Origin of the sequence: Aliivibrio sp. S10_S31 (assembly GCF_014694495.1) — a bacterium.
Lineage (GTDB): Bacteria > Pseudomonadota > Gammaproteobacteria > Enterobacterales > Vibrionaceae > Aliivibrio > Aliivibrio fischeri.
Genome location: NZ_JAAUWR010000003.1, coordinates 1 through 230,686, shown reverse-complemented (window position 1 = coordinate 230,686; position 230,686 = coordinate 1). Strand labels below are relative to the sequence as shown.

Annotated in this window: 197 protein-coding genes, 6 tRNA genes and 1 pseudogene (1 of these 204 cut by a window edge); 77 read left to right on the top strand and 127 right to left on the bottom strand. The window is 40.2% G+C overall.

The annotated features are described in order from the left end of the window. On the top strand, positions 1–656 hold the 3' portion of the coding sequence (gene degS, locus HC728_RS04000) for an outer membrane-stress sensor serine endopeptidase DegS (protein ID WP_012533742.1). Its footprint begins 412 nt before the window's first position; only the last 656 of its 1,068 coding nucleotides appear in the window; its start codon lies off the left edge, out of view; its stop codon occupies positions 654–656. A 53-nt stretch (positions 657–709) separates the two neighbouring features. Here degS and parC read toward each other — a convergent pair whose 3' ends face one another. The 6 genes from parC to nudF all read right to left on the bottom strand — a co-directional run bounded on the left by parC (position 710) and on the right by nudF (position 7,508). Then, on the bottom strand, positions 710–2,986 hold the full coding sequence (gene parC / locus HC728_RS03995) for a DNA topoisomerase IV subunit A (protein WP_005420970.1): 2,277 nt from the start codon (positions 2,984–2,986) through the stop codon (positions 710–712). 2 nt (positions 2,987–2,988) lie between these two features. Further along, positions 2,989–4,869 (bottom strand): DNA topoisomerase IV subunit B, encoded by a 1,881-nt coding sequence (gene parE / locus HC728_RS03990; RefSeq protein ID WP_005420972.1) that lies wholly within the window; start codon positions 4,867–4,869, stop codon positions 2,989–2,991. 143 nt (positions 4,870–5,012) lie between these two features. Next, positions 5,013–5,597 carry an esterase YqiA gene (gene yqiA / locus HC728_RS03985; protein WP_054775670.1) on the bottom strand — a complete coding sequence of 195 codons (585 nt, stop codon included), beginning with the start codon at positions 5,595–5,597 and terminating at the stop codon, positions 5,013–5,015. Beyond that, entirely contained in the window at positions 5,597–6,421 is an 825-nt protein-coding gene (gene cpdA, locus HC728_RS03980) for a 3',5'-cyclic-AMP phosphodiesterase (RefSeq protein WP_012533436.1), read from the bottom strand. Before cpdA ends, yqiA begins: the two co-directional genes overlap by 1 nt. A gap of 15 nt (positions 6,422–6,436) precedes the next feature. Further along, positions 6,437–6,868, bottom strand: a complete 432-nt coding sequence (locus HC728_RS03975) for a DUF1249 family protein (RefSeq protein WP_054775669.1) — start codon at positions 6,866–6,868, stop codon at positions 6,437–6,439. 1 nt (position 6,869) lies between these two features. Next, entirely contained in the window at positions 6,870–7,508 is a 639-nt protein-coding gene (nudF, locus tag HC728_RS03970) for an ADP-ribose diphosphatase (RefSeq protein WP_065623500.1), read from the bottom strand. A 232-nt stretch (positions 7,509–7,740) separates the two neighbouring features. Here nudF and tolC point away from each other — a divergent pair, with 232 nt between their 5' ends. Further along, positions 7,741–9,066: an outer membrane channel protein TolC gene (tolC, locus tag HC728_RS03965; protein ID WP_012533958.1), complete on the top strand. Its 1,326-nt coding sequence runs from the start codon at positions 7,741–7,743 to the stop codon at positions 9,064–9,066. Positions 9,067–9,159: 93 nt separating this feature from the next. Here the strand turns inward: tolC and hldE are convergent, their stop codons facing one another. The 3 genes from hldE to HC728_RS03950 form a co-directional block, all read right to left on the bottom strand. Beyond that, positions 9,160–10,590, bottom strand: coding sequence for a bifunctional D-glycero-beta-D-manno-heptose-7-phosphate kinase/D-glycero-beta-D-manno-heptose 1-phosphate adenylyltransferase HldE (gene hldE / locus HC728_RS03960; protein WP_065623499.1), 1,431 nt, complete (start codon positions 10,588–10,590; stop codon positions 9,160–9,162). A gap of 135 nt (positions 10,591–10,725) precedes the next feature. Continuing rightward, the gene (glnE, locus tag HC728_RS03955; RefSeq protein WP_190395133.1) at positions 10,726–13,584 is read right to left on the bottom strand and encodes a bifunctional [glutamate--ammonia ligase]-adenylyl-L-tyrosine phosphorylase/[glutamate--ammonia-ligase] adenylyltransferase; all 2,859 of its coding nucleotides are present in this window, start codon (positions 13,582–13,584) and stop codon (positions 10,726–10,728) included. Between the two features lie 205 nt (positions 13,585–13,789). Further along, positions 13,790–15,391 carry a methyl-accepting chemotaxis protein gene (locus HC728_RS03950; RefSeq protein ID WP_190395132.1) on the bottom strand — a complete coding sequence of 534 codons (1,602 nt, stop codon included), beginning with the start codon at positions 15,389–15,391 and terminating at the stop codon, positions 13,790–13,792. A 106-nt stretch (positions 15,392–15,497) separates the two neighbouring features. Between HC728_RS03950 and HC728_RS03945 the strand changes: the two genes are divergently transcribed. Continuing rightward, positions 15,498–16,262, top strand: a complete 765-nt coding sequence (locus tag HC728_RS03945; protein WP_012532909.1) for an ion transporter — start codon at positions 15,498–15,500, stop codon at positions 16,260–16,262. A 73-nt stretch (positions 16,263–16,335) separates the two neighbouring features. Here the strand turns inward: HC728_RS03945 and HC728_RS03940 are convergent, their stop codons facing one another. Continuing rightward, positions 16,336–17,853 (bottom strand): inorganic triphosphatase, encoded by a 1,518-nt coding sequence (locus HC728_RS03940; RefSeq protein WP_005420998.1) that lies wholly within the window; start codon positions 17,851–17,853, stop codon positions 16,336–16,338. A gap of 185 nt (positions 17,854–18,038) precedes the next feature. Here HC728_RS03940 and HC728_RS03935 point away from each other — a divergent pair, with 185 nt between their 5' ends. The 3 genes from HC728_RS03935 to HC728_RS03925 all read left to right on the top strand — a co-directional run bounded on the left by HC728_RS03935 (position 18,039) and on the right by HC728_RS03925 (position 20,807). Next, positions 18,039–18,719 (top strand): TIGR00153 family protein, encoded by a 681-nt coding sequence (locus tag HC728_RS03935; RefSeq protein ID WP_005421000.1) that lies wholly within the window; start codon positions 18,039–18,041, stop codon positions 18,717–18,719. A 27-nt stretch (positions 18,720–18,746) separates the two neighbouring features. Next, on the top strand, positions 18,747–20,027 hold the full coding sequence (locus tag HC728_RS03930; RefSeq protein WP_005421003.1) for an inorganic phosphate transporter: 1,281 nt from the start codon (positions 18,747–18,749) through the stop codon (positions 20,025–20,027). Between the two features lie 168 nt (positions 20,028–20,195). Next, complete coding sequence (locus tag HC728_RS03925; protein WP_012533660.1) at positions 20,196–20,807, top strand: TIGR04211 family SH3 domain-containing protein; 612 nt, start codon at positions 20,196–20,198, stop codon at positions 20,805–20,807. A gap of 63 nt (positions 20,808–20,870) precedes the next feature. Here the strand turns inward: HC728_RS03925 and HC728_RS03920 are convergent, their stop codons facing one another. Continuing rightward, positions 20,871–21,551: a general secretion pathway protein GspB gene (locus HC728_RS03920; protein ID WP_065597658.1), complete on the bottom strand. Its 681-nt coding sequence runs from the start codon at positions 21,549–21,551 to the stop codon at positions 20,871–20,873. Position 21,552: 1 nt separating this feature from the next. After that, positions 21,553–23,109 carry an ExeA family protein gene (locus HC728_RS03915; protein WP_190395131.1) on the bottom strand — a complete coding sequence of 519 codons (1,557 nt, stop codon included), beginning with the start codon at positions 23,107–23,109 and terminating at the stop codon, positions 21,553–21,555. Positions 23,110–23,247: 138 nt separating this feature from the next. Here HC728_RS03915 and HC728_RS03910 point away from each other — a divergent pair, with 138 nt between their 5' ends. Next, positions 23,248–24,471 carry a multifunctional CCA addition/repair protein gene (locus tag HC728_RS03910; protein ID WP_065604419.1) on the top strand — a complete coding sequence of 408 codons (1,224 nt, stop codon included), beginning with the start codon at positions 23,248–23,250 and terminating at the stop codon, positions 24,469–24,471. Positions 24,472–24,715: 244 nt separating this feature from the next. Here the strand turns inward: HC728_RS03910 and HC728_RS03905 are convergent, their stop codons facing one another. Genes HC728_RS03905 through folB form a run of 3 tightly spaced genes read right to left on the bottom strand, consistent with a single transcriptional unit; the run spans position 24,716 to position 26,367 of the window. Further along, positions 24,716–25,519, bottom strand: coding sequence for an undecaprenyl-diphosphate phosphatase (locus HC728_RS03905; RefSeq protein WP_065597661.1), 804 nt, complete (start codon positions 25,517–25,519; stop codon positions 24,716–24,718). A gap of 9 nt (positions 25,520–25,528) precedes the next feature. Beyond that, entirely contained in the window at positions 25,529–26,017 is a 489-nt protein-coding gene (folK, locus tag HC728_RS03900; protein WP_065597662.1) for a 2-amino-4-hydroxy-6-hydroxymethyldihydropteridine diphosphokinase, read from the bottom strand. After that, positions 26,014–26,367, bottom strand: a complete 354-nt coding sequence (folB, locus tag HC728_RS03895) for a bifunctional dihydroneopterin aldolase/7,8-dihydroneopterin epimerase (RefSeq protein ID WP_005421018.1) — start codon at positions 26,365–26,367, stop codon at positions 26,014–26,016. The genes folK and folB overlap by 4 nt, the downstream gene beginning before the upstream one ends. Before the next feature lie 145 nt (positions 26,368–26,512). On the opposite strand from folB, the gene plsY reads away from it, so the two are divergent. Then, on the top strand, positions 26,513–27,109 hold the full coding sequence (plsY, locus tag HC728_RS03890) for a glycerol-3-phosphate 1-O-acyltransferase PlsY (protein WP_005421021.1): 597 nt from the start codon (positions 26,513–26,515) through the stop codon (positions 27,107–27,109). Positions 27,110–27,160: 51 nt separating this feature from the next. On the opposite strand, the gene tsaD is transcribed toward plsY, so the two are convergent. After that, entirely contained in the window at positions 27,161–28,177 is a 1,017-nt protein-coding gene (gene tsaD, locus HC728_RS03885) for a tRNA (adenosine(37)-N6)-threonylcarbamoyltransferase complex transferase subunit TsaD (RefSeq protein WP_005421023.1), read from the bottom strand. A 227-nt stretch (positions 28,178–28,404) separates the two neighbouring features. On the opposite strand from tsaD, the gene rpsU reads away from it, so the two are divergent. The 5 genes from rpsU (at position 28,405) to HC728_RS03860 (ending at position 33,101) form a co-directional block, all read left to right on the top strand. Beyond that, positions 28,405–28,620, top strand: coding sequence for a 30S ribosomal protein S21 (gene rpsU / locus HC728_RS03880; protein WP_005421025.1), 216 nt, complete (start codon positions 28,405–28,407; stop codon positions 28,618–28,620). 29 nt (positions 28,621–28,649) lie between these two features. Beyond that, positions 28,650–29,093 (top strand): GatB/YqeY domain-containing protein, encoded by a 444-nt coding sequence (locus HC728_RS03875; RefSeq protein WP_005421026.1) that lies wholly within the window; start codon positions 28,650–28,652, stop codon positions 29,091–29,093. Positions 29,094–29,167: 74 nt separating this feature from the next. Further along, positions 29,168–30,931, top strand: coding sequence for a DNA primase (gene dnaG, locus HC728_RS03870; protein WP_065597663.1), 1,764 nt, complete (start codon positions 29,168–29,170; stop codon positions 30,929–30,931). Positions 30,932–30,982: 51 nt separating this feature from the next. After that, on the top strand, positions 30,983–32,872 hold the full coding sequence (rpoD, locus tag HC728_RS03865; RefSeq protein WP_367142055.1) for an RNA polymerase sigma factor RpoD: 1,890 nt from the start codon (positions 30,983–30,985) through the stop codon (positions 32,870–32,872). A 153-nt stretch (positions 32,873–33,025) separates the two neighbouring features. Next, positions 33,026–33,101 (top strand) — tRNA-Ile (locus HC728_RS03860). Positions 33,102–33,149: 48 nt separating this feature from the next. On the opposite strand, the gene HC728_RS03855 is transcribed toward HC728_RS03860, so the two are convergent. Continuing rightward, complete coding sequence (locus HC728_RS03855; RefSeq protein ID WP_005421029.1) at positions 33,150–33,299, bottom strand: hypothetical protein; 150 nt, start codon at positions 33,297–33,299, stop codon at positions 33,150–33,152. Positions 33,300–33,483: 184 nt separating this feature from the next. Between HC728_RS03855 and HC728_RS03850 the strand changes: the two genes are divergently transcribed. The 5 genes from HC728_RS03850 to HC728_RS03830 all read left to right on the top strand — a co-directional run bounded on the left by HC728_RS03850 (position 33,484) and on the right by HC728_RS03830 (position 38,878). Continuing rightward, on the top strand, positions 33,484–34,104 hold the full coding sequence (locus HC728_RS03850; RefSeq protein ID WP_065597664.1) for an outer membrane beta-barrel protein: 621 nt from the start codon (positions 33,484–33,486) through the stop codon (positions 34,102–34,104). 144 nt (positions 34,105–34,248) lie between these two features. Beyond that, positions 34,249–35,793, top strand: a complete 1,545-nt coding sequence (locus HC728_RS03845; protein ID WP_017020006.1) for a long-chain fatty acid--CoA ligase — start codon at positions 34,249–34,251, stop codon at positions 35,791–35,793. A gap of 82 nt (positions 35,794–35,875) precedes the next feature. After that, entirely contained in the window at positions 35,876–36,277 is a 402-nt protein-coding gene (locus HC728_RS03840) for a hypothetical protein (RefSeq protein WP_011262672.1), read from the top strand. 385 nt (positions 36,278–36,662) lie between these two features. Continuing rightward, positions 36,663–38,075 (top strand): pyruvate kinase PykF, encoded by a 1,413-nt coding sequence (pykF, locus tag HC728_RS03835; RefSeq protein WP_005421033.1) that lies wholly within the window; start codon positions 36,663–36,665, stop codon positions 38,073–38,075. A gap of 140 nt (positions 38,076–38,215) precedes the next feature. Beyond that, the gene (locus HC728_RS03830; protein ID WP_190395130.1) at positions 38,216–38,878 is read left to right on the top strand and encodes a GntR family transcriptional regulator; all 663 of its coding nucleotides are present in this window, start codon (positions 38,216–38,218) and stop codon (positions 38,876–38,878) included. Positions 38,879–39,189: 311 nt separating this feature from the next. Here HC728_RS03830 and HC728_RS03825 read toward each other — a convergent pair whose 3' ends face one another. The 7 genes from HC728_RS03825 to HC728_RS03795 all read right to left on the bottom strand — a co-directional run bounded on the left by HC728_RS03825 (position 39,190) and on the right by HC728_RS03795 (position 50,672). Next, positions 39,190–41,085: a diguanylate cyclase gene (locus HC728_RS03825; protein WP_017020004.1), complete on the bottom strand. Its 1,896-nt coding sequence runs from the start codon at positions 41,083–41,085 to the stop codon at positions 39,190–39,192. A 132-nt stretch (positions 41,086–41,217) separates the two neighbouring features. Continuing rightward, positions 41,218–41,712 carry an acetolactate synthase small subunit gene (gene ilvN, locus HC728_RS03820; protein ID WP_190395129.1) on the bottom strand — a complete coding sequence of 165 codons (495 nt, stop codon included), beginning with the start codon at positions 41,710–41,712 and terminating at the stop codon, positions 41,218–41,220. Further along, the gene (locus tag HC728_RS03815; protein ID WP_155663026.1) at positions 41,712–43,433 is read right to left on the bottom strand and encodes an acetolactate synthase 3 large subunit; all 1,722 of its coding nucleotides are present in this window, start codon (positions 43,431–43,433) and stop codon (positions 41,712–41,714) included. The genes ilvN and HC728_RS03815 overlap by 1 nt, the downstream gene beginning before the upstream one ends. Before the next feature lie 273 nt (positions 43,434–43,706). Continuing rightward, a complete protein-coding gene (locus HC728_RS03810; RefSeq protein ID WP_017020002.1) occupies positions 43,707–45,545 on the bottom strand; it encodes a long-chain fatty acid--CoA ligase in 1,839 nt (612 codons plus the stop codon). Between the two features lie 246 nt (positions 45,546–45,791). Continuing rightward, positions 45,792–46,763 carry a transcriptional regulator LeuO gene (gene leuO, locus HC728_RS03805; protein ID WP_005421044.1) on the bottom strand — a complete coding sequence of 324 codons (972 nt, stop codon included), beginning with the start codon at positions 46,761–46,763 and terminating at the stop codon, positions 45,792–45,794. Positions 46,764–47,088: 325 nt separating this feature from the next. Next, positions 47,089–49,506: a bifunctional aspartate kinase/homoserine dehydrogenase II gene (locus HC728_RS03800; protein ID WP_017020001.1), complete on the bottom strand. Its 2,418-nt coding sequence runs from the start codon at positions 49,504–49,506 to the stop codon at positions 47,089–47,091. Then, positions 49,506–50,672, bottom strand: coding sequence for an O-succinylhomoserine (thiol)-lyase (locus tag HC728_RS03795; RefSeq protein ID WP_012533250.1), 1,167 nt, complete (start codon positions 50,670–50,672; stop codon positions 49,506–49,508). Before HC728_RS03795 ends, HC728_RS03800 begins: the two co-directional genes overlap by 1 nt. Positions 50,673–51,018: 346 nt before the next feature. Here HC728_RS03795 and metJ point away from each other — a divergent pair, with 346 nt between their 5' ends. The 4 genes from metJ to HC728_RS03775 all read left to right on the top strand — a co-directional run bounded on the left by metJ (position 51,019) and on the right by HC728_RS03775 (position 56,135). Then, positions 51,019–51,339: a met regulon transcriptional regulator MetJ gene (metJ, locus tag HC728_RS03790; RefSeq protein ID WP_005421050.1), complete on the top strand. Its 321-nt coding sequence runs from the start codon at positions 51,019–51,021 to the stop codon at positions 51,337–51,339. Positions 51,340–51,458: 119 nt separating this feature from the next. Beyond that, positions 51,459–53,480 (top strand): alpha-amylase family glycosyl hydrolase, encoded by a 2,022-nt coding sequence (locus HC728_RS03785; protein ID WP_065622791.1) that lies wholly within the window; start codon positions 51,459–51,461, stop codon positions 53,478–53,480. A gap of 410 nt (positions 53,481–53,890) precedes the next feature. After that, complete coding sequence (locus HC728_RS03780) at positions 53,891–55,234, top strand: carbohydrate porin (protein ID WP_012533801.1); 1,344 nt, start codon at positions 53,891–53,893, stop codon at positions 55,232–55,234. Between the two features lie 73 nt (positions 55,235–55,307). Next, complete coding sequence (locus tag HC728_RS03775) at positions 55,308–56,135, top strand: MalM family protein (protein ID WP_065604414.1); 828 nt, start codon at positions 55,308–55,310, stop codon at positions 56,133–56,135. A gap of 73 nt (positions 56,136–56,208) precedes the next feature. Here the strand turns inward: HC728_RS03775 and HC728_RS03770 are convergent, their stop codons facing one another. Both HC728_RS03770 and rpmE read right to left on the bottom strand, forming a co-directional pair. Continuing rightward, a complete protein-coding gene (locus HC728_RS03770) occupies positions 56,209–57,456 on the bottom strand; it encodes a malic enzyme-like NAD(P)-binding protein (RefSeq protein ID WP_012533332.1) in 1,248 nt (415 codons plus the stop codon). 265 nt (positions 57,457–57,721) lie between these two features. Beyond that, entirely contained in the window at positions 57,722–57,940 is a 219-nt protein-coding gene (gene rpmE, locus HC728_RS03765) for a 50S ribosomal protein L31 (protein ID WP_005421061.1), read from the bottom strand. A 239-nt stretch (positions 57,941–58,179) separates the two neighbouring features. On the opposite strand from rpmE, the gene priA reads away from it, so the two are divergent. From priA to hslU, 5 genes are all read left to right on the top strand, one after another. Further along, positions 58,180–60,378 carry a primosomal protein N' gene (priA, locus tag HC728_RS03760; RefSeq protein WP_190395128.1) on the top strand — a complete coding sequence of 733 codons (2,199 nt, stop codon included), beginning with the start codon at positions 58,180–58,182 and terminating at the stop codon, positions 60,376–60,378. A 192-nt stretch (positions 60,379–60,570) separates the two neighbouring features. After that, positions 60,571–61,578, top strand: a complete 1,008-nt coding sequence (gene cytR / locus HC728_RS03755) for a DNA-binding transcriptional regulator CytR (protein ID WP_012533023.1) — start codon at positions 60,571–60,573, stop codon at positions 61,576–61,578. A 171-nt stretch (positions 61,579–61,749) separates the two neighbouring features. Further along, positions 61,750–62,325, top strand: a complete 576-nt coding sequence (locus HC728_RS03750; RefSeq protein WP_065641107.1) for an SPOR domain-containing protein — start codon at positions 61,750–61,752, stop codon at positions 62,323–62,325. A 179-nt stretch (positions 62,326–62,504) separates the two neighbouring features. Continuing rightward, positions 62,505–63,029 (top strand): ATP-dependent protease subunit HslV, encoded by a 525-nt coding sequence (hslV, locus tag HC728_RS03745; RefSeq protein WP_005421069.1) that lies wholly within the window; start codon positions 62,505–62,507, stop codon positions 63,027–63,029. A 19-nt stretch (positions 63,030–63,048) separates the two neighbouring features. Continuing rightward, complete coding sequence (hslU, locus tag HC728_RS03740; protein WP_005421071.1) at positions 63,049–64,383, top strand: HslU--HslV peptidase ATPase subunit; 1,335 nt, start codon at positions 63,049–63,051, stop codon at positions 64,381–64,383. Positions 64,384–64,465: 82 nt separating this feature from the next. Here hslU and HC728_RS03735 read toward each other — a convergent pair whose 3' ends face one another. Then, a complete protein-coding gene (locus HC728_RS03735; protein WP_012534317.1) occupies positions 64,466–64,870 on the bottom strand; it encodes an OsmC family protein in 405 nt (134 codons plus the stop codon). A 245-nt stretch (positions 64,871–65,115) separates the two neighbouring features. Between HC728_RS03735 and crp the strand changes: the two genes are divergently transcribed. Then, positions 65,116–65,748: a cAMP-activated global transcriptional regulator CRP gene (crp, locus tag HC728_RS03730; RefSeq protein WP_005421074.1), complete on the top strand. Its 633-nt coding sequence runs from the start codon at positions 65,116–65,118 to the stop codon at positions 65,746–65,748. 74 nt (positions 65,749–65,822) lie between these two features. Here the strand turns inward: crp and HC728_RS03725 are convergent, their stop codons facing one another. The 17 genes from HC728_RS03725 to pilM all read right to left on the bottom strand — a co-directional run bounded on the left by HC728_RS03725 (position 65,823) and on the right by pilM (position 82,768). Then, a complete protein-coding gene (locus HC728_RS03725) occupies positions 65,823–66,617 on the bottom strand; it encodes a DUF1338 domain-containing protein (RefSeq protein WP_012533221.1) in 795 nt (264 codons plus the stop codon). Between the two features lie 11 nt (positions 66,618–66,628). Continuing rightward, entirely contained in the window at positions 66,629–68,086 is a 1,458-nt protein-coding gene (gene astD / locus HC728_RS03720) for a succinylglutamate-semialdehyde dehydrogenase (protein ID WP_065641108.1), read from the bottom strand. Positions 68,087–68,098: 12 nt separating this feature from the next. Then, the gene (astA, locus tag HC728_RS03715; protein ID WP_012533280.1) at positions 68,099–69,115 is read right to left on the bottom strand and encodes an arginine N-succinyltransferase; all 1,017 of its coding nucleotides are present in this window, start codon (positions 69,113–69,115) and stop codon (positions 68,099–68,101) included. A gap of 67 nt (positions 69,116–69,182) precedes the next feature. Continuing rightward, the gene (locus tag HC728_RS03710; RefSeq protein WP_065641109.1) at positions 69,183–70,397 is read right to left on the bottom strand and encodes an aspartate aminotransferase family protein; all 1,215 of its coding nucleotides are present in this window, start codon (positions 70,395–70,397) and stop codon (positions 69,183–69,185) included. A 304-nt stretch (positions 70,398–70,701) separates the two neighbouring features. Beyond that, the gene (locus tag HC728_RS03705; RefSeq protein ID WP_005421080.1) at positions 70,702–71,280 is read right to left on the bottom strand and encodes an aminodeoxychorismate/anthranilate synthase component II; all 579 of its coding nucleotides are present in this window, start codon (positions 71,278–71,280) and stop codon (positions 70,702–70,704) included. Between the two features lie 88 nt (positions 71,281–71,368). Next, entirely contained in the window at positions 71,369–72,385 is a 1,017-nt protein-coding gene (trpS, locus tag HC728_RS03700; RefSeq protein ID WP_005421081.1) for a tryptophan--tRNA ligase, read from the bottom strand. Between the two features lie 119 nt (positions 72,386–72,504). Further along, positions 72,505–73,188, bottom strand: coding sequence for a phosphoglycolate phosphatase (locus tag HC728_RS03695; protein WP_005421082.1), 684 nt, complete (start codon positions 73,186–73,188; stop codon positions 72,505–72,507). Between the two features lie 5 nt (positions 73,189–73,193). Next, positions 73,194–73,871 carry a ribulose-phosphate 3-epimerase gene (gene rpe, locus HC728_RS03690; protein WP_005421083.1) on the bottom strand — a complete coding sequence of 226 codons (678 nt, stop codon included), beginning with the start codon at positions 73,869–73,871 and terminating at the stop codon, positions 73,194–73,196. Positions 73,872–74,038: 167 nt separating this feature from the next. Then, the gene (gene dam / locus HC728_RS03685; protein ID WP_012534276.1) at positions 74,039–74,869 is read right to left on the bottom strand and encodes an adenine-specific DNA-methyltransferase; all 831 of its coding nucleotides are present in this window, start codon (positions 74,867–74,869) and stop codon (positions 74,039–74,041) included. Between the two features lie 82 nt (positions 74,870–74,951). Further along, on the bottom strand, positions 74,952–76,475 hold the full coding sequence (locus tag HC728_RS03680) for an SPOR domain-containing protein (RefSeq protein WP_065622797.1): 1,524 nt from the start codon (positions 76,473–76,475) through the stop codon (positions 74,952–74,954). 8 nt (positions 76,476–76,483) lie between these two features. Further along, complete coding sequence (gene aroB, locus HC728_RS03675; RefSeq protein ID WP_011262699.1) at positions 76,484–77,572, bottom strand: 3-dehydroquinate synthase; 1,089 nt, start codon at positions 77,570–77,572, stop codon at positions 76,484–76,486. 36 nt (positions 77,573–77,608) lie between these two features. After that, positions 77,609–78,127, bottom strand: a complete 519-nt coding sequence (gene aroK, locus HC728_RS03670; protein WP_005421091.1) for a shikimate kinase AroK — start codon at positions 78,125–78,127, stop codon at positions 77,609–77,611. 224 nt (positions 78,128–78,351) lie between these two features. Beyond that, on the bottom strand, positions 78,352–80,040 hold the full coding sequence (locus HC728_RS03665; RefSeq protein ID WP_012533907.1) for a type IV pilus secretin PilQ: 1,689 nt from the start codon (positions 80,038–80,040) through the stop codon (positions 78,352–78,354). 86 nt (positions 80,041–80,126) lie between these two features. Then, a complete protein-coding gene (locus HC728_RS03660) occupies positions 80,127–80,645 on the bottom strand; it encodes a pilus assembly protein PilP (protein WP_005421095.1) in 519 nt (172 codons plus the stop codon). Next, complete coding sequence (locus tag HC728_RS03655; protein WP_005421098.1) at positions 80,638–81,216, bottom strand: type 4a pilus biogenesis protein PilO; 579 nt, start codon at positions 81,214–81,216, stop codon at positions 80,638–80,640. Before HC728_RS03655 ends, HC728_RS03660 begins: the two co-directional genes overlap by 8 nt. Then, positions 81,216–81,782 carry a PilN domain-containing protein gene (locus HC728_RS03650; RefSeq protein ID WP_190395127.1) on the bottom strand — a complete coding sequence of 189 codons (567 nt, stop codon included), beginning with the start codon at positions 81,780–81,782 and terminating at the stop codon, positions 81,216–81,218. The genes HC728_RS03655 and HC728_RS03650 overlap by 1 nt, the downstream gene beginning before the upstream one ends. Further along, entirely contained in the window at positions 81,767–82,768 is a 1,002-nt protein-coding gene (gene pilM, locus HC728_RS03645; RefSeq protein ID WP_017019994.1) for a type IV pilus biogenesis protein PilM, read from the bottom strand. Before pilM ends, HC728_RS03650 begins: the two co-directional genes overlap by 16 nt. A 138-nt stretch (positions 82,769–82,906) precedes the next feature. On the opposite strand from pilM, the gene HC728_RS03640 reads away from it, so the two are divergent. Next, positions 82,907–85,405 (top strand): penicillin-binding protein 1A, encoded by a 2,499-nt coding sequence (locus HC728_RS03640; protein ID WP_026029395.1) that lies wholly within the window; start codon positions 82,907–82,909, stop codon positions 85,403–85,405. A gap of 66 nt (positions 85,406–85,471) precedes the next feature. On the opposite strand, the gene oxyR is transcribed toward HC728_RS03640, so the two are convergent. Beyond that, positions 85,472–86,371 (bottom strand): DNA-binding transcriptional regulator OxyR, encoded by a 900-nt coding sequence (oxyR, locus tag HC728_RS03635; protein WP_017019993.1) that lies wholly within the window; start codon positions 86,369–86,371, stop codon positions 85,472–85,474. Between the two features lie 179 nt (positions 86,372–86,550). On the opposite strand from oxyR, the gene HC728_RS03630 reads away from it, so the two are divergent. From HC728_RS03630 to HC728_RS03620, 3 genes are all read left to right on the top strand, one after another. Then, a complete protein-coding gene (locus tag HC728_RS03630) occupies positions 86,551–87,279 on the top strand; it encodes a redoxin family protein (RefSeq protein ID WP_011262707.1) in 729 nt (242 codons plus the stop codon). A gap of 94 nt (positions 87,280–87,373) precedes the next feature. Continuing rightward, positions 87,374–88,840, top strand: a complete 1,467-nt coding sequence (locus tag HC728_RS03625; protein ID WP_017019992.1) for a dihydrolipoyl dehydrogenase — start codon at positions 87,374–87,376, stop codon at positions 88,838–88,840. A 103-nt stretch (positions 88,841–88,943) separates the two neighbouring features. Next, positions 88,944–89,192 carry a DUF3624 domain-containing protein gene (locus HC728_RS03620; RefSeq protein ID WP_054775330.1) on the top strand — a complete coding sequence of 83 codons (249 nt, stop codon included), beginning with the start codon at positions 88,944–88,946 and terminating at the stop codon, positions 89,190–89,192. 167 nt (positions 89,193–89,359) lie between these two features. Here HC728_RS03620 and argH read toward each other — a convergent pair whose 3' ends face one another. From argH to argC, 4 genes are all read right to left on the bottom strand, one after another. After that, the gene (gene argH / locus HC728_RS03615) at positions 89,360–91,234 is read right to left on the bottom strand and encodes an argininosuccinate lyase (RefSeq protein ID WP_005421119.1); all 1,875 of its coding nucleotides are present in this window, start codon (positions 91,232–91,234) and stop codon (positions 89,360–89,362) included. Positions 91,235–91,531: 297 nt separating this feature from the next. Further along, positions 91,532–92,743, bottom strand: a complete 1,212-nt coding sequence (locus tag HC728_RS03610) for an argininosuccinate synthase (RefSeq protein WP_065641112.1) — start codon at positions 92,741–92,743, stop codon at positions 91,532–91,534. Positions 92,744–92,799: 56 nt separating this feature from the next. After that, positions 92,800–93,582 carry an acetylglutamate kinase gene (gene argB, locus HC728_RS03605; RefSeq protein ID WP_081301989.1) on the bottom strand — a complete coding sequence of 261 codons (783 nt, stop codon included), beginning with the start codon at positions 93,580–93,582 and terminating at the stop codon, positions 92,800–92,802. A gap of 15 nt (positions 93,583–93,597) precedes the next feature. After that, on the bottom strand, positions 93,598–94,602 hold the full coding sequence (argC, locus tag HC728_RS03600; protein WP_065641114.1) for an N-acetyl-gamma-glutamyl-phosphate reductase: 1,005 nt from the start codon (positions 94,600–94,602) through the stop codon (positions 93,598–93,600). A 208-nt stretch (positions 94,603–94,810) separates the two neighbouring features. Between argC and argE the strand changes: the two genes are divergently transcribed. Together argE and ppc are read left to right on the top strand one after the other, a co-directional pair. Continuing rightward, on the top strand, positions 94,811–95,947 hold the full coding sequence (argE, locus tag HC728_RS03595) for an acetylornithine deacetylase (RefSeq protein ID WP_005421127.1): 1,137 nt from the start codon (positions 94,811–94,813) through the stop codon (positions 95,945–95,947). Between the two features lie 179 nt (positions 95,948–96,126). Beyond that, on the top strand, positions 96,127–98,757 hold the full coding sequence (ppc, locus tag HC728_RS03590; RefSeq protein ID WP_005421129.1) for a phosphoenolpyruvate carboxylase: 2,631 nt from the start codon (positions 96,127–96,129) through the stop codon (positions 98,755–98,757). Between the two features lie 150 nt (positions 98,758–98,907). Here ppc and metF read toward each other — a convergent pair whose 3' ends face one another. From metF to nsrR, 8 genes are all read right to left on the bottom strand, one after another. Beyond that, entirely contained in the window at positions 98,908–99,795 is an 888-nt protein-coding gene (gene metF, locus HC728_RS03585) for a methylenetetrahydrofolate reductase (RefSeq protein WP_005421132.1), read from the bottom strand. Positions 99,796–100,062: 267 nt separating this feature from the next. Further along, positions 100,063–100,512 (bottom strand): 50S ribosomal protein L9, encoded by a 450-nt coding sequence (gene rplI / locus HC728_RS03580; protein ID WP_005421134.1) that lies wholly within the window; start codon positions 100,510–100,512, stop codon positions 100,063–100,065. A 40-nt stretch (positions 100,513–100,552) separates the two neighbouring features. Continuing rightward, a complete protein-coding gene (gene rpsR, locus HC728_RS03575) occupies positions 100,553–100,780 on the bottom strand; it encodes a 30S ribosomal protein S18 (RefSeq protein WP_005421136.1) in 228 nt (75 codons plus the stop codon). Positions 100,781–100,795: 15 nt separating this feature from the next. Next, a complete protein-coding gene (gene priB, locus HC728_RS03570; protein ID WP_065639854.1) occupies positions 100,796–101,098 on the bottom strand; it encodes a primosomal replication protein N in 303 nt (100 codons plus the stop codon). Between the two features lie 8 nt (positions 101,099–101,106). Further along, entirely contained in the window at positions 101,107–101,487 is a 381-nt protein-coding gene (gene rpsF, locus HC728_RS03565) for a 30S ribosomal protein S6 (RefSeq protein ID WP_005421140.1), read from the bottom strand. A gap of 254 nt (positions 101,488–101,741) precedes the next feature. Further along, complete coding sequence (gene rlmB, locus HC728_RS03560) at positions 101,742–102,485, bottom strand: 23S rRNA (guanosine(2251)-2'-O)-methyltransferase RlmB (protein WP_005421141.1); 744 nt, start codon at positions 102,483–102,485, stop codon at positions 101,742–101,744. A gap of 66 nt (positions 102,486–102,551) precedes the next feature. Further along, positions 102,552–105,059: a ribonuclease R gene (gene rnr / locus HC728_RS03555; RefSeq protein ID WP_190395126.1), complete on the bottom strand. Its 2,508-nt coding sequence runs from the start codon at positions 105,057–105,059 to the stop codon at positions 102,552–102,554. A gap of 93 nt (positions 105,060–105,152) precedes the next feature. Beyond that, a complete protein-coding gene (gene nsrR, locus HC728_RS03550; protein ID WP_017019986.1) occupies positions 105,153–105,578 on the bottom strand; it encodes a nitric oxide-sensing transcriptional repressor NsrR in 426 nt (141 codons plus the stop codon). Positions 105,579–105,684: 106 nt separating this feature from the next. Here nsrR and hmpA point away from each other — a divergent pair, with 106 nt between their 5' ends. Then, the gene (gene hmpA / locus HC728_RS03545) at positions 105,685–106,869 is read left to right on the top strand and encodes an NO-inducible flavohemoprotein (protein WP_065641117.1); all 1,185 of its coding nucleotides are present in this window, start codon (positions 105,685–105,687) and stop codon (positions 106,867–106,869) included. Between the two features lie 100 nt (positions 106,870–106,969). On the opposite strand, the gene HC728_RS03540 is transcribed toward hmpA, so the two are convergent. The 11 genes from HC728_RS03540 to tsaE all read right to left on the bottom strand — a co-directional run bounded on the left by HC728_RS03540 (position 106,970) and on the right by tsaE (position 118,684). After that, a complete protein-coding gene (locus tag HC728_RS03540) occupies positions 106,970–107,602 on the bottom strand; it encodes a tetratricopeptide repeat protein (RefSeq protein WP_005421148.1) in 633 nt (210 codons plus the stop codon). A 341-nt stretch (positions 107,603–107,943) separates the two neighbouring features. Continuing rightward, positions 107,944–109,260: an adenylosuccinate synthase gene (locus HC728_RS03535; RefSeq protein WP_005421150.1), complete on the bottom strand. Its 1,317-nt coding sequence runs from the start codon at positions 109,258–109,260 to the stop codon at positions 107,944–107,946. Positions 109,261–109,437: 177 nt separating this feature from the next. After that, positions 109,438–109,623 (bottom strand): DUF2065 domain-containing protein, encoded by a 186-nt coding sequence (locus HC728_RS03530; RefSeq protein WP_005421152.1) that lies wholly within the window; start codon positions 109,621–109,623, stop codon positions 109,438–109,440. 97 nt (positions 109,624–109,720) lie between these two features. Then, entirely contained in the window at positions 109,721–110,605 is an 885-nt protein-coding gene (gene hflC / locus HC728_RS03525; RefSeq protein ID WP_005421154.1) for a protease modulator HflC, read from the bottom strand. 2 nt (positions 110,606–110,607) lie between these two features. Then, positions 110,608–111,816 (bottom strand): FtsH protease activity modulator HflK, encoded by a 1,209-nt coding sequence (gene hflK, locus HC728_RS03520; RefSeq protein ID WP_012533421.1) that lies wholly within the window; start codon positions 111,814–111,816, stop codon positions 110,608–110,610. A gap of 36 nt (positions 111,817–111,852) precedes the next feature. Continuing rightward, positions 111,853–113,154: a ribosome rescue GTPase HflX gene (hflX, locus tag HC728_RS03515; protein WP_011262724.1), complete on the bottom strand. Its 1,302-nt coding sequence runs from the start codon at positions 113,152–113,154 to the stop codon at positions 111,853–111,855. A 39-nt stretch (positions 113,155–113,193) separates the two neighbouring features. Next, entirely contained in the window at positions 113,194–113,460 is a 267-nt protein-coding gene (hfq, locus tag HC728_RS03510; RefSeq protein WP_011262725.1) for an RNA chaperone Hfq, read from the bottom strand. A gap of 104 nt (positions 113,461–113,564) precedes the next feature. After that, positions 113,565–114,497, bottom strand: a complete 933-nt coding sequence (gene miaA, locus HC728_RS03505; protein WP_065604441.1) for a tRNA (adenosine(37)-N6)-dimethylallyltransferase MiaA — start codon at positions 114,495–114,497, stop codon at positions 113,565–113,567. Next, complete coding sequence (mutL, locus tag HC728_RS03500; RefSeq protein WP_190395125.1) at positions 114,490–116,475, bottom strand: DNA mismatch repair endonuclease MutL; 1,986 nt, start codon at positions 116,473–116,475, stop codon at positions 114,490–114,492. The genes miaA and mutL overlap by 8 nt, the downstream gene beginning before the upstream one ends. Before the next feature lie 11 nt (positions 116,476–116,486). Further along, on the bottom strand, positions 116,487–118,226 hold the full coding sequence (locus HC728_RS03495) for a LysM peptidoglycan-binding domain-containing protein (RefSeq protein WP_012533719.1): 1,740 nt from the start codon (positions 118,224–118,226) through the stop codon (positions 116,487–116,489). Continuing rightward, positions 118,220–118,684 (bottom strand): tRNA (adenosine(37)-N6)-threonylcarbamoyltransferase complex ATPase subunit type 1 TsaE, encoded by a 465-nt coding sequence (gene tsaE, locus HC728_RS03490; protein ID WP_017019981.1) that lies wholly within the window; start codon positions 118,682–118,684, stop codon positions 118,220–118,222. The genes HC728_RS03495 and tsaE overlap by 7 nt, the downstream gene beginning before the upstream one ends. Before the next feature lie 218 nt (positions 118,685–118,902). Between tsaE and queG the strand changes: the two genes are divergently transcribed. Continuing rightward, positions 118,903–120,012: a tRNA epoxyqueuosine(34) reductase QueG gene (gene queG, locus HC728_RS03485; protein ID WP_026029393.1), complete on the top strand. Its 1,110-nt coding sequence runs from the start codon at positions 118,903–118,905 to the stop codon at positions 120,010–120,012. A gap of 558 nt (positions 120,013–120,570) precedes the next feature. On the opposite strand, the gene HC728_RS03480 is transcribed toward queG, so the two are convergent. The 6 genes from HC728_RS03480 to orn form a co-directional block, all read right to left on the bottom strand. After that, positions 120,571–120,646: transfer RNA gene (locus HC728_RS03480), tRNA-Gly, on the bottom strand. 32 nt (positions 120,647–120,678) lie between these two features. Beyond that, positions 120,679–120,755, bottom strand: a tRNA-Met gene (locus HC728_RS03475). A 60-nt stretch (positions 120,756–120,815) separates the two neighbouring features. Beyond that, a tRNA-Gly gene (locus HC728_RS03470) sits at positions 120,816–120,891 on the bottom strand. 32 nt (positions 120,892–120,923) lie between these two features. Then, positions 120,924–121,000 (bottom strand) — tRNA-Met (locus HC728_RS03465). A gap of 71 nt (positions 121,001–121,071) precedes the next feature. Beyond that, positions 121,072–121,147: transfer RNA gene (locus HC728_RS03460), tRNA-Gly, on the bottom strand. 137 nt (positions 121,148–121,284) lie between these two features. Continuing rightward, a complete protein-coding gene (gene orn / locus HC728_RS03455; RefSeq protein ID WP_005421173.1) occupies positions 121,285–121,830 on the bottom strand; it encodes an oligoribonuclease in 546 nt (181 codons plus the stop codon). Positions 121,831–121,928: 98 nt separating this feature from the next. On the opposite strand from orn, the gene rsgA reads away from it, so the two are divergent. From rsgA to HC728_RS03440, 3 genes are all read left to right on the top strand, one after another. Further along, positions 121,929–122,993: a small ribosomal subunit biogenesis GTPase RsgA gene (rsgA, locus tag HC728_RS03450; RefSeq protein WP_005421175.1), complete on the top strand. Its 1,065-nt coding sequence runs from the start codon at positions 121,929–121,931 to the stop codon at positions 122,991–122,993. A 79-nt stretch (positions 122,994–123,072) separates the two neighbouring features. After that, entirely contained in the window at positions 123,073–123,936 is an 864-nt protein-coding gene (asd, locus tag HC728_RS03445; protein ID WP_065621366.1) for an archaetidylserine decarboxylase, read from the top strand. Between the two features lie 95 nt (positions 123,937–124,031). Further along, positions 124,032–124,919, top strand: a complete 888-nt coding sequence (locus HC728_RS03440; RefSeq protein WP_065597684.1) for a DMT family transporter — start codon at positions 124,032–124,034, stop codon at positions 124,917–124,919. Between the two features lie 36 nt (positions 124,920–124,955). Here the strand turns inward: HC728_RS03440 and epmA are convergent, their stop codons facing one another. Then, entirely contained in the window at positions 124,956–125,930 is a 975-nt protein-coding gene (gene epmA / locus HC728_RS03435) for an elongation factor P--(R)-beta-lysine ligase (RefSeq protein ID WP_005421180.1), read from the bottom strand. A gap of 407 nt (positions 125,931–126,337) precedes the next feature. Between epmA and frdA the strand changes: the two genes are divergently transcribed. The 4 genes from frdA to frdD are packed head-to-tail and all read left to right on the top strand — an operon-like array spanning position 126,338 to position 129,646. Further along, positions 126,338–128,143, top strand: coding sequence for a fumarate reductase (quinol) flavoprotein subunit (gene frdA / locus HC728_RS03430; RefSeq protein ID WP_005421181.1), 1,806 nt, complete (start codon positions 126,338–126,340; stop codon positions 128,141–128,143). After that, positions 128,143–128,886, top strand: a complete 744-nt coding sequence (locus HC728_RS03425) for a succinate dehydrogenase/fumarate reductase iron-sulfur subunit (RefSeq protein ID WP_005421182.1) — start codon at positions 128,143–128,145, stop codon at positions 128,884–128,886. Before frdA ends, HC728_RS03425 begins: the two co-directional genes overlap by 1 nt. A gap of 2 nt (positions 128,887–128,888) precedes the next feature. Beyond that, positions 128,889–129,272 carry a fumarate reductase subunit FrdC gene (gene frdC / locus HC728_RS03420; RefSeq protein ID WP_005421183.1) on the top strand — a complete coding sequence of 128 codons (384 nt, stop codon included), beginning with the start codon at positions 128,889–128,891 and terminating at the stop codon, positions 129,270–129,272. An 11-nt stretch (positions 129,273–129,283) separates the two neighbouring features. Continuing rightward, on the top strand, positions 129,284–129,646 hold the full coding sequence (frdD, locus tag HC728_RS03415; protein ID WP_005421184.1) for a fumarate reductase subunit FrdD: 363 nt from the start codon (positions 129,284–129,286) through the stop codon (positions 129,644–129,646). Positions 129,647–129,775: 129 nt separating this feature from the next. Here frdD and efp read toward each other — a convergent pair whose 3' ends face one another. Continuing rightward, positions 129,776–130,342, bottom strand: a complete 567-nt coding sequence (gene efp, locus HC728_RS03410; RefSeq protein WP_005421186.1) for an elongation factor P — start codon at positions 130,340–130,342, stop codon at positions 129,776–129,778. Positions 130,343–130,374: 32 nt separating this feature from the next. On the opposite strand from efp, the gene epmB reads away from it, so the two are divergent. Further along, a complete protein-coding gene (gene epmB / locus HC728_RS03405; RefSeq protein WP_065639859.1) occupies positions 130,375–131,397 on the top strand; it encodes an EF-P beta-lysylation protein EpmB in 1,023 nt (340 codons plus the stop codon). 63 nt (positions 131,398–131,460) lie between these two features. Here the strand turns inward: epmB and pfkA are convergent, their stop codons facing one another. The 3 genes from pfkA to HC728_RS03390 form a co-directional block, all read right to left on the bottom strand. Next, on the bottom strand, positions 131,461–132,423 hold the full coding sequence (pfkA, locus tag HC728_RS03400) for a 6-phosphofructokinase (protein ID WP_005421189.1): 963 nt from the start codon (positions 132,421–132,423) through the stop codon (positions 131,461–131,463). Positions 132,424–132,642: 219 nt separating this feature from the next. After that, positions 132,643–133,548 carry a CDF family cation-efflux transporter FieF gene (gene fieF, locus HC728_RS03395; RefSeq protein ID WP_005421191.1) on the bottom strand — a complete coding sequence of 302 codons (906 nt, stop codon included), beginning with the start codon at positions 133,546–133,548 and terminating at the stop codon, positions 132,643–132,645. A gap of 158 nt (positions 133,549–133,706) precedes the next feature. Continuing rightward, entirely contained in the window at positions 133,707–134,198 is a 492-nt protein-coding gene (locus HC728_RS03390; RefSeq protein WP_005421193.1) for a CpxP family protein, read from the bottom strand. Between the two features lie 205 nt (positions 134,199–134,403). Between HC728_RS03390 and HC728_RS03385 the strand changes: the two genes are divergently transcribed. The 3 genes from HC728_RS03385 to HC728_RS03375 all read left to right on the top strand — a co-directional run bounded on the left by HC728_RS03385 (position 134,404) and on the right by HC728_RS03375 (position 137,079). Beyond that, complete coding sequence (locus HC728_RS03385) at positions 134,404–135,087, top strand: response regulator (RefSeq protein ID WP_005421194.1); 684 nt, start codon at positions 134,404–134,406, stop codon at positions 135,085–135,087. A gap of 3 nt (positions 135,088–135,090) precedes the next feature. Beyond that, positions 135,091–136,479: an envelope stress sensor histidine kinase CpxA gene (gene cpxA, locus HC728_RS03380; protein WP_017020206.1), complete on the top strand. Its 1,389-nt coding sequence runs from the start codon at positions 135,091–135,093 to the stop codon at positions 136,477–136,479. A 120-nt stretch (positions 136,480–136,599) separates the two neighbouring features. Then, positions 136,600–137,079, top strand: coding sequence for a tRNA (cytidine(34)-2'-O)-methyltransferase (locus tag HC728_RS03375; protein ID WP_012533190.1), 480 nt, complete (start codon positions 136,600–136,602; stop codon positions 137,077–137,079). A gap of 78 nt (positions 137,080–137,157) precedes the next feature. On the opposite strand, the gene cysE is transcribed toward HC728_RS03375, so the two are convergent. The 4 genes from cysE to HC728_RS03355 all read right to left on the bottom strand — a co-directional run bounded on the left by cysE (position 137,158) and on the right by HC728_RS03355 (position 140,218). Beyond that, the gene (gene cysE / locus HC728_RS03370; RefSeq protein WP_005421201.1) at positions 137,158–137,979 is read right to left on the bottom strand and encodes a serine O-acetyltransferase; all 822 of its coding nucleotides are present in this window, start codon (positions 137,977–137,979) and stop codon (positions 137,158–137,160) included. 18 nt (positions 137,980–137,997) lie between these two features. Beyond that, complete coding sequence (gpsA, locus tag HC728_RS03365) at positions 137,998–139,029, bottom strand: NAD(P)H-dependent glycerol-3-phosphate dehydrogenase (protein ID WP_080952025.1); 1,032 nt, start codon at positions 139,027–139,029, stop codon at positions 137,998–138,000. A 150-nt stretch (positions 139,030–139,179) separates the two neighbouring features. Further along, positions 139,180–139,650 carry a protein-export chaperone SecB gene (gene secB, locus HC728_RS03360; protein WP_005421204.1) on the bottom strand — a complete coding sequence of 157 codons (471 nt, stop codon included), beginning with the start codon at positions 139,648–139,650 and terminating at the stop codon, positions 139,180–139,182. A gap of 130 nt (positions 139,651–139,780) precedes the next feature. Then, complete coding sequence (locus HC728_RS03355; RefSeq protein WP_026029413.1) at positions 139,781–140,218, bottom strand: rhodanese-like domain-containing protein; 438 nt, start codon at positions 140,216–140,218, stop codon at positions 139,781–139,783. A gap of 222 nt (positions 140,219–140,440) precedes the next feature. Here HC728_RS03355 and HC728_RS03350 point away from each other — a divergent pair, with 222 nt between their 5' ends. After that, positions 140,441–141,586, top strand: a complete 1,146-nt coding sequence (locus HC728_RS03350) for a murein hydrolase activator EnvC (RefSeq protein ID WP_026029412.1) — start codon at positions 140,441–140,443, stop codon at positions 141,584–141,586. Between the two features lie 65 nt (positions 141,587–141,651). Here HC728_RS03350 and HC728_RS03345 read toward each other — a convergent pair whose 3' ends face one another. Further along, positions 141,652–142,185 carry an FxsA family protein gene (locus HC728_RS03345; RefSeq protein ID WP_017020204.1) on the bottom strand — a complete coding sequence of 178 codons (534 nt, stop codon included), beginning with the start codon at positions 142,183–142,185 and terminating at the stop codon, positions 141,652–141,654. Between the two features lie 432 nt (positions 142,186–142,617). Here HC728_RS03345 and aspA point away from each other — a divergent pair, with 432 nt between their 5' ends. Together aspA and HC728_RS03335 are read left to right on the top strand one after the other, a co-directional pair. Continuing rightward, positions 142,618–144,069: an aspartate ammonia-lyase gene (gene aspA / locus HC728_RS03340; RefSeq protein WP_012533500.1), complete on the top strand. Its 1,452-nt coding sequence runs from the start codon at positions 142,618–142,620 to the stop codon at positions 144,067–144,069. Positions 144,070–144,234: 165 nt separating this feature from the next. Then, positions 144,235–145,536 carry an anaerobic C4-dicarboxylate transporter gene (locus tag HC728_RS03335; RefSeq protein ID WP_005421215.1) on the top strand — a complete coding sequence of 434 codons (1,302 nt, stop codon included), beginning with the start codon at positions 144,235–144,237 and terminating at the stop codon, positions 145,534–145,536. Positions 145,537–145,598: 62 nt separating this feature from the next. On the opposite strand, the gene HC728_RS03330 is transcribed toward HC728_RS03335, so the two are convergent. Continuing rightward, positions 145,599–146,024, bottom strand: a complete 426-nt coding sequence (locus HC728_RS03330) for a universal stress protein (RefSeq protein WP_012534058.1) — start codon at positions 146,022–146,024, stop codon at positions 145,599–145,601. A gap of 214 nt (positions 146,025–146,238) precedes the next feature. Between HC728_RS03330 and HC728_RS03325 the strand changes: the two genes are divergently transcribed. Beyond that, a complete protein-coding gene (locus HC728_RS03325; RefSeq protein ID WP_065622719.1) occupies positions 146,239–148,086 on the top strand; it encodes a protein-disulfide reductase DsbD in 1,848 nt (615 codons plus the stop codon). Positions 148,087–148,194: 108 nt separating this feature from the next. After that, positions 148,195–148,995, top strand: a complete 801-nt coding sequence (gene nagB, locus HC728_RS03320) for a glucosamine-6-phosphate deaminase (RefSeq protein ID WP_011262751.1) — start codon at positions 148,195–148,197, stop codon at positions 148,993–148,995. 110 nt (positions 148,996–149,105) lie between these two features. On the opposite strand, the gene arsJ is transcribed toward nagB, so the two are convergent. From arsJ to HC728_RS03300, 4 genes are all read right to left on the bottom strand, one after another. Then, positions 149,106–150,311: an organoarsenical effux MFS transporter ArsJ gene (arsJ, locus tag HC728_RS03315; protein ID WP_017020201.1), complete on the bottom strand. Its 1,206-nt coding sequence runs from the start codon at positions 150,309–150,311 to the stop codon at positions 149,106–149,108. A 68-nt stretch (positions 150,312–150,379) separates the two neighbouring features. Beyond that, a complete protein-coding gene (locus tag HC728_RS03310; protein ID WP_017020200.1) occupies positions 150,380–150,877 on the bottom strand; it encodes a dual specificity protein phosphatase family protein in 498 nt (165 codons plus the stop codon). A gap of 30 nt (positions 150,878–150,907) precedes the next feature. Beyond that, a complete protein-coding gene (locus HC728_RS03305; protein ID WP_065641235.1) occupies positions 150,908–151,909 on the bottom strand; it encodes an ArsJ-associated glyceraldehyde-3-phosphate dehydrogenase in 1,002 nt (333 codons plus the stop codon). A gap of 16 nt (positions 151,910–151,925) precedes the next feature. Continuing rightward, positions 151,926–152,255: a metalloregulator ArsR/SmtB family transcription factor gene (locus HC728_RS03300; RefSeq protein WP_012533435.1), complete on the bottom strand. Its 330-nt coding sequence runs from the start codon at positions 152,253–152,255 to the stop codon at positions 151,926–151,928. Positions 152,256–152,385: 130 nt separating this feature from the next. Here HC728_RS03300 and HC728_RS03295 point away from each other — a divergent pair, with 130 nt between their 5' ends. Next, positions 152,386–153,294 (top strand): LysR family transcriptional regulator, encoded by a 909-nt coding sequence (locus tag HC728_RS03295; RefSeq protein ID WP_017020198.1) that lies wholly within the window; start codon positions 152,386–152,388, stop codon positions 153,292–153,294. A gap of 65 nt (positions 153,295–153,359) precedes the next feature. On the opposite strand, the gene HC728_RS03290 is transcribed toward HC728_RS03295, so the two are convergent. Together HC728_RS03290 and HC728_RS03285 are read right to left on the bottom strand one after the other, a co-directional pair. Further along, positions 153,360–154,877: a DUF1254 domain-containing protein gene (locus tag HC728_RS03290; protein ID WP_190395124.1), complete on the bottom strand. Its 1,518-nt coding sequence runs from the start codon at positions 154,875–154,877 to the stop codon at positions 153,360–153,362. Positions 154,878–154,985: 108 nt separating this feature from the next. After that, positions 154,986–155,183, bottom strand: a complete 198-nt coding sequence (locus tag HC728_RS03285) for a hypothetical protein (RefSeq protein ID WP_065597695.1) — start codon at positions 155,181–155,183, stop codon at positions 154,986–154,988. Positions 155,184–155,551: 368 nt separating this feature from the next. Between HC728_RS03285 and HC728_RS03280 the strand changes: the two genes are divergently transcribed. After that, on the top strand, positions 155,552–156,742 hold the full coding sequence (locus tag HC728_RS03280) for an NAD(P)/FAD-dependent oxidoreductase (RefSeq protein ID WP_065597696.1): 1,191 nt from the start codon (positions 155,552–155,554) through the stop codon (positions 156,740–156,742). A gap of 77 nt (positions 156,743–156,819) precedes the next feature. Here the strand turns inward: HC728_RS03280 and HC728_RS03275 are convergent, their stop codons facing one another. Next, positions 156,820–157,785 carry a zinc ABC transporter substrate-binding protein gene (locus HC728_RS03275; RefSeq protein ID WP_065597697.1) on the bottom strand — a complete coding sequence of 322 codons (966 nt, stop codon included), beginning with the start codon at positions 157,783–157,785 and terminating at the stop codon, positions 156,820–156,822. A gap of 151 nt (positions 157,786–157,936) precedes the next feature. Here HC728_RS03275 and HC728_RS03270 point away from each other — a divergent pair, with 151 nt between their 5' ends. The 3 genes from HC728_RS03270 to HC728_RS03255 all read left to right on the top strand — a co-directional run bounded on the left by HC728_RS03270 (position 157,937) and on the right by HC728_RS03255 (position 160,634). Then, complete coding sequence (locus HC728_RS03270) at positions 157,937–158,668, top strand: metal ABC transporter ATP-binding protein (RefSeq protein WP_065597698.1); 732 nt, start codon at positions 157,937–157,939, stop codon at positions 158,666–158,668. Then, a complete protein-coding gene (locus HC728_RS03265) occupies positions 158,658–159,479 on the top strand; it encodes a metal ABC transporter permease (protein ID WP_017020192.1) in 822 nt (273 codons plus the stop codon). Before HC728_RS03270 ends, HC728_RS03265 begins: the two co-directional genes overlap by 11 nt. A 132-nt stretch (positions 159,480–159,611) precedes the next feature. Further along, positions 159,612–160,634, top strand: a complete 1,023-nt coding sequence (locus tag HC728_RS03255) for a GTP-binding protein (RefSeq protein WP_017020191.1) — start codon at positions 159,612–159,614, stop codon at positions 160,632–160,634. A gap of 388 nt (positions 160,635–161,022) precedes the next feature. Here HC728_RS03255 and HC728_RS03250 read toward each other — a convergent pair whose 3' ends face one another. The 12 genes from HC728_RS03250 to HC728_RS03195 all read right to left on the bottom strand — a co-directional run bounded on the left by HC728_RS03250 (position 161,023) and on the right by HC728_RS03195 (position 183,713). Beyond that, positions 161,023–163,440, bottom strand: coding sequence for a hypothetical protein (locus tag HC728_RS03250; protein WP_190395123.1), 2,418 nt, complete (start codon positions 163,438–163,440; stop codon positions 161,023–161,025). After that, positions 163,440–167,321, bottom strand: coding sequence for a hypothetical protein (locus HC728_RS03245; protein ID WP_190395122.1), 3,882 nt, complete (start codon positions 167,319–167,321; stop codon positions 163,440–163,442). The genes HC728_RS03250 and HC728_RS03245 overlap by 1 nt, the downstream gene beginning before the upstream one ends. Before the next feature lie 96 nt (positions 167,322–167,417). Next, the gene (locus HC728_RS03240) at positions 167,418–170,069 is read right to left on the bottom strand and encodes a DEAD/DEAH box helicase (RefSeq protein WP_190395121.1); all 2,652 of its coding nucleotides are present in this window, start codon (positions 170,067–170,069) and stop codon (positions 167,418–167,420) included. 1 nt (position 170,070) lies between these two features. Next, a complete protein-coding gene (locus HC728_RS03235; RefSeq protein ID WP_190395120.1) occupies positions 170,071–171,894 on the bottom strand; it encodes a site-specific DNA-methyltransferase in 1,824 nt (607 codons plus the stop codon). A gap of 80 nt (positions 171,895–171,974) precedes the next feature. After that, positions 171,975–172,913: a WYL domain-containing protein gene (locus tag HC728_RS03230; protein WP_190395119.1), complete on the bottom strand. Its 939-nt coding sequence runs from the start codon at positions 172,911–172,913 to the stop codon at positions 171,975–171,977. 255 nt (positions 172,914–173,168) lie between these two features. After that, entirely contained in the window at positions 173,169–174,797 is a 1,629-nt protein-coding gene (locus HC728_RS03225; RefSeq protein WP_190395118.1) for a Tn7-like element transposition protein TnsE, read from the bottom strand. A gap of 10 nt (positions 174,798–174,807) precedes the next feature. Next, positions 174,808–176,325 (bottom strand): TnsD family Tn7-like transposition protein, encoded by a 1,518-nt coding sequence (locus HC728_RS03220; protein ID WP_190395117.1) that lies wholly within the window; start codon positions 176,323–176,325, stop codon positions 174,808–174,810. A 2-nt stretch (positions 176,326–176,327) separates the two neighbouring features. Further along, entirely contained in the window at positions 176,328–177,986 is a 1,659-nt protein-coding gene (locus HC728_RS03215) for an AAA family ATPase (protein ID WP_049845552.1), read from the bottom strand. Then, entirely contained in the window at positions 177,986–180,070 is a 2,085-nt protein-coding gene (locus tag HC728_RS03210) for a DDE-type integrase/transposase/recombinase (protein ID WP_190395116.1), read from the bottom strand. Before HC728_RS03210 ends, HC728_RS03215 begins: the two co-directional genes overlap by 1 nt. Then, positions 180,057–180,887: a TnsA endonuclease N-terminal domain-containing protein gene (locus tag HC728_RS03205; RefSeq protein WP_190395115.1), complete on the bottom strand. Its 831-nt coding sequence runs from the start codon at positions 180,885–180,887 to the stop codon at positions 180,057–180,059. Before HC728_RS03205 ends, HC728_RS03210 begins: the two co-directional genes overlap by 14 nt. 139 nt (positions 180,888–181,026) lie before the next feature. Further along, positions 181,027–182,859, bottom strand: coding sequence for a glutamine--fructose-6-phosphate transaminase (isomerizing) (gene glmS / locus HC728_RS03200; RefSeq protein WP_012533456.1), 1,833 nt, complete (start codon positions 182,857–182,859; stop codon positions 181,027–181,029). A 92-nt stretch (positions 182,860–182,951) separates the two neighbouring features. Beyond that, positions 182,952–183,713 carry a DeoR/GlpR family DNA-binding transcription regulator gene (locus tag HC728_RS03195; protein ID WP_012533066.1) on the bottom strand — a complete coding sequence of 254 codons (762 nt, stop codon included), beginning with the start codon at positions 183,711–183,713 and terminating at the stop codon, positions 182,952–182,954. A gap of 226 nt (positions 183,714–183,939) precedes the next feature. Here HC728_RS03195 and HC728_RS03190 point away from each other — a divergent pair, with 226 nt between their 5' ends. From HC728_RS03190 to HC728_RS03175, 4 genes are all read left to right on the top strand, one after another. Continuing rightward, the gene (locus tag HC728_RS03190) at positions 183,940–184,569 is read left to right on the top strand and encodes a response regulator transcription factor (protein WP_012533773.1); all 630 of its coding nucleotides are present in this window, start codon (positions 183,940–183,942) and stop codon (positions 184,567–184,569) included. A gap of 124 nt (positions 184,570–184,693) precedes the next feature. Beyond that, entirely contained in the window at positions 184,694–185,317 is a 624-nt protein-coding gene (locus HC728_RS03185; RefSeq protein ID WP_017020190.1) for a MarC family protein, read from the top strand. Positions 185,318–185,501: 184 nt separating this feature from the next. Next, positions 185,502–185,768 (top strand): DUF4212 domain-containing protein, encoded by a 267-nt coding sequence (locus tag HC728_RS03180; RefSeq protein ID WP_011262767.1) that lies wholly within the window; start codon positions 185,502–185,504, stop codon positions 185,766–185,768. 11 nt (positions 185,769–185,779) lie between these two features. Beyond that, positions 185,780–187,483, top strand: coding sequence for a sodium:solute symporter family protein (locus tag HC728_RS03175; RefSeq protein ID WP_017020189.1), 1,704 nt, complete (start codon positions 185,780–185,782; stop codon positions 187,481–187,483). Positions 187,484–187,556: 73 nt separating this feature from the next. Here HC728_RS03175 and HC728_RS03170 read toward each other — a convergent pair whose 3' ends face one another. Both HC728_RS03170 and HC728_RS03165 read right to left on the bottom strand, forming a co-directional pair. Continuing rightward, on the bottom strand, positions 187,557–190,997 hold the full coding sequence (locus HC728_RS03170) for a PAS domain-containing hybrid sensor histidine kinase/response regulator (protein ID WP_017020188.1): 3,441 nt from the start codon (positions 190,995–190,997) through the stop codon (positions 187,557–187,559). Between the two features lie 119 nt (positions 190,998–191,116). Then, positions 191,117–192,259 carry a 3-phenylpropionate MFS transporter gene (locus tag HC728_RS03165; RefSeq protein WP_065597699.1) on the bottom strand — a complete coding sequence of 381 codons (1,143 nt, stop codon included), beginning with the start codon at positions 192,257–192,259 and terminating at the stop codon, positions 191,117–191,119. A gap of 205 nt (positions 192,260–192,464) precedes the next feature. On the opposite strand from HC728_RS03165, the gene HC728_RS03160 reads away from it, so the two are divergent. From HC728_RS03160 to fis, 9 genes are all read left to right on the top strand, one after another. Next, the gene (locus HC728_RS03160; RefSeq protein ID WP_065597700.1) at positions 192,465–194,297 is read left to right on the top strand and encodes a putative nucleotidyltransferase substrate binding domain-containing protein; all 1,833 of its coding nucleotides are present in this window, start codon (positions 192,465–192,467) and stop codon (positions 194,295–194,297) included. Between the two features lie 3 nt (positions 194,298–194,300). Further along, positions 194,301–194,942, top strand: coding sequence for a 3'-5' exonuclease (locus tag HC728_RS03155; RefSeq protein WP_017020185.1), 642 nt, complete (start codon positions 194,301–194,303; stop codon positions 194,940–194,942). A 203-nt stretch (positions 194,943–195,145) separates the two neighbouring features. Beyond that, positions 195,146–197,095: an acetate--CoA ligase gene (gene acs, locus HC728_RS03150; protein WP_065597701.1), complete on the top strand. Its 1,950-nt coding sequence runs from the start codon at positions 195,146–195,148 to the stop codon at positions 197,093–197,095. A gap of 455 nt (positions 197,096–197,550) precedes the next feature. Further along, positions 197,551–198,000, top strand: coding sequence for a type II 3-dehydroquinate dehydratase (gene aroQ, locus HC728_RS03145; RefSeq protein WP_005421280.1), 450 nt, complete (start codon positions 197,551–197,553; stop codon positions 197,998–198,000). A 30-nt stretch (positions 198,001–198,030) separates the two neighbouring features. Beyond that, complete coding sequence (accB, locus tag HC728_RS03140) at positions 198,031–198,489, top strand: acetyl-CoA carboxylase biotin carboxyl carrier protein (protein ID WP_005421281.1); 459 nt, start codon at positions 198,031–198,033, stop codon at positions 198,487–198,489. 11 nt (positions 198,490–198,500) lie between these two features. After that, entirely contained in the window at positions 198,501–199,844 is a 1,344-nt protein-coding gene (gene accC, locus HC728_RS03135; RefSeq protein WP_005421282.1) for an acetyl-CoA carboxylase biotin carboxylase subunit, read from the top strand. 116 nt (positions 199,845–199,960) lie between these two features. Beyond that, positions 199,961–200,845 carry a 50S ribosomal protein L11 methyltransferase gene (gene prmA, locus HC728_RS03130; protein WP_017020183.1) on the top strand — a complete coding sequence of 295 codons (885 nt, stop codon included), beginning with the start codon at positions 199,961–199,963 and terminating at the stop codon, positions 200,843–200,845. 185 nt (positions 200,846–201,030) lie between these two features. Further along, positions 201,031–201,999 carry a tRNA dihydrouridine synthase DusB gene (gene dusB / locus HC728_RS03125; RefSeq protein ID WP_005421284.1) on the top strand — a complete coding sequence of 323 codons (969 nt, stop codon included), beginning with the start codon at positions 201,031–201,033 and terminating at the stop codon, positions 201,997–201,999. A 22-nt stretch (positions 202,000–202,021) separates the two neighbouring features. Beyond that, on the top strand, positions 202,022–202,318 hold the full coding sequence (gene fis, locus HC728_RS03120; RefSeq protein ID WP_005421285.1) for a DNA-binding transcriptional regulator Fis: 297 nt from the start codon (positions 202,022–202,024) through the stop codon (positions 202,316–202,318). Between the two features lie 179 nt (positions 202,319–202,497). Here the strand turns inward: fis and HC728_RS03115 are convergent, their stop codons facing one another. Continuing rightward, positions 202,498–202,806: a hypothetical protein gene (locus HC728_RS03115; RefSeq protein WP_005421286.1), complete on the bottom strand. Its 309-nt coding sequence runs from the start codon at positions 202,804–202,806 to the stop codon at positions 202,498–202,500. Between the two features lie 89 nt (positions 202,807–202,895). Beyond that, positions 202,896–203,315, bottom strand: coding sequence for a Zn(2+)-responsive transcriptional regulator (gene zntR, locus HC728_RS03110; protein ID WP_017020182.1), 420 nt, complete (start codon positions 203,313–203,315; stop codon positions 202,896–202,898). A gap of 280 nt (positions 203,316–203,595) precedes the next feature. On the opposite strand from zntR, the gene purH reads away from it, so the two are divergent. Continuing rightward, positions 203,596–205,188 (top strand): bifunctional phosphoribosylaminoimidazolecarboxamide formyltransferase/IMP cyclohydrolase, encoded by a 1,593-nt coding sequence (gene purH / locus HC728_RS03105; protein ID WP_017020181.1) that lies wholly within the window; start codon positions 203,596–203,598, stop codon positions 205,186–205,188. 177 nt (positions 205,189–205,365) lie between these two features. Further along, on the top strand, positions 205,366–206,658 hold the full coding sequence (purD, locus tag HC728_RS03100) for a phosphoribosylamine--glycine ligase (protein WP_065597713.1): 1,293 nt from the start codon (positions 205,366–205,368) through the stop codon (positions 206,656–206,658). An 82-nt stretch (positions 206,659–206,740) separates the two neighbouring features. Here the strand turns inward: purD and HC728_RS03095 are convergent, their stop codons facing one another. Together HC728_RS03095 and HC728_RS03090 are read right to left on the bottom strand one after the other, a co-directional pair. After that, positions 206,741–207,445: a DUF1481 domain-containing protein gene (locus HC728_RS03095; RefSeq protein ID WP_012534047.1), complete on the bottom strand. Its 705-nt coding sequence runs from the start codon at positions 207,443–207,445 to the stop codon at positions 206,741–206,743. 39 nt (positions 207,446–207,484) lie between these two features. Further along, positions 207,485–207,757 (bottom strand): HU family DNA-binding protein, encoded by a 273-nt coding sequence (locus tag HC728_RS03090; protein WP_005421291.1) that lies wholly within the window; start codon positions 207,755–207,757, stop codon positions 207,485–207,487. Positions 207,758–207,978: 221 nt separating this feature from the next. Here HC728_RS03090 and HC728_RS03085 point away from each other — a divergent pair, with 221 nt between their 5' ends. Beyond that, on the top strand, positions 207,979–209,046 hold the full coding sequence (locus HC728_RS03085; protein ID WP_065623447.1) for a CNNM domain-containing protein: 1,068 nt from the start codon (positions 207,979–207,981) through the stop codon (positions 209,044–209,046). A 77-nt stretch (positions 209,047–209,123) separates the two neighbouring features. Here HC728_RS03085 and HC728_RS03080 read toward each other — a convergent pair whose 3' ends face one another. Beyond that, positions 209,124–209,717: a YjaG family protein gene (locus tag HC728_RS03080; protein WP_005421295.1), complete on the bottom strand. Its 594-nt coding sequence runs from the start codon at positions 209,715–209,717 to the stop codon at positions 209,124–209,126. Positions 209,718–209,788: 71 nt separating this feature from the next. Here HC728_RS03080 and HC728_RS03075 point away from each other — a divergent pair, with 71 nt between their 5' ends. Then, entirely contained in the window at positions 209,789–210,703 is a 915-nt protein-coding gene (locus tag HC728_RS03075; protein ID WP_065623446.1) for a D-2-hydroxyacid dehydrogenase, read from the top strand. Positions 210,704–210,748: 45 nt separating this feature from the next. Here HC728_RS03075 and HC728_RS03070 read toward each other — a convergent pair whose 3' ends face one another. The 3 genes from HC728_RS03070 to nudC form a co-directional block, all read right to left on the bottom strand. Then, complete coding sequence (locus HC728_RS03070) at positions 210,749–211,201, bottom strand: TerB family tellurite resistance protein (RefSeq protein ID WP_012534145.1); 453 nt, start codon at positions 211,199–211,201, stop codon at positions 210,749–210,751. A 115-nt stretch (positions 211,202–211,316) separates the two neighbouring features. Next, entirely contained in the window at positions 211,317–212,384 is a 1,068-nt protein-coding gene (hemE, locus tag HC728_RS03065) for a uroporphyrinogen decarboxylase (RefSeq protein ID WP_005421300.1), read from the bottom strand. Between the two features lie 206 nt (positions 212,385–212,590). Continuing rightward, the gene (gene nudC / locus HC728_RS03060) at positions 212,591–213,385 is read right to left on the bottom strand and encodes an NAD(+) diphosphatase (RefSeq protein ID WP_012534137.1); all 795 of its coding nucleotides are present in this window, start codon (positions 213,383–213,385) and stop codon (positions 212,591–212,593) included. 159 nt (positions 213,386–213,544) lie between these two features. Here nudC and rsd point away from each other — a divergent pair, with 159 nt between their 5' ends. After that, positions 213,545–214,027, top strand: a complete 483-nt coding sequence (rsd, locus tag HC728_RS03055) for a sigma D regulator (RefSeq protein WP_155662706.1) — start codon at positions 213,545–213,547, stop codon at positions 214,025–214,027. Between the two features lie 41 nt (positions 214,028–214,068). Here rsd and HC728_RS03050 read toward each other — a convergent pair whose 3' ends face one another. From HC728_RS03050 to HC728_RS03035, 4 genes are read right to left on the bottom strand one after another with little or no spacing between them, the layout of a single operon-like run. Continuing rightward, positions 214,069–214,905, bottom strand: coding sequence for a CsgG/HfaB family protein (locus HC728_RS03050; RefSeq protein ID WP_005421307.1), 837 nt, complete (start codon positions 214,903–214,905; stop codon positions 214,069–214,071). Positions 214,906–214,926: 21 nt separating this feature from the next. After that, on the bottom strand, positions 214,927–215,328 hold the full coding sequence (locus tag HC728_RS03045; protein WP_011262786.1) for a curli assembly protein CsgF: 402 nt from the start codon (positions 215,326–215,328) through the stop codon (positions 214,927–214,929). Positions 215,329–215,337: 9 nt separating this feature from the next. Next, positions 215,338–215,790, bottom strand: a complete 453-nt coding sequence (locus HC728_RS03040) for a curli production assembly/transport protein CsgE (RefSeq protein WP_005421311.1) — start codon at positions 215,788–215,790, stop codon at positions 215,338–215,340. Next, a complete protein-coding gene (locus HC728_RS03035) occupies positions 215,787–216,431 on the bottom strand; it encodes a LuxR C-terminal-related transcriptional regulator (protein ID WP_012533964.1) in 645 nt (214 codons plus the stop codon). The genes HC728_RS03040 and HC728_RS03035 overlap by 4 nt, the downstream gene beginning before the upstream one ends. A 255-nt stretch (positions 216,432–216,686) precedes the next feature. Between HC728_RS03035 and HC728_RS03030 the strand changes: the two genes are divergently transcribed. Together HC728_RS03030 and HC728_RS03025 are read left to right on the top strand one after the other, a co-directional pair. Further along, positions 216,687–217,256, top strand: a complete 570-nt coding sequence (locus HC728_RS03030) for a minor curlin subunit CsgB (protein ID WP_005421315.1) — start codon at positions 216,687–216,689, stop codon at positions 217,254–217,256. 24 nt (positions 217,257–217,280) lie between these two features. Then, positions 217,281–218,225 carry a hypothetical protein gene (locus HC728_RS03025; RefSeq protein ID WP_012533121.1) on the top strand — a complete coding sequence of 315 codons (945 nt, stop codon included), beginning with the start codon at positions 217,281–217,283 and terminating at the stop codon, positions 218,223–218,225. A gap of 66 nt (positions 218,226–218,291) precedes the next feature. Here HC728_RS03025 and rpoC read toward each other — a convergent pair whose 3' ends face one another. The 9 genes and pseudogenes from rpoC to tuf form a co-directional block, all read right to left on the bottom strand. After that, entirely contained in the window at positions 218,292–222,497 is a 4,206-nt protein-coding gene (rpoC, locus tag HC728_RS03020) for a DNA-directed RNA polymerase subunit beta' (RefSeq protein WP_005421318.1), read from the bottom strand. Between the two features lie 71 nt (positions 222,498–222,568). Then, positions 222,569–226,597, bottom strand: a complete 4,029-nt coding sequence (gene rpoB, locus HC728_RS03015; protein WP_012533765.1) for a DNA-directed RNA polymerase subunit beta — start codon at positions 226,595–226,597, stop codon at positions 222,569–222,571. 237 nt (positions 226,598–226,834) lie between these two features. After that, positions 226,835–227,203, bottom strand: coding sequence for a 50S ribosomal protein L7/L12 (gene rplL, locus HC728_RS03010; RefSeq protein WP_005421323.1), 369 nt, complete (start codon positions 227,201–227,203; stop codon positions 226,835–226,837). A gap of 55 nt (positions 227,204–227,258) precedes the next feature. Next, a complete protein-coding gene (rplJ, locus tag HC728_RS03005) occupies positions 227,259–227,753 on the bottom strand; it encodes a 50S ribosomal protein L10 (protein WP_005421324.1) in 495 nt (164 codons plus the stop codon). Between the two features lie 245 nt (positions 227,754–227,998). Further along, positions 227,999–228,703 carry a 50S ribosomal protein L1 gene (gene rplA, locus HC728_RS03000; protein ID WP_005421325.1) on the bottom strand — a complete coding sequence of 235 codons (705 nt, stop codon included), beginning with the start codon at positions 228,701–228,703 and terminating at the stop codon, positions 227,999–228,001. A 4-nt stretch (positions 228,704–228,707) separates the two neighbouring features. After that, on the bottom strand, positions 228,708–229,136 hold the full coding sequence (gene rplK / locus HC728_RS02995) for a 50S ribosomal protein L11 (RefSeq protein WP_005421326.1): 429 nt from the start codon (positions 229,134–229,136) through the stop codon (positions 228,708–228,710). Positions 229,137–229,256: 120 nt separating this feature from the next. Further along, on the bottom strand, positions 229,257–229,802 hold the full coding sequence (gene nusG / locus HC728_RS02990; protein ID WP_005421327.1) for a transcription termination/antitermination protein NusG: 546 nt from the start codon (positions 229,800–229,802) through the stop codon (positions 229,257–229,259). Positions 229,803–229,814: 12 nt separating this feature from the next. Continuing rightward, entirely contained in the window at positions 229,815–230,192 is a 378-nt protein-coding gene (secE, locus tag HC728_RS02985) for a preprotein translocase subunit SecE (RefSeq protein WP_005421329.1), read from the bottom strand. 216 nt (positions 230,193–230,408) lie between these two features. After that, positions 230,409–230,686, bottom strand: a pseudogene (gene tuf, locus HC728_RS02980) (elongation factor Tu); the annotation flags it as partial.

Below are 230,686 nucleotides of genomic sequence, written 5' to 3'. Positions count from 1 at the left end.
ACCTACCTGTTATTCCATTAAACCCAAACTATCAAGCTGATATTGGTGATGTTGTGCTGGCTATTGGTAATCCATACAACCTAGGACAAACCACGACCTTTGGCATTATCTCAGCGACAGGTCGTGCCGCATTGAGTGCTGATGGTACACAGGGATTAATCCAAACCGATGCTGCCATTAACAGAGGTAATTCTGGTGGAGCTCTGGTCAATACCAGAGGTGAGTTAGTGGGTATCAATACCGCCTCATTCCAGCAAGCCACTGAGCTAGAAACTTATGGTATTTCATTTGCAATTCCTTATGCTCTTGCGGATAAAATCATGCGTCGATTGATTGCCGATGGACAAGTAATTCGTGGCTACATCGGTATCGATGGAAGAGATATTAACCCTGCCATGGCAAGATTAATGAATGCGGATAATATCAACGGTATTTTAGTTTTAGGTGTTTCACCAAATAGCCCAGCAGAAAAAGCAGGTATTATTACTCAAGATATAATTACCAGTATCGATGGTAAAAGTGTGACCAATAGACAAAGTGTCATTGATATCGTAACAGAGTTAAGACCGGGTACTGAAGTGGATGTCGATGTGATTCGTAAAGGAATAACCAAAACAATTAAAGTAACAATTGAAGAAGACCCAAGTAATGAATAAAAAAATAGCGCATTAAAAATGCGCTATTTTTGTATCTAAGCAGTGACTAAAGGTTATTCACTTTCTTCTTCAGTCGCTGCGCTCTCACCATTAATATCAATGCGAGTAACTCGTTGTAGGCCTCTTGGCAGTAAACTACCACGACGACCACGCTCCCCACGGAAGTTATCTAAATCCGTAGGTTTCAATCCTAACTTACGTTTACCTGCATACAAGGTAATGGTTGCACCTTGAGGTAATGGCAATAAGTGAGACAAGAACTCTTCACGAGATTTTGAACGTGCTGCCGGTATATTAATGATCTTATTCCCCTTACCTTTACCTAATTGTGGTAAATCTTTAATAGGGAATAAAAGCATTCGACCTTCGTTAGTGATAGCTAAAATCTCATCACTTTCTAAATCAGACACTGCTTCAGGGTTCATTACTTGTGAGTTTTCTGGAAGAGTTAACAATGCTTTACCGTTTTTATTTTTAGACAGTAAATCTGCACCCTTACAAACAAAACCGTAACCAGCATCAGAGCTGATTAACCATGTCTGTTCTTCTTCACCCATAACCACATGCGTAATTTGACTACCCGCAGTAATATTTAGACGACCCGTAATTGGCTCACCCTGACTTCTTGCTGAAGGCAATGTATGTGATTCAAGTGCATAGCTTCGACCATTACTGCCCATAAAGACAGCTGGCGCGTTACTCTTACCACGCGCATGCGCTAAGTATTTATCGCCTGATTTATAGTTCAATGTTGTTGGGTCAACATCATGACCTTTAGCATGACGAATCCAACCTTTATCAGAAAGAACAACCGTAATCGCTTCACTTGGGATCAAGTCACGCTCTGTCATCGCTTTCGCTTCTGCACGCTCAACCAATGGAGAACGGCGATCATCACCAAACTTCTCAGCATCCGCTAAGATTTCTTTCTTAATTAATGTGTTTAAACGACGCTCTGAACCTAATAGTTTCTCAAGATAATCACGCTCTTTAGCTAATTCATCTTGTTCACCACGGATCTTAATCTCTTCCAGTTTAGCTAACTGACGAAGTTTAATTTCTAAAATCGCTTCCGCTTGTTTCTCAGATAAATCAAAGCGAGTCATTAACTCATGCTTTGGATCATCTTCAGTACGGATGATTTCAATCACTTCATCGATATTTAAGTAAGCCGCTAAAAGACCTTCTAAAATATGTAGACGAGCCAGCACTTTATCTAAACGGTGTTGAAGACGTTTACGCACTGTTGTGCGACGGAATTCAATCCACTCAGAAAGAATAGATACCAAGCCTTTCACTTGAGGACGCTGATCCAAACCAATCATGTTTAAGTTAACACGGTAGCTTTTTTCAAGATCTGTCGAAGCAAATAAATGGTTCATTAATGGTTCCGCATCCACTCGGTTTGAGCGAGGAACAATAACGATACGTGTTGGATTCTCATGATCAGATTCATCACGAAGATCATCTACCATAGGTAACTTCTTCGCTCGCATTTGGTTTGCGATTTGCTCTAATAATTTACTACCAGATACTTGATGTGGCAGAGCGGTAATAACAATATCACCCTCTTCTTTATGCCATACCGCACGCATTTTAATGCTGCCTCTACCTGAACGGTAAATCTTTTTAATTTCACTTGATGGTGAAATAATTTCAGCTTTGGTTGGGTAATCTGGACCTTTTACAAAATCCATCACCTCATCTAAATCCGCTTTTGGATTTTCTAATAGGTGAACTGTTGCATTTGCGACTTCACGTACATTGTGAGGTGGAATGTCTGTTGCCATACCAACCGCGATACCAGTAATACCGTTCAATAAAATATGAGGTAAACGTGAAGGTAATATCGTTGGCTCTTTCATTGTGCCATCGAAGTTTGGCTGCCAATCAACTGTACCTTGACCAATTTCGCCTAATAATACATCTGCAAACTTAGACAGTTTTGATTCCGTATAACGCATTGCAGCAAATGATTTAGGATCATCTGGCGCACCCCAGTTACCTTGACCATCAACTAATGGATAGCGATAAGAGAAAGGTTGAGCCATTAATACCATGGCTTCATAACACGCAGAGTCACCGTGTGGGTGGTATTTACCTAATACATCACCAACGGTACGTGCTGATTTCTTATACTTTGCGTTTGCTGATAAACCAAGTTCAGACATCGCGTAAATAATACGACGTTGAACTGGTTTTAAACCATCACCGATATACGGTAATGCACGGTCCATGATTACGTACATGGAGTAATTTAGATAAGCGTCTTCTGTAAACTTGCGCAGTGGCAGCTGTTCAACACCTTCTAAGGACATTTCTGTACTCATTTTTATACCTCTGCCTGATCGCCGTTAGATTGTAGCCAAGCACGACGATCGTCTGCACGTTTCTTACCTAAAAGCATATCCATCATTTCATCAGTTTGTTCATCATCATCGATCGTTAACTGAACAAGACGTCGTGTATTTGGATCCATCGTCGTTTCACGCAATTGAAGTGGGTTCATCTCACCCAATCCTTTAAATCGCTGTACGTTAATTTTTGCGCGCTTATTGCTTAGACGGTCTAATACGCCTTCTTTTTCTTCTTCATCAAGTGCGTAGAACACCTCTTTACCGCAATCAATACGATACAAAGGAGGCATGGCAACATAAACGTGGCCAGCTTGAACTAATGCTTTGAAGTGTTTTAGATAAAGTGCACATAGCAGGGTTGCGATATGAAGACCGTCGGAGTCAGCATCGGCAAGGATACATACTTTACCGTAACGCAAACCAGATAAGTCATCAGAGTCGGGGTCAATACCCAAAGCAACAGAAATATCATGTACTTCTTGAGATGCTAATACTTGGTCAGCTGATACTTCCCATGTATTCAAAATTTTACCACGCAGTGGCATGACCGCTTGGAACTCACGATCACGAGCTTGTTTAGCAGAACCACCCGCCGAGTCCCCTTCCACTAAGAACAATTCGGTACGAGCTAAATCTTGAACAGAACAATCGGTCAACTTACCCGGAAGAGCTGGACCTGAAGCGATTTTCTTACGAACCACTTTTTTAGCAGCACGCATACGACGGTGCGCGTTCGCAATACATGCTTCAGCAAGTTGTTCTGCGATTTGTGGCTTCTCATTCAACCATAAGCTAAATGCGTCTTTTACCACACCAGAAACAAACGCCGCACACTGACGTGAAGATAAACGCTCTTTAGTTTGACCTGCAAATTGTGGGTCTTGCATTTTCACCGATAATACGTAGGCACAACGGTCCCAAATATCATCAGCAGTTAACTTAACGCCACGAGGAACAAGGTTACGGAACTCACAGAACTCACGCATTGCATCAAGAAGACCTTGGCGCATGCCATTTACGTGCGTACCACCTTGTGCTGTAGGTATAAGGTTTACATAACTTTCAGCAACTAGCTCACCGCCTTCTGGTAGCCAAGTTACCGCCCAATCTGCCGCTTCACCAGTGCCAGAAAAAGCACCAGTAAATGGAATTTCTGGTAATAATGTAAAACCAGTTACACCTTCAAGAAGATAATCTTTAAGACCGTCTTCATAACACCAGTTGTGTTCTTTATCGTTAACTTTATCTTTAAAAACAATTTCTAAGCCAGGACAAAGTACTGCTTTAGCTTTTAAATTATTGATAAGGCGAGTAACAGAGAATTTTGCGGAATCAAAATAGCTCGCATCAGGCCAGAAATGAACACTGGTACCACGGTTACGACGACCACAAGTGCCCGTTACGGTTAAATCTGATACTTTATCACCGTGTTCAAATGCAATTTCATACACTTGGCCATCACGACGAACCGTTACTTCAACTCGTTTTGACAAGGCATTTACTACAGAGATACCAACCCCGTGTAAGCCACCTGAGAATTCGTAGTTTTTACCTGAGAATTTACCACCAGCATGTAACTTACACAAAATAAGTTCAACGCCAGATACTTTTTCTACTGGATGGATATCAACAGGCATACCACGCCCATCATCAATAACTTCAAGTGATTGATCGGCATGTAAAATTACTTCAACTTTTTTCGCGTGTCCGGCTAGGGCTTCATCGACACTGTTATCAATAACTTCTTGGCCCAAATGGTTTGGACGGACAGTGTCGGTATACATACCAGGACGGCGACGAACGGGCTCAAGGCCATTTAGAACCTCAATGGCTCCTGCATTATATTGTTCAGTCATATCTCGGAAGGCTTCTTAAAATTTGTCACATAGTCTGAAAGGGAGAAGGGAAAGTCAAGCAAACGCCCCTATTCCACTCTAAATATGTGGCTTTGTATTAAAGATTGTATAGATACTGTGTCTCTTGCGTAGAGAAACAGTAACTATAAATTTAGAAATTGAATAATTTGTTCAGGATAACGCTCAAAGTTAACAAAACTATGATCGCCGCCTTTTTCTATTGTTTGTTTACAAGCTGAATACTTATCTACAGCTTGTCGGTAATCGAGGACTTCATCGCCTTCTTGTTGCAATAACCATAAGTCATCAACAGAATGTAACGTTTCTACTTGCAATGCTAACAGCTCTTCCATGTGCTTCTCTTCAAGAAAGTATTCTTCTTGAGTATATGGATTTACTTGCTTTCCAAGGTAATCGGCGAGTAACTCATAAGGCTTAACTGCAGGGTTAACTAAAGCCGCTTTAAAACCATATTGATGATTTAACCAAGTAGATAAGTACCCACCAAGAGAACTACCGACCAAACCAATCTGATGTGTGTCTTTATATTTTTCAACAAGTTGAACTAAAAACTCTGCCGCTTGTGAAGGATAAGAAGGTAAACGAGGCACGATAACCTTGATATCTGGCCGGTGTACTTTGCAATACTCAGCCATGACTTGCGCCTTATGAGATAAAGGAGAGCTGTTAAAACCGTGGATATACAAAAGCAAACTTGGTTTATGCATTAGTAGCCCCCTGCCTCACTATCCGCTGAAAAGTCACAATCTTTAAGTCGATATACCTGCGTTTCAATATCACCATTTGGTAATAAATCTAACGTTCTCCAACCTGGAGCTTGAGAGTCCAAAGCAAAATCATCCGAATCAGGTAGGAATTGAACACAAGTGGATGGCGTTGCTAATAAACGAACACCATTAACGATACGATCTAACTCTTGGTGAATATGTCCGCAAACTATCCCATTCACATTGCGATGTTTTGCTAAAACAGACCAAAATTGATCACTTTCTTTAAGTTGGTGTTGGTCTAACCAAGCGCTTCCAGCGGGCAATGGATGGTGATGCAATAATACCAACGAATGACGTTGAGGATGTTGAGATAATGCGTTATCTAATAATGTTAGTTGCTCATCAGATAATGCACCATGAGGAACACCCACAACTTGACTATCCAGAATAATCACTTGCCAATGCTGACCAATAAGTAAGTGTTCACACGCACTAATTTGAGGAGAAGGCAAAACACCGCCCATACTTGGCTTATAGTCATGATTACCAGGAAGCCAGAAACAAGGCTTTTTTAGAGGTGTTATTCCTTTAACGAAGTGCTGATAAGATTCAACGGTATGATCTTGAGAAATATCACCCGTAGCAAGAATGGCATCAAAATCAGGAGTTCGCTGTAATACTTGTTCTACAACACTTTGAAAGCTTTTTCGTGTAGGTACGCCAAGTAATGCGCCATCTTCTGGCGCAAACAAGTGGGTATCTGTTATCTGTAACAAGCGAATCGAATCGCTTTCTTCATTAAGTAATGTTTCAGAGAGCAAAATAGCTACAACCTTTTAATTCTTTTCTAAAAAAATGGGTTCTTGGCTTATCCCATTTTTTAAACAAAACGTCAGCCAGTCACTTAGGAACTGGTTTAATTGATGCTTTTCATCTTTCTGAAGCATCTTTCCATTTGGATAATCATATTTTGCTTTGATATAAGCAAGTTGCTGACTTGCACATACCTCAGCAACTCTCGCATCATGATAAAGTCGAACCGTTAATTTCGGAAGTGGATATATCGGTTGTTCATCAATCTGATAAACCTCAACCAATGTGGTATAAACAGTGACTTCCAAGACTTTTATCTGATACTGCTGCTGGCACACTTGATAGCTTACTAATGCACCTATATTTTCTTTCTTTGGTAAAAGAGACACTAATTTAGCGTAATTAGTTTCATATACTCTCATCAAGCTCGCTAAATCTACATGGTATTTACGCATGTTATTGCGCATTCCACTGTGATCGCAAACGCGAAACATTTAATTCTAACCATTGAAGAGCAATAATTGAGGCTGCATTCTCAATTATGCCACGATTAACAAGGGCATACGCCTCTTCACGAGAAACAACATGTACTTGAATATCTTCGTTTTCATCTTCTAAACCGTGGATACCTTCGGCTTTAGAAGCATCAACACACCCAACAAAAACATCGATTCTCTCAGTACAGCCACCCGAAGATGGATAAAAATGCGATATTTTTTCTAAATGTGCAACGGTTATACCAGCTTCTTCATTGGCTTCACGAACGGCCACTTGTTCTGCCGATTCATCTTTATCGATCATGCCTGCAACAATTTCATATTGCCAAGGAGCACTTGATTCTAATGCTCCCACTCGGATCTGTTCAATTAACACAACCTGATCCGTTTTAGGATCATAAGGTAATAATGCAACCGCATGACCTCGCTCAAAAAGCTCTCGTTCAATGACTTCACTCCAACCGCCGCTAAACAATTGGTGACGAAAAGCAACTTTTGTCATTTTAAAGAAACCATTAAACAAAGGCTCTTTCGATATTATTTCAACATCTTTAGAATCAAACTGATTCACTGAATTTATATTTAATGATGAAACCATCGATTCCTCTCAATATCTCGCATTGTTTTATCACTCATTTTTACGAGCAACAATTCATTAACTCAACTTTTTTGATAATGCTTACATTTTTTTTATAAGCTTTCCATTATATTTGTTTGAAGTAATGCTTATAAAACGTAAAAAAACGTAATCTTTAGAGCCAGAGGGTGTCTAGATAAGGTACACTCTATGAACTATATTATATAAAACAATTTTTGCAGGACAAACCACCATGAGAAAACTGCTTCCACTCTTTATTGGAATGGCACTAGGTAGTTTCAGCTCTTTAGCTGCTGCCGATGATCTAGCACAAGTCTATAACCAAGCTAAAGAAAATGACCCTCAGCTATTAAGAGCTGCTGCTACGAAAGATGCAGCGTTTGAAGCGGTAAACTCTTCGCAAAGTTCATTGTTACCTCAAATCGATTTAACTGCTGGTTACAACATTTTACGTAGTGATGAAGATCGTCGCGATAATGATCGCCTTACTGCAGGTATCAATCTTTCTCAAGAGCTATACCAACAATCTAGCTGGGTTAGCCTAGACATAGCTGAGAAAAGCGCTCGCCAAGCAGATTCAGCCTATGCCGCAGAACAACAAGGTGTCATTCTACGTGTCGCACAAGCTTACTTTGATGTATTGCGTGCCAACGATAACCTAGAATTTGTACGAGCAGAGAAAGCAGCCGTTGCTCGTCAACTTGAACAAACTAAACAACGCTTTGATGTTGGTCTATCAGCAATTACCGACGTACATGATGCACAAGCTCAATACGATAGCGTATTAGCAAATGAAGTATTAACAGAAAACCAATTGGTAAATAGCTACGAAGATTTACGAGTAATTACAGGCCAAGGCCATACTCACCTAAGCGTACTTGATACTAAACGCTTTTCAGCAAGCCCATCTGAGCAAACATCTGATAGCTTAATTGAAGAAGCACAAGAGAAAAACTTAAGCTTATTAGCCGCTCGTATCAGCGCTGATGTAGCAAAAGATAATATCTCTCTAGCAAGTTCAGGTCATATGCCATCTCTAACTTTTGATGCTGGCTATAATTACACTGACCAAAGTAACTCTGGCATCTCTGCAAATGATGGAAGCTACGGCGATATCAATGCGGGCATTAACCTATATATTCCACTGTACACTGGTGGTAATACAAGCTCACTAACAAGCCAAGCTGAATTCCAATATGTAGCAGCAAGCCAAGAGCTAGAAGCAACGTACCGTGATGTAACTAAAAACGTACGTGCATTTAATAACAACATCAATGCGTCAATTGGTGCTTTAAAAGCATACGAACAGACAGTTATCTCTGCACAATCAGCATTAGAAGCAACAGAAGCAGGTTTTGATGTTGGTACTCGTACTATTGTTGATGTATTAGACTCTACTCGTCGTTTATATGATGCAAACCGTAACTTAGCAAACGCTCGTTACGATTACATCATTAGCGTACTTCAGTTAAAACAAGCAGTTGGAACACTAAGCGAACAAGATATCATGGATATCAACATGGGCTTAAAAGCGAATAAGACGACGCAAACCAAATAAGTTGATATCAATTATGTAATTACTACATAATTAGTACACAAACAAAAAAGCCACATTACTATAATGTGGCTTTTCTTTTATGCGTTACGGATATTAACCGCGACCGCCTTTAATGGCTTCAATGATACCTGTTGTTGAACAGCCATCTTCAAAGTTTAATACTTTAACGTCACCACCCGCAGCAATCACTTCAGCACCACCAGCGATCTCTTCAATCGCGTAGTCGCCACCTTTAACCAATAGCGATGGTAATACTTGTGAGATCAATCGTTGTGGTGTGTCTTCAGAGAAAGGAACAACCCAATCAACTGCACCTAAACCAGCCAATACCGCCATGCGACGATCCGTTGGGTTAATAGGACGACCAGGACCTTTTAATCGTTGTACTGATTCATTAGTGTTTACAGCAACAATCAAACGGTCACCCAGTTCAGCAGCATGATTTAAATAAGAAACATGACCTGCATGTAAAATATCAAAACAACCATTTGTCATGACGACTTTCTCGCCACGAGCACGCGCTTGTTTTACAGCACTGATCAATTGTTCTTCACCGATAATACCAAAGCCAGAATCTTGGCTACCATGAATCGCTTCTGCAAGTTCAATGGTTGATAGCGTAGAAGTACCCAATTTACCAACAACAACACCCGCAGCGGCGTTTGCTAATGCGCACGCTTCATCTAGCGGTTTACCTGTTGATACTGATGCAGCCAATACTGAAATAACCGTATCACCAGCACCGGTCACATCAAATACTTCTCGTGCTTGAGTAGGTAAATGCAATGGTTCCATATTACGGCGTAGTAATGTCATACCATGTTCACTACGAGTAACAAGTAATGCTTCAAAATCAAACTCTTCGATAATCTGTTGGCCTTTTGCTACTAGATCATCTTCATCTTTAACTTTGCCAACGACCGTTTCAAATTCAAGCATATTAGGCGTTAATAACGTTGCACCACGGTAACGCTCAAAGTCTGCGCCTTTTGGATCAATAAACACAGGTACATTGACTTTACGTGCTTCTTGAATCATCAACTGAACGTGCTCTAAAGCGCCTTTCGCATAATCAGAAAGAACAACTGCTTTTACGCTTGATAGTGCTTGTTGCATACGACTAATAATTGGTTCTGCCGCAACATCATGGAAGCTATCTTCAAAATCCAAACGAATAAGTTGCTGGCCGCGACTCATCACTCGTAATTTAGTAATAGTTGGAAATTCAGGAAGAGCTACAAAGTCACAATGTACTTTTAATGACTCTAATGTTGTTGTTAACGCTTGCGCTGGCTCATCTTCACCAACCAATCCAACTAAGTGTGCATCACCACCTAATGCAGCAATATTCATTGCTACGTTTGCTGCACCACCTGGACGTTCTTCAATTTTTTCAACTTTAACAACAGGTACTGGTGCTTCTGGTGAAATACGACTCGTAGGGCCACCCCAGTAACGGTCAAGCATCACATCACCAACAATCAATACGCTTGATTGATCATAATTTGGAAGTGTCGGTTTCATTATTTTCTCCGGCAATAAATAGCAAACTATCCACCATTATTGGTTCGAGCTATTTATAAAAAATCTACTGTTACAAATGGTAGCATTTACGCAAGTTCTACGCCAACTTAGTCGTTTTAAACCTAACGTTAACTATTATTTAAGCCAATGCTCCCAAGCTTTTATTACGGCGTTTCTTTCATCACTGAATTTATCGTCTTCAACGTCGGCATCAAAACCGAGTAAATTACGATGATGTATTTCATTTCTTAATGTGCAATAAGCCTCAATGAGCTCATTTGCAGTGCCATTGTCCATCACATCTTGCTGAGCAAAACTTTCAAATATTCTAACGTTATCTGACCAATGGGTTAACTTTGGAAGCGTATGGCTGTATTTCAAGACAAGATATTGTGCCAAAAACTCAATATCTGTAATTCCCCCAGCATCTTGTTTAATCATGAAGCGATGTGCTTTTTTCCCACCAAGGTGATCACGCATTTTTTCTCGCATATCAAGAACATCTTGTTTTAGCTTTTCATCTTCTCGCTCTAAGCACAAAATCTCATGCCGCGTGGTTCTAAAAGCTTGTTGCAATTGTTCATCGCCATAAATCATACGAGCTCGAACCAAAGCTTGATGTTCCCATGTCCACGCATCTTCTCTTTGGTATTCATCAAACGCCTCACTCGTACTAACGAGCAAACCTGATGCGCCAGATGGACGCAAACGAGTATCCACTTCATACAAAATGCCTGATGCGGTACGAACTGAAAAAATATGAATAATGCGCTGCGCTAATCGTAAATAAAATTGGCGACCATCAATCTCTTTTTTACCATTGGTATATGTATTAACATCACAATCGTGCATGAATACGATATCAAGATCAGAGTTATAACCTAACTCCCATCCACCCACTTTACCATAACCAATAACCGCAAAACCTTTACTATCTCTACCTTCTAAATGAGAGGGTTCACCAAACTTCTCTGTTACTTGTAACCAAGCTTGGTTTACAACCGCTTCTACTATTGCTTCTGATAGATAAGTTAAGTGATCACTCACTTTCATTAACGATAACCCACCAGCAATGTCTGATGCAGCAATTCTAAGCAAGCATATTTGCTTAAACTGGCGCAACGCTTCCATTTGCTGTTCCATATCATCTTCAGGAATACGAGCTAAAAACTCGCGCAATTCGACTTTATATTGGCTTAATTCAATAGGATTATAGAGTTGGTTAATGTCCAATAGTTCATCTAATAATATTGGATATCGCGTTAATTGTTCTGCAACCATTGGACTTGCTGAACACAAACGAACTAAATGCTGCAGTGCTCCATTATGTTCATCCAATAGTTCAAGGTACGTTGTTCTAGTTGCAATGGCCTGAATCAATTTAGTTAAGCGAGGTAAAGTATCTGCTGCGTCTTCTCGCTGAATCACAATATTGAACAATTTCGGCATTAAATGCGTAATCGCATCTCGCCCTCTTGGACCTAAGGTTTTCTTTTTAAGCTCACCTTTAAAATCAATAATCTGATTAGTGAGTTGTACTGATTGCTCTGAATTGAGCTCTTCAAGAATGTGTTCTAGTACTTCTTTGTTATGAGCCATATCCCATAACTCACGGTAGGATGAATCGATACTGTTCTCTGACTCGTCGTCGTCATCGCCAATCAGGTCATGAAACACCGCATGAATTGACGTCATGTGTTGCTGTATTTCTGCATACAAGGTTGACCAATCTTGCATACCCATTGCAAAAGCTAAACGCATTTGATCTCTTTCATCATCAGGTAACGTCTGCGTTTGTTTATCATTGATGGCTTGCAACAGATTTTCTAAACGTCTTAAAAAGCAATATCCCGCGATCAAGGTATCAACATCTGAAACAGAAAGTTGCCCTAATTCTTTAATCGCAGATAAGGTTTCTAATAACCCACGACCACGTAATGACGGTTCACGCCCACCACGAATGAGTTGGAATACCTGAGCAATGAACTCAACTTCTCGAATACCACCTGCGCCTAATTTAATATTGTTACTTAATCCACGACGGCGGACTTCACTGGTGATCATAGATTTCATTCGACGTAATGCTTGAATGGCACCAAAATCAATATAGCGACGGAAAACAAAGGGACGCAGCATTTGGCGAAGTTCTTGATAATGGCTATACGTTTCTTTACCCATTACTCGCGCTTTTATCATTGCGTAACGTTCCCAGTCACGTCCTTGCTCTTGATAATAATCTTCCAACGCAGCGTAACTCATGACCAATGGTCCACTGTCTCCAAATGGGCGAAGTCGTAAATCAACTCGATAACAGAAACCATCAAAGGTTTTTTGATCTAATGCTTTAATCAGCTTTTGACCTAATCGAGTAAAAAATTGCGCATTGGCAATGCTACGGCGAGCGCCTTCTGTCTCACCATTTTCAGGATAAGTAAAAATCAAATCAATATCGGATGAGAAGTTCAACTCTCCACCACCCAATTTCCCCATACCAATAATGAGCATGGGTTGCTCTTCACCTTTCTCGTTCTTAGGTGTTCCCCAATCAATACACGCTTGCTTATATAACCATTGATAAGACTCAACAATTAGGGCTTCAGCCAGTAAAGATAAGTGAGATAAACTTTGCTCTAATGACCAATTGGATATTTCATTGTGAGCTAAATTAAAATCCTGCCATGCTATGTAACTCATCTCTCTACGACGAAAATAGCGAAGCTCCCGCATTAAGCTATTTTCATCGGTACATTTGACTAACTGGGCTTGTAATAACTCTCTATATTGTTCACTACGGCACTCCACCTCAAATAAGCTTGGAAAATGCTGACAAAGATATTCATCTTGTTCAAACGCTTCATGAAGAAAATCACTGCATCCCAAAGCTATCATTAATTGAGTTTTAAACGCTTCTGGCCACGATTGAATATGGTCAAGATATGTAAGCTCTTGCAAACGATGTTCAGCGAGAGAAAGTAGAGATGATGGCAAAGACATGATATTCCTTATCGAAAATTCCATTCATACCAATTCAAGCGAATAAATGAATCGGTTATGTTCACAAGCAAAGTAGCCATATACTTATTTGGATTAGTCACATAGTACATAGAGCAAATAACACTGTGCCAAATTTTAGTTTTAGCCGCAAACAAAAACGCCTACAACTGGAGTGTAGGCGTTATTAATTTTAAAACAGGATAGGCTAGATTTTAAAAACCTTCATTTTTGACTCTAACTCTTCTGCATTTTTCTGCATTTCTTCTGAGGTTTCAGTTAACTCAGTCATCACCACAACAGAAGCATCAACCAACTCTCTAACATTCGTTAGGTTTTGATCCATTTCCTCCGCAACACTGCTTTGCTGGTCGGCCGCACTTGCGATCTGAAAATTCATTTCGTTGATTTTATTTACTTGCTCAACAATACGATCGAGTTCAGATCCTGCATTCGTAACAAGTTCAACGCCTTCCGCAGCTTCAACTACGCTTTTTTCCATCAACTCTACTGCTTGATTAGCACTATTTTGAAGTTGCGTGATCATGTCTTGAATTTCGACTGTTGCTCCTTGAGTGCTTTGAGCAAGATTTCTCACTTCATCGGCAACAACTGCAAAACCACGGCCAGCATCACCAGCACGAGCAGCTTCAATTGCCGCATTAAGAGCAAGTAAGTTAGTTTGTTCTGAAATGCCACGAATGGTTTCAACAACAGAGCTAATAGAAACCACTCGTTCTTCAACTTGATTTACCACCTCTGCTGAGGCAGCAATATCGCCAGACAATGCTTGGATCTTAACAATTGTACTTTCTACAAACTCTTGACCAATCTTCGCTTGAGATTGAGCTTGCTCAGTTCCAATAGAGGCATTACGTGCATTCTCTGCCACATTTTGAACCGTTGAGTTCATTTCACTCATCGCTGTTGCTAGTTGGTCAATTTCTGCAAACTCCTCTTGAGCCGCTTCTTTTGTGCCTTCCATACTGATAGTCATGATTTCAGTTAGACCCGCTAGCTCTTGAGATGCTGATAACTGAGTCTCAACAACACTCTTTAGTTGTAATCGTGTTTTATTCAACTCTCTTGCTAAATCACCAAATTCATCTTTACAGTTCATCTCTACTGGCTCTGATAAATTTTGCTCCGCGATCTGCTTCATTGAGGTATTCAAATATTTCATTTGTCTCAACATAATGCTTGAAGCACCAAGTAAAATAACCATGAATGACACAATCATTGCCAAGGTTTGCCAGATCACTTGAGTGAGATAATCTTGATAATATTGTTCTGCAACACTGGCTGATTGAGAGGCCACAACAACCCAATTATGGTCTGGAACTTTCACCGCTGACTCATATCGAGTGTGATCAAGTAATGAATAGGTTTTATTAGAAGTGAGTTGTTCAAATACTTTCTGCAATGACCCACCGTCGTCTAACGATTGAGTCAAAGATGACAGTGATGTCGCTGATTGATGCCCAAAGACTTTACCTGTATCACGGTCAATCACATAAATGTAGTTACCGTCTTTCCACCCCTTAGCTTGAATTGTGATGGCTTCTGCAGCTAACTCTTTTCCTTCAGCGTTATAATTAAGTAGGCGATTAACAAGTTCAGCATTCGCCATTGCTGATTCTTGTGCTCGCTCTTTCTGAATAGTAATAACGGATTGATAAAATGTGTTTGCATCCCATAACTGTTTCGTTACCAATAATATAGTACTAAATACCATTAACATGACCAATTTTGGTACCAGTTTAATATCGGTGACTAGCCTTTCCCATGGCTTAAACGTTATTACTGACATAGTTTCTCCCGCAACCTTTCAGAATTAAATTTTTTAGTGCATGATAAAAATACTTCATGCAGATACACACATCACTTTTGTTTTTAACGGAAATGCATAAATAATTATGATGAATCATAACAAAGTTGACCTTAAACCGATGAGCTTAATGTCACTGATACTTTCCTTTTTATCGCTAATTGTGATCTCTAGCTTACTGTTTGTACCACTAGAACATAATAGCCGCACCATACTGATCGCACTTGATACTATTATCTGCGCACTCTTTTTATTTCAACTATCTCTAGACTTATTCCGTACAAAACATAAAACACAATACCTGAAAGAGCATTGGATAGATTTTGTTGCTAGCATTCCGATTATTGAACCTGTTCGCTATGCTCGTATTTTTCATATTTTGCGTGTTTTCCGTTTACTACGTTCTAGCCAATCATTACTAAAACAAATCCGTTCAAATCGTAAAGAAGCCACTATTGCCTCTATTTTAGTATTGATGGTCACGCTCATTTCTTTAGGTTCTGTCTTTATGCTGATGTTTGAAGGCAATAACCCTAATGCAAACATACAAACCGCAGGGGATGCTATATGGTGGGCCTTTGTAACCATTTCAACGGTTGGTTATGGCGATCATTATCCAATAACAGTGGCTGGTAAAATTTTAGCCGTAATGATTATTCTATCGGGTGTTGGTATTTTCGGTATGATCTCAGGCTTAATAACATCGATCATTACAGAGCCTGCGAAACTAGAGCAAAGACGGCATGAGCAACAAGAAAAGCGAGAAAGAGATGAAAAAATCAATTTACTCTTACAACAGCAAGCTGAAATTCTGAAAAAAATTGAGTTAATGGAAAATAAAAAAGAGAAGTAATCAGCCCTAATATAGGGTGATGACTTCTCTTCTCTGTTAGGTCTAACTCTTAGTTAACTAAGAACTAGTATGGCTATTGCCAATAAGGAGGATACTCAAGTCCTGCACGACGAGTTTGCTCCATAGCATGCAAGATTGATCGCTCTTGGCGCAACAACCAACGCCCAAGTTGCTCTTTCTCTTCTTCATCTTCCAGAAGCTGAACTCGTGAACGTAATGGCTCTAAACTCATCAAATCACCAATACCTTGCAATAAATCCAGCCAAGGCAATCGGAATCCTTTTCTTCGCTCTTCATCATAAATTAGAGCAAAGCAAGTTCCTGTCATCAAATTACGACGCAAACGCATTTTCTGTTTAAAGTAATCAACAGGTAATAATTGGTTCTCTGTAGAAAATGCAGAGTCTAACGCCTCCCAAGTACGATCAAGCAATATACCTGAATGACTATCGATAGACTCTTGCAACACTTGACGTTTTTTATCATCAAGGAAAGGCTGCCAATCACGAGTTAATATCCAACGACTTAAATCAAGTAAGAGACCACAATAACGAGCCGACATTAATAATTTCATCATTTCATCGGTTGTAGGTAATGCTTCTGCACTCTCTTTTAAGCTAGCAACTAAAAACTTACGAGCATCTAGTTTTCTTAATACATTGCCTTTTTCTTCAATTAAATACTCAAGGTGTTCAGATTCATCCAGCCAGTGCAACTCTTCTTCTAACCACTTTAGCTCTTGGCGTAATAATTCACTGGCTCGTTTAGGTACCATTTCACCAAATACCAAGAAGATTTGTCGCAAGAATGCGATAGCAATGCGAATTTCTTGTAGTGCTAATTTATCCTGAGTATCGATATAAATTTGTTCATGATAATGCCAATGTGACAATGCATGCTCTAGAGAATTAACAAAGCACGTTTCTACACTATCACTTGATTCGGTTCTTACTAAGGTTAACGGTTTTACGCTATCCGCAGGCGTATCCATCGCTAAACGATACCCTTTTGCCGCTTTACTTTGGTTGCCCAATCGCATTCCGCCAGAGCTACACAAATCACGAGCTAGGGTAAATAATGCATCAGTTTGACCCGATTTCAGTTCTAACTCCACTTCACAAATCGGTGTAGTTTTATCACCTGAAATCACTTCACCTTGGTCAAATGCCAATTCAATTTCACTGCCATCAGGCATAGCAACTAACCATTGTTGACGAACAAAATTGGTAGAAAAAAGAGGAGAAAGTTGCTGCTGAAGATCTTCTAAAGCAATGTCATCTGGCCATGCATCGGAAGGATGTAAATAGACATTTGGAATGTCAGAATCATGATCTGCATTGTATTCTGGTCGTTGATGCAAACCGGCAACAACTCTTCCCGCAGTCTTTAATGTTTGAATGCGTTCATCATTAAATCGTCGGATTCTAAGTCCAGTATCATGCTTACGAAGATGCTGTTCAGGAGTATCAAAATAGATGTTTCCTAGGTTAAGACAGCTTTGTTCTATGACTTTCGCGCCTGAAATTTTGTCTATAATAGTGTCTACAAACTCAGGAAATACAAAAAATTTCAATTCTATTTCAGTTTCCATAATGACCTCATAACCGTTGTCTTTCCAAGGATATGGCTTAAACTGTTCGGTATCAAGCAAGAAATAATGCCCAAACCATGATCTAAAGTAGTTTTATTGAGTCTAGGATTGGGTTAACATTCGCGCCTTTATGGCCATCGTCTAACAAATCACCATTAGGTGCTTGTTTTATAGGTTAAGAAACCATGCCAGTAAATACTATTATGGGGTTATTCGCAAAGTCCCCTATGAAACCTTTGCAGCGTCACGTTGTTTGTGTCAATGAATGCTGCTCACTTCTTGTTCCGTTTTTCGAAACGTGCACAAAAGGTGATTGGGAAAAAGCGAATGAAATTCGTACGCAGATTTCTCATTTAGAGAAAGAAGCGGATGTATTAAAACGTGAAATCCGTTTGAAGCTTCCACGCGGTTTATTCATGCCAGTTGATCGTACCGATATGCTTGGTCTTTTAACTCAGCAAGATAAACTTGCTAACTTAGCTAAAGATATTGCTGGCCGCGTTGTTGGTCGCCAACTTGAAATTCCAAGCTCCATGCAGGATGCATTTTTAGCTTATGTTCAACGCTGTTTAGATGCTGCTAGTCAAGCACAAGAAGTAATCAGCGAATTGGACGAGCTATTGGAAACAGGCTTTAAAGGACGTGAAGTCACTTTGGTTGCAGAGATGATCAATAAATTAGATATCATTGAAGATGATACTGATGAATTGCAAATTAAACTGCGCCAACAACTCATGAGCATCGAACACAAGTACAATCCGATCGATGTTATGTTCCTTTATAAAATCCTTGAGTGGGTTGGCGGCATTGCCGACCAAGCACAACGTGTTGGTTCTCGTTTAGAACTAATGCTATCTCGCTCATAAGTTTGTGATTCAGTAACAGGTAATACAATGGATATTCTTGCTAACTACGGCACGACCCTTATTTTAATCGCAGCCTTCTTTGGCTTCCTTATGGCTATTGGTATTGGTGCAAATGATGTTGCCAATGCAATGGGCACATCTGTAGGGTCTAAAGCACTAACAGTAAAACAAGCAATCATCATTGCTATGATCTTCGAATTTGCAGGGGCATACCTTGCAGGTGGTGAGGTTACAGATACAATCCGCAAAGGGGTAATTGATACCTCTCTATTCGCTAGCCAACCTGAAGTTTTAGTTTACGGTATGATGTCAGCACTACTTGCTGCTGGTACTTGGCTATTACTTGCTTCTTACATGGGCTGGCCAGTATCCACAACTCACTCAATCATTGGTGCTATCATTGGTTTCGCGTGTGTTGCTGTTGGTACTGAAGCGGTTGATTGGAGCTCTGTTCAAGGTATCGTTGGTAGCTGGTTAGTTACCCCGCTTATCTCTGGTATCTTTGCTTATATGATCTTTATCAGTGCTCAACGACTGATATTCGATACAGATAAGCCACTGATGAATGCGAAACGTTTTGTTCCTGTTTACATGTTCATTACGACTATGGTTATTGCACTTGTTACGATCAAAAAAGGTCTAAAACATGTTGGCTTACACCTAAGTAATGGTGAGGCATGGATTGCTTCTGCAGGTATCTCTGCATTAGTAATGGTTGGTGGTTACATGTATATTTCTCGTAAATTTGCAAACACTGTAAACGATGAGAAAGACAGCCGTGGTTTTACTGGCGTAGAAAGTATCTTCAGTACTCTAATGGTTATCACAGCGTGTGCGATGGCTTTCGCTCACGGTTCAAACGATGTTGCTAATGCGATTGGTCCTCTATCAGCGGTTGTTTCAACAGTTGAGCACATGGGCGAAATCACAGCGAAAAGCACCATTGCTTGGTGGATTCTTCCATTAGGTGGTATCGGTATTGTTGTTGGTCTTGCGACTTTAGGTCACAAAGTAATGGCAACAGTTGGTACTGGTATTACAGAACTGACTCCTAGCCGTGGTTTTGCTGCTCAATTAGCAACAGCATCAACGGTTGTATTAGCGTCAGGTACTGGTCTTCCAATCTCAACAACACAAACATTAGTTGGTGCGGTTCTAGGTGTAGGTTTTGCACGTGGTATTGGCGCACTAAACTTAGGTGTTGTTCGTAACATTGTTGCATCTTGGGTTGTTACTCTACCTGCAGGTGCGTTATTAGCGGTAGTTTTCTACTACGCAATGCAAGCGATCTTTGGTATCGGCGCATAAGCTTAATCAATTTTGCAACAATGGCACAAAGAGGAGAGTAATATCTCCTCTTTTCTTGCATCTGGGCCCAATTATTTTTAGTATCTATAGCTTCGTTTGAATCGATAAGATATCAACACTTGGTGATCTCAAAATGATTCAGGGTCCATTTTTCAAAGGAATATTATTGTGAAGCATTTTATTAGCCTGATTCTACTTGCTTGGGCTATTGCTGCGCCAGCACAAGCTCAAACTCGTTATATTTCTGATAACCTGTTTACTTACATGCATTCAGGTCCAAGCAACCAATACAAAATTATTGGTAGTGTTAATGCGGGTGATCGAATCACTCAATTGGCAAGTAACAGAAGTACTGGTTTTACGCAAATCGTAGATACTAAAGGCCGTAAAGGCTGGGTTGAAAGTAAGTTTGTTTCTCGTCAAGCAGGTTTAGGTGAGCGTTTACCAAAAGTTGAACAAGAACTGGCTACAGTTAAAACACAACTGGCTAACGCTCGTAAAGCGGCTAACAATGAAAAAGCAGGGTTAGCTGATAGCTTGGAACAACGTAATAAACAAATTCAAGATTTAGAGCAAAGCTACAGCGATGTAAATAATCAGCTAATTAGCTCTCAAACAGAAGTTCGTGAACTACGAGCTAAACTTGATACACAAAAAGAAGACCTACTACTAAAATACTTTATGTACGGTGGTGGTGTCGCTGGTATCGGTCTACTGTTTGGTTTATTACTGCCACACATGATCCCAAGTCGTAAGAAGAAACCAAATGGTTGGTCTTAATCGATAAGTTTTATGTCATAAAAAAGCTCAGACTATTCTGAGCTTTTTTGTATGTGTTACAAATTACCCTTTCCATTCATACAGAGCAGGAATTTCAATTTTCTGCCCTTTAAATTCAACAACCACGTTTCTTGGGTTAATTTCTAACAAAGAAATATTCGATGTAATGTGTCCACCAATATTCACTTCTGTCCCATTAACTTTTACCCAACGGCGGCTTGGTTTCGACGTGTAGTTATGCGTTTGAAAATTCATTGCAGGTAAACGCCCGATAAATTGAGCTGCATTTTTATCTAATGCGACAACACCAGAATAAGTATCTGACGACTCTTCAACTTCTGACTCAACATAATCATTCTCAGGATCATTCAATATTGATTCAAATCGAGCGGCTAATTCTGGAGATAACCCTGACAGATCCAACTCATTTACATTGAAATCATCAGACTCTTCCATGCTTTTATTTTTTACAGGCATCCTTGTTTCAGGTTCTGAAACCAAAGGAGCTTCAGTCGTATTACTCCTATCTTTAACAGACGAAACTAATGCGAGTTTCGTTGCCTGAATAGGTAATTTTTGAGTATCTACCTCTGGAAATGAAAGCTCTGTATAGGTCGAAGGTGGCATAATTATCTCTTGTTGCTGAGCTTGGTAATAAGGCCAAGCTATATACGCACTAAGCGATAACGGAGGTAAAATAATAATTGCTCCAATGAGTACCGGAGATATCGATTTCGACAACATATTAATCTTCTCCTTGTAATAACGGAGCATTTGCATTGGTAACACTATCTAACCACATCAAGGTACTAGAACCAGCAATTCCATCCTCTTTCAAACCAAAAATTTCCTGAAACTGTTTTACTTGTTGTTCCGTTTTTTCATCGAAGCGATCCGACTCAACCATTGGCTGCTCTAATGCGGTTGAAAGTAAGTGATTTAAAGCAAAAATGGCTGCACCTTCGTCGCCTTTTCGCATTGCGCGTTCTGTTATTATTGGCTTTTGCCATAATTGCACGTATGCCCCATTCCAGTGGCGACTAAACCATTGATGTGAGACTTCCACACGCTTAGAAGGAAGCAACAACTCAACACCTTTAGAGCTCACACGATATACAATAGCTAGCAGACCTTCGCCAGAATATTCTTGTAACCAAACAACCGCAGGACGATTCACAGCAAGCAAATCATTTAAAGATCCATTGTCATCTAAACAATATAATTGCGCACGTTTTGCATTGGTACAGTTAGCTTGGAATGAATTGACAGAGTAGCCCCATACGGAAAGTAACTGTTTAAATGCATCAGATTGATCATGAAACCCCACTAAAGGCGCTTCAACAACTGGTTCTTGTATTGGAAAATGCTTATCTAAATAACTAGGCAGCATAGAATAAATGCCAAAGCACAACAAAGCCGATACACCGATAGCGGCTAACGGAATAAAGCGACGCGCTTGAATATTTATAGATGAATGTTCAGTAGTAGAAGCAACTTGCCAGTCAAGAACCAACTCACTTGCTTTTTTAAGCGCCGCTTGATCTACTTTTTGATTGCCATTTTGATAGCTCACCCACAGTGCTTTATCACATAATAAGTTAACTAAACGAGGTATCCCATTTGAATACTGAGCAATTTTCTTAATTAATGGGGGGGAGAAAAGTGTGGTATCTCCGCCAGCAACATTCAAACGATGAGTAATATAATGCTCAATTTCTTGAGGCGTTAAAGGCAGTAAATGATACCTTGCCGTAATTCGCTGCGCTAATTGTCGTAAGTTAGTTTGCTGGAGTTTTTGTTGTAACTCTGGTTGACCAATTAGTAAGACTTTTAATAACTTATCGCTATCGGTTTCAAAGTTTGTTAATAAACGCAACTGCTCAAGAACATCAGGACCGAGATGCTGAGCTTCGTCGATAGCAACAATGGTCTGATAACCTTTTTCGTTTTCACTTTTTAAGTAGTGAACAATGTTATCGGTTAGCTGCTTTAATGAAGCAAGAGAAGAATAAGCAATTTCAAATTCATCACAAATCGCTTCCAATAGCTCTTGAGCACTAAACATAGGGTTTAAAATTAAAGCTAAATTCACCTTTTTATCTAACTGAGAAAATAACGCTCTTGAAACTGTTGTTTTACCAGTCCCTACCTCTCCTGTTAATAATGCAAAACCACCACCTTGCCCTAAACCAGATAATAGGTAATTCAATGCTTCTTTATGACGATCACTTAAATAAAGAAATCGCGCATTTGGTGTCATTGAAAATGGCAGCTCATTAAAGCCAAAAAAATCTTGGTACATAAGGTTAAATCTATCCTAATCGGCTCAACAAAAACAAAGCATGGGAATAAAAAGTCGAAAAACTCTATTTGCACGGTATCATTGGATGTAAGAAAGTAAAGAAAGTTCTCTTTATCTTGGCAGCGATTAGGACAAAACGTGAAAATTTATTTAGTTGGTGGTGCAGTTCGAGATTCACTTCTCAATATTGACGTAAAAGATAAGGATTGGGTTGTTGTTGGGTCTACTCCACAAGAAATGGGATCTCTAGGTTATCAAACCGTTGGACAAGATTTCCCTGTATTCCTGCACCCGAAAACTAAAGAAGAATACGCCCTCGCACGAACCGAACGAAAAAGTGGCCAAGGCTATAAAGGATTTACCTGTTACGCTGAACCAGACGTTACATTAGAAGAAGATTTATTACGCCGAGACCTTACCATAAATGCCATCGCTCAAGCTGATAATGGTGAACTCATCGACCCTTATAACGGCCAACAAGACATTATAGACCGCACACTTCGTCACGTATCTGATGCATTTACAGAAGATCCCTTACGAGTTCTGCGTGTAGCTCGTTTTGCTGCTCGTTTTCACCATCTAGGCTTTACGATTGCCCATGAAACCATGAACTTAATGAAAGTGTTAGTGGATAGTGGTGAACTCTCTCATTTAACGGCTGAGCGAGTATGGCAAGAATGGCAAAAATCATTATCTAGCCAGCACCCTGAAATCTTTCTTTCTACGCTAAAAGAGTGTGGTGCTCTTGCTATTGTACTACCTGAACTCAATGCTTTATTTGGTGTACCACAACCAGAAAAGTGGCACCCTGAAATTGATTCGGGGATTCACACTCTAATGGTTGCTCAGCAAGCGGCTCTATTAAGCCAAGACTTACCAACTCGCTTTGCAGCACAAGTGCATGACCTTGGGAAAGGTGTCACGCCAGAATCAGAATGGCCAAGCCATAAATTGCATTGCCATACAGGTATAAAACTGATTAAAAGATTGTGTGATCGTGTTCGTGTTCCAAATGACTATCGAGATCTTGCTCTATTAGTATGCGAACATCACTCTAATATCCACAGAGCAGCAGAATTACGAGCACAAACCTTCATTAAAATATTCGATAAAATGGATGTATGGCGTAAACCAGAGCGCTTAGCTCCTATACTACTTTGCTGCCAAGCTGATCATGCAGGAAGGTTGGGGTTAGAAACTCAGCCTTACCCACAAAAACAACGTTTTGAAGCAGCATTTGATGCAGCAAAGAATGTGGAAGTGAAAGATGTGGTTGCGGCAGGATTTAAAGGCCAGGAGATCAGATACGAGTTAAATAAAAGACGAATTGAAGCGGTAAAGGATAAGTTAGATATCAAATAAGCTATACGCTACGCTGACTAGAAACTAGAACGCTTCGCTCTAGAGACTATAAAAGCCAAGGTTTCAGGTTTCAGGTTTCAGGTTTCAGGAAAATAAAACCGAATACACCCGAAACCTGCAAACATAGTATCTTGAAGCCTAGAACATCGTCACTCCAGCAATACTTGCTCTTATCGTTTCTAGTTAGCGAAGCGTATAGTCTCTAGTCTCTAGTCTCTAGTCTCTAGTCTCTAGTCTCTAGTCTCTAGTGCAAAGCTAACCATAACAATAGGCTTGAACCTAATAAGATACGGTAGATAACAAACGGCATCATTCCCATACTTGAAATCAGCTTCAAAAAGAAATGAATACAGATATAAGCACTAATAAAAGAAACAATCACACCAGTACTTAATAAGCCTAAGTGAATTGAAATATCACTCATTGCCAATTTAAGACCAAGATAAGATCCAGCAAGTGTAATAATTGGAATGGACATTAGGAAAGAAAAACGTGCCGCAGCCTCACGAGTAAATCCAAGATACAACGCTGCGGTAATTGTGATTCCTGAGCGAGAAGTTCCAGGAATCATCGCCATTGCCTGAGCAATGCCTAAAAATAACGCCTTTTTCCACGTCATCTGGTATTCATCTTTTGCTAGCGTCGCATTCTTATCAACCCACCAAAGCAATAAACCAAAAACAATCGTTGTTGCAGCAATAACCCATGCACTACGTAAATATATTTCAATAAAATCTTTAAATAGTAAGCCAAATAAAGCCGCTGGAATCGTAGCTAACACGATTAACCAAGCCAAATTTGATTCCTTGTTATGCTCTTTTTTTACAATAGAACCTACCCAAGCGGTTAATAATGTCACCACTTCTTTTCTAAAGTAGATAACCACCGCAGCTAATGTGCCAACATGAACTGCAACATCAAAAGCTAAACCTTGATCTGGCCAACCTAAAATTGCAGAAGGTAAAATTAAATGAGCTGAACTTGAGATAGGTAAAAACTCTGTGAATCCTTGCAGAAGAGCAAGAAAGAAAGCTTCAAAGTACGTCATGATATTCCATTAAGACCTTAAGTTAATTAACGCGGGTTTGAGTGATTGATTGTGAGTGAAATGATTCCATATCTCACTAATAGTTGTTTTTGTACCAGGTACAATTAAATCAGGGTTAAGCTCAACAAGAGGTAAAATAGCAAATGCAAACTTAAATAGATCCTCTCTCGGTAATTTAGGATCATCATTTGAGATCACATCACCATACAACAAAATATCCAGATCTAACGTTCGATCTTGATTCTTTTGTGCATTAGGTAATCTTCCCCATTTTAGTTCAATCGCACGTAATCGAGCTGCAAGTTCACTTAATGAACACGTAACTTCTAACTCAGCGACTAAATTAAAAAAATTATTACTTGAAAAGCCTACGGGCTCAGCCTCATATACGGTTGATATTTGAGTTATGTTTCCTAACAGCTTTAACTCATCTATCGCAGCCTTTACATGCTTTTCTGGTTCAATATTGGAGCCAATGCCAATATAGGTTGTGATCATTTACTTCCTCGCTCAATCACAACGCCGACGCTATGCGCATTTACAACTGCACCTGGCTTAGATAAATGAATTCGAACCCAAGGAACAGAAAAACGAGTCATGATTAGCTCGGCAATTTCTTCAGCTACACGTTCAACTAATAAAAATCGACCATTTTGAATATATTCTGTTACCGCTTCGCTCACTTCAGCGTAATTTAAACAATGCTCAACATCGTCCGATTTTGCCGCTGGTTTGTTATCGTGAGCCATATCAATATCTAATACGAGCTTTTGTTTAATTCCTTGTTCCCATTCATAAACACCAATGGTGGTAATTACTTCAAGCTGTTTTATAAATACTAAATCCATCTTTGATCACACTTTTTATTAAGAGGTCGGATACCCATCAAAAGAAAAACAACGTAATATTGATATTACTTTGCTTAATGTGTCGAGCAATATACTATAAAAATGATTTCTGATCGCTCTCGATCGCTTAAATTAAGGCTCATTCATGACCCCTCTTGCACTAATTATGATCATCATCGCCTATCTGCTAGGATCGATCTCTAGTGCGGTTTTAATTTGCCGATTAAAAGGCTTACCTGACCCTCGAACCTCTGGCTCACATAATCCAGGTGCCACTAATGTATTTAGAATTGGTGGAAGAAGTGCTGCAGGGCTAGTCCTCTTATGCGATATCCTAAAAGGAATGTTACCAGTATGGGGTGGTTACTTTCTTGAAATAAATCCTTTTATGCTTGGTATCATTGCGATCTCTGCTTGCTTAGGTCACATGTACCCGCTCTTTTTCCATTTTAAAGGTGGTAAAGGTGTTGCGACCGCTCTTGGAGCATTAGCCCCGATAGGATTAGATTTAACAGGAATGTTATTTGGTTGCTGGGTCGTCACTGTACTTGTAACTGGATACTCTTCATTAGCTTCAATGATCACCGCTTTACTTGCCCCTCTATTTACTTGGCTTGTAAAACCTCAATATACCTTACCTGTTGCTATGCTCTCTTGCTTAATTGTTTTAAAGCACCATGAAAATATAAAACGTTTCTTTGAAGGCAAAGAGACAAAAATATGGCAAAGAAAAAGGGACTAAATAGCCCCTTTATATAGATAACGATCTTTTATGATCCAAACGGATCACTTTTTATTTAATTGGCGCTAACTGATCGATTGGCCAACGAGGTTTAGCTTGAACCGCTAAATCTGTCGTTTCGCCGTTTTTCAAACGTTGCATTCCAGCATAAGCAATCATGGCACCATTATCGGTACAAAATTCAGTTCGAGGGTAATACACCTCACCACCAATTTTCTTCATCATCACTTCAAGTTCTTGACGTAAATATTTATTCGCACTTACGCCACCAGCCATCACTAAACGTTTCATTCCTGTTTGCTTTAAAGCTCGGCGACATTTAATCGCTAATGTATCAACTACCGCTTCTTGGAAAGCAAAAGCGATATCAGCTCGTGTTTGCAGATCATCTTCATTGCCACGAATCGTATTTGCAGCAAATGTTTTCAAACCCGAAAAACTAAAATCCAAGCCAGGACGATCTGTCATAGGACGTGGGAATTTAAAACGCCCTTTTGTGCCACTCTCTGCTAATTTAGAAAGTAATGGGCCACCTGGGTAATCTAGTCCCATCAATTTTGCTGTTTTATCAAATGCTTCACCAGCGGCATCATCCACAGATTCACCAAGGATCTGATATTCACCAATGCCTTTTACTTCAACCATCATGGTGTGACCACCAGAAACAAGTAAAGCAACAAATGGAAATGCTGGTGGCTCATCTTCAAGCATCGGAGCAAGTAAATGCCCTTCCATATGATGAACAGGAATTGCAGGAACATCCCATGCATAAGCAATGCTTCGGCCAATGGTTGAACCTACGAGTAAAGCCCCCACTAGACCTGGGCCTGCAGTATACGCAATCCCATCGATATCATCTTTGGTTAAACCAGCGTCATTCAGTGCTGCTTTAATCAAAGGAATGGTTTTTTTAACATGATCACGAGAAGCCAATTCAGGCACTACACCGCCGTAATCAGCATGCAGTTTTACTTGGCTATACAGCTGATGAGCTAATAACCCTTTTTCATCATCATAAATCGCAACACCCGTTTCATCACACGAGGTTTCAATGCCTAAAATTCGCATATTTTTCTCAGCTACCTGTTAATTTATCGCCATATTACCTACATCCCTGAGCTACCTCAAGCAAGGAGATGCCTTAAGAAGACAAAATAAACAAAGAAATTACTCAATTCTTAATCAAGAATGCTTTACAAAGAGACTAGATCGGATTAAAATTCGGCACCAATTTGAATAATAGCTGGTTAATTATAACTACCAGCGAATTGACTAACACCTGAGGTGAAAGGCATATGCCAGTAGTTAAAGTACGTGAAAACGAACCGTTCGACGTTGCACTACGTCGTTTCAAGCGCTCTTGCGAAAAAGCAGGTATTCTTTCTGAAGTTCGCCGTCGTGAACATTACGAAAAACCTACTACAGTACGTAAACGCGCTAAAGCAGCAGCTCAAAAGCGTCACGCTAAGAAGCTGTCTCGCGAAAACGCACGTCGCGTTCGCCTGTACTAATAACTTACCTAACTATTTAGGACTAAGTTATGGCTCTAATTGAACAACTCAAAGAAGAGCAAAAGTTAGCGATGAAAGCCAAGGATAAATTACGCCTTGGCACTATTCGTTTAGCTTTATCTGAAATTAAACAGCGTGAAGTTGATGGTCAAACAACTTTGTCTGACGATGAAATCATCGCTGTATTAACTAAGATGGTTAAACAACGTCGCGATTCAGTTTCGCAGTTTACTGCTGCTGGTCGTGATGATCTTGCTGAAAAAGAAAGTGCTGAAATAACAGTACTGGAAGATTTCATGCCACAAGCATTGACCGATGAAGAAGTTGCTGAGTTATTAGACAAAGCAATTGCTGAATCAGGTGCTGCTGGTATGCAAGATATGGGCAAGGTGATGGGTGTGTTAAAACCTCAAATCCAAGGCCGCGCTGACATGGGTAAAGTAAGCCAATTAGTTAAATCTAAACTGGCTTAATAATACTCTATTTATAAAACAAGCCGTGCTATCTTTGATTGCACGGCTTGTTTGTATCTACAGGAAAAGAAAAGATGGCTGGACATATCCCTCGCAGTTTTATTGATGAGCTTTTAAATCGACACGACATTGTCGATATCATTGACGCAAGAGTAAAACTGAAAAAACAAGGGAAAAACTATGGTGCCTGCTGTCCATTCCATAATGAAAAATCCCCTTCTTTCTCTGTAAGCCAAGAAAAACAATTCTATCACTGCTTCGGTTGTGGTGTTCATGGTAACGCCATTGACTTCCTTATGGAGTTTGACCGATTAGAATTCGTTGAAGCTATCGAAGAACTTGCATCTATGCTTGGTCTTGATGTACCTCGCGAACAACGCAGTGGTTTTAATGCCCCATCATCAGGTCCAACTGCAAATTCAGAACAAAAACGCAGTTTATATGACTTAATGGGTGGCATTAGTCAGTTTTATCGCTCCCAATTAAAATCCGCAGCAAATATTCACGCAATCAACTATCTTAAAGATAGAGGTCTCTCTGGTGAGATTGTCCAAAAATTTGGTATTGGTTATATTGCTGATGAATGGGAGTTAGTTAAAAATAACTTTGGTCGCGATAAAGCATCACAAGATGCCCTTGTTAGCGGCGGGATGTTAATTGAAAGCGATAATGGACGCCGTTACGATCGTTTCCGTGGTCGAGTCATGTTCCCAATCCGAGACCGCCGTGGTCGCGTTATTGGCTTCGGTGGACGCGTAATTGGTGAAGGCACTCCCAAATATTTAAATTCACCTGAAACGCCTATTTTCCATAAAGGCAAAGAGCTTTATGGTTTATATGAAGCATTGCAAGCCTACAAAGACTTACCACAAGCCTTAGTTGTTGAAGGTTATATGGATGTAGTTGCCTTGGCTCAATATGGTGTCGACTATGCCGTTGCCTCTCTAGGAACAGCAACAACAGGCGATCATATGCAGCTTCTTTTCCGCCAAACCAGTACCGTTGTTTGTTGTTATGACGGTGACCGAGCTGGACGCGAAGCGGCATGGCGAGCGATGGAGCAAGCGCTTCCCTATTTAAATGATGGGCGCCAACTGAAATTTATGTTCTTACCTGATGGTGAAGATCCAGATACTTACATCCGTCAATATGGAAAAGAAGCATTCGAGCAAGAAGTCGCTAACGCTGAGTCACTAATCAACTTCATGTTTAGAACATTGGTTGACCAAATCGATACCAGTACACGTGAAGGGAAAGCAAAATTAACAACACTTGCAGTGCCACTAATTGATAAAGTACCAGGTGGTACATTACGCCTTTATTTACGTGAGCAACTTGGCAAAACGCTTGGAATTCTCGATGAAAGTCAATTACAGCAACTAATATCTAAACAAGGTGCTGTAGAGCCTAAACGCCTTGCGCAACCAGAAATAAAACGCACGGCTATGCGAGAAGTAATAACCTTATTATTACAAAACCCAGAATTAGCTCAATTAGTACCAGATTTAGAAAGTGTTAAAGAAATTCCACTTCCTGGATTAAGTTTATTTCTTCAGCTACTTGAAAGTTGTCGACATAATCCCCATATCACCACAGGCCTGTTATTAGAACATTGGCGCGGTGATAAAAATGAAAAACTATTATCACGCTTGGCAGCATGGGAACTTCCTATAGACCAAGACAATATACAAGATGTATTTATGGATTCACTGGACAGTGTTTTAGCCCAGTGCATCAATCAACAAATTGAAAGTTTGCAGACGAAAGAAAGAACACTTGGCTTATCAGTCGAAGAAAAAAGGGAGCTGCTAGCCTTAATGCTAGAATTAAAAGCGTAGAACCCAAATTGTCGTCATCAATGAAAAAATTTGTTATTATTAGTGGTTTGCATATCGCATACTAATTCCGTCACACAGACCAGAAGTAGGATACCGTCTATGGATCAAAATCCGCAGTCACAGCTAAAATTACTTGTAATCAAAGGCAAGGAACAAGGCTACCTGACCTACGCAGAAGTTAACGATCACCTACCAGAAGAGATTGTCGATTCTGAGCAGGTTGAAGATATTATCCAAATGATCAATGACATGGGTATCAAAGTGGTAGAAACCGCTCCTGATGCTGATGACATGTCATTAAATGATGATGATGCCGTAACTGATGAAGATGCAGCAGAAGCCGCTGCAGCAGCACTATCAAGTGTAGAAAGTGAAATTGGCCGTACAACTGACCCAGTACGTATGTACATGCGTGAAATGGGCACAGTTGAACTTCTTACTCGTGAAGGCGAAATTGACATCGCTAAACGTATTGAAGAAGGTATCAATGAAGTTCAGTGTTCTGTTGCTGAATTCCCTGGCGCTATTTCATACTTACTAGAACAGTTTGACAAAGTACAAACTGAAGAAATTCGTTTAACTGACATTATTTCAGGATTTGTTGATCCAAATGATGACGGTTCATCTGCACCAACAGCGACTCATATCGGTTCTGAATTAAGCGAAGCTGAGCTTGATGATGAAGATGACGAAGATGATGAAGGTGAAACGGAAGAAGAAGAAGATGCAGGTATTGACCCTGAACTTGCTCTAGAGAAATTCACAGAGCTTCGAACTTCTTACCACAACATGCAATTAGCATTTGAAGAATTTGGTCGTGATGATGCGAAATCACGCGAAGCGATTGGTGAATTAACGGATATTTTCCGTGAATTTAAGCTAATCCCTAAACAATTCGACTACCTAGTAAAAGAAATGCGTGATGGTATGGATCGTGTTCGTACACAAGAACGCCTAATTATGCGTATGTGTGTTGAATACGGCAAAATGCCTAAGAAATCATTCATTGCACTGTTCACAGGTAATGAATCTTCTGATGAGTGGTTCAATGAAATTATGGCTTCAGATAAGCCATATGTTGAACGCCTACAACGTTACGAAGAAGACATTCGTCGCTCTATCGCAAAACTAGATAGCATCGAAAAAGAAACAGGTTTACCTGTAGAGAACATTAAAGACATCAGTCGTCGTATGTCTATCGGTGAAGCAAAAGCTCGCCGTGCGAAAAAAGAGATGGTTGAAGCAAACTTACGTCTTGTAATCTCTATTGCTAAGAAATACACAAACCGTGGTCTTCAATTCCTAGATCTTATCCAAGAGGGTAACATTGGTCTAATGAAGGCAGTAGATAAATTTGAATACCGTCGTGGTTACAAATTCTCTACTTACGCTACATGGTGGATCCGTCAAGCTATCACTCGTTCGATTGCTGACCAAGCACGTACGATCCGTATTCCAGTACACATGATCGAAACGATCAACAAACTGAATCGTATCTCGCGTCAAATGCTACAAGAAATGGGCCGTGAACCACTACCTGAAGAACTTGCTGAACGCATGCAAATGCCAGAAGACAAGATCCGCAAGGTTCTGAAGATCGCTAAAGAGCCTATTTCAATGGAAACGCCAATCGGTGACGATGAAGATTCGCACCTAGGTGATTTCATCGAGGATAACACGCTTGAACTGCCTGTAGATTCAGCTACATCAACTAGCTTGAAGTTTGCTACAAATGACGTTCTTGCAGGTCTAACTCCTCGTGAAGCAAAAGTACTTCGTATGCGTTTTGGTATCGACATGAATACTGACCATACTCTAGAAGAAGTGGGTAAACAATTTGACGTAACACGTGAGCGTATTCGTCAAATCGAAGCAAAAGCGCTTCGTAAATTGCGTCACCCAAGTCGTTCAGAAGTATTACGTAGCTTCTTAGACGAATAATTAAACACAATTATTTGTTAATAGAATCAAAAAGGTGGGCTTAGGCTCACCTTTTTTCGATCTGAACGCATATTTTCAATCAACTGATTAAAAAGCAGTCGCCTTATGTCTAGACACTGTTTTCATCTTCCCCTATAATCGACCACCTACAAAGGCCCCTTAGCTCAGTGGTTAGAGCGCACGACTCATAATCGTTCGGTCCCCAGTTCAAGTCTGGGAGGGGCCACCAAATTAAAAAAGGCTGATAAGTATTTTTACTTATCAGCCTTTTTACTTTTTATTTTATCTTCTTTTTTTTGACGATGAATAAATAGCCCATCAAAAGTAAAAATATTGATAGTTCTATCGCTGCTCTCATTAAACCTGAAGTACATACAGCGACAATAATTAATATAGTGACAATCGCCAATAATCCTTTTTTATTCATATACTCCATCCTAGAAATAACTCAAAGACTATTATTCAAGATCCTTTCAATAATGAAAAATAGCTAATCGCACTATCAAAGAACCAATTGCACTATCAATAGATCACAAAAAAGCATTAATAATTTGGATATCAAATAAAGCTACCTATACTGATCGATAATTACTTTGATTATGGAGCTATCAATGAAACGAATATTTCTTCCCCTCCTTATCTCTACCGCCTCTTTCTACACGCTTGCTAACGATAATATGGATATATCTCAGCCCAAAATAAGCGGTTTTTATGCTGGGGTAGGTTTTGGTTCATTTGGTTACTCTGAAGAAGATTCTTGGGGCTATAGCAATAACCCTATTTCAGCAGAAGCGGATGGTAACTCAACAAAAGTCTATCTAGGATATCAATTCAATAAAATTGTCGGTATTGAAGGAACCTATACAGACTATGGAACAGCAAAGGCAAAAGTAGGCAACTATTCAATGAAACCAAGCTCTATTTCCTTAGCGGCAAACTTAGGGTATACCTTTAAAAATGGCATCAGACCCTTTGGACTCGTTGGTATGTCGAGTTTAGATTTAAATCAGAGTGAAGAGTTACTCACTGATGATAGCGGAGCCGCTTTTAAGTTTGGGTTTGGTGTTGAATACACCCCAAAAGCATTAGGTGGCGTTCAATTTAGAGCCGCTTATGAAATGGACATGTATGCCGTTGAGTACCTTGATTATCAAAGTGGTGCAGGACTAACAACAGAAACAAACCTATATGCCTTAGACTCTTTATATGTCGGTGCTTCATATAAATTTTAATGATTAAATAGAGCATAGGTATCCCACCCTTTGCTCTTATTCTTAATATAATCAATAAAATCTTTTTTTCCTCTCTGCTTTTATTTCTTTCTTGATATACACTTCCATATATTCAACATTAACTAATAACAATAAAGGTTATCTATGTACAATTTAGCCAATAATCTTGAGCGTAACGCGACTTTTCGTCCAAACAACATCGCTTTAATCTTCCAAGAGCTGAAAATTACTTACCAAGAACTAAATCAAAAAGTAAACGCGATTGCAGATCACCTAAGTCAGTTAAATATTAAACCCAATGAAAAAATAGCGCTCTCTTGCCCTAACACACCAGAATTCGTTATTGCCTATTATGCTATTCAAAAAATAGGAGCCGTTGTTGTTCCTCTAAATGTCATGCTAAAAGGCGAAGAAGTGGCCTATCACTTAAAAGATTCAGATGCCGTAGCTCTAATTTCATATCAAGGATCTGATGCGATGCCTATCGGCCAATTTGGCTACGAAGGCTATACTAAAGCTGATTTTTGTGAGCATTTTATTCTTATCGAAACCGCTCCTACATCTGAAAAGCCAGCCGAAGCACACTCTTTTCATCAATGGTTAGAAACGGGTAGAAAAACCTTCGACACCGTTTATCGCTCAGCAGAAGATAGCTGCGTGATCCTATACACATCAGGTACAACTGGAGCTGCGAAAGGAGCAGAGCTTAGCCAAAGTAATATGCTATGTAATGCACAAGCTTGCCAAGCACTAACCAATCAAAAAGGCACTGATGTCAGCATCGCTATACTTCCTCTGTTTCACACCTTTGGTCAATCTCTAATAATGAACACCTCTATCCTTGCTGGTAGTGCTTTAGTTTTGATTTCTCGCTTTGTACCAAAAACAGTGGTTCAGCAAATACATGAGCATAAAGTAACGCACTTAGCAGGTGTTCCAACTATGTTTATTGGCTTATTAGCCTATGCTGAAAAACATCCTGGCGCTTACCTTAAAGAAATTGCACAAACATTGAAAGTTGCGATCTCCGGTGGTGCGTCTATGCCTGTTGAGGTATTAAAACAATTTGAAGAGAAGCTACAAGTTCCTGTTATCGAAGGTTATGGTTTATCTGAATCTTCACCAGTAGCCGCATTTAACCACTTAGAATTTGAACGTAAACCAGGCAGTATTGGTCAACCATTACCTGGCGTAACCATGAAAGTGGTAGATAAAAATGGACACGAAGTTCCGACAGGTCAAGAAGGTGAACTCGTTATTCGTGGTCATAACGTAATGAAAGGTTATTACAAGAAACCACAAGAAACAGCAAAAACAATCGTCAATGGTTGGCTTCATACCGGTGATATTGTTCGCTTTGATGATGAAGGATATATCTACGTTGTTGACCGTTTAAAAGAGTTAATCATTAGCGGTGGTTACAATATTTATCCAAGAGAAGTAGAAGAAGTATACATGAGTCACCCTTCTGTACATCTTGTGGCTGTCATTGGCGTTGAACACTCTCGTTTTGGTGAAGAAGTGAAAGCTTTTGTCATTCTAAAAGAGGGGCACTCTATTTCAGAAAAAGAATTAATCAAATGGAGTCGTCAACATTTAGCGGATTATAAATGCCCTAAACATCTTGATATTGTTGAAGCTTTACCTATGACAGCAACAGGTAAAATTCTAAAAAGAATGCTGAAATAATCGCTACTACTTAGCAAGTATATTCCCATAATAAAAATAAGGTATATACTTGCTACATTCATTTCATTACTGGACAAATATTATGTCAAAGAAAACAGATAATGGTATTTGGTTTGCTTATATTGCAAGCCTACTAACTCCAATCACTCTTATGGTTTCAGGTATTATTGCAATTATTTATGCGGGCTACCAAATGAATAAAGGCACTAATGATGAAGTCATCGATAGTCATTACTACGCGATCATTAAAAGCTTTTTCCTTTTTCTTACATTTTTCGTTGTTTTAGCAGTAACGGCTGCAACAATGAGTGGTATGGCTGCGGGTCTTGATTACTGGGTAGATAGCTCTATCCTTGATAAAGTTTATGCTGCAATCCCAGTTGTTGGTGCAGTAATCTCAGTTCTTGCTATTGGTACTTGGTTCGTTAAATTAGCGAAAGGTATGCAAAAACTTAAAGCATATCAACCAATTGAAAATCAATAATATAAAGGCACTTAATGTGCCTTTTTTATTTCGAATCATAAAATAAATATTTGACGAAGATCATACTAACTAGAAAGTGATCTTCACGGGTTTTACTGTTAGAATTTGCGTCAAAATAGATAGAAACTTACGAAAAAGACATGTTCGAAATTATGTCGAGTAATGTAAATTTGTTTTTAATATTGTGATTAAAGTACAAATTGTTTACCTGAATCAATAATCCATTACTCTTTTCGAGCTAAAATACAGGTAATTACTGAATTTCAATGCTTAGCTATCGTGTTATTTGAAGATAAAATTGTTGTAATTTTTCAACACTTCAAACATTAGCTGGGCATTACTGCGTTTATCATTTTAAATATACTCATCTGGAGAGATTTCTCACATGAAAAAGACCAAAATCGTTTGTACGATCGGCCCAAAAACTGAATCAGTTGAAAAACTAACTGAACTAGCAAATGCTGGTATGAACGTTATGCGCCTAAACTTCTCACACGGCGACTTCGCAGAACACGGCCAACGTATTGATAACGTACGTCAAGTAATGAAAAACACTGGCAAACAACTTGCTATTCTTCTTGATACTAAAGGTCCTGAAATCCGCACAATCAAACTAGAAAATGGCGACGATGTTGCTCTAGTTGCAGGTCAAGATTTCACATTCACAACAGATACTTCAGTTGTTGGTAACAAAGACGTTGTTGCTGTAACTTACCCAGGTTTCGCAAACGACCTTGAAGTTGGTAACACTATCCTTGTTGATGATGGTCTAATCGAAATGGAAGTTGTTGCGACAACTGAAACTGAAGTTAAGTGTAAAGTTCTTAACAACGGTGACCTAGGCGAAAACAAAGGTGTTAACCTTCCTGGCGTTTCTGTTCAACTTCCTGCTCTATCTGAAAAAGATAAAGCTGACCTTAAATTTGGTTGTGAGCAAGGCGTTGATTTCGTTGCTGCTTCTTTCATCCGTAAAGAAGAAGACGTTAAAGAAATCCGTGAACTACTTGTTGCTAACGGCGGCGAGAACATTCAAATCATCTCTAAGATTGAAAACCAAGAAGGTGTTGATAACTTCGATTCAATCCTAGAAGCTTCTGACGGTATCATGGTTGCTCGTGGTGACCTTGGTGTTGAAATCCCAGTTGAAGAAGTAATCTTCGCTCAGAAGATGATGATCGAGAAATGTAACCGCGCACGTAAAGTTGTAATCACTGCAACTCAAATGCTTGATTCTATGATCAAAAACCCACGTCCAACTCGTGCTGAAGCGGGTGACGTTGCGAACGCAATCATGGATGGTACTGATGCTGTAATGCTTTCAGGTGAATCTGCTAAAGGTAAATACCCAGTAGAAGCTGTAACTATCATGGCTCAAATCTGTGCTCGTACTGATGCAGCTCTTAAAGCAGAACTAGGCTCTCGTCTAGATAGCCCACGTCTACGTATCACTGAAGCGGTATGTAAAGGTGCAGTAGATACAGCTGAGAAACTAAACGCTCCTGTTATCGTTGTTGCAACTGAAGCTGGTAAATCAGCTCGTTCAATCCGTAAATACTTCCCAACAGCTAAAATCATCGCTGTAACTACTAATACTAAGACTGCTGCACAACTATGTCTTTCTAAAGGTATTACTCCAATGATCGTTGATTCAATCGATAGCACTGACGCATTCTACCTACGTGGTAAAGAGTTAGCTCTTGAATCAGGTATTGGCGCTAAAGGCGATATCGTTGTTATGGTTTCTGGTGCTCTAGTTCCATCTGGTACTACAAACACAGCTTCTGTACACGTTCTATAATTCATTGAATTAATAAACGAATACAACTAGTTAATAAAAAGAGGGCTTTCGCCCTCTTTTTTTATGAAATTTTCTTGCCCAAAACAAACAATACGCTATACTATCGAGCAATATTAACCGCACACCAAATTGTATATAAGATGTCTAGCTTAACTCTCACAGATAAAGTTTCAAAAATGATCTACAAAGATATTCTCTCAGGGAAATTAAAACCTGGTCAGAAGTTGGTCGTTGCTGAACTAAAAGAACGTTATAACGTAGGAGCATCTCCTATTCGTGAAGCTCTAGTTCAATTATCTTGGAATAAATACGTCAAACTTGAACCTCAAAAAGGATGTTGGGTTGCTTCAATTTCACTTGATGAACTTAAAGAACTGTTTGAGAGTTTGCGAACTATCAGCCAAGTTTTATTAGCTAAAGCTATCGCTAATGGGAATGAAAATTGGGAATTAAATGTATTAACCAGTTTCCATAAACTAAGTAAGATTGAATTAAAAGATGCGGAGTTAGAAAAGTTAAGAGAATGGGAAGATCGATATACTCACTTCCACAACGCACTACTAGAGGGTGCTAAATCTCCTATCATGTATCAATTCTACCAAGATATATCGAATCAAATCACACGTTACCGACATCTAAATAATAATCCTCAAGTAATTAGTGAAACTTATGCTCAATACTTAGAAGAGCATGAAACCATGATGAAATTCACTTTATCACGCGACTCAGAGCAAGCAACAAAGCATTTAAATAACCATTATTCAAAAGCTATTAATCTTATATCGGGTTACTTTTCTGCTTAAAAACAAAAAAGCCAGACATCATGATGTCTGGCTTTTACCAAAACATTTACCACCCAAAAAACTCTTTATTATGGGTACTGATCAACAATACCATTAATAAAAAATAAATTGCGCTTAGTTTGAAACCTAAAATAGCTAAACTACCAACTGTGAGCCTTACTAAAAAATCAGTAAACATATTAACCTCACTTCATTCTCAGTCCTCTTCCATCACTCTATTAGAGTCATGCTTTCCCATTAGACTTATGTATCGGTAATCATAAGTATAGACAAGGTTAGACTTTAGTCTAATAGGTCTTTTATTTCATCGGTTATGCTAAATCTTCCAAACTAGAACAAATCGACACTTGATTTCGCCCATTAGTTTTTGATTCATATAACGCGAGATCCGCACACTTATAAGCGTCTTTTTTTGAACGACCTAAATCAGTTAGGCCACCACTTATTGTTACGTGATATTCCTCTAATTGAGAAACAGCTACTCGCAATCTATTTATCACCATTTCAGCGTCTATCAACGTGGTATGAGGCATTATAATGGCAAACTCTTCCCCACCTATCCTAGCCACAAAATCCGTTTCTCGACTCCCATTATTTAAGATATCAGAAACTAAACGTATAACTTGATCACCAACGTCATGCCCTTTTGTATCATTAATTCGTTTAAATAGATCAATATCTAATATGGCAAGACAGCACTGATGCACTGGGTAATAACGCTGAGTTAATAAAGTCTGATTCTCTAATTCAAATTCAAATTTTCTACGATTCCAACAGCCAGAAAGAACGTCTTTTTCGCTTAAATAGCGCAATTCTTTTTCTAGCTCTTTACGCTTAGTAATATCAATATAGGAAATAATATAATACTGAGTCGCTTTTCTTTTACTTTTCACAGATTGAATACGAACCAGTAGGCTTAGCTTTCTCTTATTTTTACTCAGTACATCGAGCTCCCCCTGCCAAGCACCAAGCTCTTCAACTTGCTTCCATGTATTTAGACGTTTATCAATATTTTCACTCTCAGATAGCAATACATCGAAAGTATTTTTTCCTATGACTTCACTTGCAGAGAAACCACTAATTGAAGTAAATGCAGGATTCACCTTTAAAATTCGTCTATGTTTATCAGTGATAACAACAGCAGACATACCTTCTAATGCAGATTTGGCTAACTGACTTTCTAAATTAGAGTTATCCCAAAAACTAAGTAGAATCCCAAAAGGAATAACGATAAGGCTTAATAATAGAAAAATGATTGCCGCTTCTTCCATTATTTCAACACGAATTAATTCAAATAAAACATTCACTTCATAAGTGGGGTAATAGAGTAAAAAATACATTTTTTTATTTGGAATTTCTTTTTCCATATCAAAACGATAAAAAGAATAAATACCATCATCAAGTGATAAGCTTCCTTCTTTTTGTTTCGACATTACACTCCATAATGCAGGCTTTTGAATTTTTAGTGTTTTACCCACTCGTTCACTAACAAGATGCCCAAGCATGTTTTGATTATCATCAGATAAAAGATAATAACCATCTTGATTGATCATGGCAGGAGAAATACTCAATGTAGGAGAGAATTTTACTACGTTGATAATGATGGATGCATTCAGCTCTGCAAGAATATATCCCTTTCTCTTCCCTGATATATCAATAGGAATAGCAACTTGCATTAGCGGCTCATAAACTCCAGAAACAGCCAATGCTTCATTTAATCTTACGCCTTCAGAGAAAGCCTGCCCTTTAGGTAATGGAGTTAACTTATCAAGCAAAGAATGATTAACAGAAAGAGAAGTGGGGTGTTGTTTCACTGCTTGCTTATTATCATTTGAATAAACGATAGAAAGTAAATAGTTTCCTTCATCATCAATGAGTTCTAATCGAGAAAAAAACTTTTCCAGTGCCACCAATTTCAACCATGATGATTCGACAGTATTTGTTACTCTTTCTGAAGGATGTATAAAATAATCATATAAAGGTCGACTGTCAGCAAGAAGCTCTAATGTATTAGATATCCGGATCGATAACTCATTAAATTCATTATGTGTATAAGCTAATTGACGTGTTGATTCATTCTGAATTTGTTCAACCGCAATCAATTTCTTTTTTTGATAATCACTATATAAGTATAAAAAAATAAATAAGGAAAAGATCATATATACAGCAGCTGAATAGGTTGCAACTTTCGTTTTTTTATAATGCATACTTTACCTTATGATTTGATGATTAACCTACGGTACGAAATTCTATATAATCATTTTGTATTACACAAGATAAAATAAAACCCTTCTGAAAAGGGCTTTATTTATAGGATGAAGGTTCTTAATTAAGTGTATTTATACTTTTAATGCCTTGTCTCCACGAGCAATACCAACCACACCGCTTCGAGCAACTTCTACCACATCTGTAATCTCTGATACCGCCGAAATAAACGCATCTAACTTTTCAGACGTACCTGCTAATTGAATGGTATAGAGCGAGCTGGTTACATCAACAATTTGGCCACGAAAAATATCAGCGGTACGCTTAACTTCCGCTCGAGCAAAGCCACTTGCTTTTACTTTTACCAGTAATAATTCACGCTCAACATAATCTGCTTCTGTCACTTCTTGAACTTTGATGACATCAATTAATTTATGAAGCTGTTTTTGAATTTGCTCCAACTCCATCGCATCACTGGCTGTTGTGATATTTAATCGCGATAATGTTTGATCTTCAGTTGGAGATACCGTTAAAGATTCAATGTTGTATCCACGCTGAGAAAATAAGCCAACAACACGTGATAAAGAACCCGGCTCATTCTCTAATAATAGTGAAATAATATGTCTCATTAGGTTCTCTCCGTTTTACTTAGCCACATTTTATCCATCGCTTCCCCTTTAATTTGCATTGGGTAAACGTGTTCTGTTTCATCAACATTAATATCCACAAACACAAGGCGATCTTTTAGAGAAAGCGCCTTTTCTAAACCTGATTCCAGCTCATCAGGATGATTAATACGAATTCCTACATGACCATACGCCTCAGCAATTGCGGCAAAATCAGGAACTGAACTCATATAAGAGTTTGAATGACGGCCTTGATAAATAATATCTTGCCACTGCTTCACCATTCCTAAGAAACGGTTATTCAAATTAATGATTTTTACAGGGATATCGTATTGCAATGCGGTGGATAGCTCCTGAATATTCATCTGAATACTGCCATCACCAGTAACACAAACCACCACTTCATCAGGATGTGTAAACTTAACCCCAAGAGCTGCTGGCAAACCAAAGCCCATAGTTCCTAGTCCACCAGAATTAATCCAGCGACGTGGTTTATTAAATGGATAATACAAAGCAGCAAACATCTGATGTTGTCCAACATCGGAAGCAACATAAGCATCACCATTGGTTAGTTTATGAAGCGTTTCGATAACCTGCTGTGGTTTAATGCGATCAGGAGAGGTTTCATAAGCCAAGCAATTACGCTCTTGCCAAACTCCAATTTCTTCCCACCATGTTGCTAAGGCTGCCTCATCATTTGTTCCTCCCTGCTCCACCAATAGCTTTAGCATAGAATCAAGAACGATCTCTGCAGAGCCAACAATTGGAACATCAACTCGAACATTCTTTGAAATCGACGATGGATCAATGTCGATATGCATGATCGTGGCATTCGGACAATATTTCTCTAAGTTATTGGTGGTTCTATCATCAAAACGAACCCCAACACCAAAAATAAGATCTGCGTTATGCATAGCCATATTAGCTTCATACTTACCATGCATACCTAACATGCCAAGTGCATTTTTATGAGTGCCAGGAAAAGCCCCCAATCCCATCAAGGTACTTACAACAGGTAAATTAAGAATCTCAGCTAATTTAAGAATTTGTTTTTCTGCAGAAGAAATTATCGCGCCACCACCAACATACAAAACAGGCTTCTTAGCCTCTAATAATGTTTTTAATCCTTTTTTAATCTGTCCTTTATGACCAGATGTTGTTGGATTATACGAACGCATCTTCATGGATTCAGGGTATTGATATGAAAACTTAATAGCAGGATTCATTACATCTTTAGGGATATCAATTACCACAGGGCCTGGACGGCCTGTAGAAGCAATATAAAAGGCTTTTTTAAGGGTTTCAGGGATATCTTCGGCTTTCTTAACTAAGAAGCTGTGTTTGACTACTGGTCGAGAGACACCAACCATGTCACATTCTTGAAAAGCATCGTTACCGATCATATTAGTAGGAACGTTGCCAGAAAGAACAACCATTGGTATTGAGTCCATATAAGCAGTAGCGATACCCGTAATGGTATTGGTTGCACCAGGACCAGAACACACAAGAACGACACCAGGCTTTCCTGTTGCTCTTGCATAGCCATCAGCCATATGCGTAGCTGCTTGCTCATGTCTTACAAGTACATGCTGAATCACATCACTTTTCATGTGCAACGCATCATATATATCCAACACAGAGCCACCAGGGTAGCCAAATATGTGCTCAACACCTTCATCAATCAGAGATTGTACGATCATCTCTGAACCAGATAACATTTCCATATTGTTCTCCAGACACTGAAAACCTTAAAACAGTCGACGTGAATTATCGCTAAATTAACGGTTTTACATAGTTAGGGCTTATTTTTAGCCTAAACTGAAATTAATTAGATTAAATTCCTATGTAGGTGGTAAATATAGGTAACAAAACCACCTTTTACGAAACAACTTTAACCTTTTATTAGCACTCAGGTCTAGGGGAAATTTTAACCAAATAAAAAAAGCCAACTCTTTCAAGTTGGCTTTTATTGATTAAATCGTATTTAGAGTTTGATATTACTTATCTTTCTTCTCTTTTTTTTCATCGTACATTTCTTCAATCTCGTCTTGATAACGCTCATTGATTACTTTACGACGCAGTTTTTGTGTTGGTGTCAACTCACCTTTATCCATAGAGAACTCTTTAGATAATAAAGTAAATTTCTTCACTTGCTCAAAACGAGCTAGCTCTTTTTGCAAATTAGCCACACGCTTTTCAAGCATTTCAACAATTTCACTGTGCTTCACAAGCTCCATGCGATCATGATAAGCAATGTTCAGCTCCTTTGCGTACTCTTCTAGAGCGTCATAACAAGGAACAATTAACGCAGATACGAATTTACGCGTATCAGCAATAACAGCAATCTGTTCAATAAAGTGGTCCTTACCAATCGCGCCTTCGATAACTTGAGGTGCAATGTATTTACCACCAGATGTTTTCATTAACTCTTTAATACGGTCAGTAATGTATAAGTTACCATCGGCATCAAACTCACCAGCATCACCGGTTTTTAAGAAACCATCTTCAGTGAAGTTACTCTCTGTTTCTTCAGGTTTATTGTAATAACCTTTCATGACCATTGGGCCACGAACTAGGATTTCGCTGTTTTCACCAATTTTAACTTCAGCACCTGGCATTAACGTACCGATTGAATCAGGGTGGAATTTACCATCCTCCCAGCATGAAATCGTAGCGGTTGTTTCTGTCATGCCATAACCTAGTTTCACATTCACGCCAAGAGCATGGAAGAAACGACCAATAGTCACATCCAGTTTAGCGCCACCACATGGCATAAAGTTAATATTACCACCTAAGATCATGCGAAGTTTTGATAGAACTAACTTATCTGCAACCTTATAAGACTGTTTCAATATCCATGATGGTTCTTTGCCTTCTTGTTGACAAGCTGACATCTTAGCGCCCATATTGACCGCCCAAGTAAACATCACTTTACGATGTGCAGGCGCACGAGATACCTTTTCATGAACCGTTGAGAAAATCTTCTCATAGAAGCGTGGAACCGCACACATAACAGTAGGCTTAACCTCTGTTAAGGCTTCCTTAATTAGATTTGTATTTGGTAGGTAGCAGTTAGTTGCTCCTTTGTACAAAACATAAAAAGTCCATGCACGTTCAAATACATGTGATAACGGTAAAAAACACAAAGAAACGTCTTGCTCTGTTAACGCTAAGCGAGTGTTATGTCCTTCTAATTGAGAAGCAATGTTTTCATAATCTAACATTACCCCTTTAGGCTCACCCGTGGTTCCTGATGTATAGATTAACGTTATAAGATCATCCATTTTTGCTTCATCAAGACGAGTTAATAGTTCGCTTTGATGTGCTTCATCAGCTTTTGCAATAAAGTCATTCCATGAAATACCCGCTTCATGATCGTTTAAATCGATATCATCACTTAAAGCAACAATATGAGTTAATTGCGGGCACTGTTCGAAAATAACAACAGCAGCGTTATATTGTGCTTGTTCACCAACAAACAAAATACGAATATCCGCATCGTTAATAATGTATGCGGCTTGCGTTGGCGTATTTGTTGGGTAAATAGGAACGGGTACTGAACGTAATTGCATTGAGGCAAAATCAGCAACAGTCCAACGAGGCATGTTATTAGAGAAAATTCCTACTTTTTCTTGTACTTTCAATCCATGGGCAAGTAAAGCTAATGATAGCTTATCCATTTGCTCACCAAATTCTCCCCACGTAATATCACTCCATGCAGAGCATTGTGTATCAATTAAAATACTGCATTGACGCTCACGCATTGCCGTGTCATTTGGCTTATTTGCGATATGTTGGCGGATCTCTTTTACAATATGTAGGTTTTGAATAGTCATCTCGTATCACCTTTAGGCTTACAGGTGTAAGCTATAATCTGCACAAAGTGTACAATTGGTGACAAAAAAGGCAACTGTTTCTCAGTATAAAATGTAAGTATTGTTGTGTGAAACCCATTTCAGAGAACCACAATTAACAACTTTATTATTAATAATCTACATTTTCGTTATATCGAATAATGTGTTTAAAAAAAAGGTTACGTAAAATACGCAACCTTTTTCCATTATCGTGTCTATTTTAAAGGCTTAAAACATCATGCCTTTGCTTGATGCAACCACTTCTTCACCACAAATAAGCATCAATTGATCTCTCATCCAAATATGACCTTTGTCTTTTTGGTAAGAGTCGTGCCAGCTTAAATAGCCACTAATACCTTTTGACTCGATTGGCAGTGGTAACACCATTAATTGATCACGATTTGGCATTGAGTTCACTAACCATTTTGGCGCAACAGTGATCAGTTCTGATTGAGAAACTACATACAAAATATTACTAATACTTGCGCCTTTATAAGCTTGTTCATATAAAGAATCTGTATATAAATGATCAGCAAAACCTTTTGTATTTTCAATACGAGCAGGTACCGCATGCTTTTCACTTGCTAATTGCTCTTTATTGATACCATTCTGTAGACGTGGATGATTAACAGAAGCTACCACAACCAATTCATCAGTAAATAGCTCTGTACTCATAAAACCAGGTTCGTCGAATCGAACGTAATCGATAACAAAATCCACTTCCTGATAACGCAGCTTTTGAGCAATGTTTGGCTCATGTTCACCAGAAAGCTTTAAGCTAATATGCGGCGCTTTATTTTGAATATCTTTCATGATGCGTGGTGCAAAACGAATATCTGATGGGCTACAAATAGATAGCTTAAATTGTCTCATCGATGTTTCAGGTGAGAATGTTGAGCTTGGTAATTCGTTTTTAACCAATTGAAGCGCCTGACGCATCGGTGCAAATAACTGACGAGCACGTTGTGTCGGTTGAATACCACGGCCATGACGAATAAATAATTCATCATTAAACATTAATTTTAAACGTGATACAGCATTACTTACTGCTGGCTGTGACATGCCTAAGTTTTGTGCTGCTCTTGTTATATTTTGTTCTTGCATTACCGCATCAAAAACAGTCAATAAGTTAAGATCAACACCACGTAATATTTGTTCTGTACGTGCAACAGAAGATAAAGAAGTTTCAGGCGTATTCATGTATTACTCTCTCAGCAATTAATCATTATCATAAAGAAAACGATTACATACATTTTATTTTTGTTATAGATATTGAACAGACGTATGTTAATCGAACTTCAATTATCATTACTGAATAGATTTACAAAATCCATAGCATGTTAATTATTTTAATTTTAATTTATGCTTAATTGTTTTTAAGTGCTACATAAGCTTTTTTATTCAAACAGTTAACTAAAAATATAAATTAATCTAAATATTGAAAATATGCGTATTTCAAGACAATGGGTACAAAAAAGCCATACAAGGTGTATGGCTTAATAAATATGCATAAGGTTAAATGATGTTAAAACAGCGAAGCAATACGATTTAAATCAGATTGAATCGCACCTGCAGTCACCTCTCGTCCAGCTCCTGGACCTCGAATCACCAGTGGATTATCTTTATACCATTTGCTCTCTATGGCAAAAATATTATCGCATGGTAATAGATTGGCTAATGCGTGATATTCAGGTAATGCCTCTATTCCAACCGTTGCGCTACCGTCTTTATTTAAACGAGCCACATAGCGTAATACTTTCTGTTCTTTCTTAGCTTTTGTTAGTCGTTCAAGCAATAATTCATTAATCACTTCACCTTGAGACAGAAAATCATCAAGGCTTGTTTCTAATAATTCACTAGGAACAAGTGATTCAACTTTTACCTGATTAGGTTCAATATGAAGTCCTGCTTCACGAGCAAGGATCACCAATTTGCGCATGACATCCGACCCATCAAGATCGTGTCTTGGATCCGGTTCAGTCAATCCTTGTTGCCAAGCTAAATCGACTAATTCAGTGAAAGGAACATCACCATTATATTGTTGAAACAGCCACGATAACGTACCAGAAAAAATACCCGATAATGCGATAATTTCATCACCACTTTCACGAAGATCTCTTACGGTATGATTAATAGGTAAACCAGCTCCAACCGTTGCATTATATAACCAGTGACGCGATGTTTTAGCAAAGGCATCAATTACCGCTTGATAATCAGCACTTGGCGCTGAGCCAGCAACTTTATTCGCTGAGATCAGATGCATTCCTTGTTCTGCAATTTTTGAATATCGATTAGCAAGATCAGCACTTGCCGTTACATCTAAAACAACAACATCATCATAACCTTGAACGGCACCGACTTTTTCAATCCAATCAAAATCCGTATAGTTTGTTGCTTCATCATCAAACTTAGCAACCACCTCAGTACTGTTTAACCCATCAAAATCAAGCCAACAACGTTCTCTATCGACAACACCAATGAGTGAAAACTGCATTCCATGACGCTTTTCAAGTTGACGTTTTTGTTGAGTAAATAGTGATAACCATTGAGAACCAATATTTCCATGTCCACACAGGATCAATCCCACTCGTTTTTGCGCTTGGAATAAGCTGTTATGAATGGCATTAATGATCGATGAGGTATCAACTTTACGTAAAATAGCGACAAGACTTAAGCCCGATTCTGATGCGTACACAAATTCAAGAGGGGAATTTTTCAGTTGATGATAAAAACCATGACTATGAATGGCATTCGCGGTAACACCCGCCCCAACAGCAGCAACCATTGAATAGCCTTCTTTTAGCTTAATTTCAGCATGTACCGCTGAGTTTTGTAGCACTTCTAACGCTTCATTCACGACTTCAGAAGTATAAGCGAGCAATAATGTAAACTGATCAGCTTGAGGCTCTAAGGCTAATGGCTGCAGTTGAGAACGAGTAAGTAAAGAAAGAACCTCTTGTTGAGCGCGTTCAAAATCTTGTCCACGACCAAAGCCAAGCTGGATCAAATAGACATCTTCTAATGACGTGACAATTTTTGCACCTCGTCCAGAAGCCAATACACGCTCAATTCGGGTTGAACCAGATTCAGGCTGATAACTGCAACGTAAACTCAAATCTAATGCACTTTGAGCTACAGGTTGTAATGTTCTACTGTGCAATACCGGCGCGGCTAAACGAGCTAACTCACTCGCTTCATCCAATCTTAATAATGGCAGTAAACACGCATCTTCAACTTTTCTAGGATCAGCACTAAACACACCAGCAACATCACTCCAGATAGTAACGCACGACGCCTCACCAAGGGCACCAATCATGGTTGCCGAATAATCAGAACCATTTCGACCAAGAAGTACGGTTTCTCCTTTTTGATTGCGAGCCATAAAACCAGTAATCACAATTCGTCCATGTGGATGCTGAGCTACCTGCTCTTTAAACAAAGGCCAAGACTGCACACGATCCACTTCAGGTTGCGCTGCTCGCTCTGCCCTTAGAAAGGTTCGAGAATCAAGAGGAGCTGCTTGTAAATCAATTTGATTTAAATACGCAGAAAGTAATCTTGAAGACCATACTTCACCATGACCTAATACATCAGCTTGCTGCACCTCTGTTAACGGTGCATGTAATTGCCCTATCGCAATCAATTCTTGATGTAAAACAGCCAATAAAGGTTCAGCATTCTCAGCAGACAGTAATTCAGTTATCAATTCCTGTTGGTATGTCCGCAAAGACTCTAATGTGTTATGAGCTAAACGCCCATCTTTAGAAAGGTTATCTATCCACTCTAAAATACGGTTTGTTGTATTACCTGCTGCAGAAACAACAATCAAATCATGTTCATTTGAATATTCTTTTAAGATGGTGGCAACTCGGCGGTAGCACTCAGGGTCAGCTAAGCTGCTACCACCAAATTTGTGTAATTGACGAGAACAAGGTTTTGTCATTATTTCACCTCTGCGGCAATCGTAAATGCTTGTTGAAGATCAGCGATAAGATCTCGGCTATCTTCTAATCCAACAGATAATCTCAATAATGTTGGAGCTAATCCGGCTTCTTCTTGAGCTTCATCAGACATCGCTCTATGTGTCATGGTTCCTGGATGCGCAATCAAACTTTCAACACCACCTAAAGACTCGGCTAAAGAGAAGTATTTCAATTCTTTAACGAATACTTTCAATTGCTCAAGTGAACCATTTAGTTCAAAACTGAGCATAGCACCAAAGCCTGCTTGTTGACGCTTTGCAATTTCATGACCGGGATGATCAGGTAAACTTGGGTGGTAAATCGTACCTACTAATGACTGTTCTTGAAGACATTTGAGAACTTCCATTGCATTTTCTTCATGCACACGCATACGTGCACCCAATGTTCGAATACCACGCAGTGTTAAGTAGCTATCAAATGCAGTACCAGTAGCTCCAATACAGTTCCCCCACCATGCAAGCTCATCCGCATGATCTTTTGTTTTAGCGATAAGTACACCGCCAACAACATCAGAATGTCCGTTAATATATTTAGTCGTAGAGTGAATAACAAAATCCGCCCCTAAAGAGAGAGGCTGCTGTAGTACAGGAGAAAGGAAAGTGTTGTCTACTGCGACTAACGCACCAACTTGAGCCGCTTTTTGGCAAATTTCAGCAATATCCACCACACGTACTAATGGATTTGAAGGGGTTTCAAGTAAGATTAATTTTGGCTTTTTAGCAATTGCAGCATCTAAAGCTTCAGTATTAGATTGGTCTACAAATAAAGTTTGAAAATCTCCTTTATTTGCACGGGTATTAAACAATCGATAAGTTCCTCCATAACAATCATGGGGAGCAACAATTAAATCGTCAGGACCAAGCAGTGCCGATACCATTAAATTAAGAGCGGATGTTCCACAGTTAGTTACTACTGCACCTGCACCACCTTCTAAATCTGAAAGAGTGGTTTCTAATTGAGTTCGAGTTGGATTTCCAGAACGAGCATAATCATACTTAGGCACATCCCCAAATTCTGGGAAACTATAGTTAGTTGATAAGTAGATAGGTGGCACAACAGCGTTATGTTGTGAGTCTGTTTCAATGCCGGTACGAACAGCAATAGTTGCAGGTTTTCTTTCGCTCATAATTTCCCTTCCAAACTGCGGTGCAGTAATGTAATACCAACGATATAAACTATCTAAACAGGCTTACAAGGGAATGTCTTTATCTTCATGTCTTAAATTTCATAATTACATAAAATTAATTACCGAAATTTATTTCTAATAATAGATAATTTTCCTTCGCAATTTCCCGCTCATATAATTAATATGACTGATATACGCTAATCCATAAGTATATAGTCTACTTTACCACCACAAAATGAGACGTCAACACTTCTAGACGTCTATATGTCTTTACTTTTAGCGGTAAATATCGCTAAAATCGCCTATTCTACTTATATACATCAATAATTCTGAACGAAGGTGAACAATGGCTGATTGGAATGGTGACTATTTAAGTCCTTATGCCGAACATGGTAAAAAAAGCGAACAAGTAAAAAAAATTACTGTTTCTATTCCAACAAAGGTACTTCAAATCCTTACTGACGAGCGTACTCGTCGCCAAGTAAGCAACCTACGTCATGCGACAAACAGTGAATTATTGTGTGAAGCATTCCTCCACGCATACACTGGCCAGCCTTTACCAACAGATGAAGATCTACGTAAAGATCGTCCAGATGATATTCCAGCTGAAGCAAAAGCATTAATGACGGCAATGGGGATCGAATTCGAAGCGTTTGACGAAGAGTAAATACGTTTTATTCCTCCTCCTTTTGTCTCCTCCTTCTTTTAATAAAATTAGGAGGATTACATTCCCTCTTGGCTAATAAATAATCACAGTGCCCTACTTATAAATATAAAGGACTTACTGTGAAAAAACAGATCGCAAAAACAACAATAGCCCTCGCTATTACCTCACTTTTGAGCGCATGTAGCTCAACATCTAATAATGACCTCTCTTCCTTAGCTTATCAGTGTGATCCGCAAATGACGGCACAAAGCGATAACTTACGAATTTACCAAATCATGGTCGAAAGCTTTGTCGATGGTGATAACACAATCGGACATGGCACTGGCTATGGCCCAAGTCATCATAATGGTGACTTACAAGGAATTATTGATTCATTAGATTACATTCAATCGCTTGGTATGAATGCCATTTGGATGACTCCTGTCTTTGAATCTGCCCCTCTAGATAATCAAGACCATTGGGCTGATAAACTCGATGCTACCGGATATTTTGCTACTGACTTTTTTAAAATAGATCCACGCTTTGGCACATTAGAAAAAGCCAAAGAACTGGTTGAAGAGGCTCACAAGCGTGGTATTTACGTATTATTTGATGGCGTATTTGGCCACCATAAAAAAGGACTGATTAAGCCATCGCCAACAGGGTTACTTCCAGCAGGAGAGCACAATCCTGTTAACTACCCTGAAAGCGAAGCTTTTTATAAAGAAGTCGCAACCTACTGGATTAAAGAATTAAAAATCGACGGCTGGCGATTAGACCAAGCCTACCAAGTGCCAACACAATCTTGGACGAACATTCGTAAAGCCGTTGACGCCGCATCAAAAGAAACCTTTTATACCAATAATAAAGGTGAACAAGTAAATCCACTCGGCTATATGGTTGCCGAGATCTGGAATAACGAAAACTACATAACTGAAACAGGTTATGGCAGCGAAAAAAATCCTGCTCTTTGCTCAGCTTTTGACTTTCCTCTGCGTTTTCGCATTGCTGAAACCTTTGCAGTTAATGAAAGTGGCGTAGGACATAAAGGAGGGGATTGGCTTAATCAAGGTATGCAAATGCACGAGCTTTACCCTCCTCATGCTGTACCGAATTTAATGCTAGGAAATCACGATGTTGTTCGCTTTGGTGACTTACTTCAACGTGGTGATATTGCTAATCCAAATGACAAAAACTATTGGACTCGACACAAAGCAGCCCTCTCTTTTCAAGCCGCTTATACAGGCCCAATAACCCTATACTATGGTGATGAAATTGGTGATCAAGTTGACGGTTTTTCCAAAAAAGAGAATAAAGATACCTGTGCCATTAAAGGGCTTTGTGATGATCACATAGCTCGATCATCTGCCAAAATTGATGGTCTTACCGCCAAGTTGACTCCAGAGCAAACGGATTTAAAAAATTACGTTACCGCATTAATGCAATTACGTATTAAGCACCCTGCTTTATCTAAAGGTAAAAGAGTTAATTTAGTAGCAAATAAAGAAGTCTATATCGATCATAAACAATCTGAAAATGATGCAATTGTTTATATGGTAAGTACTCAAGAGGCAGATCAAACGCTCTCCTTAGATGCAGAACAGCTTGGGTCAAAAGGTAACTTAATTGATCTCATCACCGAGCAGATTTTTACTCCAATGAATGGAATATACACCATCCCATTATCCAACTTTGAAAGTCGATTTTTAACAATAGAAGAGCCAAATAGTACAGGACCTATCACAGAGCAAAAAGAAATAGCGCTATATGGCAGTGGTTTTATGGCGCAATGCGATAACCCTACTATCACAGACACCAACGCCCCTTTACAAGATACCTTATATTTAATTGGCGATTTCTCTGACTCTCGTTGGAGCCATAAAGAAACCAGAGCGTATCAATATAAAGGAAACAACATTTATCAAGTGGTCATCAATGAAAAACGAGGCCCTTATAAAATGCAATATGCAACAAAAGACTGGGGCGCTCAATACACAGCCGAAGGACTATCACCCAAATTGGGACAATCAAATAAACTCATTACTGGTGGCTATGGCCAAGATACCGCCATCTATCTTCCTGAAGATGGTAACTACGTTTGGAGCTTAGAGTTCACTTCCCAAGGAGAGCCAAAATCAATGATGGTTTCTAAGTGTAAATAACCCCTCCTTTACCTTAAATTAATGAATAAAATATGAACTATTTCTAGCCAACAATGTCTATTGTTGGTTAGATCACATTTCTGATTATTTCTTAATTTCCCTCTTTTACGATTTTCTTCATTATTTCTAATTTCAAAATATCTTTCGACGTGAGCCTTATCTCATAAATATTTTCAATCACTCCTACTAAGTGTGATTATTATCAAAAGAAGACCTGCCATTCATTTTTCTCATCCTTAGTACTACGCCCTATCATCCTTAAAAAGAGGAGGAGGGCAAAATACCTATTTATTTTTAATCTGTGTCTCGTTCGATAACGACAGATGTTTACTTCACTTCCCTACACTGCCATGAGTTAAGTAAACGTTTTCAAATCAAAATATCCTGAAAAAAGGAAATAGGATTTTAAGATGAAAATGAATAAATACACATTGCTTGCCGCAGCTGTTTCTACAGCACTATTTTCTGGCGCTACACTTGCAGAAACCGATGTTGCACTGGATGTCATCGCAGGTGATGAAGCTGCACCAAAAGTTGAAAAAGTAAATGGAACTGATGTTATTTCAGATGGTTGGGAAGTTCACGGTTACGCGTCAATGAACTTCCGTATGGTTGATGGCGAAACAGTAGATACTGAATTTGGTAAGCCAGACTATAAAACAGCAGGTACTCACGGAAAAAGTACTAACCAAGTTGAATTCGTAATCAAAAAACATACTGAACATGCTAATGGTGTTTGGTCTGACTTTGTCGTTCGTTCTGAATACGGTAATGGTAACTCTTACGCTTACTCATCTCCTGGTAGCCAAAAAGCCAACACAACGGCACAATTTGAAATCAAAGAAACTTATGTTGAAATTGGTGGTTTATCTTACCTAGGTGAAGATACGTCTATCTGGGGTGGTCAACGTTACCTAAACCGTTCTGCAAGTGCACTATCGGGTGAATTCTGGAAACAATCATCAGGTGTTGGTGCAGGTATTCAAACTAAACTTGGTGGCAACACAGCAGGTTTTGCAATTGTTGCTGCAGATACAGACGGTGATATCAATAATGGTCCCGGTGCTGATGGTCGACAAACACTAACCTCACACGATTTATACTACTACGGTGTTGATGTTGGCTTTGGTAGCTTAGATTTTGATTTCAAATACATCACTCAAGCTAATGTTCAAGATGATGACGGTTTTGGCGCATCTATCACATTAAACTCTAGTTACTACGGCCTAGATGGTTGGTCACAAACAGCGATTGCTTACGGTAAAGGCGCAGCGCAAAACCGTGGTGTGAACTTTGGTAGCTGGTCAGGTGGCGATGACAATGCTGAATCTATCTTCTTCACTTCAGGCGGTGTGGTAAACATTTCTGAAAACTGGCAAATGGGTTCAGAAGTAACGTATTTTGCGGCATTAGATGAACTATTTGGTGCTAAAGACCTAAAACGTTACATCGTTGCAGCACGTCCATCATACAAAGTGAACGATAACCTTCGTCTTGAAGCGACAGGTTCTTACGCTCATGAAGAAGGTGCTGAAGGTTACTGGGGACGTACTGGCGATGATCTGAAGAGTGACATTATTAACGTTGAATTAGCGGCAGCATTTACAGTTAACGCTGACTATTTCGGTCGCCCACAAATCAAACCATACGTGAGCTACATTACCGCTGATGATGAAGCAAGTGCTAAACAAATTGGCATTAAAGATGGTAAGTCAGAAACAATTATCGGTGTACACACTGAAATCTGGTTCTAACTGAGTTAAAGTGAAAGGCGGCCAAATGGCTGCCTTTTTGCGTTTATTATCACCTTAATAATGGAGTATCGTGATGAACACGAAAAAATTGTTACTTAGCTTATTTATCGGTCTCTCTTTGACTGCGTGTTCTTCAACCGAAGCCGTACAACAACAGCCAATAGAACCGCTCGCAAATTCTCAAGTATGCTGTAATGACTTTTCTCAATATCCTTGGATACAGCTAGCGACAACGGAAGATATCGATTTCCAATTAGATAAAGATTCACCTATTGGTCATTTTTCTGATGGAAACAGCTATTTTAATGCCTTCAAATTCGCTGAACGTTCAGGAAAAGTACAACTTCGTCTCTCTAGTTTAATGATTAATGACTCAGTTGCAGCACCAAAACTCATTGCTCTCGATCATGAATTTAATGTGGTAAGTACAACAAGTTTAGACCAATTTGATGTCAAACCATCCGATGCATTTACTCGTACTCAGTTTCAATTAAATTTCCAACTTGATGCAGCTAAAACCCCTTATTTTATTATCTATTCTTCTAATGAGTATTTAGGTCAATCTATTAAGGTGAAGCACCCAGCAAGGATCAGAGCGGAAGAATTAGGTGAACCGATGCCAATAGTGACGGATCCGACTTATGCCTATGAGCGTTTTGGTAAACTAAAGCTATCGATAAAAACGCTTTCATTACAAGCGCATAAACAAACACCTCAACAATCTAAAGTAGCAATAAAATCGGCACAACCAGAAACGCACACTTTCTATAAAGAAGCCATTGTTGAAGCAGTAAAAACAAACGACATACCTAAAGCATTAGCACTACTAGAAGAAGCAAAAGCGTTGGGAATTAAAGATGCTCAAGATACATTTGTTCAAGCTTTAGAAAGTCAAAAATAATTTCTTACTTAAATAAAAAAAGGCTTCTAACTTAATTAGTTAGAAGCCTTTTCTACATAAAAGATAAAACGAATTACGCTTCCATGTATCCTTCAGGCATTTCTATACGAGCGACCCCTGAGTCAACAGCAGCTTGTGCTACCGCTTTAGCAACTCGTGGAAGTAGACGAGGATCCATTGGTTTTGGAATGATATAGTCAGAGCCAAATGTCAGTGATTCAACGCCAGCGGCTTTTAATACCTCAACGGGCACTTCTTCTTTAGCTAATTGACGAATGGCATCAACAGCAGCTAGCTTCATTTCATCATTAATTTCACTTGCACGCACATCTAGCGCACCACGGAAGATAAATGGGAAACAAAGTACGTTATTTACTTGGTTTGGATAATCAGAACGGCCTGTACCCATGATTAAGTCAGAACGAACTTCATGAGCCAATTCAGGTTTAATTTCAGGATCTGGATTTGAACATGCAAACACAACTGGTTTATCAGCCATTAGCTTCAGATCTTCTGCATCTAATAAATTTGGACCAGATACACCCAAGAATAAATCGGCACCTTCGATAACATCTTGCAATGTGCGCTTATCGGTATTGTTTGCAAAACGTTGTTTGTACTCATTAATGTCGTCACGGCGAGTATGAATCACACCTTTACGATCTAGCATGTAGATCTTCTCACGCATTGCGCCACACTTAATAAGTAGCTCCATACATGCAACAGCTGCTGCACCAGCACCTAAACATACAATGATCGCATCTTCTAACTTCTTACCTTGCAGCTCAATCGCATTTAGCATACCAGCAGCAGTTACGATCGCTGTACCATGTTGATCATCATGGAATACAGGTACATCACAAAGTTCAATAAGGCGACGTTCAATCTCAAAACAGTCTGGTGCTTTAATATCTTCTAAGTTAATACCACCAAATGTATCTGCAATATTAGCAACCGTATCAACAAACTCATCAATCGTACGGTGTTTTACTTCGATATCAATCGAGTCTAAGCCTGCAAAACGTTTAAAAAGAAGCGACTTACCTTCCATTACAGGTTTTGATGCAAGAGGACCTAAATTACCTAAACCAAGAATTGCCGTACCATTTGAAATAACCGCAACCATATTACCTTTTGATGTGTACTTATAAACATCATCAGGATTCTTTGCAATTTCACGTACAGGCTCAGCCACACCAGGGCTGTAAGCCAAAGCAAGGTCTTCTACTGTGTCAGCCGGTTTAGTCAATGCAACTTCAATTTTACCTGGAGTTGGGTAAGCGTGATAATCTAGAGCTTGCTTGCGAAATTCTTCAGACATGATGGTTTCCTGATTTAAAAGGTAACGTCAAAATAGTAAACCTCTATATTAGTTGATCTAGCTCAAACTTCATAGCCTTTGCTTACAGATCGTACCAACAAAAATGCCGACCTATCGTACAAATTTGAGTTAGTGATCATTCAACTAAATACAGAAAAAAGAAAAGACACAATAAGAATAATCGAATACAGAAATGAGAAAATCGTAAGTTTCAGATATAAAAAAAGGAGCCCTATTGGACTCCTCTTTTATCGGAAATTGGTAATTATTTCTTAGAACCAATTGCACCGAAACGTTTGTTGAAGCGATCAACACGGCCGCCTGTATCAACGATACGTTGCTTACCAGTGTAGAACGGGTGACATTTGTCACATACGTCTAGGTGGATTGAATCTTTGCCTAGTGCAGAGTTGAATTCGAACTCGTTGCCGCAAGAACAAGTAGCTTTAACAGCTGTGTATTCTGGGTGGATACCTACTTTCATGGGAAAACCTTAATAGTTTAGGCCGTGTCGCTATCCGATTCTAATGCCGGACACCACACGTAGTTTAACAAAAATAGTAAGCATAAATGGATTACACTTACTTAAGGTCGCGTATAGTAATGAATCTGGAGCGATCAATCAACTGATCTGTTACTTTTTTCACCGTTTTTTTTACCCATTTGCGATATTTCTATCTAAGGGTAGACTATTCTCATTCCAATTTCTTAATGATGTTAACCATGCCCTATTCAATCGCTCATGTTGCACTGCCAGTTCCACTTGATCGCACCTTTGATTATCTTATTAAATCAGAGCAAAAACCAGTGGTCGGTGGGCGAGTAAAAGTCCCTTTTGGGCGTCAGCGTTTAATTGGTGTGGTAACAAAACTCAGCAATGAATCTGAGTTTGCTCGTGAAAAATTAAAAGCCATTAATGCGGTGCTTGATGAGCAAAGTTTATGGCCAACTAATCTATACAAATTATTAAATTGGAGTAGCACGTATTATCAGTATCCATTAGGGGATACGTTGGCAAATGCGATGCCGTCATGGTTAAGAAAAGGAAGAGAAGCCAATTTTGCTTCGCTAAAAGCTTGGCAAATTACCGAGCTTGGTAAAAATCAAGATTTAAATAAGCTAACACGAGCTCCAAAACAAGCCAAAGCACTCAATTTAGTAAGACATCAACAATGCAGTCATGAGCAAATGCTTGAAGAAGTGACTGCTGCCACACTAAAAGCGATTTCAGATAAAGGTTGGATTGAAGAGATATCCCTTGCTCCGACACCAAGCTACTGGTATCGAGATGTTGAAGTCACTCAAGAGAAACCTCAACTCAATGAAGAGCAATCTATCGCTATTGCTACGGTCAATGCAAATCATGAATTTGGTTGTTATCTGTTGGAAGGGGTTACGGGTTCAGGAAAAACTGAAGTCTATTTACAGCTTCTAGAACCGATTTTAAAAGCTGGACGACAAGCGCTTATCTTGGTTCCTGAAATTGGTTTAACTCCACAAACCATTAATCGTTTTAAGCGTCGCTTTAATGTACCTGTTGATGTTATTCATTCAGGACTTAATGACACTGAGCGTTTAAATGCATGGTTAGCAGCAAGGGATAATCACGCCGGTATCATCATTGGTACTCGTTCGGCTCTGTTTACGCCTTTTCATGATTTAGGGATCATCATTGTTGATGAAGAACATGATGCCTCTTATAAGCAACAAGACAGCATGAGATATCATGCGCGCGATTTAGCCGTGATGAGAGCCAACTTAGATAACATCCCTATTATTCTGGGTTCAGCAACCCCTGCGTTAGAAACATTACACAATGCGAATGTTGGAAAATATCATCACCTAACACTAACCAAACGCGCAGGTACTGCCATTCCTGCTCGCCATGGTGTTCTTGATGTAAAAGGCTTATATCTTAACAGCGGCCTATCTGCCCCTTTAATTGCTCAAATGAGAAAACACTTATCTGAGGGCAATCAGGTCATGCTGTTTTTAAACCGCAGAGGCTTTTCACCTGCATTAATGTGTCATGAATGCGGTTGGATGGCTGAATGTAAACGTTGCGATGCTTTCTATACTTTCCATCAACACTCAAATGAAATTCGTTGTCACCACTGTGGTTCACAACAGCCCATTATTCATCAATGTCAAGGGTGCGGATCGACACAATTAATTTCTGTCGGTGTAGGTACAGAACAACTAGAAACACAATTAACCAATCTATTTCCTGAGTACAAAACGGTACGTATTGATAGAGATAGCACTCGTCGTAAAGGTAGCTTAGAAGACTATTTAGAAGCGATTAAGAACAATGAATACCAAATTTTAATTGGTACTCAAATGCTAGCAAAAGGCCACCATTTTCCTAACGTTACTTTGGTTGGATTAATCGACGTAGACAGCTCTCTGTTTAGTAGTGATTTTCGAGCGCCTGAAAGATTAGCTCAATTATTTATTCAGGTTGCAGGGCGTGCAGGACGTGCAAGTAAACCAGGTGAAGTAATTTTGCAAACTCACCACCCTGAGCACTCACTACTACAAAGCTTATTACATCATGGTTATGGGCATTTTGCAGAGCACGCTTTAAAAGAACGTAAATTTGCTCAATTACCACCTTATACCCATTTATCTCTTTTTAGAGCAGAAGCAAATAATCACGAAAACGTGGAACAATTCTTACGACAAGTACGTGATATTTTAGAAAGCCACCCACAATTTCATGATGCAACACCAGTACTTGGGCCGATCCCCGCACCATTAGCCCGTCGTGCTGGTAAATACCGCTGGCAACTATTATTCCAAGCACCAAACCGCACGGTAATGCAATCAATGCTTCGTGGTGCAAAAACCGCCATCGAACTTTTACCTCTAGCAAAAAAAGTTCGATGGACTTTAGATATTGAGCCGCAAGATTTAAGTTAATGTCGGTTTTATCAACAATTTTCCTGTTGAAAAAGTGAAACAATCGGTCTTCATGTGAGAGAAATCACAATACAGATGTAATTTTTGTTAAACGAGCCGTATTTAAATCTTTATTTTATGAATAAAATATCTTCTCATTCAAATAGAGCAATCGTTTACTTTTAAGATAAAAGTATTGGGGAGAAGATAATTATGGCGACAATGAAGGACGTTGCTTTATCGGCAGGAGTGTCAACAGCAACGGTATCACGAGCACTAATGACACCAGAAAAAGTATCATTATCCACTCGTAAGCGCGTTGAAGATGCAGTATTAGAAACGGGTTACTCACCCACCACGTTAACTCGAACATTACGACGCAATGAATCAAAAACCATTGTGACGATTGTGCCTGACATTTGCGATCCTTACTTTAGCGATATCATTCGCGGCATTGAAGATGCAGCCGTTGAAAATGGTTATGTCATCTTAGTAGGCGATAGCAGTCAACAGAAAAAACGTGAACACTCCTTTGTTAACCTTGTATACACCAAACAAGTCGACGGTATGGTATTACTTGGTTCAGACCTCCCTTTTAACGTTAGTCGCCAAGAACAAAAAAATTTACCGCCTCTTGTGATGGCGTGTGAATATGCACCAGAATTAGAACTACCAACTGTTCATATCGATAACCTTACAGCAGCCTATGAAGCAGTTAACTACCTAACTAAACTAGGGCATAAAAACATCGCAGAATTATCTGGCCCTGAAAGCTCCGCGCTCTGTCAGTTTCGACACCAAGGTTACCAGCAAGCACTTCGCCGAGCGGGTATCACCATGAATGCCTCTTATGTTCAATATGGTGATTTCACTTTCGAAGCAGGTGCAAAAGCAATAACTCAACTTCTTTCTCTTTCAACGCCACCAACTGCCGTCTTTTGTCATAACGATATTATGGCAATCGGAGCGATTCAAAAAGCGAAACAAATGGGCTTTAGAGTACCTCAAGACATTTCTATCATGGGATTTGATGATATTGAATTCTCTCAATATTGTGATCCAGCATTAACCACGATTTCGCAACCTCGTTATGAAATTGGTCGTCAATCCATGTTGATGCTACTTGAATTATTAAAAGGCCATGATGTTCGTTCTGGCTCACGATTACTCGAATCATCATTAATCGTAAGAGAGAGTACGGCGTCCCCAAAAAACAAATAAGCGCCTTTAATTCATTCTTTGAACGACATTAAACGTAAAAAGTCATAATTCTAGATAATCAATTTGTCTAAATAGTGACTTTTTGCGTACTTTTTTACACAAATACTGGTATGAGTTCACACAACTGATTACCATAAACGACCATCAGTGAATTTGTGTAAAGTAAAGATCGTGGCCAATAAAGATTATGTAAAACGTGGACGCTCTCCTAAGAAAGCGACAAAAAAAACAACTAAGAAAAAAGGCGCTAAACAACCTATGTCTAACGGCTCTACGCCGTGGAAAGCGGTTGCTGTTGCAGCTCTTCTAGTTATGGTTTTTGGCTACGCACTCTATTTCCTTAATGACTCACCAGAGCCAGAAGTAAAAGCACCAATAACCGAAGTTGTTCCTGTTAAACCGAAGAAACCAACATCAACAGAAGACATCCCACCACTGCCAGAAGAGCAATGGAGCTACATGGATGAGCTGCCAAATAAAGAAATAACAGTTGAACAAAAAGAATTAAAAGTATCTGAGATCCCTTACATTATGCAGTGTGGTGCTTATAAAAACCGCTCACAAGCTGAAGAACGTAAGATGAATATCGCTTTCCAAGGCATAACCTCTACTGTTCGTCATGCTGAAGGAAGTAGCTGGTATAAAGTGGTGCTTGGCCCATATAAATTCAAACGTGATGCAGAGAAAGATCGTCACAAACTGCAACGCGCAAAAATCGAACCTTGTGCTATTTGGAAAGATCAATAAAACCATCATCCGAAATCAATAACACATCACATATTTAATAAAAGGAGCCCATTGAGTGCTCCTTTTTTCTATCTATTCATCTTGAAAAGCGTCTTACCTTCCCCCATTACAATAGTAATAATCATGAAGATGGTCGTCTGCTTTCATTTATTGGCGCCATCGAAAAAGAGGTTTTACTCGTGACTACAATTGTTTCTGTACGCCGTGAAGGCAAAGTCGTGGTTGCTGGCGATGGCCAAGCATCTCAAGGCGATATGATCGCAAAAGGCAACGTAAAAAAAGTACGTCGCTTATACAATGACTCAGTATTAGTTGGCTTTGCTGGTAGCACAGCTGATGCATTTATTCTGTTCGACCTGTGTGAACGTAAGCTAGAAATGCATCAAGGTAATCTAACAAAAGCCGCAGTAGAACTAGCAAAAGAGTGGCGTAGTGACCGTGCATTGCGTCGTCTTGAAGCAATGCTAATTGTTGCGGATAAAACAACATCATTAATCATCAGTGGTACAGGTGATCTAATCAATGCTGATAATGACTTATTAACTATTGGTTCTGGTGGTTATTTCGCTCGTTCTGCAGCAACAGCGCTGTTAGAAAACACCGATTTAGACGCTCGCGAAATTGCAACTAAAGCACTGACTATTGCTGGCGATATCGATGTATACACCAACCACAACCACACAGTTGAAGAACTGAACGCTTAATCAAGAATAAGGAATTACCATGTCTGAGATGACTCCTCGTGAAATCGTACACGAATTAGATAGCCATATTATTGGTCAAGATAAAGCAAAACGTTCAGTTGCCATTGCACTTCGTAACCGTTGGCGTCGTATGCAACTTGCTCCTGAGTTGCGCACAGAAGTAACACCAAAAAACATTCTGATGATTGGTCCAACAGGTGTCGGTAAAACCGAAATCGCTCGTCGTTTAGCAAAACTTGCAAACGCACCTTTCATCAAAGTTGAAGCAACTAAATTCACTGAAGTGGGTTACGTTGGTAAAGAAGTAGAAAGCATCATTCGTGATTTAACCGATGTTGCTATTAAAATGACGCATCAACAAGCGGTTGAAAAAGTAAAATTCCGAGCTGAAGAGCACGCAGAAGATCGCATTCTAGATATCTTACTGCCACCAGCTCGTGACGCTTGGGGTAATAATGAAGAAGGCGATAACGATTCTGGTACACGACAATCTTTCCGTAAAAAATTACGCGAAGGTAAGTTAGACGATAAAGAAATCGAAGTGGATGTTGCAGCACCTCAAGTTGGCGTTGAAATCATGGCTCCTCCAGGTATGGAAGAGATGACAAACCAACTTCAAGGTATGTTCCAAAACCTATCAGGCGGCAATACAACCAAAAAGCGCAAGATGAAAATCGTTGATGCACTTAAAGCGCTAACAGAAGAAGAAGGTGCGAAGCTGGTTAACCCTGAAGAGCTAAAAGAACAAGCTATCTTCAATGTAGAAAACCACGGTATCGTGTTTATCGATGAAATTGATAAAATCTGTAAAGGTTCAAACTCTCACTCTGGTGATGTATCTCGTGAAGGTGTTCAACGTGATTTACTTCCATTAGTAGAAGGCAGCACGGTTAGTACTAAACACGGCATGGTGAAAACCGATCATATGTTATTCATCACTTCAGGTGCATTCCAAATGGCAAAACCATCTGACTTGATCCCTGAATTACAAGGTCGTTTACCAATCCGTGTTGAACTTGAAGCGCTAACAGCAAATGATTTCAAACGCATTTTAACTGAACCTAATGCATCATTAACTGAGCAATACATTGCTCTATTAGCGACCGAAAATGTAAAAGTTGAATTTACTGAAGATGGCATCAGTCGTATTGCTGAATCCGCATTCCAAGTAAATGAAACCACTGAAAACATCGGTGCTCGCCGTCTACACACAGTGATGGAACGACTAATGGAAGAGATCTCTTATGATGCTTCTGAAAAAAATGGCGAAAGCTTAATTGTTGATGCTGAGTATGTAAGTTCACGCCTAGGTGAGCTTGTTGCTGATGAAGACCTAAGCCGCTTCATTCTGTAATCTCTCATAGCTTAAAAATAAAGCCTCGCAAGGGTTAACTTGCGAGGCTTTTTAATATTAACTCACCCTGTAGTTCTAAAGTTTAAGCAGAGATAATTTCCCATGAGTGCGTCATTTTTACGCCCTCACCAAGCATTAAACATACAGAGCAATATTTCTGTAATGAATCCGCAGTGACTCTCTCGACAACCGTTGAATCTAGGTTGTTACCTGTTACTTCAAAGTGAATATTAATGTAAGTAAACAACTTTGGTGCAGTTTCACGACGCTCACTAGATAGCTTAGCAACGCAAGCTGTGACTTCTTGATTTGCCGATTTAAGTCCATCAACAACATCAACAGAACTGCATCCTCCAGCAGCCATTAAGACCATTTCCATCGGACTTGGTGCTTTTTCTCCCCCATTACCATCCATAACAATAGAGTGACCTGATTGAGATTGACCTAGAAAAGACAATCCCTCAATCCATTTAACTTCAGCGTTCATAAAAGCCTCTTTACTACTTAAAAGGAAAACTCGTGATCCATTTCACGAAACTGTGCCCTTGGTCGCACAATTCATACGATCAAAGTCAAGAAATCAATTGCGAAACAAGGTATGATTTTGTTAATTATCTCAACGAACATGCAGCCTTGTTCCGATAACCATATTGTATAGGCCAAACTGATATTTGGCTCAGTTATTTTAAAATGGACATCGCCTACTTGGCAAACGCAGAGGAAGTATAAAGTATGGTTCTAGGTAAACCTCAAACAGATCCAACATTAGAGTGGTTCTTGTCTCACTGTCACATTCATAAGTACCCTTCAAAGAGCACGCTAATTCACGCGGGTGAAAAAGCGGAAACTCTTTACTACATTGTAAAAGGTTCTGTTGCTGTACTTATCAAAGATGAAGAAGGTAAAGAAATGATCCTTTCTTACCTAAACCAAGGTGACTTCATTGGTGAGCTTGGCTTATTTGAAGAAGGTCAAGAGCGTTCAGCGTGGGTTCGTGCGAAAAGCCCTTGTGAAGTAGCAGAAATTTCATTCAAGAAATTCCGCCAACTTATCCAAGTTAACCCAGATATCCTAATGCGTCTTTCTGCGCAAATGGCAACTCGTCTACAAATCACTAGCCAAAAAGTAGGTGACTTAGCATTCCTAGACGTAACAGGCCGTATCGCTCAAACGCTACTGAACCTTGCTAAACAACCTGATGCAATGACTCACCCAGACGGCATGCAAATTAAGATCACTCGTCAAGAGATCGGTCAAATTGTTGGTTGTTCACGTGAAACTGTTGGCCGTATCTTGAAGATGCTTGAAGAGCAAAACCTGATTTCAGCGCACGGCAAAACAATTGTAGTTTACGGTACTCGTTAATTTAACGTCGTTACCATAAGCAAATAAAAACGCAGCTCAATAGCTGCGTTTTTTTATGTCTAGAGATGACAGCTTTACCCGTCAGTACTTTCAAAGATTTTATCCGCAGAAGCCGCAACAAACCCTTTGTATAACTCACCATTTGGTAACTCATAGCGTTTAGCAAATTCGTAAAATCCACCAGGGATCTCAAACTCACCATCACTAAATTTAACCATCACTTTATCCGCCATTGTAGATGATTGCTCTAAACAAACCTCTGGAGAGCCTTTTACTTCTCCACCAACCTCATTAATACTAAATCCAGCATTACGTAAGTGCTGATTAACATCAACCACTTCATCAAAACCATCAAGTTGATTAACATACACGGTAAAATGATTCGCTCCATAACCATGAGCAGCTAACCAAGAAGCATACTCACTCTCTTTTGCTAACACCTTATATTCATCAAAACTTAAAGACCACGGTCTTCCTGAAGACAGAAAGTCACGAGTTGCAAAATAATGAGCAGGAACTTGTTCTACTAATGATTTAATTATGGTTTGAGCATCATCAGATAATTTTTCAACCAATAGCTCACTGATAAACACAAGTGGTGCATTAGGATCTGGGTGCTCAAAATGTTGCGCTTTCAATTTTTTAGCAATAAATTCATATTCATCACACGGTTTATACCCAATAGCTAAAAAGGGCGCGGCTAATGTGGATAAACCAACCTTAGGCAAATTAAACGTCCGCAAGGCAATATGATCATTTACAATATCACCACCACTGGATAGCAATTGATGCACTTGGTCTGCCGATGGCGACAAACGTGTAATATAGTCTTGCCATAATGATGAAAAAAGTGTGTTTACATTATTCATTTTCAGCACTCCTACAAAGTTAAACCTGGAGATAATTGCTCAGGAATCTCACATGCATCACCTTCCATTGATGCCATCGGATAAGCACAATAATCTGCCGCATAATAAGCACTTGGTTTTAAGTTGCCTGATGCACCCGGCCCACCAAATGGCGCATCACCACTTGCTCCTGTTAATTGACGATTTCGATTCACAATTCCAGCTCGAATATGCTCAACGAAATAATCCCATTCACTGTCATCGGTTGAAACTAATCCCGCAGATAATCCATAGCGAGTGTCATTAGCAAGCTCCACAGCTTGCGCTAATGTGGTGTAACGTATGACTTGCAATAGTGGGCCAAAGTATTCTTCATCAGGTAATTCCGCGACATTTGTTGCATCTATTATCCCTGGAGATACAAACGCATGCCCCAAACTTCTCGCTTCCAGTAACGATTCACCGCCTAATGCTTGTAACTTTTTCTGAGCATTTAAGATAAATTCAGCCGCAGCAATCGATATTTGTGACCCCATAAATGGCGTCGTTTCAGAAAAAGGTTGATCAACATGAATATTTTTCGTGACGTCAACTAAACGTGCTAATAAAGCATCACCCTTTTCACCTTCAGGAACATACAAGCGTCGAGCACAAGTACAGCGTTGTCCTGCACTAATAAATGCAGATTGCACTATGGTATATACCGTTGCATCTAAATCACCGAATGCTTTTGATATCACCATTGGGTTATTGCCTCCCATTTCGAGAGCCAACATTTTCCCCGTATCACCCGCAAATTGACGGTGTAGGATGTGACCAGTATTCGCACTGCCTGTAAATAAAAGGCCATCAATACCTTTCGCATTTGCTAATGCCTCACCCGTTGATCGCGCACCCTGAACAAGATTAATGACCCCTTTAGGTAATCCTGCCTTTTGCCAAAGCTTCATGATCACTTCACTTGTCCATGGTGTTTGTTCCGATGGCTTTAATACCACCGTATTTCCTGCAAGTAACGCAGGAACAATATGACCGTTAGGTAGGTGCCCAGGGAAGTTATACGGACCAAAGACAGCCATAACACCTAATGGGCGATGTCTAAGTACAATTTTATTTCCTGCGGCTTCACGCTCTTTATAGGGGGTTCTTTCATGGTAAGCTCGAATCGATATCGCTATCTTCCCCACCATTGCACCTGCTTCTGTTTTGGTTTCCCAAAATGGCTTACCCGTTTCTTTTGCTATTACTTCTGCAATCGAATCCGCATTATCTTTCACTAGCTCAGCAAAGCGTTCCACAATGGCTTGGCGATTTTCAAATGGCAATTTCTTCCACTCAATAAAAGCATTACGAGCAGCATTCACAGCAGACTCGACCTGAGCCTCAGTGGCACTTTCGCCTTTCCACACCACCTCACTGTTATAAGGGCTTAACGATTGTATCGTTTCACCTTCGCCTGAAACCCAATCACCTGCAATCCAATGTGTCATATTCTATGTCCCCTATTGAGCTAATAAACGTACGTAATCATCAACGTCAACTTGCAATGCTTCTGCTGCTTCTGGTGTTAAATGAACAGTATCAGTGGCTTTATCATAGGCAGCCGTTGTTGCGGTTGCTCTAAAATTTTCAAATGACGTATTTGCAATCAAATACTGTTGTGAACTGCTGTGCTCTGTAATAATCACTTTGGCTTTAAACGAATTACGAACTGACTCTATACTGCGTAAATCACATTCAACGGTTGGGCCTGCATCAAAAATATCTACGTAGCCACGACAACGGAACCCTTCATTCTCTAAAAGTTTTAAAGCAGGTTTTGTATTGTCATGAACTTTACCGATTACAGCCTGAGCTTCTTTACTTAATAGGCTGACATAAATAGGAAGTTTTGGCATAAGATCTGCGATAAAGCCTTTGTAGCCAATGCCAGTTAAGTAATCAGCTTCAGTAAAATCGATAGAGAAAAAATGCTTTTGTAGCCACTTCCAAAATGGCGATTCACCTTCTTTATCTGAAACACCGCGCATTTCAGCAAAAATGGTATCGGAGAAGCGATGGGGATGCTCTGCCATCATCAAAAATCGAGCTTTCGACATCAACCGCCCATTTAATCCTTCTCGATATTCAGGACGAAGAAATAAGGTACATATCTCGGTACTTCCTGTGTAATTACTACCAAATGTCAGCACTTTCACGACATTATGTACATCTAATTTACGAGAAAAATGCACGACTTTACTAATATGATAATTATAGAATGGCGAATCTAAACCGACAGCTGCTTCAATGCCAGTTGTACCAGTTACCTCTCCAGTAACTGAATCTTGACCAACCATGAGGTAGCCTTCAACACCCGGCTCTGTCACGTCTTTCTGAAAGCTATCTATCGAATGATCGATACGATTTCTTAACTGTTCTTCATTAACAGGAAGCGAAGTGAACCCATGTCCAGATTCAACAGCACATTGATGAAGGGCAGGATAATCTTCTTGAGTAATAGGACGGATAACAAGCATCAATATTCCCTCCGATGCCAAAAACAAAGGCAACTCGACCATGAGTTGCCTAATATTCTTTAAAGCGTTATTTCGTTAGAGAAGCAAGTGCCTTATCTAAGCGCTCAAAACCTAACTCAACTTCTTCTTTTGTAATCACTAATGATGGGGTAAATCGAACCACATTAACGCCAGCAACAAGTACCATCAAACCTTGCTCTCCTGCTGCCACCAATATGTCACGAGCTCGACCTTGCCACTCTTCATTTAGAGCAGCACCAAGCAATAAACCTTTGCCTCGGATCTCTGAAAACATATGATATTTGGCATTTAATGCTTCTAGACTCGAACGGAACCATTGCTCGCGCTCTTTAACGCCATTTAAAACGTCAGGTTTTGATACTTCTTCAACCACCGCTTCCGCAATAGCACAAGCAAGTGGATTACCACCATAAGTCGAACCATGGGTTCCTACTTTTAAATGCTGAGCCAGTTCAGTCGTAGTGAGCATAGCTCCGATAGGGAAACCACCACCAAGTGATTTAGCAGTACTGAGAATATCAGGTGTAACGCCTAAACCTTGATAGGCATAAAAATCACCAGTTCGGCCATTACCTGTTTGAACTTCATCAAAAATCAGCAGTGCATTGTACTTTTCACATAATGCTTTTACGCCTTTTACAAATTCAGAAGTAGGCGAAACTATCCCCCCTTCTCCCTGTAATGGCTCCATCATTACCGCACACGTTTTATCAGACATGTGTGCTTCAAGTTCAGCAAGGTTATTGTATTCTAAATGAGTAATATCACCCGGTTTAGGACCAAAACCATCAGAATACGCAGCTTGACCGCCAACGGTTACAGTAAAGAAAGTTCGACCATGAAAGCCTTGTTTAAAAGCAATTATTTCACTCTTTTCTTCGCTATGAACATCCACAGCCCAACGACGCGCTAACTTCAACGCCGCTTCATTCGCTTCAGCACCTGAGTTAGCAAAAAATACTTTTTCAGCAAAAGAGACTTCAGTTAACTTTTTAGCGAGTCGAATAGCTGGCTCATTGGTCATAACATTACTTAAATGCCACAACTTTTGTGACTGCTCTTGTAGTGCATTAACCATAATAGGATGACAGTGGCCTAAACAGCTCACTGCAATACCTCCAGCAAAATCAATGTAATCCTTACCCGTTTGGTCCCATACTCGAGCTCCCTCGCCTTTTACAGGGATCACTTCCATTGGGTTATAACAAGGTACCATTACATCATTAAAATCTTTACGTTCAACTTGTGAATTGGTCGTCATCACACTTTCCTTCTGCGTATGCCGTTATCCTGCATAATATTTACAAACCATTAACCTTTTCAATAGCACAAAATTCTTTTTTTGAACTAAAAAAGCATTAACCGATACAATTCAATGACTGATAAATCAGTTTTTTAGAATAGTTATAAACTCAAGCTATCGCAGCTTGCTTGATATGTAAACGATTTTATAAGAACAGAAACGCACCACCCTATGCATAAAGTTGCACAAAAATAAAAACGTTATAAAAGTAAAGAAAAAGTAAGAAGGGTGAGCTAGATCGCTCATCATTATGAGGTAATAGTTATTTTTGGATAAAGTTACGTAAGATCTCATGACCTTGTTCAGTCAAAATAGACTCAGGGTGAAACTGTACGCCTTCAATAGGTAAACTTTTATGACAAAATCCCATGATCTCATCCATGTCACCTGATTCAGTTTCTGTCCATGCAGTCACTTCAAAGCACTCTGGTAGTGTCTCTTTTTTCACAATCAATGAGTGGTAACGTGTCACCGTAAGCGGGTTATTTAACCCTTTGAAAACGCTACGGCTAGTGTGAGTAATTGCAGAAGTTTTACCGTGCATGACTTTTTTAGCTCGAACCACATCCCCACCAAATACTTGAGCAATGGATTGATGGCCTAAGCATACGCCAAGAATCGGTAATTTACCGGCGAAATACTTAATGGCTTCTAATGAAATGCCAGCTTCATTTGGGGTACATGGACCTGGGGAGATAACTAAATGAGAAGGGTTTAGTGCTTCAATACCTACAATATCGATTTCATCATTACGAACGACTTTTACTTCAACACCCAATTCACAGAAATACTGATATAGGTTGTAAGTAAACGAATCATAATTGTCGATCATTAATAGCATAAAAGAACTACTTTATAAGATGGATAAAATAAAAATTGCTCGCAGGTCAGCCTACGAGCAATTGATGGAACTTAAATACAATAAGGCGCTATGGGCGAGTAACAAAACCTACTGCTTCATACGCTTTTTTCAATGTCACAGCTGCACGCTCAGACGCTTTCTCAGCACCCGCTTTCATTACTGCATCCATATAAGCACGATCTTCACGAATACGCTTGTATTCTTCTTGGATCGGCTCAAGCATAGTAACAATCGCTTCACCCACATCTTTCTTGAAAGGACCGTACATTTCAACACCTTGGTATTGTGCTTCGATCTCTTCAAACGTTTTGCCAGTCGCAGCAGAGTACAGACCCATAAGGTTTGAAATACCTGCTTTATTTTCCCAATCGTGAGCAATGCGTGGTGGCATTTCTGCATCCGTTTGTGCTTTATTGATCTTCTTAAGAATTGACTTAGGCTCTTCTAACAGCGTGATTACGTTCTTACGGTTATCATCTGATTTAGACATTTTCTTCGTCGCATCTTGTAGGCTCATAACACGAGCATTCACTTGTGGAATGTAAGGTTCTGGCACAGTAAAGATTGGCGCTTCTGGGCTATAAATATTATTAAAGCGTGTTGCGATATCTCGCGCTAATTCTAAGTGTTGTTTCTGATCACTACCTACAGGCACTTGATGTGCACCATAAAGTAGAATATCCGCTGCCATTAGCACTGGGTAATCAAATAAACCAACATTGACATCATTTGAATGACGTGCTGATTTATCTTTAAATTGAGTCATACGGCTCAACTCACCCATTTGAGTGTAACAGTTAAGAAGCCAACCAAGCTGAGCATGCTCTGGAACGTGTGACTGAACAAATAGCGTGCTCTTCTTTGGATCAACACCAACTGCTAGACAAATTGCCAACGCATCTAGTGTCGCTTCATGCAGTGCTTTAGGATCTTGACGAACCGTAATTGCATGCAAATCTACCACACAGTACTGACAATCATAATCGTCTTGCATCTGTTGCCATTGACGTAGAGCACCCAAGTAGTTACCGATACTTAGTTCACCTGATGGTTGAACGCCACTTAATACGATGGGCTTGCTCATGGTTATGATTCCTTGTTTAACTGTAAAAATTAAATGATCCACTGTGGGATCATTTAATGGTTATTCTATATAGTTTGATAAGCCTGAACATTAATAGTCACTGTACTTATCAATGAATACTATCTTGCCATACTCAACACGGCTAATAAATACTTAAATTCATCGCTAACTACATCAGGTTGGCTATCTGAGATAGGTTCACCATGATTATAGCCATAAGTCAGTGCAAAGCTATGACATCCGGCAGCTTGAGCCGCTTGAATATCATTTTTAGAATCCCCGACCATTAGCATTTGAGGCGCCGTTAAACCATGTTTATCAAGCAGCCAATTTAGCGCAAAAGGATTCGGTTTCTTCTCGGCGAACGTATCACCACCAATCACATCACTAAATAAGTGAGTAAGCTGATGCTGCTCAAGAAGTTCAGGTACAAATTGAGACGGTTTGTTCGTTACCAACGCCAAGGTATAACCTTGCTGATGCAATCGTTCTAACGTGTCTTTGACATCAGGATAGAGGTGACTAAGTTGATGACCGCCGTCATGATAATGTTGATCTAATCTTGCACGAGCTTGCTTTATTAATTCAGCATCAAGATCATCTTTCACGATATAGTTTTGACTTAACGCGCGAGAAACGAGTACATCTGCACCATTACCAATCCAATGAGATGCTTGCTCTAATGTAACGCGAGGGTATCCCATGTCTTGCATCGCAAGATCCACCGCTCGAGCTAAATCAGGAACGCTATCAAGTAGCGTTCCATCTAAATCAAAAGCGATCAGTTTGATATCTTCAAACATGAACCTTAGTTACCTTTTACTTTTGCTAATTCAGCACGCATTTCATCAATCACTTCTTTGTAGTTTGGTTGATTAAAGATAGCTGAACCTGCAACAAACATATCTGCACCCGCTTCTGCGATTTCACGGATGTTATCCACTTTTACGCCACCATCAATTTCAAGACGAATATCACGACCTGACTCGTCAATCATTTTGCGTACTGCACGTAGCTTATCAAGTGTATTTGGAATGAAAGATTGACCGCCAAAGCCTGGGTTTACAGACATTAGTAAGATCATATCCACTTTGTCCATGATGTATTCAAGGCATGATAATGGTGTTGCTGGGTTTAAAACTACACCAGCCTGACAACCGTGCTCTTTGATTAATTGAAGTGTACGATCAATATGCTCTGAAGCTTCTACATGGAAAGTGATCATTGTTGCACCCGCTTTTGCAAACTCAGGAACAATACTATCAACAGGCTTAACCATTAAATGAACATCAATAGGAGCTGTGATGCCATAATCACGTAATGCTTTACAGATTGGAGCACCAAAAGTTAAATTTGGAACATAGTGGTTATCCATTACATCGAAGTGAACCACATCAGCACCTGACGCTAGTACTTTTTCAACGTCTTCGCCTAGACGAGCGAAATCAGCAGAGAGAATAGATGGTGCGATCAAAAAATCTTTCATGTTGAGCCTCAGGTTAGTAATTATTTAGATACCGCTAAATTGATATAGCGCAATCGATTAAATCGACGGCGCAATTCTACCTGATATTTTGGGGGCTGTCTTATGTGAATAAAGGGACACAAATCACATAAATCTGGCGTTCGAAGAAAAAAGAGTCTTAAGTTAACTTATTCTGTGCATTTAGGTGCATGAAACAAAGCCATAAGCTCATCCACTTTATTTCGCCCTGCCCCATTTCGGCTAATGGTTCTTTTCACTTTAATCGTATTAAGTGTCGCACCATGATATAAGCGTCGAGTCAATGTTGTGTCGTGATTTGAAATCAATACGGGTATATCACGCTCAAATGCGGCTTTCTCTGCAACATCAGCTAATGCAGCTTGATCATCCAACGAAAAACCATTTCCTGCATAAGAGGTAAAGTTAGCGGTCGTTGATAACGGCGCATAAGGAGGATCACAATAAACAACCGCACCTTTGCGAGCACGTTTAAATGTATCCATATACCCTTCACAAACAAATGTTGCTTTCTTCGCTTTTTCAGCAAAAAACACCATCTCTTTTTCTGGGAAATATGGTTTTTTATACGAACCAAATGGCACATTAAAGCCACCTTTCTTGTTATAACGGCATAAACCATTAAAACCATGACGATTCATGTATAAAAACAATAACGAACGACGATAAGTATCAGTACACTGATTAAACTCAACACGTAACGCTAAATACACTTCTTTTTTATTGTATTCAGGTTGAAATAACGCGCGAGCGTCTTCAATAAAACGCTGCGGTTCATCTTTAAGGTGATTATAAAGATTGATAAGATCTGGATTAATATCCGCTAATAGATAATGATCATAATCTGTATTCAAAAATACAGAACCCGCCCCAACAAAAGGCTCTATCAATTTTCTAGCATCAGGGAGATGACGTTGAATTTCTTCTACTAGGCTATATTTACCGCCAGCCCACTTGAGAAATGCGCGATGCTTTTTCATACGTCTTTTACGCCTTTTTACCTTAATCCAGAAAGCGGGGGATTGTACCCTATTTTTTAGCTAGGATCTGTTTATCTTATGGTTATTTTACAGAATCAATCTCGCGATGGACTTGTACTAACGATTTAGCCCAAGGACCCAAGCTTTGAACTGACGCTGGCAAAGTTTTTACTGCTCCACGAGCGGATGAAATTGATTCATAATCACCATAACTAACAATATACCAAATAGAACCATTTCTTAATGCTTGATAAATACGAGCAGAACCTTCTATTTTATGGTCATCCAAAAATTCTTGCACCGCCTCTTCATTAGTCAAAGCAGCTAATTGCAATATATAACGCTTACTTGAAATCGCTTTTAGCTCTTTATCCGCTAAAGTAAATGTAATTTTAGAGTCTGCTTTGTCAGGCGTTACTGTAGAAACCGATGTTTTTTCATCTTTTTTCTTACTTTCAGATGTTGTTTTTGGTTTATCCGCTTTTTCTTGTGTTGCTGTAGGTGCTTTTTCAACCGTTGGCTTTTCTTCTGGTTGAACAGGTTCAACGTCCAGTGTTGGTTTCTCTTGTACTTCTTTATCTTCAGTTACTAAAGAGTCAACTAACTCTGAAGGAACAACCACACGCTTACCTTCTTCTTCCGTTGTCTCAGCAATGATCGGAGTATCAATTACATCTGGTGGAATAGAATGCGTATCGTCTTCTGGTTGATTTGTTTTATCTACTTCAGTATCAATTGACGTTGGATTTCCATCTAAATCTAATGCAACTCGAGTATCTTGCTCTAATGTGTTATCGACAATAGATGAAATTGGCATCGTTGATGATTGATTTAACCACCAATACGCTCCAGCAGAACCAAGTAATAAAACAGACGCTAGTCCTAAAATACCAACAGGTGATCGAGTCACCGAACGAATAATAACGCGACGCTCTGTTTTCTTCTCCCCAAGAGCAACTAGTTCAGCGGGCAGACGCTTACATTTACGGGCCAAAGTACGAAGACGCGATTTTTCGTCTTTATCGACAGCAAAACGAACCACTAACATTTCAGCAAAAGTAACGGCTTCTTCTTCTGTTAATGGATTAATATCAATATCAACAGGTTTATTATCCTGCCCATAAGACATTTGAGACAGTGTTTGAGTTAGCTTTCCTTTTTCAGCAAATAATAAAATATTAATTTGCCAATTTGGTGCCGATTGCGCTTTTTGAACCAATAGCCATAACTCACTTAGAAGCTCAGATGAAAGCAAATGCGCATCATCAATCGCTAAGACTAAGTTACACTTTTCACCAGCAAGCATTCGACCAACACTATCGACAACAGAATCAGACTCATTAAACAAAGGGTCTCGAACCACTTGCTTTAAAATAATGCCACGCTGTTGTTGAATAGATTGATTTGGGTGACACATCAATAGCACTTGATCTGCATCATCACACCATTTTTCAAGGTAACGCTGAGCTAGCCACGATTTACCAGAGCCTTTGACTCCTTCTATGTGAACTAAATTAGAACCAAAACGAGAAACAAACTGAATGCGGGATAACACATCAATTTGGCTTTCTAATTCCAAAACAGTTAAATCATGACCAATACTCATATCTTTTTCTATGCCTTACATTGCTCAATTACTTCAGCAAGTACGCTTTCAGAAACACCTGTAACTACTTCAGAGCTACCAATGGAAGTTGGTAGAACCAAACGCAATTTACCTGATAAGACCTTCTTATCACGCATCATGTGCTTCATAAACGCATCTACTGTCATTTCTTTTGGTGCTTTTAATGGTAACTTGGCTTTTTCTAAGATAGAACAAATGCGCTCTACATCAGACTGGGAAATTAATCCCTCTTTTTGCGCGGTTACCGCTGCCATAACCGTTCCGGCAGAAACTGCTTCACCATGAAGCCAATTACCGTAACCCATTTCAGCTTCAATCGCATGACCAAAAGTATGACCTAGGTTCAAGAGTGCACGCATTCCTGATTCTTTTTCATCTTTAGCAACGACATCCGCTTTGATTTGACAACAACGTGAAATCGCATAAATCAACGCATCATGATCTAACGCGTATAATTTATCCATATTCTCATCAAGCCAATCAAAAAACTCTCTATCAACAATGATGCCATATTTAATCACCTCAGCCATTCCTGCAGCAAATTCACGCTCAGGTAATGTTTTAAGGCAGTTTATATCAATAATAACGGCTTTTGGTTGATAGAAAGCACCAACCATATTCTTACCAAGGGGGTGATTAATGGCCGTCTTGCCGCCAACAGATGAATCAACCTGAGAAAGAAGCGTGGTAGGTATTTGAATAAAGTCGACACCTCGTTGATAGCAAGCAGAAGCAAAACCAACAACATCACCAACAACACCACCACCTAAAGCAACAATCGTCACATCACGACTGTGATTTTCTTCAAGTAAGAAAGTAAGTATTTGGTTAAAAGTATCTAAATTTTTATATTGTTCACCATCGTCTAATTCAAGCAGTGATACTTGGCATTCAAAGGTGTTTAAAGTGTCAATAATTTGTTGGGCATACAGAGGCGCAACCGTCACATTACTAATAACGACAACACGTTTTTTGGCAGGTATTACAGATGAAAAATGCGCCGGGTTGCAAAACAACTCGGCGCCGATAGAGATGGGATAGCTACGTTCTGCTAAATCTACATGAATCGTTTCCATGATTCGTTCCCACTTTATGTCTATTAATTGCTTAAATTAACGCTCTTCAAGCATTTGAATGATTTGGTTTGCAACTACTTTTGCACTTTGATCATCGGTACGAACAACGTAATCAGACACTTCTTCATAAAGTGCGTTACGTTCTTTCGCTAGTGCTTCTAACACTTCACGAGGCTCATCAGTTTGAAGCAGTGGACGTTTTTTATCACGTTGTGTGCGTGCTAACTGCTTCTCAATTGTAGTTTCAAGATATACAACAACACCACGAGCAGATAAACGATTACGACTCTCTTTACTAATTACAGAGCCACCACCCGTCGCAAGAACAATACCTTGCTCTTGAGTAAGATCGTTAATCACACCTTCTTCACGTTTACGGAAACCTTCTTCACCTTCAACATCGAAAACCCAAGCAATATCTGCGCCTGTGCGTTCTTCGATTACCGTATCAGAATCAAGAAACTCCATATGAAGTTGTTGAGCTAAGTGTCTACCAATTGTGCTTTTGCCGGCGCCCATTGGGCCAACAAGGAAAATATTTCGTTTTTCAGCCATTTTTCAGAAATTATGCAAAGTTCATTAACGACATTGCCAACAGTTGTCTCTTTAATAGACGCTCGCCTGTGGCACCATATTCCTCACAGATATTTCGTGATCAGACCGAAAATTATCTCAGCTAACTAGTAGTGATTGCAATAGCTAGATGAAAAGTTCAGCATAATTATTTTTTTTTACCGCTTTTTTTCCTATAAATCATGCTGAATTTGAATACTATCTCATTACTGTATAACAACTTTTGGCGTAACGAATATCAATAATTCTTTTTTACCTATATTTTCAGAGCTTCGACGAAATAACGCCCCAAGCAGAGGTAAGTCACCAAGAAGAGGCACTTTCTCAACGCTATTTGATAACGAATGTTGATAAATACCACCTAAAACAACCGTTTCTCCATTATCAACTAATACTTGAGTACCAATACGTTGAGTATCAATAGCTACCGCCTCACCAGTACCCGTTTTAACCACTTGCCCTGGTCTATCTTGTGTTACCGTTAAGTCTAAAACTAATCGATTATCAGGCGTAATTTGTGGCGTCACCATTAAGCTTAATACCGCTTTTTTAAATGAAACGGATGTTGCCCCACTGGATGAAGCTTCTAAGTAAGGGATCTCTGTACCTTGTTCAATATACGCAGGTTTCTTATTGGTGGTAATCAAACGTGGACTAGAGATAATCTCAGCCTTAGATTCAGCTTGAAGTGCCGAAAGTTCTAAATCAAGCAATAAATCAGAGCCTAATTTCGCCACCTGAAAAGCAATGCTTGAAGCGGCAGGATTCGCTAGCCCTAAGTTCACATTTAAGAAATCATCGACAGGAAGACTATTATTGCCACTCTTCTTATCATCACTTCCACCGCCATCATACAATCCCACAGCGGCTAAATTGCTTTCAATAGAGCCACCAACTGTTGTACTGCCGTTGGTATTGGTTATCCCCCAACGAACCCCTAACTCATCTAAGTTACCTTCATTTACCGTTACAATACGAGCTTCAATTTGAACCTGTTTAATTGGAATATCTAACGTATCAATGATGTCTTTGATTACCGTAATGTTCTCTGGAAGGTCTCTTAACAATAAAGAGTTTGTACGTTCATCTACCGTGATACTGCCACGGCTAGATAACATGGTAATTTCACCTTCACCAACAAGCAGCTCTGCAATATCTGACGCTTTAGCGTATTTAATGGAAAGGATCTCAGATGATAGCGCAGCCAGCTCAGATGCCATTTGAGCTTGCTCTAATACTTGCTGCTCTTGTGCATCAAGTTCTGTTTTGGGTGCGATCAAAACAACGTTACCCTCGACACGTTTATCTAACCCTTTAACTTGAAGAATAATATCAAGCACTTGCTGCCATGGCACACCATCCAGACGTAAGGTTAAATTCCCCGTAACAGAGTCAGCAACAACCAAGTTAAAATCATTATAATCCGCGATCAGCTGCAATACATGACGAACTGGAATATCTTGAAAGTTAATCGAAATAGGCTTACTTTTATCTTCACTATTCGAGCTAATTGGCGATTTTTTCTCACTTTCTGGCAATTGAGATACCACCACTTGCAAAGAAGGTCCTTTTAGGAAGTAGTCATATTGATAGTCGCCTTTAACATCAACAGATAAAACAGTACTACTTGGCTCTCTAAATGTTTCAATACGAGAAACAAGAGTGGCAAAATCTTCAACATCTAAGATAACCAATTTATCATCGCTGACTTTGGTGTCATGCAATTCAATAATCAACTTATCTTTTTCTTTACGTAAATCCACCGTCGCAGCAGCAGAAGCTAACTCTACTGTTATGACACCTTCTTTTTTCTTACTTAGTTGAAAATCTACTTCAACAAGCTGATTCATCACTGACTCTTCAGCAATGGCATTCAAATGAACGAAACTGAACATAATAAATGCACATAACCGAATACAATATGAATTGATGAGTTTATTGCGTCCTAGCGACATGAGAGATTCCTAATCCTTTATTTCAATTAATGTTTCAACGCCAGTTTTACATATCTTTGTTGCCAGCATCCCATTCCATCTGGCAGGGTTTCTTTCAACGTAATTTGTTTTGATTTAATCGCAACCACTTGACCATTATTGGTCCCCATGTACTGCCCTTTGCGAACTTTAATCACACTCCCTTTCGGTGTTTGTATTAAAGCGGTAATGTCTTGGTCTGCTCCCATCACGCCTTTTAAACGTAACTTACGCAATGAATATCGCTCTAATGCTCCCGTTTTTTTTCTGTATTTCGGCTGCCAACACGTTTTTTTCTTTTTCGGTTGGGTTACCCGCTCAGGTTGCTTAGGAAGAACAAAGGGGGAGCGTGCTTCTGATTGGGCATACACTTCCACCTCAAAAGGTACAACGTTAGCTAATACTTCCACCTCTTTATGTCCTGATCGTTTAGCATCAGTATAAAAAGTATCAAGAGAGTCCTTATTCGCTTTACACCCAACCATCAACATCAAGGTTATGGCTGAAACAAACATCCGACTATTCATGGTCCCCCCTAAACTGGTAGGTATAAGCCATTACACGAAAGTGCAATGTACTACTCTCCTTACTCACCCTTTGAATATCTATGTTTTCCAAGCTGACAATACGTGGTAAATCAGCCATGGCTTCAGAGAACGAGCCGATGTCGTGATATTGCCCTGTCAGCTCAATATTCAGAGGTAACTTATATAAAAAGGTTTTATTTTGCTTCTCACCCCAGTCAATCCGAGTAAAAGTCAGCTTATTTTGAATACCAACCTGGTTGATACCCGAAAGCATGCTTGCTAACTCTTTTTGAGCGGGTAGCTGCTGTGACAAAAACTCATATCGTAGATTCAATTCATTCAATTGATCTTTCATTTTGGGCATAGCAGCAACTTGGTTATATTTATATTTCACCGTTGTTTTTAAGCTTATTTCATCCAATTTTGACTGCTCGATACTTTCTTGTATTGGTTGTAACCAAAACCAATATCCAGCACCTTGAATACATAAACACAACAACAAAATCACTAACAGCTGCGGAACAATCGGCCATTCCGTAATTTCATCTAAATCTAATTCACGCCAATCCATTACGACGGTTCCTTTTTCACTGGAGGAAGTAATTTAAATGAGACTTCAAAACTACTGACATCATGACCAAATATTTTTTGTCCAGAGACAATAGAGTGCATTTCTACTGAGGTAATTTGAGAGGAACGCTCTAATTTATCCAACATGCTTGCTAGTCGAGAGTTGCTATCACTGAACCCCTTAATCTCAACTTCCCTTTCATACATGCGTACTTTATTTAGATAAATACCTTCAGTAATGATGTCGGGTAAAATGTTCAATAGCTGAGTGGTTTTGTTTCGGTTCTGCTGTAACTGTTCGACAACATCAAGACGAGTTAATATCGCTTCATGCTCCTTTCCAACTTCGTTAAGATCTTTTAATTCATTGTTTAACCAAGAGATATGCTTTTCTAACGATTGCTTACGTTGTGTCTGAATCGAAACTTGTTGCTCTAGATATTGCGCAATCCCCCATTGAATACCGACAGATAGCGTCACCCCTGCACAAAGTAATGCAATAAAACGTTGCTTATATCTTGCTCTCTGCTTTTCTCGCCAAGGTAGTAGGTTTATTTGGTAAGCCATTCGATCCCTCTCAATGCCAATCCAAGAGCTGATGCGTATTGATTTTTTTGTTCATGAAACGAACCCACTCTTTTCTTTGGCGTTTGAAACAAAGAAAGAAGATTTAAATCCACCGTTGGTAGCGATAGTTCGTAGCTTAACGAATCCGATAATCCCGGTAGCATAGAGCCACCACCAGTAATCCATACTCCTTCAACCTTATGTTGGTTAACCGATGAATAAAGAGTAACTTGACGATGAATATGTTCAGATAACTGCTTAATAAAAAGCGTCCCAGCGGACAGGTCAATTGAGTTATCTTCGTTAATTGAGTTTGTCTCTTTCTCTTGAGCTACAGCACCAAATGAAATGTGTTTGCTATATAAATGTTGACTCGGAGAAGCAATACAGAAAACAGTCTGCATATAACCAATATCGATCAGCATCCAATTCTTTTTGTCGGGATAAACCGCTATCGCTCTCTGCCATAACGTTAAAAGTGCATTTGAATGAGCATCTGCAAGCACAGGTTTAAGTCCAGCAGATTCAAAACAACGCTGACGAGAGTTAATTAAATCTTTTCGGGTCGCAAAAACTTGGTAAGTGATCGTCTGTAAGCTGCCAGTCCCTCTATGTTCAGAGGCAACATAATCAATATTAAGGTCATCTGATGAAAAAGAAGAATGCTGCTCAAAATTATGGGCAATCGCAAATTCCGTTTCTCGTTCATCGAGTTGACTATCAATTTGCACTACTTTGCTCGTAATACTGCTATCAGGGATAGAGAACGCGATTTGCTTTTGATTTAGCTTTAACTGTTTCTTTATTCGAGATAAATAAGGCTTTAATTCTTCGACATTTAAATTATTGGTATCCACAAATACAGATTCAGGCAATAAAACTTCAAAAGAACTAACGAGATCTAATTGACCTTTCTTTAACCTTACAGATACGGCTTTAATGCTATGATGCCCTACATCTAAACCTGTAATAGTGGGGTAGATCATCCTGATTTAACTCCAAGTAATAAATAAATATCTCAAAATTAAGCGTTTATTTGCGTTATTTTTTGTTGTGTTATATTTATACTACTCAGTTATGGGTCAGAAACGATAATACAGATTAAAGTAAACGGGAAATATCAGGTGAAGTTCATAAAGGCACTACTAATAGTTACATTGGTTTGCATAATTCTTGGGGTCACAACAATTTTTGGTTTCTACCAATATGTGAAGCCAGAATTACCAGATGTGGCAACATTAAAAGATGTTCAACTGCAAACACCAATGCAGGTATATAGCCGCGATGGTAAGTTAATCGCACAATTTGGTGAAAAGCGCCGTATTCCATTGAAACTGGAAGAAATGCCGCCTCATCTACTTGAAGCCGTCATTGCCACTGAAGATAGCCGCTTTTATAGCCACTATGGTTTTGACCCAATCGGTATTACTCGTGCCGCCTTTGCGGTATTAGCTTCTGGCTCTGCAAAGCAAGGGGCAAGTACCATCACTCAACAACTTGCACGTAACTTCTTTTTATCTAATGAAAAGAAAATCATGCGTAAAGTTAAAGAGATCTTTATTGCCGTTCACATTGAGCAGCTATTAACAAAACAAGAGATCTTAGAGCTCTACCTAAATAAAATTTACTTAGGTTATCGTTCTTATGGTGTTGGTGCGGCCGCTCATGTTTACTTTGGAAAAGAAGTGAGCCAACTGACCTTAGGTGAAGTTGCTATTATCGCAGGTTTACCAAAAGCCCCATCAACAATGAACCCTATTTATTCTGTTGATCGTGCAACAACACGTCGTAATGTTGTTCTTGCTCGTATGCTTGATGAAGGCTACATAACAAAACAAGAATTTGATGATGCAAAGGCCGAGGTGGTTATTTCTAAATACCACGGTGCAGAAATCGAATTACAAGCACCCTATATTGCTGAAATTGCTCGTGCTTGGATGGTAAACAAATACGGTGAAGAAGCGGCTTATACTTCGGGTATGAACATCTACACAACCGTAGATTCAAAAATGCAAGCTGCTGCTAATAAAGCATCAATTGATAACCTATTAGCTTATGACGAGCGTCATGGTTACCGTGGTGCAGTTAAAACTGTATGGGAACCAAAAGCAACACCTCTTGATGAAGAAGCAATTACTAAGCACCTTAAAAACGAACCGTCATACGGTGAGTTAATGCCTGCTGTTGTTACTTCAATTAAAGGTAAAACAGCAACGGTTGATATTAAAAATAATGGCGTCGCAACTATTCCTTGGGATGGTCTAAAGTGGGCTCGTCGCTTTAAAACAGACAAGCGCCAAGGACCTGCACCACGTCGTGCTTCTGATATCTTAGCGGTTGGTGAACAAATTTATGTTCGTCCATTAAGCCAAGAGACAACAGACGATGTAACAACAACCGTATGGAAGCTAAGCCAAGTACCTGCAGCGAACACAGCATTTGTTGCTATGGACCCAAGAGATGGTGCAATTACTTCTTTGGTTGGTGGTTTTAACTTTGTTCATAACAAGTTTAACCGAGCAACTCAATCTGTTCGTCAGGTTGGTTCAAGTATCAAGCCATTTATTTATTCCGCGGCACTTTACCACGGTAAAACATTAGCTAGTTTAATTAACGATGCGCCAATTAATACATGGGATGAGAGTCAAGGTACAGCATGGAGACCGAAAAATTCACCACCAACTTATGTTGGCCCTGCTCGTTTACGTATTGGTTTAGCTCAATCTAAAAACGTAATGGCGGTTCGTGTTTTACGTGATGTTGGTTTAGATGAAACTATTGATTACCTAACACGTTTTGGCTTTAAGAAAGATGAACTTCCACGCTCTGAAACCATTGCTCTTGGTGCTGGTAGTTTAACACCAGTTCAAATGGCACAAGGCTTCGCAGTATTTGCTAACAATGGTTATTACGTAGAACCTTACTATATTGACCACATTACTGGTCCATTTGGTGATGAAGTTTACAAAGCAACACCAAAAACCATTTGCCAACGTGATTGTTCTCATCAAAATGATGAAGACTCACCTTATGCGAAAAAAGTAATTTCTGCACAAAATGCGTTCTTAACTAAACAAATGATGTACAGCAACATTTGGGGTGGCGGTAGTTGGCGTAAAGGTACAGGTTGGAATGGTACTGGCTGGCGTGCACAAGTATTAAAACGTCGTGATATTGGTGGTAAAACAGGTACAACTAATGACTCTGTTGATGCTTGGTATAACGGATATGGTCCAAACGTAGTAGCAACAGCATGGGTTGGTTTTGATAATCCATCACATCGATTAGGTTATACAACCAAAAACGACAACATGACCAAAGAAGAGATGTCTTTTGGTGGTGAAGCTGGTGGTAAAACGGCTATTTACGCTTGGGTTAATTTCATGAAGGTCGCATTAGAAGGTGTTCCTGAAGAAAAACAACAACTTCCTGCAAACATCATTAAAGTGAAGATAGATCGAGAAACAGGTCTACTAACCAACAAAAATGATGAAACCAGTATGTGGGAATATTTTGCTGGTGGAACTCAACCAACAGAATACGTAGAACAAGATTTCCAAGACACTATTTATTCATCACACGATGCAGATGGTGACGGAATGGAAGACGAAAGTCTGTTCTAATCCCTTAAAATCACTTTAATACAAAGGCACGCTAGATATGTAGCGTGCCTTTTTTATAAGCTTAATTTAGCTACGAATAACATTAGACATTTTATTCTCAATCTCTTTAGCCAGTGACTCATATCGAGCTCTTAGTGGTGAACCAGGGCGATAAGCTAAAACGATTTGACGATGAGGAACAGGATCTTGAGCAGGTAAATAACACACACCATCACGCTCTTTTTCTTTTGGTACTGACAAGTACGGCATTAACGTAATACCCCCGCCGGCAGCGACCATATTACGTAACGTTTCTAAACTGGTTGCTTTAAAATGATCATCATCTTTAGCCCCTGCAGCAAAACAAAAACCTAAGGCTTGATCTCGTAAACAATGCCCATCTCCTAACATAAGAACCGATTCACCACTCAAACGAGACATATCAATCGACACTTCTGTTGCCCATTTATGATCTTTAGGCACAGCAAGTACCATAGGCTCATCGTAAACAGGAACCTCGATAAACATATTAGTTTCTTCTACTGAAGCCAAAATCATGCAGTCAATTTTCCCCTCTTCTAGCATTTTCACTAATTGATGCGTCTGCGCTTCATGAAGGTATAAATTTAAATCTGGGAACTGTGCTTTCAATGTTGGAACAATCCATGGCAACACATAAGGCCCAACAGTAGGTATAAACCCTAAATGCAACGGGCCTGTCATTTCCTTACCTTGTTGATTGGCAAGTTCAGAAAAGCGTTTTACTTCAAGTAAGATCTTTTTCGCTTGCTCGACTAATTGCAACCCAGCCTCAGTGAACAAGACTTTGCGACTGGTTCTCTCTAATAAAGCCAAACCAACTTCATCTTCTAACTTCTTGATTTGTCCACTTAATGTCGGCTGACTAACAAAACAAGATTCTGCCGCTTTACGAAAGTGTTTATGCTCAGCAAGTGCGACCAAGTACTCAAAATCTCGGATATTCATGTATTAAACTCCCGTAAGCTTTACCACTTTATTATCAAATATTAATTGATAGATTTTAACGATTGAAACGATAACACCAAACGATTAGAGCTATCAAGGTAACTTTTGCATAATAGCTACATCAAACGGGCAGACCCCGAAAAAGAAATTCAAAATTATTTAAATTAAAGGACATTATTATGTTTACATCTAAAGAAGGTCAATCAGTTCCTCAAGTAACTTTCCCTACTCGTCAAGGTGATGCTTGGGTTAACGTAACAACAGAAGAACTATTTAAAGACAAAACAGTTATCGTATTCAGTCTTCCAGGTGCTTTTACACCAACATGTTCTTCAAGCCACCTACCTCGCTACAACGAGTTGCATTCTGTATTTAAAGAGAATGGCGTTGATGACATCCTATGTGTATCAGTAAACGATACTTTCGTAATGAACGCATGGAAAGCAGACCAAGAAGCAGAAAACATCACTTTCATCCCTGATGGTAATGGTGAATTCACAGACGGCATGGGTATGTTAGTTGAGAAAAACGACCTTGGTTTTGGTAAGCGTTCATGGCGTTACAGCATGCTAGTTAAAAATGGCGTAGTTGAAAAAATGTTCATCGAAGAAGACGTACCAGGCGACCCGTTCAAAGTATCTGATGCAGACACTATGCTGAACTACCTTGCTCCTGAACATAAAGAACAAGAGTCAATTACAGTATTCACAAAACCAGGTTGTCCTTTCTGTATGAAAGCGAAACAAAACCTAATCGACAAAGGCCTAAACTACGAAGAAGTGGTACTAGGTAAAGATGCAACCACAGTAAGTCTACGAGCTATCACTGGTCGCACTACAGTTCCTCAAGTATTCATCGGTGGTAAACACATCGGTGGTAGCGAAGAACTAGAAGCTTTCCTAGCTTAATCGTTAACGTAACCGTTAATGAAAAGTAGCCCACAAATCGTGGGCTACCATTTCAAACTCTTCTTCTAAAATAAATCTACGTGAGATATGAATTATGAAACAAGTCAATGTTGATGTAGCTGTTATCGGTGGCGGTACAGCAGGTTTAGGCTCTTACCGTGCAGCAAAAGCACATACTGACAGTGTTGTCATGATCGAAGGCGGCCCTTACGGTACCACTTGTGCTCGCGTTGGTTGTATGCCATCTAAGCTATTAATTGCTGCAGCAGAAAGCGTTCACCAAATTGAAAAAGCTCCTAAATTTGGTATCCACCCTCAAGGTGAAATCGTAATTAATGGCCGTGAAGTAATGGAACGCGTTAAGTTTGAGCGTGACCGTTTTGTTGGGTTTGTTTTAGAAGGCGTTGATGAAATTCCGGCTGAAGATAAAATCTCTGGCTACGCAAAATTTTTAGATGACAACACGCTTCAAGTTGATGATCACACCATCATTAATGCAAAACGTATTGTTATCGCTACTGGTTCTCGTCCTGCTTATCCAGCAGTTTGGAATGAACTGGGTGATCGTTTAATCATTAATGATGACGTATTTAACTGGGATGACCTTCCAAAATCCGTTGCGGTATTTGGCCCTGGTGTTATTGGTCTTGAACTTGGTCAAGCTCTTCACCGTTTAGGTGTTGAAACCAAACTGTTTGGCTTAGGTGGTCAAGTAGGTCCTGTTACTGACCCAGAAGTAATGGCGTATGCAAACAAAGCGTTCAATGAAGAGTTTTATCTTGATGCAGACGTAAAAGTTGAAAGCATGAAGCGTATTACCACCGAATCAGGTGAAGATCGCGTTGAAATTCAATTCATCAACAAACAAGGTGAGCTAGAAACTAATATTGTTGAATATGTATTAGCAGCAACGGGCCGTCGTCCAAATACCGATAAACTGGGCTTAGAAAATACATCAATTGAATTAGATGAACGTGGTGTACCAACAGCAGATTTCTATACCCTACAAACATCACTACCAACGGTATTTATTGCTGGTGATGCAAGTAACCAATTGCCGTTATTACACGAAGCCGCAGACCAAGCGCGTATTGCTGGTGATAATGCAGGTCGCTTCCCTGAGATCCGTGCAGGTCTTCGCCGCTCAAAAATCTCAGCGGTATTCTCTGACCCACAGATTGCCATGGTTGGTGAAACGTATAAAGAAATCACAACACGCTTAGGTACTTGTGGCTGTTTTGCAACAGGTGAAGTCTCTTTTGAAAACCAAGGCCGCTCACGAGTGATGTTACGCAATAAAGGCATTCTTCATGTATACGGTGAGCAAGGGACAGGTCGTTTCCTTGGTGCTGAAATGATGGGACCAAACGCAGAACACTTAGCTCACTTGTTAGCTTGGGCACACCAAAACAAGATGACAGTGTCAGAAATGCTAGATATGCCTTTCTATCACCCAGTAATCGAAGAAGGTGTTCGTACTGCTCTTCGTGATTTAAATGCGAAATTACATTTAGGTCCTGAAATGATCAAACACTGCATGGATTGTGGTCCGGGCTGTTAATCAGATTAAAAAGTCACAAAAAATAAAAAGACCAATGTTTGCGCATTGGTCTTTTTGCATTTAAAGTTCTCTCCACTTGCTTATCAATCAAAGAACTCAATACATGACATGTAAAACTTGTCGCTCAGACATTTTCAAACAAAAACTAGGTCGCTGTACGCGTTGTATGAAACAACTGACATTTCTTTCTATTGGCGGATGGTTGACTTGGTTGGAGTTCTTTCAAATGACGCCATATAAAATAGAAGCAATCGCCACATTTATGGTGAGCTCAGCCTTTACTGGCTTACTTGTTTTACATCTTATCGCTATGGCTTATTACCGCTTGAATAATACCAATCACAGTAAGTAAGCAGATAAAATAAAGCCCCAATACCATATAAGCATTGGGGCCTCTTAGAATCTTTCTAAGAAAAAGCAGTATTAATAAGACTAATACTTAATTAAAAAGTTCACCACTTTTTCTTTTTTATTCCGCTTATTTAGTTAACTCAATCGCATAAATATTTGCAATACGAACTAAGCTACACTGCTTTTAATGATCACTTGCTCTTGTAGATTCACTTCTAGTGCTACCTCATCACACGCATGTTGACGTGGGCATTGATCACAATCTTTCAGCACCTTTTCTGGCAACAATGAACGAGAGGTAGGAATAAAGTCTTGTTTCATAAAGAACTCTGGAACACGAGTTAATACAAAGACTTTCTTAATCGCCATCTCACGTGCTTTTTCAACTAAATGCTGAACAATGGCTTTACCTTGACCTTGACTCTGCCACCCAGCTTCAACACCTAATGAACGAATTTCTGCAAGACCTGAGTCATACACATACAAAGAGGCACAGCCTGTGACTTCTCCGTGATGCTCTGCCACAGCAAATGAACCAATATCACGGACTAATTCATTACGATTACGTGGTAAGTTTTCACCCAACCCAGCCCAGTAAGCAACCATACCTTCCAGTGCATCTAGATCAGTTAAACGAGCTGGACGAACCTTCACACCTGCATTATCACGCTCTTGTAGACGTTTACCTGCTTGCTCAACGGCATATGCAACTTGCTCAGGCGCAACGCCACCTAATGCACAACGTTTTGCAAGACAAGATTCAATGGTGAGGATTTCATACACATCATTTTCAATCACCTCAGAGAACGCTTTCAGTTCAGCAAGAGAAAGTTCTTCTAATGCACAACCTTTTTCAATCGCACCGACAACGGCAACACCAACAATATGGTGAGCTTCACGGAATGGAATGCCTTTCGCTACCAAGTAATCAGCCAGTTCTGTTGAGTTTGCATACCCTTGTTTTGCTGCTTCAAGCGTACGTTCACCATTAATCTTGATTCCTTCAAAACACAACGCAGCCATTTCAATACAATCAGACCAGCTATCCAGTGCATCAAATAAGCCTTCTTTATCTTCTTGCATGTCTTTATTGTAAGCCAATGGCAATGCTTTTACTGTCATCATCATGCCAGCCATTGCACCATATACACGTCCACACTTACCACGGATTAACTCCAGTGCATCTGGGTTTTTCTTCTGTGGCATAAGTGAAGAGCCTGACGTCACTGTATCAGCCAATTCGATGAAATTAGATTCACCTGAATTGTAGAAAATCATGTCTTCAGCAAGACGAGAAAGGTGCAACATTGAAATGGAAGCGATCGACATGAGTTCCATGACATGATCACGATCCGATACCGAGTCCAAACTATTACGTGTTGCACGTTGGAATCCAAGGTTACGAGCTAGCTTTTCACGATCCATAGGGTAAGCGGTACCAGCAAGAGCCCCTGAACCTAACGGACAAGTATCCAAACGAGTAATGGCATCTTCAAGACGAGAATAATCACGCTCAATCATCTCAACATAAGCTAAACACCAATGAGCAAAAGTCACTGGCTGCGCACGTTGTAAGTGCGTATAACCAGGAAGAACTGTCGCTTGATGCTCACTTGCCACATTCACTAATTGATTAAGTAATTGATCAAGCGTACGTAACAATTGATGCCCTTGTTGACGACACCAAAGTTTTAAATCAGTTGCTACTTGGTCATTACGAGAGCGGCCAGTATGGAGCTTTTTACCTAAGTCACCGACTTTACCAATCAATTGAGTTTCTACCCAACTGTGAATATCTTCAGCATCAGACAATAAGATCTGTTCAGGATCTTCCATTACTTCTAATTTTAATTCATTCAGTGCTAATTCAAGCTTTTGCTGCTCAAGTTCGGTAATAACACCTACTGAAAGCAATGCTTTAGACCATGCAATCGAACCAACAATATCTTGTTCTGCAAGGCGGTAATCAATACGAAGTGAATCGTTAAACTGTTTGAATCTGGTGTCTGCTGCTTGACTAAAACGTCCGCCCCATAATGCCATGCTGTCTCTCCTAAATGCACAATGCTCACTGCTTTTGTTCTGATTAAATTCAGTATTTTTCTTGATGGTTTTAACTTACGGTAATTACAGATAAAAATAAAGAAAAAATTCACTATTTTTACATATTTATTCAGGTTAATTTTATTCAACTTAGATTACATTAATCAATATAATTGGATATTGGCTTGGTATTCACCGTTATATACAAAAAATCGAAGCCCGTTTATATAAAACGAGCTTCGACATAGTGTAAAACAAATTGTTTAAATGTTGTTCTTAATAAACAACACGCATTACTTATTTGCTATTTAGCGCACGAATACGACTTGATAGTGAGTAAAGACGAATAAAGCCTTCGGCATGACTTTGGTCATACACTTCATCAGCACCAAAAGTAGCAAATTCTTCTGAATATAAACTGTTATCAGAACGCTTTTGAATTACCGTCGCATGACCTTTATACAACTTAATAACGACCTCACCATTCACGTCTTTTGCTAGCTCTTCTGATGCCGCTAAGATAGATTTACATAACGGTGTAAACCAACGACCATCATAAACAAGGTGAGAAGCTTTAATGCCTAGCTCTTCACGGAACTCAAATGACGTTTTATCTAAAACAAGTTGCTCAACTGCACGCAGCGCTTCATTAATGATCGTGCCCCCTGGAGTTTCATAACAGCCACGAGACTTCATTCCTACCAAACGGTTTTCAACGATATCAATACGACCAACACCGTGTTTTGCCCCTTTCTCATTTAAGCATACAACCACTTCATAAGGCGTCATCGATTTACCATCAACCGCAACAACTGCACCCTTTTCTACTTTTAATGAAATCGTTTCTGCTTCATTTGGTGCTTGCTCAGGATCAACAGTCCATGCCCAACAATCGTCATTTGGTGCATTCCATGTTTCTTCTAAAACCCCACCTTCCGTTGAGATATGCCATGCATTAGCATCACGAGAGTAGATCTTAGTAAGAGAAGCGGTACAAGGGATATTACGCTCAGCCAAATAATCTAAACACTCTTCGCGGCTCACAAGATCCCACTCACGCCATGGAGCAATAACATGAAGATCTGGAGCTAGTGCAGCAAACGCACCTTCAAAACGAATCTGGTCATTACCTTTACCAGTACAACCATGACAAAGCGCATCTGCACCCACATTACGAGCCACTTCAACTTGTGCTTTAGCAATGATAGGACGTGCCATTGACGTTCCTAGTAAATATTTACCTTCATACAACGCGCCTGTTTTTAGCGTTGGGAAAATATACTCAGAAACCATTTCTTCTTTTAAATCAGCGATGTAACACTCAGTCGCCCCCGATGCAATTGCCTTCGCTTCAATACCTTCAAGTTCTTCTTCGCCTTGACCAACATCCGCAACAAAAGCAATCACTTCACAGTTATAATTCTCTTTTAACCATGGGATGATCACAGAGGTATCTAAGCCACCAGAGTATGCGACAACAACCTTGTTTACTTCTACTTTCTTACTCATTCTATTCTCCTTGAACCGCACAACTCGCGGCGACTATATTCTTAAAATTACATTGCCTATTGAGGCTGAAATTGTGTGCCAATGCTGTTTCCAATAAACAACTCAGCTAATTTTTCTGGTGAGCGCCATGAAGCCACTTCTATTGCTCGCCCTAATTCTTGAGCAGCATCCAACGCTGCACGAACTTTAACTATCATGCCATCGGTAATAACAGCTTGGTGAATTAACATTTCAGCTTGCGCTGAGTCCAAACTCTTAATCAGCTGTTTTTCGGCATCTAGCACTCCGGGAACGTCTGACAATAGAACCAAATCAGCATCCAATGCTGTCGCTACTGCAACCGCAGCTTGATCAGCATTTACATTCATTAATTCACCATCATTCGTAATACCGATAGAGCTAATAATGGGCGTTACTTGAGTTGCTAAAATCGCCTCTAATACTTTTGCATCACCAACCGTTGCTAAGCCTACATTACCTAATTCAGGGTTTAATTGAGTGATCTGACACAAACCACCATCAGCCAGACTTAAGCCAATTGCCTTAACGTTATTTTTCATGGCTTGGCCCTGTAGCATTTTATTTGCCGTTCCAGCCAACGCACCTGTGATATAACCAATCTGATCTTTTGGAGTAACTCGTAACCCCTCTTTTTTTATTGTTTCTAATTGAAGCTTTGCCATAAGCTCATCAACAAGATAGCCACCACCATGAACAATAATAAGAGAACGCTTGGCTTGCTGTTGATAATTTGAAATTGTTTTAAATAACAGCGTGAGCGTATCGATTGAAGACAATACTGCTCCACCAAGCTTTATAACCAATGGACGTTGATTCATATTTATTATTCTTCCTTAAATCAATGCAGTTAATACCGGAAAACCAAAACGAATATTAATGCATTGCATTGCTTGACTTGATGCACCTTTCAACAAGTTATCAATGGCAGAAACAACGATTAAATGCTCTCCTTGCACTTTCCATCCAATATCGCAAAAAGGGGTTTTCTCGACGGATTGTATTTTTGGCATTTCATTACCTAATAAACGCACCGCTGGCGTTTGGGTATAAGCCGTTTCAAACGCCTCTTGGATTTCTTTTTCTGTCACGCCTTGCGCTAATTTAGTCGTGATCGTCGCTAAAATTCCACGCTTAAAATTACCTAAATGAGGAGTGAAAATTACATCACAACCTAAATGAGCTGCAATTTCGGGTTGGTGGCGATGATTGAACACTCCATAAGGTTGTAAGCTCACTTCACAGAAAGAGCTGGTTAAACTTGCCTTACGTCCAGCTCCTGTTACCCCGCTAGTTGCATTTATAACAGGCCATTGATTCTTATCTAATAATTCAGATTTAACTAACGGTTTTAGTGCTAATTGTGACGCAGTCGGATAACAGCCAGGAACAGCAACCAATTGTGCTTTCGCTATAGCTTCAGCATTCCACTCAGCTAAACCATAAACGGCTTTATCTAACCACGCTTCATATTGATGCTCAAAACCATAGAACTCACTGTAAAAGCCTTCTTTTTTCACACGAAAAGCGCCAGATAAATCGAATACTACGCAGCCATTTTCTAAAAATGTTGCTGCTAAGTTATGACTGACTTCATGGGCAGTTGCTAGCAAAATAACATCACACTCTTTAGCAACTTGGTTCACATTAACTAATGGTTGCAATGCTTCATCAACAATTCCTTTTAATGAACCATGCAATTCACTGATCGCTTTTCCTTTATCTAAACTGTTTTCTGAAACATATAAACCCGATAAAGAAAGATGTGGATGCTTAAATACCATCAGAGCTAATTCAGCTCCTGTGTATCCACTCGCTCCTATAATGGCTGTTTTCAACATAATTAGTCCCTGCTATCTCTTAAATCTTATTGAAGGGAAAAGCCATTCAGGGTAACGTGAGTGTTGCCCATATTGAAGGTATCCTTTCCTTCTCTCAATTTAGTTATTCACTCAAACTCAACTAAATTGTATTTTTATTCACTTAATGTGATTTAATATGTGTTTTACAGAATTCTCTCTTTTGTGTCAACAGTGGATGTATGAATAAATGAAATTTCCGGAATTTAAAGATTATTATCAACAACTCATTTCAACCTCTTCAATAAGCTCAACCGACTCAAGTTGGGATGAAGGCAATGCAGAAGTCATAAATAAACTTGCACAATGGTGCGAAGATCTTGGATGTGAAGTTGAGATTGAAGAAATTGAAAAGGGTAAACTCAATCTATTAGCAAAATTAGGATCTGGTGAAGGTGGGTTATTATTAGCGGGTCATACCGATACGGTTCCATACGATGAAGGACGTTGGAATTATGAACCACACGCATTAACTGAAGCTAACGATCGATTTTATGGATTAGGTACCGCAGACATGAAAGGTTTCTTTGCTTTTATTCTAGAAGCCATTAAAAACATTAATTGGAAAGATCAGTCTAAACCTCTCTATATTCTGGCGACTTGTGATGAAGAAACCACCATGCTTGGTGCTCGTCACTTTGCATCAAATACTAAAATTCAACCCGATTATTGCATCATCGGTGAGCCAACCAGCCTAAAACCGATCCGTGGACATAAAGGACATGTAGCTAATGCCATTCGAGTAACGGGTAAATCGGGACACTCTTCAGATCCCGCTCATGGTGTAAATGCCTTAGAGATCATGAATGAGATCATGTTCGCACTCATGACATTAAAAAATAAATTAGTTAAGGAATACCATAATCCTGGTTTCTCTATTCCTTACCCGACACTTAACCTTGGTCATATCCATGGTGGGGACAGCCCAAACCGTATTTGTGGCTGTTGTGAGCTACATTATGATGTTCGTCCACTGCCGGGGATCAGCTTAGATGGTCTTGATAATATGCTTCGAGATGCTCTAAAAGAGGTTGAAGCAAAATGGCCCGGACGTATTGATATTACCCCACTTCATGAGCCAATTCCTGGTTATGAATGCAGCGCCGATAGTCCGATAGTAACGAGTACTGCTGACATTTGTGGGCAAGATGTAGAAACCGTGAACTACTGTACTGAAGCGCCTTTTTTACAAGATCTTTGTCCTACATTAGTACTTGGCCCCGGTTCTATTGAACAAGCTCATCAACCTGATGAGTATCTGGCTTTTTCTTTTATAGACCCAACCATCAGTGTATTAAGTAAATTAATGTACAAACACTGCTTTTAAGCTGAAATAAATTTACAAAACTCGTCAATATGAAAAGTAAGGTTCGATGATCTACGGCAAATTAGCGTTCAAAAAACCAACAAATATTCACCAATATTTGACGAGTAGCCTTAAATTCGGATAGATTGAAGGCAGTAAAAAATCAGGATGTAACAAAATTACAAGTATAGGAAGTATGTATGAATGAAAAGTACGCTGCTTTAAAAAGCAATGTCAGCATGTTGGGTCACCTGCTTGGTAACACGATTCGAGACGCACATGGTGAAGAGCTATTAGCAAAAGTTGAAACCATTCGTAAGCTGTCTAAAACAGCGCGCGCAGGAAGCGACGAAGACCGCAATGCACTGATTGAAGAAATTAAAAGCCTTCCAGACGATCAACTGACACCTGTTGCTCGAGCATTCAGCCAATTTCTAAACCTTACCAATATGGCAGAACAATATCATACTATCTCACGCCATTGTGAAGCACATGTATGTGAACCTGATGCTATTAGTACCTTATTCTCAAAACTAAGCCAAAGTAACGTAAGTAAGCTAGATACTGCACAAGCCGTTCGTGAATTAAATATCGAATTAGTTCTTACTGCACACCCTACTGAAATCGCACGTCGCACCATGATCAACAAGTTGGTTAAAATCAACGAATGTTTATCAAAGCTTGAGCTTGGTGATATCTCTTTTTCAGAACGAGATAAAACAGAACGTCGTCTAGAGCAACTGATTGCTCAAGCATGGCACTCAGACGTTATTCGTCAAGAACGTCCAACGCCATTAGATGAAGCTAAATGGGGCTTTGCTGTTGTTGAAAACTCTCTATGGCAAGGTATTCCAGAGTTTTTGCGTGAATTCGACCAACGCCTAGAAGGCCACTTAGGTGAAGGACTTCCAATCGATGCGCGTCCAGTTCACATGTCATCTTGGATGGGTGGAGACCGTGATGGTAACCCATTTGTAACGCACAAAATTACTCGTGAAGTGATGCTCCTTTCTCGTTGGAAAGCAGCCGATCTTTACTTAAAAGACATTAATGAGCTAATCAGCGAACTTTCAATGGTCAAATGTACTGATGAAGTTCGTGAATTAGCAGGCGATCAGCACGAACCTTATCGTGCCATTCTAAAACAACTACGTACATTACTAGGCGATACTCTTGAAAGCCTAGATGCACAAATGAAGGGTGAGCTAGTACCAAATAAAGCTATCCTGACTGATGCTGACCAACTTTGGAACCCTCTATACGCATGTTACCAATCACTGCATGCTTGTGGTATGGGGATCATCGCTGATGGTTCATTACTGGATACATTACGTCGAGTAAAAGCATTTGGTGCTCACTTAGTTCGTTTGGATATCCGCCAAGAAAGTACCCGTCACTCGGATGTATTGTCTGAACTGACTCGTTACTTAGGCATTGGTGATTATGACCAATGGAGCGAACAAGATAAAATTTCATTCCTTGTTAATGAGCTAAGCTCAAAACGTCCTCTTCTTCCACGCAAATGGGAACCGTCTCCAGAAGTTCAAGAAGTTATTGATACTTGTAGAGTAGTTGCAGAACAATCTAAAGAAGCATTAGGCTCTTATGTCATTTCAATGGCTCGTACGGCATCTGACGTACTGGCTGTTCATCTGTTACTTCAAGAAGCAGGTTGTCCATTCCGTATGGATGTATGCCCATTATTCGAAACTTTAGACGATTTAAATCGCTCTAAAGAAGTAATGGAACAACTATTCTCTATTGATTGGTATCGTGGATTTATCCAAAACCATCAAATGGTGATGATCGGTTATTCTGATTCAGCTAAAGATGCAGGTGTAATGTCTGCTGGTTGGGCTCAGTACAGTGCAATGGAAGCGCTTGTTGAAGTCTGTGAGAAAGAAAGCATCGAACTGACACTTTTCCATGGTCGTGGCGGTACTATCGGTCGTGGCGGTGCACCAGCGCACGCTGCACTCTTATCTCAACCACCTAAGAGCTTAAAAGGTGGCCTACGAGTAACAGAGCAAGGTGAGATGATCCGATTCAAACTGGGTCTTCCTGAAGTAGCAGTAAACAGCTTTAACTTGTATGCAAGTGCAATTCTTGAAGCGAACCTTCTTCCACCACCAGAACCGAAACAAGAATGGCGCGACCTAATGGAAGTGCTATCAGAAGTATCGTGTGAAGCTTACCGTAACGTCGTTCGTGGCGAAAAAGACTTTGTACCTTACTTCCGTGCAGCAACACCAGAATTAGAGCTAGGTAAACTTCCTCTCGGTTCTCGTCCTGCAAAACGTAACCCAAATGGTGGCGTTGAAAGTTTACGAGCTATCCCATGGATTTTCTCATGGAGTCAAAACCGCCTAGTGCTTCCTGCATGGTTAGGAGCAGGTGAAGCGATTCAATATTCAATTGATAAGGGCCACCAAGAACTATTGGAAGAGATGTGTCGTGAATGGCCATTCTTCTCAACACGCCTTGGTATGCTGGAGATGGTTTATACTAAGTGTAACCCTCAAATGTCAGAATACTACGATCAACGCTTAACCGATAAGTCACTATGGCCATTAGGCGAGCGTCTGCGTAATCAACTACAAACTGATATCAAAGCGGTACTAAACGTAGAAAACAATGATCACTTAATGGAGCGTGACCCATGGGGCTCTGAATCCATTCGTTTACGCAATATCTATGTTGACCCATTGAACATGCTGCAAGCAGAGCTTCTGTTCCGTACTCGTCAACAAGAAGAGACGTCACCAGAGCTTGAAGAAGCACTTATGGTAACTATAGCGGGTATTGCAGCGGGTATGCGTAACACAGGTTAACTTATCGCAGATAAAAAGAATCCTTCCTAATTTAAGGTCACTTCGGTGGCCTTTTTTATTTTAGTTTTCTCTTTGCTTCTCAAGACTTCAACATCAGAAATAAAAAAAGCCGCTACCGTGAGCGACTTTTATTATAAGTAATAATAAATGTTATTTTGGACGAACACCTAATGTATGACACAGTGCGTAAGTATGCTCGGCACGGTTAAGCGTATAGAAATGGAAATCTTTCACTCCTTCACGACTCAAAATACGAGTCATATCAATCGCATGACTTGCTCCAACCATTTGACGAGTCACAGGATCATCATCTAACCCTTCAAACTGTTGTGCCATCCAACCTGGAATTTTCACATTATTCATTTTGGCAAAACGAGAAGCTTGCTTAAAGTTCGATACTGGTAGGATTCCTGGAATAATTTCCACATCAATACCAGCAGAAACGCAGCGATCACGAAAACGTAAATAGCTCTCTACATCAAAAAAGAACTGAGTAATCGCACGGCTTGCACCTGCATCCACTTTACGTTTCAAGTTAAGTAAATCAGCTTGAGCACTCTTCGCTTCTGGGTGTACTTCAGGGAAAGCGGCAACAGAAATATCAAAATCATGTTGGGACTTAAGTAACTCTACTAAATCTGAAGCATACATCTCAGGAGCTCCACCACCCGGAGGAATATCACCACGTAAAGCAACGATATCTTTAATACCATTTGCCCAATAATCATTAGCAATATCAATTAGCTCTGAGCGACTCGCATCAATACACGTTAGATGGGGAGCGGCAATTAAACCAGTTTGCTCTTTAATTTCTTTAATAATTGAGTGGGTGCGATCACGTTCACCAGAGTTTGCACCATAAGTTACTGATACAAATTTAGGTTTTAGTGTTTTCAAGCGGTGAATAGAATTCCATAGTGTTTCTTCCATCTTCTCTGAACTTGGCGGAAAAAACTCAAAAGATACGTTGATATTGCCGTCTAATTCAGCAATATTTTGATTCAGTGACTCTAAGTGGCTTGCGTGTGAATATGCCATGTCTTGCTCTCCCTGCCGTAGTATCAAAAGGTAATACTACAAAATCTCATCATCCATGATGACATCATTTAGACGTCTATATGTCTACAGAATGTATGCAATAGAGTTCAAAGTCAAGGTTCTGATTATGAATTTTTCTCAAGTTGTAATTGAGCTTTTTTCAAGATAGAAAAATAAGATGAGGAAATAGAAAGGTAGTTTGATGTATTTAAAGATAAAAAAACGCTAGCACAAGGCTAGCGTTTTAAATCATAAGTTGGCTATTGATTACTCAGCAGCAACAACTTCTAATTTCAATGTAGCAAATACTTCAGAGTGAAGTTGGATGCTAACTTCGAAAGAACCAGTTGTACGTAGAGCGCCTTCAGGAAGACGAACTTCGCTTTTCGCGATTTCAACGCCAGCAGCTGTAGCAGCTTCAGCGATGTCACGAGTACCGATTGAACCGAATAGTTTACCTTCGTCACCAGATTTTGATGCGATTGTAACTTCTAGAGCGTTAACTTTCTCAGCGCGAGCTTCAGCAGCAGCTAGTTGCTTAGCAACGTTAGCTTCTAGTTCAGCACGACGAGTTTCAAACATCTCTACGTTAGCTTTAGTTGCCATAACAGCCTTACCTTGTGGGATAAGGAAGTTACGTGCGTAACCAGCTTTAACGTTAACTTGGTCGCCAAGGCTACCTAGGTTACCGATTTTATCAAGTAGAATAACTTGCATTATCTTAGTCCTCTATAAACTTAATTAAACAACTAACGACTTACAGATGCTTATCTGTGTACGGTAGAAGTGCAAGGTAACGAGAACGCTTGATAGCGCGAGCTAGCTGACGTTGGTATTTAGCACGAGTACCAGTGATACGGCTAGGTACGATTTTACCAGCTTCAGTGATGTAGTTTTTTAGAGTTGCTACGTCTTTGTAGTCAATCTCTTGTACGCCTTCTGCAGTAAAACGGCAGAATTTACGACGACGGAAGAAACGAGCCATGGGCTATCTCCAGATCTAAATTAGTTTAATATGCTCAGCATGTAACACTACTCTCGACACACCATTTCGGCCTGTCTGGTATGTGATAAAACCACCTACCGTAACGTTACTGCCTTGAGCTAAATTTGCAGTTAAAGCTTGTGACCCTTGTCCACTCACTACCACGTTCATTCTGCAATAGACTTGTCGTGATAAGTCAGCTTCCTGTTTAATCGAACGATGCTCAATGACAAAATGACAATGAGGTATGCCCGCAGGACTTAGACTTCGAACCGGAGCCTTTGCGATAATACCGCTTAACTCCAATCGATTGGTCATCAAATCAATTACTCAGCAGCAGCTTCTTCAGCGCGTGGTGCAGCGTCTTCACGCTTAGCAGAACGCTCTTCTTTAGCTTTCATCATTACTGATGGCTCAGTGATCGCAGCTTTTGTACGCATGATCATGTTACGTAGAACAGCATCGTTGTAACGGAATGCAGTTTCTAGTTCATCAATAACAGCTTGCTCAGACTCAACGTTCATAAGAACGTAGTGTGCTTTGTGCAGCTTGTTGATTGGGTAAGCCATTTGACGACGACCCCAATCTTCTAGACGGTGGATAGTACCGCCAGCTTCAGTGATTGAACCAGTGTAACGCTCGATCATGCCAGCAACTTGCTCGCTTTGATCAGGATGCACCATGAATACGATTTCATAATGACGCATTGGTTGCTCCTTACGGATTATTCAGCTTCCACGAACGGCTCGGTCATCCAAGGGAAGCAAGGAACTAAAAAAAAGACCGAGAATTAAGGACGGCAGATAGTATATAAAAACAGCGCTAGTAGCAAGAAAAAGATACTTAAATCACAAAAATATTTTCGTCTTTACCAAGAAAAAAAGAGAATGAAAAAACATCCTCTTTTTTGAGCTTATTTCATAATGCTAATCAGGTAATTAGCATCTAAATGCCTACTTATTTAGCCTTGTAGCGCTCGTTGACGTACTGCTTCAAATAAACAGATACCAGACGCTACAGAAACATTTAAACTTGATACAGAGCCAGCCATTGGGATTTTAATTAAGTCATCACACGTTTCACGTGTTAAGCGACGCATGCCATCCCCTTCAGCACCCATAACTATTGCTAAAGGACCAGTTAATTTAGACTGGAATACATCATGAGTTGCCTCACCAGCAGTCCCAACAAACCATACGCCCTTTTCTTGTAACGCACGCATTGTACGAGCTAGGTTAGTTACACGTACTAAAGGAACCGTTTCAGCCGCACCACATGCAACTTTACTTACGGTTGCTGTCATTGATGCAGATTTGTCTTTTGGTACGATAACCGCAGCAACACCTGCCGCATCAGCATTACGTAAACATGCACCTAGATTGTGCGGATCAGTCACACCATCAAGAACAAGCAATAATGGATTTTCTGTTTGAGACACGATATCGTCTAAATCATGTTCATTCAGTTGCTTAGCTGGCGTTACACGAGCAATAATTCCTTGGTGATTTGCACCTTTCGCTTTGTCATCCAACGTTTTACGTGGCAGTTCTTGAATCTTAAAACCCAACTGCGTTAATTCATTCAAGATTGGTAATAAGCGATCGTCTTGACGACCTTTTAATACAAATACTTCAATAAAACGGGCAGGATCACGCTCTAGTACTGCTTTGGCTGCGTGGATACCAAAAATATAATCATTACTCATGCTGTCGCTTCTTTTCTTTACTTATTTGTTTATCTAAATGGGGCTATAACCGCCCCATTATCGAAATTACTTATTTGCCTTTGGCTTTCTTGCTTTAACTTTTTTCTTGTGCTTCGGCTTTTTCTTAGCTTTCACACCTTCTGTTGAGCCGTCAGGGCGTTTTGTTGGTTCAACCATCGCTTGCGCTTTTGATTTTACCTTACCTTTTTTACCCTTAGATTTTCGTTCGCCAAGTTGACCTAAACCTTTAGGTTCAGACTTATCACCTTTTTTCTTTGGCTTGAAATTAGGATCACGACGTGGCTCTTTTGCACCACGTTTTTTCGCATTTTCTTTTGCTGTTTTACCATGTCCACGAGCTTTACGCATTGAGCTAGTGCACTCGAAATCGATATTACGATCATCAAGGTTTACCGCAACAACTTTAACCGTAACTTGATCGCCAAGACGGAAAACTTGACCAGAACTTTCACCAGTCAAACGCTGCCCTGCAGGATCAAACTGGTAGTAGTCATTAGCTAGTGATGAAATATGAACTAAACCATCAATATGAAGATCGTTTAATCGAACAAAGAAACCAAAGCCTGTGACATTAGCAATCACACCTTCAAGCTCTTCACCGATATGATCTTGCATGTATTCACATTTCAGCCAATCAGATACATCACGTGTTGCATCATCAGCACGACGCTCTGTCATTGAACATTGCTCACCAAATACATCCATATCATCGAATGAATAATGGTAACCACCTGTTGGTGTCCAACGATCGTTATTCTGACCTTTTTCTTTTGCAATAAGATACTTAATTGCACGGTGCAGCAATAAGTCTGGGTAACGACGAATTGGTGACGTAAAGTGTGCGTAACGTTTCAATGCCAAACCAAAGTGCCCAGCATTATCTGCGTTATATACCGCCTGCTTCATTGAGCGTAGCAGCATAGTTTGAATCAATTCTTTGTCTGGGCGTTCAGCAATCACATGCACCAATTGACCGTAATCCGTTGGTGATGGTGTTAATCCACCAGATAGGCTTAAACCTAGCTCCCCTAAGAAGTCACGGAACCCTTGAAGGCGTTCTTCTCCTGGAGATTCATGCACACGATACAAAGCTGGCTCTTTGGCTTTTTCAACAAAAGTAGCCGATGCAATGTTAGCTAAAATCATACACTCTTCGATGATCTTATGTGCATCATTACGTATCACAGGCTCAATACTGTCAATCTTACGATCCGCATTGAAGATAAATTTAGTTTCAATGGTTTCAAACTCAATCGCACCACGTGCTTCACGTGCTGTTTTTAGCACTTGATACATGTTGTGAAGCTCTTTTAAGTGTGGAACTAAAGGCTCATAACGCTGTGTTAGCTCTTCATCACCATCAAGAATGTCACTTACTTTATTGTAAGTAAGGCGAGCATGTGAATTCATCACCGCTTCATAATGCTTGTAACCAGAAAGCTTACCTGATGCAGAGATAGTCATCTCACACACCATACATAAACGGTCGACTTGTGGGTTCAATGAACATAGTCCATTAGACAGAACCTCTGGCAACATTGGGACCACTTGAGCAGGGAAGTAAACCGAGTTACCACGTTGAATCGCTTCTTTATCTAATGCGTTATCAGGGCGAACATAATAACTTACATCAGCAATCGCCACCCATAAGCGCCAGCCACCAGAAGCTTTAGCTTGACAGAATACAGCATCATCAAAATCTCGTGCATCTTCACCATCAATAGTAACCAATGGTAATTCACGTAAATCAACACGACCTTCTTTTGCTTCTTCTGGTACTTCTTCACCTAGCCCTTCAACTTGTTTCTCAACCGCTGTTGGCCATACGTGTGGAATATTATGAGTACGAAGTGCAATATCAATTTCCATTCCTGGTGCCATATTTTCACCAAGAACTTCTGTAATTTTACCTGTCATACCTCGAGCACGGCTACCACGATCAGTGATATCCATAACAACAACGTTACCCATTCGGGCACCCATTTTGTGCTCTTTAGGAATGAAGATATCTTGGCTAATACGAGAATCATCAGGAACAACGAATCCCATGCCATCTTCAATAAAGAATCGACCAACAATGCCTTCGTTACGAGGCTCTAATACACGAACCACTCGGCCTTCTTTTCGGCCTCGTTTATCCGTTCCTGTTGGTTGTACTAATACCACATCACCATGAATCACTTTCTTCATTTGGTGGAAAGGAAGCAGTACATCGTTATCTTTACCTAGGCTACCTTCTGGACGGATCCAACCGAAACCATCACGGTGCCCTAATACCACACCTTTTAACATTTCGATGCGTTCTGGCAATGCATAACATTGACGACGAGTGAATACTAACTGGCCATCACGCTCCATTGCACGTAAACGACGACGTAAACCTTCATAGCTATCTTCACCAGATAAACCTAGGGCTTCGAATAAGTCATTACGATTTAACGGTGCATCGGCTTTTTCAAAAAATTCCAGAATAAATTCACGACTTGGAATTGGATTCTCGTATTTTTCAGCTTCTCGATCTTGAAAAGGATCGTTTTGAATAATCTTAGACATAGGCTGACCTGCTTAGTCGGAGAGACAAGAAATATAGTTATATTGTACCTGAGTATGCCTATAACAGATAGGAAAGGATCTGGAATTCAAGTCTTAAATTCGCTTCAAAAGAATGAGTAATTCACTGTTATCAGTAAGCATGTCTTGAATCGTATGTTTATCAAGCTCATCTAAAAACGCTTGCTTTGCTTTCGCTAATACACCTTTTAAACGACATGCCGGTGTAATATGGCAAAACTCAGGAGCACAGTTAACCACTTGTAATGGTTCAATTGCTCGAATGACGTCACCAATAATAATTTGATCCGCAGGTTTTCCTAAACAGATCCCACCATTTTTACCTCGAACGGTTTTGACATACCCTTCTTGGCCCAACTTGTTAATTATTTTCACCATATGATTACGCGATACATCAAAAGTTTCAGTAACCACTGTAATGCTGGTCAACTCACCTTCTGGTAATGACGCTAAATAAATCAAGGCTCTCAAGCCAAAATCAGTGAAATTTGTTAATTGCATATCCTCTCCTTCTCTTTTTTCATTGTAATTCTTCTCTTGACTAAAAGATATATTTTAGATACAACTTATAACATACATTATAAATACACCTTTAAAGGTAAACAATATGCTCAACAAAAATACCATTGATATCGTTAAATCAACAATTCCATTACTTGCAGAAACTGGCCCTGCTTTAACTGCGCATTTTTACGATCGCATGTTTACACATAATCCTGAGTTAAAAGATATTTTTAACATGAGTAATCAACGCAATGGCGACCAACGAGAAGCATTATTTAATGCTATTTGCGCTTACGCGGTGAATATTGAAAATCTTGAAGTGCTATTACCAGCGGTTGAAAAAATTGCCCATAAACATACAAGTTTTATGATCACTGCAGAACAATACAGTATTGTTGGTGGTCATTTACTTGCCACTATTGATGAAATGCTTTCTCCTGGACAAGAAGTATTAGATGCTTGGGGTGAAGCTTATGGCGTTCTCGCAAATGTCTTTATTCAACGTGAAGAACAAATTTACCAAGAGAATGATAACCAAGAAGGCGGCTGGCGTGGTCTACGTGAATTTGAGCTTATTGCAAAAGAAAAAGAAAGTGAACTAATCACAAGTTTTACCTTTACCCCAACAGATGATCGACCTGTTTCTCACTTTAAGCCAGGTCAATACTTAGGTATTTACTTAACTTCTGAAGAATTTGAAAATCAAGAAATTCGTCAATACAGTTTATCTTCAGCTCCACAAGAAAAAACATACCGTATATCAGTAAAACGAGAAGATGGCGGTAAAGCATCAAACTATCTGCATAATCAATTGAATATTGGAGATAAAGTAAATCTTGCCGCCCCTGCTGGTGACTTTTTCTTAGATGTTGAAGCATCAACACCAGTAACTCTTATTTCTGCTGGTGTTGGGTTAACACCTACTCTTTCTATGCTTGAGACATTAACAGAGCATAACGCAAGCGTGAACTGGTTACATGCGACAGAAAATGGCACTCAACATGCCTTCAGAGAACATGTAAATACGTTAGCAGAAGCACATTCACATATCTCAACTTACACTTGGTATAACCAACCACAAGAAATAGATAAATTAGCTCAGCATTTTAACTTCTCAGGTTTTATGAATTTATCCGAAGTTAAAAATGAAATTATTACAGATAATGGCCACTACTATTTCTGTGGACCAGTTGGCTTTATGCAACACGTCGCAAAACAATTAGTTGAGCTAGGCGTTTCCGAAGACCGTATTCATTACGAATGCTTTGGGCCACATAAAGTGCTTTAATTTTCCTAAAGTAAAAATGCAAAAACGCCCAATGACATTATCATTGGGCGTTTTTCGAGTTGATGAAACTCAATCGACTAAAATGAATCTTCTTTCAGGTTTACCAGAAAGTGTCGCGACGCTTAGCTCTGGCTATCACATTGCCAGGCATACGCATTTCTAATCCATTTCTTAAATTAGCAATTCGCTTATGTTTGCGTCCATCAGCAGTAACAGAATTATACAACCAACGGTACGCATCTTCGTAATCTAATGGACTACCATAATCACTAAGTAGCAACTCAGCTAAATGAATGCGTGCATTAATGTTTCCCATACCAGCAGCTTCACGCAAGTATGGAATTGCTCGTTCTCTATCCTGCTGAACTAATGTGCCTTTGGCATAATAACGGCCAATTTGCTCTAACGCAGCTGGTAAGCCTTGTCTCGCAGCATTTTCCATATAATACAAGCCAAGTTCAACATCACGATCAACACACACTCCCCATGCAAGCATATCTCCGTAAAGAAACTCGTAAGCAGGTGAATCGATTTTAGTCGCTCGCGCAACGATATCTTGAACTAACTGACAATTATCAACGTTCTTCACCTGATTTAAGTGTGAATTAGTATCAAACAGTCGAAATAATTGGTTTTCGGTATAAATTGGGATCGGCTCTCCGATCTCTTCGCTAGCTGCATACGTTGGTGCAAATGCCACCAAACATGCTGCTACGAGGTGTCGTAATTTCATAATTCATCAACTCTTTATAACTGTATTTATTATATCGACGTTGGCGGCAACATCTTTAGACAAAATTTGCCCTAAGTGGCAATTTTTTGCCCACTAGATATAAGTTATTGATTCAACGATATTTGAGTATTTGATGGGGGAAGAGATAGGGGTTAGGGGTTAGGGGTTAGGGGTTAGGGGTTAGGGGTTAGGGGTTAGGGGCTAGGGGCTAGGGGCTAGGGGCTAGGGACTAGGGACTAGGGACTAGGGACTAGGGACTAGGGACTAGGGACTAGGGACTAGAATATCAGACATAAAAAAACCAGCTACATGAGCTGGTTTTTCTTTCATTCACTAAGCAATTAAGCTTGGAATGGGTGTACTTTGATGATTGTCTCGTTACGGTCAGGACCTGTAGAGATGATATCAATTGGCACGCCTGTTAGATCTTCAATACGCTTGATGTAGTTTAGAGCAGCTTGTGGAAGCTCTTCTAATGTTTTCGCACCAAATGTGTTTTCTGACCAGCCTGGCATTGTTTCGTATACTGGAGTTGCTTCTTCAAATGCTTCAGCAGCCATTGGAGAAACTTCTAGTAAAGAACCATCTTTCATCTGGTAACCAGTACAGATTTTTAGTTCTTCTAGACCATCTAATACGTCTAGTTTAGTTAGACACATACCAGATAGTGAGTTGATTTGGATTGCACGACGCATCGCAACAGCATCAAACCAACCAGTACGACGTAGACGACCAGTTGTTGCGCCAAACTCGTGGCCAACAGTACCTAGGTGTTTACCAATTGGATCTTGCTTCTCTAAACCATCGTATAACTCTGTAGGGAATGGACCTGAACCTACACGAGTACAGTATGCTTTAGTAATACCTAGGATGTAACCTAAGTGACGAGGACCAAAACCAGAACCTGCAGCAACGCCACCAGCGGTAGTATTAGAAGATGTTACGTAAGGGTAAGTACCGTGGTCGATATCTAGAAGAGTACCTTGAGCACCTTCAAACATGATCTTGTCGCCGCGCTTACGTGCTGCATCAAGAGTATCAGTAACATCGATAACCATTGAAGTTAGTAGATCAGCATAGCTCATTGCTTGCTCAAGTACTTCTTCGTAGCTTACTGGTTCAACTTTGTAGTAGTTAACTAATGCAAAGTTATGGAATTCCATTACTTCTTTTAGTTTTTCTGCGAAAGCAACTTTATCGAATAGATCGCCAACACGTAGACCACGACGAGATACTTTATCTTCGTACGCTGGACCGATACCACGACCTGTTGTACCAATTGCTTTGTTACCACGTGCGATTTCACGCGCTTGGTCTAGCGCAACGTGATAAGGAAGAATTAGAGGACAAGCTTCAGAAATGAATAGGCGTTCACGAACTGGAATACCACGCGCTTCAAGTGGCGCCATTTCTTTTAGTAAAGCATCAGGTGAAAGCACTACGCCATTACCGATAATGCATTCAACATTATCACGTAAAATACCTGATGGAATTAAGTGTAGAACGGTTTTTTCACCGTCGATAACTAGAGTGTGGCCTGCATTGTGCCCGCCTTGATAGCGAACTACATACTTTGCATCTTCAGTTAAAAGGTCTACGATTTTACCTTTACCTTCGTCACCCCATTGGGTGCCCAGAACGACAACGTTATTTCCCATCTTTCCAAGTCTGCTTGTTAGTTAAAAATGGATTCTAGCATTGATAGAAAAATCTTTCAGTTATTTTTAACCGAAATCTCACTTTCACTATAAAGCGCTATTAATATTCCATTATTTATTATTTCTTTTTCTAATAAAATCAGAAATTAGTCTGCGATTTTATATTTAAACAAAAAATCAAAGCATCACACTACAAATAACAAGCCCTGCGACCACTAAACATCCACCAATTCGACGGAGCGTATTATCCGGCTGCTCACTCAATTGAGCGACCATATTACGCCAACCATTAGGGGCAATTAATGGTCCCAAACCCTCAACAATTAATACCATACCAATCGCTAACCAAATTGCGTTACTCATTGCCAGTCCTTAATTCGATTCAATTTCTATACGCTAAATACAAAACAAGGCCCCGAAGGACCTTGTTATTTTATACGTTAATTAAACAAATGAATGTTTACTTTCCGCCTTTTGGATCATTCATGTACTTGAAGAAGTCAGTCTTAGGATCAAGTACTAAGATATCACTCTTACTATTGAATGATTTTTCATACGCTCTTAATGAACGAATGAAGCTAAAGAACTCAGGCTCTTTATTAAATGCATCTGCATACAATTTAGCGACTTTTGCGTCTGCATTACCACGAGTAATACGTGCTGTTTTATCTGCTTCAGCAATAATTGTCGCTACTTCAAGCTCTGATTGAGCACGAATAACTTCGGCTTTCTCACGACCTTGAGAACGTAGTTTACGAGCAACAGCTTCACGCTCTGCACGCATACGACGGTAAATAGATTCAGAGATCTCTTCTGGTAAGTTGATTTTCTTAATTCGTAAATCAATTACCTCAATCCCTAAATCACCCGTTCCATCTTGCGAATCTAGAAGTACAGTTGCCATTACCTCTTCACGCTTTTCAGAAACAAGTTCTTTTACTGTCGTGCTACCAATCTCTGCACGTAGACCATCAGATACACGGCGTTGTAATAACGCTTCCGCCGTTAGGATATTACCACCGCCCGTAGCTAGGTAGAATTGACCAAAATCTTTAATCTTCCACTTAACATATGAATCGATGATAACGTCTTTTTTCTCTGACGTTACGAAACGGTCTGATTGATCATCCATTGTTTGAATACGAGCATCTAACGTATTTACACGATCGAACAGTGGCATTTTAAAGTGCAGACCAGGTTCGTAGATACGTGTAATGTTGTTATCTTCTTTAATCAAACGACCAAAACGAGTAACAATACCGCGCTCACCTTCTGGGATCACAAATAGTGACATCAGGAAAATAGCAACAACAACGATAAGTGTTGGGATCATTAACTTACGCATGATTAATATCTCCCTTCACGTGTTGAGTTACGGCCAGTAGAGTTCGTAGTAGTTGGTTGGTTCTTTTTCTCTAATTCAATCGTGTAATCTTTTGAAGACGATGTTGACGTCTTAGGAGATACGTTTGTCGCTCCTTGTTGATTACCCGTAATTTTATCTAATGGAAGATATAAAAGATTTCCATTTGATTCTGAATCGATCAAAACCTTACTTGTATTGCTGTATACACGTTCCATAGTATCAAGGTACAAACGAGTACGAGTTACTTCTGGCGCTTTATTGTATTCAGGTAATAGTTTTTCAAACTGTGCAATTTGACCAATTGCTTCGTTAACTTTACGTTCAGTATAACCTTGAGCTTCTTTCTTCAAACGTTCAGCACGACCTGTCGCTTTTGGAAGAATGTCATTACTGTACGCTTCAGCTTCACGAATGAAACGCTCTTCATCTTCTCGAGCTGCAATTGCATCATCAAATGACGCTTTTACTTGCTCAGGTGGACGAGCTGATTGGAAGTTCACATCAACGACAATTAAACCCATGTCGTATTTATCAATAATACGATTCAGTGTTTCTTGAGTACGTTGACGGATCTCTTGACGACCACTGGTCAAGATATCATCCATTTTTGCATCACCAATAACAGCACGTAATGCAGAATCTGTCGCTTGACGTAAGCTGTCATCAGCATTCGTTACGGTATAAAGATATTTATGAGCATCAGCAACACGGTATTGAACACCCATCTCAACAGTAACTACGTTTTCATCTTTCGTTAGCATTAAACCTTTTGAGTTTAAAGAACGAATAGACTGAATGTTTACTGGTGTCACTTGATCAATAAAGGTTGGTTTCCAGTTTAGACCTGGATCAACCATACGATCGTATTGGCCAAAACGTAATACAACGCCTCGGTCACTTTCACCAATAGTATAGAAACCAGAGAATACCCAAATCGCAATAGCGACAACTGCAATCAGTCCTAAACCAACTGCACCACCATTACCAAATGAAGGTAAACCACTGCCACCTTTATTGCTTCCACCGTTATTACCACCACCAAACTTACCGCTTAGCTTCTGGCTTAACTTGTTAAACACCTCATCAAGATCTGGTGGACCTTGATCACGGCCACCGCGATTTTTATTACCCCAAGGGTCTTTATCGCCGCCGTTATTGTTGTTGTTATTTCCAGGCTCATTCCACGCCATTAGAAAACTCCATGATAATTATGAAGATAAAGAATTCTATGCACTCTCTTTAGTGATAATAAAATCACTTAAGGGAGCATCTTCACGTTTTTCCAACTTAGACCAATCAACTTGCTGCATACGTACATCAACCAGCAAACTGCCATCATCTTGATATTCTTCGTTAAGAATACATTGCATTTGAAAGAATTTACTTCGAAGACGTCCAACCCAATCAGGTGGTAAAAGCAAAGAATGCTCAACCATCTGTCCAGATAAGCGCTCTGTTAATGCTTGGAATAATAACTCTATGCCTTTGCCTTCCATCGCGGAAACCCAAACACATCGAGGTATACCTTCCTCATCACGCTCAATTCGTGGTTGCTGATCTTCTAAGTTATCAATCTTATTCATTACAAGAAGAGTCGGTACCTCATTGGCATCTATCTCTTCAAGAACAATATCTACTGCTTCAATATTCTCACGAAAACGTTCATCACTCGCATCTACAACATGTAACAAGATATTAGCTTCTTGTGTTTCTTGTAATGTCGCTTTAAAAGCGGCAACCAAATCATGTGGCAAATGACGAATAAAACCTACCGTATCAGCAAGAATTGAGGTTCCTACATCGGCAACTTCTATTTTTCGTAATGTTGGGTCCAAAGTCGCAAACAATTGGTCAGCGGCATAAACCCCAGCCTCTGTAATCCGGTTAAACAACGTAGATTTACCTGCGTTGGTGTAGCCGACTAAAGAAATGGTTGGAATTTCAGCACGGTGTCGAGCTCGACGCCCTTGCTCACGTTGTTTGGCTACTTTGCCTAACCTACGAAGAATCGCTTTAATACGTTCACGCAACAATCGTCTATCTGTCTCTAACTGAGTCTCACCTGGACCACGTAAACCTATACCGCCTTTTTGACGTTCAAGGTGAGTCCAACCACGGATTAATCGCGTAGAGATATGACGTAATTGTGCTAACTCAACTTGCAACTTACCTTCGTAAGTTCGTGCTCGTTGAGCAAATATATCCAGTATTAGACCCGTACGATCTATTACTCGACACTGACATAATTGTTCTAAATTTCGTTCTTGAGCTGGCGATAATGCGTGATTAAAAATCACAATATCTGCGTTATTAGCTCGAACAGCATCGGCAATTTCTTGTGCTTTGCCTTCACCAACATAATATTTAGGGAGTGGAGATTGACGGGTTCCCGTCACAACACCTACTGTGTTTACCCCCGCAGAAGAAATTAACATTTTACATTCGTTAAGATCTTCAATCTCCCCTTGATAGGTAAAGTCAATGTGCACAAGAATAGCCTGTTCACCGGATTCATAACGGTCAAACAAGCGTTAACTCCTTAACTGATTAACTATTCTAGAATAGTATTACTCTTCAGTTTTTTCTTGTGGACGCTCGCCTTGTGGACGATCACTCGCTGAGTGATGACTTACAGCACGAGCCGGAACAACAGTAGAAATCGCATGCTTGTATACCATTTGGTTTACAGTGTTCTTAAGTAGGATAACAAATTGGTCAAATGACTCGATTTGTCCCTGTAGTTTGATCCCGTTAACTAAATAGATAGATACTGGAATCCTTTCACGACGCAGCGCATTCAAAAATGGGTCTTGCAAAGATTGCCCTTTAGCCATTTTTATTTTCCTTTTTGGTTTGTAATTGTAATTTTATTTAGCTATGAGCCTTTAGCTTATGACTAAACGCACTTAAGTTAAACAACATTGAAGCATTTTTGTGCTTATTTTTTCTCTAATTGAGTCGAAATCAACTCTAAAGCGCCGTCAATGTCATCACTATCAAGCCAAGTTAACTCTTTCCAGCTACGTAGCCAGGTAATTTGTCGCTTGGCTAATTGACGAGTAGCACAGATACCACGGAAAACCGCCTCATCCAATGTCCCCTCCCCGTCAAAATAGTCCCACATTTGTCGATAACCAACACATCGAATTGATGGTAAATCAGCATGAAGATCATCACGCTCATATAATGCTCGTGCTTCAGCTTCAAACCCTTCTTCCATCATATTCGCAAAGCGAAGTTCAATACGACGATGAATTTCTGCTCTCTCTTTTGGTGCAATCGCAAATTGATGCACCTCATAAGGCAAAGCATCACCTTTAATCTGGGTTAATTCTGTTAATGTTTTACCCGAAATTCGAAATACTTCCAACGCTCGGGAAAGTCGTTGTGGATCATTTGGATGAATTCTTTCAGCTGAGACAGGATCAATCGATTTTAATTGATCATGCATGGCTTCCCATCCAAATTGTTCCGCTTCTTGCTCAATTTGAGCTCTAATATCAGCATCCGCTGCCGGTAATGGCGAAAGACCTTCAAGAAGTGCTTTGTAATACAACATAGTACCACCCACTAACAATGGGATCTTTCCTTGAGCAACGATATCATCCATCTCTTTAAGAGCATCACGACGAAAATCCGCTGCCGAATAACTCTCTGTTGGATCAAGAATATCAATAAGACGATGAGGAGCCTGTAAAAGTTCCTCTGCATTTGGTTTTGCCGTACCAATATCCATACCCTTATAGATAAGGGCGGAGTCTACGCTAATCAACTCCACAGGAAAACGTTTTCGCAATTCAATCGCTAAGTTTGTTTTCCCTGATGCCGTCGGTCCCATCAAAAAGATGGCTTTTGGTAATGCTTTATTCATGACTAAATGCTTGTATCACTTGTGTAATATCGATGTCTTTTAACAATTTAGGGTAGAAATCATTCAATTTACCTCCCCATAATTGCTCTAATTCCATCACTAATTGAATTGCCTGAGCTGTAGTATAACTTACTTCATCATGTTGAATTTGATGAGAAAGCCATTTTATTACTTGCTCTAACGATGGATTAATTTGTTCTAGATACCTTAACAGATTCGGGATCAATTGTTGTAAGTTCTGCTGTCTGATTGGTTGACAAACAGCCATTACGATAATATTTGTTCTATTTTTAACTTTAAGATCAATACCTAAAGATTTCAACAAAGAGGCGTAATTAGATAAATTGTTACAAATTGACTCATCAATACCAACAGAAAGCGGTATCAATAAAGGTTGAGGCTTTAACGGCTCAACATTAACCGAACTTAACTGACCGTAGATTTTGACAAACTCGGCATAGCGTAAGTTCAATAACTGAAGTTGCTTACCTTGCTGCAACAAGGCAAAGGTCGATTCAATAACACTTAAAACTTTACCTAATGTGATGTCATTTTTAGACACATGAGTAACTTGAGGTGCAACTCGTTCAATTTGTTGAGTAGTACTGAATGTAAGTGATTGCTCATTCACCTGAGAGCTACTTTCTCTCTGAACTCTACTTTGGGTGGTAAGCAACTCATTATAATTAGAAAGTGCTTTTTCTGCTGGTTTATCATTATTATGAAATGAACGAGGTAACGCGCTAGGCTTCGAAGATGAATTTCCAGTAGAACTTTTCGGGATCCATGAATCTAATGGAGCCTTATTTGGATAACTTGGCGTAGATTCTACCGCAACCCTTAATTGTTCAGATTTAGGATAATGCGATTGTTGAGGCTGTCGAACATATTCCTTCATTGGTGGAAAATACGATTCTTTATTCTCAATTACTTGTTCTTCTACCAATGGTTGATCATTACATACTGCATTTGATAATGATGCACCTTGCTGTAATGCACCAAAAATAGCTTGGTAAATAAAGTCATGTACTAATCGTGCTTGATGAAAACGTACCTCGTGCTTTGCCGGATGCACGTTAACATCAACATCATGTGGATTGATCTCAATAAATAAAATATACGCTGCATATTGGTTTGCAGGCAAAGATGATTCATAACCTTGACGGATAGCATGATTGATTAGCTTATCTTTCATCATACGTCCGTTCACATAGCAGTATTGAATATCACCCTGTGCTCTTGCTCCTTCGGGAGACGATATCCAACCATGAAACTTCAACTCTCCATGCTCTAACTCGACTTCTAATGCATGTTGCAAGAAATTAGCACCACATACGGCCGCTAAACGTTTTTCTATTTGAGGTTTAGTTTGTGCTGCTCGATATTGACGAACCATCTTACCGTTATGACGTAAATTAATCGTCACATCCAATCGGCTTAATGCAATACGCTTTAACAGTTCATCAATATGAGTAAATTCTGTTTTATCTGCTCGTAGGAACTTACGACGAGCAGGAGTATTAAAAAACAGATCCACCACATCGATAGTCGTACCAATGGGATGAGCTGCAGGCTTTAATTTCACATTCATTTCTCGACCTTCCGCATAAGCAGACCATGCCTCTTCTTGGGCAACAGTACGAGAGGTTAGTGTTAAACGTGAAACGGAACTGATAGAAGCAAGCGCTTCACCCCGAAACCCTAAACTAACAATGGCTTCAAGATCATCTAATGAAGTGATTTTTGATGTGGCATGACGGCTTAAGGCTAAGGTAAGTTCATCTTTTGGGATCCCCGACCCATTATCGCGGATTCGGATTAACTTACTGCCACCTTTTTCGATATCAATATCGATGCGAGTTGCTCCCGCATCGATACTGTTTTCTACCAATTCTTTAACAACAGAAGCCGGACGCTCCACAACCTCACCCGCCGCAATTTGGTTGGCTAATCGTGCTGGTAAGATTTGAATTGGCATGATCTTTTTCCTTAACTGGTTGGAATAATGAGCACCTGCCCTATAGCAAGCTCATCTGAACGTAGCTTGTTTGCTTTTCTTAAGCTGGAAACAGATACGCCATATTTACTTGCAATTTTACCTAAGAATTCACCGCGTTTCACCGTGTGTTTCTTAACGGGAGCTACAATACTCACTTTCAATTTTTGTCCAACAAACAAAGTATCTGACTTCAATTTATTTAATGAACGAATACTGCTTGTTGTTACTTTATATTTCGATGCAATCTTTCCTAAATACTCACCAGAACGTACTTTATGAGTAATAATAGTACGAGCCTGACTTGATGATGTATTCGCAGAAGAAACCGTATTCTTCGGTGCAACATACACAGGTTTATTACTTGGGATAACTAAAACTTGTCCAATCTTTAAGCTCGTGCTTTTAAGATTATTTTCACTTTTAATTTTCGCCATCGTCGTTCCATATTTCTTTGCAATTAAAGACAAAGACTCACCAGAACGTACTTTATGTTTTGTTTGACCACCTTGTGCAGCAAGTAGTGTACCTTGCGGCGGGTTATCGTGAAGATAACGAATGATTGCTTTTGAAATAGAACGTGCAATTTTATCTTGATGAGCTCGTTGGAATAATTGCTTTTCTTCCGTTGGGTTCGAAATAAACCCCGTTTCAATCAAAATAGATGGAATATCTGGTGACTTTAATACTGCTAAGCTCGCATTCACAGGCTCTTTTTTATGCAGTCGAATCACTTTACCCATTTCTGATAACACGTTCTTTGCTAATTTATACCCTTCTTTTTGAGAATGACTAAATTGCAGATCCAATAGCGTTTGACTTACGTTTCTATCGTTACTGTTTTTCGCTAGTACGTCTCCTGCACCACCCAATAACTCTGATTGTTTCTCGTGTTTTTCGACCCAACGACCAATTTCAGTATTTGCTCTACGTGTATTCAAAACAAACACAGAACCACCTCTTGGCTGCGGTGAGCGGAAGCTATCAGCGTGAATAGAAACTAATAAATGTGATTTATTTTTTCGAGCTATTTCAGTACGTTTATTTAAATTTACAAAATAATCGCCACTGCGAGTCATTACCGCTCGCATGCCTGGCTGAGCATTAATTTGAGCAACCACTTTTTTCGAAATCGCTAATGTCGCATGCTTTTCGTACTTTCGTGTTGGACCAATCGAGCCTGGATCTTCACCACCATGGCCAGCATCAATAGCAACAACAATTTCACCATTACCAATAATATGACTGTTATTTGAGTTAATTACTGGTTTAGAAGGTGTACTTGGTTTGCTCGGTGTTGGCGTTGAATTAGTTGTTCCTGAATGAGGTAAGTCCATCACCAAACGGTGGCCATATTGTCCACCTGGTGTAGGAGCTAATTTAAACACTTCCGCTGTAACAGAGTGCTTTAATTCAAAAACCAAACGTGTAGTGTTTTTTGATGGTGGCGAACTCTTTCTTATCTTAGTTAGTACCTTGCTGTCTTTAACATTTAAAGGCAACTTAGCTTTTACATTCGTATTCTTAAGATCAACAACCAAACGGTATGGACTACTTAATGTAAAGTAGCTGTAATTTGCTTCTGAATTTAAGTCAATAACAATACGAGTTTCATCAGGCGAAGGCCAAACTCGTATTCCCTCTAACGTGTTTGCAGATACAAAAAAGCTACTTGTTGAAAGAACAACAAATAGCGTATACCAAATAATTCGAAAATATTTACCGATTAACACAAATCCAACCGCTGTACTAAACTACATCCATACTCATTATTACCTGTGATCACAACATGACGAGCTTCACCTTCATAGCGAATATCAATATCAAGATCTGGTGCTGGTAATAACCCTTCCCCTTTCTCAGGCCATTCAACTAAACAAATTGCATCATCAGTAAAATAATCACGGATCCCCATAAACTCAAGCTCTTCAGGATCAGCTAGACGGTATAGATCGAAATGATATACCTGCCACTTATCAAGTTCATATGGTTCAACTAATGTATAAGTTGGGCTTTTTACATTACCAGTATGACCTAATGAACGAATGAATCCGCGACTAAACGTAGTTTTACCTGCGCCAAGATCACCATGTAAGAAAATTGTTGTTTGTTGAGTACAAGCTTGAGAAAGCTGTCTACCGAATTCAACCGTATCGTCTTCAGTAGCTAAATTAAATTCAAAGCGTTCCATTATTCACTAATTTCACTATTTTAATTGTCTAAATTGATGGACTTGGTATCAAATTCACAATTTAATGTGATGAATGTTTATACACAAGTTATCTTATCGGTTTGTTAATCTCATTGAGTAGAACTTTTATAATCAGTATCTAATTACGAGTTATCTTGTCTATATGATAAACTTTTACTCATTATACTGTAATAAAAAAATGTAATCTCCCTGTGAAAATTAACTATCAAGAACTCGCAAATAACATCAAACTTTGGGCAAAAGAGCTTGGCTTTCAAAAAGTCGGGATCTGTGATGTCGATTTATCTCATCATGAGGCAGCATTAGAGCAATGGTTAGATGCGGGTTATCACGGCTCAATGGATTGGATGGCACGTCATGGTGCCATGCGAGCAAGACCTGACGAGCTTCATCCTGGGACAATTCGAGTAATCAGTGCTCGAATGGATTACCTTCCTCCTGAAGCCAATTTTGCCAGTAACTTAAAAGATCCAAACCAAGCTTATATTAGTCGTTACGCTCTCGGACGCGATTACCATAAACTGATCCGTAATCAATTAAAAAAGCTAGGGCAAAAAATTGAAAAAGAAGTCGAACAATTAGGTTATCGACCGTTTGTGGACTCTGCTCCAATTTTAGAGCGCCCATTAGCAGAAAAAGCCGGGTTAGGCTGGACAGGAAAGCACTCACTTCTTCTTGATAAACATGCAGGCTCTTGGTTCTTTCTTGGCGAACTATTAGTTGATATACCATTACCAGTTGATACACCTGTTGAGAACCAATGTGGCAAATGCACCGCCTGTGTATCTTCTTGCCCTACCAACGCGATTCTTGAAAATGGTGTAATTGATGCTCGTCGCTGTATTTCTTACTTAACCATAGAAAACAGTGGTGTCATTCCTGAAGAGTTTCGTTCATTAATGGGGAATCGTATTTACGGTTGCGATGATTGCCAGCTTGTTTGTCCTTGGAACCGAGAAGCTGAAATTACTCAACAAGCTGATTTTCATCGTAGAAGCTCATTAGGTGACTCTGATCTTATTTCACTTTTCTCTTGGGATGAAAGTACCTTCTTAAAAAATATGGAAGGCTCTGCGATTCGCCGTATAGGGCATATCCAATGGCTACGTAATCTTTCCATCGCAATGGGAAATGCTCCTCATTCAGAAGCAATAATATCAGCACTACAAGAACGATTAGGATTAGATGAGAATTTAGATATCCATATTCAATGGGCGATAAAGCAACAATCTCTCATTATCGATTCCAATAGAAAAGAACAACGCTTAATCCGTATCATTGAAAAAGGGCTTCCAAGAGATGCCTAACTGGTATTATCTCAATAAAGTCATTCTCTGTTGATAACCATTTAAGATTACATATAACGTATGTGGAAAAGATTTCTATCTTTAGCAAACAACGGGAATATTAAAAAAGTTAAACACAAGACAGGAATATGATTAGGATCAAAGAAGTCAAGCAAAAAGATCTTTAAAAATCTTGCAAATAATGCATAAAAAAACAAAAAACCTTATTTTTCAAATAGATAAAAAATAAAAGCAAATTTAACGATCAAAAAATAAAAGCAAGATCCTTGATAAAACTCATTTCTTTCAGTTTTTTCATAAACAACTAACAGAGTTATCCACAGAAAGCGAGATGTGGATAAGTTTGTTGATTATATGGTAGTTAACAAACATAACTAACCCTCTGCGCTTACTCTTTATATGAAAAAGAGACCAGATGCAGATAGATTATTCGATTCTTTCATTGGTTATGAATCTGAGTATTCTAAAGAGCAGGATTTGTAGTGGGGTTAATGCTTCACAGCATTAATTTTAAAGAAAATAAAAGCGCTGAATATGATTCAGCGCTTTTATTTTGTTTGGAGCGACACACGAGGTTCGAACTCGTGACCTCAACCTTGGCAAGGTTGCGCTCTACCAGCTGAGCTAGTGTCGCATGATTAACCGCTAATGCGTTTAATCTAAATGTGGTTGCGGGAGCAGGATTTGAACCTACGACCTTCGGGTTATGAGCCCGACGAGCTACCAAGCTGCTCCATCCCGCGTCCGGATGCATTGTTTAAGACAATGAGACTATAAACCATTTTTCTCTTCGAGAAAGAAAATGGAGCGACACACGAGGTTCGAACTCGTGACCTCAACCTTGGCAAGGTTGCGCTCTACCAGCTGAGCTAGTGTCGCATGATTAACCGCTAATGCGTTCAATCTAAATGTGGTTGCGGGAGCAGGATTTGAACCTACGACCTTCGGGTTATGAGCCCGACGAGCTACCAAGCTGCTCCATCCCGCGTCCGGATGCATTGTTAAGTACAATGAAACTTTATCTTATCATTCAATTACTTGAACAAGAAGCTTTAAATTTGGAGCGACACACGAGGTTCGAACTCGTGACCTCAACCTTGGCAAGGTTGCGCTCTACCAGCTGAGCTAGTGTCGCATTCTGATAAGGAGTAGCTCCTCGTTCAGAGGCTGCGAATTATACGAGTAAACTGTGATGATGCAAGCGTATTTTGAAAAAAAATGCGATTTTTTTTCAAAATCGCGTTTTTCCGCTCAACAAATCATCAAATGAAATTAAATTGTGAAAATATGTTGGCGATAATACTTCAATTCTGCAATAGATTCGCGAATATCATCTAGCGCTAAATGTGTGCCTGCTTTGGTAAAACCATCTAAAACTTCAGGTTTCCATCGACGAGCTAGCTCTTTAATTGTACTTACATCAACATAGCGGTAATGAAAATACTCTTCTAATGTTGGCATATGCTTATATAAGAAACGACGATCTTGTCCAATACTATTGCCACAAATTGGTGATACGCCTTTTGGAACCCATTGCTCAAGAAAAGCAATAGTTTCTGCAATTGCCGCTTCTTCGTTGTATTTACTTTCTTGTACTCGAGCGACTAATCCGCTATTTGTATGAGTATTGGTACACCAATCGTCCATTTTAGCCAACTCTTCTTCTGGCTGATGGATCGCAATTACTGGACCTTCTGCTAAAATATTCAGTTGTGCATCTGTCACAATAGATGCAATTTCGATGATTTTATGAGTTTCAGGATCCAATCCTGTCATCTCTAAATCCACCCAAATCAGGTTTTGATCATTAATTGCCATAGAGAGTTGCCTATTTTGTAACTAAAAAGGGTATGATACTCGGGCCGATTTATCTTTCAACATAAAACTGAAAGCCAACCAACAAGTGAATTAATTTCGTGGCAAAGAAGAAAAAGCTAACCAAAGGCCAAGTTCGCCGAGTACGCTCAAATCAAAAAAAGCGTATTGAAAAAATTGAAGACAGTGTGCAATGGGATGAAACCCTACTAGAAGCTGCTAAAGAAGGCCTAGTCATTACACGCTTTGGTCAACATGCTGATATTGAAGACCCTGATACTAAAGAAATCCATCGTTGTAATTTACGCCGAGGTATTGAAAGTTTAGTTTCGGGTGATCGTGTTATTTGGCGTCCAGGGACTGAAGTCCTTGCTGGTATTTCAGGTGTTGTTGAAGCTGTAAAACCAAGAACATCAATGTTAACCCGTCCAGACTATTATGATGGTATTAAGCCAGTAGCAGCTAACGTTGATCAAATGGTAATCGTGTCTTCAATTCTTCCTGAGTTGTCTCTGAATATTATTGATCGATACCTTATTGCTTCTGAAACTCTACATATCAAACCATTAATTGTACTAAACAAAGTGGATTTACTGTCTGAAGAAGAGTTCATCAAAGTACAACAACTACTGAGCTTATATGAAGATATTGGTTATAAAGTTCGATATGTAAGTAAAGAATCAGGCTACGGTGTAGAAGAGCTTGAAGCTGAATTACGAAATCACATTAATATTTTCGTTGGTCAGTCTGGCGTAGGTAAATCAAGCCTTGTAAATGCACTGATGCCTGAACTTGAGATTGAGGTGGAAGAAGGGGCAGTATCTGAAAACTCAGGTCTTGGTCAACATACAACAACTGCAGCACGTCTGTATCACTTCCCACACGGTGGTGATTTAATTGACTCTCCAGGAGTTCGTGAATTTGGTTTGTGGCACTTAGAAGCGGAACAAGTCACAGACTCTTTTATTGAATTTAAAGACTTTTTAGGTGGCTGTAAGTTTAGAGACTGTAAACACAAAGATGACCCAGGTTGTTTACTGCAAGAAGCCGTTGCAGAAGGAAAAATTAATAAACAACGCTTTGAAAGCTACCACCGTATTATTGAAAGCATGTCTGAGAATAAAGCAAATCGCCAATTCTCACGAAACAAAAAAGCCGATTTATAGCCAGAATAAACCTTGGGTTTAGCGACAATGTAAATATGTGGTAATATCCACAGCAAATGATAACTATTAGGCAAACAACGTGTCAGATAATTTAAAGATTGGGTTACAATATCTAACTCCAAAACATGCACTTACTCGTTTGGCTGGCAAATTAGCATCAGCAAAAATGGGATGGTTAACAACTGCTGTTATTAAGTGGTTTATCAAACAATACAACGTAAATATGGATGAGGCTAAAAACCCAGATCCTGAAGCGTATTCAACATTTAATAACTTCTTCGTTCGTGAATTAGAAGATGGCGCTCGTCCTATTAATGAGGATGATTCTGTTATTTCTCACCCTGCTGATGCTTGCGTTAGTCAATTTGGTCCAATTATGGACGGTAAATTAGTACAAGCAAAAGGCCACGTATATTCTGCACAAGAATTACTTGGTGGTGATGAAGCACTTGCTGCTGAATTTATGGGGGGTGAGTTTGCAACGCTGTATTTATCACCAAGCGATTACCATCGTGTTCATATGCCTTGTGATGCAACGCTACGTAAAATGATTTATGTTCCTGGTGACTTATTTTCAGTTAACCCATTAACCGCAGAAAACGTACCGAACTTATTTGCACGCAATGAACGTGTTGTTTGTATTTTTGATACCGAGTTTGGTCCTATGGCTCAAATTCTGGTTGGTGCAACGATCGTTGGTAGTATTGAAACTACATGGGCTGAAACCGTAACACCACCAACAGGTCCTGCGGTTAAAACATGGCACTACCCTCTTTCTGGTGACGACATGATTTGCTTTAAGAAAGGTGAAGAAATGGGTCGCTTTAAGTTAGGTTCTACTGTAATTAACTTGTTTGCTCCTAACTCAATTAAATTTGATGAGTCAATGGAAAATGGTACTCCTACTCGTATGGGTACACCATTTGCTCATATCGCAAAATAATCAAATTTTATTAAGAAATAATAAATAGCGAACAATATGTTCGCTATTTTTTTATCTTTAGATAGTCAGAATCAATTAACTCAATGGAATGAATGATGGGATATGAATGGTTAGCGTTGGCTGCTGCTTGTTTATGGGCGCTATCAAGTATGATTTCTGTAACCCCTGCAAGGCACCTTGGTGCATTCGCTTATAGTCGTTGGCGTATGGGGTGCGTAACTATCATGCTCTCTAGTCTTGCTTGGTTTACTGGTGGTTGGCTCTCTATTGAATCTTCTCAGTTATATCCAATGATCCTCTCAGGACTCATTGGTATTTTTATTGGCGATACGGCTCTATTTGCGTGTTTTAATCGCATGGGACCACGCCAAGCCGGTTTACTCTTTTCTTGTCATGCTCTATTTTCTGCCATTCTTGGTTACTGGTTATTTAATGAAACCCTACAAGGTTGGGAGCTCGTCGGTGCCATCTCTGTTTTTTCTGGTGTTTCTATTGCTATTTTCTTTGGTAAAAAAACAGATAATCAAGGAACGTGGGATGAAGTAAGAGGTAATATCTGGATAGCAATCTTCTTAGGGTTGCTTGCTGCTTTTTGCCAAGCACTTGGTGGTGTTATCGCAAAACCTGTAATGCTTACCAATGCAGACCCAATTGCAGCCTCAGCAATACGAATGGCTTCAGCTTTTGCAGCTCACAGCTTATTAAGATTAATGAACGTTCCAATATCTCGCCCTATTACGCCAATTAATTTTCGCATTCTTGGAATTGTGGCGTTAAATGGTTTTCTAGCAATGACTGTGGGTATGACACTCATTTTATATGCATTGCAAAAAGGAAACGTAGGGATGGTTGCTCTACTCTCTTCTACAACCCCTATTATGATCTTGCCTTTATTATGGTTATATACAAAAAAAGCACCGAACCGCTTTGCATGGCTTGGTGCTTTTTTAGCTGTAATGGGTACGGGATTAATCGTCAGTTAATCTTACCATTAGATTCATAACCTTTAATCTGGGAAGTTATGCCCTATCAAAAGGAAATGCTGTAACTTGATCAATGTGCTTCTCACCCATCGCAAGCATGATTAAACGATCAATACCTAAAGCAACACCAGAACAATTAGGCAAACCCGCTTCTAGCGCAGCGATCAAATGATAATCAATGGGTTGTTCAATTAGCCCCATTGATTTACGTTTTGCATTATCTTCTTCAAAACGCATGAGCTGCTCTTTTGCATTATCCAACTCATGAAAGCCATTCGCTAACTCAATTCCCTTAAAGTACACCTCAAATCGTTCAGCTACTCGTGGATCGCTTGGATTAATTTTAGCTAACGCCGCTTGAGAAGCAGGAAAGTCATAAACAAAAGCAGGCACATCTTGCCCAATTTTTACTTCAACTCCCATACTAAATAAAAGCTGCAATAAAGTGTCACGATCTTCTTCAATATCTGCAATATCAGATAAACCTAATGGCGCAGCAACCGCTCTTAATTCATCCATACTCGCTTCTAAAGGGCAAACACCAAGTACTTGAATAAAAGCTTCTTGATAAGTCATACGTTCAGCATTGTCACATTTCAACACTAACGTTAATAACTCATTCATTTCATCCATTAGGTCATGATGATCAAAACCTAAACGATACCACTCTAACATAGTGAATTCAGGGTTATGGTAACGGCCAGCTTCTTCATTTCGAAACGCTTTATTTATTTGGTAAATACACCCGCTTCCAGCGGCTAATAAGCGCTTCATATGAAACTCTGGACTAGTCATGAAATAAAGATGAGTGCCATCTGCATATCCCGGTCCAATAAAGTCTGTTTGGAAAGTATGTAAATGCACATCCGTTACTGTCGCATGACTCATTGCCGGCGTATCCACTTCCATTACTTTTCGCTTAAAAAAGAATGAACGAATCGCCGCTAAAATATCAGCACGCTGCTGTAATTGCTCAATTGATGCACTAGGCATCCAGTTTTGACTAGTCATAATCTTACACATTAGAAAAACTTATCCGAAATAATACCTTATCTCACAATTTTACGTTACCTATTTTTTAACTTTACAAATACCCTTAAGCATCAAAGGGATACCGAACCAATAAGAATCATTATCACTTATAAAGCAACAACTTAACTACAATTTGCCGCCAAAATTAACAGCTTTAACTAGTTGACGGAGATCACACTATAAGCAACAAACTGCCCCATTAGTGGTACTTGCTCTACAAAACTTTATCCATATCAATTTTTATTACAAAAGCTCACATAGAATAGAGAACAGAATTTTTAAGTTATTATTTGCTCTTTTTTGTCATATGAGCAGGTTGGATTCTCATAATTAGTCACAATTGAGTGATTAGTTTAATTTTTTATCTTTTATCCCGGAGGATAACTGTGAAGACTATAACCACAGATATCGCAGTAATCGGCGCGGGCGGTGCAGGTTTACGTACTGCCATTGCAGCTGCAGAAGCTAACCCAGAGCTGGAGATTGCTCTGATTTCAAAAGTATACCCAATGCGTTCACATACAGTGGCTGCAGAAGGTGGTTCCGCTGCCGTGACCAAGGAAGAAGATACACTAGACAATCACTTCAACGATACTGTTGGTGGTGGTGATTGGCTGTGTGAACAGGATGTTGTTGAGTACTTTGTAGAAAATGCATACCGTGAAATGACCCAATTAGAACAATGGGGTTGTCCATGGAGCCGTAAAGAAAATGGTGAAGTTAACGTTCGCCGTTTTGGTGGTATGAAAGTTGAACGTACATGGTTTGCTGCGGATAAAACCGGCTTCCACATGCTTCACACTCTATTCCAAACATCAATGAAATACCCTCAAATCAACCGTTTTGATGAGTACTTCGTTGTTGACCTTCTTGTGGAAGAAGGCCAAGTTCAAGGTCTGATTGCTATTCATATGGCAGAAGGCGAACTTATCTGTATTAAAGCAAAATCTGTTGTTCTTGCAACGGGTGGCGCAGGTCGTGTTTACCACTGTAACACCAATGGCGGTATCGTTACTGGTGATGGTATGGCTATGGCGTTCCGTCACGGTGTTCCACTACGTGATATGGAATTCGTACAATACCACCCAACAGGCTTACCAGGTACTGGTATCCTGATGACTGAAGGTTGTCGTGGTGAAGGCGGTATCATCGTAAACAAAAATGGTTACCGTTACCTACAAGATTACGGCATGGGTCCTGAGACTCCTGTTGGCGAGCCAAAGAACAAATACATGGAACTTGGTCCTCGTGACAAAGTATCTCAAGCGTTCTGGCATGAGCAGCAAAAAGGCAACACAATTAAACATCCTCTAGGTGATGTTGTGCATCTAGATCTTCGTCACCTTGGTGAAGAATATCTACATGAGCGTCTACCATTTATCTGTGAATTAGCAAAAGCATACGTAAACGTTGATCCAGCTAAAGAACCAATCCCAATCCGTCCAACGGTTCACTATACTATGGGTGGTATCGAAACGGATAAGAACAATGAAACAAGCATCAAAGGTCTATTTGCTGTTGGTGAATGTTCTTCTGTTGGTCTTCATGGTGCAAACCGTCTAGGTTCAAACTCTCTAGCTGAGCTAGTTGTGTTTGGTCGCCTTGCTGGTGAAAAAGCCGCTGAACGTGCAGCTGAATTCACATCTTGGAATGATGAATCAATCCAGAAACAAATTACTGAAGTTCAAGCTCGCATTGATGCGCTAATGGCGCAAGAAGGTGACGAAAACTGGGCAACTATCCGTACTGAAATGGGTCACTCTATGGAAGCGGGTTGTGGTATCTATCGTAAAGAGCATGAAATGCAAGATACGATTGATAAACTGGCTGAACTAAAAGAGCGTTACAAGAAAATCAGCATCAAAGATAAAGGTAAAGTGTTCAACACTGACCTTCTATACGCTATCGAAGTTGGTTACGGTCTTGAAGTTGCAGAAGCAATGGCTCACTCAGCGATTCTACGTAAAGAATCTCGTGGTGCACACCAACGTCTAGATGAAGGTTGTACAGAGCGTGATGATGAGAACTTCCTAAAACACTCATTAGCGTTCTACAACAAAGATGCAGCGCCTACTATCAAGTACAGCGATGTAACGATCACTAAATCACAACCAAAAGCTCGCCTATATGGTGAAGCAGCTGAAAAAGCAGCAGCAGAAGAAGCGGCGAAGAACGCAGAGGAGCACGCATAATGACGGGTGGCAATCGAATCCAAAAAGTAAGCATCCTGCGTTACGACCCAATGAAAGATGAGAAGCCTTATCTTCAAACGTTTGATGTTCCTTGTGATGAAACAACGTCTGTATTAGACGCTATTGGTTACATCAAAGATAACCTAGATAAAGACCTATCTTACCGTTGGTCTTGTCGTATGGCGATCTGTGGTTCTTGTGGCATGATGGTAAACAATGTTCCAAAACTGGCTTGTAAAGCGTTCTTACGTGATTACCCAGATGGTTTAACATTAGAACCATTAGCTAACTTCCCAATTGAAAAAGATTTAATTGTTGATATGACGCCATTCATTGAGCGTTTAGAAGCAATCAAACCTTACATTTTAGGAAATGATCGTACACCAGAACAAGGTCCAAACACTCAGACTCCTGAGCAAATGGCGAAATACAAACAATTCGCTGGTTGTATCAACTGTGGTCTATGTTATGCAGCGTGTCCTCAATTTGGTCTAAACCCTGAGTTCATCGGTCCTGCAGCACTAACACTTGCACACCGTTACAATCTTGATAGCCGTGATAACGGTTCTGCTGAGCGTATGAAGCTAATCAATGGTGACAACGGCGCATGGGGCTGTACATTTGTTGGTTACTGTTCTGAAGTGTGTCCAAAACACGTTGACCCAGCAGCAGCTGTAAACCAAGGAAAGATCGCATCGTCTCAAGACTTTGTTATCGCAATGCTTAAACCTCAGGAGGCATAAGGATGAGCAATCGTAAACCTTACGTTCGCGAAATGACACGTACTTGGTGGAAAGATCACCCTTTCTACCGCTTCTACATGGTTCGTGAAGCAACGGTTCTACCACTAATTTTCTTTACTATCTGTCTGCTTGTTGGTCTAGGTAGCTTAGTTAAGGGTCCACTAGCTTGGGCTTCTTGGTTAGATTTCATGGCAAACCCTATTGTGGTTGCTCTGAACATTGTTGCTTTAGCTGGTAGCTTATTCCATGCTCAAACATTCTTTAGCATGATGCCGCAAGTAATGCCGATTCGTCTTGGTGGTAAAACACTGGATAAGAAAGTGGTTGTTCTTGCACAATGGGCAGCAGTTGCTGCAATCACATTACTTGTACTGGTTATCGTTTAAGGAGAATTATTGTGGTAAATCGTAATCCAAAGCGTTCTGACGAACCAGTATGGTGGGGCTTATTTGGTGCTGGCGGCACTTGGTTTGCAATGCTAACACCAGTAACTATCTTAGTTCTTGGTATCTTAGTTCCACTAGGTGTGATCGGTCCTGAGTCAATGAACTACCTACGTGTTGCTGGTTTTGTTACTAGCATCATTGGTGCATTATTTGTTATCGGTTCTATCTCTATGCCAATGTGGCATGCGATGCACCGTCTGCACCACGGTATGCATGACCTAAAATTCCACACAGGTACTGCGGGTAAAATCGCATGTTACGCAGCGGCTGCTCTAGCAACTGTATTATCTGTTGTGTTTATCTTCATGATCTAATCATCATCTAGATACTGAAAAAGGTTGGCTTTATGCCAACCTTTTTTGTATCTGCTATTTATAAATAAGCAATAAAAAAGGCCACCGAAGTGACCTTTTATATAAAGTTATTCTCGATATAAATCGAAATTACTTCACACGACCAACATATTCACCAGTACGTGTATCAACTTTAACTACTTCACCAATAGCGATGAATAGTGGAACACGAACTACTGCACCAGTAGATAATGTTGCTGGTTTACCGCCAGTACCTTGAGTATCGCCTTTTAGACCTGGGTCTGTTTCAGTTACTTCAAGTTCAACAAAGTTTGGTGGTGTCACTGTAATTGGATTATCATTCCAAAGAGTCAGTGTACAAGTATCGTTTTCTACTAGCCATTTAGCAGCATCACCAACAGCTTTAACATCAGCTGCGATTTGCTCAAAGCTTACGCTATTCATGAAGTGATAGAATTCACCATCGCTGTATAGGTAGTCAAGATCAACATCTACTACATCAGCTAGCTCAAAACTTTCACCTGATTTAAATGTTTTTTCTAGTGTTTTACCAGAAAGCAATCGACGAAGTTTTACACGGTTGAATGCTTGACCTTTACCTGGCTTAACATATTCGTTTTCGATAATTGAGCATGGCTCATTATCTAACATAAATTTCAAACCGCCTTTGAATTCATTGGTACTTACTGACGCCATGATTTCCTCTTAACATCGTTGAGTTATAAATAATGTCACACATAATAACCCGAAATGACGCTCCTGTTGAGCAAAACTGGCTCAAAGAACTAGCGAATGCGATCTCTAACCCTCATCAACTACTTTCAACACTAGGTATTGATAGCGCTCCGTGGGAAAAAGGATTGGAAGCGAAAAAGTTATTTGCGTTACGTGTGCCGACAAGTTTTGTCGATAGAATGGAATTTGGCAACCCTTTTGATCCTTTATTACGCCAAGTATTGCCTTTAGATCAAGAATTCGAGGTACATGAGGGATATTCGAACGATCCTTTAGAAGAACAAGACAACGATCAACCAGGATTATTGCATAAATACAAAAACCGAGTTCTACTGATTGTAAAAGGAGGTTGTGCTGTTAATTGTCGTTATTGCTTCCGTCGTCACTTTCCATATCAAGACAATAAAGGCAGCAAAACCGTTTGGCAAGAATCCATTGATTACATCGCCAACCACCCAGAAATAAATGAAGTTATTTTCTCTGGCGGTGACCCATTAATGGCAAAAGATCATGAGCTTCAATGGTTAATTGAACATATTGAAGCGATTCCGCACATCAAGCGCCTTCGCATCCACTCTCGTTTGCCAGTAGTAATACCAAACCGTATTACTGATACACTGTGTCAGCTATTTAAAAAAACACGCTTACAAATTATTCTAGTGACTCATATCAACCATGCTAATGAAATTAATCAAGCCCTTATTAGTAGTATGCAAAAGCTGAAACTTGCTCATGTCACTCTATTAAATCAAAGCGTGTTATTAAAAGGCGTTAATGATAATGCAGATACATTAACTCAATTAAGTGAAGCATTATTTGATGCGGGTATTTTGCCTTATTACCTTCATGTATTAGATAAAGTCCAAGGGGCCGCTCATTTCTTTGTTTCTGACGAAAAAGCCAAACAATTAATGGGTGAGTTGATAGAAAATGTATCTGGTTATCTTGTTCCTACATTAGCTAGAGAGATTGGTGGTAGAAAAAGCAAAACTCCTCTCGACTTATATTTGGAATAATTACAGGCATAAAAAAACCGAAGCACTCGCTTCGGTTTTTTGTATCTAGAATTCAATTCTAAATTAGAATAACTCTTCAGCTACTTTGTATAGCTCAAGTTTTTCTGGACGACGCATGTTTTCAATTGCATCGATGATATCGTGGTGAACAAGTTGCTCATTTTGAATACCAACACAACGGCCACCGTGACCATCAATCAGCAATTTAACACCGTAGTTACCCATACGAGAAGCTAGGATACGGTCGAATGCACCAGGTTGACCACCACGTTGAATATGACCAAGAACCGTTGCGCGAGTTTCACGACCAGTTTCAGCCTCGATTTCTTTTGCAAGTTGGTTAACATCAGTCATCAGCTCAGTGATCGCGATGATTGCGTGTTTTTTACCTTTCGCAATACCATCTTGGATATTTTGAATCAGAGCTTCTTTGTTTAAACCTGTTTCAGGAGTAATAACGTACTCACAACCACCAGCAATTGCAGACATAAGAGTTAAGTCACCACAGTGACGACCCATAACTTCTACAATAGAAATACGTTGGTGAGAAGAAGACGTGTCACGTAGACGGTCAATTGCATCAATAACAGTGTTTAATGCTGTTAGGTAACCAATTGTGTAGTCAGTACCCGCGATATCATTATCGATTGTGCCAGGAAGACCGATACATGGGTAACCCATTTCAGTTAATTTCTTCGCCCCCATGTAAGAACCGTCACCACCGATAACGATTAGCGCATCAATGTCGTGTTTCTTAAGGTTTTCGATCGCTTTTTCACGAACAGCTACTTCTTTAAACTCAGGAAAACGTGCTGAACCTAAGAATGTACCGCCGCGGTTGATCATATCAGATACGCTGTGACGCTCTAATTTTTCGATACGATCTTCAACAAGACCTAAGTAGCCATCATGAATACCAAATACTTCTAGGCCTTCCGTCAATGCTGTACGAACAACACCACGAACTGCCGCATTCATACCCGGCGCATCGCCACCACTTGTTAAAACACCAATCTTCTTGACCATGGTTACCCTCTAAATATGGTTGGGAATTTCAATTTCAATTTTGAACACAGCAAGCAAACTCCCTAATCTGCTCACCATTAATAATCTGTAATTTTTTTTCTTATGTAAGAGTATTACCAGTTTACTGAAAAAGTTCGTTGATTCACATCAGAATCAATCATGACAATTTTATTTTTCTGTTACCAAAAAACAAAAAACGCTAATAATACTACCAAACACTTAGCTAAACTGTTGTTGCTCTCTGTCTGAGTCTAGCACAACTGATAATGGGTCTTGATGAATTATAATATCAGAATGTGGGAATACAGATAAAAGCTCATCTTCCACCGCATCTGCAATCTTATGCGCTTGAACTAAAGGCATTTGATCCGGCAGCTCTAAATGTAGTTGAATAAATCGAGTTGGGCCAGCTAAACGAGTACGTAAATCATGAATCCCCTTAACTCCTTCAACTCGACAACACGCTTCTCTTATTTGCTCTAACTCTTCTACTGGTAATTGTCTATCAAGTAATAATTGAATCGCTTCATAAGCCATTTTAAAGGCACTTACTAATATATACGCCCCAATCACTAAAGCAAAAATAGCATCGGCTTGATGCCAACCGTACCAGCTCAATGCCAATGCCAACATAATAGCCGCATTCATAAATAAATCCGTTTTATAATGCAGAGAGTCGGCGGCAATCGCTTGGCTTCCCGTTTGTTTAACGACCCACTGCTGAACCATTACAAGACCAAGAGTTAACACAATAGCGAAGCCACTCACATAAACACCTAATTCAGGTGCAATCACATCTTGAGGACGGAAAAAGCGCTCAACGCCATTAAGTAATAAGAAACAGGCAGAACCAGAAATAAACATAGCTTGAGCCAATGCAGCGAGCGATTCAGCCTTACCATGTCCAAATCGATGTTCTTCATCTGGTGGCTGAAGTGCATAGCGAACAACCAATAAATTAGTAATAGATGCGCCCATATCAAGCAATGAATCAACGAGGGAAGCCAGTAAGCTCACCGAACCCGTTACCCACCAAGTTCCTAATTTAAATAACATTAAAACCGTTGCCACTATGGTTGCAAGCCATGCAGCCATCGTTACTAAAGAGGCGTATTTCTGAGTCATGTTTTTTCCATTGCTTAAAAATCAATCCCTAGTATAAAGATTTAATCTCAAAATCGTAATTCCATTTTTTAATATATTTACAACAATATTGGCATAAACAAAAAAACGAGCCCTTACTTTCATAAGGACTCGTTTTATTTTTATTCGACTAAAGCGAATTAATGTGCGCAATCAGCAATATATTTGTCTTGATTTGCTTTAAATTCCACTTTTTGCTCAGGCGTTAAAATGTTCATCATTTCGTGACGTTTTTTCATCATTTCTACACGACGATCGATCTGACGTTGTGACATTTTTTCAGCTAAATCACGTACCGCTTGCTCATCAAAATTATCCGCTAAGATTAAGTCCTGCATAGCTTGGTGATCGGCTTTCATTTCAGCAGTTGGTTGACGATGCTCACCTCTTTTCGCTTTATATTCAGCTTTACGCTCGTCACGCATTTTTTCAAATTTTGCTTTCTGCTCATCGGTTAGATCAAGATCTTTAAATGCTTTTTTATTAGCTTTCATCATGCACTTACCACCGTGCATCCCTTCACCTTTCATTCCCCCCTCATGATGACCACCACCAAAAGCAAACGCCGATGCTGAAGCAAAAGAAAGAGGAAGAACAACTGCGCCTAAAACCATTTTTTTCATCATGTTCATTGTATTATCTCCGTTGAAGAAATCTTATTGTATGGGTACAACAACTCTGCGTTGTTTGGTATGAGGTAAGAATAGCTCAGTCAACGTAAATGAGTGTATTTTGAGCGTAAAGCAACGTAAAGGTTATTTTGAAGGTTGGTATTCCTTCGTTTATTTGGCGATACTATCATTACCAAATGGTTGGTAAGAAAGCGAGTAGATAAGAATGGCAAAGATTTTATTAGTTGATGATGATATTGAACTGACAGCTCTGTTAAAAGATATCTTAAGTTTAGAAGGCTATAACGTAATAGAAGCTAATAATGGTATTGAAGGTTTAGCTGCCATAACCGATGATCTTGACCTTATTTTGCTTGATATCATGATGCCTAAAATGAATGGCATGGATATGCTCCGTAAATTACGCGAGACAAATGAAACGCCCGTTCTTATGCTCACAGCTAAAGGCGAAGAGATTGATCGTGTGATTGGTCTTGAGCTTGGTGCAGATGATTACTTACCAAAGCCATTTAGCGACAGAGAATTACTGGCTCGAATTCGTGCCATCTTACGACGTACTCAAGGCAAAACAAAAGAGAGTAATAGCAGTAGTATCAAATACCAAGATATTGAACTCTTTATTGGTAAACAAGAAGCTTATCGTAATGGTGAAATGATGGAGCTAACAGGAACAGAATTCGGTCTATTATCCCAATTCATCCAAAAACCAGGTGAAATCATATCTAAAGAAGAACTCAGCTTAGAAGTACTAGGTAAACGCCTTGCACCATTTGATCGTGCTATTGATATGCACGTGTCTAATTTACGTAAAAAATTACCGCCATTATCAGAAGGAAAACCTCGAATTAAAACATTACGAGGCCGCGGCTATTTGTTTGTAGAGGAGTAATCGGTGTTTAAGGTAAATACTCGCTTCCCTCTTTTATCCAGCTTATATGGCCGGATCTTTGCCATTTTTTGGTTAACCTTACTATTGGTTCTTATTGGGGTTGTTATTGGCCCCAACTTTGACCCTCGTTCTCGTCACAATATTGCAGCTGAGCATCTAACTAAAATGACTCAAATTGCCGCTTACATTACAGGAAAGTACTCTGAGCGTGACAATTTGAAAAAGACGTTGAAAGAGATCAGTCACCGAGCGCATCGACACGATGAAAATCTTGATCTATTTTTCACCACCCCAACAGGTGAAATTTTAGATAAGCCAAAAGAACTACGAGGAAGAAAAAAAGCCTTACTTAACTTTTTAACGCTATCGGATAACCCTGACCTTCCTCAACAAAAACTTTATGGGAAAACCATGATGGCAGGGCCTTTTGATATCGTTATCGCCCACGAAACCGTGTATATGTATGTGGGACGATATTGGAAAAAGCCACCACCATTTATTCTTAGAATATTAGATAAGCCGGGACAATTACTCTTAGTGACCATGCTCGTTAGTACGCCTTTTTTGCTTTGGCTCGCTTGGGCATTAAGTCAACCGGCAAGACGTTTACAGAAAGCAGCTGAACGAGTTGCTAAAGGTCAATTTGAAAAAGATAAAGATCTTGAAAAAGGCCCTAGAGAATTTAGAAAAACCGGACAAAGCTTTAACCAAATGGTTGGTTCGTTAAATACCATGATCTCAGGTCAACAACGTTTACTTTCTGATATTTCACATGAATTGCGCTCCCCGTTAACTCGTCTAAGAATGGCTACGGCTCTTGCTACTCGTAAACAAGGGGAAAGCGCAGAGTTATCTCGAATAGATATGGAAGCAGATCGCTTAGAACAAATGATATCTGAGTTATTAGAGCTTTCTCGTATTCAAGTAAATAGTCATCAAGAGCGAGAGAGAACCGATGCTTACTCATTATGGTTTGATATTTTAGAAGACGCCAAATTTGAGGCAGAAAATTCAAATAAAGTGCTGACTTACTCTGATTTAAAAGAAACCCCTATTTTTGGGAATCCGAATCTATTAATGAGCGCAGTAGAGAACGTAATACGTAATGCCATTAAATACGGTAACGATGTAGTCACGGTGAACATTAATGACACAGGTAAAATTCTCACTATCATTGTTGATGATAATGGCGAAGGCGTACCTGAAGATGAACTACAAGATATCTTTAAACCTTTCTATCGAGTATCAACCGCTCGTGATCGAAGCAGCGGCGGAACCGGTCTTGGTTTAGCCATTACTGAAAGTGCCATTTATCAACACAATGGGACAATTATTGCGAGCCGAAGTCCATTAGGTGGATTACGAATGACAATAACACTGCCAATAGAATAAGTTCTTCAAACCAATCACACATGGCCTATATCAAACAGAATTAATCTCGATATAAGTCATGTGTTATTTGGGTGAGTTTAGATATACTGCTTTTAATTTCCGTTTATTCAAGAGTTCATTATGTTTGATATTGCGCTATACGAACCTGAAATTGCCCCAAATACGGGCAACATTATCCGATTATCTGCTAACTGTGGTGCAAACCTACATTTGATTGAACCACTGGGTTTTGATTTAGAAGAGAAGAAATTACGTCGCGCAGGTTTAGACTACCACGATTTAGCACACGTAAAACGCCACAAAAACTACGCCGCGTTTCTTGAATATTTAGCCAATGATAGTGATGTAGAACATCGTATTTTTGCTTGTACAACGAAGACAACTGGTCACCACACAACACCAAGCTACCAGAAAGGTGATGTGTTGTTATTTGGTCCTGAAACTCGTGGACTGCCCGCTGATTTAATTGATGGTTTACCAATGGAACAACGTGTTCGCATTCCAATGATGCCAGATAGTCGCAGCTTAAACTTATCTAACTCTGTTGCGATCATTGTATTCGAAGCATGGCGTCAAATGGGATTTGAAGGCGGATTATAATCCCCTATCAATATGAACCCCTAGATACAAAAATAGCCACTCTCTAGTGGCTATTTTTATATACATAATGAGGTTTTATTAAATCCCATCACCAGCAACAAAGGTTTGAGACTTACCATTAAACTGTTGGTCCATATCAAGAGATGGCATTTCAGAGCTCGGACGCCCAACAATTTTTGCAGGAACACCCGCAACCGTCGTATGAGGTGGAACCGCCTGCAATACTACAGAACATGAACCAATCTTAGCACCAACACCAACTTCAATGTTGCCTAAGATCTTCGCACCAGCACCGATCATAACCCCTTCACGGATCTTAGGATGACGATCGCCACACTCTTTACCTGTACCACCAAGTGTCACGTCCTGCAAAATAGAAACGTCGTTTTCAACTACCGCGGTTTCACCAATAACGATACCCGTAGCATGGTCAAACATGATCCCTTTACCGATTGTGGCTGCTGGGTGAACATCCACCTGACAAGCAACTGAAATTTCATTTTGTAGGTACGTTGCTAATGCAACACGACCTTGTTTCCATAACCAATTTGATACACGGTAGCCTTGCAGTGCGTGATAACCTTTTAAATACAATAAAGGCATTGAGTACATAGAAACCGCAGGGTCTCGAGTCACGGTTGCACAAATATCGCATGCCGCAGCATCAGTGATCGTTGGATCAGAAGCAAACGCCTCTTCAACAACCTCACGAACCGCCATAGCTGGCATTGAAGCCGTAGCCAATTTATTCGCTAAAATATAACTTAATGCTGCCGCTAAATTTTCATGTTTAATGATGGTTGCATGATAAAAGCTTGCAAGCATGGGTTCTTGTTCTGATTGCTCACGCGCTTCTCGAACAATACATTCCCATACTTTGTGTTTCTTACATTCATTCATCTTAATACCATCCTTGAATTACGATTCTGATTTTTTGTCTCGCGCTAATAAATCCTGCGCTGCAACTCTTGCATCTTTTCCTTGATACAATACTTGATAAATTTGCTCAACTATAGGCATTTCAACACCCATACGATTTGCAAGCAGCCAGACTTCTTTGGTATTGCGATAACCTTCAACCACTTGGCCAATTTCTTCTTGAGCACTGTCTACATCGCCACCTTGACCTAAAGCCAAACCAAAACGACGGTTACGAGACTGGTTATCAGTACAAGTTAATACTAAGTCACCTAAACCTGCCATGCCCATGAAAGTTTCAGCTTCAGCACCTAAAGCCACACCTAATCGAGTCATTTCAGCTAAACCACGAGTGATTAATGCCGTACGAGCATTAGCACCAAAACCAATACCATCAGACATACCCGCACCAATAGCGATTACGTTTTTCACCGCACCACCTAATTGCATTCCCGTAAAGTCATTATTTGCATAAACACGGAATGTTTTAGAGCAGTGGATTTTTTCTTGTAGGTCTTTAACAAACTCTTGATCAGGAGACGCAACAGCGATCGCCGTTGGCATACCAGAAGCAAGTTCTTTAGCAAAAGTAGGTCCAGAAAGCACAGCCAGTGAATGCGATTCACCTAATGCCTCAACTGCCACTTCTTTTAATAAACGACCTGTTTCAGGCTCAAGCCCTTTTGTCGCCCAACAGATACGTGAATCGTCACGTAAGAATGGTTTTACATTACCAAGAACCAAACCAAACACATGACTTGGAACCACAACAAGTAAATCACGACTCGCTTGAACTGATTTTTCAAGATCAGTCGACATGATTAATGATGGTGGAAAAGCAACACCAGGTAAAAACTCTTCATTTGCGCGATCGGCTTCAAGACGATTCATATGTGCTTCTTCATGGCCCCATAAAATCACTTTTGCGCCATTACGAGCAAGAGAAATAGCCAGAGACGTTCCGTATGAACCAGCACCAAGTACGGTCATTGAAATATCAGAGTAATCAGTTTGTGTTGTCATTGTGACCATCCAAAACAAGTATCAAGAGATACAGTTATATTAAAAGCAAAATGCACTTTCTACCAAAATACAGAAACTATAAAGCGTATAGAAACCATATTAGATAAAAAAGTGCATTTATTCTCTACAAATTAATCAATAGCGCAAGGCTATTCATTATTATGCTTCAGAAGGCGCAGCTGCGTTTTCTTGAGCTTGGCTTTGTAGGTAGTTCATAAACAATGCGTCAAAGTTAACTGGTGCAAGGTTTAGTTGTGGGAAAGTACCTTTAACTACTAGGCTAGAGATAGTTTCACGAGCGTATGGGAACAGAATGTTCGGACAGAATGCACCTAGACAATGAGCTAGTTGAGCTTCTTCCATTTGACCAGCAGTAAAGATACCGCCTTGTTGAACTTCACAAAGGAATGCTGTCTCTTCTTCGTTCTTAACTGTAACAGTTAAACGTAGAACCACTTCATAAACGCCTTCACCTAGTTCACGACTTTGAGTATCAAGATCCAGTTTAACATCTGGATTCCACTCTTTTTGGAACATTGTTGGTGAGTTTGGCGCTTCAAAAGATACGTCTTTTAGGAAAATACGTTGAATTGCGAAGTTTTGTTGTTGCGCTTGTGCTGCTTCAGCCATGGGAAAAGTCCTTTATGTAATATGTAGAATGAATGCAGAATAACGATGTCACCTTACTCTGCATTCGTGATATCTAAAAAATGAGCCAGATATCACATCAAAATGAATCAATTGCTTAGGAAAGCGGCAATTATTTTTTGCCTTTAACTAACGGTAAGTTAGCTTCATTCCAAGAGATTAGGCCATTCTTAAGTAATTTAACTTGCTCAAAACCAGCTTTATGCAAATCATTTGCCGCTGCTTGAGCCGTCTGACCTGTTTTACATACCACAATAATTGGGGTTGTTTTTGAGTTTTCAAGACCAGACAAGTTACCTGCTTTAATGTCACTTGGTAAAATGTGACGTGCATCCGTAATATGACCAGATTTAAACTCATCTTTAGAGCGAATATCTAAAACAATCGCATCTTCACGGTTCATTAGTGTTGTTGCTTGTGCAGGGTCTACTTCTTGGTAACCTGCTGTTTTTTGTTTTACTACGTTTTGAATTAACGCGACAACAATACCAATCCACACAACAGCTAAAATCATGTTGTTGCTTACAAAATCAATGATCGAGGTTTCCATATTCTTTATCTCTGATGTTTTAGATAACTCAATACCACAAATAGGCTCGGTTACCATAGGCTCTAAATTTGAAGCGAAAGTATACCCTAGGGTTTGTTCTGAAACTAGCAAGGATAAAAAAACTCGCGAATACAAAGAAAATGCTGTGATATTGGTTTTACAATTGAGACCAAAGTTAAACTCTGTCTAGTCAGAACCCACTCGATCTGAAATAATGCAGCGATGAACATATCCCTTTTAAACAATTCTTTCTCTTGTCGTCGATTGGCTACGACAGCGTTAGTGTGCCTGGCGTTTTCTTCTCCGATCTTGGCTCACGCAAGTGATGCTGAATTAAAAGGAATGAAACAAGAAATATCTCGCCAGAGCTCTGTACTAAACAAACAGAAAAAAGAACTCTCTAGCCTTCAGAATAGTCTTAAAAAGCATGAAGTTTCGATAGCAAACGCATCGAAAAAAATACGTAATGCTGAACAAGAGTTAACGACATTAAAAAGCTCTATTAGTAGCCTTAAGCAACAGCAATCTGAATTGACACAACAACAGATTGGACAGACTGAAATATTAAAAGACCTGTTAGTAAACTATTACTTAACCAGTCGAAATAATCAGCTATCAAATGTGCTTAGTGGTGACGATGTGACGAAAATGGATCGCATGACTCAATACGCTCAACGCATATCTGAAGCTCGTGTTGGTGCAATTTCTCAATTAGAGTTCACCAATATGCAGCTTGAAGAAAAAGAAGCTGATTTACTTAAAAAGCAACAGCGTCAAAATGAACTTCTTGCTCAATACAAGAAAGAGAAAGTCACACTTCAAACTTCCCAAAATAAACGTAAGAAAACCGTTTCAAGTATCAGAAAACGAATTTCTAACGAAAACAGTTACCTAAGCGAACTTCAACAAAATGAAAAACGCTTAAAAACAGCTATTGCTAAGGCAAAAGCGAAAAATAATGTACCAATGGACGGCATTGGCCGACAAAAAGGTCGTCTACCTTGGCCGATTAGCAATCCAAAAACATTACACAGTTTTGGCACTAAACAAACAGGCCAATTAACTTGGAAAGGTATGGTACTCGCTGGTGATTACGGAACCCCCGTAAAAGCGGTTTATTCTGGTAAAGTTGTTTTTGCTGATTGGCTACGTGGTTATGGCTTAATGGTGTTAATCGATCACGGTAAAGGTGATATGACGCTTTATGGCTACAACCAAAGCCTAATGAAAAAAGAAGGCGATAAAGTTCGAGCGGGAGAAACCATTGCGGTTGTTGGTGACAGTGGCGGTCAAGACAGACCTTCGCTTTACTTTGAGATCCGTCGTAACAGTAAAGCACAAAACCCACGTTCTTGGTTAAGACGCTAATTATGAAATACTAAAAAGCCGCATTATGTTCATTCATAATGCGGCTTTTTTATTTAATTCGATAACTATTTTAAGGTTTTATTCGGATCATCTTCTTTACGTTGGAACTCACCCTCGAAGACATCCCCTTGTTGGTCATCCTGACGTGAATGGTCAAATGGATTACCTTGATTAAACGGGCCATTTTGATCAAAGCCACCGCCAAATCCTGCATGAAAGCCTCCTTGAGACGCCCCCATATTATTCACTTTAACTCGACTCATTAGTTGTTTAGCTAAATAAGCTCTTGGAGCCGGTAATAGTACCAACATACCTAACGTATCTGTCATAAAACCAGGAGTTAGCAGTAATACACCAGCAACCGCTAGCATAACCCCTTCAACAATTTGCTGCGCAGGTAATTCACCCTGCTGCAATTTTGATTGCACAGACATTAGGGTTTGAATCCCTTGACTACGCACTAATGATGCTCCAACAAAAGCAGTAATAAGAACGAGAGCTATGGTTGGCCACATTCCTAGCATTCCTCCGACTTGCACAAACAGCGCAATCTCAATGATAGGCACAAATATAAACATCACTAATAAAATAGGAAACACGGTTCACCTCTAACGGATTTAAGACTATTTGAACGCTTTATTTAATCTACTTAGTGTAGCAGGCAAATACTTCAAACGTTTTTTTCTCTCTCTAATTTGTTAAATGAGGCACACCGGCCACTTTTTCAACAAAAAAGACTGTAAAAGAGTGTAAACAGACATCAAAGTCGTTAACTCGAGTAGCAGTTATATAACCTATAAAGTAAATATATTAACAACTAGTGAGAGCATTATCGCAATTTGAAATATTTTGCAAAAACTAGACTTAAAAAGTGATCAAGTTAACACTTTTACCACTAAAGAGGTGTATGATGACATTAAAACAAGGCATCAGGTACGATATTGATCAACTCTGACGAACGGACTCTACTCGCAGATATGATCACTTGGAAAGAATCCAATTATTAAAATATAGAACCTTAAAGGCTTACTATGACTCAGATGCTTGATTTAGATAAAAATAATACTGCGGCAACTCGTATTGAAGAAGATTTACTAGGTGAACGTCACGTTCCTGCTGAAGCTTACTACGGTATTCACACTCTTCGTGCTATCGAAAACTTCAATATCTCTAATGTAACAATTTCTGATGTTCCAGAATTTGTACGCGGCATGATCTACACTAAAAAAGCGGCGGCACTAGCGAACAAAGAATTGGGCGCTATTCCTTCACAAGTTGGTGAATACATCATTAAAGCATGTGACCTTATCCTTGAAACAGGTAAGTGTATGGATCAATTCCCATCTGATGTTTTCCAAGGTGGTGCTGGTACTTCTGTTAACATGAACGCTAACGAAGTTATCGCTAACGTTGCTCTTGAACTAATGGGCAAACAAAAAGGCGAATACGACATCGTTAACCCTAACGATCATGTAAACAAATCTCAATCAACTAACTGTGCATACCCTACAGGTTTCCGTATTGCGGTATACAACAGCATGATGAAACTGATCGAAGCGATTGAATACCTAAAAGGTGCATTCGATCTTAAAGATCAAGAATTCCGTAACATCCTGAAAATGGGTCGTACTCAACTTCAAGATGCAGTTCCAATGACTGTTGGTCAAGAGTTCCACGCTTGGGGTGTATTACTTCAAGAAGAAGTGAAAAACCTTCACTACACAGCACAACTTCTATTAGAAGTGAACATTGGTGCTACAGCAATCGGTACTGGCTTAAACGCAGCAACTGGTTACCAAGAAGCAGCAGTTAAACACCTATCAGAAGTAACTGGTCTACCATGTGTTGCAGCTGAAGACTTAATCGAAGCAACATCTGACTGTGGTGCTTACGTAATGATCCACGGTGCGCTAAAACGTACTGCGGTTAAGATGTCTAAGATCTGTAATGACTTACGTCTTCTTTCTTCTGGTCCTCGTGCTGGTCTAAATGAATTGAACCTTCCAGAGCTTCAAGCTGGTTCTTCAATCATGCCTGCAAAAGTTAACCCAGTAATCCCAGAAGTAGTTAACCAAGTATGTTTCAAAGTAATCGGTAACGATACTACTGTTACTTTCGCAGCTGAAGCGGGTCAATTACAACTAAACGTAATGGAACCTGTTATTGGTCAAGCTCTGTTTGAATCAATCGATATCCTACGTAATGCATGTGTAAACCTACGCGATAAGTGTATTGATGGTATCACTGTAAACAAAGAAGTATGTGAAGCTCACGTATTTAACTCTATCGGTATAGTAACTTACCTAAACCCATTCATTGGCCACCACGAAGGTGACATTGTTGGTAAGATTTGTGCTGAAACTGGTAAGAGTGTTCGTGAAGTAGTTCTAGAGCGCGGTCTACTGACTGAAGAGCAACTAGATGACATCTTCTCTGTTGAGAACCTGATGCACCCAGAATACAAAGCAAAACGTTACGATTAATTCTTAACGGTAAACAGCGAGCTCTCAGGGGCTCGCTTTTTTTATTTGTAATTTCTTATTTATAAAATACTCAAAGTAATTATTCATATTTTTTCCTAATTGCTATATATAGCTACCTAGTTCAAATAGGAATAATTATTTAAATATTAAAAAGTGGAGTTTCATATGATTGCTGTACAACTTTTTGTAGTACTGCTGTTCATCTATTTAGGTGCGCGCATCGGTGGTATTGGTATTGGTTTTGCGGGTGGTGCCGGTGTGCTAGTTCTGACCATGATTTTAGGTCTGGACGCAGGTTCTATTCCTATTGATGTTATCCTAATTATCATGTCTGTTATTACTGCTATCGCTGCAATGCAAGTTGCAGGTGGTATGGACTGGTTGGTTGATCTAGCAGAAAAATTCTTACGTAAGAATCCAAAACGCATTACTTTCTACGCACCTATCGTGACTTATTTCATGACGATGCTAGCAGGTACTGGCCACACCGCTTTCTCTACACTTCCTGTTATTGCTGAAGTAGCGAAAGAACAAGGTGTTCGTCCATCTCGCCCACTTTCTATCGCCGTTGTTGCATCTCAAATTGCAATCACAGCGTCTCCTATTTCAGCGGCGGTTGTTTTCTTCTCTGGTATTCTTGAGCCTCTAGGTGTGGATTACTTAACGCTATTAGCAGTATGTATTCCTTCAACATTCCTTGCATGTATGGTTGGTGCTTTTGTTGCTAACTTCCTAGGTTGTGAACTAAAAGACGATGTAGTTTATCAAGATCGCCTTCAAAAAGGCCTAATTAAGATGAATGGCACAGGTAAGCGCGAAATCTTACCAACTGCAAAAGCATCTGTTTACATCTTCTGTGCGGCAATCATTGCTGTTGTGGCTTATGCAACAATGATCAGTGGTAGTGTTGGTCTAATTGAACACCCAACCATTGGTCGTAACGAAGCTATCATGGCTCTAATGCTAACAGCAGCTGCGGCAATTGTTACTTTCACTAAAATTGATGCGTCTAAAATTGCTAACGCAGCGACATTTAAATCAGGTATGAGTGCTTGTGTATGTGTGCTTGGTGTTGCTTGGTTAGGTGATACATTTGTATCTTCTCACATTGGCGAAATCAAAGAGTTCTCTGCTCATATTCTTGAACAATACCCTTGGATGCTAGCGGTTGTTTTATTCTTTGCTTCAATGCTTCTTTACTCTCAAGGTGCAACAACAACAGCTCTAATGCCTGCTGCTCTTGCTATCGGTGTTGCACCAATCACAGCAGTTGCTTCTTTTGCTGCAGTAAGTGCACTGTTCGTTCTTCCAACTTACCCTACATTACTTGCAGCGGTTGAGATGGATGATACAGGTTCAACTCGTATCGGTAACCTAGTATTTAACCACCCATTCTTTATCCCTGGTGTGGCAACTATCGCAACGTCTGTTGCTCTAGGTTTTGCATTCGGTGGTATTATTCTTTAATAGGTGAATTGCAATAATATCCCTCAAATGGCAGCTGAATAAGCTGCCATTTTTTTATGTCTTTATGAAGAGATCGGAACCACTAAAATATCGACAAGTGAATGATTTATTAATGGTCGAGAATAAGAAATAATCTTACTCAGAAAATCATGGTGATGACCACAAATAATAAGATCGACTTCGGTATCTGTAACAGCAAGACTCACCTTATTACTCAAATCGCCAGTACCCACCCAGAAATGCTCAATTGGAAATGTCGTATATTTCTGGAATTCAGTAAGCCACTTATTTGAAGGTTCATTTAATGGTTTCAGTTCAGGTTCAGCCTGAATATCAATTAACTCTGGATAAATTTCTCCATGAGTGCCATCAATATGAATAAACGATACTTTTGCCCCCACAAGTTCGGCTAATGAAACTGCTCTATCAATCAATAAATGGCTTTCTTTTGAAAGATCCAGAGCAACTAGAATATGTTTGTATTTCATCACCACACCCTCTTTGAATTGTCATCCAAACAAGCATAGTTTTAGTATGAGAAAAATAGTGTCGTAGGGATCCCGAAACCGCAACAAATGACAATTTATTCTCATAATAAGCAAGAAGAGATAGATATAAAATCGTGTGAATTGATACTATACTTGTCGAACTCTTGACCGTTTTTATAGTCATACCCGTACCTATTTTTATAAAGATTTTCACATGACGCATTTATATCGCTTTCGAACAGCCCTTTTATCTCTCTTTCTTTTGTTCACAACCTTGGTTCCTAACGCCAATGCAGCGTTTGATTTAACCAAACTTCAAGGAAGCCAAGATTCATCTTTTGTGACAGTAAATGAGGCTTTTCCTTTCAATTTTATGCAACAAGGCGATCGTGTTTATTTAGATTGGCAAGTAAAACCTGATTATTATCTGTATCAACAACGTATTTCAGTAAAAGCGAACGGTGCCGAAATTGCTGATCTCGTAATGGAAGATGGAACCCCTCATAATGATGAGTTTTTTGGTGATGTGAATATTTACACTGAGCCATTAACTATTACTGTTCCACTGGTTTCAGTTGGTGATAACGCAGAATTAATTGTTCGATACCAAGGTTGTGCAAAAGCTGGATTTTGCTACCCACCTGAAATTCGTAAAATTCCACTATCAGAGCTAAGCGCTCCAAGTAGCTATCAAAATGAAGTGGCAAAAACAGACGTGGTTGCCAAAAGTGAAAATGCACCGGTTGGAATAAAAACAGCAGTTCAGCCAACACCTGAAACACCAAAAACGCAAACTCAACAACAAGAGTTAGCGACCAATTTAGGTGATGCTTGGTGGACACCTTTCTTATTTCTAGCATTAGGTATTGGTCTTGCGTTTACACCTTGCGTACTGCCTATGTACCCTATCTTAACGGGGATTGTTTTAGGTGGTGGTAAGCTATCTCATGGTAAAGCATTTAAACTCTCTTTTGTTTATGTTCAAGGCATGGCATTAACTTACACCTTACTTGGATTAGTGGTTGCTTCAGCTGGCCTTCAATTCCAAGCGGCATTACAACATCCTTATGTACTTATTGGATTAAGCATTCTATTTGTATTGCTTGCGCTTTCTATGTTTGGTGCTTACACCATTCAACTGCCAAACAGCATACAAACTAAATTAAATGACATCAGTAATCAGCAGCAAGGTGGTAACTTAGGTGGTGTATTTGCCATGGGGGCTATCTCAGGTTTAGTTTGCTCACCATGCACAACAGCCCCACTTTCTGGCGCACTACTTTATGTCGCAAAAAGCGGAGACTTACTCACTGGGGCAATTGCTCTTTATGCACTGGCTATTGGTATGGGTATTCCACTGATCTTAGCGGCAGTATTTGGCAATAAGTTACTACCAAAAGCCGGAGTTTGGATGACGCATGTAAAAACATTATTCGGTTTTATTTTACTTGCCGTTCCTGTGTTCTTATTAGAGCGAATTCTTCCACATGACGTTACTCCATTTGTGTGGTCTGCATTAGGTATTGCTGCATTTGGTTGGCTATATCATGTTAAAGCAACCATGCCTCAATCATGGAAAACCAGTATTGTTGGTATTGTTGCCATTTTAGGTATTGTTGGTTCAGCCATTCCGCTAATTGATGCTATTTCAGGAAAAAGTAATACTGAAATAGCAACAAACATTCAAACCGTGACCTTTAAAAAAATCACTAATATTAATGAGTTAAACCAAGAACTCGAGATAGCCAAAGCACAAGGAAAACCAGTTATGCTCGACTTTTATGCTGACTGGTGTGTGGCTTGTAAAGAATTTGAAAAGTACACCTTCCATAATGAGAAAGTTGAACCCGTATTATCTGAGTTTGTTTTATTACAAGCAGACGTAACAAAAAATAGCCCAACAGATATTGAGCTATTACAGCAGCTTAAAGTTCTTGGACTACCAACCATCGATTTTTGGAATGCAAACGGAGAATATTTATCTGATTCTCGTTTAACTGGTTTTATGAAAGCCGATCCATTTATGGATCATTTAAGTACAAACGTGATCAATGTTAAATAATAATGTTTCTTTATTGAGCAAAATCATTGGTGATACGTGACAACTTATTTTATAATGCGAATTAATGATTTTTGATTCTACGACTTACGTTTTTTTTGAGGTATACAAATGAGATTAATCCCGCTAAATCGCGCTGAACAAGTTGGTGCATGGTCTGCACAACACATTGTTAACCGTATCAATGCATTCAACCCAACCGCTGATCGTCCATTTGTTCTAGGTCTACCTACTGGCGGTACACCTCTTAATACTTACAAAAAGCTAATCGAACTGCATAAAGCTGGCGAAGTGAGCTTCAAGAACGTAGTAACGTTCAACATGGATGAATACGTTGGTCTTCCAGCGGATCACCCTGAATCTTACCGTACATTCATGCACGAAAACTTCTTCAACCACATTGATATTCAACCTGAAAATATCAACCTACTAAATGGTAATGCAGAAGATCACGAAGCGGAATGTCAACGTTACGAAGACAAAATCAAGTCTTACGGCCGCATTAACCTATTCATGGGTGGCGTTGGTAACGACGGTCACATCGCTTTTAATGAACCAGCATCATCTCTATCTTCTCGTACACGTATTAAAACGTTAACTGAAGATACTCGTATTGCTAACTCTCGCTTCTTCGGTGGCGACATGAACCTTGTTCCTGAGTACTCACTAACAATCGGTGTTGGTACTCTACTTGATTCAGAAGAGATCATGATCCTAATTACAGGTCACAACAAAGGTCTTGCTCTGCAAGCGGCTGTTGAAGGTTCTGTAAACCACCTATGGACTGTATCTGCACTTCAACTTCACCCTAAATCAGTAATCGTGTGTGATGAGCCATCAACACAAGAACTGAAAGTGAAAACAGTTAAATACTTCCAACAGCTTGAAGCTAAAAACATGGAAGGTTTTTAATTTACTGCGTTAATTTCGCAATAAATTAAACAAAAAACCACCGTTTATCGGTGGTTTTTTTTGTAATAAAAAAAAGCTAAATATACACAGCTATCTGCGTTCTATTCATATTAATTTGATTTTGGCAACTTAATGGATATCAAGGCAGCAAGTAATAAGAACCCAAACGACACCCATAGGCACGCAGCAAAACCTGCCACTTGAAAGACCCAACCAGATAGAATAGTACCCACTAAGCGTCCCATGGCATTAGCCATATAATAGAAACCTACATCCATAGATACGCCATCACCCTTGGCATAACTCACAATCAGATAAGAGTGAAGTGAAGAGTTTACGGCAAAGATACCACCGAAAATCAACAAGCCAATTACGATGACGTATTCAGGTTGCCACTCTATTTGAACACTATAAGCAATAATCCCTGTCACCAAGGCTAATAAACTCACCCACCACATTGCAGCTCGGCCGTCAGGTACTTTCCCTTCCGCTTTACCGGTAATTTTAGGAGCAAAGCCTTGTACAAAACCATACGCAATTACCCATAACGCTAAAAAGCCACCAACCAATGAATGATCCCAGTTAAACACGCTACCAAGGTAAATAGGTAAAGCGACAACGAACCATACATCTCGAGCACCAAACAAGAATAGACGAGCGGCCGAAAGCGTATTGATTTGTTCTGACTTTGAAAACAGTTGAGTAAATTTAGGCTTTGATTTTGCTTTTCCCATATCACCATCAAGCAAAAGTACGCTACCCACAAAGACCACAAACAGCACACTCGCCATTGCGATAACTGCAAATTGGAATCCAATCGTCGTTAACAGTAATCCACCGAGGAAGAAGCCCGCACCTTTAAGTGCATTTTTAGACCCCGTGAGTATGGCTACCCACTTATAAAGCGCCCCTTCTTGTTCACTTGGAACAAGGGTTTTGATCGCACTTTTGGCACTCATTTTATTCAGATCTTTAGCGATACCCGAGAACGCTTGAGCGGCCATCACCCAAGGAATGGTGAGCCAACTACTTGGCAGGGCAAGCATCAATAACGCACCAACCTGCATTAATAAACCAATATTCATGGTTTTATTTAATCCAAGCCTTGCGCCAAGCCACCCACCAATAAAGTTCGTCACCACACCAAAAAATTCATAGAAAAGAAACAATGATGCGATGGCTAATGTGGTGTAACCCAAATCATGAAAATAGAGCACCACCAACATACGCAATGCGCCATCAGTGATGGTGAAATTCCAATAATTAAACGTCACAAGCATGTATTGACGTACGCTGTGACTTAATTGAGAAAACATAAAAATCACCTGTTTAAATAAAAAGATCTCAGAAGCACATCGCTTTCTGAGACCTTATCTAAAACACATTACTTACCAGCAACAGCATCAATGTATTCAATTTGTACTAACTTAGTAAAAGCACCCGGACGCAATGCCTGAACCTGTTGCTTAATCACATCCAGATCCCAACCTAAATCCAATAACAAATGCCCAGCAAGCAAACCTGTTCGGCCTGAACCACCCATACAATGCATTGCTACCTTGCCATTCTTTTCTAATACTTGCTGCAGTTCAGGCGTTGCTGCTTTCCATTGTGCTGCAAACTCATCACCCGGTGCGCAATCATCTTCAATTGGCAAATAAAACCACTTCATACCTAGACGTTGTACTTCTTCACCAAGAGCACCTACGCCTTTTTCTGTTAATTCATCTTGGCTTAATGCTGTTGCTATTGCTTCAACACCTTGTGCTTTTAATTGCTCTAATGAAGCCGTTAATTCAACCCCTTTTGTTCCCGGACACGGAGTCAAAATTAATGCGCCATTAGTGCCTGTAACAGGCAATTCCCAAGTAGGATGTGTCATTTAAAATTCCTTAAACCAATGTCATTACTATTAAGCTAAACCAACGTTACGAACTAACTCAGCAGTACGAGTCGCGTAGCCCATTTCATTGTCATACCAAGCGTAAATTTTCACCATACGCTTACCTACAAGCATAGTAGATGGTCCATCGACTATTGTTGAGCGTTGGTCGCCTTTGTAATCAATCGATACTAATGGGCGCTCTTCGTATCCTAAAATACCTTTTAGATCACCCTGTGCCGCATCCTTTAATAACTGATTTACTTCTTCTACTGTGGTATCTCTTTTTACTTCAAAGATAATGTCGGTGAGTGATGCATTCGCTAAAGGAACTCGAACAGCATGGCCATCAATTTTATCTTTTAGCTCAGGGAAAATTTCTACAATCGCTTTAGCTGAACCCGTTGTGGTTGGGATTAAGCTCATGCCACACGCACGTGCACGGCGAAGATCTTTATGAGGTGCATCAAGAATAGTTTGTGTGTTGGTCAAATCATGAATTGTCGTAAATGCCGCATTTTCAATTCCCAACTCATTATTGATAACTTTAACAATTGGAGCTAAGCAGTTTGTTGTACAAGATGCCGCAGTAACGATTTGGTGAACCGCTGGATCAAAAATATCATCATTCACACCAACGACAATGTTTGCTACCCCTTCTTCTTTTACTGGAGCTGAAACTACAACACGCTTAACACCTTGAGCTAAATATTTATCTAAAAATACACGCTTACGATGTACTCCTGTCGCTTCAATCACCACATCACAACCAGACCAATCAACCGCATCGATGTCTTTTTCTTGTGTTGTTTTAAGGGGTTGACCATCAATGATCATATCACTTCCATTACTTGTCACTTCATGGTGCCAACGACCTTGAATAGAATCAAATTCAAGTAAATGTGCCAATGTATGTGTATTACCCGCAACATCATTAATCTGTACAAACTCTAACTCAGGCCAATCGAATGCTGCTCTTAATGCCAAGCGTCCAATACGACCAAACCCATTAATACCTACTTTAATTGTCATCGTCTTAATCCTTAATTTAGCAACATACTTTCATTGCGTTTAATTTATCAGTGTCTTTTTGATACTCAGCCTGTAAACAATTGGATTGCTTCAAACCTACTATAATTTTGTTTAGCCAACCCGGTAAATCAGAGCTGACTTGGTAATACACCCATTGACCTTCACGGGTATCAACCAATACGCCGGATTGGCGTAGTTGAGCTAAATGACGAGAGATCTTTGGTTGACTCTCTTCTAGTGCTTCCGTTAATTGGTTTACACATAAGCGACCTTCACGAGCAATAAGCAATAAACAACGCATTCGTGTTTCATCTGATAGCATTTTGAAAAATTGATGAGGTAACATACTCAACCTTATATGTGGATATATGCATTTCCATATATAATAAATTGAAAGACGCAAAGATCAAGACTAAAAGACAAACTGTCATAAAAGATTCATACTAGAAAAAAATATTGGCAAGGAAAGCTAGAACATGAAAAGCAGCATAGACTTAAATTTATATCGTTTTCTTGATTCACTCTATGAACAAAAATCGTTAGCTAAAGTTTGTCATACATTAGACATCAGCAGAGCAACCTTTAATCGTTATTTATCTGAGTGTCGTGAACTCTTTAATAATGAATTATTCATTGCTGATAAAGGGCTTTATGCACCAACACTCTTTACTACTCAGTTAATCAACATTATCAAAGCTCCTTTAGAACAGCTTGAGCAAGCACAACAAACGGCTAAATCGTTTAATAATAAAGATGCCAATATCGAATATGTTTTTCATTTAGCAAATCCACTAAGCAGCTTGTTAACTGTTCCTCTTTTACAAGGGTTAACCCAAGATGATTGGCATCCTAAAATATCTATTGTTGATTGGTCTTTAGAAGGAATAGAGTTTCCTAAATCAGGCGCATTATCTATCGGAATCTCGGGTTACCCGAATCAACTAAATGAACGCATTATTGAGCGAAAACTCGGGGAGTTAGATTTATTTGTGTATGTATCTAAGCAGCACCCGTTAGCTTGTTCATCCCAAATTAGTCTCTCTGATTTAGCTCAATTTGATACTGTAAGGGTTTCGATGGGAAACCTCGATGACAATACGTACTATGAACGACTACGTAAACAAACAGGAATAAACCTTGCTCAAAAACTCACGGTTTCTTCTGTCTCTTCTGCTATTGAGTGCGTAGAAATAAGCCAATACGCTTTTGTTTGCTTTGATATTTTAAAAAACAAACTTCCAATAAACGTATGTAAGCTACCTTTAACTCTCGATAATAAAGCGATGACGTTTAGTGTTGGTATTCAATATCATCGTGCTTACTATCAGCATCCTATTATTAAAAATATTGAAAAGCTTCTGATTCAAAACCTAGAAAGTCATTAGATATAAAAAAGCCTCTGCTCATTAGTAATAACAAGCAGAGGCTATGATTAAATGGTAACAATCACTTATTTAATTAACTCAATATCACCCGGTTTCCAAGAGTGATCATACCAAGCCTCTTGCGGTCCGTATAAACGTAAAATAGTAAACCACCCTTTGCCTGGGACGGTTTCGACCCAGTTCGCTTCTTTGCCTTTTGGTGCTTTAGGTCCAAAATAAAGATCAACAGAACCATCTTTATTTTCAATTAACTTATCGCGCTGATTATTCTTACTTGGCAACGCTTGACCTGTTTGTAGCTCAGAGCGTGTTTGTGGATCATAAGCAACCACTGACCAGAAATTTTTAGCAGGCACGTTCGCAGGAATATTCAGCTTGTAGGTTTTACCACCATCAAGGTAATCTCCACCTTTCGACTTATCAACAATGGCATATTGAGATCCTTTATCAATAAGTTTTAACGCCATTGCTGGCGTATTTACTGTCGCCATATAAAAGAAATAAGTACGGGCATCCAGATTGCGCCCTCCCTCACCTTTATCAACTAACCACTGGTAATCTTTCCCAATAAATGCAGTTTTCCATAAACGATCGGAGTAGATATAAGCCCCTTTATCACGAGGTTGGAATATCAAAGCTCTTGCCGTTGCATTACCAATCGCTACGCCGTCTTTTAAGATCTTTTGCATACGTGCATCAGGTGCAAAGGGCTTTCCTTTTTGCAGACCAATACTCGACATTAAACCGCGCATTTCAGGGTCAATAAATGAAATAGGCTCTTTATCTAACACAACTTTTAGCTCATCGAAAAAATGCTCATTATTCGCATGAATAGTATTAAACTCTTTTTCACTTCCTGAGATAAATTCCATTTTAGGAGGCTGATTCTTCTGCGCTAACGGGTAAATTTTTAGCTCATTTTTATATGCATTTACTGCCGCATCTGTTTTACCGTCTTTTAAAAACCCACGAGCAATAAACCAGTTAACATAACTTGTTGATTGGGAAACAAAGTACCCTTCAGGAACTTCCCCCTCATAACCAGGTGGAAGAATTAAATATTTTCCACCTTTACCTTTATCAGGCCCAACAATACCTAAGTCAGTAACAAATCTGAAAAAAGCGTCATTAACCGTTGTTGGCCCCATGCCCGCAGGGACTTCAATAACTGTAGGGCCATCGCGCTCAAGATCTAAAAATGCAGACGCATAAACTGTGTCTGTATTTCCGGTTAAAAACAATGGGTTCGAATCCATTAATTTATCAAACACCACCACTTGGTTTGATTTACTCACTCCAATACTTTCATGCCCCATTCTTAATGCTTCTAATGATGCCATTGGGATTGCATTTAAAAAAACTTCTGTTGAACGGATGGTATCTAAATTATCGTAAAGCTTTTGAGTGGTTTCTGTTGTTGGTGCACCATCAGTAAAATTCAGCTCTCCAATACTCGTACTTACGGCATCCGGAGTCATTATGCTTGTTGGTATATCTGTATTGTACTTATCAGTCGCAAACGCTTGTGCCGTAAAAGCCAATGCAGTTAATGCTACCAACATTTTCAATTTTGATTTGATCATCTTTTCACCTTCGTGGTTAGTTTTGATGGTTTAACTATAGATCTATCCATTATTTATTTCTGATATTCACTAAGCTCAAATTTAAGCTTTGTTATTTACTTTGGGGTTTTATATTCCCATCTCAACTTGGAAATAAAGCGCAGTATCTTCTTCACTAAACGCTAAATCGATCCCTGTTTTCATACCATAGCGACGAGCAATTAAGTAACGAAAACCTACGCCATAAGCGTTTTCTGCGAGGTACTCCCCCATATCAAGCTTTCCGTCGATAGGATCAGTAAAATCAACAGCAGAAGAAGCAGCCACATTGGTTGAAACTGATAATTTATCGTCTAATCACCTTAATGATTGTGATAAACCAACTGAATAAAGTATGGCAATAAACATAATAAAAACAAACCTACAAACCAGATACGACCGATATCATTCAGAACTATAACCTGGATCTAATTTATTCCTCTTTCCAACAAAACGGATAATTAACCAATATACGTTTATTACCCATACGTAAAAGTGATTTTCATTTATTAGCTATTATCACGAATTAAGAAATAAATATAATAGCCGCATTGAAACTCAGCACACACTGTTGCGCTCTGTAATGAAGATTATTCTTTGGTTTATTCTCGAGTGATTTAACTCCTCTCTAAGCCAAAATACTATGAGAAAATGCTATGTCCCGAATCATTGTTGTAGGCGGTGGCGCTGCTGGTCTAGAGCTATCGACCTTATTAACTAAATCAACCCGTAAAGAAGATGAAATCATTCTGATTGAACCAGAAACACATCATTATTGGAAACCTCGTTTGCACGAAATCGCAGCTGGCACATTTGATAGTGATTTAGATTCGGTTTGTTATTTCACTCACGGGGCTCATCACGGTTACCAACATTATCAAGGTGCGATGACGGGAATCGACCGTGAAAACCAAACCTTATTAGTTCGTCGTCCAGATGGCACAGAATCAGGCTTAAGTAATGATTTTAATACCTTAGGAGCTCAAGAGCATTGCCTATTTTTAGATTCAGCAGGTCAAGCACGCCAAGCGTGGAATCAAATTAGTCAAATCTTACGTGAAGGAAAAAGCAGCACAATAAACATTGTAGGAGCGGGTGCTACTGGTGTTGAGTTAGCGGCTGAATTAGCTCGAGTAAGTAAAAAATTAAAACGCTATAACGCTTCATCTTTAAGTATTAATTTGATTGAAGCGGCGCATCGAGTCTTACCTAACAGCCCACAAAAAATGTCTGATAAGGTATTAAAAGAGCTAGAAAAAAGTGGCGTAAATGTATTACTAGAAACTCGCATTAGTGAAGTAACAGCAAATGGCATGCGAACGGATGTTGATAAATTTCTTGGTGCTGATATCCAATTTTGGGCGGCGGGTGTAAAAGCGCCAGATTGGCTAAATGGTATTGGGGACTTAAGCTACAACCGTATGAACCAAATTAACGTGAACCAAAATCTGAGCTCAACCGAAGATCCTCGTATCTTTGCTATTGGTGATTGCGCTGCAATTCCACAACCTGATGGTTCTTTTGTTCCACCAAAAGCTCAAGCCGCTAACCGTGCAGCGGTTCACTTAGCTAAAAGCTTAGGTCGTTATTTACGTGGGAAAGAGCTAACAGATTTTATCTTCCAAGACAGTGGAATGGTGGTTGCTGTTGGTCATCACTTTGCCGTTGGTACTTTTGCTCCGGGGACACGTTTAGAAGGAAAATTAGTGTTACAAGGTCGATTAATTCGCCGTTTATACGACACGATTTTCCGCCTACACCAACGCACAGTGACAGGAATGTTTACCGTCTCTCGCTTAATGATCACTAAACGCTTAAAGGCCTTCTTTAAACCGGCAGGAATTTAACTTAACGGCTATAAAGAGATAAATAAAAACGGCAACCTTATTTTAGGTTGCCGTTTTTTATTGGTAAGAAATAAATATCACGGTTTACACTGACTTAGACTCTCTATCATGGACATCAATAGTGAGTCATATTGATCTTTGCCTATTGCCAGATTAGCACCGAGTGGATCCATTGTGCCAATCGTCTTTACTGTTGAGTTGTCAAAAATACTATTCACTAATTCGGGGTTATATTGGGGTTCAGTAAAGACACAGGTCACACCTAACTCTTTCACCGTATCACGAATCTCTGTAATTCGAGCAGGGCTCGGTTTAGATGCATCAGAAATAGAAATCGCACCCGATGCTAATAGTTGAAAGCGTTTTTCAAAGTATTGATAAGCATCATGGAACACAATGAACTTAACCCCTTCTAACCCTTTAGCTTGTTGCTTAATCTTGCTAGAAAGCTTATGTAAACGACTGACTGTGGTTTTAGCGTTCTTTTGATAAATTGGCGCATTTGAGCTATCTGCATCAGATAACGTTTTAGCAATGATATTAACCCAAACTTCAGCATTTTTCGGATCTAACCATACATGTGGATCATGTCCATCGTGATGATGGTGTTCATGCTCTTTACTGTCTTCATGATGTTCCTCTTCATGCTCATTTCGAACATCACCATGGTGCTCATGAGCTTCAAATGTTGCTCCTTTTCTAAAGTCGTAAAGAGTTACTCCCTCGACTTTCATCATTTCTATTTGAGTCGCAGAACCCGCTAAACTTGATAACGGTTTTTCAAGCCAAGGTGTTAACCCTTCACCAACCCAAAACACAATATCCGCTTGTGAAAGTGCTTTTGCTTCCGAAGGACGCAAATGATAACTATGTGGTGACATTTCAGGACGAATCAATAAATCCGGCTCACCCACTCCATCCATAACTTGAGTGACTAAAGAGTGCAATGGAGCAATATCCACAACAACCTTTGGGGCTTGAGCGTAACTCTGTGAAACCACCGCTAAGCTCATAACAAACATTGATATGGCTCTTTTAAACATATTCTTCTCCTAATAGTAATAACTTGAAACCTTTAAAACACCAAGGTTGGCAAAATTAATTGTTATGTTATAACATAACAATTAAATGACCATATTGAAAATTTAAATAATCTAAATGGTTCGCCTGCAATACAAAATACAAGAGATTTAGATGCTACTTTCATTACATCAGCTGTCTGTTAAATTCGGCAAACACCTCATACTGGATCGCATAAACATCTCGATCAGCCAAGGTGAAATAGTCACTATAGTTGGCCCCAACGGTTCAGGAAAATCCACATTATTGAAAACATTGATTGGAGCGATTAAACCTGTAAGTGGCTACATTGAACGAGCGGAAAAGCTTAAGGTTGGCTACGTTCCGCAACGCTTACATATCGATGAAGCATTACCTATGACCGTGTTTCGATTTTTAACATTACCGGTACAACACTCAAAAAAAACAATTAGCCAAGCCCTAGTTCGTGCAGGAATCTCTGGGGTAGAAAAGCAACAATTAAACTCGTTATCAGGCGGGCAACTTCAACGTGTTCTTTTAGCTCGTGCTTTATTAGAAGAACCCATGCTGTTATTGCTAGATGAAGCAACTCAAGGTCTAGACCAACGTGGAACCGTAGATTTCTATCAACACATTGACTCGTTCAGAAAAGAAACTGGATGCGCAATTATCATGGTTAGTCATGATTTACATGTAGTGATGAAAAATACTGATCGAGTTATTTGTTTAAATGGACAAATCTGTTGCGAAGGTACGCCGGAAAAAGTGAGTAATTCACCAGAATATAAAGTGTTATTTGGTCTCGACGATAACGATGTTTTAGGCGTATACCACCACAAAGCTGCCTCCAATCAATTTCATGGGAGCGTACTAAATGTTGGATGATTTTCTTTGGCGAGCCACATTAGCAGGCGTTGGTGTAACATTAGCAGCCGCTCCTCTTGGCTGTTTTATCGTTTGGCGTCGTATGGCATATTTTGGTGATGCTACTGCTCATGCTTCTATGTTAGGCATTGCGTTATCCCTTGCTCTTTCACTTCCAATTTTGCCTAGTGTTCTTTTTATTGCACTAATTATGGCGATTACTGTATCTAAGTTCAGTGGACGTAGTTACGCAATGGATACTCTACTTGGTGTAATGGCCCATTCTGCGCTAGCAATTGGTCTAGTGGCCGTATCTTTTTTGTCCGGAATACGTCTTGATCTTATGGCTTATTTGTTCGGCGATATTCTTGCTGTAAGTAAGATGGATCTATTCATTATCTGGGGAGGGGCTTTATTTATCATTGGTTTAATTAGGTTTCGTTGGTCAGGTTTATTGCTATCAACACTCGATAAGGATTTGGCATTGGCCAGTAACTTCTCACCTAAACGTGAGCAACTCATTCTAACCATTGCCCTTGCTATCGTCGTCGCCGTTGCCATCAAAGTTGTAGGGGTACTGTTAATCGTCGCCATGCTCATCATTCCAGCAGCAGCCGCTCGTCCGTTCAGCCAAACTCCCGAAATGATGGTAGTACTTGCAGCCTTAATCGGCAGTAGCTCTAGCATTTTAGGGTTACGAGCCTCTTATCTATTCGACACACCAACAGGCCCAACAATAGTTTGTATTGCTACAGGGCTCTTCATCACATCAAGCTTGATACGGAAATTAAAGACTAGGCACAACCTTGATTTAGATAACAATGAAAATTAAATAACACAGCTGTAAATAGAGTACCTATTTAAACATTAAGAAGATAAATCAATATGTTAAAAAAAATGCCACCAGAATATTCTGCGATTTCAGTCAATCATGCCCTAATTCAACGTTATCGGAGAATTGCCAATGAGCTCTAATAAACACCCTGTCATCGGCGTTCCTACCAATATTATTACTGGCTTTCTCGGCGTAGGAAAAACCTCGACTATTCTGAATCTTATGGAAAATAAACCAAAAGGTGAACGTTGGGCGATCTTAGTTAATGAGTTTGGTGAAATCGGTATCGATGGCAGTCTAATGCAAGGGCAACATACGGCCGCTCCACAAGGAGCAGAACAGCAAATCTTTGTGCGAGAAGTTCCCGGTGGTTGTATGTGCTGTGCAGCGGGTTTACCCATGCAAATTGCGCTTAATCAACTACTATCAGAAGCGAAACCAGACCGACTATTAATAGAACCAACAGGACTAGGCCACCCAAAAGAAGTACTGCAAATACTCTCTTCAGAGCACTATCGTCAAGTGTTAACGTTGCAAAAAAATATCACCTTAGTCGATGCTCGTAAATTATCAGATTCTCGTTATACGGAGCATGAAACGTTCAATCAACAAATCGCAATTGCCGATACAGTGGTGGGGAACAAGCTTGATTTATACGGCGAAGGAGATTCAGACAATCTAAAAGCCTATGTTGCAAAGATGGCGCGACCAAATACAAAAGTGATATTTGCTAAACACAGTATGATTCCTTTCAATGAGTTTGAAGGTAATACGACCATTCACGAACACCCTCCGCATCACCACCACCATCATAGTAGAGACAAGCCACTTGCTTCTGAAATGCCAATGCCTGAAAGTGGGGTATTAAAAGCAATCAACTCAGGCGAAGGTTTTCATAGTGTGGGTTGGCGATTCTCTCCACATAAGATTTTTGATCGTCAAAAACTCATATTACTGTTAGTAGAGCTCAACGTTGAGCGTATGAAAGCAGTATTTATTACTACAGATGGTATTTTTGGCTATAACCTCACCCCAGATGGTTTGGCAGAAGTTGAGTTAGACGATAGCTTCGAAAGCCGTATTGAGCTTATCTCAGATACTGTTGATGATACCATTGAAACTAAGATACTGACTTGTATACAAGAGCAATAAACATTAATTACTCTTAAAAAGTTATTCTGTTCTAAGTATAAAAAATGGCAGCGTACATAGGTAGCGCTGCCTGTCGGAGGACATTAAAGTTTGAAACTTTTCTCTCGTTTAGGCCTTATCAGTACGTAACTCCACACAGAAGAATGTAACACTAAAGATTGAAACCAAACCACCAGAACACTTTCAAGGGTCAATTATTGTGACAGTAAAGTTTAAAACTAAGTAGCCAGATTACTCAAAGTAAGCAATCAAGATAGAAATCACTACACGAACATGTCCACTTAATTTTCCTTATTCATCACATTAGTTAGCATTCACATTCTCAAGGTCTTTGCTTATTCTGACAGAGATAAAACAACAGTAACTCAAACCATTAAAAGAAAACTACTTAGTCTAGAATAGCGAGTATATTGGGATTTATCTCTTTCCATCGTTTAATTAGTGTTGTGACGCAGGGGTTACCTGCAAGCTGATTCATACGAACCCAATCAACATCTAGCAAATCAGCAAGCAATTCGATGTCCAATTCACCTTGCAAGGTGTGCCATTGTCGGATGCTTGGCTGTCTCATTAACTGAGCTTTTGGAGAGGTTAATCCACCGACAACAAAATATCCCTTTTCTTTGTCGTACCATATGCGTTGAATACCCGGTATGTTACTCATCCAGCGTTTGATGTCGTTTAAAGGCTTATCGAAGTATCGAGACAACAAGGTATCTAAACTACCACTGATTGATGTATCTTTTTTCTTACCTCGCTTATCTAACCAACGCTGAATAACCTCTTTTTTTACCTGATAGTAAGTCACCTTAGTTTCATTTTGCTGATGAAGCGAAACTAATTGTTCTTGCCATAATTCAACTAATTCGGGCAACTCACTTTCAAATCGCATTGTTGCCTTTTGGCTGGATAACACGCCATCATCACTCAATTCTTTGACAATATTGAGCAATACTTCGCTATCTGGCAGCACCCAATCCGTCAACGGATAAGGCTTCTGTTTCTTGGTTAAATCCGAAAGCGCATCTTCCATACCCAGTGGCAATACATTCGTTTGGTCGTAAGATGGATCTTGCATCATGATTGATACTTGTGCGTCCTTATCCTTACTCAAAACAAGCGTAATTCTTGCCGCAAATCGTCGTTGTTTATCAACTTCAGTACCGTAGTAATCCATTACGACATTCTGACGATAACTATAGGGCCAATTCTCATTCATCAAAGTGAGCAAATCATCTACGGATGTTTCGAAATTGGCCAGGTACTCATTTGTTTTCAAAGTCATACCAGAATCAGTGGGATCGAAGGGAATCAACACCGGTCTGTCGTTTGAAACCGTAAACAAATAACCATCCGTAATGACAATGGTTGATTCGTTTAAACAGTCGCGTTGCAATGGCAATACTTGAGAAACAGGCCTATCAGAATCAATCAGTAAACGTTTGATCTCTAACTCTTTAAGTACCACTTCAAGCTTTCTAATAATCGCTTCTTTGTAAGCTTTAGTATCTAATAAGTCGAAATTGTAAGTGTAATATCCACCTTCAGACGCAACGTATAGCTTTATCGGGTCATCGTCTCTTTTTGATTCGATTAACAACCCTTTTTCGACGGGGTCTCCCGTTACATCATGAGGATTAACGTTGATATGTTGAACTGCACACCGTCCAACTAACGACTTCGTTAGTGGATAACGATCATCTTCAATACCTTTTTCCTGATCTAGCAAAATCAAAACGCGGTCCGAACGATCAAGTTTTATCCGTTCAAAGTCATTTTCCGCAGTTCCATCTAGTAAATTCCACGAAACATCGACGCCTTTCTGTGCAATGAGCGATTTAAATAAGTCTAAGAGTTCTTCACAAGCAATAACGGTATTAACTCTTAGGTCTATAACCTTGATTTCACCGGATATCTCGATGCTTGGGAAAGATGACTTAGCCTTATTGGCCTTATGCTTTGTTTTCAACCTCAGCGGCTGAAGATTTAATGTTTTAGCTGAAAGTTCAAAACCATAGTCACGCGCAAAACGGATAAACGCATCTTGCACTGGTTTTAACACCATAGGCCAACTTTGCTCAAACCTCTTTGGCGTAGAAAGATCCAGAAACGGACGCTGTTTACGTGAATTTTTACTCTTTCCAATTTCTTTAAACAGCGTACCTCTCGGTTTTCTTTCATGGCCAGGATACCACCTGACGAGTACCTTATTTTTGTCATAGACCCATAGAGGCTTCTTAATGCGATCTATATCATCGTCATTAGATAACGGTCTTAATGGTACATTGGTATAAAACAGAGCAATCTCAGTGGTATTTCCATCTTTTAACTGCTGAGTTCTACAATCTAGGCTGATCGCATTGACACCGCCAGCCCAGCTATCTACTTTCAATAACGGACAACCTAAGCTGTAAGCGCCTTTACAATGACCGCCAAAAGCCCGCAATGAACGCATCATTAGTCGAATCCACACAGGATTTAACACCGGTGAATATTCAACTCGAACTGGAGTAATAGGTTGCAACTCAGCGTCTACAATAGACGGAGGAATATCACTTGAGCTTTGTAAAGCCACATAGAGACCAAACTGATTACCATTTTTTTTCATTAAATAGGCAAACTGCCGACTGTCTAGTTCAGCATCGATACGTTCTTCCCAGGCTTTCTTCTCTTTCCACTGATAGTTGTTATTGATGAGTGGATAGTGATAAACCACAAATTTGTTGGCTTTATCTGCATCAACCTCGCTATTCAAATAAACCAAATGAGACAGCGGCAACTTCCTCAAATCTATATTTTTATCCATTAACCTTGCTCCCTCATACGCTGCCAAACTATTTTCGAAAACCACTTAAAGCCAGACGTCATTTGATACTCATCGTTCACCAAACAACCTGGTAGAAACAGAATTGAAGCATTCTCAACTTTTACGGGCTCTAACATTTCAGAAAAGCCCGATAAGGAACAATCTTCACCAGTTAATAGGTTCGCGATAACCAAAATGGCATTTTCACCACGGATTTGACGGATCTTCTCCAGCTTCTTAATTAATCCCAAAGGCGCAAATTCAGGGTGTTTGCCTGAAGCAAGCCATTGCTCAAAGCCCTCATCCGATTGCTCTAGAGCAGCAATAGACCAAAATTTCGCATCAACAAAAACATCCGCGTTGGCTATCTCAAAATCATATAGTTCAAATAGCTCATGGTTGTAGACGTCTTGTTTAGTGGCTAGCTGCTTGTCACTCAGCAGTGCGCGAATACCTTCTTCACCAATACGCCCTTGTAAAATTCGTTGAATCACGACGGGATGAAATGAGAATTGCTCTTCAATATCGTTGGCAAACGGCTGAAACGACGTTCGAAAACCTTTACGATTAAACCAATCCGAAATAGCAGGTTGCCGGTTAACAACCTCATAAAGCGTCTGGGGGTTATACTTAATCAATCCCGCAGCACGCTTTGCAAAGAACTGCCAACTTTTTGGGTCGTACCATATTTCACCAGTAACATTTGATTCCTCGGGCCGTTCAAAGCACGCCCAACGACACAAAGGCTCAGTAATGCCAAACGTATTGTTATGCGGCATCCATTGGAGATCATGCTGTAATACAGCGCGGCCTAGTTCATGCCAAAGTCCTGAAATATCTTCGATACAACCCTTACCTTGTCGTGCATCTCGGATAGCGGAAACTAACTTGTTATCAATAATATCTACCGCAGCAGAGCCATCATGGGATCGCGTTTTCAACAGGGTAAGAAAGTTGGAAACCGATGCATCTTCGGAATGAGTAAGATCATCAATCAGCTGATTATTAAGGTTTGAAACCCAATTTCGGTTGTTAGTACAAACGGTTAATTGGCCGTAGTTGCGAAGATGGCCTGCTAAATCATCGCTTAAATGAATGGCGACATGGGGCACATACGTCCAAGCACGTTCAATACGACCAACTTGCTGCTGCACGTCAGCAGCAAGATTCTTAACGTAGTCATTTGTCCCTTTATAGAGCTTGTTTAGCTCCTGTATTTTAGCGACTGAGTTATTCATTAACGGCATAATAAATTGCCGCTGCTGCTTGCGTGAAAACTCTGAACGTCTGACTAATTTTTCTAAGTTTCTGAGCTGAAAGCCAGCATGAGACATTTCATCATCAGCGTCATTGCTATCCCATGGTGAAAAGTAAAAGTGCTTACTTTCAATAATAAACAGTGACGTCAGATCCATCTGTCCTTGATAGTTGGGCAAGGAGTAGTCCAAATTAATGCCATTGGTAGCGGATGCAGTTTGTGTCATTACCACCACGGTTCGGCCAGAGTCGAACGCCGCTTGATAGGCGTGCTCAAATCCTTCTCGCTTTTGCGCCTCTGCATTGAGTAGGCAAATCATCATGGGCTTACCGTTGACAGCCAAAGGAATAAACACATTATCAAAAGAAGACAATACGCCAGTGGTTAAACTCTCCATTTCAAGCCAATCAGCGCTCATTCTGCTGTTTTCTGCGGTATCACTTATTAACCACTTCCGAAGGTATTTGACAGAGTTAACAAAGGCAAGATGACCGTTATGTTGTGGCTCATTCGCTGCCAAATGCAGAACGTGCAGTAATTTAAACAACACAGACTGCCGGTATTCATACTTGTAATCTGAGTGCTCAGCCTCAAAAAATGCAGCGTCCAGATGCAGTTTTGCCTCCTGAAAAACTGGCGCATTGATAGCATCATCAAAGTCGTGGATCGTGGTTTTCAGTGTCGAGCGACGCTTTTCAGATTTGTCTTTAACCAACGAGCGGATCACCGCCATTTGTAACTGCTTATCCTCGTCAGTTTGTAAATACGGAATTGGCTTCTTAAACCAATCTTCGGGGCGCTGCTCAAAGCTATCGCCCAGAAAACTCTCGGTACATTGTGGATTGCGGGCCTGAGCCACGTAACGCAAAGCGCTTTCAATCCAGCGTATATCGAAATGACCAATCCCCCTTTCGATATAAGAGGTTGCGGATAGTGCAAAAACCAGGTTCCGACTCGATAACGAAACCATTAAGCCTTCAGGCGTTGTCGGCAATAGTGCGCGTTTAATCTTGATCCTCAACGGGTCAATATCCGCCTCGGCTTCATCCGTGGTTAACAGCCAGGTTGTTAGGCCAAACATATTCGTCTGAGTATTAGGTAATAGGTTTGATCTACTGAGCGCTTCTAACTCAGGTAAGCTAGTGCGAGGTAATGAGAACAGCGATAAACTGGGTAACGCCGAGCTGTAGTAGGATGGTCGATAGTCATTCGCGGGGTCGAACAGTAACCGGTTTAGCCGAACAAGATATTCATAAGCTTCGGACTCATCGGTCGCGAACTGTGACAACAGCAAACTGAAGCGTCTGATATATTTCTCCATCACACGCAAAAAATCACCAACATCAACCGATACATCATCGCTTTGCTCATAACTTTTCACTTCAAAGCCATGAGGTTTTTGCTGTAATTGCAAAGGCTCACTGGTTACTAAGTGGTCTGAGCGAAACAGATATTTCTTTTCGAACGGCACACCGGATTCATACTGTTTTAAAGGCATTACCAGTGCCCTAGACTGATTCAGATCGACTCCTTTGCTGGTCAAATCCTCCTCTAGCTCCGCAATAAGCTGTTTAAGCTCATAGTAAAGCTCAGGTATAGGTTCAGCAGTAACAAACTGCATTCGCGCTAATAGGCGCTTACCGCCTTCAAGTAATTGACCAATACACTCAGGCGGCTCTTGCACCATTTGGGACTGGGCAAGTAATGTCTGTAGAATGTCCGCTTGGTAATCAAACTCATCAACAAATACTACCTTTCCGGCCAGTTGGCCGCTCGACATTCTGACTTTCTGTTTACCGTCGTAAAAGGAAGCGAACAGCTTCTGCGTCGTTAACACCAGCAAATATTGCTTATCATCTTGCCAGGCAATCGCCGGGAAAATTCGACGCACCCATTTATTTTCTCTGAATAAACGAAGCCTTTCTTTTGCTTGCTCTGTGAGTTCATGCGTCTTGCCATGGTGCTTACTGGCATACTTCACAGCCTTCTCTAAGGACGACATGCACCCAAGTAGCGTCCGTTCGACAAAGCCACACAGTTTTCTTAGTTCCTGCTCTTCTCGTTCGAGTAAGACGCCCATCGAATCAGGGTTTTTCTTTTTATACTCAACATTACGGGCGATGGCTGAAACGTTGTGGCAAGCACGGACGAGAGCCTCTTTATCAGCATTAGAACGAAACGCACCTAAACCATGAATATCCTCAATGGCCTTATAAGGATCGGGCAAGTCAGACTTTTGAATGCCTTGTTCATGTGGCAGTGCCCGTTGTGAAACCGCACTAACGACAGTTTCATCCTGTGCATAAAGAATACTAACCAACAGTGGGTTACCTGAGCTGTCTTTTTCACTCGTGGCACTTTCATAAATGTCATGCAGGATATTCCAGCGATGGGTAACTAAGATGGCCTGCAACCCTTTGGATTTTATAAATTCAAGGCTCGCAGGTATCTTCCCGTCCGGGCTACGATAAAGAGAACTACTTTTGCCACCGCCTGTTGGGCCTTGCAACTGGCAAAAGCCAGCAATAGCATTTTCGTTCTTTGCATTAACCGATAGAGCAAGTGCTTGCTCAATCGTATGCGCAATGATTTGATTATAAGAAGTCGGTATTGGCTGACTCATCTAAATCCTCGTTAACTTGATATTCCTTTTGAGTTTCGCCCCTTTTTCAGAAGGGGCGACAAGGTTGGAGACAACACAACACCAACAAATGACTCATTAATTCAATTCAGGCACGATCTCTTGTGACCAACTGTCTTCCATCAGCATTCTGAACGACATACCCCCCGATGCGGCTTCCAACGTAAGCTCACCAGCATCTACGGCCGTCTTGACGTGCTCAGTTAAAAGTTCAAACAAACGGCGTTTGTACACAGTGTCGTCATTCCCTTTTAAATGCTCGCCCTTGGTTTCCAACACAGAGAAGCGGTAACTGCCAGAGTCCGGCTGTTCGACGCACACCAACAAGTCAGGGTAAACCTTTTGCTTTTGCCAGCCCTGTAGGCTGTACTCACGCTGATTTACCGCAATGCGATGCCACCAATACACAGACTCTTGTTTGTCCAAATACCAAGCTGTGTCGCGCTCTAAATTGTTCAGCCCATTTTGATAGACCTTTTCGAACAGGCTTTTTTCGAGTTCAGATCCATCTTTGCGGCGAAGCACCTGATCATGCTCACTGACATTAACCTCTAGGGTTTGCGCCAACTCCCAATTTAGCTTTTCGTTATCAGAAGCAAGTAGACGTAGGGAAATATCTCCCTTGTCCAACTTAGATCTGAAGATTTGCTCCGATAATTGCGCAACCTGCTGTTTAATATCGCGCTTCATTTCTTTGAGCAGCTCAAGGCGGTTAGTAAACAGCGCTTCCTCTGTAACCCCATTGCTACGTAAGGTGTCTAAGGTGTGCGTTAACACCCGCATGGCTTGCCATGGGTTTGGAATAACATCGGTGAGCTGCCTTACCATAAAGGAGATATCCAGGCCTGCACTGGGGTCAAACTCGATGTTTTCGTGAACCGGATCGGCCAAGTCCAATTCGCCTTGGTTATCCTTGGACATTTTGTAGTCGATTCGGGCAATCGTACGCTTTAACTTGTCGTCCACTAGCTGGAAGTTCTCAGCATTCAAATAAGACAGCGATTCCCAATCTAGGTCACCCAGCACATCCCGTTCATAGTCAAACAAGCGGAAGCCGTCTTTGTAACCTGCATCACGATGCAAAACCCGAGGCAGGAATATTTTAGGGAGGTTACGAAAACGTTCTCTACGCAATAAGGTTTCTTTGCTCACTACTGCGGCGGGTTTATTGGCTTCTGTAGCTTTAACTTGATTCGCCACATCTCCCATACCTTCTTCTTCTAAACCTTGCTTAACACCCGCAACTGCTTCCATCACATCCTGATCAAAGGTGTAGACATAACACTCATCTAAGCTTGGTTTTTGCGTCAATCGCGCATGTGGTTGACGTAGTACCCGGCCAATCATTTGGGTGATTGCCGTTTTTGCGGTCATTTTTGACAACACGGTTAACACATAAGCAAAGGGGCAATCCCAACCTTCACGTAGCGCATCCTTTGTGATGATGTATTTAACGGGGCACATTTCGCTGAGCAAATCATCATCACCCAACTCGTCTTTGTCAGACGTTTTCAGGCGAATTTCATTTTCATTTACGCCCAGTTTTTCCATCAAATACTCGCGGGCGTCTTCCGCATGCACAAAGGCTGAATCTCGTTGGTCTTTACCTGTGCGCTCAACACGGATCAGCATGATAGGACGAATATAGCGACCGGTTTCGTTTTGTAGCTGTCCGGCATCCTGTTCAAGCTCAGCCAATTTAGCGTGCGCAAGCGACAAGGTATGCTTCCAGTCACTTTTGTCTTCGTTGATTAAGTTGATGGGCAACTTAATCATTTGCTCATCTTTCAACGCTTGCCCAGACACATTCACCAGCACATTTGAGTGATGCTTACCGTTTGCGTTAGGCGTGGCAGAAAGCTCAAGAATAAACTTAGGGTTAAAGCCACACAGGGTTTCTCTTGCGGTTTCGCTATAGGCTTTATGCCCCTCATCCACAATAATCACTGGGCGAACCATGCGTAACACATTGCCTAAGCTTTGTTTGACTGACACTGAGCCTGGGGCTATGCCTTCTTGCCAACCGTAATCGGATAGATCGTTACAATCTAGATTGCGAATACTGCTCAATAGCGCCTCATTGGCTGTGGTGTCATCTTCAATCGGGAAGAAAGTGGTAAATCGCCCGCTATCACGGAACATGCGTAGGGTTTCTTTGGATTGACGCGCACTGGATTGCAGCATCAACAACATAACGCACAGGTTTTCGTCGGCATCTCGCTTGGTAAAGGAATCGCTCTTTTCGAGCATTTTTACGCGCCCACCCGAAGCTCGCTCTAACATTTGTCGATACGGATGCTCACGATTAGCCAACTGTTTCCAGGTTTGCTTGTAAATGGCATCCGACGGCACTACCCAGAGCACCATACCGGTTTGTTGGGTAAACAAATCCGTTTGCAGGCGCTCAACCGCCGCCACGCCAAGTAAGGTTTTACCACCACCTGTCGGCACTTTCAGGCACACATTAGGAATTGGCCGCTCTAAGCCGTCAAATCTTGTGACATACGGCGCAGGCACCAAGTTGCCACTTTTGTCTTTAAGTAGGTCAATACGGCGCTCCTGTACCAGAGCTTCCCACGTATCTTTGGCGTAATCGGTTAAACGGGCCTCTTTGCCTTTCATTTTCTGAAAAGCGACAAAGTCTTCCGCTTCTTCCTTGGTGTCGGCCAGCTTTTTCAGGTAATAGTCCAGTTTATCCAGCACACCATTTTGGTAGTCTTTTAACTCCATGTTACGCCCCCATAATGCGATGGATAGCGTAAGGCAACTGGCAAAACTCAATGCGTTTTTCAGTTAAGTCCTTCTGACTCATAAATTTCGCGACAGCAAAGACAATGGTGCGCTTCTTCGTAGCATTGTTGTTAGCAATCGCTTCTACTTTGTCCGCGTTTAATGCCGCTTCATTTGAGCGCAGCCACTCGCTATCTGGACGATAAAACAGATGAATACGGAATAAGTCTGTTTCACCGATAAAACCATCGGCAGAGGCTTTAGCGACCGTTTCTAATGATTGCCCTGTGGCGGTATAAAACACATAACGTGCGAGCGCGTCGAATGACGGCATGGCTTCGCCGGTAAGTAAGCTTTCAATTTGAATCGGTTCACCTAAGGTGCAATAGGTGAAACTGCCGCCAATGCCAGGCGCAAACTCATCCACTTTGCGCTCACCGGTGACAGTCAGCACACCGTCTTTGAGCTCTTTTTTGATTTTGTCGAAATCTTTGCTGTGTTTTGCTTCAACTTTGGCTATTTTTTCAAGGAGTTCTGCGTGCTTTTTCTCAAAGACTGACCAAGTGATTTTTTCAGAAAGCAGTTCTTGCTTTTGGTTGCCTTTGAAGGGGTATCCGTTGATAACACGGCGAACACGCTCAGCGGTCACCTTGTCCGCATAATCCTCACATTCGATCAGAATAAATTTACGATTACCTTCATCACTCTTATTAGCCTCCAACACTGCGTGTGCCGTCGTACCTGAGCCAGCGAAAGAGTCAAGAATGATAGAGTTATCATCCGTAGCAATTTTCAATATTTTGCTTATCAGAATAGAGGGTTTGGGAGTTGGGAAGGGTGATACACCATTAAAAATTTTTGAAAGCTCAATGCTTGCGCTTTGGGTGCTACCGGAATCACTGTAATCCCATACGCTGCGAGGGACTACTCCCTTCGCTTCCGATAGAAACTTTTTCAATCGAGGTTTGGTACTTTTTCCGTCCTTTCCCCAGTACAACATATCGTCATTTTGCAATGCAATTGTCTTCTCTTGAGAAAACTTCCATACGGCGGTTTCACTAGGGTATACAACATCACCGGTATTCGGATTTGTAATGCCATAGTAAAGGTTTGGCCTTTCAGATTTAGATTTATTACATGTGTATGTACCTGAGCTCCACGCGCCTCGTTCTTCACCATCTGAACTAGTGTAATTTTTTAATTGTCCTTCATTCATCGGCAAACGATTTATAGACCATTCATCTTGATTCTTTGCATAGACTAAAAGCCAATCATGATCGCTACTAAAGTATTCTGCATCATTAGATGGAGACACTTTCCTTTTCCAACATATTGATGTGATAAAATTTTCGCGGCCAAATATTTCATCCAATAAAAGCCTTAATGCGTGTTGTTCATCATCGCCAATTGTAATAAAAATACTACCGTACTCGTTTAATAGCTCTCTGAGTAAAATCAGCCTCGGCCACATCATGCAAAGCCATTTGTCATGACGCTCCATATCTTCTTTATCAACGGGATTGGCAGACTTTTTTAACCATTCCTGCATCAGTGGTGAGCGCACGTTGTCGTTATAACACCAGCCTTCATTACCGGTGTTATACGGCGGGTCGATAAAAATGCAGTCTACTTTACCGGCATGAGTCGGCAGTAACGCCTTGAGGGCTTCAAGGTTGTCGCCATGGATGATGAGGTTGTCATCCAATGATGCCGCCTTGCCTTCCTGCGGTAACGATTTATCTGCAACCACTTTTAGTTCACGAAACGGCACACTCAGGTGGTGTGAATAAACAAACTGCTTACCTTTAAAATCCAACGTTGGCATCGGTATTCCTTAAATTCTTAATTAATTCTGATGATTAATCTCTAGTCATAAAAAACGGTTGTCTGGGTTGTGCTCATCGTCTAAGTGACATAACCCGGTGCGATTGCGAGGTTTTGCACACCATAAAGCGCGGCACGATTGTTCAATGCCAGTTGGCATTGACTGGTTGATAAGCAAGCACTCTCGGAACAGTCGACATTCCAGAGTCTAAGCAAATACCCCGCTGTTGCTGCTCTAATCTCAACCTTCATCACGCCCTCCGTCATGCCATAGTCCAGCTCTATCGCTTCGCTGTGTTCAATGCGTGGGTGTGGTACTAACTCTAGCTCTACAAAGCGGTTCCATTGCCGGTCTTGGGTTTCGAGCTCACTTTCTTTAACAACAGAAGGCGACAAAGTGGAATCTTCAAGCACAACCGCTGCTTTAATTCGGGTCAGCACAAAGTCACGGAACTCACCATGCTTACGGTCAAAACCACGAACATGCCAACGCAGGCCATTGTCCACCAGCGTATGCGGTACAATTTCACGCGTTGTTTCACCACTCGATAACGATACATAGGTGATACTCAAGGCTTTGCCTTTGTGTATGGCCTCGGTGACTTTCGCCACTATCGATAGATTCGGCTTGTTAAGGTGATAAGGCGCTTCACACGCAAGAGGTGGTTTTACCTTTCCAGTAAAGCCATCTCCGTACCCTTGGCTAATCGTCGCCAGCGTTCTCACAACGTCATAGTCGAACAAGGGTTCAAATGCTTCACCACGTTTATGCAACTTGAGCTTTTGGTCATACTCAATGTTACCTGGCGCAAACTCTCGGTACATTGTGAAGTCTTTCGTTGCTTGTGCAGCGGCAATGCTGAAGCGATCAACTAAATCCGCCCGCACCGCTTCGCCCTTAAACAATAAGGTGAAATCGATGTGGGCAATGCGATCCCTGGTTGCTTGTGGCAACTGCGCTATCTGCGAAAGCCTATCTGGCTTCGCCACTACCGTTTGTTTCAGAGCATCATTTGTCATGCGTCTTGTTTATCCAATTCAACCAGATTCTTAAAACTCTGTTTATAAAGTACGGTCAGACATCGCGTAATCACATTGAAAAGCGTCACTCAATGCTGCTCTTTATCCGCAATGACTAATCAATCTCTATTGGTTGAAGCTGGACAGATGGCTATAAAACACTGAATAGGCTTCAACCTAATTAATTTTATTAGGTATCATCCTATCACAAATTATTTTGTAGGGAAGACTAAGCGACCACTTTTGATCTGTAAGCTAGAGTTTATCTGCGACTCTTCCTGCCCAATCTAAGATTGATTCTGTAGGAATTCCCGCAGGGTGTCCTTCAACGGATTTCGGGTGAGAAATACCAATATGCTTTTTGAAGCCAAACATGGAATCCATTTCCTTTGTCGGCCATCCCAGAGACTTTGTCACTACGCCTTTTTTGATTCGAGAAAACTGCTCTTTCCAATTGCGAGTATCAATCTGCCGTATACATTTTGTGGAGATCCATTTACTCAGACCTGTTACATCAACTTCGAGCAAGTAATTCACATGACCATTTCGCTCCACGACAACGCAACGAATCGTTCTCTTTGCATCAGAGTCAATCAAGTGGCATTTACTACGTCCAACCTGATCCAGCTCATGAGTGTACGAGTCAATGATTGTACAGGCGTATTTTTCCTCTAGCATTTGCACCATCATGTTAAAGGCCGTAAAACGAGAAGCATACTCCTCCGATCGATCAGTGCAATCTTGCATACCTCCTCCCATGTCTGCCGAAGGTATCTCACCATTACTACCAGGCTCATTGGTACTGACCTGATCACCAGCTTTCTTAGCTGCATCTTTGCTACTATCTGGCCGATGACTCCTTTTGGGGGTTGTTGCTTTCGACGTTGAAAAACGATTTTTAAACCTTACTGAGCAGGTACTTTCACCTAGTAAGAATGCATGGTTAGCATCGGAAGCCTCACGATCATCATCGATAATATGATCTTCTGGACGCTCGTATGGTTCAGGGCCTTTGCCACCAATGGTTGGCTCTTGGCCTTCATCTGGATGCGTAAAAGACGGGTTATGGAAATAGACCCTAGACGGCATTTGAGCATTAATTTCAATATCCGTGATCTTTTCAACCAGAAAGTAGCGGCCACTTGCATCAAGCCTGCCTTCGTATTCGAAAGACCATCCAGCCATTTGGGGAGGATCGAAGTGAAATAGCCAACGCTTATACCCCGCAGATACATCTCGGTCCTTTTCGACGTTGAAATATCTAAAAATCGACTCAAATGAACGCTTTGCATTACTATCAACAAGTAACCAGCTCAACATTGCTCTTGTTGCTGAATCATTGAATGCCGAAGGAGGAAAGTTTGATGTTTGCAACACTTCGATATTGGCATAGTCCTCCTTGGTGTTAACTTCGACCTTGAAGTCTGTAAGCAAACGAGAAGACATTAATGACGCTCGCGATAAGTAAGAGCTGGCATAAAATAGGACCCTTGCCAACTCTAGCTGAGGAATAATCAGTTTAGGGGCAGCGCCTCGGTCTAATACAAATGCATGTTGCGCTGACTCTTTCTTTCTCAAAGACTCTGCTGACTCTGAGTCGGGGAACTCACTCAAGTTACTGTGTCGAAGGAGCTCATTACTTCTAAATTTATGACGCCCTCGTTTAGCGTAACTTTCTGATAACCCTCTTTGATTAATTATTTTTCCTCGATACAAAGCAGGAACGTTAGAAAATGCAGTCGCATGAAAATTATTTTTCTGCTGTGGGGGATAGCACCAAACCTCAATTAAAGGCCGGTAAGACTTATCACTTTCCCGCACCAATATCTTACCAGTATGAACTACACGCACATCATCATCACACTTGTAAAACCTCGCTCCCATCAGTACATCCTTATTTTAGATTTGATCCCGTGGCTACCCAGCCAAGTAAGTCGTCGACAATTGGCACTATTCTTTCTTTAGGAAGGCTTGCTGAACGCATCAATTGCCAGCGACTCATTCCTGAACCTGTTTTTGATTTTGCGATTACAGCTATGATTAGCCGACGAGCTTGAAACTCAAAGACGCTTTCTTGATACCGATTCAAAGCAAAAGATAGCAAGGGTAACAAGTTCAGTTTTTTGCTCACCGAACCGTAATCATCTAGCTGCTTAAGTAAGAAATTTTTGCTTCTTCGAGGACCATCAACAACAGTATCTAATCGTTCTACAATCCTAATAAGCTGCTTAGTTAGTGATCGGTCTCTTGCTCTCCAATCTACTTTTTTCTGCCTTACATGAGGTTGGGATTGATGGACTCGATTGAAAGCTAATAGCCAATCTCTATCATTTCGGTACAGCCAAGCATACAGTGCACCACCACCAGGAAGTTTGCGTGCTCTCTTAACCGGGGCGTTACCTATTAAGTGACGCCACAGCTCACGTTTTTCTTCACTTGGATTTGGCACAAGCTGAGCATTGTCCTTCGGGATCGATACCGTCACTTTATCTTTTGATTTTACTTCTTTTATGATCTCACTAGCCGACATTTCAGGAATAAAAGCACACCAAACCGTTAAGTGCTGTAGATAGCTAAAAGCTTTACGATGACGGCGAAATAACGTGCGAAGCCAGTTAGTATCTCTATCAGAATTGATGGTTAGCTCAGGGGTAACGATCTTGCTTACAACTAAGTCCGCAATCTTATCGTGAGCAACCTGTTTAGGGCCTTTTCCACACCCAAAGTCGTGTGCTAGATGATTGTAGAAAAGGCTCCATTGATGCTGAGTCGGGGAGCCTTGGGCTGGTAAACACATTACCTCTTTAGCTTTGCTCGCTAAGTAAGCAAACCGCTGCGCTGTTATATTCTGGTGGTTACATAAAAAGGGCTGACATTGTATTCGGCCACATGCATGGTACGTGTGCCGACTATCATGGTAAGAGGTTGTCGATTTATTCAGAAGGCCGTGCTCAGGGCAATAAGGTAAGGATGGTAAAAACCACAACCTAGACCAATAACTTTCCCCAAATTTTTGTTTTTGCTCCGCGACACAAGCTGGGCAAACACAAAAATCATCTGATGTTTTTACAATAGAAGCTGGGGCTCCTAGCATTAGATGAACAGAGCCCTTAGCGCAATGTTCCATTCGCTCCATCGCTCTAACCCTAATGCTTTCGTCAACAAAAGGAGCGTAAATCGGGAACATCGTATTTTCATAAATAAGCTGTTGGACGTCAAATCGTCCCGTGTTAACTAGCTGCTCTGATATTGAAGATAAATGACTAGGCAGGTCAATTGTCGCAATCACTTTTCTGTCACCATACACTTCATCTAGTAGCTGTTTAGAGCTTATTATCGCACTGCGAATTCCAGCTCTAGCTACTAAGCTATAGATTAATTCATCTGGGTAAGGGACAGGGAAGCAACGCAATATTAAACCGCCTTTTCTAGTAATGACTGAATGTCTAGAATCAGACCCGAATTTGACATTGCGGTGTACACTTCGCTATCAGAATCAGATTGAGAGTGAACAAACCTCAAATCCTCACTATCAAGGGTATGCCATTGCGCCTGTTTAATTGAGGAGGCCCTCTTGCCTTTACTTGGCTTAGGCTCTTTTTTAGATAGTAACTGTTCAGGGTTAGTGAGTTGCTCATGTACCAGTGGCAGTAAGCTGACCCATGTCAAATCTGGATTCAGGTCAAACAGCTGTCGTATTACAGGAGCTAAAAGTGTTGAGTCAAACTCGTCTTTTAGGGCCATATATACACGTCGCTCTTCATCGGTTCTGAGCTGTTGATATGCAAACTCCTCTGGTGTCTGCTTAACAGTTGTTGCTACCTGTTTTTGTAACTCAAGTAACCTTTTATCAGTATTGCTTAGTTTAAGATCTGAAAACTTAATCATTTCTTCAACATCACCTGAGCGAAGCGCTGCTAGCATTGGATGAACAGGTTTTAATTCATCCTCATAAACTTGTTGCATTAATTTAGGTGTGATCCTTTCTACTTTTGTCGCTATTGCTCTCAACTGACACAAGACATATAGCTTAACCACAATATCTAGAACACCTTGGCTCAGGTCATACCATAGAGAACGAATGTCATCCGACAGCACCTCATCACGTTTTTGTAGCCATTGAAGAGTCCATAACTTATCCGTGAGCGCTTTCCATTCTCTTCCTTCTTCCATTGGATCCCAAAAAATCGCTCCAAGACCAGAGCCTCGCCTTGCAGATCTCATATCAGCCTCAAATATCTCACGAGCTCGTGGTGTCCCGACCAAAATCACAGGAAGACCAATGGTATTTACTAACGTCACAAAGAAATTGAGCATTTTCTCAGATCCACCAGAGCGAGAACGACTAAGGTGCTGTATTTCATCAATAATAAGAACACCTACTGCGTGAGCATTTGCAACCTGAGCCATTGCTGCTAAAAGTGTTTCAATACTCGGTCTTTTGCTCATCGAGTATTGTCTTTCGTAATTTGATGTTCCTAACGCTCTATCCATCGCACGAAAAAAGTTCAAGCACAGCTCTTTAAGTGATCCATCATGGGAGCAGTCAATTTTTAGATAGACGACTTGCTCAAGGTTTCTGTCAGGGTGGTAAATAACTTGAGGGTATAACGACAAAAGCTGCTTGATCGCTGTTGTTTTGCCATTACCGCTACATCCAATCAATGTCATACTTTGGGCTGTAGAACTAACTTCCGTGAACTTTATCGCCTTTAAATCACCAGTTAATACACGTTCGTAACCATTTTGTATATGTCTTGCCCAATCACCTGTTTCGGGGTTTCTTCCAACATAACCACGCCGTATCATCAGTGACAGTCGTTCGTGCAACTGTATGTGCTGACTGAGGGGTTGAAAAAAATCATCAATAACACGACAGATACTATGCGCTCTTTCAATACCATTTCGATGGATATCTTCTGCGGTACACCTCAACGAGCCCTTTAGAGCACTCGAGTCGTCCAAGAAACTATTTATTGGTGGTAGTGCCTCTATCAGCGGGTTACCTCGATAAGCTGAGAGTGTTGCACCTTGATAGACTGCAACTACACGATGATCTTGATTTCTCTTCATCAGCTATCACCCTCATCATCAAAGAGCTCCGGTATGAAGTCAGGCAGTTGATAACTTTCCTCCTCTCCATGTATAGGTATAACCGGTGCAACTTCTTCTTGTTTTGCCCTCGCGGGCTGTATTGCTAGTTCCTTTCTCTCTTGCTCTCGCGCATGCCGTTTATTGCCTTTGATGTCATTTATCTTTTGCGCGTTGCTCAATGTACTGGTTTTACGATTTTTTGTAGCTTTCTTCAGTTTCTTTTCAAGAAGATCATCAAAATCTCGTTCTACGGGTGCAAATTGATACTTAGCTTCAGCTAAAATCTGCTTTTGATCTGCTTGACGCTCCCATACTTGATACCAAGTTAGATCACGGAACTCTCTACTTCGACTAGAAAGATCACAAACCCAAAATGTATTTTTTCCTTCTTCAGGAAACAGATATATGTGATTAGCAGAACCAAGCTCATAGGCTGCAAATAGTTTTTTAGGTCTAGACACTTCCGAAGAACGGTGCATCCAACCTGTCTGAATAATTTCTTTTCCTGTGTAGGTTAATCCCCATAACTTTATGCCCAATTCAGATACAGTGACTTTTTGACGAGGTAACAGCAGTATTTTTGCAATATCCGTATCAATAGCTCGTAAACGCCCAGTACGATTCTGTAGGCCCCACCTCCAAAGCTCAATAGGGATCGATGGAAGGCTTTCTGGCATATCAGGAGCACGATCGTACTTATCCAATGGCTTGTTTAAGTTGTGAGCAAGTATTGAATAGAGCAGTATTTCAATAAAGTCTGATCTCGCCACAGCAGCTTCAACTCTATAGTCTCTTTCACCATGCTTCTTAACCTTGTTACCAGTTACGACACCTGGCATATAGGGCTTGAACTTAGCCTGCAATGTACCAAATGATCTCTCGACAATGCCTTTAGCATCGCCTCTTCGAGGTGGAGCACTTTCAAGGCGAACACCAATAGCATCAACCAAATAATTTGCTTGATGGCTCATCAATTCGCCACGATCAGCCAGCAACACATCGGGAATGCCTATGCATGGCCACTGTTCTTCTGAAATATCGATACCATATTTTGCGCAAGTTTCTATTTTGCTGCTAAAGCTGCATATCAGTGCTTTCATTGCAACGGGGAAAGATGGGTTATCGAAACCAATATAAAACCCTGCAACCATACGGCTAAAAACATCAATGACCATATAAATCGTCGGCCGACCGATAACCTTGTCTGCATCGTCATCATCGACCAAGTAAATATCTGCAATGGTGGCATCAATCTCATATCGACTCCCTGGGCCTAAAGCTTGCTCGGTTGCAGTTCCATGTAGTGGCCTAACATCTTTATTGTAATTGCCTTGAGGTGTTTGAACGGTAAGCTTTGTGACATTGCTATACTCGGTTTTGTAGAAGTATCTAAATTGGCGGAGTGTTGGAATTTCATGCTCTTCAACACCTGGGTTCTTTAACTTATATGCTTTTGAAAACTTTCTATGTGCATAAGCAACGGAGTTCCCTTTATCATTCATCAAATATTTATCACAAATAATTCGGAACTGTTTTCTGATTTCTTCAGTGACTTGTTTGCCATCACCGACACCGTAAACCCTAGACTTACCAGCTTTATTTGTTGTGAAGTTTCTTCTCTTTCCGGCAGCGCCTGAGTTTTTGTAGTCTGGTATTAGGGCATTTTTTATTTGTCCACGCTGCCAATATCTCCGAACTAAACGATAGATGGTCGATTTGGTTTTATTTGAATTGGCAACCGCATGACTAACCCTTTTTGCTCGAACCCTTTTGTCAAATGCTCCTTCACCATCTACGATAGGCTTAATCAAATCAAAGTCGTTCTGCCTTTTCTGATATGCATTTGACTCTTTGGTCCAAGACTCTCCTTGAAGGTATGAATAAGGGTCCGGAATTTTTTCTATACGCCCTTCATCAACCCAGTTACGGCATTCATCAAAATAGACTCTTTCCGGTAAACCTTTATCCTCATCAATAGCAATCCAATAGAAGTAATTTGTCTCGGTAAAAAGCACGCGGTAAGCCTTACCGTCAAACGCTAGAGTTTCGTTAACTGGCCACATTACGATGCCCCCCGAACAAAGAAACGCTTCTAAACGCAATTTCTTTCGCTTTCAAACTATGAAATGGTAAACGAATATCGAACGTTATAAGCCTTGCTGCACACATTAAACGAATATCATAAAGCGACTGACCAAGATCTTGCTGGTATGCCATGTCATACTCTTTACACAGATCAACGACTTTTCTTTCTGGGTGTTGAACAAAATAAGCACTGATATGCCCAAAAGTAAGCGATAGCTCATCCGTTATTACTTCATCAAAGTACCCCTTAACCCCGTATAACCACTCAATATTCGATACGACTGTTTTGTCTATCTCTTTATCTGTTACGAGGAACCAGGGGATTCTTTTTAGCTGCCAATAACGGCGTTCTATTTCTAGCTTCTCAATAGTTCTCGGATCTTTAAAGTCTTTGGAATATTTTGCTTGAATAGCGAACTTGGGCTGAGTTTTAGAAGCGGTGCTAACCAAAAAGTCAGAGGACATGACAAGATTTACCCCTCCTTGCGAAGGGTGCCAAAGTTGACCGTCGTTGGAAATATTGAGAGTGTCATCTCTGTTGAGTGGAAACTGCTCACGAATGTCTGTTACGGCAGGGTTATGGTCTAGAAGGAGAAAGACTGCGAACTCAAGATCCGATAGTACATGATGAATCCGCCCCGTTAGGTGAGAGTAAACTCTCTGAGATCGACCTTCTGAAGGAACCTCATTGACATACAGCCACGGCTTATAGCCAGAAAGCCTTCCTGCACCTCGGCCTTCACTTATCCGCTTGATGATCTGCTTTTCAGTTAAAACGTACTTTGATTTTGCCATAACAAAAACCCGGTCAACTTTTAATCAGTTTAACCGGGTTTAAAAAGTTTTCAACTTTAGTGGTACAGTTTCAAACTTTAATGTCACAGTTCCAAACTTTAATGTCTACCGACACTGCCATTTTTGTAAGAAGCTTTCTCTACTCCACCGTCACCGCTTTAGCTAAGTTACGAGGCTGATCGACATCCGTTCCTTTGATTAATGCAACATGGTACGAAAGCAGCTGCATCGGAATGGTGTAGTAAATTGGGGCAGTAATATCACTCACATGAGGCATGGTAATGATCTTCATGCTTTCATCCGCTTCAAAGCCCGCTTGCTCATCAGCAAATACATACAATAAGCCACCACGAGCACGCACTTCTTCTACGTTTGATTTTAGCTTCTCTAATAAATCATTCGTAGGCGCTACCACCACCACTGGCATTTCGGCATCAATAAGCGCTAGTGGACCATGCTTTAACTCACCTGCTGCATACGCTTCAGCATGAATATAAGAAATTTCTTTTAACTTCAAAGACGCTTCAACAGCAATTGGATAAAACTCCCCACGACCTAAAAATAATGTGTGATGTTTATCTGCAAAATCTGGGGCTAACGCTTCAATCTCTTTATCAAATGATAATGCTTGTTCAATTTGAGCCGGCAACGCATGCAGCGCTTCAACAATCTCTTTTTCTTTCTCTTTTGAAATACGATTTTGTTGTTTACCTAATGCCGTTACCAACATAAGTAATGCAGCAAGCTGAGTCGTAAATGCTTTGGTTGACGCGACACCAATTTCAGTTCCTGCTCGTGTCATAAAGGCAAAATCTGACTCACGAACCAATGAAGAACCCGCCACGTTACATACCGTCATAGCCCCCATGTAGCCACGTTCTTTAGCTAAGCGAAGCGCGGCTAACGTATCCGCCGTTTCACCTGATTGAGATAACGTAATTAATAAACTATTTGGACGAGTTACAAATTTGCGGTAACGGAATTCAGAAGCAATTTCCACATCACAACTAACGCCAGCTAATGACTCAAACCAATAGCGTGCAGTCATCCCTGCATTGTAAGACGTACCACAAGCAATAATTTGTACGTGTTCAACTTTATTTAAAATCTCAACCGCATTTACACCAATACTTTCTGTTACAACAGAATCATTAGTAATGCGCCCTTCCATCGTATTAATTAACGCTTTTGGCTGCTCAAAAACTTCTTTTTGCATGAAGTGACGATATTGTCCTTTATCACCCGCATCATGCTCTGCATTTGATTCCGTAATGGCACGCTCAACCTGCTCACCACAAGCATCGAATACACGAATCTCACGACGAGTAATCTCAGCGACATCCCCTTCTTCAAGATACATAAAGCGACGAGTTACATTCAATAGCGCCAGTTGATCAGACGCTAAAAAGTTTTCACCAACACCACAACCAATAACAATTGGACTGCCAGATCGAGCAACAACCAAACGTTCTGGTTCACGACGATCCATCACTACTGTACCGTAAGCACCTTCTAATTGAGTTGCTGTTTTCTGAACTGCTTCAAGCAATGAGTCAGACGAACGCAATTCCCATTCAACTAAATGAGCAATCACTTCGGTATCGGTTTGAGATTCAAAAATATAGCCACGCTCTTGTAATAAAGTACGTAATGACTCGTGATTCTCAATAATACCGTTGTGAACCAGAGTAATGTCCCCTGATACGTGTGGGTGTGCGTTCACTTCTGATGGTTCACCATGTGTAGCCCAACGTGTATGAGCGATACCTGTACCACCAACAACATGCGCAGTTTCAACCGCATCAGCAAGTTCTTTTACCTTACCTAAACGACGAATACGCGTGTAATTATGCTCAGCATCAACAACGGCAACTCCAGCAGAGTCATAACCGCGATACTCTAAACGACGCAGGCCTTCAACTAAGATCTCAGCAACATCTCTTTGTGCTACCGCACCAACAATCCCACACATGGCGACACTCCATTATTCTAAATATATAAATTTTTTACTTTTAACCGTAACTCGACAGCAATAAAAACAACGGTTAAAACGAAACGTAATAGTTAAGCTCTAATCACTTTTACGTTGTGTGATTCAATTTTTTGCTGCTGCTCTGGGCTTAAATCATTATTAGTGATCAGCACATCAATGCTTTCCCATGGCAACTCTACATTCGGGATTTTTCGACCAATTTTTTCTGATTCAACCATCAAAATGACCTCACGAGCGACTTCTGACATCACTCGGCTTAAACCAACAAGCTCATTGAACGTTGTGGTTCCTCGCTCTAAATCAATCCCATCCGCACCAATAAACAACTGATCAAAATCATAGGATCGTAATACCGATTCAGCCACTTTTCCCTGAAACGAATCAGAGTGACTATCCCATGTTCCCCCCGTCATTAATAAGGTTGGTTCGTTTTCAATCTCTTGTAATGCATTCGCAACAGGCAATGAGTTTGTCATCACAACTAACCCATTTCGTTTCGACAACTGATTAATTAATGCAGCGGTTGTACTACCACTATCAATAATGATCCGATTATGATCTTTAATCAGTTCCACTGCTGCCATTGCGATAGATAACTTTCGATTCGAAACTTCTTCACAGTTATCTTCTTGAATGATATTTGACGGCATCAAAACAGCACCACCATACTTACGCATCAGTAACCCATTCTTCTCTAACTCAGTTAAGTCTTTCCTAATGGTAACTTCAGATATATCAAATAAGTCTGATAAATGTTCTACGCTCACTTCACCTTGTTCAGTTAATAAAGAAAGGATCATATGACGGCGTTGTTTTGTATTTCTTTTTGACATAAAAAACCCGATAAGTTTCGATCTGAAAGAAGTTTAGTTTCGTTTTATTTGATTGTCTAGCCCTTCAAATTAATTCGTTTTAAATATTAAGATCCTTATAAAAATGCGATTCAGTGCTTTAGAGATAATGAGTTAGAGAGGCAGCGCAGATTTTAGCGACTAAAAATTGCTCAAAACACAAGAGGATGTTAATTTTATTTTATAACTTATAAGGAATCTTGTAGCCATGGACGACAACTACACTATTATCATTGCAGACGATCACCCCTTATTTCGCAATGCACTTTTTCAATCTATCCACATGGCAATCAGTGGTGCAAATCTACTAGAAGCTGATTCATTAGAGGCGTTATTAAAAGTATTAGAGAAAGAACCAGAACCTGATTTACTGCTCTTAGACTTAAAAATGCCTGGTAGTAATGGCATGTCAGGCTTAATCCAATTACGCTCTCAATATCCTGATTTACCCATTGTGGTTGTGTCAGCGAGTGAAGAAGCAAGCATTGTCTCTCAAGTTAAAACCCATGGAGCATTCGGTTTTATTCCGAAATCCAGTGACATGAAGTCGCTTATCGGGGCGCTTAATCAAATTTTAGCGGGGGATTCTTATTTTCCTGTAGGAGCAATTAAAAACTCAGCGGCTTGCGATGATTTAGCGACAAAAATAGCTGCGCTAACGCCTCAGCAATATAAAGTGCTCGGAATGTTGTCAGATGGGTTGCTCAATAAACAAATTGCGTATGATTTAGAAGTATCAGAAGCCACAATAAAAGCACACATGACAGCAATATTTAGAAAATTAGGAGTGAAGAATCGCACTCAAGCCGTCATTCTTTTACAACAAACGGAAAGTTAACCAAGATATAACACTCTAGACGCTAAAATAAATTAAACTCTCCTTTACGCTATACCAATCAATATGACTTCACATCATTGATTGGTATTCCATCCCTCTGTGTAACCTAACCTCTGGGAGAATCATGATAAGTATCCTCGTAACTCAATTTGTTGTTCTTTGGGCCGTAATTGACCCTATTGGTTCAGTTCCTGTCTACCTTTCACAAACTCAACACCTTTCAGCTAAGCAACGTAAACTGGTTGCCCTAAAAGCCGTTGCTATCGCCACTTTAGTTTTGCTCTTTTTCCTCATTGTTGGTCAATTATTATTAGAAGCAATGCAAATCCCATTACCGGCTTTTCAGGTTGCGGGTGGTTTAGTGCTATTAATTTTTGCTCTCACGATGATCTTTGGCGAAAGTAAACCAGAGCAAGAACAAAAAATGAGTGAAGAAATGAGTCATTCGGATCTTGCTGATCTTGCCGTATACCCTCTTGCTATTCCATCTATCGCTTCTCCGGGCGCTATGATGGCTATCGTTATGCTGACCGATAATTCTCGTTATTCCCTGCTTGATCAATCCATCACAGCTGGTGTCATGCTCGTTGTTCTATTGATAACGTTAGGTTTATTACTTGGAGCTACATTTATTCAAAAAGTCATTGGTAATGTTGGATCCGCTATTATTAGTCGAGTCATGGGGTTAATTTTGGCTGCTGTGGCTGTAAATAACTTACTGATAGGAATTAAAGATTTCTATTTTTAATCGTTAGACCTTGGTATTAATTAACACTGTATTAACATTAAAAATTCAATAACCACTTCACATAAAACGCTCATATTTTGGGCGTTTTTCTTTATCCGCTCGACTAAAGTTGCACTGTTTTCCTTTTATTCCGCTGCTAACCTCTTCCTTGTTACAAACTTTTAACATAAAAAAGGAGCTGGCTATGGCGTTTGAAACACAAGAACAAGCACAAGCCTACTGGAAAGAAAATTTGGGGATCATGGGCAGCTTGCTTGCGATTTGGTTCTTAGTCTCGTACGGCGCAGGGATATTATTTGTTGATGCACTTAATACCGTTCAATTTGGTGGATTCAAATTGGGGTTCTGGTTTGCTCAACAAGGTTCAATTTATACCTTTGTGGCACTGATCTTTATCTACGTTGCACGCATGAATGCGCTAGATAAAAAATACAACGTACAGGAAGACTAAGAGGAATTATCATGGGTATCCAAACTTGGACGTTTATACTAGTCGGTATTACCTTTGCGCTCTATATAGGGATTGCGATTTGGGCTCGCGCCGGATCAACCAGTGAGTTTTATGTTGCTGGTGGCGGGGTTCATCCTGTTGCTAATGGCATGGCTACGGCAGCCGATTGGATGTCGGCAGCTTCATTTATTTCAATGGCAGGTATCATTTCCTTTGTTGGTTATGATGGTGCTGTATATCTTATGGGTTGGACTGGCGGTTATGTACTGCTCGCTCTCTGTCTTGCTCCTTATCTACGAAAGTTTGGTAAATTTACCGTGCCAGATTTTATCGGTGAACGTTACTACTCCAAAACCGCTCGTATGGTTGCAGTATTCTGTGCCATCTTTGTTTCTTTCACTTACGTGGCAGGGCAAATGCGTGGTGTAGGTGTTGTGTTCTCTCGATTCCTAGAAGTAGATATAAACATCGGTATTATTATCGGTATGGGTATCGTGTTTTTCTATGCGGTACTGGGTGGTATGAAAGGCATCACTTATACGCAGGTAGCTCAATTCTGTGTCCTCATTTTCGCCTTCCTTGTTCCAGCAGTATTCACTTCAATCATGATGACAGGTAACGTATTCCCACAAATTGGTATGGGATCAACGGTTACTGGCTCTGAAGTCTACTTATTAGATAAGTTGGATGGATTAACCACTGAACTCGGATTTACCCCATATACTGACGGCTCTAAAAGCATGGTTGATGTCTTCTTTATCTGTGCGGCACTAATGGTGGGTACGGCTGGACTTCCTCATGTAATTATCCGCTTCTTCACGGTACCTCGTGTTAAAGATGCACGTATCTCTGCGGGTTGGGCGTTACTGTTTATCTCATTCTTATACACCACAGCACCTGCGGTAGCCGCGTTTGCTCGTGTAAATATGATTGAAACTATTAATGGTCCAGATAGCCAAGGGGTTGCTGCGGCTGATGCACCAAGCTGGTATAAAAACTGGGAAGACACAGGCCTTGTTGGTTGGGATGATAAAAATGGCGATGGCAAAATGTTTTACTCTGGTGATGAACGTAATGAAATGGACATCAACCGAGATATCATCGTACTGGCGTCACCTGAACTAGCAAGTTTACCAAACTGGGTTGTGGCACTATTAGCTGCGGGTGGCTTAGCCGCTGCATTATCAACGGCTGCCGGCCTACTACTGGTAATCTCGACGTCTATCTCTCATGATTTATTGAAGAAAGGCTTTAAGCCTAACATGACCGATAAACAAGAACTGCTCGCCGCCAGATTGGCTGCCATCGTTGCTATTGTTGGTGCTGGTTATTTAGGGATTAACCCACCAGGCTTTGTGGCACAAGTAGTTGCCTTCTCCTTTGGGTTAGCCGCTGCGTCTTTCTTCCCTGCGATTATCTTAGGTATTTTCTATAAGAAGATGAATAAGGAAGGGGCGATTGCCGGTATGATTTCTGGTGTTACCTTTACTACGGCTTATATTGTTTACTTTAAGTTCATTAACCCTGCTGCAAGCACACCTGATAACTGGTGGTTTGGTATCAGCCCAGAAGGGATTGGTACACTAGGTATGTGTGTGAACTTCATTGTTTCAATTGCAGTAAACAAAGTGACAGCAGAAGTGCCTAAAGATGTGCAGGACCTTGTGGAATCAATTCGTTTTCCTAAAGGTGCAGGCGAAGCGCACGACCACTAATAACAAGCCAATAATGACTTAAATGAATAAGGGAGTAAGCAAGTGCTCCCTTCTTTTTTATTAAAAATATAAACTAAGATCTAACATGACGGTTCAACACTGCTCTTAATTTCAATGGTTTTACTGGCTTTGAAATAAACCCAAACCCATTACTTTTAATGCTATCCAGCAATTCTTCGGTCTTATCTGCACTGATCATCACCCCTTCAAACTGATTGCCTAAACGCAAACGACATTGTTGTAATACCTCTAATCCTGTTCTGTCGTTATCTAATCGATAATCAGAAAAAATCACATCTGGAATCCAATCACCTTCCAAACAATACAAGCTACCAAATAGATCCGTTGCGGTTTTCACTTCACAACCCCAACGAGAAATCAGAGACTCCATACCAACAAGAATATCAGGCTCATTATCAACACATAGTACTCGTACTCCACTTAGTGGTAATTCAAGCTTTGGGGTTACCGTAGGCATTTTACTCTCAACCAGAACACCTCTCTCAAGTGTCACCGAAAATACCGACCCTTTATCAAGCCATGAACGCAGTGAAATCGTATGCCCTAATACATGAGAAATGCCACGAGCAATCGCTAACCCCAAACCTAACCCTTGATCTGCTCGGCTTTGATCGACTCGAGTAAACTCATCAAAAATCGCTTGCTGTTTCTCTTCTGGAATACCGATACCATTATCCCAAACATCAATTCGGATTTGGTCTCCTACTCGCCTTGCTCCGAGCACCACTTTACCTTGAGGGTTATATCGAAACGCATTAGTTAAAAAGTTTTGCACCACTCGACGTAACAATTTTGAATCTGACTCCACCACAACATCAGAATGAATCACAGAAAAATCAATACTCTGCTGCTTGGCTAAAGCCCCAAATTCCGCTTCTAAATTAGAAAATAATGCTCCTAATGAAAAACCTTGAATGTGCGTTTCTAACTTACCCGCTTCCAAGCGAGAGATATCAAGTAAGTCTCCAATTAACTCCTCAGCAGCTCCTAATGCACTTTCTATGTGTCCAGATATTTTTTGTGTTTCTTGATCTTTTGCGACTTCATTTAATGACGAAGCAAACAGACGAGCCGCATTCAATGGCTGCATTAAATCGTGGCTTACCGCTGCAAGCAGACGTGTTTTTGATTGAGAAGCCAACTCCGCACTTTGGGTTGCACCAACCAAACGCTGATTTAATTTTTCTAATTCTTTGGTTCGCTCATGCACTCGTGATTCAAGAGTCTCATTGGTTTCTTTTAGCGCTTTTTCTGCCTGTCTAAAGACGGTGATATCGGTAAAACTCATTACAAATCCACCATTGGGCATCGGGTTTCCCTGAACCTCGATAACTTGCCCATCAGCTCGAACACGAGAAGATACATGGCGAGTTCGCCTCTCCAAATGCTCTACTCGACGCTTTACGTGCATTTCAGGATCACCCGGCCCACATAACCCTTGCTCAGCATTGTGGCGGATCACATCAGCTATTGGTCTACCCACTTGAATTAACCCCGGTGGGAAAGTAAATAACTCTAAGTAACGTTGGTTCCATGCCACTAATTTCATCTGCTTATCAACCACAGCGATCCCTTGGCTAATATGCTCAATCGCCCCTTGCAATAAACCACGGCTAAAATCATACAACTCAGAAGCTTCATCAACGATAGTTGCCACCTCCTCCAACTGCATATTGCGACCCTGAAGTGCCGAAGTTAATACTAAACGAGAAGAAGAAGCACCAAATACACCCGCCAAAACACGCTCGGTATGACGAATTAACGCAGAGCTAGCTTGCTGTTGTGGTTGTAATGTTTCACCTTGTTGATTCGAGAATTGACGAAAGGCTTTTTGTGCACGTCTACGCCCAACAAACCGCGAAGCTAACATTTCTAATTCACCCACCGTCACGCGAGTTTGATACACACTCACATCTTCATTTTCAGGCAATGGAGCACCAACAAAAGAAGCGGCTTGTAAGCGCTCACTCAATGATGCTCTGGTCACTAAAGAAACCAAAATAAAGAGAATAGAGTTTAAACCAAGACTAAGCATCATCCCCCAATCCGATGTCATCACACCCTGCGATTGCAACCATTCAGGAGGAGTGATGACCCACAGCAAAAAGTTATTTTCAGCACTGCCTGCAAGCATTTGAGTTTGGCTCATTAGTGTGATTAACCACACTAAAAAACCAATAATTAAACCAGCATATACGCCTTTTCTATTTCCTTGTCGCCAGTACAAACCACCGATTAATGCTGGAGCAAATTGCGCGATAGCAGCAAACGCCAATAACCCAATAACGGATAACGAATCGATAGAATCGAGAGCTTGATAAAACCCCCATGCTCCCAATAACAGAAGCAAAATGAGTGCTCGACGAATAGAAACAAGTAAATGAGAGAAATGACTAAAAGTACGTGATGTCGTTTTTACTTTACGTAATAGCAAAGGCAACACCAGATCATTTGAGACCATAATAGCCAATGCGATGGTTGATACAATCACCATTCCACTGGCGGCGGAAGTCCCTCCGACAAAGGCGAGTAACGCCATATTCTCTGCACCAACAGAGAGCGGAACGCTAATAACAAAACTATCACTAACCCCACCAGAGAGCAGTGCTTGTCCTGCCCAAGAAATAGGTAAAACAAACAAACCAATTAAGACTAAATAACTCGGAAATACCCAACGAGCGGTTCTTAAATCCTGCGCTTGTTCATTCTCTACGACTGTAGTGTGAAACTGACGCGGCAAACAAACTATCGCCGCCATAGTTAAAATCGTATGAAATAAAAGCGTGATGACATTTGGAGATTGATACGTTTCTTTGGCAATAGAGAACAAATCAACCTTAGGTTCAGAGTAAGCCAAATACAAAATAAACACGCCAACCATTAAAAAAGCAACGAGCTTAACGATCGATTCAAAGGCTACCGCCATCATCAAACCACGGTGATGCTCTGTAGTATCAATGTGTCGAGTTCCAAATAGGATTGTAAAAATCGCGAGCGCTGCACCAACAAACCAAGAGATATGCCCATCTTGATACCCAAAGTCTTGCGCTAAATTAGGCGCGACCAGATCGAGCCCCATGGTGATCCCTCGCAATTGCAAGGCGATATAAGGAAGAATCCCGATGACGGCAATGATGGTTATAACCCCAGCAAGACCTTGCGATTTTCCATAACGGGCTGCAATAAAATCAGCGATTGAAGTGATGTGCTCACGCTTGGCAATCAAAATAATACGAGCCAAAAAACGCCATGCAAAAACAAAAACAAAAATAGGAGCAAGATAAATAGGAAGAAAAGACCACGGATTATTAGTGGCTTGGCCTACGGTGCCATAAAAGGTCCATGAGGTGCAGTAAACAGCAATTGAAAGGCTATAAATCCATGGGCGGTATTGAGCTAACCACCCTTTTTGACGATCACCATACCAGGCAATTAAAAATAATAATCCTAAATACGCCAGCGAAACTGGCACCACAATCCATCCTTGTGTCATCACTCATCCTTGGTGAGACCATTCTAGCGATATAAAAAACGCCAGAAGGTGCATTTATTCTGTAGCACCATTCTAGCGTTTAATTATTGCTTCGTTTTTATACAAACTGACAAATGTGATTAAGACTTCACTTTATCGAGTTTAATCAACAAAGCGAATACCCCCATCGCTGCCATCAACCAGAATATATTCGCTCCCCACGCTTCATACCCCCAACCACTTAAGGTTGTCATTAATGCGATGAATGCACCAAGCGGAATCGCATTATATAACGCCTGTAATGCCACCATTTTATTTTGTGGGAATTTTTGAATATATTGAATCGCAGCAAGGTGAGCCATTGCGAACGTCACGCCATGTAAGGCTTGCACTAATACCAAAGCAAATAATTCTGTCGTTGCGGCAGTTAAACCCCAACGAACCACAACACCAATAGCAGCAACTTTAAATAAGGTTGATGTTTTCCAACCTGCAAATAATTGCTTACTAAACGCAAATATCATCACTTCAGCAACAACACCTAAGCTCCATAAATAACCAATGGTACTTTCTTGGTAACCAGATTCTTTCCAATAAATTGAACTAAAACTGTAATACGCTGCATGACTACCTTGAATTAATGCCACCAACACAATGAATTTCACAATTGGTGCTTCAGTTAATAGAGCTAATAATTTTGGTCGTTCATTATCTTCATCTGATACCGATACTGGCATTGGATTAGGATTTCGCATCACTAACACTAACGCCGCTAAAATACCGGCAATCGCCGTGTAGACGATCATATCGGTACCAAAACCCGATACCAAATAACCAACAACAGTAGAACCAGCAATAAAACTAACAGAGCCCCACAAACGCGTACGCCCATAATCTAATAAGTTATTTTTCGCGTAATAGTTAGTCATCGCATCAGATAACGGAACCGCTGGACCACAGGATAAATTGAATAAAACAGTAACGATAGCAAGCCACCAAAAGCTCGCCCCATTAACTAAAAAGAGAGCAAGGGCAATCAAAGAAGCTAAGGTTAATAATCGCAACGCAGGTACTATGTGTTCAACGCGATGCAACCTTGGTGTAATCACCAAATTAGCAACACAACGAGTTGCAAAGCCTAACCCAATAAGAACACCAATATCTCCGGCAGAAACACCTTGTTCTTCAAACCATAACGCCCAAAAAGGTAAATAAACCCCATAAGCAAAAAAGAATCCGCCAAAGTATTGAGAGATCCAAGCAAAAGGTGAAACCCGTAACATGATGATGTCCAAAAGGAAGTAAAAAGAGGCGGTTATTATGGCATCGTATTGATTTATAAAAAGGGAAAATAGAACAGAAGAAAAATGCACCTTTTAAAATGTGACTTTGGTTTCATATTCATGTTAATGCCCTAGACTAAAGTCGTCTTCATTCTTGCTCACTTTTTCATGAAAATAAGGGAAATTGCTGACTAAGGATGGGGCCATGCCAAATGACATTAACTTTTCACTTGCTCCGTTTAACCGACTAACTTCAGAGCAACAAGAAATAATCACAAAAAGTACGGATATTGCTTACTTTCGAGTAGGCGATACGATTATTCACGAAGGTCAAACGTCAGACAATCTCTTCATCATAATGAAAGGATCCGTTGAAGAGCGCTCAGATACCAGTGGGGAAATTTATGCCCACTACACCCATGACGATATTTTTGATGTGCGCTCTCAATTTGAACATCAAGTAAAACACAGTTATATCGCTCTAGAAGATACCCTTTGTCACCTGCTTCCTACTCAACTTTTTCTTAATTTATACAATGAAAATCAAGCCTTTTCTGACTACTTCAATAGCAACCTAGCGAAACGAAAAGCCTTACTTACTCAAGCTCATCAGCAACAGAACTTGGCCGAATTTATTCTCACAAAAGTCGATGATGAAACCACTCAACAATGCCTTGTCGTCGATAGGAATACTCCTTTACAACAAGTCACTCAACTTCTGAAAGACAATAACATGGATGCGTTATTTGTTGAGTTAAACCAATATGATACTCGTCACCAAGAAACTCAAAGCGATTTACCTTTTGGTATCGTCACTCGCACAGATTTATTGCACGCCATTATGATTGATGGATATGCAGCAAACCACCCTGTAGGTGCGATTGCAACTTACCCAGTTGTACATATTCAACAACAAGATTATTTGTTTAATGCCATGATGCTAATGACACGCCACCACGTAAAAAGAGTTGCAGTACTAAATAAAAACAAACTGGTTGGTATGCTGGATATGACGCAAGTGCTAAGCCTATTTTCAACTCACTCACATGTTCTTACCTTAAGAATTGCTCGCGCCGAACATATTGATGAGCTTGTCTTAGCAGCAAATACTCAAACTCAACTCGTAGAGACCTTAATCAGTAACGGCATTCGAACGCGTTTCATTATGGAGCTTATTTCAACGGTAAATGAACAGATCATCGAAAAAGCATTTAGCCTAGTGGTACCCAAAAGCTTACATGATCATTGCTGTCTGATTGTGATGGGATCAGAAGGTCGAGGTGAGCAAATTTTGAAAACCGATCAAGATAATGCACTTATCATAAAAAATGGTCTTGAATGGCATAACTTGCCCGAATTAATGAACCAATTTACGCATACCTTACTGCAACTCGGTTATCCATTGTGCAAGGGAAATGTGATGGTCAGTAACCCTCTTTGGGTAAAAACAGAACATCAATGGGAGAAACATATTCAGAAACTGTGTGTCGAACCAAACACTGATAATATGATGAATCTCGCTATTTTCTCAGATGCTCAAGCTGTTGCTGGAAATCAAACGCTACTCTCTCCACTCAAACAAACATTGATATCCAAACTCAAAGAGAATGAGATTGCTCTCAGTACTTTTACTCGCCCTGCTTTGCAATTTCATGTGCCATTAACCCTATTTGGAAATATCAAAATAAAAAAAGAAGGCATCGATATTAAGCAAGGAGGTATATTCCCTATCGTTCATGGAATTAGAGCGCTATCTTTAGAGCAAGGAATTGAAGAAACAAACACGTTTAAACGTATCGATTCACTACGCAAACACAACATATTAGAGCACTCCACAGCAGATAATTTAAGTGAAGCACTAAAACTGTTTTTTAAGTGGCGTTTGCGCCATCAATTACAAGAAAAAACAGCGATTCCAAGTAACCATATTCATATTGACCGTCTCGACCGTACTGAGCGAGACCTCTTACGCCACAGCTTACACATAGTAAAAAAATTCAAAGAATGGCTTGGTTATCATTACCAGATAAGGGATTAAACGATGAATTATTTACAACGATTATGGTGGCAATATAAGTTACGTTCTCATAAAAACGTATCTCTTTTTCATCATTATTCTGGCGATGAGCTGGTGTCTATTGATTGTGAAACAACAAGCCTAAATCCTAGCCATGCCGAATTGGTTTCTATTGCTGCTATCAAGATTAAAAATAACCGAGTGTTAACCAGTCAGACTATTCATTTAAAGCTGACGCCACCACAGAGCCTAAACTCCGATTCAATTAAAATACACCAACTAAGACATCAAGATCTCCACCATGGACTATCGGAACAACAAGCGATGACTCAATTGCTTGAATTTATCGGTAATCGCCCTATTGTTGGATACCATATTCGCTATGACAAAAAAATTTTAGATCGAGCCTGCTTGCGTCATTTTTCTCACCCTTTGCCCAATTCACTGATTGAAGTTAGCCATATCTACCATAATAAATTGGAGCGACTGCTACCCAATGCGTATTACGATTTAAGTATTGAAGCTATCTCCAAACATTTAGGGCTCCCCCACACGGAGAGGCATGATGCACTTGAAGATGCGATAGCTGCTGCACTTATTTATGTTCGTTTAACCCATGGAGACTTCCCTGAGATCCCCTCAAGCAAAAACGCCCATAGTTACTGATCTGTGTCTCAAAAAACGACTGATTCCCCCCTCAATATTCAGTAAACCCTTCTTTCTCTGACTAAAGTCTAATTGTTGAAAACACATTTCTAGCTGAAAGTAACATCAACCCTACAAGTAAAAAACAGTGCCAATGACGGTGCTGTACTGAAATCGAATAATAAATAAATCTGGATATTTGCTGTATTCACAAGGAGAACAACATGAGTGAGATTCACGTGTACCCGGTCAATCAAGATATCGCTAACAATGCACACGCTGATGATGATAAATATCGTGAAATGTACCAGCAATCCGTTATCAACCCTGAAGGGTTTTGGCGTGAGCATGGACAAATTATTGATTGGATGACTCCTTACACCAAAGTTAAAAATACCTCTTTTGATACGGGTCATGTTGATATTAAGTGGTTTGAAGATGGTGAACTTAATGTATCGGCAAACTGCATTGATCGCCATTTAACCACCCGAGGTAATGAAATTGCCATTATTTGGGAAGGCGATGACCCACAAGACGATGCCTCTATTACCTTTAATGAACTGCATGAACAAGTTTGTAAATTCTCTAATGCATTAAAAAGCCAAGGCGTTCGTAAAGGCGATGTGGTTTGTATTTATATGCCAATGGTGGCAGAAGCGGCTGTTGCAATGCTGGCTTGTACTCGCATCGGTGCCGTTCATACCGTGGTATTTGGTGGATTCTCTCCAGAAGCTCTCGCAGGTCGAATCATTGATTCGGATGCGAAAGTAGTTATCACTGCCGACGAAGGTGTTCGTGGCGGGCGTACCGTTCCACTGAAAAAGAATGTCGATGATGCACTGAATAATCCAGACGTAACCACCATTGAAAAAGTCGTGGTATTCCAACGTACAGGCAATGACATTGAATGGATTGAAGGACGTGATGTTTGGTGGCATGAAGCAACCGCGGTTGCCTCCCCTCATTGTGAACCTGAAGCAATGAATGCCGAAGATCCACTATTCATACTCTATACCTCGGGTTCAACAGGAAAACCTAAAGGTGTACTTCATACCACTGGCGGTTACCTTGTCTATGCCGCCATGACCTTTAAGTATATTTTTGATTATCAAAAAGGTGAAGTGTTCTGGTGTACCGCAGATGTAGGTTGGATCACAGGCCATACTTACTTAATTTATGGTCCTCTTGCTAATGGTGCAAAAACGATTTTGTTTGAAGGTGTACCTAATTACCCAAGCACGAGCCGCATGAGTGAAGTAGTAGACAAACATAACGTTAATATTCTATACACTGCACCAACAGCCATCAGAGCGCTAATGGCTCAAGGCACTGAAGCGGTTCAAGGTACATCGCGCAGCTCATTACGAGTAATGGGCTCAGTAGGCGAACCAATCAACCCTGAGGCGTGGGAATGGTATTACAACACCATTGGTGATGCTCGTTGCCCGATTGTTGATACATGGTGGCAAACAGAAACTGGCGGCATTTTAATTTCCCCTCTTCCTGGCGCAACGGCATTAAAACCTGGATCTGCGACTCGTCCATTCTTTGGTGTTCAACCCGCTTTAGTGGATAACATGGGAAATATCATTGAAGGGGCTACTGATGGAAACCTTGTCATTACCGACTCTTGGCCGGGACAAATGCGAACCATTTATGGTGACCATGACCGTTTTGAACAAACTTACTTTTCTACTTTTAAAGGCATGTATTTCACCAGTGATGGCGCTCGACGCGACGAAGATGGTTATTACTGGATCACAGGACGTGTTGATGATGTATTAAACGTATCTGGCCACCGCATGGGAACCGCCGAAGTTGAATCTGCATTAGTGGCGTTTGATAAAATTGCTGAAGCTGCAATTGTTGGCGTACCACATGATATTAAAGGCCAAGCGATTTATGCCTATATCACCCTAAATTCAGGCGAAATTCCAAGCGCAGAGCTACATAAAGAAGTCAAAGACTGGGTTAGAAAAGAAATTGGACCGATTGCTACTCCTGACTTTTTACATTGGACTGATTCATTACCTAAAACCCGTTCAGGCAAAATTATGCGTCGTATCCTTCGTAAAATTGCAACCGGAGATACCTCTAATCTAGGAGATACTTCTACGCTAGCAGATCCAAGTGTGGTTGATAAGCTGATCGAAGAACAAAGAAAGATAGCTTAACTAAATATAAGCGTTCTAAAACATAGTACTAGCGCGTAAATTTTAATTAAAAGTCATCATAGATTTTCTATGGTGGCTTTTTTGATGTGACGTTTAGCTCAAATTTACAGATCTCTTATTTCTTTCCTTATTCCTTGCTAATAAACAAAATCAAAAACAGTATAATTACTCAACAAGTTAGAAAGTATTTGTTAACTAACAGATAATACAGCAGAACTTTATTACTTTCTTTGGTTCTAATTATCACTTTTGAGTCAAAATATGTTTTATTCTTTATACTCAAAATGAAACTTAGAGCTGATAAGACCAGTATTTTGCTGCGATTTGCTGTGAATTGTCTATAATTGCTTTTTATGTGGTGTTGCAGACTGAAAAATTGCAATAAACCAACAAATCGAATATAAAAGATGTGCTTTTTTTACTTTAACCGTAAAAACAAGGAATTTAGCATCACAATGTCTACTCAATCGCGAATTTTAGTTCTCAATGGCCCAAACCTAAATCTATTAGGTCTGCGCGAACCTGCTCATTATGGCAGCCAAAACTTAGAGCAAATTGTTAATGATTTGACTACTCAAGCCGATGCTTTGGGTGTAGAGCTCGAACATTTACAGTCTAATCGTGAATATGAGTTGATTGAAGCTATCCATAATGCTTATCAACGTATTGATTTCATTATCATCAATCCAGCTGCTTTTACGCACACGAGCGTTGCTTTACGTGATGCTCTACTTGGGGTTGATATTCCTTTTATTGAAGTACATTTATCAAATGTCCACGCTCGTGAACCCTTTCGCCACCACTCTTATCTTTCAGATAAAGCCGTTGGCGTCATTTGCGGTTTAGGGGCTGATGGCTACGAATTTGCTTTGAATGCAGCAGCAAAACGTCTGCGTTCAAATTGATCACTGAATATAAACAGAAGAGATTACAAAATGGATATCCGCAAAATTAAAAAACTGATTGAACTAGTTGAAGAGTCTGGCATTGCAGAACTTGAAATCGCGGAAGGTGAAGAATCAGTACGCATCAGCCGTGCTATCGCACCAATTGCTCAAGTAGCTCCTGTTCAAGCAGTTGCGGCTCCTGCTGCACCAGTAGCAGCGGCAGCTCCAGTTGCATCAGCACCTGCAGCAGTTGAAGCTCCAGCAGAAATTGCTGGCCATAAAGTTTGTTCTCCAATGGTTGGTACTTTCTACGGTGCACCAAGCCCTGATGCAAAACCATTTGTTAAAGTTGGCCAACAAGTAACTGCTGGCGATACACTATGTATCGTTGAAGCAATGAAAATGATGAACCAAATCGAAGCAGACAAATCAGGCGTTGTAACTGCAATTCTTCTTGAAGATGGTCAACCGGTTGAGTTCGACCAACCTCTTGTTATCATCGAATAATAGAGGCTGTTATGTTAGATAAATTAGTTATCGCAAACCGTGGTGAAATTGCACTACGTATTTTGCGAGCATGTAAAGAGCTTGGCATCAAAACGGTTGCTGTGCACTCTACTGCTGACCGTGATTTAAAACACGTACTGCTTGCAGATGAAACTATTTGTATCGGTCCTGCACGTGGTATCGACAGCTACCTAAACATCCCTCGTATCATCAGTGCTGCTGAAGTTACAGGTGCGGTTGCGGTTCACCCAGGTTACGGTTTCTTATCTGAGAATGCTGACTTTGCAGAGCAAGTTGAGCGTTCTGGCTTTATCTTTGTTGGTCCAAAAGCAGAAACTATCCGCATGATGGGCGACAAAGTATCAGCAATCACTGCAATGAAAAAAGCAGGCGTACCTTGTGTACCTGGTTCTGATGGTCCACTAGATAACGATGAAGCGAAAAACAAAGCACACGCAAAACGCATTGGTTACCCAGTAATCATTAAAGCGTCTGGCGGCGGCGGTGGTCGTGGTATGCGTGTTGTTCGCGCAGAAAAAGACCTTGTTGAAGCGATTGCAATGACTCGTGCTGAAGCAAAAGCATGTTTCAATAACGAAATGGTTTACATGGAAAAATTCCTTGAAAACCCTCGTCACATTGAAGTTCAAGTTCTTGCTGATGGCCAAGGTAACGCAATTCACTTAGGTGAGCGTGACTGTTCTATGCAACGTCGCCACCAAAAAGTAGTTGAAGAAGCGCCAGCTCCAGGTATTACTGAAGAAATGCGTAAATACATCGGTGAACGTTGTACTCGTGCATGTCTTGAAATTGGTTACCGTGGTGCAGGTACATTTGAATTCCTATATGAAAATGGCGAATTCTACTTCATCGAAATGAATACACGTATTCAGGTTGAGCACACGATTACCGAAATGGTAACAGGTATCGACCTAGTGAAAGAGCAACTACGTATTGCTGCGGGTCAACCGCTATCTTACACACAAGATGATATCAAACTACGTGGTCACTCAATTGAGTGTCGTATCAATGCTGAAGATCCCGTTCGTTTCCTACCTTCACCAGGTAAGATTGAACGCTTCCATGCTCCAGGTGGTATGGGTGTACGTTGGGAATCACACATCTACACTGGCTACACAGTTCCACCTCATTACGATTCAATGATCGGTAAGCTAATTACTTACGGTGAAAACCGTGACGTTGCTATCGCTCGTATGAAAAACGCATTAGGTGAAATGATTGTTGAAGGTATTCACGTAAATACACCACTTCAATTAGCAATCATGAATGATGAAAACTTCCAACATGGTGGTGCAAATATTCACTATCTTGAGAAGAAACTAGGCCTACAATAAGCCTTTTCTAATCATTCAATAAATAAGAACGAATTAAAGACGGTGAGTATGATTACTCACCGTCTTTTTTTGTGTTAAAATCGCCCACATTTTCGACTAAAACAAAAGTGATCCCCATGCCTTGGATTCAAGTAAAACTAAATGCAACCTCTGAAAACGCTGAACAGATCGGTGATATGTTAATGGAAGAGACTGGTGCTCTATCTATTACTTTTTTAGACGCTAAAGATACGCCTGTATTTGAACCTCTTCCGGGTGAAACTCGCCTGTGGGGTGAAACGGACATTCTTGCTCTTTATGATGCAGAAGCGGACATGGATTTTGTTATTACTCAATTAAAAGCAAGCCGTCTTCTTGAAGAAGGTTTTGCACATAAAATTGAACAACTTGAAGATAAAGATTGGGAACGTGAGTGGATGGATAACTTCCACCCAATGCAATTTGGTAAACGTCTGTGGATTTGCCCAAGCTGGCGTGAAATTCCAGAGCCAGATGCTGTAAATGTAATGCTAGACCCGGGCCTTGCTTTTGGTACTGGTACACACCCAACAACGTCTCTTTGTCTTGAGTGGCTAGAAGGATTAGATCTTGAAGGCAAAACCGTTGTCGATTTTGGTTGTGGCTCTGGCATTTTAGCGATCGCAGCGATCAAATTAGGTGCAGCTAAAGTTATCGGGATCGACATTGATCCTCAAGCAATCTTAGCTTCAAAAGACAACGCAACTCGTAACGGCGTTGCTGATCAAATTGAATTATACCTTCCTCAAGAGCAACCAGAAGGTCTCATCGCAGACGTAGTTGTTGCAAACATTCTTGCAGGTCCACTACGCGAGCTTTCAGGCATCATTACCTCTCTAGTTAAGCCACAAGGTCAACTAGCTATGTCAGGCGTATTAGACACGCAGGCAGAAGATGTAGCGTCATACTATGCTGAACAATTCGACTTAGATGCGATTGTTGAGCAACAAGAATGGTGCCGAATCTCGGGTAAAAAGAAATAAGCACTGCGCTTTTTTGATAAAACTTCAATGCCTCAATACTAAATTTGAGGCATGAAACCGCCTAATTGACTGAATTATAGACAATTTACAAAAAGAAAATGTAAATGCTCAAAATTTGCTCTTTTCAGGCGGGGAAAAAATGCGTAAAATGCGCGCCCTTGCTGACACAAACGTGTGTGGATGTTTTGCAGATAGGTCAATATACATTAAAAAATAATCTTATCGTTGCACCAATGGCTGGTGTTACTGATAGGCCCTTTCGTGAGTTGTGTATGCGCTATGGCGCAGGCATGGCTGTGAGCGAAATGATGTCTTCTAATCCGAAACTGTGGAAAACATCTAAGTCCCAAAATCGCATGGTACATGAAGGTGAATCTGGTATTCGCTCAGTACAAATTGCAGGGGCTGATCCAAAGTTAATGGCGGAAGCAGCGCAACACTGTGTTGAAACCGGTGCGCAAATCATCGATATCAACATGGGATGCCCTGCAAAAAAAGTGAATAAGAAGTTAGCAGGCTCAGCACTATTACAGCGCCCAGATCTTATTGAAGAGATCTTACTGGCTGTGGTTAATGCTGTTGATGTTCCTGTCACTCTGAAAACTCGCACAGGCTGGGATCCAGACAATAGAAATTGTGTTCAGGTTGCAAAAATGGCTGAACAATGTGGCATCCAAGCTTTAGCGCTTCATGGGCGTACCAGAGCTTGTATGTACAAAGGTGAAGCTGAGTACGACAACATTAAAGCGGTAAAAGAAGCGATTTCTATTCCGGTTATAGCGAACGGTGATATCGACTCGCCGGAGAAGGCTCGTTTTGTGCTTGATTACACAGGCGCAGACGCTTTGATGATCGGCCGTCCTGCACAAGGTAGGCCATGGATTTTTAAAGAAATCCAACATTACTTAGAAACGGGCGAACTCATGCCACCTCTTCCAATTGAAGAAGTGAAGGCCACTTTACTTGGCCATGTTCATGCGCTTCACCAATTTTATGGTGAGTTTTTAGGTCCTCGCATTGCACGTAAGCATGTGGGTTGGTACTTAAAAGAGCATGAGCAAGCAAATGATTTCCGCCGCAGCTTTAACGCGATTGAGGATGCTTCATTGCAACTCTCTCAACTTGAAAGCTATTTCGACCACGTTGCATCATAATAAAAGAAGAGCTAAACAGAATATGTTCGATCAATCTATGACTTCAGAAGCATTAACAGTTACAACAGTTACAGCACAAGACCAAATTACTCAGAAACCACTACGTGACTCTGTTAAGGCTTCGCTGAAAAACTACTTAGGCCAACTAAACGGTCAAGAAGTTAACGACTTATATGAATTAGTATTAGCTGAAGTAGAGCAACCTCTACTAGACATGATCATGCAGCATACTCGCGGCAACCAAACAAAAGCAGCAAACATGATGGGTATCAACCGTGGTACTCTTCGCAAGAAACTTAAAAAATACGGCATGAACTAATCCACGCCTTATTTGAAAAATTTAAAGCAGTGTTAAGCAATTAACGCTGCTTTTTTATATCTGCCAAATAAATAATACCAATCGTAGTAAATAACTGCTTACTTACTGTGATTGGTATAACAAGTACAAAAAAACCGATACGCATTTTACTGCTGTATCGGTTTTTCTTGTTTACTCTACTATGGCGGCCATGCTCGTTTCTTGCCACCACCAGCGCCTGCGCCCGAGCGAATAAGCTCTACTGCTTTTGCTGTTTTTTCTTCAATACCTTTTAAACGCTCATCAAGTTCACTTAAATCAGCTGCGGCTCCCGCTGTACTCGTACCTTGAGTACCACCACCATCAACCATTTTCGCGATCTTGGCGTTCTGAGCTTCAATACGCTTAATGCGAGCATCAAGCTCCATTACCGCTCTACCTTGCTCACTGATTTTTTTATCGATAACTTTCAGAGCGGAAAGCAATTTCATTACGTATTGTTTTTCCATTAATCGGCTCTCACCTAACTTTCGCTCATATTGGTCTATTGTTGTTATCGACTATTTTATCAACTTCTTTAATAAACACGCACAACTATTTAGTCTTTTTTCTCTTCTAATTCAGCTAACGCAGAAAGAATAGAACAGTGAGAAGCATCTTCATCAACATGACCACAACAAGCATCATTTATACTCTTTAATGCAAGGCGAATGTCTGTTAGTTGAGCGATTTTTTCGTCGATGATATTTAACTTAGATTGAGTAATGGCTTTTACTTCTGCACAACTGTGTTTTGTTGCTTCTAATCTAATCGCTAATAATTCTTGAATTTCATCCAACGCGAGACCAAGTTGCTTCGCCTTTAGAATAAAACGAATTTGAGCCAGATTGTCATCATTATACAAACGGTAACCACTGCTACTTCTTCTTGATGGCACAAGAAGACCGTTTTTTTCGTAAAAACGTAATGTGTCGCTCGTAACATTACATTGTTTAGCTAACTCACCAATTAAATACATTTTTTACTTCTTATTCCTCTTTACTTCACTCTATTTTGATTCTTTTTAAAGAAAAAGGGCATCTTTTTTTGCGAATGCAATCGATTGCGCGAGCTTTTTTGTTTAACTTTAGTTAGAATATTCGCCAATAGGTTGATCTGATGTTTCGCACTTTACTCTTTTTAGGGTGTTTTCCAAAACTGGCCAATTGCTGTTTATTGATTCATATGAAATGAAAAATAACAGAACAAGTTCATTTTTGGCAAAAATCCTAACTTAATTCTAAAGGAAGAAAGTAGCAATGAATAACGCACGTCCGATCCGTCGCGCGCTGATTAGCGTATCTGATAAAACTGGTATTGTAGAATTTGCTCAAGCATTAGCTGAACGTGGTGTAGATATTTTATCTACTGGCGGTACAGCACGTCTGCTTGCTGAAAAAGGCATCTCAGTAACTGAAGTATCTGATTACACTGGCTTCCCTGAAATGATGGATGGCCGCGTTAAAACTCTTCATCCTAAAGTTCATGGTGGTGTACTTGGCCGTCGCGGTCAAGATGATGGCATCATGGAGCAACACGGTATCAATCCTATTGATATGGTTGTTGTAAACCTATACCCATTCGCAGAAACCGTAGCAAAAGAAGGCTGTACCCTTGCTGATGCCGTTGAGAACATCGATATCGGTGGCCCTACCATGGTTCGCTCTGCAGCGAAAAACCACAAAGACGTAACTATCGTAGTAAATGCTCACGATTACGACCGTGTTATCACTGAAATGGACGCGAACGAGAAATCTCTAACACTAGAGACTCGTTTTGACCTAGCTATCGCTGCATTCGAGCACACGGCTTCTTACGACGGCATGATTGCTAACTACTTCGGTACTATGGTTCCTTCTTATGGAGAGAACAAAGAAGGTGATGAAGAGAGCAAATTCCCTCGTACGTTCAACCAACAGTTCGAGAAAAAACAAGACATGCGCTACGGTGAGAACAGCCACCAAGCTGCGGCATTCTACGTTGAAGCGAATCCTGAAGAAGCATCAGTATCTACTGCTCGTCAAATCCAAGGTAAAGCACTTTCTTACAACAACATCGCTGACACTGACGCTGCACTTGAGTGTGTGAAAGAGTTCGACGAGCCAGCATGTGTAATCGTTAAGCACGCTAACCCATGTGGTGTAGCTCTGGGCAAAAACATCCTAGAAGCTTACGACCGTGCATTCAAAACAGACCCAACATCTGCATTTGGCGGCATCATCGCATTCAACCGCGAACTAGACGCAGCAACAGCAACGGCTATCACTGAACGTCAATTCGTTGAAGTTATCATTGCACCTTCTGTTTCTGCTGAAGCAGTAGAAATCGTAGCGGCTAAGAAAAACCTTCGCCTTCTTGAGTGTGGCGAGTGGACAACTAAGACAACTGGTTTTGACGTAAAACGCGTTAATGGTGGCTTATTAGTTCAAGACCGTGACCAAGGCATGGTGTCTGAAGATGACCTACAAGTTGTTTCTAAGCGTCAACCTACAGTTGAAGAACTAAAAGACGCGCTATTCTGCTGGAAAGTAGCGAAGTACGTAAAATCTAACGCGATCGTTTATTCAAAAGGCGACATGACTATCGGTGTTGGTGCTGGGCAAATGAGCCGCGTTTACTCTGCGAAGATCGCTGGCATCAAAGCGGCTGATGAAGGTCTACAGGTTGAAGGTTGTGTGATGGCATCAGATGCATTCTTCCCATTCCGTGACGGTATCGATGCGGCAGCAGAAGCTGGCATCAAATGTGTTATCCAACCGGGCGGCTCAATGCGTGACAATGAAGTAATCGAAGCTGCTGATGAACACGGCATGGCGATGATCTTTACGGGTATGCGTCACTTCCGTCACTAGGAAAGACAGTAACGAGAGCGCTTCGCTTCTAGAAACTAGAACGCTGCGCTCCTATAAGAGCAAAAGAGTACACTCAGTGAGCTTAATATTGCTCTTATAGTTTCTCGCACACTGAACTTTGTATTCACCGATTTAAATAATTTATCCCCATTACAAAATGGTATTAAGGATTAAAACATGAACGTATTGATCATTGGCGCAGGCGGCAGAGAGCATGCTTTGGGTTGGAAAGCAGCACAAAACCCAAATGTTGAAACAGTATTCATCGCTCCTGGTAATGCAGGTACAGCACTTGAACCAAAACTAGAAAACGTCGCTATTGATGTTGAAGATATTGCAGCTCTTGTTGCTTTTGCGAAAGAAAAAGCAATCGAACTGACCATCGTTGGTCCTGAAGCACCATTAGTTATTGGCGTTGTTGATGCATTTCGTGAAGCAGGTCTTCCTATCTTTGGACCAACTAAAGCAGCCGCTCAACTTGAAGGTTCTAAAGCGTTCACCAAAGATTTCCTTGCTCGTCATGATATCCCAACGGGTTCTTATGCAAACTTCACTGAAATTGAACCTGCATTAGCTTACGTTCGTGAACAAGGTGCACCTATCGTTGTTAAAGCTGACGGTCTTGCCGCAGGTAAAGGCGTTATCGTTGCAATGACACTTGAAGAAGCCGAAGATGCCATCAAAGATATGCTGGCAGGCAATGCATTCGGTGAAGCTGGTAGCCGTGTTGTTATCGAAGAATTCCTTGAAGGTGAAGAAGCCAGTTTCATTGTAATGGTGGATGGTGCAAGCGTACTTCCTATGGCAACAAGCCAAGATCACAAACGCGTAGGCGACAAAGACACAGGTCCAAATACTGGTGGTATGGGTGCATACTCTCCAGCTCCTGTTGTAACTCCTGAAATTCATAATCGTATTCTTGAAGAAGTTATCTACCCTACAGTGCGTGGCATGGATGCAGAAGGTGCACCTTATACAGGTTTCCTTTACGCAGGCCTTATGATCGATGCAGAAGGTACACCAAAAGTAATCGAATACAACTGTCGCTTTGGTGATCCAGAAACACAACCTATCATGATGCGTATGGAGTCAGACCTTGTTGAGCTTTGTCTAATGGCTATCGACGAGAAATTGGACGAAGCAGAATCTAAATGGGACCCACGAGCTTCTATCGGTGTTGTTCTTGCTGCTGGTGGGTATCCAGGAGATTACGCAAAAGGTGATGTTATTTCGCTGCCTTCTGAAGAAACTGAAGGTCAAAAAATCTTCCATGCAGGCACCACAAATAACGATGCTGGTGATGTTGTGACAAACGGTGGTCGCGTACTTTGTGCTACCGCATTAGGTAATACCGTATCAGAAGCTCAAGAGCGAGCTTATCAGCTTGCTAAACAAGTAAGTTGGAATGGAATGTTCCATCGTAATGATATTGGTTACCGTGCTATTGCTCGTGAATTAGAAACCAAATAGCTTTACAGAAAATAAATAATAAAGGCGCTGTAATAGCGCCTTTTTTTGTTCGACTTGATTAATCTTAATCTTAATCTTAATCTTAATCTTCAATCAATTCCGGACGCTCTACACATGAATAACTATCATCTGTTAATAGTAATAGTTCAGACATCTTTAACTCATTTTTATCTCTACGAGTTTCTTGGCCTAAAAATGAAATAAAACTATCCAAGCCAGATAATCTTGCCACCACGAAATTAGGTAGTATTTGGTTAAACTCTAATTGATCGTATTGTTTACCATCACAAGAGTAAAAAGTCTCACCATCCCATTCACCTTGGAATAATTTAATATCGTCTTTATTTAGAGCTTCAACCTTAGTGACCAAATATTTAGATTGATCTTGAAATTGTGTTAATTGAGCAGGCATTAATGGCAAAATACGCCCATCTTTATCATAACGTTGATAAACAGCCTCACCATTACCGTTATAGCGAATATGCATAGAATAAGGGATTAACTCACTCTCAGAATCAAGCATTTCTCCTTCACGGACAGCTTCAACAAGAGTTTCTTTTTCCCAACGATAAGTAGTTTTATACCAACCATAATCACCCATTGTGACATAATCAGATGCTACAATAGGTTGCTGTAAACGACGGGTATACCAATAATAACTTGTTGCATCACCTTGGATTTGACCACCGGTTAATGTAACAGATTTGATGCGTTGTTCATCAGATGGATTAGACGAACAGCCAAAAAGAAAAGTAGATAGAAGTAAAGTAGATAGAATGCGCTTCATAAAAATGCCGAGTTAAGGATTAACTCGGCAAAGTATAGCTTAGTTTACTGATTCTTTCAGTGCTTTACCTGCAACAAATGCAGGAACTTTAGCCGCTTTGATTTGAATCTCTTCACCAGTCTTAGGGTTGCGACCAGTGCGCGCAGCGCGGTTGTTAACTTTAAAAGTACCAAAGCCAATAAGTTGAACTTGCTCGCCATCTTTAAGAGCGCCAGTTACGCCTTCTAGAGTCGCTTCAAGAGCTGCTTTTGCTTGTGCTTTTGATAGGTCTGCTTTTTCAGCAATAGCATCAATTAACTGGGTTTTATTCATTAGGGTTTCCCTTCTATTTTTTTGAAATCCTAGTAACTCTAATGCATAAAGACCCCATCTGGCAAAGGTTTGTGCCCTTTCTTGCTGTAGAATGCGCGTTCTTTAGACATAAACTGAGTAACGTCTCACAATTTGTTACTATTTTTCATTAATGAGTCATTGTATTTTGGTTATTCCGTACCCATTTTATAGTGGCTTGCTTATTTTTTTTGAGATTAATAATGTTAATTTTATCCATCTATATAGCCATTTCTATTGGTGTTTCTTTCATTTGTTCGGTATTAGAAGCGATTCTTCTTAGTATCAGCCCAAGCTACCTTGCAAAATTACGACAAGAAAACCACCCCGCAGCACCTCGACTAACAGCATTAAAAGATAATGTTGATCGCCCTTTATCATCAATTTTAACGCTAAACACGATAGCTCACACCGCAGGTGCTGCAGCATCGGGGGCTCAAGCATCAATTGTTTTTGGTAGTGAATGGTTAGGTGTTTTTTCAGCTTTCCTAACTTTTGCCATTCTACTGTTCTCTGAAATTGTTCCAAAAACAATCGGAGCAACTTACTGGCGTCAACTTGCTCCGATGGCAGCGACAATGCTTCATTGGATGGTGCTATTGCTAAGCCCAGTAGTTTGGATGTCAGAACAAATTACAAAACGACTTTCTCGTGGTCATCAAGCACCTAAATTGCGTGATGAAATTACAGCTATGGCAACATTAGCAAAAGAAAATGGTGAGTTTGCGGAAGGTGAATCAAAAATATTAAACAACATTCTTAATATTCAAGATGTACCTGTTACCCAAGTAATGACACCAAGAACGGTATTATTTCGTGTTAACGCTGAGATGACGGTTGAACAGTTCTTAGAAAAGCACTCAGATACACCGTTTTCGCGTCCATTAGTTTACAGTGAAGATAGTGATAACATCATCGGCTTCACTCACCGCTTAGAACTTTTCTCAGCAATGCGTAAAGGGCAAGGTGAACGACCTCTTGGCGCGATGATGCGTCCAATTCAGGTTGTTATCAGTACGTCAACACTGCCAAAAGCTTTTGAGCAACTAATGAAGCACAGAGCACAACTGGCATTAGTTATTGACGAATACGGTACCGTTCAAGGCTTATTAACACTAGAAGATATCTTTGAATATATGGTCGGCGAAGAAATTATCGATGAAGCAGACAAAACTACCGATATGCAACAACTTGCTCAACAACGTTGGACAAATTGGAAGAATAAACACGGTGTAATCGATAATACCGATGCTGAAGAAGAAAAAGAATAATAAAAGGTGTTAGCAAGCCCCTTTTGCAAACAAAAAAACCGATGAGTAATCATCGGTTTTTTTATTAAATCAGAAAATCAGTACGTTAACTCTAAGCCAATATTACTGATATTTTCATCTCGTAATTCTTGTCGTAAATCTTTAATTAAATCGATATCACGTTCTTCAGCTTCGCGTAATGGGCGGAAAATGGCCCACTGAACATCCCACTCCTCACAGATCACATCGATCTCTTTTTGATTTTCATCTGTCACTTCTTCACCGGTTTGAGCTTCAACAAGTTGAGCTACCGTCATTACAGAAAGTTGACTGATCTTAAACATCGCCTCTTCTAACTCGTCACGATCTAAAATACCATGTAAGAAAGTAGATAGTGCAACACAAGCATCAATTGCTGGGTAAGTAAGATAAATTGAATCGTCATTAACTTCTGGGATCATCTCTTCCAGTTTTTCTAATTGACGTTCAAAGTTAATCTTGGCATTTTTAACGGTTAATAGCTCCCAAATACTATCAAGAATTACTCGATAGGTTTGTGGTTCAGCAAAACCTGTAGCCTCACAGTAATGTGCGTAGTTTGGATACATACGTTCACACAAAGAAGCCATAAAAGTAATTTGTTGCCATGGTTCAAACTTTTCTAAACGAACTTGGATCGGGTTGCGTAACATAGACGATTCTGCACTATTCAAAAAGGACGCTTTAAGTGTACTTGATAACCGCGAATGACAAAAGGAAGGTTATGAATAAATTACTTATCATTTCAAAAGAAAAAGAGAAATACCTCTCACTTTTAGAGCAAGCGGATCTCCCGGATCTTGAAATTTGTCACGATATTAGAAAAGCAGAGATCCTTCTTGCTGATCCACCACTAGTCATCGATCTCTTAGACCAATTCAAAAATCTAAAATGGTTACAGTCTACTTTTGCGGGTATTGACTCTCTAGTCCAACCTAATTTAAGAACCGATTACCATTTAACCAATGTTCGTGGCATTTTCGGTCAACAAATATCAGAGTATGTTTTGGGTTACTCCATTCAATACTTTCGTCATTTCAAACAATATGCTGATCAGCAAAAAAAGAAACAATGGCAGCCCCATACATACTCTTCATTAGTCAATAAGTGCATGGTTATTTTAGGAACAGGCTCAATAGGAAGTGAGTTAGCCGCAACCGTTAAGCAACTTGGCTTTATCGTTTATGGTATTAACCGTTCAGGGATCCCTCCTAAAGATTCTCCCTTTGATTGTATATTCCATATTTCAGAAATTGAAAATGCTTTTCAATATGCAGATGTGATTGTAAGTACATTACCAAAGACGGAATTAACGATGGATTTACTAAATAGTCAAACCTTAAAAAACTGCAATGGTGCATTGCTATTTAATGTCGGACGAGGGGAAGTACTGGAAAATTACGGTTTACTAAACGCACTTGAGTCTGGATCTATTTCTCATGCATTTTTAGACGTATTTGCTCATGAACCACTATCTCAAGAATGTCCTTACTGGAATCACCCAAATATTACGATTACACCACATATTGCGGCACTCAGCTTTCCAGAGCAGGTGTTTGAACAATTCTACGACAACTACTTACGTTGGCGAGATGGGTTCTCTTTAATTAACTCCATAGACTTTACTAAGGGTTATTAAAATAGTTAGCCTGTTATTGCTCGTTTAATTAACAGGCTAAGTGTATTAATCCTTAGGTGCTGCCGCTAATTTAGCTCGAATAAACTCTAAGTGATCAAGATAAATTAACTCTGATACTTGACGAATCACCGCCTCTTCCATTGGCTCTATAACGCCATCAGCGTAGGCCACTTGCCACATTGCTTCTATTAAGTGATAACGCTCTTCGGGCATCAGCGCTCTTAACTTCGTTGTAAACTCATACAAAGATGTAGACGCTTTACTTTTTTGCATCGCTTCTAGTAACAATAATTTTGCTGACTCTTCGTTAAGGCCAAGAAGCTTCATTAGTAACTGTAATTTTGCGGTATCTTCTCTCTCATCACTCTGATGATCCGCGTTTGATACTTCACACAAAAGTGAGGCCATCGCTAAGTGCATCGATGCGGTTTCACTCGCCCCGCTTTCTGTCGCCTCATGAATCACTTTCTTCAATAATGTACGTAATTGTTTAAACATAACCGACTCTTGATTGCTCTTATCTTTAATTATGACAATAAAATTATAGCTCTGTTCCAATAAAAAAGGAGACCTCATTGAGTCTCCTTTTTATCTAGAATCTTAATTTAAGATTTTATTTATGATACGGCTTAGATAAGTCATGAACTGCATCAACAAACACACCCGCATTTTCAGGTGGGACGTCTAGGTGAATACCATGACCTAGATTGAATACATGCCCTGTACCAGCATCACCAAATCCTTCAAGGATGGTTCCTACTTCTTGGCGAATACGCTCAGGTTGTGCATACAGAATTGATGGATCCATGTTTCCTTGCAGAGCAACTTTATCACCAATACGAGCTTTTGCATCGGCAATATTAATAGTCCAATCAAGGCCTACTGCATCACAACCAGTTGCTGCAATCGACTCTAACCACATACCACCATTCTTAGTGAATAAAGTAACTGGTACACGGCGACCTTCGTTTTCACGGATCAAACCATCAACAATTTTATGCATGTAACGTAATGAGAACTCGTTATAGTCACGAGGAGTTAATACACCACCCCATGTGTCAAATACCATTACAGATTGTGCACCCGCTTTAATTTGAGCATTTAAATACTCAATAACACTGTCAGCTAACTTATCTAATAACAAGTGAAGTGTTGCTGGTTCTGCATACATCATTTTTTTGATTTTAGTGAATGCTTTTGAACTGCCGCCTTCAACCATATAAGTTGCTAATGTCCACGGACTACCAGAGAAACCAATTAGTGGAACTTCGCCTTTTAGATCTTTACGGATCTGACGAACTGCATTCATCACATACTGCAGTTCACCTTCTGGATCAGGAAGACCGATCTTATCAACATCCGCTTTACAAGTAATTGGACGTTCAAACTTAGGACCTTCACCTGTTTCAAAGTACAGACCAAGACCCATAGCGTCTGGAATAGTTAAAATGTCAGAGAATAAAATAGCAGCATCTAGGGGAAAACGGCGTAAAGGTTGAAGAGTTACTTCTGATGCTAACTCTGCATTTTTACACAAAGACATAAAGTCACCGGCTTCTGCACGCGTAGCTTTGTATTCTGGAAGGTAACGACCCGCTTGGCGCATCATCCAAACTGGTGTGTAATCTACTGGTTGTTTTAATAATGCACGTAAATAACGGTCATTTTTTAGTTCTGTCATGATCTTCCCTCATATTTGATCCCGCTATTGTAGCACTCAATTCACTGAACAAAAGCCTACCTTTGTTATCGAGATCATATTTAACCAATCTTGTGATTAATGATAATTGCGCAATAGATAACCACGTGTTAAAAATTGTCTTGCTAGTGAAAATAACAACATCCAATTAACAATTATTAAAATTGGAAATCATAACAACACCTTACTTACACCCATTCATCTGTTTGGGTGTTTTTTTCTTGCTGAATATCACTTAACGTTGCTTCAATTAATGCTCTTGCTATAGTCCCTTTTGGCGCTAATTCCGGCAGCGAATTTTTATCATACCAACCCGCCTTAATGAGCTCATTTCTATCTACTTTTATTTCACCAGACTCATAGTCCGCCATATATCCCATCATAAGGCTCGATGGAAAGGCCCAAGGTTGGCTTCCTACATAACGAATATTTTTTATCTTAATACCCGTCTCTTCAAATACTTCACGAGAAACCGCCATCTCCAGTGTTTCACCAACTTCAACAAAACCCGCTAAAACAGTAAACAAACCACCTTTATGCCTTTGGTGTTGAGCAAGTAGAATCTTATCATCACGACGAACAGCAACAATAATAGAAGGGAATATTCTAGGGTAATGGAGTTTACGACAGTCATTGCATTGCATCGCAATTTGATTATGGTTGAGTTGAGTTCGACCACCACATTGTGGACAAAAACGAAATTCTCTTGCCATGAACCCATACTGAATGGCTTTACTAAACAATAAAAAATCAGATTGTGGGTATTCTAATAACTCTCTAAGACCAGTATAAGCTAACTCTTGGTTAACTAATTCATCGTTCAACCACATTACTGGTTCACTATTATGATTACCGATACATATTGCTTGCTCAAAAGGTAAGTTAAACTCAATTGCACTACCATTTGGAAGCTTTCCATCCTTCAACCAAATGTTTGAATCATTTACTACGCACCAATACGCTTTTGTATGTTGGTTTAACATCTTTATCACAACCCTCTTGCAGCCATCCATATTTACTGGCAATCTTAAAGAATAGTAATGAGTATATACCCAAACAATTTACACTGAAACCACACTCAGATTTACTTGGGTATAGATATAGAACTTTGGAATATTGCTTGCAACTACAAGGATATCGTTATGCTTACTAGACTAAATCAATTCCAAGAACAATGGGGTGGCAATAGCGACGTTATTGACCATTGGCTATCAACTCGCCAAGATTTATTGGTTGAGTATTGCAAATTGGCCGGACTGCCACCTTTTGACTCATCTGCATCTTCTCTTCCTGATTTCTCTTCAATTCAATCATTTACACAGCATCTAATTGATTATATTTCAGAGGGTCATTTTAAAATTTACAACATGGTAATGGCCAAATGGGATGCGACAGGCTTTTCTCCTACTGAAGAGATGAGTCAACTTTATGCCCATATAACAAAAACAACCGATCCTATTCTTAACTTCACTGATAAATATTCTAAAGATGATGAGGAGTTATTATTGAGTGATTTCGACAATGATTTTTCAACGCTAGGTGAAATTATTGAAGCGAGGTTTGAGTTAGAGGATGGGTTAATCGAACAAATTTCTAGCAGCTTGTCACACCCTCCAGGAGCTTAATGATTAAATAGAGTGTTTGAACCCAAACACTCTATTTGATTTTATAAAATTTGATTGGTTTCAGAGGCGTATTTTTTAAATATCGGATTATTTCTAGTATCTAAATTTGCAGGTCGCCATAGCCCTTGTTGTACACCTTTCACGATAAGGTGTATGACAGCGGAATCAATCGCTGACATCAAAGCAATATTTACAGGCTCATTATTGGTATACCCTAGTTCAACCTCTAATAACTCTTTGTAATCAACAAAACGAAATGCACCAGCAGAGACTTCATAAGATAAAATCGTTTTACTTGTAGTCACACTTGTCAGTATTTTCCCACTTCTTACATCTACCGCTCGTATGTTCACAGTAACTTGATCTGCTCTATATTGACCCGAACCACCAATTCCTAAATAACGAGCTCCTGCACCACCGGTTTTTATATTTGAATCATAAGCAACAATACCCCCTTCTATCATTACGTTAGCAGACAATAATGAAGGTAATGTTGAGCCATGATTGCTAATCGATTCCTGCTTTTTTTGAGCCGCTCTAATAATTTTTCGTTCAGTCAAAAGATTTTGTAATCCTTGTCGTTCTAAAGGATAAAACCATTCAGAATCTAATAAAGCCATCGTTAAAAGAGCCGTTCCACCTTGAGGTACAGCGGTCGAAAAATTACTGTTAGGCTGTGGCTTATATTGTCCCGTTTGATCTCTAAAATCATAGACAGAAACAAATATTTTTCCTTGTGGTTTAGGTAGCGATATCAAATCAATATAATTTGCTCCTCGCTGCATTAACGTTGGAGACTCAGAAGTTTCAGGAATATCGATTGAATTTGAACAACCCGCTAACAGTAGTATGAATAAATAATAAATTGAATATTTCATTGCTCAGTCCTTAGCGTTAGATCAATCTGGAGTTAAGCCACTCACCTGAATCTCTGATGTTTCCCCTGTTGCTTTATCAACAATTTGAATCAATAGAGCCCCTGAATCATCAACAATATTAAGTATGAAATCGTCTGTAATTAATTGCCCAGTATTACCATTACCAACATCAGCAAGTAATTGACTGATCAAACGAGATTGCAAACTAGATGTTAAACGATCTAGTGCTGACTCTTGTTCAAATAGTGAATCTTCTTGAGGTCCTTTATAATCATTAATTGCATTTGCGCCACCAAATAGGTGCGATGTATTTAAAGGGTTTCCTCCGAAATTAGGATTCACAGGTGTATATACCAATTCACTTGCATGAACAAAAACAGGTATACAGATAGATAGCATTAGCAATACATTCCTTATTGCCATAATCAATCCTTAGATCTCAGGGTAATCGAGATCAAATGTATCTTTAAATAACTTTTCTGTTTGCCATTTAACTATGTATTTATTTACGGCTTCTAGAGCCTGCTCTGCTTTCTCATCAGCCTGTCGTTGACCTGGAGAAAGAGCACTTCTATAAATAACCTTATCAAAATGATAAACCCCTATAATGCTTCCAGATAATGCCGTCGGTCTTTCTTTTATTGTTAGGTTTACATCTATATCTTCATATCTAGCGTTCATTTTCATAGAAAAAGAAAAATAAAAATCTCGTCCCAAACGAGTCAATGTACGATCAATAATCAACCCATCAAGTTCAATTAAATCATCCACTTCATTTACGCTGTTATTTTCCAAAGGAGCTTTAGACTCTAACGATGCTTTATTATCTGAAGCAAAAGAAATAAAAGATGTAAAAAAAACGATACTAATATATTTAATATTCATCGATTATTTCCTTCAAAGTCATATCCTTTCGCCCACATCATCGCTTGTAATCTATTTTTTACATTTAATTTTTTAAAGACATTATATAAGTGTGTCTTAACTGTATTTTCACTTACAAACAATGAATTAGCGATGTCTACATTTGAAGCGCCGGATGCTAATAATCTTAATATTTCACTTTCTCTTGTCGTTAATGAAATAGATGTTGATAATATCGCACTCTGTTTCTCTCTATATGCAAATATTAATTCATTAATTATTTTACGACTAAGCCACATCTCTCCTTCTATTATTTTCTTTACTCCATAAGATATAACATCCATATTATCTTTCTCATAAAATACCCCTACAACATTCGGATATTTCATTATGTTTTTTTTTATATTCTCATCAGTTATATTAAAAAGTATTTCTCTTACCTTTAATTTATTTCGATTAATTGTATCTATGTAATTTTTATACTTTTTATCTGTTTGTTTTTTTATATCTAAGATAACTAGAATGTCATCATCTACTTTCCCTTTATTTACTAATTCATCACAATTAAGAGAAACAATCGCCTGACCTGAAGATTTCTCTAATAAATCAATAAGTAAAGATGAATACAATGTTGGATCTGACGATAAATAATAGATACTCATCTCACTCCTCCATGATGACTGTTATTTAAAACTAGCTTAAAACCTCTACATATCCACCGAATAACTAAATAATTATTAATAACCTTTAGTTTGTATCATTTGTGAGAATTAAATAAGCATTTAAAAATCAAAACGTATAGTACTTTAGTTTATTTTTTACCAATTAAAATATCATTAATAAGTTTATGGTTGTTCTCTGAGCAAATCCCATACTTTTGATGTGGCAAAAAGCTATCACGAAAGAGGGATACTGATATGAAAATATTATCAGTAAGTTATATCTATTTATTAATGGGGATAAGTGGTTACAGTTATGCGAATTTTGATCTAGGTATTAATGAATTTAATGCTCCAAATGAATTAACGGAATTATCCGAATTAAATACGAGCAATGATAATAATGCAATTATTGAATTAACTAATGCAACAAATTCGCAAGTAACTATTATTCAACATAATGTAAATAAAACAGGAAGTAATAAAGCAAAAGTAAAACAAACTGGCTATGACAATACAGCAGCCGTCATGCAACTAGGTAGCAATAATGTAGGGTTAATTGCTCAAAATGGCACAAATAATTCAGCTACATTGAAACAGCTAGGATTAAACCATGAAGGTGCCATTTTACAAGAAGGTAATGACAACATAGCTCATTTAGTACAAACAGGTAACGGTAAACAAAACGTAGTAAACCAAACAGGTGATTCAAATATTGCAGCTGCAGTGAATAAAAATAATGGTGCAGGTTTTTCCATTAATCAAACTGGCAATCAAGGAATTATCTTAGTAAACGGAATGGATAGATTCATATCCATCGTAAATTAAAAATCATTTCAAGGAAGTTTTATTATGAAAAAGCTAGCAATCGCAATCTCAACTATCTTACTTTCTGGTGCTGCATATGCTGGGAATACAGCAGATGTAGAGCTATTTAATGCAGATGATAATGACGTTAATATTTTCCAAATGTCGCCAGCAGTAGGGAATGATGCAGATGTGTTAATCCGAAACTCTGATGATAACGACGTTGATATCTATCAAATGGGGCGTCATAACGAAGCTGTAGTAAGAGTACGTAACGGAAGTGATGATAATGACCTGATGATTGATCAAGATGGTCGTCACAACCGTGCTGTTCTAAAAGCTCGTTTAGGTAGTGATGATAATGACTTCGCAATTGAACAAGATGGACGCCTTAATTTAGGTAAGGTTATTGCTGACGACAGCGATAACAACAATGGTTTAATTGACCAACGTGGACGCAAAAATGAAGCCTACATTAATTTTGATGGTGCATCAGATAACTCGAACAATAAAATTGTTCAAAGAGGTCGTCGTAATGAAGGTGAAATCAGTGTAATGGGCGGATCGAACAATGGTACATTAAAAATCCGTCAAAAAGGACATGATAATGACTCTAAAATTCATGTTTATGGTGGTTCAGGTAATGAAGCATTAACTAAAATCAACGGTGATGATAATACAACTTACACTGCATTTTATGCTGGAGCATCAGATAACGACACGACAATCTTGATGAAAAATGATTCATTAGACAATACCGTTTACGCTGTCGTTGTTGGTGGTAGCTTCAACGAAGCGGATGTAACAATTGATTCAAGTAACGATAACTTTGTTTCTGTGGCCCAATGGGGTGACTCATCAATGGCTGAGGTTACATTGGAAAATGGTTCGAATGATAACTGGATAATGGTTAACCAAACTAATAATGATATGGCTACAGTAACCGCAGATAACAGTAGTTACAATGCTGTTGTAATTACTCAACTATAAATTTATCACTTAAATAAAAAAAGCCCTGCATCTCTGCAGGGCTTTTATTTGCGTTTATTAAATCAATTACTCTTCAGAAGAGAAACCTGCATTTAATAGTGCCGCTAAGTTATCAGTCGCTTGCTCAGCTGATGGACCTTCTTGCTCCACAGCTTTTTGCTTTTGACGTTCTTGGTGGTATGCGAAACCTGTACCCGCTGGAATTAGACGACCAACGATTACGTTTTCTTTCAGACCACGTAGTTCATCACGCTTACCAGAAACAGCTGCTTCAGTAAGTACACGCGTCGTTTCTTGGAACGATGCAGCAGAGATGAACGACTCAGTAGCAAGAGACGCTTTAGTAATACCTAGTAGATCACGCTCGAAACGTGCAGGTTGCTTGCCTTCAGCTTCAAGCTGACGGTTTGCAATCGTTACGTTAGCGAATTCTAGTTGCTCACCTTCAAGGAAAGTAGAATCACCAGAATGTGTAATCGTACACTTACGTAGCATTTGACGAACGATAGTTTCAATGTGCTTATCGTTAATCTTAACGCCTTGTAAGCGGTAAACTTCTTGAACTTCGTTAGTGATGTATTCAGTCACTGCATGGATACCACGTAAACGTAGAATATCATGTGGAGTTTCTGGACCATCAGAGATAACGTCACCACGTTCAACTTTATCACCTTCAAAGATGTTAAGTTGACGGTGTTTATGAATCATTTCTTCATAAACTTCGCCGTTATCGTCACGAGTGATCAATAAGCGAACCTTACCTTTAGTCTCTTTACCAAACGCAACAATACCTGCGTGCTCAGCAAGAATTGCTGGCTCTTTAGGTTTACGAGCTTCAAATAAGTCCGCAACGCGTGGTAGACCACCGGTGATATCTTTAGTACCGCTTGAAGCTTGAGGAATACGCGCTAACGTTTCACCAATACCTACGTTACCACCATCAGCAAGGTTAACAATCGCCTTACCTGGTAGGAAGTATTGAGCTGGCATTTCAGTACCAGGGATCATGATGTCGTTACCGTTCGCATCAACAAGTTTCACTGTTGGACGCATGTCTTTACCAGCAGAAGCACGCTCAGCCGCATCAAGAACAACGATTGAAGATAGACCAGTTAACTCATCAGTTTGAGTTGTGATCGTAACACCATCAATCATGTCAACGAATTGAACTTGACCTTGTACTTCAGTGATGATTGGCATTGTATGCGGGTCCCAAGCTGCGATCTTATCGCCTTGGTTAACTGCATCACCATCTTTCTTATTCAAGATAGTACCGTAAGATAGCTTGTAACTCTCTTTAGTACGGCCATGCTCATCAATAACTGTTAATTCAGAAGCACGAGACGTAATAACTAAGTTACCTTCGCTATTTGTTACGTGCTTAGCATTATGAAGCTTGATCGAACCAGTCGTCTTAACTTGAATGCTGTTGTCTGCTGCCGCTGTAGATGCCGCACCACCGATGTGGAACGTACGCATCGTTAGCTGTGTACCAGGTTCACCGATTGATTGAGCAGCGATAACACCAACTGACTCACCTTGGTTAACCATGTGGCCACGAGCAAGGTCACGACCGTAACAGTTTGCACAACAACCAAAGTCAGCTTCACAACTTACTACTGAACGTACTTTAATTTGGTCAACTGAGTTTTCTTCAACGATTTGACACTGCTTCTCATCAAGAAGAGTGTTACGTGGAAGAAGAATTTCATCTGTACCTGGTTTCAATACATCTTCAGCAACCACACGACCTAGAACACGTTCGTGTAGAGGTTCTTTAACGTCACCACCTTCAATTAGAGGAGTCATGGTCACACCTTCGTATGTACCACAGTCATCTAAATGAACAACTACATCTTGTGCAACGTCTACTAAACGACGAGTCAGGTAACCTGAGTTCGCAGTTTTAAGTGCTGTATCGGCAAGACCTTTACGCGCACCGTGCGTTGAGATGAAGTATTGGTTTACGTTTAGACCTTCACGGAAGTTCGCCGTGATCGGTGTTTCGATGATTGAACCATCTGGTTTAGCCATCAGACCACGCATACCCGCTAGCTGACGAATCTGAGCTGCAGAACCACGAGCACCAGAGTCGGCCATCATGTAAACGCTGTTAAACGATTCTTGTTGCTCTTCTTCACCATCGCGGTTAAGCACTGTTTCTGAAGACAGGTTATCCATCATCTCTTTAGCAACTTGTTCGTTTGTTGCTGCCCAGATATCGATAACTTTGTTGTAACGTTCGCCCGCAGTTACAAGACCAGATTGGTACTGCTCTTGAATTTGCTTAACTTCTTCTTCTGCATCAGCAACTTTCGTGTACTTAGCATCAGGGATAACCATGTCATCGATACCAACAGACGCACCAGACAATGCTGCGTATGCGAAACCGGTGTACATGATTTGGTCAGCAAACACTACAGTGTCTTTAAGACCAAGAGTACGGTACGCTTCGTTTAGTAGGTTAGAGATTTGCTTCTTACCTAACTTCTGGTTAATGATGCTGTAAGGAAGACCTTCTGGCACGATTTGCCATAGCATTGCACGACCAACAGTCGTATCAACCAGTTTAGTTTCACGAGTCTCAATACCGTTCTCATCACGAATAACTTCAGTGATACGAACTTTAACGCGAGCGTGTAGCTCAGCAACACCTGTACGGTATGCTTTTTCAGCTTCAGCAAAACCTTCAAGGTACATGCCTTCGCCTTTAGCGTTAATTTTTTCACGTGTCATGTAGTACAGACCTAATACAACGTCCTGAGAAGGTACGATGATTGGGTCACCTGATGCTGGCGACAGAATGTTGTTTGTCGACATCATTAGGGTACGTGCTTCTAATTGAGCTTCCAGAGTTAGTGGTACGTGTACCGCCATCTGGTCACCATCGAAGTCGGCGTTATATGCCGCACACACTAGTGGGTGAAGCTGAATTGCTTTACCTTCGATTAGTACTGGTTCAAACGCTTGGATACCTAGACGGTGAAGTGTCGGCGCACGGTTAAGCAGTACTGGGTGTTCACGAATTACGTCATCTAGGATATCCCAAACGATCGCTTCTTCACGCTCTACCATCTTCTTAGCAGCTTTGATTGTCGTAGCAAGACCACGGCCTTCTAATTTGCTGTAGATAAATGGTTTAAATAGTTCAAGTGCCATCTTCTTAGGAAGACCACACTGGTGTAGACGAAGGTATGGACCTACTGTAATTACAGAACGACCAGAGTAGTCTACACGTTTACCAAGCAAGTTCTGACGGAAACGACCTTGTTTACCCTTGATCATATCAGCAAGAGATTTAAGAGGACGCTTGTTAGAACCTGTAATCGCACGACCACGACGACCGTTATCAAGCAGCGCATCAACAGACTCTTGAAGCATACGTTTTTCGTTACGTACGATAATATCTGGTGCAGCTAAGTCTAATAGACGCTTCAAACGGTTGTTACGGTTAATCACACGACGGTATAAGTCATTTAGATCAGACGTAGCAAAACGACCGCCATCTAGTGGTACTAGAGGACGAAGATCTGGCGGAAGAACTGGTAGAACAGTTAGAATCATCCACTCTGGGTTGTTACCAGATTGAACGAAAGCTTCTACTAGTTTCAGACGCTTAGTTACTTTTTTACGTTTTGTTTCAGAGTTAGTAGTTTCTAACTCTTCACGCATGTCTTCGATTTCTGCTTGCATGTCCATAGACGCTAGCAGATCTTTGATCGCTTCCGCACCCATCTTAGCTGTGAATTCGTCACCGAACTCTTCTAGCTTATCAAGATATTCTTCTTCAGAAAGAAGTTGGCTGCGTTCTAGATCAGTCATACCTGGCTCAGTAACCACATATGATTCAAAGTAAAGTACACGCTCGATATCACGTAGTGGAATGTCCATTAACAAACCAATACGAGACGGCAGTGACTTCAGGAACCAGATGTGCGCAACTGGAGACGCTAATTCGATGTGGCCCATACGGTCACGACGAACTTTAGTTTGCGTTACTTCTACGCCACATTTTTCACAGATAACACCACGGTGCTTAAGGCGTTTGTATTTACCACATAAGCATTCGTAGTCTTTAACTGGGCCAAAGATACGTGCACAGAAAAGACCGTCACGTTCTGGCTTAAAGGTACGATAGTTGATTGTTTCTGGCTTTTTAACTTCACCAAAAGACCATGAACGAATTTGGTCAGGTGAAGCAAGACCGATTTTGATTGCATCAAATTCTTCAGTCTTGTGTTGTGCTTTCAGAAACTTTAATAAGTCTTTCACATTCGGCTCCTGTAAGGAGAAAAAAGGCGCTCGGCGAGCGCCTTATATTCTACCGGACAATCTCAATGAGATTATTCTTCGTCTTCTAACTCGATGTTGATACCAAGTGAGCGGATCTCTTTCAACAATACGTTGAATGATTCTGGCATACCTGGTTCCATACGATGATCGCCATCTACGATGTTCTTATACATCTTAGTACGACCGTTCACGTCATCCGACTTAACGGTTAGCATTTCTTGTAGGGTATATGCAGCACCATATGCTTCAAGTGCCCATACTTCCATCTCACCGAAACGCTGACCACCGAACTGAGCTTTACCACCTAGTGGTTGCTGAGTTACAAGGCTGTAAGAGCCGGTAGAACGTGCGTGCATCTTGTCATCAACTAAGTGGTTCAGTTTTAGCATGTACATGTAACCAACAGTTACAGGACGCTCAAACGCATCACCAGTACGACCATCAAACAGTTTCAACTGACCAGATTCTGGTAGATCAACAAGTTTTAATAGCTCTTTAATTGACGCTTCAGGAGCACCATCAAAGATTGGTGTAGCGATTGGTAAACCACCACGTAAGTTCTTAATTAAAGTACGAACTTCGTCATCAGACAGAGCAGCAATATCTACTTCTTGGCGAGTTTCACCAAGATCGTATACTTTTTGTAAGAAGTTACGGAACTTATGCAGTTCTTGTTGCTCTTTAAGCATTTGGTTGATCTTGTCACCAACGCCTTTCGCAGCAAGACCCATATGAACTTCAAGAATCTGACCGATGTTCATACGAGAAGGTACACCCAGTGGGTTCAATACGATATCTACTGGTTGACCTTTCTCATCATAAGGCATGTCTTCAACAGGGTTGATCTTAGAGATTACACCCTTGTTACCGTGACGACCCGCCATCTTATCACCAGGCTGAATACGACGTTTAACCGCTAGGTAAACTTTAACGATCTTCAGTACGCCCGGTGCAAGATCATCACCTTGAGTGATCTTACGACGCTTAGTTTCAAACTTCTTATCGAACTCAGCTTTAAGTTCGTCGTACTGCTCAGCAAGTTGCTCAAGTTGGTTTTGTTGCGCTTCGTCGTCAAGAGTGATTTCTAACCACTGCTTACGATCCATTGCATCAAGTTTAACTTCAGAAACACCCGCTGCTACAAGAAGTGTACGAACACGAGCTAATAGACCACCTTCAAGAATTTGGAACTCTTCAGTAATGTCTTTCTTAGCTTCTTTAAGCTGCATTTGTTCGATTTCTAGAGCACGTTTGTCTTTTTCAACACCATCACGCGTAAATACTTGTACGTCAATGATAGTACCTGAAACAGAGTTTGGTACACGTAGAGATGAATCTTTAACATCAGATGCTTTTTCACCAAAGATAGCACGTAGTAGCTTCTCTTCAGGAGTCAATTGAGTTTCACCTTTAGGTGTTACTTTACCAACTAGGATGTCACCACCCTTAACTTCAGCACCAATGTAAACAATACCTGATTCGTCTAGTTTAGACAGAGCAGCTTCACCTACGTTAGGGATGTCTGCTGTGATCTCTTCAGAACCAAGTTTAGTATCACGAGCCACACAAGATAGTTCTTGGATGTGAATCGTCGTGAAACGGTCTTCTTGAACTACACGTTCAGATACAAGGATTGAATCCTCGAAGTTGTAACCATTCCAAGGCATAAATGCGATACGCATGTTCTGACCAAGTGCTAGCTCACCAAGGTCTGTTGAAGGACCATCAGCAAGAACATCACCACGAGTTACAGGTTCACCAGGAAGCACAGTAGGACGTTGGTTGATACACGTATTTTGGTTAGAACGAGTGTATTTAGTTAAGTTGTAGATATCGATACCAGCTTCACCAGGTACCAACTCTTCTTCGTTCACTTTAATAACGATACGAGAAGCATCTACTGACTGAACCACACCACCACGTTTAGCAACAGCTGTTACACCTGAGTCAACCGCTACGTTACGTTCAATACCAGTACCAACTAAAGGCTTATCAGCTTTTAATGTAGGTACAGCTTGACGTTGCATGTTCGCACCCATTAGGGCACGGTTCGCATCATCGTGTTCTAGGAACGGGATAAGCGAAGCAGCTACAGATACAACTTGGTTTGTCGCGACATCCATATATTGGATATGTTCACGAGGGTGTAGACCAGATTCACCTTTCTGACGAGCGATGATTAGTTCATCAGCAAAAGTACCTTCTTCAGTTAACACGGCGTTAGCCTGTGCAATAACAAAAGTACCTTCTTCGATAGCAGATAGGTAATCAACTTGATCAGTTACTTGACCATCAACAACACGACGGTATGGAGTTTCTAGGAAACCGTACTCGTTACATTGTGCAAATGCTGATAGTGAGTTAATCAGACCGATGTTTGGACCTTCAGGTGTTTCGATAGGACATAGGCGACCGTAGTGAGTCGCGTGTACGTCACGAACTTCGAAGCCAGCACGCTCACGAGTTAGACCACCAGGACCTAAAGCAGAAATACGACGTTTGTGCGTAACTTCTGACAATGGGTTGTTTTGGTCCATAAACTGAGACAGCTGTGAAGAGCCAAAGAATTCTTTAACTGCAGCTGAGATCGGTTTAGCGTTGATAAGATCTTGAGGCATAATTGCATCAAGGTCACCAAGACTTAGACGCTCACGAACAGCACGTTCTACACGAACTAGACCAACACGGAATTGGTTTTCTGCCATTTCGCCAACAGAACGAATACGACGGTTACCTAGGTGGTCGATATCATCGACTTCACCAATACCGTTACGGATATCGATCAGTTTACGCATCACTTCAATGATGTCTGTCTCATCAAGAACGCCAGCACCTTCGTCATTATCACGGCCAATAGAGCTATTGAACTTCATACGACCAACAGTCGATAAGTCATAGCGTTCTTCAGAGAAGAATAGGCTTTCGAATAATGCTTCAGCAGCTTCTTTTGTTGGCGGCTCGCCAGGGCGCATCATACGGTAAATTTCAACAAGAGCCGATAAACGGTCAACAGTTGAATCTGCACGTAATGTGTCAGAGATGTATGCACCATGATCAAGATCGTTAGTAAATAGTACTTCGATCTTCTTGTAGCCAGCCTGAGATAAATTAGCCAGATCTTCTAAGCTAAACTCTTGGTTAGCTGCGATAATGATCTCGCCAGTGTCTTCATTCACGTAGTCGTGAGAAGCCACTTTACCTACGATGTAATCAACTGGAACTTCAATATGAGTGATATCGTCTTTCGTTAACTGGCGAATATGACGCGCAGTAATACGACGGCCAGCTTCTACATAAACTTTGCCGTTAGCTTCGATATCAAAAGTTGCAGTTTCACCACGTAAACGCTCAGGAAGTAATTCCATCATTAGCGTTTGATCTTTCACTTCAAAAACAACTTTATCGAAGAATAGATCTAGGATCTCTTCTGTTGTTTTATTCAGTGCACGTAGGATGATCGTTGCTGGTAATTTACGACGACGGTCGATACGTACGAATAAGTTATCCTTAGGATCAAATTCGAAATCTAACCATGAACCACGGTAAGGAATTACACGTGCGTTATAAAGAACTTTACCAGATGAATGGGTCTTACCCTTATCGCTGTCGAAGAAGACACCTGGGCTGCGGTGCAGCTGGGATACGATAACCCTTTCAGTACCATTGATTACAAAAGTACCATTGTCTGTCATAAGCGGAATTTCGCCCATGTAGACTTCTTGTTCTTTAATGTCTTTAACCGTGTTTGCTGGTGCATCTTTATCGTACACAACCAAACGCAGTTTAACACGTAGTGGTGCAGAATATGTAACACCACGGATTTGACATTCTTTAACGTCAAATTCTGGCTCACGGAGATTGTAGCTAACGTATTCTAGCTTAGAGTTGCCGTTGTAGCTCTGAATTGGAAAAACAGAACGGAAGGCAGCCTCAAGACCGTATTGCCCTTCTGGATCTTGCTCGATAAATTTTGTAAAAGAATCAAGCTGGATCGATAGCAAGTATGGTATGTCCAACACTTGTGGACGCTTACCAAAATCCTTACGGATGCGCTTTTTCTCTGTATAAGAGTAAACCATGGGGTTCCTCAGCTCGCTGATAAGTGACCCGAACCGTCCGCCTTTGTCTTTAAAGGCTGGGACAGTGACTAATAACACTGTTTTCTGTAGGACATGTTCACTGATTTGTGATCATGTTTTTTGCTCGGATGAGGGGTTCTAAACAGTGTGAAATTACCCTACACCCTACAGCGCAAAAAGGCCGGTGGTTAATAAACCACCAGCCATTAGCCGTTAGGCTATGAAACTAAGTAATAATTACTTAACTTCAACAGAAGCACCAGCTTCTTCTAACTGAGCTTTAAGAGCTTCAGCTTCAGCTTTGTCAACGCCTTCTTTTAGAGGTGCTGGAGCTGAGTCTACAAGACCTTTAGCTTCTTTAAGACCTAGGCCAGTAGCGCCACGTACTGCTTTGATAACAGCAACTTTGTTAGCGCCAGCAGAAGTTAGGATTACGTCAAATTCAGATTGCTCTTCAGCAGCGTCGCCGCCAGCTGCGCCACCTGCAACTACTGCAGCAGCAGCAGTAACACCGAATTTTTCTTCCATAGCTTCGATAAGCTCAACAACTTGCATTACAGACATTTCTGCAACTGCGTCTAGGATTTGCTCGTTAGTAATAGACATAACAATTCTCTTTTAAGTCAACAATAATTTATTTTGTAACCAGTTAAAGCAAGGCTTATGCCGCAGCTTCTTCTTTTTGGTCACGAACAGCAGCGATAGTACGAACCAGCTTGCCAGCAGAAGCTTCTTTCATGCACATCATTAGGCGTGCGATAGCTTCGTCGTAAGTTGGTAGTGTCGCTAGTACATCAGCATCAGTAACTGCGCCTTCAAATGCAGCAGCTTTGATCTCGAAATCTTTATTCTCTTTAGCGAAGTCTTTGAAAAGACGTGCTGCAGCACCTGGGTGCTCGTTAGAGAATGCAAGTAGAGACGGACCAGTGAAAGTGTCAGTTAGACACTCATACTCAGTACCTTCTACTGCACGGCGTGCTAATGTGTTACGAACAACTTTCATGTAAACGCCCGCTTCACGCGCTTGTTTACGTAGAACAGTCATCGCAGCAACAGGAACGCCACGAGAGTCAGCTACAACTGCAGAAAGTGCACCACTGGCTGCTTCGTTGACTTCAGCAACAATTGCTTTTTTGTCTTGAAGATTTAAAGCCATTTGGATTAACCTCTGGTTGTGATTACACCACTCACTACAAAATGTAGGAGAGTAAATACGATGCATTCACAGAAAATCAATTTTTATAAAATTGATTTCAAGTTCGGGCACCGTCTACGCAGGTTTTATTAAGCTCTTACGAGCGCCTACGGTCTTGGACGGAGACTTTCTAATTAAAAATCAGAAAGCCCCAACCATAAATTTGATAGGCGGAAAATTATACATGAATTTCCCACCTTTGCAAATTAGTTTGTTTGTGTATTTAGAGTCGCTTGATCTAAAGATACACCAGCACCCATTGTAGTAGAGATGCTTACCTTCTTCACGAAAGTACCTTTCGCAGAAGTTGGTTTTGCTTTCTTAAGTGCAACTAAAAGAGCTTCTAGGTTCTCTTTAAGTTGAGCAGCATCAAAGTCCACTTTACCGATAGTAGTGTGGATGATGCCGTTTTTGTCGTTACGGTAACGAACTTGACCAGCTTTAGCGTTCTTAACAGCTTCAGCTACGTTAGGCGTTACAGTACCAACTTTAGGGTTTGGCATAAGACCGCGAGGACCTAGGATTGTACCTAGTTGACCAACAACGCGCATTGCATCAGGAGAAGCAACAACAACGTCAAAGTTCATTTCGCCTTTCTTAACTAGTTCAGCAAGATCTTCCATACCAACTAGATCAGCACCAGCTTCTTTAGCAGCTTCTGCGTTTGCACCTTGAGTGAAAACAGCAACACGAATGTCACGACCAGTACCGTGTGGTAGTACAGTTGCACCACGAACGTTTTGGTCAGATTTACGTGCATCGATGCCAAGGTTAACAGCAACGTCAACGCTTTCTGTGAACTTAGCAGTAGCAAGTTCTTTTAGAAGAGCAACAGCTTCGTTGATGTCGTATTCTTTAGTAACTTCAACTTTTTCGCGGATATTGCGCATGCGCTTAGTAAGTTTTGCCATTATATTAACCCTCTACCACTAGGCCCATTGAACGAGCAGTACCAGCAATTGAACGCTTCATAGCTTCAATGTCAGCACCAGTCATGTCCGCAGCTTTAGTTTCTGCGATCTCTTGTAGTTGAGCGTCAGTAACAGTACCAACTTTCTCAGTATTTGGACGACCAGAACCAGACTTAACGCCTGCAGCTTTCTTAAGAAGAACTGCTGCTGGTGGAGTCTTAGTAACGAACGTGAAAGAACGGTCGTTGTATACAGAGATAACTACTGGGATTGGTAGACCTTTCTCGATAGATTCTGTTTTTGCGTTAAACGCTTTACAGAATTCCATGATGTTCACACCGTGTTGACCTAGTGCAGGACCAACTGGTGGACTTGGGTTCGCCATACCTGCTGCAACTTGCAGTTTGATATAAGCTTCAACTTTCTTAGCCATGATATTTCCTAATACTTGGGTTCAAACGCTATCCAACTGGATTAGCTCCCCGTTAACAAAAAGGCGCGAAATTATAGTAATAATTCGCGCCTTTGACAATACCTTTTGCTGATTTTTCGATCAGTTTTTTTCTACTTGGCTGAACTCTAGTTCTACTGGAGTTGCACGACCAAAGATAGATACAGATACTTTTAAGCGACTCTTCTCGTAATCCACTTCTTCAACAGTACCGTTAAAGTCTGCGAATGGGCCTTCAGTAACACGAACCACTTCACCAGCTTCAAACAATGTCTTAGGACGTGGAGCTTCGCTCGCTTGCTCAAGACGGTTTAAAATGGCATCCGCTTCTTTATCAGTAATTGGTGCAGGGCGATCCGAAGTACCACCAATGAACCCCATTACACGTGGAATACTACGTACTAAGTGCCATGATTCATCATTCATGATCATTTGCACTAAAACGTAACCAGGGAAAAATTTACGTTCGCTTTTACGACGTTGGCCAGCACGCATTTCTACCACTTCTTCAGTTGGTACTAGTACTTCACCAAATAACTCTTCCATGTTATGCATTTTAATATGTTCGCGTAGCGATTGAGATACACGACCTTCAAAGCCTGAAAAAGCTTGAACTACATACCAACGTTTTTTTGGAGCTTCACTCATGATCACTTATCCTCAAACACCTGTGATTAAGCCAATTAGTCTAACCATAATACCATCAATGCCCCATAAAATCAGAGCCATCACGATACATACAGCTAGAACAATGAAAGTTGTTTGTGTTGTTTCTTGGCGTGTAGGCCAAACAACCTTTCTAACTTCCATTCTTGATTCACGAGCAAATGCAATTGCAGTTTGACCTTTTGCTGTGAAAGCAGCAATACCACCAGCAGCAGCAATTAATGCAACCACACCGGCAGCTCGAATAACAACAGATAAATCAGCTAGTAAGTAATTACCAACAACAGCAGCAGATAATAGAACTAAAACAAGTAACCATTTTACTGTATCAGCTGCGCCTGAAGTTTCTGTTGTCTCAGTATTTGTTTTCATAAACCAACCTGTGACATAACCATAATTTACTTCTATCACTTGATAGAAATTGTTAACCAGACTTAATATAGCCTAGTATCTTCATTCCATAAACCAACAATTTCGTTGATTCATCTGCGCTGTGCTGTGTATTTTCTAAAAATGCAAAACAACACACAATACAACGCAGAAAAAGGGCATCAAATGATGCCCTTTTTACTAGTACTTAGTCAAATCTTAAGCAAAGATTTTAGCAACAACACCAGCACCAACTGTACGGCCACCTTCACGGATCGCGAAGCGTAGACCTTCGTCCATTGCGATTGGAGCGATTAGCTCAACCGTCATTTGAACGTTATCACCTGGCATTACCATTTCTACGCCTTCAGGTAGAGTGATGTCGCCTGTTACGTCAGTTGTACGGAAGTAGAACTGTGGACGGTAACCTTTGAAGAAAGGAGTGTGACGGCCGCCTTCATCTTTAGAAAGAACGTACACTTCTGACTCAAATTTAG

Coding starts and splice junctions, on each gene's coding strand:
- parC (WP_005420970.1), bottom strand. CDS start 2,986: ATGAGTACAGAAATGTCCTTAGAAGGTGTTGAACAGCTGCCACTGCGC.
- parE (WP_005420972.1), bottom strand. CDS start 4,869: ATGACTGAACAATATAATGCAGGAGCCATTGAGGTTCTAAATGGCCTT.
- yqiA (WP_054775670.1), bottom strand. CDS start 5,597: ATGCATAAACCAAGTTTGCTTTTGTATATCCACGGTTTTAACAGCTCT.
- HC728_RS03975 (WP_054775669.1), bottom strand. CDS start 6,868: ATGCGTAAATACCATGTAGATTTAGCGAGCTTGATGAGAGTATATGAA.
- nudF (WP_065623500.1), bottom strand. CDS start 7,508: ATGGTTTCATCATTAAATATAAATTCAGTGAATCAGTTTGATTCTAAA.
- tolC (WP_012533958.1), top strand. CDS start 7,741: ATGAGAAAACTGCTTCCACTCTTTATTGGAATGGCACTAGGTAGTTTC.
- hldE (WP_065623499.1), bottom strand. CDS start 10,590: ATGAAACCGACACTTCCAAATTATGATCAATCAAGCGTATTGATTGTT.
- glnE (WP_190395133.1), bottom strand. CDS start 13,584: ATGTCTTTGCCATCATCTCTACTTTCTCTCGCTGAACATCGTTTGCAA.
- HC728_RS03950 (WP_190395132.1), bottom strand. CDS start 15,391: ATGTCAGTAATAACGTTTAAGCCATGGGAAAGGCTAGTCACCGATATT.
- HC728_RS03945 (WP_012532909.1), top strand. CDS start 15,498: ATGATGAATCATAACAAAGTTGACCTTAAACCGATGAGCTTAATGTCA.
- HC728_RS03940 (WP_005420998.1), bottom strand. CDS start 17,853: ATGGAAACTGAAATAGAATTGAAATTTTTTGTATTTCCTGAGTTTGTA.
- HC728_RS03935 (WP_005421000.1), top strand. CDS start 18,039: ATGCCAGTAAATACTATTATGGGGTTATTCGCAAAGTCCCCTATGAAA.
- HC728_RS03930 (WP_005421003.1), top strand. CDS start 18,747: ATGGATATTCTTGCTAACTACGGCACGACCCTTATTTTAATCGCAGCC.
- HC728_RS03920 (WP_065597658.1), bottom strand. CDS start 21,551: ATGTTGTCGAAATCGATATCTCCGGTACTCATTGGAGCAATTATTATT.
- HC728_RS03915 (WP_190395131.1), bottom strand. CDS start 23,109: ATGTACCAAGATTTTTTTGGCTTTAATGAGCTGCCATTTTCAATGACA.
- HC728_RS03905 (WP_065597661.1), bottom strand. CDS start 25,519: ATGACGTACTTTGAAGCTTTCTTTCTTGCTCTTCTGCAAGGATTCACA.
- folK (WP_065597662.1), bottom strand. CDS start 26,017: ATGATCACAACCTATATTGGCATTGGCTCCAATATTGAACCAGAAAAG.
- folB (WP_005421018.1), bottom strand. CDS start 26,367: ATGGATTTAGTATTTATAAAACAGCTTGAAGTAATTACCACCATTGGT.
- plsY (WP_005421021.1), top strand. CDS start 26,513: ATGACCCCTCTTGCACTAATTATGATCATCATCGCCTATCTGCTAGGA.
- tsaD (WP_005421023.1), bottom strand. CDS start 28,177: ATGCGAATTTTAGGCATTGAAACCTCGTGTGATGAAACGGGTGTTGCG.
- rpsU (WP_005421025.1), top strand. CDS start 28,405: ATGCCAGTAGTTAAAGTACGTGAAAACGAACCGTTCGACGTTGCACTA.
- HC728_RS03875 (WP_005421026.1), top strand. CDS start 28,650: ATGGCTCTAATTGAACAACTCAAAGAAGAGCAAAAGTTAGCGATGAAA.
- dnaG (WP_065597663.1), top strand. CDS start 29,168: ATGGCTGGACATATCCCTCGCAGTTTTATTGATGAGCTTTTAAATCGA.
- HC728_RS03855 (WP_005421029.1), bottom strand. CDS start 33,299: ATGAATAAAAAAGGATTATTGGCGATTGTCACTATATTAATTATTGTC.
- HC728_RS03850 (WP_065597664.1), top strand. CDS start 33,484: ATGAAACGAATATTTCTTCCCCTCCTTATCTCTACCGCCTCTTTCTAC.
- HC728_RS03845 (WP_017020006.1), top strand. CDS start 34,249: ATGTACAATTTAGCCAATAATCTTGAGCGTAACGCGACTTTTCGTCCA.
- HC728_RS03840 (WP_011262672.1), top strand. CDS start 35,876: ATGTCAAAGAAAACAGATAATGGTATTTGGTTTGCTTATATTGCAAGC.
- pykF (WP_005421033.1), top strand. CDS start 36,663: ATGAAAAAGACCAAAATCGTTTGTACGATCGGCCCAAAAACTGAATCA.
- HC728_RS03830 (WP_190395130.1), top strand. CDS start 38,216: ATGTCTAGCTTAACTCTCACAGATAAAGTTTCAAAAATGATCTACAAA.
- HC728_RS03825 (WP_017020004.1), bottom strand. CDS start 41,085: ATGCATTATAAAAAAACGAAAGTTGCAACCTATTCAGCTGCTGTATAT.
- ilvN (WP_190395129.1), bottom strand. CDS start 41,712: ATGAGACATATTATTTCACTATTATTAGAGAATGAGCCGGGTTCTTTA.
- HC728_RS03815 (WP_155663026.1), bottom strand. CDS start 43,433: ATGGAAATGTTATCTGGTTCAGAGATGATCGTACAATCTCTGATTGAT.
- HC728_RS03810 (WP_017020002.1), bottom strand. CDS start 45,545: ATGACTATTCAAAACCTACATATTGTAAAAGAGATCCGCCAACATATC.
- leuO (WP_005421044.1), bottom strand. CDS start 46,763: ATGAATACGCCTGAAACTTCTTTATCTTCTGTTGCACGTACAGAACAA.
- HC728_RS03800 (WP_017020001.1), bottom strand. CDS start 49,506: ATGACAAAACCTTGTTCTCGTCAATTACACAAATTTGGTGGTAGCAGC.
- HC728_RS03795 (WP_012533250.1), bottom strand. CDS start 50,672: ATGAGCGAAAGAAAACCTGCAACTATTGCTGTTCGTACCGGCATTGAA.
- metJ (WP_005421050.1), top strand. CDS start 51,019: ATGGCTGATTGGAATGGTGACTATTTAAGTCCTTATGCCGAACATGGT.
- HC728_RS03780 (WP_012533801.1), top strand. CDS start 53,891: ATGAAAATGAATAAATACACATTGCTTGCCGCAGCTGTTTCTACAGCA.
- HC728_RS03775 (WP_065604414.1), top strand. CDS start 55,308: ATGAACACGAAAAAATTGTTACTTAGCTTATTTATCGGTCTCTCTTTG.
- HC728_RS03770 (WP_012533332.1), bottom strand. CDS start 57,456: ATGTCTGAAGAATTTCGCAAGCAAGCTCTAGATTATCACGCTTACCCA.
- rpmE (WP_005421061.1), bottom strand. CDS start 57,940: ATGAAAGTAGGTATCCACCCAGAATACACAGCTGTTAAAGCTACTTGT.
- priA (WP_190395128.1), top strand. CDS start 58,180: ATGCCCTATTCAATCGCTCATGTTGCACTGCCAGTTCCACTTGATCGC.
- cytR (WP_012533023.1), top strand. CDS start 60,571: ATGGCGACAATGAAGGACGTTGCTTTATCGGCAGGAGTGTCAACAGCA.
- hslU (WP_005421071.1), top strand. CDS start 63,049: ATGTCTGAGATGACTCCTCGTGAAATCGTACACGAATTAGATAGCCAT.
- HC728_RS03735 (WP_012534317.1), bottom strand. CDS start 64,870: ATGAACGCTGAAGTTAAATGGATTGAGGGATTGTCTTTTCTAGGTCAA.
- crp (WP_005421074.1), top strand. CDS start 65,116: ATGGTTCTAGGTAAACCTCAAACAGATCCAACATTAGAGTGGTTCTTG.
- HC728_RS03725 (WP_012533221.1), bottom strand. CDS start 66,617: ATGAATAATGTAAACACACTTTTTTCATCATTATGGCAAGACTATATT.
- astD (WP_065641108.1), bottom strand. CDS start 68,086: ATGACACATTGGATTGCAGGTGATTGGGTTTCAGGCGAAGGTGAAACG.
- astA (WP_012533280.1), bottom strand. CDS start 69,115: ATGCTTGTTATCCGTCCTATTACTCAAGAAGATTATCCTGCCCTTCAT.
- HC728_RS03710 (WP_065641109.1), bottom strand. CDS start 70,397: ATGACGACCAATTCACAAGTTGAACGTAAAGATTTTAATGATGTAATG.
- HC728_RS03705 (WP_005421080.1), bottom strand. CDS start 71,280: ATGCTATTAATGATCGACAATTATGATTCGTTTACTTACAACCTATAT.
- trpS (WP_005421081.1), bottom strand. CDS start 72,385: ATGAGCAAGCCCATCGTATTAAGTGGCGTTCAACCATCAGGTGAACTA.
- HC728_RS03695 (WP_005421082.1), bottom strand. CDS start 73,188: ATGTTTGAAGATATCAAACTGATCGCTTTTGATTTAGATGGAACGCTA.
- rpe (WP_005421083.1), bottom strand. CDS start 73,871: ATGAAAGATTTTTTGATCGCACCATCTATTCTCTCTGCTGATTTCGCT.
- dam (WP_012534276.1), bottom strand. CDS start 74,869: ATGAAAAAGCATCGCGCATTTCTCAAGTGGGCTGGCGGTAAATATAGC.
- HC728_RS03680 (WP_065622797.1), bottom strand. CDS start 76,475: ATGAGTATTGGTCATGATTTAACTGTTTTGGAATTAGAAAGCCAAATT.
- aroB (WP_011262699.1), bottom strand. CDS start 77,572: ATGGAAACGATTCATGTAGATTTAGCAGAACGTAGCTATCCCATCTCT.
- aroK (WP_005421091.1), bottom strand. CDS start 78,127: ATGGCTGAAAAACGAAATATTTTCCTTGTTGGCCCAATGGGCGCCGGC.
- HC728_RS03665 (WP_012533907.1), bottom strand. CDS start 80,040: ATGTTCAGTTTCGTTCATTTGAATGCCATTGCTGAAGAGTCAGTGATG.
- HC728_RS03660 (WP_005421095.1), bottom strand. CDS start 80,645: ATGAATAGTCGGATGTTTGTTTCAGCCATAACCTTGATGTTGATGGTT.
- HC728_RS03655 (WP_005421098.1), bottom strand. CDS start 81,216: ATGGATTGGCGTGAATTAGATTTAGATGAAATTACGGAATGGCCGATT.
- HC728_RS03650 (WP_190395127.1), bottom strand. CDS start 81,782: ATGGCTTACCAAATAAACCTACTACCTTGGCGAGAAAAGCAGAGAGCA.
- pilM (WP_017019994.1), bottom strand. CDS start 82,768: ATGATCTACCCCACTATTACAGGTTTAGATGTAGGGCATCATAGCATT.
- oxyR (WP_017019993.1), bottom strand. CDS start 86,371: ATGAATATCCGAGATTTTGAGTACTTGGTCGCACTTGCTGAGCATAAA.
- HC728_RS03630 (WP_011262707.1), top strand. CDS start 86,551: ATGTTTACATCTAAAGAAGGTCAATCAGTTCCTCAAGTAACTTTCCCT.
- HC728_RS03625 (WP_017019992.1), top strand. CDS start 87,374: ATGAAACAAGTCAATGTTGATGTAGCTGTTATCGGTGGCGGTACAGCA.
- HC728_RS03620 (WP_054775330.1), top strand. CDS start 88,944: ATGACATGTAAAACTTGTCGCTCAGACATTTTCAAACAAAAACTAGGT.
- argH (WP_005421119.1), bottom strand. CDS start 91,234: ATGGCATTATGGGGCGGACGTTTTAGTCAAGCAGCAGACACCAGATTC.
- HC728_RS03610 (WP_065641112.1), bottom strand. CDS start 92,743: ATGAGTAAGAAAGTAGAAGTAAACAAGGTTGTTGTCGCATACTCTGGT.
- argB (WP_081301989.1), bottom strand. CDS start 93,582: ATGAATCAACGTCCATTGGTTATAAAGCTTGGTGGAGCAGTATTGTCT.
- argC (WP_065641114.1), bottom strand. CDS start 94,602: ATGTTGAAAACAGCCATTATAGGAGCGAGTGGATACACAGGAGCTGAA.
- argE (WP_005421127.1), top strand. CDS start 94,811: ATGAAATTTCCGGAATTTAAAGATTATTATCAACAACTCATTTCAACC.
- ppc (WP_005421129.1), top strand. CDS start 96,127: ATGAATGAAAAGTACGCTGCTTTAAAAAGCAATGTCAGCATGTTGGGT.
- metF (WP_005421132.1), bottom strand. CDS start 99,795: ATGGCATATTCACACGCAAGCCACTTAGAGTCACTGAATCAAAATATT.
- rplI (WP_005421134.1), bottom strand. CDS start 100,512: ATGCAAGTTATTCTACTTGATAAAATCGGTAACCTAGGTAGCCTTGGC.
- rpsR (WP_005421136.1), bottom strand. CDS start 100,780: ATGGCTCGTTTCTTCCGTCGTCGTAAATTCTGCCGTTTTACTGCAGAA.
- priB (WP_065639854.1), bottom strand. CDS start 101,098: ATGACCAATCGATTGGAGTTAAGCGGTATTATCGCAAAGGCTCCGGTT.
- rpsF (WP_005421140.1), bottom strand. CDS start 101,487: ATGCGTCATTATGAAATCGTATTCATGGTGCATCCTGATCAAAGCGAG.
- rlmB (WP_005421141.1), bottom strand. CDS start 102,485: ATGAGTAATGATTATATTTTTGGTATCCACGCAGCCAAAGCAGTACTA.
- rnr (WP_190395126.1), bottom strand. CDS start 105,059: ATGTCTAAGATTATTCAAAACGATCCTTTTCAAGATCGAGAAGCTGAA.
- nsrR (WP_017019986.1), bottom strand. CDS start 105,578: ATGCAATTAACAAATTTCACTGATTTTGGCTTGAGAGCCTTGATTTAT.
- hmpA (WP_065641117.1), top strand. CDS start 105,685: ATGCTCAACAAAAATACCATTGATATCGTTAAATCAACAATTCCATTA.
- HC728_RS03540 (WP_005421148.1), bottom strand. CDS start 107,602: ATGAAATTACGACACCTCGTAGCAGCATGTTTGGTGGCATTTGCACCA.
- HC728_RS03535 (WP_005421150.1), bottom strand. CDS start 109,260: ATGGGAAATAACGTTGTCGTTCTGGGCACCCAATGGGGTGACGAAGGT.
- HC728_RS03530 (WP_005421152.1), bottom strand. CDS start 109,623: ATGAGTAACGCAATTTGGTTAGCGATTGGTATGGTATTAATTGTTGAG.
- hflC (WP_005421154.1), bottom strand. CDS start 110,605: ATGCGTAAGTTAATGATCCCAACACTTATCGTTGTTGTTGCTATTTTC.
- hflK (WP_012533421.1), bottom strand. CDS start 111,816: ATGGCGTGGAATGAGCCTGGAAATAACAACAACAATAACGGCGGCGAT.
- hfq (WP_011262725.1), bottom strand. CDS start 113,460: ATGGCTAAAGGGCAATCTTTGCAAGACCCATTTTTGAATGCGCTGCGT.
- miaA (WP_065604441.1), bottom strand. CDS start 114,497: ATGAATAAAGCATTACCAAAAGCCATCTTTTTGATGGGACCGACGGCA.
- mutL (WP_190395125.1), bottom strand. CDS start 116,475: ATGCCAATTCAAATCTTACCAGCACGATTAGCCAACCAAATTGCGGCG.
- tsaE (WP_017019981.1), bottom strand. CDS start 118,684: ATGGAACGCTTTGAATTTAATTTAGCTACTGAAGACGATACGGTTGAA.
- orn (WP_005421173.1), bottom strand. CDS start 121,830: ATGGCAATTAATGATCAAAACCTGATTTGGGTGGATTTAGAGATGACA.
- HC728_RS03440 (WP_065597684.1), top strand. CDS start 124,032: ATGGGATATGAATGGTTAGCGTTGGCTGCTGCTTGTTTATGGGCGCTA.
- epmA (WP_005421180.1), bottom strand. CDS start 125,930: ATGACTAGTCAAAACTGGATGCCTAGTGCATCAATTGAGCAATTACAG.
- HC728_RS03425 (WP_005421182.1), top strand. CDS start 128,143: ATGACGGGTGGCAATCGAATCCAAAAAGTAAGCATCCTGCGTTACGAC.
- frdC (WP_005421183.1), top strand. CDS start 128,889: ATGAGCAATCGTAAACCTTACGTTCGCGAAATGACACGTACTTGGTGG.
- efp (WP_005421186.1), bottom strand. CDS start 130,342: ATGGCGTCAGTAAGTACCAATGAATTCAAAGGCGGTTTGAAATTTATG.
- epmB (WP_065639859.1), top strand. CDS start 130,375: ATGTCACACATAATAACCCGAAATGACGCTCCTGTTGAGCAAAACTGG.
- pfkA (WP_005421189.1), bottom strand. CDS start 132,423: ATGGTCAAGAAGATTGGTGTTTTAACAAGTGGTGGCGATGCGCCGGGT.
- fieF (WP_005421191.1), bottom strand. CDS start 133,548: ATGACTCAGAAATACGCCTCTTTAGTAACGATGGCTGCATGGCTTGCA.
- HC728_RS03390 (WP_005421193.1), bottom strand. CDS start 134,198: ATGAACATGATGAAAAAAATGGTTTTAGGCGCAGTTGTTCTTCCTCTT.
- HC728_RS03385 (WP_005421194.1), top strand. CDS start 134,404: ATGGCAAAGATTTTATTAGTTGATGATGATATTGAACTGACAGCTCTG.
- HC728_RS03375 (WP_012533190.1), top strand. CDS start 136,600: ATGTTTGATATTGCGCTATACGAACCTGAAATTGCCCCAAATACGGGC.
- cysE (WP_005421201.1), bottom strand. CDS start 137,979: ATGAATGAATGTAAGAAACACAAAGTATGGGAATGTATTGTTCGAGAA.
- gpsA (WP_080952025.1), bottom strand. CDS start 139,029: ATGGTCACAATGACAACACAAACTGATTACTCTGATATTTCAATGACC.
- secB (WP_005421204.1), bottom strand. CDS start 139,650: ATGGCTGAAGCAGCACAAGCGCAACAACAAAACTTCGCAATTCAACGT.
- HC728_RS03355 (WP_026029413.1), bottom strand. CDS start 140,218: ATGGAAACCTCGATCATTGATTTTGTAAGCAACAACATGATTTTAGCT.
- HC728_RS03350 (WP_026029412.1), top strand. CDS start 140,441: ATGAACATATCCCTTTTAAACAATTCTTTCTCTTGTCGTCGATTGGCT.
- aspA (WP_012533500.1), top strand. CDS start 142,618: ATGACTCAGATGCTTGATTTAGATAAAAATAATACTGCGGCAACTCGT.
- HC728_RS03335 (WP_005421215.1), top strand. CDS start 144,235: ATGATTGCTGTACAACTTTTTGTAGTACTGCTGTTCATCTATTTAGGT.
- HC728_RS03330 (WP_012534058.1), bottom strand. CDS start 146,024: ATGAAATACAAACATATTCTAGTTGCTCTGGATCTTTCAAAAGAAAGC.
- HC728_RS03325 (WP_065622719.1), top strand. CDS start 146,239: ATGACGCATTTATATCGCTTTCGAACAGCCCTTTTATCTCTCTTTCTT.
- nagB (WP_011262751.1), top strand. CDS start 148,195: ATGAGATTAATCCCGCTAAATCGCGCTGAACAAGTTGGTGCATGGTCT.
- arsJ (WP_017020201.1), bottom strand. CDS start 150,311: ATGTTTTCTCAATTAAGTCACAGCGTACGTCAATACATGCTTGTGACG.
- HC728_RS03310 (WP_017020200.1), bottom strand. CDS start 150,877: ATGACACATCCTACTTGGGAATTGCCTGTTACAGGCACTAATGGCGCA.
- HC728_RS03305 (WP_065641235.1), bottom strand. CDS start 151,909: ATGACAATTAAAGTAGGTATTAATGGGTTTGGTCGTATTGGACGCTTG.
- HC728_RS03300 (WP_012533435.1), bottom strand. CDS start 152,255: ATGTTACCTCATCAATTTTTCAAAATGCTATCAGATGAAACACGAATG.
- HC728_RS03295 (WP_017020198.1), top strand. CDS start 152,386: ATGAAAAGCAGCATAGACTTAAATTTATATCGTTTTCTTGATTCACTC.
- HC728_RS03290 (WP_190395124.1), bottom strand. CDS start 154,877: ATGATCAAATCAAAATTGAAAATGTTGGTAGCATTAACTGCATTGGCT.
- HC728_RS03280 (WP_065597696.1), top strand. CDS start 155,552: ATGTCCCGAATCATTGTTGTAGGCGGTGGCGCTGCTGGTCTAGAGCTA.
- HC728_RS03275 (WP_065597697.1), bottom strand. CDS start 157,785: ATGTTTAAAAGAGCCATATCAATGTTTGTTATGAGCTTAGCGGTGGTT.
- HC728_RS03270 (WP_065597698.1), top strand. CDS start 157,937: ATGCTACTTTCATTACATCAGCTGTCTGTTAAATTCGGCAAACACCTC.
- HC728_RS03265 (WP_017020192.1), top strand. CDS start 158,658: ATGTTGGATGATTTTCTTTGGCGAGCCACATTAGCAGGCGTTGGTGTA.
- HC728_RS03255 (WP_017020191.1), top strand. CDS start 159,612: ATGAGCTCTAATAAACACCCTGTCATCGGCGTTCCTACCAATATTATT.
- HC728_RS03250 (WP_190395123.1), bottom strand. CDS start 163,440: ATGGATAAAAATATAGATTTGAGGAAGTTGCCGCTGTCTCATTTGGTT.
- HC728_RS03245 (WP_190395122.1), bottom strand. CDS start 167,321: ATGAGTCAGCCAATACCGACTTCTTATAATCAAATCATTGCGCATACG.
- HC728_RS03240 (WP_190395121.1), bottom strand. CDS start 170,069: ATGGAGTTAAAAGACTACCAAAATGGTGTGCTGGATAAACTGGACTAT.
- HC728_RS03235 (WP_190395120.1), bottom strand. CDS start 171,894: ATGCCAACGTTGGATTTTAAAGGTAAGCAGTTTGTTTATTCACACCAC.
- HC728_RS03230 (WP_190395119.1), bottom strand. CDS start 172,913: ATGACAAATGATGCTCTGAAACAAACGGTAGTGGCGAAGCCAGATAGG.
- HC728_RS03225 (WP_190395118.1), bottom strand. CDS start 174,797: ATGGGAGCGAGGTTTTACAAGTGTGATGATGATGTGCGTGTAGTTCAT.
- HC728_RS03215 (WP_049845552.1), bottom strand. CDS start 177,986: ATGAAGAGAAATCAAGATCATCGTGTAGTTGCAGTCTATCAAGGTGCA.
- HC728_RS03210 (WP_190395116.1), bottom strand. CDS start 180,070: ATGTGGCCAGTTAACGAAACTCTAGCGTTTGACGGTAAGGCTTACCGC.
- HC728_RS03205 (WP_190395115.1), bottom strand. CDS start 180,887: ATGGCAAAATCAAAGTACGTTTTAACTGAAAAGCAGATCATCAAGCGG.
- glmS (WP_012533456.1), bottom strand. CDS start 182,859: ATGTGTGGGATTGTTGGTGCGGTAGCACAAAGAGATGTTGCTGAGATC.
- HC728_RS03195 (WP_012533066.1), bottom strand. CDS start 183,713: ATGTCAAAAAGAAATACAAAACAACGCCGTCATATGATCCTTTCTTTA.
- HC728_RS03190 (WP_012533773.1), top strand. CDS start 183,940: ATGGACGACAACTACACTATTATCATTGCAGACGATCACCCCTTATTT.
- HC728_RS03185 (WP_017020190.1), top strand. CDS start 184,694: ATGATAAGTATCCTCGTAACTCAATTTGTTGTTCTTTGGGCCGTAATT.
- HC728_RS03180 (WP_011262767.1), top strand. CDS start 185,502: ATGGCGTTTGAAACACAAGAACAAGCACAAGCCTACTGGAAAGAAAAT.
- HC728_RS03175 (WP_017020189.1), top strand. CDS start 185,780: ATGGGTATCCAAACTTGGACGTTTATACTAGTCGGTATTACCTTTGCG.
- HC728_RS03170 (WP_017020188.1), bottom strand. CDS start 190,997: ATGACACAAGGATGGATTGTGGTGCCAGTTTCGCTGGCGTATTTAGGA.
- HC728_RS03165 (WP_065597699.1), bottom strand. CDS start 192,259: ATGTTACGGGTTTCACCTTTTGCTTGGATCTCTCAATACTTTGGCGGA.
- HC728_RS03160 (WP_065597700.1), top strand. CDS start 192,465: ATGCCAAATGACATTAACTTTTCACTTGCTCCGTTTAACCGACTAACT.
- HC728_RS03155 (WP_017020185.1), top strand. CDS start 194,301: ATGAATTATTTACAACGATTATGGTGGCAATATAAGTTACGTTCTCAT.
- acs (WP_065597701.1), top strand. CDS start 195,146: ATGAGTGAGATTCACGTGTACCCGGTCAATCAAGATATCGCTAACAAT.
- aroQ (WP_005421280.1), top strand. CDS start 197,551: ATGTCTACTCAATCGCGAATTTTAGTTCTCAATGGCCCAAACCTAAAT.
- accB (WP_005421281.1), top strand. CDS start 198,031: ATGGATATCCGCAAAATTAAAAAACTGATTGAACTAGTTGAAGAGTCT.
- accC (WP_005421282.1), top strand. CDS start 198,501: ATGTTAGATAAATTAGTTATCGCAAACCGTGGTGAAATTGCACTACGT.
- prmA (WP_017020183.1), top strand. CDS start 199,961: ATGCCTTGGATTCAAGTAAAACTAAATGCAACCTCTGAAAACGCTGAA.
- fis (WP_005421285.1), top strand. CDS start 202,022: ATGTTCGATCAATCTATGACTTCAGAAGCATTAACAGTTACAACAGTT.
- HC728_RS03115 (WP_005421286.1), bottom strand. CDS start 202,806: ATGGAAAAACAATACGTAATGAAATTGCTTTCCGCTCTGAAAGTTATC.
- zntR (WP_017020182.1), bottom strand. CDS start 203,315: ATGTATTTAATTGGTGAGTTAGCTAAACAATGTAATGTTACGAGCGAC.
- purH (WP_017020181.1), top strand. CDS start 203,596: ATGAATAACGCACGTCCGATCCGTCGCGCGCTGATTAGCGTATCTGAT.
- purD (WP_065597713.1), top strand. CDS start 205,366: ATGAACGTATTGATCATTGGCGCAGGCGGCAGAGAGCATGCTTTGGGT.
- HC728_RS03095 (WP_012534047.1), bottom strand. CDS start 207,445: ATGAAGCGCATTCTATCTACTTTACTTCTATCTACTTTTCTTTTTGGC.
- HC728_RS03090 (WP_005421291.1), bottom strand. CDS start 207,757: ATGAATAAAACCCAGTTAATTGATGCTATTGCTGAAAAAGCAGACCTA.
- HC728_RS03085 (WP_065623447.1), top strand. CDS start 207,979: ATGTTAATTTTATCCATCTATATAGCCATTTCTATTGGTGTTTCTTTC.
- HC728_RS03080 (WP_005421295.1), bottom strand. CDS start 209,717: ATGTTACGCAACCCGATCCAAGTTCGTTTAGAAAAGTTTGAACCATGG.
- HC728_RS03075 (WP_065623446.1), top strand. CDS start 209,789: ATGAATAAATTACTTATCATTTCAAAAGAAAAAGAGAAATACCTCTCA.
- HC728_RS03070 (WP_012534145.1), bottom strand. CDS start 211,201: ATGTTTAAACAATTACGTACATTATTGAAGAAAGTGATTCATGAGGCG.
- hemE (WP_005421300.1), bottom strand. CDS start 212,384: ATGACAGAACTAAAAAATGACCGTTATTTACGTGCATTATTAAAACAA.
- nudC (WP_012534137.1), bottom strand. CDS start 213,385: ATGTTAAACCAACATACAAAAGCGTATTGGTGCGTAGTAAATGATTCA.
- rsd (WP_155662706.1), top strand. CDS start 213,545: ATGCTTACTAGACTAAATCAATTCCAAGAACAATGGGGTGGCAATAGC.
- HC728_RS03050 (WP_005421307.1), bottom strand. CDS start 214,905: ATGAAATATTCAATTTATTATTTATTCATACTACTGTTAGCGGGTTGT.
- HC728_RS03045 (WP_011262786.1), bottom strand. CDS start 215,328: ATGGCAATAAGGAATGTATTGCTAATGCTATCTATCTGTATACCTGTT.
- HC728_RS03040 (WP_005421311.1), bottom strand. CDS start 215,790: ATGAATATTAAATATATTAGTATCGTTTTTTTTACATCTTTTATTTCT.
- HC728_RS03035 (WP_012533964.1), bottom strand. CDS start 216,431: ATGAGTATCTATTATTTATCGTCAGATCCAACATTGTATTCATCTTTA.
- HC728_RS03030 (WP_005421315.1), top strand. CDS start 216,687: ATGAAAATATTATCAGTAAGTTATATCTATTTATTAATGGGGATAAGT.
- HC728_RS03025 (WP_012533121.1), top strand. CDS start 217,281: ATGAAAAAGCTAGCAATCGCAATCTCAACTATCTTACTTTCTGGTGCT.
- rpoB (WP_012533765.1), bottom strand. CDS start 226,597: ATGGTTTACTCTTATACAGAGAAAAAGCGCATCCGTAAGGATTTTGGT.
- rplL (WP_005421323.1), bottom strand. CDS start 227,203: ATGTCTATTACTAACGAGCAAATCCTAGACGCAGTTGCAGAAATGTCT.
- rplJ (WP_005421324.1), bottom strand. CDS start 227,753: ATGGCTTTAAATCTTCAAGACAAAAAAGCAATTGTTGCTGAAGTCAAC.
- rplA (WP_005421325.1), bottom strand. CDS start 228,703: ATGGCAAAACTTACTAAGCGCATGCGCAATATCCGCGAAAAAGTTGAA.
- rplK (WP_005421326.1), bottom strand. CDS start 229,136: ATGGCTAAGAAAGTTGAAGCTTATATCAAACTGCAAGTTGCAGCAGGT.
- nusG (WP_005421327.1), bottom strand. CDS start 229,802: ATGAGTGAAGCTCCAAAAAAACGTTGGTATGTAGTTCAAGCTTTTTCA.
- secE (WP_005421329.1), bottom strand. CDS start 230,192: ATGAAAACAAATACTGAGACAACAGAAACTTCAGGCGCAGCTGATACA.